This is a genomic window from Duganella sp. AC917 (genome assembly GCF_979258245.1).
The window spans coordinates 1,598,768-1,829,453 of sequence record NZ_OZ409848.1 but is presented as its reverse complement, the minus strand read 5'-3'; the positions used below and the strand labels follow the sequence as shown (position 1 = coordinate 1,829,453).

Genomic DNA, 230,686 nt, shown 5'->3' with positions numbered 1-230,686 from the left:
CGCGAGCAACGGCGGCGTGCATGTCGCCAGCGCCGCGCCTGCCAGCAGCGCGCGCGCCAGCGACCGGCGGGCGCCGCTGCGGCGGCGCAGCGGTTTCATGCCGGGTCCACCGGCAGGCGGACAACGATGCGGGTGCGTCCGCCCGGCCCGCTGGCGATGGTCAGCTGGCCGCCCAGACTCAATACCCGCTCGCGGATGCCGAGCAGGCCGAACGAGTGCGGCCGGGTGCGCGCCGGATCGAAGCCGCGTCCGTCGTCCTCGATCGCCAGTTCGCATCCTTGCCCGTTCAGGCGCAGCGAGACAGCCGACTCGCTGGCGTCGGCGTGGCGGGCGACGTTGGTCAGCGACTCCTGCACGATGCGGAACACTGCGACAGCCTGGCGCTCGCTGAGCTGGCCGTCGCCGACCTCCAGGTTGAGGCTGCAATCGAGCCCGCTGTTGCGGCGGAACTCGTCGACCAGCCACTCCAGCGCCGAGCCGATTCCCAGGTCGAGCACGGTCGGCCGCAAAGTGGTGGCGACGTTGCGCACCACGCCGATGGTACGGTCGACCAGCTCGGTCATTGCGCGCACCTGGTCGGTCAGTCCGGGGATCTCGGCGCCGAAGCGCACCCGCAACAGCGCGGCCTGCATGCGCAGCGCCGTCAGCGACTGGCCCAGTTCGTCGTGCAGCTCGCGGGCGATATGCTTGCGCTCGCACTCGCGCGCGCTTTCGCGGTGCGCGCTAAGCTCGCGCAGCTCGGCGGTGCGCTCGGCCACCTGCTGCTCCAGGCTGTCGCGGTATTCGCGCAGCACCTGTTCAGCCGCGCGACGCTCGCGGTTCTCGTCCTCAAGCTGGGCGTTCTGCTCCACCAGTTTGGCGCGCATCGCGGCCAGCCGCAGATGGGTCGTCACGCGCGCCAGCACTTCCTCGGCCTGCAGCGGCTTGGTCACGTAATCGACCGCGCCGGCCGCGAAGCCCGCTACCTTCTCGGCGGTGCCGGTAAGCGCGGTCATGAAGATCACCGGCACCGCCGCGCCCGGCCCGTCGCCGGCCTTGAGCGTGCGGCAGACCTCGAAGCCGTCGAGGTCCGGCAGCATCACGTCCAGCAGGATCAGGTCGGGTGGCGCGAAGGCGACGCGGCGCAGCGCCTCGCCACCGCTGTGCGCGACCGCCAGGCGCAGGCCGTGCCGTTGCAACATGGCCACGGCCAGGGTCAGGTTGGCGGGCGTGTCGTCAACGATCAGGATGGTGCGTTCGCGCAGGTCAACCGGCATACTGGTGTCTCATCGGGAGGAGCGGGAGCCGGGCCTACTGGCCGAGCGCGTGGTCGATGCCATAGCGCAGCATGTCGGCGTTGCTCTGGAATCCCATCTTCTGCATCAGGCGCGCCTTGTGCGTGCTGACGGTTTTGTTGCTGATGGCCAGCTCCTCGGCGATCTGGTTGACGCTCTTGCCGCCGACGAACAGCCGGAAGATGCTCAGCTCGCGGTTGGACAATTGCTCATGCGGCCGCTCGGACTGCCCGGCCTCGCCCTCGAACACCATCTGCTCGGCCAGGCCGGGATCGATATAGCGCCCGCCGCCGGCGACCTTGCGCACGGCCAGCAGCAAGGTCTCGGGATCGCCGTCCTTGGTCATATAACCGTTGGCGCCGGCCTTGAGCGCGCGCCGCACCACCAGCGCCTCGTTGTGCATGCTCAGCACAAGAATCGGCAAGGTCGGCGCGTGGGCGCGGATGCGACCGATCAGCTCGATGCCGCTGATGCCGGGCATCGACATGTCCAGCAGCACCAGGTCGCACGGCACGCCGCGCAAGCTCTCGATCACCTGCCCGCCATTGGTGGCCTGCGCCACCACCGTCACGTCCCCGGCCAGGGCGAACAGCTGCAACAGGCCGCCGCGCACGATCGCGTGGTCGTCGGCGATCAGGATTCTTATCATGGTAGGGAACGGCTCTCCGGGAAAAAACGCATTAGTCGTGGCGATCATGCTACCAGACAACAAGGGAGCCACGTTTTCTTGTTCCATTGCTACAACAATCCTTGCCGGTCGGCGCGGGGCCGGGGCGTGGCTGCAATGATCATTTTTATCTCCTCGTCCGGAATCTGCTCGACTGGCGCAAGGCGCAGCATGCCAGCAATGCCAACACGAAACCATCGGGCCTTCCTGATAGCGGTATAGGGCCAGGACGGCTCGACCGTAGGGAAATCCTGACGCGCCGGCCTGCTACGCCGCGTCGAGCCTGACGGTTTGCGGCGTCTTGCCGGTCCATATCTGGAACGCCCGCGCGAACGAGTTGGCATCCTCAAAGCCCAGCAGGAACGAGATCTCGGCGCCCGACAACGCCGTGTTGCGCAGATAGTGATGGGCCAGCGAATCGCGCAGCGCGTCGAGCGTCTGCTGGAAGGTGGTACCCTCCTCCTGCAAACGCCGCTGCAAGGTTCGGGTGCTGACCCCGAGCCGCCGGCAGACCGCCTGCATCGACGATTCGCCGGCCGGCAAGGTCTCAAGCAAAGTGCCACGCACCCGCTCGGCCATGCCGGCCGTGCGATCCAGATCGGCCAGCCGCTGGCGCAGCGACGGCTCGAAGAACAGCCACATTTTGTGGTTCTCGGTCAGGAAGGGACGTTCGGCGTCGGCCGTGGCGAGCACCAGCGTGGCCGACGGCGCGGCGTCCACCGGCACGCCGAAAAACGCCGCGTAGGCCGAGGCCTCAAGCCCTGCCGGCGGCGCGGACGGCCATCCGACCCGCAACGGCTTGATCGCGCTGCGGGTGGCCAAGCGTCCGAGTTGCAAGAAGAAAACCAGCTTAAACGCCAGGAACACCGCAGGCGGCGATCGTCCATCGCCAAGAAAGGCGATGCTGACGGCTGTCTCCACGGCGCCGCGTTCGACTTTGATCGACATCGGCGCGATCAGTCGCACATACTTGGCGATGCGCTCCAGCGCGTCCGCCAGGTTGGCGCTGCACAAGGCGGCGAACAGCTCCGGATCGAACCAGTCGGACGACATCACGCGGGCGATTCTGAGCGGGGCCGGCAGGTCGGCGTCGAGCGATGCGGCCTCGGCGTCGATGGCGTGCCACAGTCTGAAGAAGCTTTCCGGGTCCAGACGAACATTCTGCCGCGCGAACAGGTCACCGGGCAGCTGCGCGCGGCGCAGCACCGGCGCCGTTGCCAGCCCGGCATCCTGCATCAGCACGCGCCAGCCGGGCCAGACGGCGTAGTCGAGCGTTGTCGCGCGGGGAGGTTTGTTTACCGAATTCATCAGCCTAGTCTAGCTCGCCGATCACGCCACGACAATAGCCGAGCGCGCCTCGCTGGTGCAGGCATAGCCGAATGTCCGGCGCAGGCTTTGGCGCATTCTGCATTCAGATTGGCGCGCTCGGCGAGTGCGCCGGATGCATTTCGCGGGCAAAGTACCGCTATCCCATCACCAGCCATGCTTTGCCTGGGATCGCTCAATCTTTCCAATAGGGTCATCAAGTGAAAAAAACAATTTTAGTCACCGGCGCCTCGTCCGGCTTTGGTCTGCTGCTCGCCAACAACCTGCACCAGCAGGGCCACACCGTCATTGGCACCAGCCGCGAACCGGAAAAATACGCCGGCAAACTGCCGTTCAAACTGCTGCGCTTGAATATCGACGACGACAAATCGATCGCGGCGTTCACCAGCGAGCTGTTCGACTTCGCCCCGAATCTCGACGTACTGGTTAACAACGCCGGCTACATGGTCACCGGCATCGCCGAGGAAACCCCGATCGAGTTGGGCCGCCAGCAGTTCGAGACCAATTTTTGGGGCACGGTCAAGCTTACAAACGCGTTGCTGCCCCGGTTCCGCGCGCAGAAAAAGGGACAAATCATCACGGTGAGCTCGATCGTCGGCTTGATCGGGCCGCCAAATCTGGCTTACTACACCGCGTCCAAACATGCCGTGCAGGGCTACTTCAAATCGCTGCGCTTCGAGCTCAACGCTTTCAACATCAAGGTCAGCATGGTTGAACCGGTGTGGTTCAAAACTAATCTCGGTCACAACGCCGTCGCAGCCAGCAACAGGGGTATCGCGGACTACGACGGCTACCGGCGCCAGGTGAAGGCGGCGACGAAAAAGGGCATCGACGAGGCGGAATCGCCGGATGCCGTGGTCAACACGATAACGCGCCTGATCGGCACCCGGGAGCCGAAATTCAGCAATCCGGTCGGCAAAATGACCGGCATGATCCTCTTCCTTCAACAGTACGCACCCAAGATGTTCGAGGGATCGATCCTCAAAAGCGTGCAAACGGCGGCATGAGTCCGTCCCTTCAATAACCCGGAAACGACCATGAAATACTACCTGTGCAAATATATTCCGCCGCGCGCCGACTTCCTGTCGACGATGTCGGCCGACGAGAAGCAATGGATGGCGGAACACGGCAACTATCTGAATCTGTTGCTTGAGCAAGGCCTGATCGTCGCCCACGGCCCGGTGATGGACCCGGCCGGCGGCTACGGACTATCGCTGTACCGGATCGACGACAAGCAGGATATTGCCCTGTTGACGGCTGCCGATCCCATCGTGAGGAACGGCGTCGGCCACTACGAACACCATCCGATGCTTCATCTCGCTACGCGCGGCTAGCGGGCCATACTTGCCGGCGGGCGGAAGCCTCCCCCGCCCCGACGCAAAAGTTTTTGCATAAGCAAACACACAATCATTCGTTCACACACCGAAACGGCCTCGATAGACTGCAAGCTCTTTCGATAGTTATAACCTGTTATGACAGGTTATGCCGCCCAGGTGAACCGATGACCAATTTCCGTACTGTTGAGCTGTCCCCCGTCCCGCTGTACACGCAGGTGAAGGAAAACCTGCGCGAGCGCATCCTCGACGGCAGTTACCCCGCGCACGCCAAGCTGCCCGCCGAGAGCGAGCTGAGCACGATCTTCGGCGTCAGCCGCATCACCGTGCGCCAGGCGCTCAACGACCTGCAAAAGGAAGGCGTGATCTTCAAGATCCCCGGCAAGGGTACCTTCGTGTCCAAGCCCAAGGCGTTCCAGCAACTGACCCAGCTGGAAGGCTTTGGCGAAGCCATGGGCCGCATGGGCTACGAGATCTACAACCAGGTCACCAGCCACAAGACCATCGCCGCGCCGGCCCACGTGGCGCAGCGCCTGGGCTTGGCCGCCGGCGCCGACGTCGCCGAGATCAAGCGCGTGCGCCACCTCAACCGCGAACCGGTGTCGCTGGAGGTGACTTACCTGCCGGCGGAGATCGGCGAGCGCCTGCGCCGCGAAGACCTGGCCGGGCGCGACATCTTCCTGATCCTGGAAAACGACTACGGCATCGCGCTGGGCCGGGCCGACCTGCAGATCGACGCCATGCTGGCCGACGACACGCTGGCGCACGCGCTGCGCATCGAGGCGGGCACGGCGCTGCTGCGCATCGAGCGCCTGACCCACGCGGCCGACGGCACGCCGCTCGACTTCGAATACCTGTATTTCCGTGGCGACGCCTTCCAGTATCGCCTGCAGATCGCGCGCCGAGGCTGAGCGCCTCAGCCACCCTTGTCCCTGTTCACATGGAGCACACCACTATGCAAACCATCATCGAAACCGTCGACGTGCTGGTGATCGGCGGCGGCACCGCCGGCCCGATGGCCGCCGTCAAAGCCAAGGAAGCCAACCCGCAGTTGCGCGTGCTGCTGCTCGAAAAGGCCCACGTCAAACGCAGCGGCGCCATCTCGATGGGCATGGACGGGCTGAACAATGCAGTCGTGCCGGGCTTCGCCACACCAGAGCAATATGTGAAGGAGATCACCACCGCCAACGACGGCATCGTCAACCAGCGCACGGTGATGGCCTACGCCGAAAACAGCTACCCGATGATCGAGGAACTGGACCGCTGGGGCGTCAAGTTCGAAAAGGACGAGACCGGCGACTACGCGATGCGCAAGGTGCACCACATGGGCACGTATGTGTTGCCGATGCCCGAGGGTCACGACATCAAGAAGGTGCTGTACCGTCGCCTGAAGCGCCAGCGCGTGGAGATCAGCAACCGCCTGGTGGCCACGCGGCTGCTGACGGCGGCCGACGGCAGCATCGCCGGCGCCATGTCCTTCGATTGCCGCACCGGCGACTTCCACGTGATCCGCGCCAAGGCCGTGGTGCTAGCCACCGGCGCCGCCGGGCGCCTGGGGCTGCCGGCCTCCGGCTACCTGTTCGGCACCTACGAAAACCCGACCAACGCCGGCGACGGCTACAGCATGGCCTACCACGCCGGGGCGGAGTTGTCGGGCATCGAATGCTTCCAGATCAATCCGCTGATCAAGGACTACAACGGCCCCGCATGCGCCTATGTGACCGGCCCGTTCGGCGGCTTCACCACCAACAACAAAGGCGAACGCTTCATCGAATGCGATTACTGGAGCGGCCAGATGATGCAGGAGTTCTACAACGAACTGCAAGGCGGTAACGGCCCGGTATTCCTCAAGCTCGACCACCTGGCCGAGGAAACCATCAGCACCATCGAGACGATTTTGCACACCAACGAGCGGCCGAGCCGTGGCCGCTTCCACGCCGGACGCGGCACCGACTACCGCGAGCACATGGTGGAGATGCATATTTCCGAGATCGGCCTGTGCAGCGGACACTCGGCGTCCGGGGTCTGGGTTAACGAGCATGCCGAGACGACCGTGGCCGGCTTGTACGCGGCCGGCGACCTGGCCTGCGTGCCGCACAACTACATGCTGGGCGCCTTCGTGTACGGCAAGCTGGCCGGCGAGAGCGCGGCGCGCCGTTGCGCCGACATCGAACTGGCGCCGCTCGACGAGGCCCAGGTCGAGGCCGAGCGGGCGCGGGTGTGGGCGCCGCTGGACCGCGTCGACGGCTTGCCGCCGGCGCAGGTGGAATACAAGCTGCGCCGCATGGTCAACGACTACCTGCAACCGCCGAAGGTGACGCGCAAGATGGAGATCGGCCTGACCCGCTTCGAGGCCATTCGCGCCGATCTGGACCGCTTGTCGGCCGCCGGCCCGCACGAGCTGATGCGCGCGCTGGAGGTGCACGCGATCCGCGATTGCGCCGAGATGGCGGCGCGCGCCTCGCTGTTCCGCACCGAGAGCCGCTGGGGCTTGTATCACAACCGCGTCGACCATCCCGAACGCAACGACGCCGACTGGCTGTGTCACGTTCAAGTGAAGAAGGTGGACGGCGAGATGACCTGCTTCAAGCGTCCGCTGGAGCCGTACATCGTCGCCCTCGACGAGCAGGAAAAGCAGGCTTATCAACGACTTCGGATTGGTAAGGACAGCATCATCGCGCACGCCGTCCCGCAAGCCGAAGCGCTTGCCGTTTAAGGAGAACACCATGCCCATCGCATTGAACCCAAGCAGCGTGCCGGTCCGTGTCAACGAAGAGTTGTGCATCGCCGACAAGGGCTGCACCGTGTGCGTCGATGTCTGCCCGCTCGACGTGCTGGCGATCGACTTCACCAAAGGCAAGGCATTCATGAAGTTCGACGAATGCTGGTACTGCATGCCATGCGAAAAAGATTGCCCGACCGGCGCCGTCACGGTCGATATCCCCTACCTGTTGCGCTGACCTTACTGGAGATTGACATGAGTTTGCATCGCCTTCTACCTGCCGTCCTGCTGGCCGCCCTGGGCTCCGGCGCCGTCCACGCCGAAACCATCCGCATCGCCATCGGCACCCAGGACACGACCATCAACTGCGCCACCGGCGGCCTGCTGATCCGCGAACTGAAGCTGCTGGAGAAATTCCTGCCACGCGACGGCAAATACAAGGACGCGCAATACGAGATCGTCTGGAAAAACTTCACCTCCGGCGCGCCGCTGACCAACGAGATGGTCGCCGGCAAGCTCGATATCGGCTCGATGGCCGACTTCCCCGGCTCCTTCAACGGCGCCGCGTTCGAGAAGGCGGGCAAGAAGAGCCTGTTCATCACCGTGCTCTCGGCCAGCGTGCAAGGCAGCGGCAACGGCATTGTCGTGCCCAAGGCGTCGACGGTACAGTCGCTGGCGGAGCTCAAGGGGAAAACCATCTCGGTGCCGTTCGCCTCCACCGCGCACGGCATGCTGCTGCGCGCCATCAAGGCGCAGGGCTGGGAACTGGACAAGGACATCACCGTCGTCACCCAGGCGCCGGAAGTGGCCGGCTCTGCGCTCCAAAGCAACAAGATCGACGCCCACGCCGATTTTGTGCCGTTCGCCGAACTGTTCCCGCACCGTGGCTACGCCCGCAAGATCTTCGACGGCTCGCAGGCCAAGTCCCCCACCCTGCACGGCAGCCTGGTCGATGCCTCGTACGCCGCCAAGTATCCCGAGATCGTCACCGCCTTCCTGCGTGCCGCCATCGAGGCCGACCGCCTGATCGCCGCCGAGCCGGAGAAGTACAGCGAGCTGATCGCCAAGGTCACCGGCATCGAGGCCGAGGTCGATTACCTGTTCCACGGCCCGCTGGGCTTGCAGACGCGCGACTTCAGCTGGAAACCGGAATACCGCCAGGCGGTCAAGACCTCGATCGAGACGCTGCGCTTGATGAAGCGCACCGACAACGACCTCGACGTCAACACCTTCATCGACGACCGCTACATCCGCGCCGCCTTCAAGCAGGCCGGGCTCGACTACGACGCCCGCTTGAAGAACTACGATCGCCTGCCGCTGGTGGCCAAGGACGCCGCCACCGGCAAGCCGATCACCGACTTTTCGCGCCTGGTGCAGGTTTGGGTGGACGGCGAGCCGCTGGTGCGCCACTACACCAGCGCCGACGCCGCCTTCATCGCGCTGCGCAAGCTCGAAAAGGACGGCAAGAAGGTGCGCGTGGTCTACGCCCACGACCGCGACAGCGGCCTGAAGCTGTTTGCCCGCGACGCCTGGTTCGTCACCGCCAAAGGCGATACCAGCGCCTTCCTGACCCGCGCGTCGGCCGATGCCTGGGCCGCGCGCAACGGCGGCTCCGTGCTCGACTTCGCCGCCGCGCGCGGCAACACGCCCGCGCTCGCGGCAAAATAGGAGCACGCCGATGGACAGCACACAGCAAGCCCCGGGCGGCGGCCTCGCGCTCGGCATGACATCGGGCCCAGGCGCCGGTACCAGATTGGGTGCCGGATTGAGCGCGGGCGCCGCCCGCTGGGCCGCCGGCGCCACCTCGCTGGTGATGTGTCTGCTGGCCTGGCAATGGGCCTCGGCCAGCCACCTGAACCTGGGCCTGGTAACGTTTCAAAACGTACCGCCGCCGACCGAGGTCGCGCAGGCCGGCTGGTCCTTGCTGCAATCGCCGCAGTTGCTGGGCCACCTGAAGGCCAGCGTGGCGCGCGTGTTCAGTGGTTTTCTGGTCGCCGCGCTGGTCGGCATCCTGCTTGGCCTGGCCATCGGCCGCTCGCGCCGTCTGGAGAACTGGCTGATGCCGCCGCTGGAAATGCTGCGCCCCATTCCGGCCGTGGCCTGGATACCGCTGGCGATCCTGATGTTCCCGTCGTCGGAGCTGTCGATGGTGTTCATCACCTTCACCGGCGCGCTGTTCCCTATCCTGCTCAACACCGTGCACGGCGTCGAGAACATCGATCCGCGCCTGGTCGCCTCGGCCCGCAGCCTGGGCGGCGGCCGGCGCGCCATCTTTACCGAAGTGGTGTTGCCGGGCGCCGCGCCCAGCATCGTCACCGGCCTGTCGATCGGCATGGGCACCGCGTGGTTCTGCCTGGTCACGGCCGAGATGATCTCCGGCCAGTTCGGCATCGGCTACTACACCTGGGCGTCGTACACGATCCAGAACTACGCCGACATCGTCGTCGGCATGCTGGTCATCGGACTGCTGGGTATGGGCAGCAGCGCCTTGGTCAAAACCATCGGCCAGGTCCTGATGCCCTGGCACCAAACGGAGGGCAAGCCATGAGCGTCGGACAGATCACCATCGACAAACTGCATCTGCGCGTGGGCCACGGCGCCCAGGCGTTCGAGGCGGTGCAGGACGTCAGCCTGACGATGCAGCCGGGCGAGTTCGTCTGCCTGCTGGGCCCGTCCGGCTGCGGCAAATCGACCTTGCTCGGCGCGCTGGCCGGCCACCTGCGGCCGAGCCGTGGCGCCATCACCGTCGACGGCCGCGCCATCGACGGCCCGCATGCCGAACGCGGGCTGGTCTTCCAGCACCACACGCTGTTCCCGTGGCGCAAAGTGGTCGACAACGTCGCCTTCGGCCTGAAGATGCAAGGCGTGGCGCGCGCCGAGCGCCGCCGCCGCGCGCTGGAGCTGCTGGCCATGGTGGGACTGGAGGCGTTTGCGGAGCACTACCCGGCGCAGCTGTCCGGCGGCATGAAGCAGCGCGTGGAAATCGCCCGCGTGCTGATCAACCATCCGCGCGTGATGCTGATGGACGAGCCGTTCGGCGCGCTCGACGCGCAAACCCGGCTGATGATGCAGCAACTGCTGCTGGATTTATGGGCGCGCATCCGCACCACCATCGTCTTCATCACGCACGACATCGACGAGGCGCTGTTCCTGGCCGACCGCGTGCTCGTGATGAGTCCGCGTCCGGGCCGCATCATCGAGCAGATCGCGGTGCCCTTCCCGCGTCCGCGCGACGCCTCGCTGGTGACCTCGCCGGAGTTCACCGCGCTGAAGCGCCGCTGCCTGCAACTACTGCATCCGGCCAATACCGAGCTGCCACTGGAACGCCTGACGCCGCTGGGCGCCCCGACCATGCGCCACCTGCAATTTGCCATATAACCGATGCTCCAATCAAAACGGACAACATGACTACCACCGACAACGACCTCGCATTGCGCGAACGCCTGACCGACCCCGACGCCACCGTCCGCCGCATCGCCCTGCTGGACCTGGCCGACTGGGCCGGCGACGAACACGCCGACCTGTTCATCGAAGCGCTGCGCGACACCGACGCCGCCGTGCGCGCCGAAGCCGCACGCGCGCTGGAAGGCTTCGAAAGCCCGGACGGCGTGGCCGGCCTCGCCCTGCTGCTTGGCGATCCGGAACCCGGCGTGCGGCAAGCCGCAGCCCAAAGCCTGAGCGAAGTAAAACAGCCGGATAGCGCGCGGGTGCTGCTGCCCCACCTCGAACACGCCGACGCGTTTGTGAAGACCGCGATACTGCGCGCGGTGCGCGAACTGCGCTCGCCGCACAGCTACGCACCGGCGCTGGCGGCGCTGGCCGATAACGACGCGGCGGTTCGGCGCGAAGCCGTGGCCGTGCTGGGCTATCTGAAACAAGCCGACGCCCTTCCCGCGCTGACCGCGCTGATCGGCGGCGACGTCGACCCGGAAGTGCGCCGCGCGGCGGTGGGCGCGGCCGGCTACGGCGCAGGTACGGCGACCGCCGCAGCCTTGCTGGCGGCCCTGCGCGATCCGGTGTGGCAAGTGCGCGAGGAAGCGGCGACGACCCTGGGCAAGCTGTCCGGGCTGCGGGATGGCGCTGACGCCGACACGCTGTCGGCGGTCGGCGCCGCGTTGATGGAAGCGCTGGACGACAGCTACTGGCAGATCAGGCTGCGCGCCGCGCGCAGCCTCGGGCGCTTGAAGTACGCGGGCGCGCTGCCGGCGCTGCTGCCGGTGCTGACCCACGCGATCAGCAACCTGCGCAAGGAAGCGGCGCTGGCATTGGGTGAACTGGGCGACGCCGCGGCGCTGCCGGCGCTTGAGCCGGTTGCGGCCGATCCCGATCCCGAAGTGCGCAAGGCCGCGCGGCTGGCGCTGGAACAGATCCACGCCGCCACGCGGAGACATTGATGGACTACCCGAGCGAAATCAGCAACGACCGCACCGAAAGAATGCTGACGATCGTGTGGCAGGACGGCGTCCGGCAGCAATGGCCGCACGCGCTGCTGCGGGCGCGCTGCAAATGCACGCAATGCGAATCGCGCCGCTTGCTCGACCTCGCGCCCGCGCCGTCCACCGGACTAGCGCGGGTGGAGCAGCTGCACCTTGTCGGCAACTACGGCGTGCAGTTGATCTTCGATGACGGACACGCGCGCGGCATCTATCCGTGGCCGTATTTGCGCTCCGACATGCAAGTTGTCGCGTTTACGCCCAACCGGCTCAATAGTACGGGGGCGTCGCCGCCGCGCGGCCGGGGTTAAATTGGCGCGGTCACTTTCGCCAGCCTGCGGTCGCGCATTCCTCGCCGTACCCTTCTTGCCAGGCGCGACGCAATGGCCGAGAACGCATACGCGTACAGGTAAATTGCCACCACCGTCGCGCAAAACATCGCGAACGCGGCGGCGCCAGGCTGGCCACCGATCGGCACGTGAAACTCCGCCGAGGCGACCGCGACGACGAACATCATGAATGGAAAATGCGTCGTGAATAACACAAAGCTGGCGCCGCTGAACCAGCGGTTGAGGCGCCACGCGCTCCAGCGCAACCACAAGATCGGCGCCTGCTTCGCGCCCGCCATCAGCCAGGACACGGTCAGCAGCGCGAAACTGGCGCCGAACAGCAAGTCGAGCGCCATGCGGGCCCACGGTATCAACGCCGCCGGCACTTGCTCGACGTGCGCGCCACCCCAGCGTGACACCAGCATGCCGATGACGAAGATCGGCATGCCATAGCGGCGCCGGAAGCGCACCCGGGTATTGTGGCCCAGCCAGCCGACACCGGTCCCCATGATCCACAACAGCAAGTAGCCGAGGAACTCCGGCGCCAGCACACATCCAGCACAGGCCACTGCGATGGCGGCGACCCAGCCCAGCGTCCAGCTGCGTTTGCCGAACACGAACAGCGCGGTCAACGCGAAGTAGGCCCAGCATTCGTAGGCCAACAGATACAACATCGTGTTGCTGCCCAGGCCGGGGACCACGAAGCGCTGGAGCATCAGCATGTTTCCGGCGAAAGCCCCAAGGTCGAGGCTGGGCGAGAACATGGTGAAATAGGCGTAGACCTCGGGCAGCGCCAGCGCGCGGGTGCCAAGAAAGTCTAACATGGCGCCGAGTAGCAAGGCCGGCGTCAGCAGGCAATAAAACCAGGTCGCGCGGCGCAACAGATCGGCCTCCGGGTCGATGCCGCTATTCCAGCGGTGGATCGACAGCCCGCCCAGCGCCACGCCGCTGATGACCATGTACATAACGAACGCTTCGTGGCCCAGGCTGGTGACGAAGTAAAACAATGTCAGCACCAAGCTCTTTTCCGGCACCTCAGGATAGCCGGCGAACAGCAGGAAGCGCACGTGGTAAATCACCGCCATGCCCGCCGCCAGCAGCCGCATCAGATTGACGCGGGCCTGGAAACCACTGTTGACTTGCGCCGCCATCATGTCGCTCCTTGATCATGGTCACAAGGGTTGACGTTAGCGCAAAAGGCGGCCGTGTCTTTGATTTACATCGTGCTCAGTCGGGTAGTTCGCGCGCGTAGCGCATCGGCGGCAAGCCGACGTGGCGCGCAAAGGCGACGCTGAACGCGCTGGCCGAGCCGTAGCCGACCCGCCGCGCGACATCGGCGACGCCGCCCTCCTGACGCCGCAGCAGGTGCTTGGCCCATGCCATGCGCCAGGCCAGCAAATATTCCATCGGCGCGACGCCGACCGCGCGGCTGAAACGCTCGAAAAACGCCGAACGCGACATCGCCGATTCCTTGGCCAGCTGCGCCACCGTCCACGGCCGCGTCATGCTCTCGTGCATCTGGCGGATCGCGACGGCCAAGCGTTCATCGGCCAGTCCGCGCAGCAGGCCCGGCGAGGCGCCGGTCTGCGCCGACGAGCGCAACGCTTCGATCATCAGCACTTCCAGCAAGCGGGCCAGGACGACGTCGCGCGCGGGCCGTCGGGCCCGCGATTCGTCGCCGACCAGTTCGACGAGGGTGGCCAGACGCCGGTCGCCGCGCACATGCACCAGTTGCGGCAACAGCGACACCAGCAACGCGGCGTCCGGGGAATCGAAGGCGCAGTGGCCGATCAGCAACTGCACGTCCGCAGGACCATCCTGCCGGCCATGCCGGAACCCGCCATGCGGCTGCGGCACCGGTTCGGTGTCGGCGTCCGCCGGCGTCACCGGCTCGCGGCTGGACATCGTGAAGCTATGCGCGGACGGGATCAGCACAAAATCGCCCCGCAGCAGCTCGATCGGCTGCTGCTCGCCGACGGTGAGCTGGCAGGCGCCTTCCATCACCACGCAATAGAAAGGCTGCCCGGACTCGACACGGCGCACGCGCCAGGGCCCGGCCGCGTCGACCACCTTTGAAAAACGCGCCTGCGGTTGGAGCAGCGAAACGACTTCCGCCAAGGGATCAATCATGTTTGGACTCCTGCGAATGGAAAGCGGACTATCGATTATAGCAAGTCCGGCCACGACAGCCTATAGTTCACTTCCCATCACCGACCACAGGAGTTATTCATGAAAACCGTTCTGATTACCGGTTGCTCGTCCGGCTTCGGCCTCGAAACCGCCCGCTATTTCCTCGAGCGCGACTGGAACGTCGTCGCTACCATGCGCACCCCGACGCCCGATCTGCTGCCGCACTCCGACCGGCTGCGTGTGATCGCGCTCGATGTGACCGACGCCGACAGCATCCGTCTAGCGATCGAGGCGGCGGGACCGATCGACGTACTGGTCAACAACGCCGGCTTAGGTTTGTTGGGTGCGCTGGAGGGCACGTCGATGGCCAGCGCGCGCCTGATCTTCGAGACCAACACGCTTGGCACCATCGCGATGACACAGGCGGTGCTGCCGCAGTTCAGGCAGCGCAAGGCCGGCGTGGTCGTCAACGTCACGTCCGCCGTCACGTTGCTGCCGCTGCCCTTGCTGCAGGTGTACACGGCCAGCAAGGCGGCGGTCAACGCCTTTACCGAATCGCTGGCGCTGGAACTTGAGCAGTTCAATGTGCGCGTGAACCTGGTGCTGCCGGGCCGCGCACCGGAGACCAGTTTTGGCGAAAATGCCCGGGCACACATGGAAGGCGCCATTCCCGAAGCCTATGCCGACATGGCGCAGGGCGTGTTCGCCGCATGGGAGGAGCAAACCGCAGTGACGCGGGCGGTGGATGTGGCCGAAGCGGTATGGCGGGCGGCCAACGATGCGTCGTCGCCCCGGCGCTTCCCCGCCGGCGCCGATGCAGTGGCGATGGCCGAGGCAAATTAATCTTGCAAATTGATTTGAATTAAGCCCGGACGCCGGCATGGGGGTGTTAGTTCGCCCCCACCCGGCTTTCATGACATTTTTATGACACGCCTTGACACACCGGTCGACACAAGATATCTTCAGCAACGTTGCTCAATCGAAATTTTTGTAACCAACTAGTTGTGACGAGCCGCCATCCGGCACGTTGCGACAGGGCCTGCAATCGCACCGGGATCAGGCCTTTAGCCACTGCTGATGGAAACGTTTCCATGTGCTGGATCGTTATCACGGCCAACCATACAAAAGGGACTGCAATGTATCGCTCGCCGCGTCGCCACCAACCCAACCTGCGAGCCTTGCGCAGCCTCCCCACCCAAGCACTGCCGCTGGCCTTGACTGCATTGCTCACCGCAGTGCTGACCGCTTGCGGCGGCGGAGGCGGCGAAGATACCGCCCAGTCCGGCCCACGCACCTTGAGCGCCATGAAGATGCAAGGCGCCGCGGTCTCGGCGGAAGTGGCGCTGACGCCGGTCAACGCCAGCGCCAGCTCCGCCGAACGCGGCGACCTGTCCGCCGCCGGCGCGATCGATCACAACAACGGCACCCGTTGGGGCAGCGGCTTTACCGACGACCAGTACCTGACCTTGGACTTCGGCAAGACCGAAGTCATCACCCGCGTGCGCATCGATTGGGAGAACGCCCACGCCGCGCAATATCTACTGCAAGTGTCCGACGACAACGCCACCTGGCGCACGATCAAAAGCATCGACGACAGCCAGGGCGGCACCGAGGATTTGACCGGACTGAACGGCCAAGGGCGTTATCTGCGGATCAAGGGCGTCAAACGGTCCACGCAGTACGGCTATTCGATCATCGAGGTGCAGGCGTTCTCTGGCACGCCGGGGACGGCGCCGACCGATCCCGCCCCGACCACCCCGCTGCCTTACGACCCAACCCAGCCTGGCGTAAACGTCAAGCCGGTCGCGGCCACCTCGTCCAAGCTGGAGAATCCCGGGCTGACGGCCGCCATGGCCGTCGACGGCAAGACCAACACGCGCTGGGCCAGCGCGTTCGAGGACGGCGCCTGGATCCAGTTCGACTTCGGTGCGAAAACGCCGATCGGCTACATGAAGCTGCTTTGGGAGAACTCCTACGGCAAGCAATACAACCTGCTGGTTTCCGACGACGGCCAGAACTGGACCTTGCGTCGCGCGGTCGCCAACGGCCAGGGCGGCACCGAGGAATTCTTCAATCTCAGCATCGACGCCCGCTATGTGCGCCTGCAGGGCGTGGCTCGAGCCAGCCAGTATGGCTACTCGCTGTACGAAGTGGAATTCAAGACGCCGGGCAGCGACAACACGCTTGCCGGCGTCGCCACGTCGCCGCTGAACTTCCCCGCCAGCGGCGCCGGTTGGGCTCCCCTGCCCTCGTCGGACCAGCCCCTCGAAACGCTGCAATTCACGCTGGCCGACGGCACCCTGGTCACCCGCTTCGGCGCGCGCGGCCTGGCCCGCCACGGCCGCGAGCGCGGCGAGGAATGGAACGAGATTGGCTACGGCCCCAACGAGACGGTCGATCCGGTTACCGGCCTGCCGCTCGACAAGGGGCCGGGGAACTACCTGACCTTCGTGCCGCAGTACTTCAAGAACCGCACCTGGGGCGTGGAGATCATCGACAACAGCCGCGTGGCCGGCGTCACCAAGCCGACGCTGACCGTGAACCAGTACACCACGGTCGACTTCCTGAAAGGCGGCGTGGCTTTCTTCCGTGGCTTCGACCGTCCCGGCGTGACCGGCTACGGCTGGATGGCGCCGGGCCAGCTGGTGGACGACAATGTCGCCATCTGCAAGCCGGTGGCCTACCCGCTCAACGGCAAGCTGACCAACGCCAACGGCATCAACAACGGCTGCACCATCCGGGTCGACAACTATCCCGGCCACGCCGGTCTCGGCGCCGACGGCCTGCCCAACGGCACCACCGTCAAAGGCCGCCCGCTGGTGGCCGGCGATGTCATCGAAGTGTCGCCGTCGATGTTCAGCACGGCCGAGGCGATGGCCGCCAAGGGTGACAACGGCGGCGTGCGCTACTACTCGTATGAATGGGCCTATGTGGTCGGCGCCGGCCTCAAGCCGTGGTACGGCGTACAGCCGCGCCTGAACACGATTCCCTTGCCTGAGGAGACGCTGTCCGGCGGCGCCGGTTCGGTCTCCTATAATTACTCGGACAACGGCTTGTTCATGTTCCAGCAGCCGCACAACAACGTCGGCATGCAGAACATGCAGCGCTTCGTCGAAGGTCGCCGCCTGGTGCACACCAACTTCACCACCGGCGACCACAACGAACCGGGCAACGACCGCTACGCGCAGGCCGTGGGCCTCCAGGGCACGCGCTTCAACCAGTCCGTCTGCATCGCCTGCCACGTCAACAACGGTCGCAGCCCGGCGCCGGCAGCGATCAACCAGCGGCTCGACAGCATGTCGATCCGCGTCGCCACCACCAACAGCAGCGGCCAGCAAGTGCCGCATCCGCAATACGGCACCGCGGTCCAGATGAACGCGATGTCGTCGACCGGCAAGCCGCAGAACTGGGGCAACGGCGTGCGGGTGGCCGGCTTCGAGACCCGTTCGGTCAAGCTGGCCGATGGCGCCACGGTTGAACTGCGCAAGCCGACGCTGGCGTTCGAAGGCGCGACGCCGGACATCTTCTCGCTGCGCGCGGCCCAGCCGATGATCGGCGCAGGCTTGCTTGAAGCGATCCCGGAGGCGACCATCCTGGCGCTGGCCCGTTCGGCGCCGGATGCCGACGGCGTCAAAGGCGTGGTCAACTACGTCTTCGACCCGGAAAGCGGCGCCGTGCGCGTCGGCCGCTTCGGCTGGAAGGCGGCCAAGGCGAGCTTGCGCCAGCAGTCCGCCGAAGCGCTGCTGCTCGACATGGCGGTGACCTCGCCGGTCTACCGCAGCCGCGACTGCATCAACGGCCCGGTCGCCTGCCGCGCCGGTGCCGCCCAGGCCGGCATCACCGAGGCCGATCTGCAATCGATCTCCAACTATCTGTCGCTGGTGGCGGTGCCGGCCCAGCGCAGCGTCGCCAGCGGCTTCCCGAAAGGCGTCGCGCCGCTGGACGAGCATCGCGTCGATGCGCAACAGGTCGCGGCTGGAGCCAGGCTGTTCCAGGGCATGCGCTGCGTGGCCTGCCACACGGCCGAGATCAAGACCGGTTCCGGCCATCTGTTCGCCGAGCTGCGCAACCAGACCATCCGCCCCTACACCGACTTGCTGCTGCACGACATGGGCGCGGGGCTGGCCGATAGGTTTACCGAGGGCCAGGCCAAGGGCGCGATGTGGCGCACCGCGCCGCTGTGGGGCATCGGCTATACCGACAAGGTGATGGGCGGCGGCGGCCAGGCCGGCTATCTGCACGACGGCCGCGCCCGATCGCTGACCGAGGCCGTGCTGTGGCACGGCGGCGAGGCGGACCGTTCGCGGCAGCGCTTCGAGGCGCTGTCGAAGGCCGACCGCGACGCCGTGCTGGCGTTCCTGAAGTCGCTGTAACGCCGGCGAGGCGGCGACGGGCGTCGATCACGAATCACTCAACTTCTTGATTGACGGACACGTCGCCGTCCTGGCATATGGATTTATGATGTGGGGTTCTTACCTCACTGAAACAAGTCCATGCTGAACCTTCCACGCATCGCTAGAAAAACCATCGCCGGCATCGGCGGCGCGGCCTTGGCGCTTGGCTGCGCCGCCCAGGAACTGGGCATTCCGCAGGCATCCGACGCCGACCGGCAAACCAGCGCGGCGCGCGGCGGCGTGGCGGACAACGCGGCTTTCCTGATGGCCAGTTTCAACAGCACGTCGGACAATTGGCTGAGTTTATTCTCGTCGACGGACGGCGTCACCTTCACGTCGCTCGCTTCCGATGCGTACCGGCCGCCGGCCGGGCTGATACGCGATCCGGCGATCGTTCGCCATCGCGACGGCTACTATTATGTGTTGTACGCTACCGGCGCCGACAGCGCCGAGCTCGGACTGACCCGCTCAAAGGACCTGAAACACTGGGAGTTCGTCCGCAACGTGCCGCTGGCATTGCCGGGCAACGCCCAAGCCGTCGCGCCGGAATGGTTGCGCGACAAAGACGGCGCGTTGAAGGCCATCGTCTCGCGCGCCAGCGGCGGCAGCTACGTCGTAACACCAAACGCCGACCTCAGCGCCTGGTCGGCGCCGCAACCATTGCAGGGTTTACCGGACAACTATGTCGATACGATAGTCGCGGTCACCGATTCCGGCTACACCGCCCTTGCCCGCAACAGCGCCACCGGCCTGATCGAAATGGCCAGCGCCACATCGCTGCAAGGCCCGTGGAGGGTCGACAAGCAAGGCGACTGGGCCAACTGGGGCGCCACCAGCGGCGCCCACTCGCTGGTCAAGCTGCCCGGCGGGCAATGGCGTCTGTATTTTGGCGACGCCGCGCCCGGCCGCCGCTGGTATTCCGACAGCCAGGATGGCTTGCGCACCTGGAGCGCGTCCCGGCAACTGGGTGGCGTGTCCGGCATCGTCAAGCAAGCCTCTGTGCTGGTCGAGGACCGCAAGGCGTTGGCGCAAGTCACCAAGCCTAAGGGGCAGCCAAAAAAAGTCAGCTGGGATGAGCACTCGATGCTGATCGACGGTAAGCGCGTGGTCGTCTGGTCCGGCGAAATCCACCCGTTCCGCTTGCCCAATCCTTCGCTGTGGCGCGACGTTATCCAGAAGATGAAGGCGCTCGGCTTCAACGGCGTGGCCTTCTATTTCGACTGGGGCTATCACTCCAGCGCGCCCGGCGCCTACGATTTCTCGCACGTGCGCAACGTCGAGCGCGCACTGGAGATCGCAGAAGAGGAAGGCATGTACGTCATCGCCCGCACCGGCCCCTACGTGAACGCGGAGCTGACCGGCGGCGGCTATCCCGGTTGGATGTTCCGCAACCGCGCCGAGGCGCGCACCGACGATCCGGTCTACCTGGCCGCCGTCGACGAGTGGATGACGCAGATCAATGCCATTATCGGACGCCACCAGATCACCACCGGCGGCGGCAACGTCATCGCCTACCAGCTTGAAAACGAGCTGGGCAAGGTCGAGCCGAAGCACGTGCGCCACATGGAACATCTGGCAAAGAAGGCGCGCGCGGACGGCATCAGCGTGCCGTTCTTCCACAACGCCGCCGGCCGGTTGCCGGACTGGACGCCGAAAGATTCGACCGCGCCGTGGGCCAATCCCGGCCCGACCGACATGTACGCGTTCGACGGCTATCCAGGCGGCACCTGCAACGTGCATGCCGACCCGGCCGGCCCGAACAAGGCGCCGGACTGGGGAATCTACGGCAAGAATTCGCCGAAGATCGGCGCGCTGTCGTCGCCGAAGACGCCGGGATTCGCTGCGGAACTGGGTGGCGGCTGGTTCGACTACTGGGGTTCGAACGGTACCTACAATTGCACCGGCGAGCGCCAGGGCACAGGCTATCAACGGGTGTTCTACGGCACCAATCTGATCAACCGCATCACCATACACAACATCTACATGACCTTTGGCGGCACCTCGTGGGGCTGGCTGGCCGGGCCGGTGGTGTACACCTCCTACGATTACGGTGCGCCGATTTCAGAAGACCGGGGCTTGCGGGCCAAAGCCTATTCCCTGAAGCAGCAAGGCATGTTTGTGCAGGCGGCCGAGCAGGCGCTGGCCAAGATGGACAAGGGACCGGAGATCAAGACTTCGTCGGACAAGGTCAAGGTCTACCACAACGTCAATCCGGATCTGGACACGCACATCCTGTTCGCGGTCCACAGCCCTTCCGACCTGCTGACCAACGACAGCTTCACGTTCGACCTAACGACCAAGGATGGCAGCTACAAGGTGCCGCTGCGCCTGAACGGCCAGGACGCCAAGATGCTGTTGGCCGACTACAAGCTGGAACGACATCACCTGGTGTATTCAACGTCGGAAATCCAGACCCACTTCGCCAACGGCGAACGCGACATCGCGCTGCTGCACGGCCGTACCGGCGAGCCGGGCGAGACGCTGCTGCGTTATGCCAGCGCGCCCAAAGTGGAGGTCATCGAGGGCAAGGTCTCGTCCCGCTACGACAATGGCGTGCTCAAGCTCGATTACGTCCACGAAGGCCTGGCGCGCGTGCGCATTTCGGGTGGCGGCCGCACGCCGCTGCTGCTATTGCTGGCCGACGAGAAGAACAGCCTGGCCTTCTGGCCCCAGAAAACGCCGGCGGGACAGGTGCTCCAGCTCAGCGAGGCGATGGTGCGCTCGGCCAGCCTGGCCGGCGGCAAACTGGCGCTCACGGGCGATACGGCAGCCGCCAGTGAATTGCAGATTTGGGGTCCGGCGGTATCGGCGGTCAGCTTCAACGGCGAAGACGTTTCCGTGACCGTCCAGCCTGACGGCAGTCTGCGCACCGGCGCGCTCAAGGGACCGGATCCGGTGAAGCTGCCCGAACTCGGCAAGCTGGCCTGGACGCGGCGCATGGACAGTCCGGAGGCGCAGCCGAAATTCGACGACTCGGCCTGGATCAAGGCGGATAACCGCGCGTCGGCGGCGCAGACCTGGACCATGCCGGAGCGCGGTCAGCCGACCCTGGCAATGAGCGACTATGGCTTCCACCACGGCGACGTCTGGTATCGTGGCCGCGTCGATCTGGCCGATGCCAAGAGCAATCAACTGGAGCTGTTCTATGGCGCCGGTGGCGCCGGCATGCTACAGGTGTGGGTCGACGGCAAATTCGTCGGCCAGCACGAGCTCGATGTCGGACGCTCGTTCCCGGAGACCACCGACAGCGTCAAGTTCTCGTTGGGCGACAAGCTGGCGACAGGTCCACACGTGATCGCTGTCATGGTGCGCAACAACTCGCACAACTGGAACCTGATGGCGGACGACTACCACCGCGAGGCGCGCGGCTTGATTTCGGCGTCGCTGACGTCGCGCGGCGGGCAGCGCTACGCCGTTCCGATCGCATGGCGCATCCAGGGCACGCAGGGTGGCGAGAACATCGTCGACGTGGTGCGCGGGCCGATGAACAACGGCGGCCTGTACGGTGAACGCCAGGGCTGGTACCTGCCGTCCGCCGGCGGCAAGGCGTCCGATGCCGGCTGGAGCAGGGCCAAAACCGGCGACGCGCCGCCGGCGCCGGGCACCTACTGGCTGCGGACGTCGTTCGATCTCGATTTGCCGAAAGGCCACGACATCCAGCTTGGCCTGGCGTTCGGCGATACCACCAGGCCGCGCTCGGAGCGCGAAAACCGCGTGCTGATCTTCGTCAACGGCTGGAACATGGGCCAGTTCATCGCCCATATCGGCCCACAGCGCACGTTCGTGATTCCGCCGGGCATCCTTAATCCAAACGGCGCCAACACCATCGCGCTGGTGGTGACGACCGACGGCAAGCCGGGCAACGCACTGGAGCCGGTCAAGCTGGTCAACCTGCGCACCGTGCGCGGAGGCGTGCCGCTGGAGATCATGCCTGGGTCGGCTCCTGCCGCTGCCAGCGCCCAGCGATGAAATTCGGCGGCCGTTTTGCGTGCTGGGCGTTGTTTGCCGTCGTAATGCCGGCCGCAGCCGGCGAGCTGACCTTGTACGAGCAAGGCGGCCCGTCCGCTGCCATCATCCACGAGGATCAAAAGACCTATGCGCTGGCGGCGCAACTGCTGGGCCGCGACCTGCGGGCGCTGAGCGGCCAAGCGCCGCGCATCTCATCCCGATTGCAGGACTGCGGCAAAACCTGCGTGATCATCGGCGCGTACGACACGCCGCTGCTGCGCCAACTGGCCAAACGTGACCGCCTGAACCTGTCCGCCCTGCGCGGCGAGTGGGAGCGGCATAAGCGACTGGTCGTCCGCTCCAAAAAACAGAACTATGTATTGATCGCCGGGTCGGACACGCGCGGCGCCATTTACGGCGTGGTGGACCTGACGCGCGAGCTCGGCATCTCCGCTTGGGAATGGTGGGCGGACGTGACACCGCGCCGCCAGCCCCGCGTGACGATCGACGACGCCGCCGTGTTCCCGCCCGCGCCATCGGTACAGTATCGGGGCATTTTCCTCAACGACGAGGATTGGGGCCTGCAACCATGGGCGGCAAAGACCTACGATCGGAAAACCGGCGACATCGGCCCGGCCACCTACGCGCGGATCTACGAGCTGATGTGGCGCTTGAAGGCCAACACGCTATGGCCGGCAATGCACGATTCGACCAAACCGTTCTACCAGATCGACGGAAATCCGGAGATGGCGCGCGACTATGCCATCGTGGTCGGCACCTCGCACGCCGAGCCGATGATGCGCAACAACGTGCGCGAGTGGAACCTCAAAACCAACGGCCCGTTCAATTTCTTCACCAACCGCGAACGCATGATCGCTTACTGGGACGAACGTGTGCAGCAGGTCAAAGGCGACGAAACGTTGATGTCGGTCGGCCTGCGCGGCGTGCACGACAGCGCGATGGAAGGTGCCAGGACCATACCGGAGGCGCGCGACGGCGTCGAGCAGGTCATCGATATCCAGCGTAGTCTGTTGTCAAAAGCGCAGGGCCGGCCGCCGCAGCGGATTCCGCAGGTACTAACCTTGTACAAGGAAGTGCTGGACATTTACAAGGCCGGGCTGAAGGTGCCGGATGACATCAGCTTGATCTGGCCGGACGACAATTACGGCTACATCAGCCAGCTCAGCACCCCCGCCGAGGCGCGGCGGGCCGGCGGCGCCGGCGTCTACTATCATTTGTCGTATTGGGGTCGTCCGCACGATTATTTGTGGCTGGGTACGACGCATCCTTCGCTGGTGCGCGAGCAGCTGCAACGCGCCAGCCACACCGGCGCCCACAAGCTGTGGGTGGCCAACGTCGGCGATATCAAGCCGCTTGAATACCTGAGCCAGTACTTCCTCGATGTGGCCTTCGACAACAGCCTGCTGGAACAGGCGCCGAGCAAGCATATGCGTGATTGGATGGGGCGGCAATTCGGCACCGCCCGCGCGCAAGAGATCACCGACATCATGATGGAGTATTACGCGCTGGCCTGGGAGCGGCGCCCAGAGTTCATGGGCTTCGGCCAGACCGAGCCGACCACGCCGAACCGCCCGACCTCGTACCTGCGATCGGGCGGCGACGAGGCGCGGCGGCGTCTGGACCGGTACGCGGCCATCACCAGGCGGGCCAAGGCGCTGGCAGAGGCGATGTCGCCCGACCGCCGCGATGCGTTCTATGAATTGGTGCTCTATCCGGTTCGGGCAAGCGCCAACCTGAACGCGCGCATCTTGAAGCTGGAGTTGGCCGGATTACGTGAGCAGGCCGGCGCCGAAACGTATGTAGCGGAAGCGAAGGCGGCGCACCAAGCCATCATCGCCGACACCGCCGAGTACAATGGATTGGCAAACGGTAAGTGGAAGCACATGATGGATATGGCGCCGCGCAGGCTGCCAGTGTTCGCCGAGCCGGTCTGGTCTGTCACGCCGGCGCCTGATTCGGCTGCTGCGTCCACGGCTGCGGGGCTAGCGTCACGGCCACACACTGTGTCGATCGCCGCGTCCAGCGCCGCGCCGCATTCGCACTGGCAAAAAATAGATGAGCTGGGCAGCATGGGTTCGGTGCTGCGCACGTCGCTGGCCATGGCCTCCGTCCAGGCGGGTCAGGTTGCGGCGGTGGAACCGTTGGTCATCGAGTTCGACACCGATGCCGCAGGTCCGGTCGGCGTGGACGTCGTCGCCCTTCCCACCCATCCGCTAACGTCGGAAAATCAGCTCAGGCTGGGTTACAGCATCGATGACGGCCCGGTGGCGATACTCGACTACCGCACGCAAGGCCGCAGCGACGAGTGGAAGCGCAACGTGCTGAGCAACACGGCGGTGCGGTGGCTGCCGCCTCGGCAGTTCACGCCGGGCAAGCATCGGCTGCGGTTGTACGCGATGGACCCGGGTTTCATCCTGGACCGTGTCGATATCGTGCCCGATGGCGCGCTGCGTTACTACGGCGCGTCACCCCATCGCTGAGCGGTCGCTCCGCATTCTACGGCAACGTCCTATTCGGTGTCCGGCGCCGGCTGTTCGATGCGCGTCACCAACACCGTCGCGATACGGCGTTCCACTACCTCGATGACTTCGAACCGCAAGCCGTCCAGCTCGACCGCCTCGCCCACCGTCGGCAAATTGCCGATACGTTCCAACATGAAGCCGGCAAGCGACGTGTAATCGTCCTTTTCGCTGATCAGTTCGTCCGTCTCCAGCACCTGTTCCAGATAGTGCAGATCGGCCGTGCCGGCGACACGCCAGCAACCCGGGCTTTGTTCCTGCACGTCCGGCTGCTCGTCCTCGTCGGGGAACTCGCCGGCGATCGCTTCCAGAATATCGATCGGCGTCACGACGCCCTGGATGGTGCCGTACTCATCGGCGATCAGCACCAGCTGGCCGCGCGAACGCTTCAGCGTTTCCATCACCTTCAACACACCGCTCGCTTCCGGCATGATGATCGGCGGACGGATATGTTCGGGCGGAATCGCGACGCCGCGCGCCAGGTTGGCCATCAGCTCCTTGGCGCGCACGACGCCGATAATGTTGTCCAACTGCCCCCGGCTGACCGGGAAGAAACTGTGTGGCGTTTCCAGTATCTGGCCCTGGATCGTGGCCGTGTCGGCGTCCAGGTCGATCCACGAGATGTTGGAGCGCACCGTCATGATTGAGCGTACCGAGCGCTGGGAAAGGCTGAGCACGCCGCTGACCATGTTGCGCTCTTCCTGCTCGAACGCTTCCGGCAATTCCGTGCTCGTGTTTTCTTCCTCGTCGCTGCCCGAAGCAAAGCGTTTTTTGCTGCCCAGCAGACGCAACACGGCATCGGCCGTGCGGTCGCGCAACGGAGCGCGTGATTCGCTACGGACAAAGTTGCGGCGGGCCAACTGGTTCAGCGCCTCGATCACCACCGAGAAGCCGATGGCGGCATACAGATAACCCTTGGGGATGTGGAAGCCGAAGCCTTCGGCGATCAGGCTCAGGCCGATCATCAGCAGGAAACTCAGGCACAGCACGACCACGGTCGGATGGGCGTTGACGAAGCGCGTCAGCGGCTTGGACGCGAGCAGCATGACGCCCATCGAGATGACGACGGCAGCCATCATCACGCCGAGCTCGTCGACCATGCCGACGGCGGTGATGACGGCGTCGAGCGAGAACACGGCGTCCAGAACGATGATTTGGGCGACGACCGCGCCAAAGCCGGCGTAGACCTTCGAGTCGCCCTGCGCGTGCACTTTACCTTCAACCCGCTCATGGAGCTCGATCGTGGCTTTGAACAGCAGGAAGAAGCCGCCCAGTAGCAGGATCAGGTCCCGTCCGGAGAAGCTTAGCGAGGCAATCGAGAACAGCGGTTCGGTCAGGGTGACCAGCCAGGACATTACGCTCAGCAATCCCAGGCGCATCAGCATCGCCAGGCTCAGGCCGACCAGCCTCGCTTTGTCGCGCTGCTCCGGCGCCAGTTTATCGGCGAGGATCGCGATGAAGATGAGATTGTCGACGCCAAGTACGATTTCGAGAACGATTAATGCAAACAGACCGACCCAAATGTTCGGGTCGAATAGCCATTCCATGCGCTGCTTTCAGTGTTGAGAAGCGTCCATTGTAATCGATATCGGAGCCGTATCCTTGCGGTACGGCCCCGATCTATTGTCTTGCGGACACGTTACGCGGTGAGCGGCAGCTTCTCGATCAGCTTGTCGAGCGTGATCGGATAGTCGCGCACGCGCACGCCGGTGGCGTTGTACACGGCATTCGCAATGGCCGCGCCGACGCCGCAAATACCCAGCTCCCCGACGCCCTTGGCCTTCATCGGCGAGGAGATCGGATCGGTCTCCTCCAGGAAAACCACTTCCTGATGCGGAATGTCAGCATGCACCGGCACCTCGTACCCGGCCAGATCGTGGTTGACGAAGAAGCCGCCGCGCTTATCGACCACCAAGTGCTCCATCAACGCCGCGCCGGCGCCCATCGTCATCGCGCCGATCACCTGGCTGCGCGCCGACTTGGGATTGAGGATGCGTCCCGCCGCGCACACCGCCAGCATGCGGCGGATGCGTGTTTCGCCGGTGTAGGCGTCCACAGCCACTTCGACGAAGTGCGCGCCGAACGTCGATTGCTGGAACTTCTTGTCCAGATCGCCATATTCCATGGTGTCCTCGGCAACGATTTCGCCATCCTGCGCGGCTTGCTGCAAGGTCACCGACTTGCCGCCGGCACGCACCGAGCCACCGGTGAATTCGGCCTCGGCCGCGTTCAGGCCGGCTTTCTGCGCGATCGCCTCGCGCAACTTGACGCAGGCGGCGTAGACGCCAGCCGTCGAGCTGTTGGCGCCCCACTGCCCGCCCGAGCCGGCCGAGACCGGAAAATCGGAGTCGCCCAGCTTGACCACCACCTTGTCGATGGACAGACCCATCATTTCGGCGGCGGTCTGGGCGATGATGGTGTAAGTGCCGGTGCCGATATCGGTCATGTCGGTCTCGACGGTGACGATGCCTTTGCTGTCGAGGCGCACCCGCGCGCCCGACTTCATCACGATGTTGTTACGGAAAGCTGCGGCGACGCCCATGCCGACCAGCCAGCGGCCGTCGCGCACCTTGCCCGGCTCAACGCTACGCGCGCTCCAGCCGAACTTCTCGGCGCCGCTGCGCAGGCATTCAACCAGCCGCCGTTGCGAAAACTTGCGGTCCCGCTGGGCTGGATCGTGGGTGATGTCGTTGATGATGCGGAACGTCACCGGGTCCATCTTCAGCTTTTCCGCCAGCTCGTCGACGGCGATTTCCAGCGCCATCAAGCCCGGCGCCTCGCCTGGCGCACGCATCGCGTTGCCCTCTGGCAGGTCGAGAATCGACAGGCGCATCTTGGTCATGCGGTTGGCGCCAGCGTACAGCAGCTTGGTCTGGTTGACCGCTGTTTCCGGTTGGCCTTCCGGCAGGTCGCCGGACCAGCTTTCGTGACCGATCGCAGTGATCTTGCCCTCCCTGCTGGCGCCGATACGGATGCGCTGGATCGTCGCCGGCCGGTGCGTCGTGTTGTTCATCATCAGCGGCCGCTGCAGGGTGACCTTGACCGGACGGTTGGCCGCCTTGGCCCCCAGTGCGGCAAGAACCGCCTCGGCGCGCACGAACAACTTGCCGCCGAAGCCGCCACCGATGTACGGCGACACCAGCCGCACTTTTTCCTTGGGGATGCCGAGCGTCTTGGCGACGTCGCCCTGGCCCCAGGCGATCATCTGGTTCGAGGTCCAGACGGTGACCTTGTCGCCGTCCCATTTTGCGATGGACGCGTGCGGCTCCATCATCGCGTGCGACTGGTCGGGCGTGGTGTAGGTGGCGTCGAGACGCACCGGCGCCGAGGCGAAGGCGCTGGCGAAGTCGCCAACCTTGGAATCGGCGTTCTCCTTGTCCTTGTGCGGCACGCCCTTGTCCTTTTCCTTGGCCAGGTCGTAGGCGCCCTTGGCGGCGGCGTACTTGACCTGCACCAGTTGCGCGGCGGCGCGGGCCTGTTCGAAGGTGTCCGCAACCACCAGCGCGACCGCTTGGTGATAGTGCTGGATTTCCGGTCCGCCGAGCAATTTGGCGGTGTTCATCTTGCCTTTGCCCAGTTTGCCGGCGTTGTCGGCCGTGACGATGGCGATGACGCCGGGCGCGCGTTTGGCGGCCGCCAGGTCCATCGAGACGATGCGTCCCTTCGCGATGGCTGCGCCGACCACGTAGCCATAGGCGGCGTTGGGCGCGACCTCGTGCTGTTCGTAGGCGTAAGGCGCGGTGCCGGTGGTCTTGAGCGGGCCGTCGATACGATCGAGAGGCTTGCCGATGACTTTAAGCTGGTCGATCGGATTGGTGGTGGCTGGAGTGGTGAATTTCATGGCGTCAGGCTTTCTTCGCTTCCGCCAGCACAGACTCTATCGTGCGCTGAACCAGGGTGATCTTAAAGGCGTTCTCTTGGGTGGTCTTGGCGCCGGCCAGCAACTGGGCGGCCACGGCCTTGCCGCCGCGCGGCAGGCTGTCGTCGGCGCCGGGCATGCGCCAGGGCTTGTGGGCGACGCCGCCCAGCGCAACCCTGCCGGTGCCGTCCGGCAGCACCACGGCCGCCACGGAAATCAGCGCGAAGGCGTACGACGAACGGTCGCGTACCTTGCGGTAATAGTGTTTGCCGCCCAGCGGCTTGGGCAAGGTCACGGCGGTGATCATCTCGCCCGGTAGCAGCGTGGTCTCGATATGCGGGGTCTTGCCCGGCAAGCGGTGGAACTCGGCCATGGGAATGGCGCGGGTCGAGCCATCGGGACGGACGGTCTCGACCACCGCGTCCAGCAATTGCATGGCGACAGCCATATCGCTCGGATGCGTGGCGATGCACTCGTCGCTGACGCCGACAATGGCGTGGTTGCGGCTATGGCCGGCGATGGCCGAACAGCCGCTGCCCGGCGTGCGCTTGTTGCATGGCTGGTTGGTATCGTAGAAGTATGGGCAACGCGTACGCTGCAGCAAGTTACCGGCTGTGGTGGCCTTGTTGCGCAACTGCGCCGAGGCGCCGGACAGCAAGGCGCGCGACAGCACACCGTAGTCGCGGCGAATGCGCTCGTCGGCGGCCAGATCGGTGTTGCGGACCATGGCGCCGATGCGGACGCCACCCTGCGGCGTGCCCTCGATCTTGTCGAGGCCGACGCCGTTGACGTCGATCAGGTGGGCCGGCGTTTCAATTTCCAGCTTCATCAGGTCCAGCAGATTGGTGCCGCCGGCGATGAACTTGGCGTTCGGTGTGCGCGCGGCGATGGCGGCCGCTTCGGCCGGCGACTGCGCGCGCTGATAAGTAAAGGCTCTCATGCAGCGCTCCCGGCGACTTCACTGATCGCGTCGATGATGTTGGAATAGGCGCCGCAGCGGCAAATGTTGCCGCTCATGCGTTCGCGCAGCTCGGTGGCGTTGAGCAGCGGTCGCGCGGTCAGGTCCGGGCTGACGTGGCTCGGAATGCCTTGCTTGATCTCCTCGATCGCGGACACGGCCGAACAGATTTGTCCCGGAGTACAGTAGCCGCACTGATAACCATCATGTTTGACGAACGCGGCCTGCATCGGATGCAGCTTGCCGGGCGTGCCCAGTCCCTCGATCGTGGTGACCTTGGCGCCTTCATGCATTACGGCAAGTGTCAGGCAGGAATTGATACGGCGGCCGTCGACGATCACCGTGCAGGCGCCGCACTGGCCGTGGTCGCACCCTTTTTTGGTGCCGGTCAGATGCAGGTTTTCGCGCAGCACGTCGAGCAAGGTGGTGCGGGTATCGACTTCGAGCTTGCGCACTTCACCATTGACCTGAAGCGAGACTTTGGCCAACACCGGCGGCGCGGCGTTGCTGGTGGCCGCGCCTGCCGTGTTTTGCGCGGTTGAGACCGAGGGTACGGCCGCTGAGGTTGCCGTCAAGGCGCCTGCGATCAGCACGTCGCGCCGGGATATTTTTACTTGGCTAAGGTCGTCCATTGTGTTCACGTCCTGTTGGCTGGATTTGGATTGGGCTCACCAGTGGCTCGTGGCCCTGATGAGGTCATTCCAATAGTAAACGCATTAACCAGCGGACATTCGCACGGTTGAACCTACAGTGCGCGCACTTCTTCCTCGGTAAATCCGGCCTGCAAACGGGCCGCGATATTGAAGGGTCCGCGCAGCGCTGGCGCCCGGTAACGCTGGGCCAGATCGGCATAGGCAGCACCCGGCTCGAGGCCGTCTTTGTCGCACAAATACCGGTACCAGCGGTTGCCGATTTCAACGTGGCCGATCTCGTCGCGCAGGATGATATCGAGGATGTGCGCGGCAGCCATATCGCCGGCCTGGGCGAGCTTGGCGCGCAGCGGCGGATTGGCGTCCAGCCCGCGTGCTTCCAGGGTTCTGGGCACCAGCGCCATGCGGGCCAGAACGTCGCCGGTGGTCCTCTCGACCATCTCCCACAGGCTGTCGTGCGCGGCGAAATCACCGTATGTGTGACCCAGCGCACCCAAGTGAGCAACCAGCAACGAAAAATGCAACGCTTCCTCGTCGGCAACGCGCAACCAGTCGGTGTAGTAGCCCATCGGCAAGTCCGGAAAACGCCACAGCGCATCGAGCGCGAGGTTGATGGCATTGAATTCGATGTGCGCCAGCGCGTGGATCAGCATGGCGCGGCCCTCGAGCGTGTTCATCGAGCGGCGCCCCACTTCGCGCGGCGGCACCAGATCGGGCTTTTGCGGACGGCCGGGAATGGCGGCCGTGGCCTGCAGAACGGCGGCGGGATCCGGCGCGCACAGACCGGCGGCGCAAGCGGCGGCCATCGCGGCGACCGCAGCGACCTTTTTGGTCGGGTCGCCCTCCAGCAGGCAACGCAGCGCGTAGGCGCGCAGTTCGGTCGGGGCGGATTGCTTGCTTGGGGATGATTCCATACTGTCTAGTGGTGCTTGGGAGAAAGGCGGCAGTGTACCATTCCGCCTCGGCTAGACGACGCCCGGCTCCAGCAACGTCAGCGTCTGCTGCGCCGTGTCGAGCCGGGCGCGAACGCCGACCGGCAGCGTGAACTGATGACGAATATGGCCGAAGGAATAGCCGGCAACGGCCGGACGTGTCAGCGGCAGCAGGTGCTGGTCGACCGTTTCGTCCAGCGACAGCGCGTTTTCGCCGTCTATCCCTTCGCAATGTTCGAAGATGCCCAACATTACGGCGGCGGCGTTTCGGTAGCCTTGGCTCAGCTGCAACTGCGTCATCATCCGGTCGATGCGGTATGGCTCCTCGTTGACGTCTTCCAGATACAGGATGGCGTTGCTGAAGTCGGCCGCGTACGGCGTCCCGGTCAGCGCGCTGAACAGTGATAGATTGCCGCCAATTAGCCGGCCGGTGGCCACGCCCGCATGAATCGTCCGTATCTTGTAGTTGGCATGTTCCTCGCCCGCCACGGCGTTTTCCGCCGACATGGCGATCGTGTAGTTGTCGTGCGGCGTCATCAGCACGTTGCGCAGGTGGGTCACGGCATACTCCGAGAACGTGGACGAGGCCACGGGTCCGTGAAACGTCACCAGCCCGGCATGCTTGAGGAAGGCCAGGTGCAAGCAGGTAATGTCCGAGTAGCCGATCAGCACCTTCGGATGGGCGCGTATCAGCCGATAGTCGATGTGCTCAAGCAGCGAGATACAACCGGAACCGCCGCGTATGGCCCACACCGCCTTGATCTCGGGATCGAGAAACATGCCGTGCAGATCGTCCAGCCGTTGCTGGACCGTACCCGCGTAGTTGCCGTAGACATAGTGGACATTGTTGCCCAGCCGCGCGCGCAAGCCCAGCGATTCGATATTCTCGACCGCTTTCGCCAGCGCTTCGTCGCTGGTATGCCCGCTTGGCGCAATGATGCCGACCAGGTCGCCCGGCTGCAATCTGGCGGGTTTGATCAGACGCATGGTTTTCCTCCGGCTGGACGACGGCGCGGCCGCCTGGACCGCCGCGCTCGTACCCAGCGCGGCGGCGGCCAGCAGGTTGCCAAAGTGTCGCCGGCTGAATCCTGCCGGCATTACAAGAACTTGTACTTGAGCAAAACGCTGAGCGAGCGCCCGCGCGGATCGGCGACACGCGGGTCCCAGCCGGCGCCCACCACTTCGTCGACATTGTGCGCCGTGAACGGCGGATCGGTGTCGAGGATGTTCTGGATGCCGACCGTGATCGTGGTATTGCGGATGCCGCTGTAGGTGGCCGACAGGTCGTATTTGGTGTAAGCCTTGACGTTCGGATTGAAGCCCGGCGGCGGCGCCGACTTGCCGCCGTTCGGCAACTGGTCCTTGTAGCCGGTGCTGTAGTTTTGAATCAGCATGGCGCTCCAGTCGCCCTTGGACAGGCTGATGCTGGCGTTGTGCTTCCAGCGCAGATACAAGTCACGGGTGTAGAAGTTGCCCACAAACTCCTTGTACTCCTGTCCCTCGAACTCGGCGAACTTGAAGCTGTTGGTGTAGGTCCCGTCGAGGCTGAAGTTCCAGTTGTAGTTGCTGATCTTGCCTTCGCCGCGCAGGCTCAGGTCGGCGCCGCGCGTCTTGGCGCCGGCCGCGTTGATCCAGCCGGCCTGCACATAGGCGATGGTCCCGTCTGGATTGCGGACGATGTTCTCGGACAATGCCGCCGCGTTGGCCAGCACCACCTGCGGCGTGCGGTTCAGAATGCGGTTGAGCGTGTTGATGGCCCAATAGTCCAGCGACGCCGAATAGCCCTTGACCGGCTCGAATACCACCCCAAGGCTGCCCTGTTTGGAAGTTTCCGGCTTCAACCGTGTATTGCCGCCGGTCAGATATTCCAGGCGCGGAATGGCGCAGTAGGCCGGGTCGCCGGGATGGGCAGGACAGCCGATCGGGTCGATGATCCCGTTCGGCAGCTCCTGCAGCAGACTGCCGGAATACAATTGTGTAAAGCTCGGCGCCAGGAAGCCCTTGTTGGCCGAGCCACGGAACAGCACCGAACTGTTGGGCTGGTAGCGGAACGAGACCTTGGGGTTCGTGGTGTCGCCGAAAACGCTGTAGTGGTCGCGCCGCACGGCCAGTTGCACTTCCAGTTCCCTGGTCACGGGCACCAGTAGCTCCGTGTAAAAAGCCTTGATGTCGCGCGTGGCCTCGTTCAGTGACCCGTTGCCGGGCGCGAGCAGGATTTGCGTGGCGTCGACATCCTGCGCGAAGCTGTAGCCTTCGCGCCGCAGGTCGAAGCCGACCGCCATCGACATCGCCCCGGCCGGCAGCTGCAACACTTCGCCGGAGAGGTTGCCGTCGATCTGCGTCAGTTTGGTTTTGCCGTGCTGCAGCGGGCCGCGATAGCGGGTCGAATCGATCAGCGAGATCGCTTCGGCGGTCTGCGTCTGGCCGGGCGCCAGCCACGGATTAATCAGGCCGGTTGCCAGCGCAGCATAGATCTTGCTGGTGTAGCCGTAGCCGTCCAGCAGGCGCGTCTTGGTCTTGCTCTCGCCATGGGACAGGCCGGCGCGGTAGTCCCATTTGCCCAGCAGCACGCCTTCCGCGCCAAGCAGCAGGCGCGTGTTGTCGGTGACGTTCTCCTGTTTGCGGTAGCCCCAGTCGTTGGCCCGCCATTTGTACGAGATCGGCTTGGTCTTGTCGAAGGTAGGGATGAACGCCGACAGATCCTGATAATAGGCGCCGCCGACCGGATAAACGCCGCCGTTGGCCACGGTGGCCGATATCTGCACCGGCGTCAGCTCCGAGTTGGCCTTGGTGTGGCCGTACAAGGCCTCGACGAAGACCTTGTGGTCCGGGCTGATCTGCAAGGTGCCGCGCGAGACCGCGTTCAGGCGCTCGACCGGGAAGCTGATGATGTAGTCGGCGCCGTAATCGTAGGCGCACGAATAGGTGCTGCGACTGGCTGCGGTGACGTCTTTCCACAGCGCCGTCTGGTACTGCGACATGCCGGGGATGGTGTCGCACTTGCCCTGGAAGCTGAGCGGATTGGCCTGCAGATAGGTGGTGCTGTCGCCTGGCATCTTGAAGCCGGCGCCAAGCGCGGTGCCCGGGCCGTTCAACTGGTTGGCGAACGGCGTGCCGGTGGTGTCCGGCGACAAGCCGCGCGCCGGCTGGAAGCCGTTGGCGAACGAACGCTCGCGCGAGCTCAGCTTCTCGTCGTTGTCGTAGGTAACGCTGCCCATCACGTTGTAGCCGTCGGTTTGCAGCGAGCCTGTGCCGCCGAGCAGCGACAGCCGGCGCTTGGCGCCGCCGCCCTCTTCGGTGAAGTTGCCGGTGTAGGACGCTTCCAGGCCGCGATAGTCGGTGCGCAGGATGAAGTTGATGACGCCGCCGATGGCGTCGGTGCCGTAGATGGCCGAGGCGCCATCCTTGAGGATCTCGACGCGGGCGATGGCGCCGAGCGGAATCGCGTTCAGGTCGACCGACTTGCCGCTGGCGCCGTAGGTGGCGATGCGGCGGCCGTTGAGCAGCACCAGCGTGCTGTTGGGGCCGAGTCCGCGCAACGACGCGTACGAGGCGCCGCCGCTGACGCGGTCGGCGTCCGCGCCGAACACGTTGTTACCGGAGGTCATATTGTCGGCGCCGGTGCCGTTGGCCGACAAGGTGCGGATCAACTGTTCGGTGCTGGTGATGCCTTGCTTTTCGATGGTGTCGTAGTTGATCACCTGCACAGGCAACGCGCCCTCCTTGGCGACGCGCTTGATGCTGCTGCCGGTGATTTCGACCCGTTGCATGCCCGGTTCGCCGCTTTGCGCCCACACCGGTCCCGACGCCGGCGCCACAACACCTATCAGCGCAATCATGTGCGCCAGTTTCTTAACCTTCACGGCCTCTCCCTTTGATGTAGCTGCGATTCCATCGAGTGTGGCGGTCGCCGGCGTCGTTGCGCCGCGCTGTCCCGCCAACCCAGATTAGCCGCTCGACTTTGTCGCCATCCAATGAAAATAGCTTTTGAGGTTATAACTTTTAGTCATAAAGTGAGCGGCGCAGGAGGAGGATGACAGCCGAGCTGAATTTGTGGAATGGCACTTGTATCATTTTTGCCACGAAGTAAATAATAAAGTCTATTCGAGCAACGCCCGCGCGGCAGCCTCGATGCTGACGGCCAGTTGGCGGGCGCCGTGCGATAACGGTGCGTGCGCCGGCGTCAAGAGATACAGCGGGATGGAAATCACCGGCGCCCAGGGTCGGCTCTGCAGCCGCCCGCGTCCCGAAGCGGCGGTGAAAGGATCGACCACGGCCATGCCGGCGCCCGCCTCCACCAGCGATCGGGCGATCTGATAGGTTTGCACCACGGTATGGATGGAGGGCGCGATGCCCTGCGCTTCGAAGGCGGCATCCACCTGGGCTCCCAGCGGATCGTTGTCGGTAAAGCCGATCAGCTCGCCTTTCAGACCTGCGGCCGACAACGGTTCGCCCTCTTCTGCCGCCGACCAGCTGCCCGGCGGCGCGATCACCGTCATGACCCCTTGCGCGATAGGCTCGGCAATGATGCCGGGATGGCGCGGGTCCTGCAGCGACAGGCCGAGATCGGCCTCGCCGAGCCGCAGCGTGTTGATGATCTCGCTGGTGTGGTGGGTCGCCAGTTCGCAGCGGGTCTCCGCGAAGGCGCGGCGCCAGGCGCTCATCGCCTGCGGCAACACGCTGACGGCAATGGTCGGCGTGGCCACCAGGCGGATGGTTTCCACGGTGCGGCTTTTGAGGCTGGCGGCAAGCCGGCGGATGCCCTGCAGCTCATGGTGCAGCTTTTCGGTCTCGGCAAACAGACGGTGCGCCTCGGGCTTGGGATACAGCTTGCCGCGTACCCGCTCGAACAGCGGCATGCCCAGTTGCAGTTCGCAATGCTGTAGCACTTTGGTGACGGCTGGCTGGGAAATGTGCAGCACCTGCGCTGCGCCGCTGATGGTGCCAACCTGCATGATCGCGTGGAATACTTCTATATGCCGTAACCGCATGTTTCCTCTTTCAATAACGCGTCTTCGCGCTACTGTAGCAGGAGTGCGGCGCGCACACTGCCCGCGCTGCGGTCGAGCAAGGCCTGGGCCTGCGGTATCGATCGCTGCTTGAGCAAGGCGACGATGGCGACTTTCACGTGAAAGCCGCACTGTTCCAGGGCTGCGCGGGCGCCGGCCTCGTCGGCGCCGGTGGCGTGCATCGTCAGCGCGACGGCGCGTTGCACCAGCTTGGCGTTGCTTGGCTTCATGTCCACCATCAAATTGCCGTAGACCTTGTTTAGCCGAACCATGATGGCGCTGGAAATCGTGTTGAGCACGATCTTCTGCGAGGTGCCGGCCTTGAGCCGGGTGCTGCCGGAGATCACTTCGGGGCCGGTGTCGAGCGTGATGCCGATCGCGGCCCGCAGCACCAATGGCGCGCCGGCATTGTTGGCGATGCCGACGGTCAGCGCCTCGCTCTCGCGGGCGGCGTCGAGCGCGCCCAGCACGTAGGGCGTGGCGCCCGAGGCGGCCAGCAGCAGGACCACGTCGTTCGGGCCGGGGCCCAGCGCGGCGAGGTCGGCGGCGCCCTGGCCGGCGTCGTCCTCGGCGCCCTCGACCGCCTGGAACATGGCGCCCTTGCCGCCGGCCAGCAGGGACAATGCGCGCTCGTGCGGCCAGGAAAAGGTGGGGTGGAGCTCGACGCCGTCTAGCACGCCAAGCCGGCCCGAGGTGCCGGCGCCGACATAAATCAGGCGTCCGCCGGCGGCGATGCGGGGCACGGCCGCCTCGACGACGACGCAGATCTGCGCGGCCGCCCGACGCACCGCCGCCAGCGCGTTGAACTGGTCGGCGATCAGCGTCTCAACCAGGTCGGGCACCGGATACTGGTCCAGGCCGGCATGTTCCAGGCTGGGAATTTCGGTTCTGAGCATCGTCATGCCTCGATGGGTTCGATGCTGCCAGTGTAATCGCCAAACACGTGCTTGAGGCATGAAAGGTTGCCGTGCGCGCATTCCTAAAGGTTATGGCGCCAACGCCGCTATTCATTGGCAGCGCTGCGCGGGCCACAGTATGCTGTGCTGCATCGGCTATTTATCGTCTTTGCTGTACGCCGGCCATCAAAACAATGTTGTTGTCATCGGGAGACAAACGATGAGCGAGATCGTCGTCGTCGGCGGCGGCGTGGTCGGGCTGGCGTCGGCCTGGTGGCTGGCCGAAGCCGGCTTCCAGGTGCGCCTGGTCGAGCGCGAACCACAAGTCGGCAGCATGGCCAGTTACCGCAACGGCGGCCAGCTCAGCTATCGCTATGTATCCCCGCTGGCCGACGCCGGCGTGCCGCTCAAGGCGCTGCAATGGCTATTCGAGCGGGACGGGCCGCTGCGACTGCGTCCGGAGGCGGACTTGCGCCAATGGCGCTGGTTCCTGCAGTTCCTGGGCCATTGCAATGCCGACATCAACCGCCGCACCACGGCCACCTTGCTGCAACTTGGCGAACTGAGCCGCAATGCGATGGCCGAATTGTCGCCGCTGCTGCCGCCGTCCGCGTTCGCCTGGCGCGACGCGGGCAAGCTAATCGTGTATCGCAGCCGCGCGTTGTTCGACCGCGCGGCCGCGCTGGCGGCCGCCGACGCCGAAATTTTGTCGCCGGCTGCCACGCTTGCCCGTGAGCCGTCCCTGGCGGCCATGCACGATGTGCTGGCGGGCGGCATCTTCAACCCCGGCGAGGCGGTGGCCGACTGCCACGCCTTTTGCCTGGCGCTCGAGCTGCGCCTGCGTGCGCATCCGAATTTTCTTGGTGTCACGCATGCCGACGTGCACGCGCTGCTGGTCGACAACGGCCGCATTAGCGGGCTCGACACGTCCACCGGACGCATAGCCGGCGACCACTATGTGCTGGCGGCCGGCATCGACAGCCGTGACCTGGCCGGCCGCGCCGGCATCTATTTGCCGCTGTATCCGCTGAAGGGCTACAGCCTGACGGCGCCGATACGCGCGGTCGACCTGGCGCCGGAAATTAGCGTGACCGACTTCGAGCGCAAAGTGCTGTACGCCCGCATCGGCGGCCGCCTGCGGGTCGCCGCCATGGTCGACCTCGTCGGCGCCAGGCTGGACATCGATCAGCGGCGGGTACGGGGCCTGATGCGGCTGGCAAAGGAAGCCATGCCTTGCGCGGCCGACTACGACAGCGTTGAAACATGGGCCGGCCTGCGACCAGCCACACCGGGCGGCGCGCCCATCATCGGCGCCACGCGCTACGGCAACCTGTGGCTCAACGTGGGCCACGGTGCGCTCGGCTTCACCTTTGCCTGCGGCACGGCCAAGCTGCTGGCCGGCGCGCTGCGCGGCGATCCGGCCCCGTTCGCGCTAGATGGCTTGCGACTGACTTCCCGCTAGCTATGTTCTCCAGTAACTCATCCCCGTCCTACATCGACACCGCACGCGCACCTATATCTCTACTGTCGCGTTGGACGCATGATGAGCCTTGTTCCCGCGGTATGAATGACGGGATTTGTTAAACCACCTGGAGACCATCATGAGCTACTTAGACCGCGACACCTATGGCATTTACACCGACCGCGACAATGAACTCGACGTCAACAGCGGCCCTGGCCCACGCCTGATGGGCGCAGACACGCTGATCGGCGAAGATGTCTACAACCGCCAGGAAGAAGACCTGGGCGATATCAAGGAAATCATGCTCGACATGCGCCAAGGCAAAGTCGCCTACGCCGTGCTGTCGTTCGGCGGCTGGCTGGGCATGGGCGACAAGCTGTTCGCCGTGCCTTGGGAAGCGCTGCAACTGGACACCGTCAACAAGCGCTTCCTGCTGGACGTGTCGAAAGACCACCTGAAGAACGCTCCCGGCTTCGACAAGGATAACTGGCCAGACATGGCAAGCGCCGAGTTCAGCACCCAGCTGCACAATTTCTACGGCACCCAGCAAGCCGCCCCCGGCACCCGCACCGCCAGCGGCAGCGTAATGGGCACCGGCAGCGCCAGCCTGCAGAGCGATCCCGGCTATGGCAGCCAGGCCGGCTCCGGCTATGGCAGCACCGGCTCGGGCAGCGGCAACCTGTAATTGTTGAGGGGACAGCACGATTGCATTCTGTCCAACACAATTCCCTGCGCCAAGGTATGCTTCGTAGCGTGCCTTGGCGTTTTGCGTCGTGATCATCAGTTGTGTATCTATCCCAATAGTGTAAACGCACCAATATCGGGCATTTCCTCTGGCACACTTCTTGATAGAAGATCAAGGCACTCACAGAGGAACGTTCGATATGGCAAAATTTTTCAATGAAATGACCGCTGACGGCCTGGCCCACCACGCCAGCGCAGAGGTACGCGAACACTACCGCGAGTTTTGCGGCTGGCTTCAGCGCCAGTCGGCCGAAACCATTGAGCGCAAGCGGGCGGAGGCCGATTTGACCTTCCGCCGCGTCGGTATCACGTTCGCCGTGTACGGCGACGACGCCGGCACCGAGCGGCTCATCCCCTTCGATACGATCCCGCGCATCATCCCCGCCGCCGAGTGGAAAAAGATGGAAGCCGGCCTGGTTCAGCGGGTTAAAGCGCTCAACATGTTCATTCATGATATTTATCATGATCAAAACATCATCAAAGCCGGCCTGATTCCCGCCGAGCAGATCTACAAAAACGCCCAATACCGGCCCGAGATGCAAGGCATCAACGTCGCCTCCGATATTTATGCCCACATTGCCGGGGTCGACATCGTGCGCGCCGGCGAAGGCGAGTTTTACGTGTTGGAAGACAATCTGCGCGTGCCGTCGGGTGTTTCCTACATGCTGGAAGACCGCAAAATGATGATGCGGCTGTTCCCGGAACTGTTCGCACGCAATAAAGTCGCCCCGGTCGACCATTATCCGGACATGCTGCTCGACAACCTTCGCTCGGTCGCGCCGATGGGCATCAACGATCCAACGGTGGTTGTGATGACGCCGGGCATGTACAACTCGGCCTATTTCGAGCACGCATTCCTGGCCCAGCAAATGGGCGTGGAACTGGTCGAGGGCAAGGATTTGTTCGTCAGCGACAACACCGTATTCATGCGCACGACGCGCGGGCCGAAGCGCGTCGATGTGATTTATCGCCGCCTGGACGACGATTTCCTCGATCCGCTGGCATTCCGTCCGGATTCCTCGCTCGGCGTGCCGGGCCTGCTGTCGGTCTACCGCGCCGGCCGCGTAACCCTGGCAAACGCCATCGGCACCGGCGTGGCGGACGACAAGTCCATCTATCCGTTCGTGCCGGAGATGATCAAGTTTTACCTGTCCGAGGAGCCGGTGCTGAACAACGTGCCGACCTACCAGTGCCGCAAAAAGGAAGATTTGGCTTATACCCTGGCCAATCTGGGCGAGCTGGTGGTCAAGGAGGTGCACGGCGCCGGCGGCTACGGCATGCTGGTGGGCCCGGCATCGACCAAGGCGCAGATCGAGGACTTCCGCCAGCGCCTGCTGGCCAAGCCGGACGGCTACATCGCCCAGCCGACGCTGGCGTTGTCGGCCTGCCCCACCTATGTCGAGAACGGCATCGCGCCGCGCCATATCGACCTGCGTCCGTTCGTGCTGTCGGGTAAGACCATTTCGATGGTGCCCGGCGGCTTGACCCGGGTGGCGTTGCAGGAAGGCTCGCTGGTGGTGAACTCGTCGCAAGGCGGCGGCACCAAAGACACCTGGATACTGGAACGCTAAGGAGACACCATGTTAAGCCGAACCGCAGATCACCTGTTCTGGATGGCGCGCTACACCGAGCGCGCCGAAAACACCGCCCGCATGCTCGACGTCAACGTGCAGACGTCGATGCTGCCGCAATCCGACGAAAACAACGCCAACGGTTGGCGCGCCATGCTTGGCATTTCCGAGCTGCAAGCAGCCTACGACGCCAAACACCAGACCCTGGAGGCGCGCGAGGTCATCGATTTCATGGTGCGCGACCCGGACAATTCGTCGTCGATCGTGGCCTGCCTGACCGAAGCGCGGGAGAACGCCCGCGCCGTGCGCGGCACGCTGACCACCGAGGTGTGGGAAATCCAGAACCAGACCTGGCTCGACATGCAAAAGCGCCTCGATAGCGATCTGCTGGAGGACGACCCCAGCAAGTTCTTCGAATGGGTCAAGTTCCGCTCGCATCTGTCGCGCGGCGTGACCGTGGGCACCATGTTGCGCGACGAGGCCGTGCACTTCATCCGCCTGGGCACCTTCCTCGAGCGCGCCGACAATACCGCGCGCATCCTGGACGTCAAGTTCCATGGCGGCGGCGCCGAGGCCACCCGCAGCGAGGCGATGAGCCAGCACGACTTTTACTACTGGGGCGCGCTGCTGCGCTCGGTGTCGGGGTTCGAGATCTACCGCAAGGTGTACCGCGACGTCATCACCCCGGCGCGTATCGCCGAGTTGCTGATGCTGCGCGGGGACATGCCGCGCTCGTTGCTGGCGTGTATGGACGAGGTGGTGCAAAACCTGGCGGAAGTGCGCAATGACGTGTCGGCCGATACCGAGCGGCTGGCTGGCCGCTTGCGCGCGGCGCTGCAGTTCAGCAATATCGACGACATCCTGGAGGCCGGCCTGCATGAGACGCTGACCCGCTTCCTGGCCGACATCAACCAACTGGGCAACCGCGTCAGCCGCGATTTCCTGGTGCCGCTGGCGGCGTGAACGAGAGGCTATTCGATGCAGCTGACTATCCGGCATGAAACGCGCTACACCTACACCACGCCGCTGGCCTACACCATCCAGCAATTGCACCTGACGCCGCGCAAGGAGCCGCAGCAGCATGTGTTGTCGTGGAATATCGCCCTGCCCGGCCATGTGCATGCCTACACCGACGCCTACGGCAACCAGTCGCACATGATGACGATGGATACGCCGCACGAGGGCCTGACCATCGTCGCCGGCGGCGTGATCGAAACCGTCGCCCCGCTCAAAGGTCGCGTGCCCAACGGCGACACCTTGTCGCCGCTGATTTTCACGGTGCCAACGCGCTTGACCGAGGCCACGCCCCCTATCGTGGAGATGGCCGCGGCCAATCTGCCGGACGGCCGCGCGCAAAGCAATGATCTGCTGTCGCTTGCCGAGCACATATTTGGTGCGGTCCGGTATCAAAGCGGTGCGACCGTGGTCACCAGCACCGCCAGCGATGCGCTCGCGCTCGGTCAGGGTGTGTGCCAGGATCATGCGCACCTGTTCCTGGCCTGCTGCCATGCGCGCGGCATTCCGGCGCGCTATGTGTCGGGTTACATCGATCCCGAGGACACCGGCCACGCGGCCAGCCATGCCTGGGTCGACGCCTGGACCGAGGACAAGGATTACGTCGGCTGGATCAGCATCGACGTCACCCATGCGCGCCTGATGACCGACGCTTATTGCCGCCTGGCCATCGGGCGCGATTACGACGCCGCAGCGCCGGTGCGCGGCGTGCGGCGCGGCGGCGGCCAGGAATCGATGGAAGTCGATGTCAAAATCGGCGCCAAGTAATTTCCAGGTGTAAAATAGTCGTACTTATATTCAATACTTTACGACGATGACTTATTGTGTGGGCATGCGCCTCGATGCCGGGCTGGTGTTTTTATCGGACTCGCGCACCAACGCCGGCGTGGACCAGGTCGGCACGTTCCGTAAAATGAGCGTGTTCGAGGTGCCCGGCGAGCGCGCGATGGTGATGATGACGTCCGGGAACTTGTCGATTTCTCAATCGATACGTCAGCTGGTGTCCGAACCGGCGTCCGCCGGCGGCCACAGCCTGTGGGACGCGCCGAATATGTACGAGGCCGCGCGCATCCTCGGCGACGCGGTGCGCCGGGTCCATGAGCGCGACGCCCAATCGCTGGCCGGGTTCGGCATCGACTTCAACGTCAGCATTATTTTCGGCGGGCAGGTCAAGGGCGAGCGCTGCCGCTTGTTCCAGATCTACTCGGCCGGCAATTTCATCGAATCGCACGACGAAAACACCTACTTCCAGATTGGCGAGGCCAAGTACGGCAAACCGATCATCGACCGCGTGGTCACGCCGGCCACCAGCCTCGACGATGCCGCCAAGTGCGCGCTCATTTCGATGGATTCGACCCTACGCTCGAACGTCTCGGTCGGCCTGCCGCTCGATTTGCTGGTCTATAAGACCGACGCGCTGGCGGTGACGCACTTCGTCACCATCGACGAGCGCAACCAGTATTTCCAGATGATCCGCAACACCTGGGGCGACCAGCTCAAGCGCGTATTCGAGGGCCTCGACAACCCGGTGTGGAATGCGGCGCCGGAAGCCACCGGCAATGTATTACACGCAACCAAAACCGGGGGCAAGCCGGTCCGCGTGGCGCCGCCGGCCGGTGCCGCATCGGCCGCAGCTGCGCCACCGTTGCAGACGCTGGCGCAGCAATTTAACAACAGTCAGCAATAGGGGCTTTGATCTCGCGTAAAGTTGGACTGATTAAATGCAAGTAAGTGCGAGCAAGTCCGAACAATCTCTACGGCAACATCGAGCGCCAGTGTATTATTAGTCAATTAGTGTCGTCTTGGAGCACCGCATGTCCGAAGCCAGTCCGCCAGCCCCCGAAGAGAACGTATTCTCGGTCGCCACGCTGCTCAAATATATGGGCAACGACGACAAGGCGCTGGCGATCGTCTCCAAAATCGTGCGCGACGCCTGCGCGCCCGGCATGGCCCCATTCGATCAGGCCCGCGCGGCGATCCAGGAAGAGCGGCTGATCGATGCAGGCAGGATCTTCCATAGCCTGCGCGGTTCCGTCGGCACGCTGGGAGCCAAGCGCCTGGTGGCGTCTTCGCTCAAGCTCGAGCAGGCGCTGGCCGAACGGGATCTGGCACGAATCGCCCCGTTCTTCACGGAACTGAAATCCGAATATCAACTGGTTTTGCGGCAAGCGCACGATTGGCTGCTGCACAACGCTCCCGACGTGACGCCATAAGCCCATCACCCCCCGGGGTTGCTGCGGCGCCTCCTGTCTGCGTCGTCCCGCCCTGTTCTGCGAATACGCCCTCCGATATCGTTCATCTATTGTAACGAACGCTCATGCTGCACTGCACACTGGTATCATCATTTGTGCCCTTTCCGGCCGGCTTAACGAATCGTTACAATTGTTACGTTGAATCGCCGCTTGCAATTCAGCGTGGCAAAGTGTTCATGTTACTATCGCCACCATTCGAACGGCACACGAGCGACAACGTTGCTGTGCCGGACGTGCGACATGGATTGCTACGATATCGTAAGCTTCCGCACGCAATTTTGGCTTCTGCGTAGTATTGCGGAATAGGCAATTTGCCGAAATGCAAGTATAATGGTGCAATGCGTCTTAAATGGCGATTTCCAAGGGCAACTAAAATATGGATTTATTCAACAAGTCAGGTGTGTTGGTATCGTCGGTTCTGGTTCTGGTCGGCGCGTTGATCGCCTGCCAGGCACAAGAAGGTACCGTACCCGCCTCGACCGTGATTGAAGCCGCCGCGATGCAAATCGGTCCGCAAGGCCAACCGGCGGCGGAGCGTCGCTTACAGGAGTGGGCAGACCAGGGTTCCGCAGTGGCCCAGCGCGAATTGGCGCTGCGCTATTTGTCCAATCCGGCCAAGCGCAGCGAGGCCATTGCCCTGTTCGAACGCGCCGCCAGCGCAGGCGATGCCCGCGCGGCAGACGGGCTGGTCGGCATGGCCAATGAAGCCGGCGACGGCATGGGTGGCGCCGGCGCCGCCAACGCGGCGCGCACCGCCGGCCGCGTGATCAAGGAAGCGACCAGCGCCAACTACGCACCGCACTGATTTTCCGTCGTCCCGGACATCAAACCGCGGCACCTTTCGGTGCGGCGGTTTTTTTTCGCCCGCGCCGCCGGCCGCCGGCAGGCGCATTTCGGCTGCGATCATGAATGAGGGCTCGGCCTCGTACTGGCACGCACGTCTGCTGCGCAAGGCCGATTTCCTTCCGCATACGCTGTATCTTGAGGCGCTGAAGACGCATTCCGATGTCGTGCGTCCATCATCGACCGGATTTTCGCGGTATCGCACGCACATTGACGATCACCCAGCCGGTCTAGTGAAGCAGGCATGGTTCAACGTGCGTTGTTATCGAGCTGCGCGATGTACCAGCGCAGCGCGTGGTCGAGGCCACGGCGCAGGTCGTGCGTTGGCACATAACCCAGCAGAATGGCCGCCTTCGAAATATCGGCCTGTGAATGGCGCACGTCGCCGGCGCGGAATTGGCCGTACGCGGGCTGGTGGTCGCGCAGATGCGGATAGCGTTCGACCAGCAGCCCGTGCAGTATCAAATACAGCTCGTTCAAACTGGTACGCGCGTTGAGCGCGACGTTGTAGACCTGGTTGACGGCAGCCGGCTTGTCGGTCAGCGCCGCCAGCAGATTGCGCACCGCGTCATCGACCGAGGCGCCGTAGCCGTGGCGGACCTGGGCCAGGCCGGTGATGCCCGGCTTGATGCCGTGACGCACGTTGTAGTAAGCGATCTCCTGGCAAAGCTGCTCGACGAAATAGGCGCGCTCCGGGCGCGGACCGACAAAACTCATCTCGCCCTTGAACACATTGAGCATCTGCGGCAGCTCGTCGATGCGCAGCTTGCGGATCCAGCGCCCTACCGCCGTCACGCGCGGATCGTCCCGCGCCGCCCATTTCGGCTTGCCGTCGAGCTCCGCGTCGACCCGCATGCTGCGGAACTTGAGCACCTTGAACGGCCGGTTGTCGCGCCCAACCCGCTCCTGCTGGTAGAACACCGGCCCGCCATCCTCCAGTTTGATGGCCAGCGCCGTCAACAGCATCACCGGCAACGCGGCCACGCAGATCGCGCCGCTGGCCACCAGATCGAAAGCGCGTTTGACTGCCGCCCGCAACGGGCTCTGGTCGAAACCACCGCCGAAGATCAAATAGCTCGGCTGCAGCGAATCGACCCGGATCTGGCACGCCTCGCGCTCGAAGAAGCTGGCGGCGTCGGTCACGCGCACGCCACCCAGCGCGCACTCGAGCAGCTGGCGCACCGGGAACGCGCCGTTGCGGCGGTCGCCCACCGAGACGATGATCTCGTCGGCCGCATGGCGCCGCGCCAGCGCCAGCAGCGACAGCTCCGGCGGCAGCAACATCGTCAACGGCACGCAGCGCGGCTCGCCCTCGACCGGCACGCAGCCGACCACCCGGAACTGGTGGAAGCCGACGCCGGTGGTCGCCAGGTCCATGCATTCGCGCGCGGTGGCGCCGTCGCCGATGATGATCAGGCGCTTCTCGAGCATGCTGGATTGCGCCGACGTGAACACCAGCAGCCGCGCCAGCAGCACCGCCGCCCCGCCGACGACGAACACCATGCTGCCGAGCCGCACGAACTGGGTGCCCGGCAGCAGCTGCGCCAGCAGGCTAAACAGCACAAACCCCAGCACGAACGACGGCAGGATGCGCACGAACGTACTTTTGATGTCCTCGCGCGACTGGTTGTGTTGATACATACCAAGGGCGCCCATGCTGAAAACGAGCACCAGCGCGAACGCCAGCGCCGGCGGATACAAGCTGTCCGGCACCGGCCCGGCTTGCCGCCACAGCGGCGCGCTGGCCACGGCGGCCGTCAACAATAACAGCAGCTCCAGCATCAGCAGCATGAAGGCCATTTTCGATACGTAATGATGAAATATTCTGATCACAATAAGCTCCCTGCCGCTCTGACCGGCGGAGCTTTCATGATGGAGACAACCGCGACTGCCGGCCTTGAGCGCCCACAACCGCAAAACAGCGCTAGCGCAAACCAGGCTCGGAAAAAGCGATAGGGCCGGCAAAAAAGCCGCGAATATGACGAAGGTGTGACAAATAGTCTATAGTCATGCTTCCTTACAGCATTTCACATGTGATCATGAAATTTGATGTTGCAATCGTCGGCAGCGGACTGGCCGGCCTCTCGGTCGCCCTGCACCTGGCCGAAACGCGCACAGTCGCGATTATCTCCAAACGCGCGCTCAAAGACGGCGCCAGCAACTGGGCCCAGGGCGGCATCGCCGCCGTGCTCGATTCGGGCGACAGCCACACCCAGCACATCGACGACACGCTGATCGCCGGCGGCGGCCTGTGCGACGAAAGCGCCACGCGCTACATCGTCGAGCACGGCCGCGAAGCGATCGAGTGGCTGATCGCGCAAGGGGTGCCGTTCACGCGCGACTCGTCGGCCGAAATGGGCTTCCACCTGACCCGCGAAGGCGGCCACAGCCAGCGCCGCATCATCCACGCGGCCGACGCCACCGGCCACGCCGTGCAAGTCACGCTGGAGGAAAAAGTGCGCGCCCATCCGAACATCACCTTGTTCGAGCACCACTGCGCGATCGACCTGATCACCTCGGAAAAGCTGCATCCGGTCAAGAAGGGCCATTCCCAGCCGAAATGCTACGGCTTGTATGTCCAGGACGAGAAATCCGGCCAGGTCTTGACCTTCGCGGCCGAACACACGGTGATGGCCACCGGCGGCGCCGGTAAAGTGTACCTGTACACCACCAATCCGGACACCGCCAGCGGTGACGGCATCGCCATGGCCTGGCGCGCCGGCTGCCGCATCTCGAACATGGAATTCATCCAGTTCCACCCGACCTGTCTGTACCACCCGTACGCCAAGTCCTTCCTGATCACCGAGGCGATCCGTGGCGAAGGCGGCCTGCTCAAGCTGCCGCCGGAAGCGGGCGCCGCCGCCGGCACGCGCTTCATGCTGGCCCACGACGAGCGCGCCGAGCTGGCTCCGCGCGACGTGGTGGCCCGGGCGATCGACTTCGAGATCAAAAAACGCGGCCTCGATTACGTTCACCTGGACATCAGCCACAAGCCGGCCGAATTCCTGATCGAACACTTCCCGACCATTTACGCGCGCTGCCTGGAGCTGGGCATCGACATCACCAAGCAGCCGATCCCGATCGTGCCGGCCGCGCACTACACCTGCGGCGGCGTGGTGACCGACCTGTTCGGCCGCACCGACCTGCCCGGCCTGTACGCCGTGGGCGAAACCGCCTGCACCGGCCTGCACGGCGCCAACCGCCTGGCCAGCAACTCGCTGCTCGAATGCGTGGTCATCGGCAGCGCCTGCGCGCGCGACATCGCCTCCAAGGAAAAAGGCGAAGTGCCCTACTTGCCGGATTGGGATGAAAGCCGGGTCACCGACGCCGACGAGGAAGTGGTGATTTCCCACAATTGGGACGAGTTGCGCCGCTTCATGTGGAACTACGTCGGCATCGTGCGCACCACCAAGCGACTGGAGCGCGCGCAGCACCGCATTGCGTTGCTGAAGGAAGAAATCGACGAGTATTACCGCAACTTCCGCATCACGCACGACCTGCTGGAGCTGCGCAACCTGGTCGATGTTGCCAACCTGATCGTCAACAGCGCGCTGCAACGCCGCGAAAGCCGGGGCCTGCACTTTAGCCGCGACTACCCGGAAACATTGCCGAAGGCCTTGCCGAGCATCCTAATGCCGCCGCGCCGCAATTAAGGCCGCATCATGACGGTCATCGTGCGCGCCGCCGCAGCGGCCGACATCCCTGCCATGGAAGCGCTGATCAAGCGCTCCGGCATCGAATTGAGCACAGGGTTTTACACCGACGAGCAGGCGCAAGCGGTTACGCAACATGTCTTCGGCGTCGACACCCAACTGGTGGCCGACCGCACGTATTTCCTCATCGAACAGCACGGCAAGCTGGTGGCCTGCGGCGGCTGGAGCAAGCGCAGCACGCTGTTCGGCGCCGACCGCACCAAACAGGGCGTCGACGCCCTGCTCGACCCGACGACCGAGGCGGCCCGCATTCGCGCCTTCTTTGTCGAGCCGTCCGCCGCCCGGCAGGGATTGGGCCGGTTGCTGCTGCAACACTGCACCGACGCCGCTGCCGAAGCCGGCTTCCGCACGCTGGAACTGGCGGCAACCATGCCCGGCGTGCCGCTGTACCTGGCCTGTGGTTTCAGCGCCATCGATACTTTCGAGATCACCCTACCCGGTCCGGTGCAAGTGCCATTGACCCGCATGCGCAAGGCCATCGCGGCGCGCTGACCAGGCGCCCTCCGCTCGAATTCAGAGCCGCAATGCAAAATGCGGCAAAGCGCCGAGCGCGATGCCGCATTTGTCGACCGGCTCAGGCCGGCGTCACGCTACTTAGGCCTTGGCGGCTTTCTTGCGGCGAGCGATCACGCCCATCATGCCCAGTCCGGCCAGCATCATGGCGTAGGTTTCGGCTTCCGGAACAGGCGGAACATACGAACCGAAGCCGTCGATGTAAGCGTAACCGGTGTGACCGGTAGGCTGGCAGTCGGCCGCCAGCAGCGACAACGTGAAGTCGTGGCCGGACAAGGATTGGTCGATGGTCAGGCGTTCGAGCTGCCAGGACGGCGTGTAGAAGAATTCGCCCTCGGTCAGGAAACGGGAATCGACGCCGCCGCCGCCATTGCCGGCGTTGTAAGTGCGGCTCAGGACAAGTTGGCCGGTGGTGTTGTCGGTCAGGGTCAGGATCATCGCCGCCGATTCATCTTCGGCGTGGCCGCCGTTTTCCAGCACGGCCTTCCAGCCGAAATAGATATCGGTGTCGGTGTAGTTCTTGACTTGCTGGCTGATAACGGTGCCGAAGCCGCCGTAGGTGGTGTCTTCCGCGCGGTACGAATAGTTACCATCGAGTACGACGGAACCGATCTTGGCGCCCACGTTGCTATCGACATAGTTTTTGTCGATGATGGCGCCGCGGCTGCCGTCGTCGCTGTACAGCTTGCCGCCAGGCAGGAAATCGGCCGGCGTGATGCCCGAGTTGTAGTAACCGCTGCGATCACCGCCGCCGGTGGTCCAGCCACTGGTGGTGCCGCTCTCGAAGCCGCCATTGGCAAAGGTGTCGGCCTGCGCCAGACCGGTCAAACCCACCAGCGCCATCATTCCTACGACATGTTTCAATTTCATCTAATACGCTCCCTGGTTGATAGTGGTAAAAAAACAAGGGAGATTATATTAGCTTTAAGTCATCTTTAACAATTGTATTATTTACATATTTTTTAAATAATTTAGTTGACAATTCGCAAAGAATAGTCTGTGGCGCGGATGTCCTTCGTCAAACTGCCGATCGAGATGCGGTTGACGCCGGTTTCAGCGATGGCCCGCACGGTATCGAAGTTGATGCCGCCGGACGCTTCGAGCAGCGCCCTGCCGGCATTGATCCTGACCGCCTCGCGCATCATGTCGTTGCTGAAGTTGTCCAGCAGGATCGAGAGCGCACCGGCCGCCAGCGCTTCGTCCAGCTGATCCAGATTCTCGACCTCGACCTGGATCGACACGCCCTTGTCGAGACGCTTGGCCGTCAGCACCGCGTGGGTGACGCCGCCGGCCGCCGCGATATGGTTTTCCTTGATCAGGATGCCGTCGTACAGCGCCAGGCGCTGGTTTTGTCCGCCACCCACGCGCACCGCGTACTTCTGCGCCAGGCGCAGACCCGGCAACGTCTTGCGGGTGTCGAGGATGGCCGCATTGGTGCCGGCGATAACATCGACATACTTGCGGGTGGCAGTCGCCACGCCGGACAGCAGTTGCAGGAAGTTCAGCGCGGCCCGTTCCGCCGTCAACAGCGCGCGCGCCGGCCCCTGGATCGTGCAGACCACGCTGTCGGCCTTCATCAGGTCGCCCTCGGCGTATTGCCAGTCGATCTCGATGCCGGCCTGCATGCAGTTCATCACGCCCTCGAACCATGGCGCGCCGCACAGCACCGCATCCTCGCGCACGATCACGCGCGCGGTCGCGCGGCCGCCTTCCGGCACCAGCAGCCCGGTCAGGTCGCCGCTGCCGACGTCTTCCAGCAATGCCGTCAGCAGATTGGCTTCGAAGGCCGCCTTCAGCGCGTCATCGAAGGGCGCATATTTGTTCGACAGAGTACTCATCATGCGGGACCAATTCCTGAAAACAGTTGTGCTTCTTTCGCCAGGTCGGCGCCGGGCTGGACGCGCGCCTTCTTGGCCGCCGCGAAATCGAGCATGCGGTTGATCGACACCACCGCCTGGCGGCCGATCTCCGGATCGACGTGGACCTCGTTGGTGGTGCTGGTTTCCATGTTCTCCAGCACGTCGGCCAGGTTTTGCAGGCCGTTCATCGCCATCCACGGGCAATGCGCGCAGCTCTTGCAGGTCGCGCTGTTGCCGGCGGTCGGCGCCTCGATGAAGCGCTTGCCGGGCGCGGCCGCGCGCATCTTGTGCAGGATGCCGTTGTCGGTGGCGACGATAAAGGTGTCGGCGTCCGATTCGACGGCGGCGTTGATGATCTGCGTGGTCGAGCCGACCACGTCGGCCAGCGCCACCACGTTGGCGGGCGACTCCGGATGCACCAGCACCTTGGCTTCGGGATATTGCGCCTTCAGCAGCTCGAGCTCGACGCCTTTGAACTCGTCGTGCACCAGGCACGAGCCCTGCCACAGCAACATGTCGGCGCCGGTCTGCTTCTGGATGTACGAGCCGAGGTGGCGGTCCGGCGCCCACAGGATCTTTTTGCCCTGCGCGTGCAGGTGGGCCACGATGTCGAGGCCGATCGACGACGTCACCATCCAGTCGGCGCGCGCCTTGACGGCCGCGCTGGTGTTGGCGTACACCACCACCGTGCGGTCCGGATGGGCGTCGCAGAAGGCGGTGAACTCGTCGACCGGGCAACCCAGGTCGAGCGAACAGGTCGCGTCCAGGTCCGGCATCAGGATGCGCTTTTCCGGGCTCAGAATCTTGGCGGTCTCGCCCATGAAGCGCACGCCGGCCACGACCAGGGTCTTGGCCGGATGGTCGCGTCCGAAGCGCGCCATCTCCAGCGAATCGGAGACGCAGCCGCCGGTTTCCTCGGCCAGGTCCTGCAGGTCGGCGTCGACGTAGTAGTGCGAGACGAGCACCGCCTCCTTCTCGACCAGCAATTGCTTGATGCGCGCCTTGAGCGCGGTGCGCTGTTCGGCCGATGGTGTCGCTGGCGTGCGCGCCCAGGCGTGGGCGGTGCAGCTGGCTCCGTCTTGAGGATGATCGTACTCGACGGATTTGATCTCTATGGTTTGCATGGTTCCGTAACGACGTGAATGAAAACGTGAAGTTAATCGATACCCTGGCTGGTCAGGTAATCCTCGTAGTTGCCGCGGAAATCGACCACTTCGTTTGCCTTGATCTCGATGATGCGGTTGGCCAGCGACGACACGAACTCGCGGTCGTGCGACACGAAGATCAAGGTGCCGGCGTATTTCTCCAGCGCGATGTTGAGCGATTCGATCGATTCCATGTCCATGTGGTTGGTCGGTTCATCGAGCAGCAGCACGTTGTGGCGGCCCAGCATCAGCTTGCCGTACATCATGCGGCCCTTCTCGCCACCGGACAGCACCTTGACCGACTTCTTGACCTCGTCGCCGCCGAACAGCAACCGGCCCAGGATCGAGCGCACGGCCTGGTCGTCGTCGCCTTCCTGGGTCCAGTCACCCATCCAGTCGGTCAACGTCGTGTCCTTGGCGAACTCTTCGGTTGGATCCTGCGGCATGTAGCCGACGTTGGCGTTCTCGGCCCACTTGACGGTGCCGTGGTCGGCGTGCAGGCCGGCGATGTCGTCGCCGCCGATGCAGCGCAGCAAGGTGGTCTTGCCGGCGCCGTTGGCGCCGATGATGGCGATGCGCTCGCCCGCCTCGACCATGATGCTGAAGTTATTGAACAGCTGACGGTCGTACTTCTTGGCGATGCTGTCGACCTCGACAGCCAGACGGTGCAGCTTTTTCTCGCCGTCGAAGCGCACGAACGGATAGGCGCGCGACGACGGCTTGATGTCGTCGACCTTGATCTTCTCGATCTGCTTGGCGCGCGACGTTGCCTGGCGGGCCTTGGACTTGTTGGCGGCGAAGCGGCGCACGAAGTCCTGCAGTTCGGCGACCTTGTCCTTGGCCTTGGCGTTGTTGGCCAGTTGCTGGTTGCGCGCCTGGGTCGAGGCGAACATGTACTCGTCGTAGTTGCCCGGATAGATCTTCAACGTGCCGTAATCCATGTCGGCCACGTGGGTGCACACCTGGTTGAGGAAGTGGCGATCGTGGGAAATGATGATCATGGTGGAGTTGCGGTCGTTGAGCACGTCCTCCAGCCAGCGGATGGTGTTGATGTCCAGATTGTTGGTCGGCTCGTCGAGCAGCAGGATGTCCGGATTCGAGAACAGCGCCTGAGCCAGCAGCACGCGCAGCTTCCAGCCCGGCGACACATTGCTCATCGGTCCCTTGTGCAGCTCGATGTCCACGCCTGCGCCCAGCAGCAGTTCGCCGGCCCGCGACTCGGCCGTGTAGCCGTCATACTCGGACACTTTGCCTTCGAGCTCGGCGGCCTTCATGTAATCGTCGTCGGTCGCTTCCGGATTGGCGTAGATGGCGTCGCGTTCCTGCATCGCGGCCCACATCTCGGTGTGGCCCATCATGACGACGTCGAGCACGCGCATCTCTTCAAAGGCGAACTGGTCCTGGCGCAGCTTGCCCAGGCGCTCGTTCGTGTCCAGCATCACGTTGCCGCCCGACGGCTCCAGATCGCCGCCCAGGATCTTCATGAACGTGGACTTGCCGCAACCGTTGGCGCCGATCAGGCCGTAGCGATTGCCATCGCCGAACTTGACGGAGATGTTTTCAAACAGCGGCTTGGCGCCGAATTGCATGGTGATGTTGGCTGTAGATAGCACGAAGAAACCCTTAAAGCGGTGAAGAAAATAGTGATAAGGCGATGGCAGCGATAACGATACCGATTAACCGGGCATTTTAACATTTTTGTGCGGCAGCCGGGCAAAGGACGCCGCCGGGCGACGCCGGGCGATAACCAAAGCACCCGGCGAAGCGGCCTTTTTCATGCAAATCAGTATCCCGCTCAACCGGGTGATTCTTTTCTTATTAACAATCCGCGCGCCTGTTTTCGACACTAGACTAGCCGCTAATATATTAGCCCGGCGAACACGACCGGCTCTAAAAATGGCCGCAAAGGCCAGTCAGGGAGAGAGACAGCATGCACGGACACACCCACGGCGCGCGCGCCAAACCATTGAGCCTCACACCGATCGCTTACGCGGTCTCGATCGCGCTGGCGTCCATCGTCGCCGGTCACGCCAGCGCCCAGGACACCAAGCCGGAAGCCCAGGCCCAGGCACCGACGCCGGCGCCCGCTCCGGCGGCTGCCACCGAGATCAAGACCGTCGTCGTCCAGGGCCAGCGCGCGGCCCAGCAATCGGGCATCGAGCGCAAGAAGAACGCCGCCACGGCGATGGACTCGATCGTCGCCGACGACGTCGGCGCCTTCCCCGACCGTAACATCGGCGAGGCCATTTCCCGCATCGCCGGTGTCGCGCTCGACCGCGGCGACTTCGGCGAAGGCGTCAGCGTGGCCATCCGCGGCAACAGCGCCGACCTGACCCGCGTCGAAATCGACGGCCAGGGCGTGCAATCGGCCGGCGGCACCGACATGAACGGCGGCGGCAGCGGCCGTGGCGTCGAGTTCCGTTCGCTGTCGGCCGACCTGATCAAAAGCGTCGACGTCGTCAAGGGCGCCACCGCCGACATGACCGAAGGCTCGCTGGGCGGCGGCATCATCATCAAGACCCGCACCAGCCTGGACTTCAAGGACCCGTTCTACTCGCTGCGCGTGGCCGCAACGCAAGGCTCGCTGAACAAGGATTGGACGCCCGACACCAACCTGATCCTGACCCGTAAATTCTTCGACAACCGCTTCGGCGTCATGCTCAACGCCTCGACCTCGCGCGCGGTCAACGAGGCCCACTCGTCGGAAATCGCCACCAGCCGCAGCGCGGGCTACGCGCGCAACGTCGATTTCGACAACTCGCCCAACAAGACCTTCACCTACCAGCCAGGTACCTTGTCGCCCAACGACCCGGCCAGCACCGCGCCGACCTTGCGCTCGCCGCTGACGGCCGGCGGCTTCTTCGACCACGCGTCACCGGCCGACATCCTGACCAAATCGGCAGCGGCCCAGACCAAGGCCGCCTGCTACGCGGCCTTCCCGGCGCTCACCACGGCGCAGGCCAACGCGATCAACGGCAACACCGCGCGCAACGCCGCCATCAACGCCCGCGGCAACGAATTGCTCAGTTGCCTGAACCAATGGAACGACTACACCCCTTCGCTGGTGCGCTTCCTTGAAAAACGTCAGGAGGACAAGCGCGGCACCGTCGATCTGCGCTTCGACTTCAAGGTCAACAACCAGTTGACCGTGTACGGCAAGGTCAACTACGCCCGACGGGAAGTCGACGACAACAACCAAACTTACGGACTGGGCGGGCTGAACACCAATCCGACGACGTCCTACAGTCCGACCTACCAGGGCCCGACCTTCACCGACACGGCAGGCGGCGTGCGCAGCGCCGTGCCCGGTTCCGGCTACTACCTGTACGACGGCGCCAGTTACCGCGCCAACCTGTATCCGGCCACCGGCGTCGTCGCCAACGTCGACCCGCGCTCGGTGGTGGTGGACGCCAACCACCACGTGACGCAATACACAATCAGTGACGCCAACGTCAACACCGACCAGATCCACAACGTCATGAAGACCACGGACCGCTACTTCCAGACCGGTGGCGTGTACAAGAACGGCGGTTTCGCGGCTGAATTCTTCGCCGGCGACGCCCGTTCCACCTGGCAGCGCGGCGACAAGCGCACCAACTGGAGTTACGACTACGGTCCGACCACGATGCGGGTGCTGCCCAACGGCCTGTGGACTTACGAACAGCCGGCCGGCAGCAGCTTTAACCAGGCCGATCCGACCATCTACGCACAGGTGCGCCCTGCCGGGACCGACACCAAGGCAATCGAGGCCGGGCCGAAGAACCCCGCCGTGCCGGCGTACACGATCAACCAGCAACCGCTGAGCACGCAGGCGCCGCAAATCACCTTCTCGCCCAAGATGGCCGAGACCGAGGAGCGCACCGCCAAGGCCGACTTCAGCTACGCGCTGAGCGAGAAAGTGCCGTTCTTCAAACGCGTCAAGAGCGGCTTTAACTTCCGCCAGACCTCCGGCAGCAGCTGGGGCGGCGGCGGTTCGACCGTGCAAACGGCCGTCGGCGAATTCGGCAAGGCCGGCTACGTGCCGGCCGTAATACTGCCAAGTGCCAACGTGCGCAGCTTCTTCTCCGGCTGCACCGACACGCCGGGCTCGCTGGGACCGGGCGGCAAACCGTGCGCGGCCGGCTACGTGCCCAACACCGACCCGGCCTCCGCGCGCTCGGGCAACACGTACATGTCGCAACAGCAGTTCCTCGACATCATCGCGCAATCGATGACGCAACCGAACACGCGCTTCTTCAACGGCATGCCGGACCGTCCCGCCGGGCTGATCAACGGCTGGAACCAGATCGACGTCGAAAAAGTGTTCAGTCTGGTCAACTCGCCCAACGTCAACTTCGACTGCGTCAAGGAATGCACGGCCAGCGACGGCAAGGTCTATCAGCAGCCGGTCAGCACCTTCAAGGAACGCACCACGGCGGCCTACCTGATGACCGACTTCGGCCTCGATGAAATCCCGTTCACCAACCGGCGCCTGCCGTTCGGCATGGAACTGGATGGTAACTTTGGCTACCGCGTGGTGCGCACCAAGGTGCACGCCACCGGGGTGATGAGCTTCACCTCCATTATCAAATCGCCCTCTTACGACCCGCTCACCCCGACCGCCGCCGGTGGCACCATCAGCGCCACCGCCAGCAAACTGACCGCGCTCGACGCCAACACCACCGATTACCTGCCGATCCTGAACCTGTCGCTGTGGATGGTGCCCAACGAGGTGGTGTTGCGCTACAACCGCGCCAAGCAAGTGGCGCGGCCACCGGTCAGCGCGCTGATCCCGTCCGGCACCTGCACCTATGACGAGCGCCGCAGGGATGACGAGGAACAATCTTGCTCGGGCACCATCGGCAATCCGGCGCTGAGGGCCCAGACCAACCAGAACCAGAACCTGGCGCTGGAATGGTATCCGAACGACGACACGTCGTTCTCGGTGGGGGCGTTCCGCCAGGTCGGCATCGTCGGCGGCAGCAACGTGGTCGGCAAGAGCGCCGCCAGCCTGTTCAGCGGCACCGGGCTGGTCGATCCGCAAACGGGCCGCTCGCTCGACAACCTGGGCTTCGACTACCGCACCTACGAGAACGGCGCCAACATCACCCGCACCGGCCTGGAATACGGCAGCAAGACCGCCTTCACCTTCCTGCCGTGGCTGCTGCGCTACACCGGAGTCGACCTGAACTACACCAAGCTGCGCTCGAAGAACACCGACCAGCGCGTGGTCGACCTGCTGACCGGCGAGGCGCTGCCGCCGGTCGGCGAATCGAAATACACCTACAACGCCTCGCTGTGGTACGACGACGGCGCGTTGTCGATGCGGGTCTCGCTGCAGGCGGTTGGCCAGAAATTCAGTTGCATCGCCGCCTGTGGCGCCACGTCGGTCAACAACTACCCGAACGCGGCCGGCGGGCGCACCACGATCACGCCGTACAATCCGGGCTCGCCGAACTTCAAGAACGCTACCCGTTACGTCGACGCCAAAATCGCCTACCGCATCAACAAAAACATGGAGATCTTCGCCGAGGGCCGCAACCTGAACCTGAGCTCGACCACCAACAGCCAGGCCCAGTACGCCGCCTTCGCCGACGGCACGCCCAACCTGCTCGACACGTCCTACGCCGGCCGCCGCATCATGGTCGGGATGAATTTCAGGAACTAACGCGTACCCAGCACCAAGAGGAGGCTGTCTCCCTCCTCTCTTCGACAGCCCGGCCGCCCACGCGCCCGGGCTTTTTTTTTCTTCCCGGAGTTTGTTGACGTATCGATATAATCAGTACATCTCAAACTGGAAGGTAATCGATGAAGGCTTTAGTTATATTGCTGGCAATATCCGGTTCCGCGCTGGCGGACGACGGCGCCCTGCTCCGCTGCCGCACCATCAACGACGTGGCCGCGCGCGTGGCGTGCTACGACGCGATCCCGGTGGCGCCCGCCGCCAAGCCGAGCGCTGCGAGCCCTGCAGTGGCAGCACCGGCTCTGGCGGCGAAACCGGCGCCTGCGGCCACCCCGCAAGCGCCGGCAGCCAACACCGAAGCCGGATTCGGACTGGACACCATCGCCAAGGATAGAACCGCCGACCTCAAGTCCATCGAAAGCACCGTGGTCGGCAAGATCGAGGGCTGGGGTCCCACCACGCAATTCAAACTGGCCAACGGACAGGTCTGGCGCGTAGTGGATGGCAGCTCTGAATGGTTTATGGAACGCACCAACCCCAAGGTGATCCTGAGCCGCAACGCCATCGGCACGATTTTCTTCGAAGTCGACGGCGCCAAGCAGCCCCCGCGCGTGCGCCGGGTGCAGTAAGCCCTACCAGCCCTGCAAGGTCGGATAGTCGCGGATCGTCAGTTCGAAGCCGCGCGCATCCGACACCAGCCGCGCCATCCCGCCGTAGGGCAAGGTGGCGCGCCGCTTGATATGGCCGAACGGCAAACCGGTCAGCACCGGCACCGGCAAGCGCTGGCGCAGATAGGCCAGCATGGTCTCGAAGTCGTAGCCGTTTTCCAGCGCGCCCAATTTGTAGCCGGAAAAGTCGCCCAGCACCAGCGCCCGCTGGCCGTCCAGCGCGCCGGCGTACAGCAGTTGCAGCACCATGCGTTCGATCCGGTACGGATGCTCGGCGATATCCTCGATGAACACAATGCCGTCGTCGAGCGCGTGGAAATACGGCGTGCCCAGCAGGCTGACCATCATAGCCAGGTTGCCGCCCCACAGCCGGCCGCCAACCTCGACCACCGGATTATCGGCGCGGCCGTCGGCCACCTCGCCGCGCACGCTGTGCACGGGACCGCGCAGGCAATCCCAGAACTGCGCCATCGTGTAGGCTTCCGTTTCCTCGCGGACGAAGTCGTCGCAGATCATCGGCCCGGCAAAGCTGATACGTCCGGTCTGCTTCATCAGCGGCATCTGGAATGCCGTGAAGTCGCTGTAGCCGACAAACAACTTGCCGCTGTCGGCCATCGCCCCGAAGTCGATCATCGGCAGCAGCCGGCTCATGCCGTACGAGCCGCGCAGCGCGATGACGATCTGCACCTCCGGATCGGCGGCGGCGGCGTTCAGTTGCGCCAGGCGGCCGGCGTCGGTGCCGCCGAAACGCAGGTGGCGCTGGTTGTCGTCGTAATAATTATGGACCAGGAATCCCTGCTGTTCCAGCCGGGCGATGCCGGCGTACAGCGCGGCGGCGTTGGGCGCGGCGCCGCCGGGCGCGACAATGGCGATGCCGATTCTTGTAGTATTCAAGTCAGTTGCAAGCTTTATTGTTGAGGAGTGTCGCTGCCGGCGCGACGGGTGATCACCACCGGCATGTCGGGCGCCATGTTACCGCGCAGATGGTTGTCGAGCAAGGCGAGCAAGCGCTCGATCAATTGCGGCGGCAAATCGTGGCCCATGCCTTCGATCACCTGCAGCTTGGCGCCGGGAATGGCTTCGGCCGTATCGACGCCGCAGGCCACCGGCACCAGCGGATCGGCCGCGCCGTGGATCACCAGCGTCGGGCAGGAAATCTTGCGCAATAGCGGCGTGCGGTCGCCCGAGGCCACCACCGCTACCATCTGCCGGGCGACGCCGGCCGGATTGACGTTACGGTTGAGCGCGCGTTCGATATTGGCGCGCAGCTGGCGTTCCGGCGTTGGAAACGACGGGCTGCCGATGGTGCGGAACACGCCGACGGCGTGGTCGATCACTTCCTTGCGGTCGCCGGCGTTGGCGGGACCGCGCATCAGCGCCGCGCGCGCGGCCGAGGTCGGCCCGGGCAGGCCACGCCGGCCGCTGCTCGACATGATGGACGTCAGGCTCAGCGTGCGCTCGCCAAAGCGCGACGCGAAGATCTGCCCAATCATACCGCCCATCGAGGCGCCGACCACGTGCGCGCGGGCGATGCCGAGCGCGTCGAGCAGGCCGAGCGCGTCGTCGGCCATGTCGTTCAGCGTGTACGCGGGCGACTGCCGCCAGCCGACCAGCGACTTCAGGTAGGCCAGCATCAGGTTGGGTTTTTTGAAATGGTCGAACTTGCTCGACAGGCCGATGTCGCGGTTGTCGTAGCGAATCACGTAATACCCCTGCTCGACCAGGCCGTCGACCAGGTCCTGCGGCCAGGCGATCAGTTGCATGCCAAGGCCCATGATGAGCAACAAGGGGGTGTCCTGCGGGTTGCCGCTGGCTTCGTAGGTGAGCGTAATGCCGTTTGCTTTTGCGGTAGCCAAAGCGGTCTCCGGGAAGGGGCTGGCGGCGATGCCGACGATGCGCCGCGCATCGTGGCTTGAGCATACCATTTTTGCCCGCGTCTGGAAACGCGCGCCGGGGATCGTGTTGAAAGTGTTCGAATTAAAAGTCTGATACCCGGGCGTCGCGCCGGGCGGCGGCTGCGGCGGCCCGGCGTGCGGCGAAGAAACTCTTGAGCATTGCGCCGCACGCGTCGGCCATGACGCCCCCGCTGACTTCGGTATGGTGGTTCAGTTGCTCCTGCCCGAACAGATCGACCACGGAGCCGCAGGCGCCGGTTTTCGGGTCCGTGGCGCCGTAGATCACCTTGGCCAGGCGCGCATGCATCATGGCGCCGGAACACATCACGCACGGCTCCAGCGTTACGTACAACTCGCAGCCGGGCAGGCGGTAATTGCCCAGCACCTCGGCGGCCGCGCGCAAAGCGACGATTTCGGCGTGCGCGGTCGGGTCGTGCTTGCCGATCGGCTGGTTGTAGCCGCGCGCGATAACCACGCCGTCCTTGACAACGACGGCGCCGACCGGCACCTCGCCCAGATCCCACGCGTGCTGCGCCTGTTCCAGCGCCAGCCGCATAAAATCATCCGCCGTCACCTCGGACGTCGCCTCAGGCATCGGTGATCTCTGCCCAGCAGTTCGGGGTCTCGTGCAGCACCAGCTTATGCAGGTGCAAACCCGTGCCGTAACGGTCCTTGTAGGCCGCCTTGAGGATGGCGAAGGCGACATGGGCCAGGTTTTCCACGGTCGGGATGCGGTCGATCACGACCGTCTTATGACCCGGCAAGGTTGCCAGGAAATCGCGCACCGCCGCGTCCTTCTCGTAGACGATGAAGGCGTGGTCCCAGACATCGACCAGATGCTCTTTCGCCAACGCCTTGATGTCGGAGAAATCCATGATCATGCCGTTGTCGGAATTGCCTTCGGCGGTGATGATGTTGCCGGTCAGGGTAATTTCCAGCGTGTAGCGGTGGCCGTGCAGGTTGCGGCACTGGCTCTTGTGGTCGGGAATGCGGTGGCCGGCGTCGAATTCCAGCTTGCGGGTAATAGTCAGCATGACATCTTTTCTTAGGGTATTTGTAAAAGTTTATGGGTTTGCAGGCTCAGCTTCCATTTCGGATTGCGCTTGCAGGTCTCGATCGCCAGTTTGGTGTTGAACTCGGCCAATGGACCGTCCATCGCCTGCACATAGAAGTTCTCGAAGTCCAGCTGTTCGTAGGCCGCCAGGTCTTGCCCGGTCTGCGGTATCACGACCTTGATCTCGCTGCCCTTGGTCACCACCAGGGTGGAGCCCATCTTGGGGCTGACGCAAATCCAGTCGACGCCTGCCGGCACCGGCAAGGTGCCGTTGGTTTCAATCGCGATCGTGAAACCGACCGCGTGCATCGCGTCGATCAGCGCGGTATCCAACTGCAACAGCGGTTCGCCGCCGGTGAACACCACGTACTTGCTGGCTGGATAAGTCGCCGGCCACAGCGCGGCGATGGTCGCCGCCAATTCTTGCGGCGTCTTGAACTTGCCGCCACCCTCGCCGTCGGTGCCGACGAAATCGGTGTCGCAGAACTGGCACACAGCGCTGGCGCGGTCGCTCTCGCGGCCGGTCCACAGGTTACAGCCGGAAAAACGGCAGAAAACCGCCGGACGGCCGGCATGCGCGCCCTCGCCCTGCAGGGTGTAAAAAATCTCTTTGATGCTGTAAGTCACGATAGTTCCCGATTGGACAACCCTCAATTATATCCCACGCGACACTTTTCGACAGTTTCCAGTGGTTTCCCGCCCATATTGACGTTGCACAATGCTGCCTGGCGGCAACTACTGTACTTTCATAGGGTCGCGACCGGCTTTCAAGCATCCCACCCGATGCATCGAAACGGCGCCGGGCCACAGGGGACCACCATGCACTACGCGCCGCAAGTCATCCAGATCGATATCATCGTCAGCGGCGTGTGCGCGCTGGTCTGGCTCGCCCTGCTGATGCTCTGGCGGCAGCAGCGCCAGCGCAGCGCGTTCGCCCGCGCCGAAGCGCGCCTGCAGGACCGGCTGTCGCACGAGCGCGGCAACCGCGCGCTGGCCGAACAGGCGCTGACCGACACCCGCCGCCAGGTCTGCCACCTGAGCCGGAGCCAGCAAGCGCTGCGCGACGCCGACCGCCGCCGCATCGCCCGCGACCTGCACGACGACCTGGGCCAACATCTGCTGGCGATGAGCTTTGAACTGGGCGCGCTGGCCGCGCGGCATCCCGAGCTGGCCGAAGCGCTGCAGCAAGTCGACGAGCGTGTCGCGTCGACGCTGCGCTCGATGCGCTCCATCGTACGCGATTTGCAGCCGGAGGGCCTGCGCGACGGATTGCGCGGCGCCGTCGAGGCGCAGGTGGCGCAATTCTCGCGCCTGAGCGGCATCGCCTGCCAGCTCGACGCCGAGGCCATCGCCGCCGACGGCCGCGTCGACGGCGGCATGGACAAAGTCATCTACCGCATCTTGCAGGAGTCGCTCAGCAATATCGCCCGCCACGCCCGCGCCTCGCAGGTCTCGGTCGGCGTCAGCCGCGCGCAAGACCGGCTGAGCCTGACCGTGCGCGACAACGGCGTCGGCATCGCCGCCGACGGCGCCACCACGGTCCGGCGCGGCAACGGACTGCGCGGCATGGCGGAACGGGTCGCCGAGGCCGGTGGACGCTTCGACGTCGCCTCCGCGCCCGGTAGCGGCACCGCGCTGACGATGTCGTTCCCGCTGTCATAACGCCCGCCCTGCCCCAGCGCCCGCCCCGTACCCCGCATCCCTATTCCCCGCCAAAGGCCGCCCTCATGAACCGCAAGTCCAAGATCGAACATGTGATGGAATACCCGCAGTCGGAGCAGCCGCACGGCATCGCGCTCCAGATGATGGAATTGCTGGTCATTCCAACCTTCGTGCTCGACGCCCACGGCAAAGTCATCATCTGGAATCGCGCGTGCGAACGCCTGACGGCGGTCGAAGCCTGGGAGGTGCTGGGCACCACCGATCAGTGGCGCGGCTTTTACCATGAACAGCGCACCACGCTGGCCGATCTGGTCCTGCGCCACCGGGGCGCCGACCCGTCCGGCCAGCGGCGCGCCGGCCCCGACGGCAACCTGCGGGCGGAAAACTGGTGCGACATGCCGCGCATCGGCCGGCGCCGCTACCTGGCCGCCGACGCCAGCCCGATCGTCGACAACGAGGGCAAGCTGCTGGCGGTGGTCGAGACGCTGCGCGACGTGACGGACGAAAAATGCGCGCAGGTGGCGCTGGAACAACTGGCCACCCGCGACGGCCTGACCGGCCTGGCCAACCGCCGCTGCTTCGACAACACGCTGTACGCCGAGTGGCAGCGCGCGCTGCGCCAGCAACAGCCGCTGTCGCTGCTGATGGTCGATGTCGACAATTTCAAGCAGTACAACGACGCCTGCGGCCACCTGGGCGGCGACGAATGCCTGCAGCGCATCGCCAAGGCGGTCGCCAGCGAGATGCGCACCAACGACCTGGTGGCGCGCTACGGCGGCGAGGAGTTTGCCGTGATCCTGCCCAACCAGTCGCTCAAGGGCGCAGCCATCGTGGCCGAGCGCATCCGCTGCCGCGTCGAACAGCTGCACATGCCCAACCTGGGCACCCAGGGCCACGTGGTGACGGTGAGCATCGGCGCGGCCACCGCGCTGGCGGCGCCGGACAACGATTCCAGCCAGCTGGTGGCGGCGGCCGACTCAGCGCTGTACCGGGCCAAGCACATGGGCCGCAACCGCATCAGCCTGCCTGCGGCGGACGGCGACTTGGCTGACGCCATCACCGAAGTGCTTAAACGACGGTAAACTCGATGCCATTGCTGGTGACACCGACAAGCGCGGCCCGGTTCTCGGCCGACTCCGAAAACCCCATCAACACAACCGCCCTGGTATTGATGCCTGAGGCGAGATTCCCCAGATGGAACTCGAAACCGGCGGCATCCGGCGCGCGGTGCAGCACGTTGGAATACAGGGACGTGACAAACTGCGCATCGGTGAGCGAACCGTAGGCGGCCACGCCTTCCACGCTTTGCAGGAAGTTCTGCGACATCGCCTGCAGGCTCATGCCGCCGTCGAGGTGATTGAGCCAGAAACCCATGCCCGGCAAATCGGGCGCGCGATCAAAGGCGGCTTGATACAGCCGGTAGGTCTGGCCGGCGTGGCCGCCGACATCGAGCGCGACCCCGCTACCATCGGAAAACAGCAAGCGTTCGACCCCGCCAACCAGATCGACGCCGCCGACGCCGGTTTTATCGGCCACGGTAAAGGAGCCGCCGCCGGTACTGCCGGCGATGGAAAAACTGCCGCGCACGCCGTTGTAGGCGATGGTGTCGATGCCCGCGCCGCCGGAGAACAGCTCGCTGCCGGCGCCGGCGGTGAACGCGTCGGCGCCGCCGGTAGCGCCGTGCACGGTTCCGTAGTTGGACAACTGGATCGTGCGGTCACTGAACTCGATCGTCGAAATCCGGTTCAGAATGTCATTCCCCTCTCCGGCCACCGTCAACGCGGATTTAATGCCGGAGACCGCGTAATCACCGAACGCCTTGTCGAAGACAACCTTGTCCGAGCCGCCGCCACCGTTGACGGTGTCGCTGCCCTTGCCCAGGTAGACCGTGTCGCTGCCAAGGCCGCCAGTGATCGTATTGCCTGCGTCGTTGCCGAAAATGGTGGAGCCGCCGTTGCCGGCGATCGCAGCTTCGATCGTAACGTTCAGGGCGATCGAGACATTGTAATAGCCCGGCGCTGTCGAGCTGAAACCGAACTGGTTCAGATTAATGACGGTGGCGCGGCTGCAGGCCGAAAAATCGAGCGTATCGTTGCCCCCCGCGTCCCAGATGCATTGCAGCGCGGAGTCGGTGGTAAAGCGGTACGTATCGGCACCGGTGTGATACGTCATGTTGGCGCCGTACATATATTGGATCGCCAGGATGTCGTACATCATCGGCGTGACACCATAGTTGCCGTTCAGCTGAAAGCCGTCGCCTGTGTTATACGACATCTGCGTGTAATCGAGGTTGTCGGTGTCGGCGGGCAGGAAAGGGCCGTCAACGTCGCTGCCGGTCGAATCGTAATCGCCGGGGTGCTTCAATCCCAGTGTATGACCGAATTCGTGGATCAACACTGCGGGGCCGTAGTCGCCCTCGGCAAAGCTGGAGTTATAGCTTGCATGGTTGTTGGTGTACATATAAGTCGGCCCCCAACCGCCCGGCAGGTAGGCGTAGGCGCCGCTGTCGTCGCCCTGGTCGTTGGTGCCGACCTGGATGTCGCCGCCGGAGGCCACTTGCGTGAACGTGACGTTCGCCACGGCGGCCCAAGTCCCCAGCGCGACCTTGACCGCCGCCTGCTGAGTGGCGGTCATCGGTTTGAAGCCGTTGGCGTCATCGGTGCTTGCGTTGACGGGCGCAGCGGTCAGAAAACTGTAGGTCAGCGCCACGGCGGTGCCAGGGGAGCTGGCCCAGCTGCTATGTAACAACGCGTCGATCGCATTCAATCCCGTGGTGGAAGCCATATATGTGCAAGCGTAGTTAGGGTTGCCTTATGGTAACACATGGTACCGGCGCCGGCGCCTGTCGCGCCGCGAAGAATGGTTGAATGTTGCAAATAAACCCATGGCGACGACTACGCCGCCATGGGCCGTCGCACTGGGTCATTCAAACGGGTTGCGCACAATCTGTCGCTGCGGTGCCGGCAACGTGGCCGGCAACGCCATGCCCTCCAGCCGCCCGACGATGTCGCCCAGCAGCTGGTGCAGCGCCCGCGCCTCGGCCAGCCCTGCCTGGTCGGCGGTCAGGTCGACGTCGCCGCTGAGGGTGATTCGGTCGACCCGGTTCTCGATCGTCAGCCGGCCGATGTGCAACACGTCCGACTCGTTCGCATACGGAATGAATTGATTGTTTAGTTTGCCCATTGCCGGCTCCTCTCCTTGCCTTTGCGCTGCCGCACATTGGGCAGCTGCAGCAGTTCGCGCTTGCGCTGCGCCGACAGCGACGGTAACAGATCGATGCCGATCCTGCTTTCCAGTTCGGCCACGCTGAGCGTCTCGTACTCGGCGTCGGCGCGGTTTTCGACAAAGAAAGCGGCGCCGGCGCGCTGGCGCGGGCTGTAGACCAGTTTATACAAGTGCGTCGGCACCAGCACGTTGCCGATCTTGCGCAGGTCGCGGCCGATGAAGGCCGGACCGGTGATCACATACAGATCGCCCTCCTTCTGCGCCAGCTTGCGCACCACGGCCTCGATACCGGCCCACAGATGACGATTGTTCTCGGCGTCCTGCGGCACCATGTTGGCCAGCGTGAAGCTATCGTGCTGGGCGCGCCGGTCCGGCATGTCGCCGTTCGGTGCCATGTGGCCGCGGTCGTAGCCGCTGCGGGCGTAGTCGTCGAGTTCGGCCCGGGCGCCGGGCGGCAAACGCGGTTCCGCGTGGAAGCTGTCCTCGCGCGACAACTGCTTGGCGGCGGCGATGTTGTCGGCGGTCAGGTGCTCGGCCGACCACAGCGGCGTGCGCGTGATTGCCGAATGCATCACGCCAAACACGTCGTAGCACAGCTCGGTGGTGGAGGCGCCCATCTTGGGGTTGCCGATCTGCGGCAAGCGACCGTCGACATAATGGACCGGACATTGGGTGCGGGGGGAATGGGACGCGCTGGCCTGCGCATTGGAAAACAGGCCCGACGTGGCGATCAGGCCGCAAGCGATGGCCGTCGCGGCCGCGCTTCGTTGCAACAAATTCATATTTCCCCAGGGGAGGATTTTGGAGGCGGCATTCTAGCCGAGCGCGGCCCAAAGAAAAAGGGCCGAACCCGTCAGGATTCGACCCTTTCCAAAACATCCACCCTACCAGAGGCTCGGTTTTATATTTCAATTACTGTAACACTGGTTGTCATTTTACATTGTTTTCGCCGCATTGGGTGAAAATATGACAACGCAAATGTACGCGGTCAGGACGCCTTGTTGCGGCGCGTGGTGTTGCGCCGGCGGTGGCCGGTTCCGGTGCGGCCGGGCGGTTGCTTGGTTTCGCCGGTCTCGGCACGCTGCTGGTTGACGATCCGCGCCGCCACCTCTTCCTCGCGGCCGGGGTAGCGTCCTTCCTGTTCGAATTGATGTTCCAGCTCCTTGTATTCGTGCTCGCGCTTGGGGCTTGCTCCTCGGGGCATGATGGACTCCTTTCTTCAGAACATGTTCAGTACCTACGCGGACCATGCTACTGAAAGGCCGTCGGCGATGTCGCACGCCTGCTACGCCGCGATTGCTGTTTCGCTTGTCAGCCTTCCGCCGACAACAGCAGTTCGATTTCCTTGTGTAACTCGGCCATCGTGTCGACCACCCGGTACGCCCCGGAAAAATGGTGGCCGCGCGTGAGCGCGTTGCGCAGGATGACGCAGCGGATGCCGGCCGCCATCGCCGCCTGCAGGCCGCGCGGCGAATCCTCGACCACCAAGGCGTCGGCCGCCGCCACGCCCAGGCGCTCCAGCCCCAGCAGATAAGGGTCCGGCGCCGGCTTGCTGTTGGCATAGGATTCATGCGTCAGCACGAATTCGAAGTGCCGCCGCAGCGGCAAACGCGCGTGGATGATATCGAAATGCTCGCGGATCGAACTGGTGACGACGCCCATGCGCACGCGCGGCGCCAGGCTCGCCAGCACCTCGGCGACGCCGTCGATGGCGGGAATGTGCTCCGACGCCAGCCGCAGCGCGTAGCGGGCGTTGCGCTGCGCGCGCCATGCATCCTGCTGCGACTCGCTCATGGCCGGCTCCAGCAAATGCCAGGCGCCGCAGTTGTCGGCCAGATACCAGTCGAAGAAGTGCTGCTCGCTGAGCTCCAGGCCAAGCGGCCTGAACAACTCTCGGTTGGCTTCGTAAAACAGCCTCTCGGTATCGACCAGCACACCGTCGTTGTCCCACAAAATTGCTTGAAGCATACTCCGCATCCCTTGTAAAGGCCGGCGAACGGCCGACCGATGGCCTGCGGCAGCGGCGATTGTACCCGCTGGCCTTGCCTGTCGGGGTATGCAATACTTGCCCAAACGCACTTAGGAGCGACATGACCGTTTTTGGACGACTTCCGCGCAGCCTCAAATTCCGCATGACCGGGGTGGTCGTGATGCTGGTGTTGGCCGCCACGATGACCGTGGCATGGGTCGCGCTGGTGCTCGCCGAGCGCGACATGAAAAGCGTCATCGGCGACCAGCAATACGCGCTGCTGTCGTCGGCCGCCGCCCAGGTCGACGCTCAATTCACGGCCCGCAAAGTATTGCTTGCCAGCCTGGCCGATACGCTGGCCGAGAGCGACAGCGCCAGCCCGGCCGCCATGCGGGCGTTCGTCGCCCGCCATCCGGTGGCGCGCGGGCGCTTCCTCAACCTGCATATCTATAACCGGCGCGGCGTGCTGCTCAACACCGAGGGCGACGGCGGCGTCTCCGCGCTGGACCCGGGCCAGGCCGCGCAGGCCTGGTTCGAGCGCACGCTGGCGGCCGGCAAGCCGGCGGTGTCGCCGCCTTTCAAGAGCATACTGACGGGCCGTCCGGCGATAATGATCGCCCATCCTGTGCCAGACGCCGACGGCCGCCCGCTGATGCTGCTGTGCGGCAGCATCGACCTGAGCAGCCCTTCGTTTGCCGAGCAGGTGGCCGCTCAGAAGCCGGGCAAGACCGGCTACACCTATATGATGACCGCAGACGGCGTGGTGCTGCACCACCCCAAGCCGGATCTCGTGCTCAAGCGCAACGACCAGCGCCCCGGCCACAGCGAAGCCACCGAGCTGGCGCTGACCGGTTTCGAGGGCTGGAAAGAAACGGTCGGCCGCGAAGGCAGGCCAGGCATCTACTCCTTCAAGCGGCTGCGCGCCACCGACTGGATCATCGGCGCCCGCTTCCCGATCGAGGAAGCGTTCGCGCCGATGATCGCCATGCGCAAAAAGGCCATGCTCGGCGCCGCCGTGTTTGCCGCGCTGGCGGGATTGATGGCGTGGCTATCGGTGCAGTGGATGCTGCGGCCACTGGGCCGCCTGCGCGGGCACATCGACGACATTCGCGGCGGCCGCGCCGGCATCGGCGTGCTGCAGCGCGGACGCGCCGACGAAATCGGCGCGCTGAGCGTGGCCTTCCACGAACTGATGGCCGAACGCGAGGCCGCGCAAACGGCGATACGCGACAGCGAATCGCTCATCAGCAGCATCCTCGAACGCGCGCCGGACGCCTTTGTCAGCTGCCAGGCCAACGGCATCATCACCAAGTGGAACGCCGCCGCCGAGCGCAGTTTCGGCTGGACGCGCGACGAGGCGATCGGCCGCGACATCGCCGAACTGATCGTCCCGCCGGCGCTGCGCGGCAAGCACGGCGCCGGCATGCGCAGCTTCGCCGATGGCCATGCCGGAGCGCTGATGAATTCGCGCGTCCGGGTGGCGGCCCTGCACAAGGACGGCAGCGAGGTGCCGGTGGAGCTGTCGCTCGGCGCGCTGCGCCACGACGGCGCCTACTACGCCACCGCCTTCCTGCACGATGTCACCGAGCGGGTGGCCTACGAGCGCAAGATCGCCGCCAGCGAAAAGCGCCTGCGCACGCTGGCCGACAACCTGCCTGTGCTGATCTCCTACCTGGACCACGCCCGCACCTTCCAGTTCCTCAACGCCACCTTCCTGCACTGGTTCGGCATCGATCCGGTCAAGATGATCGGCCGCCATCTGGTCGAAGCGGTCGGCAACACCCAGTACGCGCTGGCGCAACCGCACCTGGACCGCGCCTACGCGGGCCACAACGCCACCTACGAGCACACCGCCAGGATCGAGGGCGGCGAACACGCGCTCGAGACCACGTTCGTGCCGGAGCTGAATGGCGACGGCGCCGTCGTCGGCATCTACTCGCTGACCCACGACACCACCCGCATGAAGGAGATCGAGCAACGCCTGACGCAGCTGGCGCGCATCGACACGCTGACCGGCATCGCCAACCGCCGCATGTTCGAAGAGATACTGCAGTTGGCGATCGTGCGCGCCCGGCGCAACCGCGTGCCGCTGGCGCTGGCCTACCTCGACATCGACCACTTCAAGGCCATCAACGATACGCGCGGCCACGGCGCCGGGGACGACGTGCTCAAGGAGTTCGCGGCCCGCCTGGCGGCCAACGTGCGCGCCTCGGACACCGTCGCCCGCGTCGCCGGCGACGAATTCATCATCATCTTCGAACAGGTGGCGCACATCGAGGAGGCGGCGCGGCTGGCGCTCAAGATCGTCGAGGCGATCCGCCAACCGTTCGCCGTGGCGGACACGCACATCGCGGTCACCACCAGCATCGGCCTGGCGCTGCACCAGGGCGAAGGCGAATCGGCCGCCGAACTGGTGGCGCGCGCCGACAGCGCGCTGTACGCCGCCAAGCGCAACGGCCGCGACGGCTACGCGATCGCCGACTAAACCGTCATCGGCACGTTACAGGTCGATTTCCATGCCGTCGTAGGCCGACACCACCTCCAGCGGCGTCTCGCCGGTGGCGGCGGCGTACCGTCGGGTTTCGGCCAGCACGCCGGAGATGCGCGCGTCGTCGTACACCGGCTCGTGGTGGAACAGGCATAAGGTGCGCACGCCGGCCAGCCGGCACAACTCCACGCCCACCGAGCCGCTCGAATGTCCCCAATCGGCCTTGGCCGAGACGCACTCCGCCAGCGAATACATGGCATCGAAGATCACGAGATCGGCGTCGCGGAAGAACTCCACAAAGGCCGCGCGGCCGGCGGCGTCGTCGAGCTTGTGCTCGGAATCGGTGCTATAGACCATGGCCAGCCCGTCGCGCTCGAGCCGGTAGCCGTACGAGTCGCCGTGATGCAGCTGGCGCTTGGCCGTCACCATGACATCCTTTACCAACACCGGCACGCCCGGCTCCATGCGCACGAATTCGATGCTGGCCGCCAGCTGGTCGAAGCCGACCGGGAAGCTGATCGGGTCCTGCTGGCGGCGGAAGGCCGCCTCCAGCTCGGCGTGGCAGCCGTAGATAATGATGCGGTTACCGGGAATATACGCCGGCGTAAAAAACGGGAAGCCCATGATGTGATCCCAATGGAGATGGGACATGAACACATGGTAGGTCTGCGGCTTGGCCGGGCCGTAGCGCGCCAGCTTGGCGCCGGCCAGCGGCCGCGCGCCGGAGCCCAGATCCAGGATGATATGGTCGCTGGTGGCCGCCGGGTCCCAGGCCTCGACTTCGACGCAGCTCGAATTGCCGCCATAGGTGCCGCGCACGTCGAAATCAAGTTCGTTGTCGACGTACGCCGCCACCTTTCCGGGCGTATCGAGATCGCGGCCGATCGCCCCCTCCAGCGCCGAGACCAGCTTGGCGCGGATGTGCTTGTGGTTCAGCGCCACCGGCAGCGAGCCGCGCGCGCCCCAGATGCGGGCTTTCATGAAGCGAATTCCATGGTGGTGGGATGGTCCCGTGCAGGTAAGACGCCCTGTGAAAGGCAGATTCAGCGACGCCGCCGTGACATTGAAGCAACCAGTCGTATCAAACAGGCAGCAGATTTTGCATTTTGACACTTCTGTGTACATAATGCAATGTATTTTGGCAACGCGCATTTGTAACAGCATTACGACCGCCTGCGATACCCGGCGCGGGGCGGCTCCGTGCTATTCTTCGCCCTCTCCGCGCTACCCCCATTCGCCATGTCACTTAACCACTTCTTCAAGCTTGCCGAACACGGCACCAACATCCGCACCGAGGTGGTCGCCGGCGTCACCACCTTCCTGACGATGGCTTATATTATCTTCGTCAATCCCGCCATCCTGGGCGACGCCGGACTGCCGAAAGACGCGGTGTTCGTCGCCACCTGCCTGGCGGCCGCGCTGGGCACGCTGATCATGGGTCTGTACGCCAACTACCCGATCGGCATGGCGCCGGGCATGGGCTTGAACGCCTACTTCGCCTACGCCGTGGTGCTCGGCATGGGCGTGCCGTGGCAGACCGCGCTGGGCGCGGTGTTCATCTCCGGCTGCCTGTTCATCATCGTCAGCGTGTTCAAGGTGCGCGAACATATCGTCAACGGTATTCCGCAGTCGCTGCGGGTGGCTATCACCGTCGGCCTTGGTTTGTTCCTGGCGCTGATCGCCATGAAAAGCGCCGGCCTGGTGGTGGCCAATCCGGAAACGCTGGTCACCGTCGGCGACATGCACAATCCGCATACGCTAATGGCCATCTTCGGCTTCCTGCTGATCGTCACGCTGGACCGTCTGCGCGTGCCGGGCGCGCTGTTGATCGGCATCGTCGCCGTCACGGTGCTGAGCTTTTTCTTCGGCGGGAATACGTTCAAGGGCTTCATGTCGCTGCCGCCGTCGATCGCGCCGACGCTGTTCCACTTCGACCTTGCCGGCGCCATCTCGATGGGATTGTTCAACGTGGTGCTGGTGTTCTTCCTGGTCGAGCTGTTCGACGCCACCGGCACCCTGATGGGCGTGGCCAGCCGCGCCGGCCTGCTGGTCAACGGCAAAATGGAACGCCTCAACAAGGCGCTGCTGGCCGACAGCTGCGCCATCGTGGCCGGCTCGGTGCTGGGCACCTCCAGCACCACTGCCTACCTGGAAAGCGCGGCCGGCGTGCAGGCCGGCGGGCGCACCGGCCTCACCGCGCTGGTGGTTGCGCTGCTGTTCCTGGCGGCGCTGTTCTTCGCCCCGATCGCCGGCGTGGTGCCGGCCTACGCCACCGCGCCGGCGCTGCTGTTCGTCGCCTGCCTAATGCTGCGCGACCTGGTCGACGTCGACTGGAGCGACACCACTGAAAGCGTGCCGGCGGCGATCACTGCGCTGGTGATCCCGTTCACGTACTCGATCGCCCATGGCATCGCCTTCGGCTTCATCACCTACGCCGGCCTCAAGCTGCTCACCGGCCAGGCGCGCCAGGTCAAGCCGGTGGTCTGGGTCATCGCCATCGTGTTCCTGATCAAATACAGCTTGACGTAGGGGTCGGCAACGGCAGCTCGCGTACGGCCTGGACGCCGATCACGTTGTGCAGGCGCATGCGGCATAGCACCAGCGGATCCTCTTCCGGCGCGGCCAGGCGCAGATGCACTTCCAGACCGTGCACGCCGGTCGTCGTGCGCAGTCCGCGCAACTCGATGCCGAGCCGGCGGACCACGGCTAGCGCCGCCTCCAGCGTGGCGATGGGCGCATCCGGTTCGATGCTAAAACGGTAGTTTTTCTGTGCAGTATTCATACCATCAGAATATCCCGGGTTGCACAAAATAGGCTTCCTGAATTGTCAGGGATTGACCTATTTTGAAGAAGATTGTCCTGTCCTGTGTAGTATCCTTGGGATATTCATCTTCTCCGGAGCGACCCATGGAAATCGACGAACTCGACCGACGCATCCTGCGCGAACTGCGCCAGGACGGTCGCCTGAGCAACACCAAACTGGCCGAAAAGGTCGGCCTGTCCACCACGCCATGCTGGAACCGCGTCCGGGCGCTGGAGGAAAGCGGCATGATCGAGGGCTACACGGCGCTGCTGAGCCAGACCGCGCTGGGCTACCCGGACACCGTCATCATCGAGGTCACGCTGGACCGCCACGACGACGACATCTTCGACAAGTTCGGCCAGGCGCTGGCCGAACTGCCCGAGGTGATGGAGGCGTATCTGCTGACCGGCGAGTACGACTACCTGATCAAGGTGGCGGTGGCCGGGACGGCTGGCTATGAAGAGTTCCTGCGCCGGAAACTGTACAAGCTGCCGGGGTTGCGCCACAGCCGTTCGACCTTCGTGCTGCGCTGCCTGAAGCGCACGTATTCGGTCGCGCCATGAGTCCGTTTTTAGCTAAGTTGCATTTTGGTAATTGTTGATAAGTTTTTGCAAGTTCCTTTATTTTGCTGACATTTACACGAGAATCACTATTTTTTCCCGGCTACAAGATTTATACTCTTGGGAAATTAATGCGTATCTCATGCGAAAACTTTTTGCCTTTACCTACTTCATCGGCGAGCCGGAACAGCAACGACAATTTTTTGTCGAGGGCCGTCCGGTCGTCATACTGACCCAGGCCTTCGGACTAATCGCCTGGCTGTGCGCGATTGCCCTGCTATTCGGCTCGAACGGCGACGGCCATCTGAACGTACTACTGGGCACGCCCGGTATGCTGGCCAGTCTGCTCCTGACCTTCCGCGCCCGGTCGCTGCGACAATTGATCTTCAGCGGCGTGCTTGGCGCCGTGACCACCGCCATCGCGTTCCGGCTATTCGTGGACCGGACCGAGCACCCGGTATTCTGGGTGCTGCCGATCGGCATCGCCATGGCGCTGGCCTCGGCGCCCGTGTTTAGCGGGCTGATGAACTACGTCGCCACGGTCGTCGCCATCTGGCTGGTGCTCGGCGCCGGCCATTTCCCGGGCCAACTCGGCCAGCTCGACTTCAACCTGGCGCTGGTGGCCATCGGCGGCAGCCTGTGCATCGGTGTCTATCTCAACGTCTATTTTCTGACTTTGCGGGTTGGCAATTACCGCGCCCGCGAGGAGCTAACGGTGCTGGCCTTCAAGGATAGCGTCACCGGCTTGAACAACCGGCGCAAGTTCACCCTGGACGCCCGCGCCGCCCAGCAAAGCGACGGTCCGCTGCACTTCCTGATGATCGACATCGACGACTTCAAGAAGATCAACGACACGCTCGGCCACGACGCGGGCGACGAAGTGCTGAAACGAACCGCCGCCGTCATCGGCCGGCTCTCGGCCGACCACCTGTGCGGACGGCTCGGCGGCGAAGAGTTCGGCGTCGTCTTCCACGGCGACGCGGCCGAAGCATGCGTGTTCGCCGGGCGGCTGCTGGACGAAGTGCGGGCGGCCTGCGTGCCCGCGCGAACGATCAGCATCGGCATCGCCGAATTCGACAAGCAGGCCGACCTCTCGGTCAGCTACCACCATGCCGACCGGGCGCTGTACGCGGCCAAGCATGCCGGCAAAAACCGTTACGTCATGGCTGCCGACCGGCGCGAGGCGGCCTGACCGCGATCCGCCGTCGCGCCACCCTCTTCCTGGTTTTCCAGGCAACCCAGTCCAATCAGCGTGGCGCGCATCGCCGTATCGAGCGGCGTATGCGGCTCGCTGCCCAGCACCGCACGCAGCCGCGCATTCGACATCCGCACCGGCTGCCGCCACAGATAGCGCATCTCCCGCAATTCGCGCAGCACCGGCACGAACGGTGATGCCAGGGTTAGCAGCCACCAAGGAACGGCGCTCACTTTCAGTTCCGGCTTGCCGGCTGCGCGCGCGATGGCCGCCACCATTTGCGTGCCGTCCGGGTCCCAGTGGCCTTGCATGTGATAGGTCGCGAAGGCAGGCAGCGCGTCGCCCTTCTCCACCAGCCGTACCATAGTCTCGGCGACGTCGGGCAGATACGCCCATTGATGGCCGACGCCGGGGCTGGACGGATTGCTGATCGCGGTCACCGGTTTGCCCGGCTTGATCAGGCCTTGCGCCAGCCAGCTGTTTCCCGCTTTCGGCCCAAAGAAGTCGCCGGCGCGGACGATCAGGGTGCGCACGCCATCGGCGGCTGCGTCCCGCAGGCGCTGCTCCAGCGCGACGCGGATCGCGCCTTTGCGGGTGACGGGATGCTGCGGCGAGTCCTCGCGCACATCGGGAAAGGCGTCGGGGCCATAGTTGTATACGGTCCCCGGCAGCAGGATGCGTGCGCCGCACGCACGGGCGGCGGCGATGGTGTTGTCTATCATCGGCAGCACCAGCGAGCCCCAGTTGCGGTAGCCCGGTGGATTGACCGCGTGCACAATCAGCGACGCTCCCTGTGCGGCGCCAACGACATCGTCGCGTTCCATCGCGTCGCCGGACAGCCATTCGATGCCGTCGCCGCTGGCCGCCACCCGTTCCGGCGCGCGGTGCAACGCCTTTACCTTCCAGCCTTGCGCCACCAGCAGGCGGGCCACTTCGCCGCCGATGCCGCCCGTGGCGCCCAGTACCAACGCGGTTTTCGTTTGTTCCATGCCGTTCTCCCAATTGATTGTCGATGGAGTCAGTGTGGACCGGATCGCGCTAAAAGAAAATTACCGAAACTTGAATAGTCGCTATACAATTTCGTATGACTACAAGCGAACCGAATTGGGATTTGTACCGCTCCTTCCTTGCCGTGATGCGTGAAGGCTCCTTGTCCGGCGCCGCGCGCGAACTCGGTTTGACCCAGCCCACCGTGGGCAGGCATATCGAGACGCTGGAGCAGGCGCTGGGCCTATCGCTGTTCACCCGTTCGCAGGCGGGCCTGATCGCCACCGACGACGCTCGCGCGCTGCGGCCGCACGCGGAGACGCTGGCCTCGGCCTCCACGGCGCTGCTGCGTGCCGCCTCCGCTCTGGGGCGCGACGACGGCGAAATCCACGGAACGGTTCGCGTCACCGCCAGCGAAGTGATAGGTGTGGAGGTACTGCCGCCGATACTGGCGCGTTTGAGGGCCGATCATCCGGGCATCGGGATCGAACTGTCGATCTCCAACCGCGTCGAAGATTTACTCAAAGGTGACGCCGACATCGCGGTGCGCATGCAGCGTCCGCAACAGGATGTGCTGATCGCCCGGCGCATCGGCGATATCGAGGTGGGATTCCACGCAAGGCGGGATTATATTGAACGGCACGGGACGCCGCGCGACTGGAAGGAGCTGGATCGCCACGCATTGATCGGCGTCGCTACGGAGAACGCCTTCACGCGCAAGCTTCGCCCCAACCTGTCGGAGCTGGACGCCAGCGACTACGCGCTGCGCAGCGACAGCGACCTGGTGCACCTGGCGGCGATCCGCGCGGGTCTGGGCATCGGCATTTGCCAGGTGCGGCTGGCGCTGCGCGATCCCGCGCTGGTGCGCGTGCTGCCTGAGCTTTTGAGTATAAAGCTCGACACCTGGCTGGCGATGCATGGAAACCTGCGCGCCAATCCCGCCTGCGCCACCGCGTTCGCGGCGCTGTCGGACGGTTTGCTCAGCTACGCCACCGACAGCTGATCGCTGTTAGCTGACAGACTTCAGCGGGACGCCATGCGACCCTGGCGGCGCAATTCGTCTTGCATCTGCAGCGTGCTGCGGGCCGCCTGCAAGGTCACGGCATCGGTGCCCCCGGTCTTGCGCATGATCGGGCGTGGCAGATCGGCCCAGCGGCTGCGCGGCAGATTGGCGCCGCTCTGGACGACGGGGACGACCCGCTCGACACCACTGTTGATGATGATGCCATCGGCGCCGGTGTCGCTGACGGCGGCGTCGTCGTTGGCAACGCGGCTACCCTGCGGGCAATCGGCATCGGTCAGCAACACGGCGCCTTGCGGATCGACACAGCGGTTGATGCCGGCGGTTGCGAACGAGGTGGCGGATGCGGTGGCGGCGAACAGGCCGGCGCACAGCAGCATTTTTGTCAATTTCAGCGATGTCTTCATGATGGTAACCCCGTTCAGCGAATGGACGAATGATCCTCCGTTGCACCGCCCCGTTCTGTACGGAACCACACGCAATTGGTGTCGGGTACAATAGCGCCTTCTTCAGTACACGACGACGCACCGCCGGCAACGCCCGGCAACGCCCTCCCATGCCTATGAAACCATTGCTGTTTGTACCCGCGCTAGCGCTCTCCCTCACCTGCGGTCATGCCGCCGCAGTCGATCTGGACCCGCCTTACGGCTGGAGCACCTCCGCCGAATTGGGCGCGATTTCCACCTCCGGTAACACGGTCGGCACTTCTGTTACCGGCAAGATAGATTCCAAGCAGGAACTTCCCGACTGGAGCAACGAGTACGTCGCAACCGGCTATTTCAAGGACGAGCAGATCACCAATGCCGACGGCGAAAAAGTGCGCGAGCGCTCGGCGCAGCGTTATTCGCTGTCGGCCAAGGCGGCGTATAAGCTGATGCAGGACCGCGACCGGCTGTTCGCGCTGGCCACGCACGTCGACGACAGGTTCGGCGCCTACATCCGCTACTCGACGATCGGCGTCGGTTACGGCACCCAGATCTATCAGTCCGAGACCAAGACGCTGGACGTGGAAATCGGTCCGGGTTACTTCCGCGGCGCACGCGACACCGGCGAAACCGAAAACGGCATGACCATCCGTGGCGCCGGCAACTTCAGATGGCGCCTGAGCGAAAACGCCCTGTTCCAGCAAACGCTGATGGTCGAACGCGGCACCTCGAACACCCACTCGGAAGCGGAAACCTCGCTGCGCACCAAAATCAACAACACCATGCAATTGAAGGCCGCGTTCAGCGTCCGCAGCGACACCAACGTGCCGGACGATAAAAAGAACACCGACACGCAGACCTCCGTGACGCTGGTCTACTCTTTCTGACGCCTTTATTCTTCTATTTTCTGAACCAACCATGAACACTCCACGCATCCTCGGCACGCCGCTGTCCCCCTCCGCCACCAAAGTCATGCTGCTCGGCTCGGGCGAACTAGGCAAGGAAGTCATCATCGCGCTGCAGCGACTGGGCGTGGAAGTGATCGCGGTCGACCGCTATCCGAACGCGCCAGGCCACCAGGTCGCGCACCGCGCCCACGTCATCAACATGACCGACGGCGCCGCGCTGGCCGCGCTGATCGAGCAGGAAAAGCCGGACCTGATCGTGCCGGAGATCGAAGCCATCGCCACCGACACGCTGGCCGCGCTGGAGCAAGCCGGTAAAATCACCTGCATCCCGACCGCGCGCGCGGCGCAGCTGACGATGAACCGCGAAGGCATTCGCTGCCTGGCCGCCGAGACGCTCGGCCTGGCGACGTCGCCGTACCGCTTCGCCAGCAGCCTGGCGGAACTGGAGGCGGCCACCGCCGCCATCGGCTTCCCTTGCGTGATCAAACCGGTCATGTCGTCGTCCGGCAAAGGCCAGTCGAAAATCGACAGCGCCGCCGAAGTCAAGGCCGCGTGGGACTATGCCGCCGCCGGCAGCCGGGTCGACTCCGGCCGCGTCATCGTCGAGGGCTTCATCGACTTCGACTACGAGATCACGCTGCTGACGGTGCGCTCGATCGGCGCCGACGGCCAGGTGGAAACGCAGTTCTGCGATCCGATCGGCCACGTGCAGGTGCAAGGCGATTACGTCGAATCGTGGCAGCCGTGCCGCATGGACCCGGTGGCGCTGGAACGCGCGCGCGACATCGCCGGCAAGGTGACGGGTGATTTGGGCGGCCTTGGCCTGTTCGGCGTCGAGCTGTTCGTCAAGGACGATATGGTGTGGTTCTCGGAAGTGAGCCCGCGCCCGCACGACACCGGCATGGTCACCATGGCGACCCAGGTGCAAAGCGAATTCGAACTGCACGCCAAGGCGATCCTCGGACTGCCGGTCAATGTCGCGCTCAAGGCGCCGGGCGCCTCGGCCGTGATCTACGGGCAGCACGAAGCGGCCGGCATCGCGTTCGAGGGCGTGGCCGAAGCGTTGCGCGTCCCGGGCAGCGACATCCGCCTGTTCGGCAAGCCGGAATCGTTCGCACGCCGCCGCATGGGCGTGGCGCTGGCGACGGCGGACGACGTTGACACGGCCCGCGCGCGCGCCAAGGAAGCTGCGGCAAAGGTAAAGCCGGTAATCGCCAAGTAAATACGTTGGGCGGATTACACTACGTTGATCCGCCCAACGTGTTTCAGACGCCGGTTACATCTGCCTGAACAAATCCACGTAATTCCGGCTGACCACCAGTTGTTCGTCACGCCCCTTTAGCTGCACCATCAACCGTCCCCGAAAATCCTGCCGCGTGCCTGCCACATGGCGTGCCGCGACGATCACGCTGCGGTGTATCTGCCAGAACTGCCGTTCGTCGAGCTGCTCGCGCAATTTGCTGATCGGCGTGCGTATCAGGCTCTCGCCATCGGCCAGCATCACGCTGGTGTACTTGTCATTGCTCTGAAAGTAGATGACCTCGTCGATCGAGATCAAGCGCGTTTGATCGCCCTGCGAAGCGCGTATCCATTGCAGCGGCTCGGCCGCCACCACGGGAGCGGCCACCTGCGCCGCGCCACCCAACTGGGCCAGCAACGCCTGCAAAGCGGCCGCCGTCACGCCGCCGGCGGCCGGCGTCTCGCGCCTGGCCTGCAACGCAGCCTTCAGCTTCGCCACCGTTTTCGTCAGCCGATCCAGGCTGGCCGGCTTCAACAAATAGTCCACCGCCGAATGCTCGAAAGCCTCCACCGCATACTGGTCGAAAGCGGTGACGAACACGATGTGCGGCGGCTTGCGCCCCTCCACCAACCGCGCCGCCACATCAAGCCCGGTCATGCCCGGCATGCGGATATCCAGGAACACCACATCGGGTGCCTGCTCGTCGATCAGGCGCAGCGCATCGAGTCCGTTGGCAGCTTTGGCCACCACCCGCAGTTCGGGCCAAACGGTGTTGAGTTGTCCCTCCAGATAATCGCGCAGGTGCGCCTCGTCGTCTGCTATCAGGGCGTGGAAGGTATCGATGTCGGACTCGCATTCAAAGGCAGCATCAGGCGCACCGTCATGCCGCAAGGTTGATTTTCCAGTAATTCTACCCGAGCCGCGCCGCCGTACAAACTAGCCAGCCGCTCGCGCAGGTTGCTCAGGCCAACGCCGCCGCCGGGCTTGCGCGACCCTGTCGCCGCACCGGCCAGGCCAACGCCGGTATCGCTGATCTCCACGCACACGCGATCCCCAACGGCGCGCGCGCCGATGACAATCTCGCCGCCCTCCACTTTCGGCTCCAGCCCGTGACTGATCGCGTTCTCCACCACCGGCTGCAGCAGCATCGGCGCGATCACGAAGCCGCGCAGCGCATCCGGCAGGTCGATGCGGTAGCGCAGCCGCTCGCCCATGCGCACCGCCAGCACATCCAGATACGCCGCCAGCAGGGCCGCCTCGCTGGCCAGCGTCGCGTGGTCGCCCCGGCTGGCCGCAAGGCTGGCGCGCAGGTAGTCGATGAAGCGCTCCAGCATATGCTGCGCGCGTGACGGCTGCGTGCCGATCAGGCCAACCACATTGGCCAGCGTGTTGTACAGGAAGTGCGGCTCGATCTGCGCCTGCAAGGCACGCAGGCGCGCTTCGGCCAGCAGCCGCTGGCTGGAGGCGATCAACTCATTGTTGCGCGCCGTCGCCATCGCCTGCTGCAATCGTATCTCCCCGCTCCGATGAACCAGATACATGAAGCATGCGACAAATACCGCCGTCGCCAGCGAATACAACCACACGCCGCGTTGCGCCCACACCAGCAGGGGATTGGTCCCGTTCAGCAGCACATTGCCCAGGCCTATACCGAGCGGCACGCTGGCCGACATCAGCGCCACATAGAACAGCATGCGCCGTGGGCCGCGCAGGCGGGCCACCCAGCCATCAAGCAAGCGATTGAGCACCAGCATGCCGCCGTAGACCATCGCACCGATCAGGTTCGAGATGACCAGCGTGCCGGGAAATTCACTGCGCAACGCTGCATCGCTCGCGCCGCCGGCCTTGTCGACCGCCGTCAGCGCCAGCGCCACCAGGCAGCTGAAGATGATCGTGTAGAGCGCATTGCGGGGCACCGAGGATGGCCAGCGCCGGAAAACCGGAATGACTTCGAGCGGATGCGCGATCGGTGGCGGCCTGCGGCCGGTGGTGGTGTCGTGTGGTGTATTCATGTCGCCAGAAAGTTACCATGAAAGCAAACCGGCGCGCGATAAGACAATCGCGCCAGCGCCCTTGGACCTGCTTTGATGTTGTGCGCATCGAACACCGTCAGCACGGTCTGGCCGCGCCGTGTGTCCTGCGCCACCCCGACCAGATAGCCGTCGGTCTCCGAACGCGCCCCGCGCCGGGGCACCAGCACATGCTCCTCAAGGTGCCATCCGGCGCCGAAGGCATAGCTATCGGCCTTGCCGCTGTCGGTGTCGATCAGATTGACGGTATTCAGGATCAGATCCTTGCCGACGCCGTCGGCGCCGAGCACCGCCAGCTTGCGGTGGCGCGTGGACACCACCTGCGGCGCCACGCGCGGGAATTCGCTCACACCGAACAAGCGCGCCTCGCGCGCCTGGCCGCTGGCATAGTCCAGGGTGATGTGCACCGTGGCGCTGCGGTCCTCGCGGTATTCGCGCATTTCTCCGCCCATCGGCAAGGCCGGATCGGGCAGGATATCGCCTTCGTGCAGCACTGCGTCCAGCCGGGTGCAGGCACCGTCCTCAAACGCGTTCCCGAGATGGAAAATGGAACGGGCGGGCAGCTCGAACACCTGGCGCAGTTCCAGCGTGTTCTTGTCGATGACGACCGCGCGCAGCGGCCGATCGGCGCCGTCCCAGCGCAGGCGCTCGGCCAGACTGAGACCGGCATCGGCGTCCATCGCGTACGGCGGCACCAGGAAAATCAAATGGCGGCCGCTGACGACGAAGTCATGCACCATGTTCAATTGCGGCACCGGCACGATGGCGGTGCGCGTCACCTCGCCGCCGGCATTCAGGCGATAGATGACCAGCCGGTCGGCGCCCGGCGCGTTGCCGAAGTTCCAAAGCCCGCCGTCAGGATCGATTTTCGGATGGGCGGAGAAAGGCATCGCCTTCAGATCGGCGCGCCAGGTCTTGACGCCGCGGGTGGCCAGCGTCTGCGGATCGAGCTCGATCGCCGAGCCGCCCTCCCACAATGCGTACACGGCGCCGTTGAACGGCAGCAGATTGGTGTTGGCGACGTTGACGCTGTCATTGTTTTTCACTGCCCGCCGGTCGATATGGGTGCCAAATGCCGGATACAGAAAGCGTCCCGCCCTGGCCTCCTCGTCGAATTTTTTGGTCAACACGAAACGGCCACAGTGAGCGACCTTGCCGCCGTCGATCTGCCAGCGCTGCGCAAAGCCGTCGCCGTCGAACCAATGGTGATAGCGTTCGCCGCCCAACTCGAAACGTCCCGGCCCGTTACGGAAGAACACCCCGTTCAGGTCCGTCGGCATGCTGCCCCGCACCACCGCCTCGCCGGCCAGCTCGCCACTGGCATCGGCGTAAAACGACAGGCGCGGATCGCGCTCCAGCGCCTGGTGGAAGCGGCGGGAGGTCTCGCTGTCTGCGCGCGAGGCGCCGGCGGACAGACCAAGTGCGGCCAGGGCCGCGCCACGGGAAAGGAATTGACGGCGTTGGTTCATCGTGTCCCCCATCAGCGCAGGTTGACGCCAACGGTGACGCCGCCGGCGGGCAGTTCGAAGCGCGCGTCCTGGAAGCTGGGCGCGCTGCGCTTGCCCATGGCGTTGTTGCTGAAGGCGTAGTCCTCGACCGGTATGCCGACCGCGTTGACATCCATTTTGCCGTTGTTGTTTGCATCGTGATAGATCGCGAACGCGTACTCGCCGGCCGGCAGCTCTTTGATCTCCAGCTTGACCGTGCCCGCCGTCGCGGGAGCCATCACCGCACGATAGGGCTTGGCGCGGAAGGTGTCGGCGGTGTTGTACAGGGCTACCATCACCTGTCCCTCGGCGTTGGCGACACCATCGACAGCGATGGTGAGGTCGGCGGCGCAGGCGGCGCTGGCAGAAAACAGGAAGGCGAGAAAGGCTGTCGCGGTGTGGCATGTCATATCGGGCTCCGTTGGCTATGGAATGGCAGGTGGTGAGGACTCCACTGTAGCCAGACGCGATCGGCGTCGGGCGCCGCTGCGACGAACAGCACGATCGCGGCGCGAAATGCGTGCCAACGGCGCGAAATGTTGAAACCCGGCGCAAACCGGTCGCAATACGATATAGTGACCGGGTGCCACTGATAATTCACCACATGCCGCCATGCGCGTAGGTCACGATAAGGATTCCCCTGCCGCATCCGAGCGCTCCCTGTTCTCCGCCTGGACCGGGGAGGAGGGAACGCCGAACACCCCGAAACGGCTGCTTGGGCTGGGGTTGCTGGCACTTTGTTACGCGCTGGTGGCCCGCGCCAGCCTGCTGCTGGCATTCGCGAACACCAACGCCACCCCCGTCTGGCCGCCATCCGGCATCGCCTTTGCCGCCATCCTGTTGATCGGGTATCGTGCATGGCCGGCTATCATGCTGGGAGCCTTCGCCGCCAACCTCGCCACCTTCCACGCCAACGGCCTGGCCCTGAGTGGCACCCTGGCGCTGGCCTCGGGCGCCATCGCCGCCGGTAATACCCTCGAGGCGCTGGCTGGCGCCTGGCTGATAAGCCGCTACGCCGACGTCACCCAGCCGATAGGGCAGCTGCAGAACGTGTACAAGTTCGCGCTGATCGCGATGATCATGTGCCTGGTGAGCGCCGGCATCGGCACCACCACCCTGCTGCTTTTCGGTCTGACCAGCGCCAACGCCTACGCCACCGTCATGCTGACCTGGTGGGTCGGCGACACCGCCGGCGTGCTGCTGGTGACGCCGGCCATCATTGTTTGGCTGGTCGATCGATCGAGGCCGTTGGGTTGGCGCGCCGCGCCGGAGCTGGTGCTGTCGCTGACGGCGGTGCTTGCGCTGATCGCCATTGTCTTTTTCCGCGCCTACTCGCCGGGCGACCATCTCGGCTGGCTGCCCTATCTCTTCGTCCTGTGCGTGGCCTGGGCGGCCTATCGCTATGGCCTGCGCGGCGCCAGCGCCGTCTACATGTGCGCCGCCGCCGGCGCGGTGCTGGGCACCGTCAACGGCCTCGGTCCGTTCGCCTCCGGCACCCTCAACGACGCGCTGATCTCGCTCGACAGCTTTATCGTGTTGTGCTGCCTGATTGGACTGGTGCTGAGCGCCGACGCCAGCGAACGGCAACGGCTGCGGACGACCGTCCAGGAGCACAGCGCCACGCAATGGGCGACGCTGCTGGTGGGGGTGGGCCTGACGGTGCTGGTGTGGCATCTGGTGGCGGTCGACACCGAGCGGCGCGCGCGAGAACGGTTCAACGCCGAGGCTGACGAAATCGCCCAGAACATCGTCCAGCGCATGAATCTTTACGAGTCGGGACTGCGCGGCGCCCAGGCGCTGTTCAAGGCCCAGCAGGAACCCACGCGCGCGCAGTGGCGCGACTTCGCCGCCGGCCTTGACCTGGCAAACAACTTCCCTGGCGTGATGGGGCTGGGCTACGCCGTGTTCCTGCGTCACGACCAGCGCGCCGCATTGGAGCGGCAAGTGCGCCAGGAGGGCTATCCGGAGTTTCGTATCTGGTCGCTTAATCCCGCCGACGCCGCGCAGCCGCCGCCGGCGACCGCGCCGGTGTACTACCTCGAGCCTTTCGACGAGCGCAATCGCCGCGCCTTCGGTTACGATATGTACTCGGAACCGATCCGCAAGGCCGCGCTGCGCAACGCCGCGCGCTCGGGCATGCCGGCGCTGAGCGCCAAGGTGGAACTGGTGCAGAGCGCGCGCGAAGGTCACAAGCCGGGTTTTCTGATGTACTTCCCGGTCTACCGCCAACAGGCCCGATTATCCCCGGACGCGACGCCGGAGCAGCGCATGGCGGCGCTGCAAGGGTACGCCTACAGTCCAATCCTGGCCGAGGAACTGATGCACAATCTGCTCGGCCCCGGGTCGGACAACCGCCCGGACAACCACGCCGACACGCACGCTATCCGGCTGGAGATCTTCGACGGCGACGAAGTCGACTCCAGGGCCAGGCTTTACGCCAGCGCCGCCGACCGCACCGAAAACGACCGGCGGCATTACCCCAATCCCTTCATCCGCGAGTTGCCGCTCGAGCTGCTGCAGCACCGCTGGACGCTGCGTTTCACATCGCTGCCTGCCTTCGAACGCTCCATCGATCGCCAGAAATCGCATATCGTGCTGCTGGCCGGCGTCATCATCAGCCTGTTGTTCTTCGGCGTGGTGCGGGCGCTGACGGCGCGCCACGTCTACGCCACCGCGCTGGCGCGGCAAATGACCGGCGCGCTGCGCGAGTCGGAAAGCTCGCTGATCGCAGCGCGCGACCTGGCCGAAGCGGCCAGCCGCGCGAAGACCGAGTTTGTGGCCAACATGAGCCACGAGATCCGCACCCCGCTCAACGCCGTGCTGGGGATGACGCATTTATTGAACAATACGCCGCTCACGCCCGAACAGCAAAGGTACCTCGAGATGATACGCAGCTCGGGCAACTCGCTGCTCGGCATTCTCAACGACGTGCTGGACTTCTCCAAGATCGAAGCGGGCCGCATGGAGCTGTCGCCGGCGCCGTTCCAACTGGGCGCCGTGCTGGAGGCGCTGGCCAACATCATGACCGTCAACGGCGGCGAGAAGGACCTGGAGCTGGCAATCGGCATCGAGCCCGGCGTGCCGCAGGCGCTGGTCGGCGACGGCCACCGGCTGCAGCAGGTCCTCGTCAACCTGGTCGGCAACGCCATCAAGTTCACCGAGAAGGGTTCGGTGGCATTGCTGGTGGAGCTGGCGCCCGTCGCCAACGGCACACCGGCGGGATCCTCAGCCATGCTGCGCTTCACTGTCAGCGACAGCGGCATCGGCATCCAGGCCGACAGCCTGGCGCAATTGTTCGCGCCTTTTTCCCAGGCCGACGCCTCGATGACGCGCCGCTTCGGCGGCACCGGACTGGGACTGGCGATCTCGCGCCGCATTGCCGCGTTGATGGGCGGCGCGATCGAGGTGCGCAGCACGCCGGGCGTCGGCAGCGAGTTCGTGCTGACGGTGCCGATGCTGCGCGCCGACGCGTCCACGCCCGACGAAGCGGTCGGCGCGCGGGCGCCGCATCTGCTGGTGGTCGACGATCACCCGCTCAGCGCCCGCTATCTGTGCAAGACGATCCGCGCGCAAGGCTGGCGCTGCGACTGCGCCGGCTCGGGCGAGCAGGCGCTGACATTGCTGCGCGGGTCGCAGGGCCGCTATGACGCCGTTCTGCTGAACTGGAACATGCCAGGCATGGATGGCCTGACAGCGATGGAGGCGATACGCGCGGCATCCACTGACGCGCCGCCCATTGTCCTGATGGTCAGCGCCTTCGGCCAGGGCAAGCTGCTGCACACCGACGGCGCGCAAAGCGCCGACGCGGTGCTGCTTAAACCCGTCACCGGCCAGCGCCTGCACGATACCGTGCGGCTGGCGCGCGCGGCCCGCCAGGCATCGGCGACGGACCGGGGGGATGCAGGTGCGACGGCGGCGCCGGGTTCCGCGCCATCCACCGAATCGGCAGCGACGACGGCGCCCTCTGCCGCCACGGCGCCGGCGCCCGGCCTGCGCATCGACGGCGCGCGTATTCTGCTAGTGGAGGACAATCCGATCAATCAGCTGGTCGCCAAAAGCATGCTCGATTATGCCGGCGCTACCATCGACACAGTCGACAACGGCCGTGCCGCCGTCGATCTGCTGCGCACCGAATCGCAGCGCTACGATCTGGTGCTGATGGACGTGCAGATGCCCGAGATGGACGGCTTCGAGGCGACCGGCCTGATTCGCTCGGAACTGAAGCTCACGCTCCCGGTGCTGGCGATGACGGCCGGCGTGATGGCTTCGGAGCGCGAGCAGTGCATCGCGTCGGGCATGAACGACTTCATCGCCAAGCCGATCGACGTCGAAGAAATGCTGCGCGCGATCCAGCGCCACTTGCCCGCGCAGCCGCACGACGGCGATCGCTGACATTCCCCGGCATGGCGGCCAAATATGTGTCTTGCGCGGCCGCCGGCCAGCCCGGCGAACTACATGAAAAATCGCGGACATGGCGTAGGAAAGCTTGCCGTTTCCGTCACAGGATCACGATCCCATATCGCTAGTCGTTGCCTGTGAACAACGTATTTGTGACATTTTCGTACAAATCTGCCCCACATCAATGCCTTCCGGGCCACACTAAAAAAGACGACAGGGACGACCAATACGTCCAGGCGCAACCACCGGAGGGTACACAATGAATCGAACCAAGCTCGCAAACCGCACCTTAGCCGCCAACCCGGCATTCACGCCCGCGATCCAGTCGCTGATGGCACTGGCGATCCTTGGCGCTTTCTGCGCCACGGCCTACGCGCAGGACACCTTGCCGATCACCGTCAGCGGTTTCGGCACCGGCGCGTTGACCCGGACAGACACCGACCAAGCCGAGTTTTCGCGCCTGAACCAGGCCAGCGGCGCCGCGAAGCACTGGCGCACCGGCGTCGATTCCAACCTGGGATTGCAAGTCACTGGAAAATTAAGCGAGACTATTTCGTTCACCGCGCAAGGACTGGTGCGCAAGTACGGCGACGAGGACAGCTACGGCGCCGAGCTGACCTGGGCCTTCGCCAAGTTCAAGGTCAACGACGATTTCTCCGTGCGCCTGGGGCGCGTCGGCCTGCCGGTTTATATGATCTCGGACGTGCGCAACGTCGGCTACGCCAACACCATGCTGCGCCCGCCGACGGAAGTCTATCGCCAGGTACCGTTCGACAGCGCCGACGGCGGCGACATCACCTACCAGCACGCGTTCGGCGACAGCACCATCACCGCGCAATTCGGCATCGGCAGGGCCAAAGTGCGGCTGGAGGATGGCGTGGGGGTCGACTTCAAACCGGCCATGGCGGCGCAGGTGCTACTGGAGAACGGCCCCTTCACCTACCGCCTCGGCCACTCGCGCACCAAGCTGACCATCAACGACAGCCCCAACGTCCGGACGCTCAACACCGCATTCACGGCGCTGAACATGGGCGGCATCCTGGCGCAGATTCCGTCGCGCGACGTCACCGGCACGTTCAACTCCGCCGGCATCAGCATGGACTACCGCAACATCATCGGTATGGCCGAATTCGCGAAGCGCAAAACCGACACCCGTCTGGTGCACGACACCACGTCCTGGTATGTGATGCTGGGCTACCGCTGGGACAAATTCGTGCCGTTCGTGATGCACGGCGACGTGAAACAGGACAGCATACGCAGCTTCTCGACGCTGCCGACCACCGGTCCGTTGGCACCGCTGACGGCTGGCGCCAACAGTGCGCTCAAGGCGGGTCTGCAATCGAGCACCGCGATCGGCCTGCGCTGGGACTTCTACAAATCGGCGGCGTTCAAGGTGCAGATGGATCGCGTCAAGACGCGTGACGGCGACGGCTACTTCGTCAACCCCAAGCCTGGCTTTGCGGGCAGCACGGTGAATGTCTATGCGGCCGCCATCGATTTCGTCTTCTGAGGAGAACCATATGAAAACGACTATCGGCAAGTTGCTGCTGGCGGCGGGCATTTGTGCTTTCGCCGCGCCGTCCTTCGCGGCGGAGATCGTGGTGATCGTCAATCCGAAGAACCCGGCCACGCGCATGTTCAGCGAGCAGGCGGGCCAGTTCTTCCTCGGTAAATCGAGCCTGTTCACGCCTGTCGAACACACCGACGGCGCGCTGCGCAACGAGTTCTATAAAAAGGTGCTGGACAAGGATGCGACGCAGGTCAAGGCCATCTGGTCGAAGCTGGTCTTCACCGGCAAGGCCAGCGCGCCCAAGGAATATGCCTCCAGCGCCGAGGTGAAAAAGGCCGTGGCGTCGGACCCCGCCGCCATCGGCTACATCGAGAAGTCGCAAGTGGACGACACCGTGAAGGTGATCCTCACCGTGCAGTAAAACGGTGCGCCGAACAAGGTGCACAAAACAAGGTCCGGCCCAGACGCCCGCCGATCGAACCGATCTCCGGGCGTTTTTTCATCCTTCGACCACGATCATTGGCCGCAACCGTTTGCGCGAGGCCCGCGCGTGCGGCACCCAGGCGTGGGTTTGCCAACGGCGCCACATGATCAAGCCGCGTATCCATTCATCGGCGACATAGGCGATCCACACGCCTACCAGCCCCCAGCCCATCACCACGCCCAGCACCCAGCTGCCGCCGGCCAGTACCAGCAGCATCGACAAGGCCCCTGCCATCACCGGAAAACGGGCATCGCCGGCCGCGCGCAAGGCGTTGATCACCACCAGGTTGAAAGTGCGGCCCGGTTCGAGCAGCACCGTGATCCACAACAGCGTGATGCCGGCGTCGATGATGTGCTGGTCCTGCGTGAACCAGCCGAGCAACCAGCGGCCGGCCAGCGCGGCGGCCGCGGCGATCGCCACGCACGCCACCAGCCCGATTTTGAGCGCGCGCCGCACCACGGCGTGCGCCTCGCGCAGGTCGCCCGCGCCGATCAGGTATCCAACCACGATTTCCACCGCCAGCCCGGTGGCGATGCTGAACATCATCACGCCCCCCATCAACTGCAGAACGTAGGCCTGGGTGGCGAGCGAGGTGGCGCCCAGTTGCGCCGCCGTCGCGACACTGAACATGAACGCGAGTCGGTAAGCGATGTTCTCGGCCGCGCCGGGCAGGCCGATATGCAGCACCGCCGCCAGTTCGCGGCGCGGCAGGCGCCACCAGTCGCTGGCCACCATGGTCACGCCGAGGTGGATGCGCCACAGCCACAGATGCAGCGACAGGCCGATGGCGCGGCTTACCGCCAGCGCCGCCGCGAACCCGGGCAGCCCCATGGCGGGCAGCGGTCCCCAGCCGTACATCAACGGGATGGCCAGCGCCAGATGGCTGGCGTGCATGGCGATCAGCACGAGCAGCGTGTCGCGCGTGCGCAAGTGGGCCCGCATCACGCTGGCCATCGAGGCGTTCCAGGCGTCGAACAGCAGCGACGGCGCCAGCGCCATCAACAGCGGCGCGGCCAGCGGGAAGACCTCCGGCGGCGCGTTGAGCAGATGTAGCAGGCCGCCGGCGCCCAACAGCGCGGCCAGCGAGGCGACCGCGCCGACCCAGGTGCTGGCGCCGACCACCGCGCGGGCCACCTTGTCGGCGGCGTCACGCTGGCCGCCGCCGAGATTTTGCGTCACCACCACGCTGACGCCGGCGCCGATGATGCGGAACAGGATGAACAACGTGGCCGATACCTGGCTGGCGATCGCGAAGGCGCCGCCTGCGGCGTCCGAGATGCGCGAGGCCAGCGCGGTGCCGACCACGCCGGCGCCTATCGCCAATCCCAGTTCGACCAGCAGCGGCCATGCCAGGTTGAACATGGGCGGGGTGCCGGAGGCGGATTTGGGAGCGGACATGGGCGGGGCGTCGAGGTTAAGGTGGGCTTAACCTGTTAGCTTACAGCAATATCCTCCAACGCAGGGGCCGCCGCGACGCATGCATGGCGGATTACGCCATGCTGATCCGTCCTACGCCGATCCGGGGTATGGTCGATTTACCGGCCATCGGTGCTTCGGGACCGGTGGCGTCGGTTTTGAAGGAGCCGACCAGCTGCGCCAACGCCTTTGCCTGCGCTTGCATCGCGGCGGCCGCCGCTGCCGCTTCCTCGACCAGCGCGGCGTTCTGCTGCGTGACGCCGTCCATCTCGCCGATGGCGGCCGTGACCTGCCCGATGCCGTGTTCCTGCTCGGCGCTGGCGCTGCTGATCGAGGCCATGATGGCGGTGACCTTGCGCACGCTCTGCACGATTTCGTCCATCGTCTCGCCGGCGTGTTCGGCCAGCGCGCTGCCGCTGGCGATTTGCCCGGCCGAGTCGTTGATCAGTTTTTTGATCTCCCTGGCAGCCGCCGCCGAGCGCTGCGCCAGACTGCGCACCTCGGAAGCCACCACCGCGAAGCCGCGCCCCTGCTCGCCCGCGCGCGCCGCTTCGACGGCGGCGTTCAACGCCAGGATATTGGTCTGGAAGGCGATGCTGTCGATCACACCGGTGATGTCGACGATCTTGCGTGCGTAGTCGTTAATACCGGCCATCGTCCGCACCACCTCCGACACCACCTTGCCACCCTTGCCCGCCACCTCCGACGCCGACAAGGCCAGTGCGTTGGCCTGCCGCGCGTTGCCGCTGTTTTCGCGTACCGCCGACGTCAGTTCCACCATCGCCGACGCGGTCTCCTGCAGCGCCCCGGCCTGATGCTCGGTGCGGCGCGACAGATCCATATTACCGGTGGCGATTTCGCGCGACGCCGCGTCGATCGCCAGCGCGCCATCGCGTACGCGGCCGACCGTCTGCGCCAGGCGCCCGGTCATGTGGCTCAACGCGTCGAACAACTGGCCGATCTCGTCGCCCCGTCCGTGCGCTATCACGACATGCAGTTGGCCGTCCGCCACCTGTTCGGCCAGCGCCACCGCCCGGGTCAGCGGACGCACGATACTGCGCGTCAGCATCCACGCCAGCAACGCGCCCAGCGCCAGCGTCGCCAGGCCAAGGCCGATCAACAGCGCGCGGCTGGCGCGATACTGGCTGGCCGACAGCGCCGCCATCGTCCTCGCTTGCTGCGTTTGATACGCCAGAAGATTTTGCAGCGTGCCGGTATAAGCGTTAAAGGCGACGGCAAAGCGGGTGTCGAGCAGGTCGGACACTTCCTGTATCCGTCCGCCGTCCTTCAATTTGAACAAATCGGCGCGCAAGGACAGGTATGCCGCGCGCCTGGCGCCGACGGCAAGCAGCAATGCTTGTTCTGCGGCGTCGGCGGGCAGCGCGGCCAATTGGCGCTCCATCGCCGCCGCCACCTTTTCGCCGGCGACCAACTGCGCCTGGAAGATGTCAGCAACCTCCAGGCTGTCGCTGCGGGCGATCGACATCGCCCGCAAACCATTGAGCTCGGCCACGCCGAGCAGCTCCGACGTCAACTGCTGCCTGGCCAGCTTTTCATCGACCAGCGACGTTGCGGTGTCGTTGGCCGATTGCAGACGCCATAGCGATACGGCCGACATGCAGGCCATCGCCAACAACAGCACGGCGAACGATGCCAGCACCCGCGCGCCGGTCTTCAATTGAGGGAATTTCATCGCGGAAGTTCTTCCAAGTAATTAATGTTATAACATCGACATTAATCACTATACCCCGCGAATATGACACCTTAATTACCGCAAGGCAATCTATACCACGGGTGTCAACAGCGGCCGCCCATCGAAGTGCGCCACCAGATTGTCCACGACCAGTTGGCCCATCGCGTGGCGGGTCTCCACCGTCAGGCTGCCCACGTGCGGCGCCAGCACCACGTTATCGAGTTCGCGCAGCGCGGACGGCACGCGCGGCTCGTCGTCAAACACGTCCAGCGCCGCCATACCCAGCACGCCGTCGCGCAGCGCGGCGATCAGCGCCTGCTGGTCCACCAGCGAGCCGCGCGCGACGTTGACCAGCGTGCCCTCCGGCCCCAGCGCCGCCAGCACCGGGGCGTCGATCGCGTGCCGGGTGGCCGCGCCGCCAGGAGCGCACACCACCAGATAGTCGCTGGCCCGCGCCAGGTCCAGCAGCGAGGCGCTGCGTTCCTGGGGCACGCCGGCGATCGCCCGCGGCTGGAAGTACAGCGTTCGCATGCCAAAGGCCTCGGCCCGCGCGGCCACCGCCTGGCCGATGCGGCCGAAGCCGAACACGCCGCAGACCTTGCCGCGCAGGGCGCGCGTGGGCGCCAGCGGCTGCCCCGCCTCCCAGGCGCCGCTGCGCACGTAGCGATCCAGCGCCGGCAGACGCCGCGCCGCCGCCAACAACAACGTCAGCGCCAGATCGGCCACGTCGTCGGTCAGCACGCCGGGGGTGTTGGTGACGGCGATGCCGCGCGCACGCGTGGCCTCCAGCGCCACCGCGTCGGTACCAATGCCGTTGACGGCGACGATTTCCAGCGCCGGCAACTGCTCCAGCAGCGCCGGACCGACGCCGATCGCGCCGGTGGTGAGCAGCCCGCGCACACCGGCGGCCACGCCGCGTATGTAATCGGGCTGCGCCTCGCGCGGCTGACGCCAAGCGTGGTGGCATTGAAAGTGCGTGTCCAGTTGTTCCATGACGGCGGCGGAGGGGCTGGCGGCCAGCACCAGGAGTTGAGGTTTCATCTTGCGGGTTCCTTGTAAGGCGATGCTCGAGCGATTGTACAAGGGGCGGCGAATTCGCGCCGCAAGCATGGACTTTCGGCCGGCTATTCCGTATGCTGATAATCACTCGCCGGGAAAGTGCCCTGATTTGAACGTCCATGCCCTATCGCTGCATGCCTGTTTTGCCGCTCTGCGCCGGCTATGCCGCCGCGTCCCGCTGTGCCGCGCCGCCTTCGCGCCGGCTGCCTGCTTGTGGTTCGTCGCCGGCGCGCTGTGGTTCGCACCCGCGAACGCAGGCCCCGAGCGGTGGGACAGGCTGGCGACACCATTGTTCGAGCATCTCGGACTCGAACAAGGCTTGCCGCATCCGGTCAGCATGGCGCTGGCGCAGGATGGCGACGGCTATATCTGGATCGGCACCCAGAGCGGACTTGCGCGCTGGGATGGCTATCGCGTGCGCAGCTTCCACCACAGCGGCACCGACCCCACCAGCCTTCCAGGCGATTTCATTCAAACCCTGCACGTCGACCCGCGCGGCCGCCTCTGGGTCGGCACCGCCGCAGCCGGCCTGGCAATGTATGACAATCGCAAGGAACACTTCGTCCGCGTCAACGAGGAGTTGAACCAGGGACTGGTCAGCGCGATCGCCAGCGACGCCAAGGGCAATCTCTGGATCGGCACGCCCACCGGTCTCAAATTCTACGACGCCATCGCCGGCACCGTGCAAAACCACACGCGCGAGACGGCGCCGGGCCTGCGCGACAACCAGATCCGCGCGCTGCTGGTGGACCGCGCGGGCAACCTGTGGATCGGCACCGGCGCCGGCCTGGCGCGGATGAAGCCCGGCGGCGCCATCGCCACCATCCCGGTCGGCGCCCCCGGCCACGGCGGCTGGAGCGACACGGTCCTGGCGCTGGGCGAAAACAGCCGGGGACAGATCGGCTTCGGCACGCTCAAAAGCGGCATCGGCACCGTCGATCCGCTGGCCGACAGCGGCCGCCTGATCGCGCTCAAGGGCGTCACGGACATGGAATCGAACATGGTGCTGTCGGTCGTCGAGAGCACGCCGGGCACCTGGTGGGCCGGCACCTACGGCGGCGGCGTGGTCGAATATCACGCTGCCACGGGCCGCAGCAACCGCATACTGCACCAGCCGGCGGTTCCGCCTAGCCTTAGTAACGACCGTACCGCCGCGCTGCTGCGCGACCGCAGCGGCATGATCTGGGTCAGCACCGAGCGCGGGGTCGACATCCACGATCCGCACAGCGAGAGCATCGACTCGGTGTTCGGCGGCGAGGGCAAGCTGGAGGCGGCGGTCACCGCGCTGATGACCGACAGCCGCGGCGAGGTGTGGATCGCGCTGGCCGACCAGGGCGTCGACGTGGTGGCGACCGACGGCGCGCGGCGCGCGGCGCTGCGTCCCGACTCGCACCAGCCCGAAACAGCGCTGCCCAACCGCGTGGTGCTGGCGCTGGCCGAGGCCGAGCCGGGCGAAGCGTGGATCGGCACCCAACTCGGTTTGTACCGCACCAGCGGCGCCGGGCGGTCCGTCAAGCGCGTCGCGCTGCCGCAGGAGCTTCAATATCCGCGCATCGGTACCATCCTGCGGCGCGACGGCCAACTGTGGCTCGGCACTTTCGAGGGCCTGCTGCGCTACGATGTCGCCGCCGGCACCATCAAACGCTACATCCAGGGGCCGGCGGAGAGCGGCGGCCTGACCGACAACCGCATCCACGCCGTGGTGCCCGACGGCGACGGCACGCTGTGGATCGCCACCCGCAATGGCCTCAATCGCCTCGATCCGGCCAGCGGCAAGGTGGAGCAGATCACCGCCGCGCCGGCCGTTCCCACCGCGCTCTCCGAGGCCGTCATCAGTTCCCTGGCGATCGATGGCCGCGGCAGGCTGTGGGTGGGCACCTACGGCGGCGGCATCTGCGTGATGACGGGACGCGACGCTCGGGGCACGCCTATATTCGAACGCGTCGGCGTCGCCGAGGGACTATCGACCGGCACCATCATGGCGCTGCGGCCGGACGCCGCCGGCCGCATCTGGGCCGCCACCTCGGACAGCATCGCCGTGGTCGACGTCACCACGCTCAAGGCGCGCGCGCTGGCCCGCCCCGACGGCCTGGCGTTCCGCACCTTCTTCATCGGCGCCAGCACCGTCACCGACCAGCGCGATTTGCTGTTCGGCGCCACCTCCGGCATGGCGGTGGTGTATTCCGGCCGCCTGAACGACTGGAGTTACCGCCCGCCGCTGGTCATCAGCGCCGTGCGGGTCGACCAGCGCGCGCTGACGCCGGACCAGCTTAGCGCGCCCGAAGGTCCGACCCTCACCTTGACGCCGGACTCGCGCAACTTCGAGGTCGAACTGGCGGCGCTGGACTACTCCGCGCCCCAGCGCAACCGCTACGCCTACCTGCTCGAAGGCTTCGACCGGCGCTGGACCGAGGCCGACGCAAGCCGCCGCGTGGCCGGCTACAACAGCCTGCCGCCGGGCACCTACCGTTTGCGCCTGCGCGGCAGCAACCGCGAGGGCCTGTGGAATGTCGACGAGCTGTCGCTGCGGGTGGTGGTGCTGCCGGCCTGGCACCAAACCTGGTGGGCCAGGTCCGGCTACCTGCTGGCCGCGTGCCTGCTGGCGTGGGCGCTGATGCGCTGGCGCGTCCGGCAGCTGCACAACAAGGGCGAGGCCCTGCAGGCGCTGGTCTACTCGCGCACCAGGCATCTGGAAAAGCTCAACGCCATCGTCAAATCGATCAACGAGCAGCTGGACTTCGACGCGCTGCTGCAGACCATCCTGCAGGAATCAACCGTCATCAAGGGCATCGACTCGGCCCTGGCGCTGGTGCGCGAAGCCGGCACCGAGACGCTGACGCTGCACGCGGCCTGGGGCCGCATCGACGCCGCCGCCGACGCCTATAGCGTCGACCTGCGCCAGGCCGAGCTGCGCTACGCCCCGCCCGACGCCATGATCGCGCCGGACATCTTCGAAATCCACCATCGCAATCCGCTGCCGGGCGACGTCTGCGCGATGCTGGCGGTGCGCGTGGTGATCGACGGCCAGGTCGAGGGTTATCTGATTTTCGAGAACTACCAGTACCCGACCAGATTCGAGGCGAGCGACCTCGATCTGCTCAAGGCGCTGAAGGAGCCCTTCGTATCGGCCTACCAGAAGGCGCGGGCGCTGCGCATGATCGAACAGGCGCGCGCCAACGCCGAAGCGGCGACCCGCGCCAAGAGCGAATTCCTGGCCAACATCAGCCACGAGATCCGCACGCCGATGAACGCCATCCTCGGCTTCGCCGGCCTGGGCACCCACCTCGACCTGCCGCCGCAGCCGCTGGACTACTTCCGCAAGATCGGCCGCGCCGGCCAAAGCCTGCTCGAGATCATCAACGATGTGCTGGACTTCTCGAAGATCGAATCGGGCAAGCTGGAACTGGAGGCGCTGCCCTTCGACCTGCCCGACACGCTCAACCAGCTGGCCGACCTGTTCTCGTGGCGTGCCGCCGAGCGCGGGCTCGAACTGGTGATCTGGTCGGCCCCGGAGGTGCCGGCCAACCTGCTGGGCGATCCGCTGCGTCTGAGCCAGATCTTGGTCAACCTGGTCGGCAACGCGCTCAAGTTCACTGCGCGCGGCCACATCGAACTGCGGGTGGAGCTGGACCCGAACGTCGCCGCCACCGACATGGCCGCGGGCGCGCTGGCGCTGCGCTTCACCGTCGAAGACAGCGGCCTCGGTATCAGCGGCGAACAGCAGGCGCGTTTGTTCCAGGCTTTCGCCCAGGCCGACGCCAGCACCACGCGCCTGTACGGCGGCACCGGACTGGGACTGGCGATCTCGCAGCAGCTGGTGCGCAAGATGGGCGGTGTCATCGCCGTCGACAGCGAGCCTGGCGTCGGCAGCAGCTTCAGTTTCACGGTGCAGCTGCAACCGGCCGCCGACCAGACCCCGCGCCTGCCTCCGGTACCGGCGCAGGTGCTGGGCAAGCGCGTGCTGGTGGTCGACGATTGCGAAGCGGCGCGCCACATGTTGACGATACAGCTGGGCGCATTGGGCCTGCGGGCACGCGCCGTGGCCTCCGGCGCGGCGGCCATCGCCGCGCTGCGGCTGGCCCCTTGCGACGTGCTGCTGATCGACGCCGACATGCCGGACATGGACGGCATCGCCACGCTGCGCGGCATCGGCGACGATCCAGCCATTTCCGGCGTGCCGGCCATCCTCATGGTCACCGCCTATGCGCGCGATCACGATATCGAGGTCGCCGAGCAGACCCGCCGCATGCCCTTCATCGACAAGCCGGCCAATCCCTATTTGCTGCGCAGCGCGATCATGACTGCGCTCGGCCTGGACGCCGGACAGCCCGCCGTCAAGCTGTCAGCGCCGCCGTCGTTCGCGGTGCAGCGCATACGCGGCGCGCAGGTGCTGGTGGTCGACGACAACAGCATCAACCAGCAGGTGGCAAGCGAAATCCTGCAGCGCGCCGGCGTCCGCGTCGACCTGGCCGGCAGCGGCGAGGAAGCGGCGCGCATGGTCCAGGCGCGCCGCTACGACGCGGTGCTGATGGACATACAGATGCCCGACATGGACGGCTACCAGGCCACGGCGCTGATACGCGCCGACGAGCGCCACGCCGCGCTGCCGATCATCGCCATGACGGCGCACGCGGTGGCCGGCTACCGCGAGCGGTGCCTGAGCATGGACATGAACGACTACGTCACCAAGCCGATCGACCCCGACACGCTGTACGCGGTGCTGGCCACCTGGGTGCCGCACGACGCGGGACGCGCGCCGCCGGACGATCGCGAGTCGCCGCGCGACGCAGGCCTGGCGCCGGCGACGAGGGCTGCGTCCCCGCACGCGCGTCCGGGCATCGACATGGAGGCGGCGCTGGAACGGCTGGGCGGCCACAGCGCCCTGCTGACGCGGCTGTTAAGCCTGTTCGCACAGGATTTCGCGGCCACTTTGCAACACATTCATGATGCAATCGACGCCGGCGATCCGGCACGGGCGGCCGATCTCGTGCACAAGATCCGTGGTGCGGCAGGAAACATTTCCGCGCCCGACCTTTTTGCCACGGCAACCGCGCTGGAGGAGCATCTCAGGGAGCGCGAACCCGCGTTGCCCCGGTTGTTGAGCGATTTCGAGCAGGCATTCGACATTGTGATGCACAGCGCGCATGAAGAAGTCGCTAAGCAAACAACCGGCGCCATCCTCGCCGGCGGCAAGTAGCGCCCCATCCGACTTGCATTTTGCTATGTTGAAATTTCTTGAGGTGGCTCATGCTTTGGCCTAGCATGAACTTGCGTATTGATACGCTTCAACCTGCCCTCTCACACGAAAGGTGATCACATGGCCTCGCATTCCCCACAAGATCTCGACCTGCTGCTGTCCAAACTCGCCGGCGATGACGTCTTCCGCCAAAGCTTCCTGAACGATCCGCACACGGCGCTCGGCGGCTTGGGCATCCGCATTGACGCCGCCCGGATTCCGGCCGTGCGCAGCCTGCCGTCGAAGAAAGTCCTCGCCGCCAATCGCCATGCGATCAAAGGCAAACTCGAAAACGCCGCCGGCGCGATTCCGTTCTTCCTGTCCGGCCAGCGTTGACCGCGCAGCCGTGCCTCAGTCGAATGTCACCCGCGCGAGCGCTCCCTTGTTGCCGCTGGCCCAAGCCGTCTTGCGGCCAGCGGCAAAGCTGATCGCGTCGAAGCCGCCGACCGAGGCCGGATAGGCCAGCGGCGTCCACGTCCGGCCATCATCGCTCGACAGATCGGCGCCCGACGGGCCGACCGCCACCAGCGACTTTCCGCCGCCGGGCAGATACTTCACCGCCGAGCGGTAACCGGACAATCCTTTTTCGCGCACCAGCGACCAGCTTTTGCCGCCATCGCTGGTGACGGCGGCACTGTTGACGGCTGCGCCCTCCTGCTTGTAGTCTCCGCCGACGATCACGCCATGCAGCGCATCGCGGAAGGTGATCGAGAAGATGCCGGCCGACTCGCTGCTATCGAGCGGCGCCTGCACCACGCTCCAGGTTTTGCCGCGATCGCCCGTGTGCAGCACCCGGCTGCCGGTGGCGATCCAGGCGTCGTCGCGGCCGGCCATGGCGATGTTGGAACCGCTGGCGGAGAACGCGCCCTCGTTCGGCAGCGCCGGCGGCAGCGCAGTGGCCGGAATCTTGGTCCATGTGGCGCCGCCGTCGGCGGTGCGCAGAATCTGCAGGCGGCCATCGATCGCATCGCCGATCACCAGGCCGTTGTCGGCATCCCAAAACGTCATCGCATCGAGAAACCCCTTGGGGTCCGGATTGACATACTGCTGCGTCCACGTGACGCCGGCATCGGTGGTCTTGAAGATGCGTGACGCGGCCGCAGGCCCAATGCTCAACAGGTAGGCGGTGCGGGCGTCGACGGCGTCGATATCGCGGAAATCCAGCGGCGTCGCCTGCGCGTCGACCGGCGGCGTGAGACTGCGCCAGGTGGCGCCACCATCGGCGGTGCGCAGCACGGCGTTACCCGACCCGCTGGCCCATGCCACGCTGTCGTCGACGGCGCTCACGCCGCGCAGCCGGGCGGCGACACCGCTGGCCTGCTTGTCCCAAGTGGCTGACGGTGCGTCGGCAAACGCGCATCCGGCGAACAAAACGATCGGCATCAAAAAGAGTGTTTTCATAGTCAGGAAAATAGTCGCGATCCAGACATCATAAACACGTAGCGCGGATTAGCGAAGCGTAATCCGCGATGGCGGCGACACCGGCGGCTCAAGGCTCGTACCGCATCTCCACCGTATCCTGCGCGCCCGACGCCGCGCCGCACCCACAAACCGCCACCACCATATCCTTCAGCGGATCGAGTCCCAAAGCCCGCTCGATATCGACCTCATTGACCGCCGCCGTCACAAAGGCCGGCAGCCCCGCCTCCGTCGCCAGCAGATAAAACGTCTGCGACAGGTGTCCGGCATCCAGCAACAGCGCCCGATATGCCTTGGCATGATTGCGGTACTTCCAAAAATTGCGCTCCACGCGCGCGGCCAGCACCACCATCATCGGCGCATCGACAAACCAATCCTGATCGGCCACCATGCGCATCGCCAGTTCCGCCGTTTGCGTGGTATCCATCGCCGCCAGCGGCTCCAGCGCATGCCGCACCGGGTGGTAGTGGTAGAGCCCCGGCGCCACGCCCTCCACGCGCTGCGCCAGCACATAAGCTTCGGTCGGATGCAGTCCGCCGGCGGAGGGGCTCAGTTTTTTCAACACAAAGGCATCGGGCGCCATCTCGCGCTGCCCCTGCGAGCCGAAGGCGCGCTGCAGCAGCCGCGATGCGGTGGCCAGCGGCAGCGTGGCGACCGCGTCGAAGTTACGACCGGTGTAGCGTTTGAAAAGCGTCTCGTCCAAGCCGGCGCGCTCCGGCGCCGGCAGCGGCAGCTCATCGGCGGCGCCGACGCCGCGCTCCACCGCCGGTCCGGGCGGCGTGCCATACGACTCCACCAGCTCTTCGAAGCTGGGAAACTGCATGCCCTTGTCGACCCGCATATCGCCCCAGCGGCTGAACATGTGCGCGGTCGCCGACAAGGGGCGCCAGTGCTGCGAACGCAGCACTTCGTCGCGTTCGCGCATCGCCGCGCCTTCCGGCGCATCGCAGAGCAGCAGCCCAAGTTCCAGCAACCGTGCAATGACGTCTGGCGACGACCGCTGCTCGCAGACGGCGCGATCCTGCCACAACGTCAGGCTGATGGCACCCAGTGCCAGCATCTCGTCGGTGCCGATCTCGATCTCCGTACCCAGGTGCGGCGCCAGCGCGATCCAGCGCACCGTCGCGCCCAGCGCGCTCTCACCCGCGAACAGCGAGGACCAATCGATATCGAGATCCTCGCGGGGTTCGACAAACAGCACGGCGCAACGTCTGATCAACATGGTGGTCTCACCTTCGGCGATTATGGTGCGATTTCGGTCAACGCGTAAGCTGTATTGCGTCCTCCTGCATCCATTTTACGCAGAACGCCGCGCATGACCAAATCGGTGACGTCGCGCAGGGCCGTGGGCCGCATTCACCGCACGCTCTAGATATGTACCGCATAATTTGCGGAGAATCTACTTTATTGAGAGCCGCCATCGCGCCAGCTCCGAGTAGCATGGCTGGTTTTGGCCGATCCGACTGTGCAGCAGCACCAATTCCCGCACGGTCCAGCGGATCGCCGGCACGGGCTCCGGGACGACAGCGAAGTCGTCGTATAGCAGGGTAATGTGCGGTGTGTAGGTGCGCGAGCCGCTCGCGATGCCGACCTCGAGCAGCGCTTGCGCCAGATTTTTGTAGAGGGCCTTCAGGTGGGCCGCGCCATCACCGCCGGTCAGGACGAACGGCCGGTGGCGTGCGCGGTTGACGAACGACTGCGCCGCGTCGAAGGCGACCTCGAACTCCTGCGTGGCAGCCGCCACCAAAGCCGCCGCCTGCCCGGCCCGAGCGATCAAACCGGCCGGCACGCCGGGAAAGCCGCCAAGGAAGCACAAGGTCGCGTGCAGTTTGGCGTCGGCGAGCGGCCGGCCGCGCAAGCCGTGACGGGTTCTCAATGACGCCGTCAGCAGCTTGATTTCGGCAATCGCGGCGGCATCCGGCACGACCGCGAAAAATAGCCGGTCCGTGAGTGCCGGTGGCGGTTCCGGCTCAGGTCCAGCGCCCTGAAACGAAGCGCCTGCGGAGGCGCCAGCGGCTTGTGCCATTATTTCACCCGCTGCTTTTCCAGCTTGCGCGCCAGTGTGCGCCGGTGCATGCCGAGCCGGCGTGCGGCTTCGGAGATATTGAAGTCGGTTTCCGCCAGCACCGTGTGGATATGCTCCCACTCCAGCGTCTTGATCGACGTCGAACGGTTGGTCAGTTCCAGCTCTGCCGCGCCGGCCACGTGCTCGAACGCGGCCTCGATATCGTCGGTGTTGGACGGCTTGGCCAGGTACTGGCAGGCGCCCAGCTTGATCGCCTCGACCGCCGTGTTGATGCTGGCGAAGCCCGTCAGCACCACGATCAGCATCTCCGGGTCGTGCTGGTGCAGCATCTGCACGCAGGCCAGTCCGGACGAGTTTCCCTTCAATTTCAAATCGACCACCGCGTAGCCGGGCGAGTGCTCCACCAGCACCGCGCTGGTCTCGTCGACGTTCTCGGCCAGCAGCACCTTGTAGCCGCGCCGCTCGAACGAACGGCTCAGGGTGCGGGCGAACGCCGCATCGTCTTCGACCAGCAATAGCAAACGTTGTTCTTCAGTAGTCATGTTGAGCTTGTTCCGATTTGATTTCGATGGCCGACAACGGCAAGGTCAACCGCACCATCGCCCCACCCTGCTCCAGATTACTGGCGGTGACGGCGCCACCCAGGGTGCGCGCCACGTTCACCACCAGAAACAGCCCCAGCCCGCCGCCCGGTCGTCCCTTGCTGGAGTTGTACGGCTTGCCGAATTGCGCCAGCATCGCCTCGGCGAAGCCCGGACCGGCGTCGGTCACCTGTAGCACCAGCGCGTCTTCCTCGCGGCTGGCCTCCATGCGCAACCACTGCGGCGAGGCCTCCAGCGCATTATCCAGCACATTGCAGATCATCTGCTTGAGCGTCGAATCGGACACCACCGGCAGGTCGGGATCGATGCGGTTTTCGAATTCGAACGCCACCACGGGACGGCCGATGCGCCACTCGGCCACCACCTCGTCGAGGAAGGTGTTGATGGTGGTCGCGGCCGACGATTCGCCGCGCGCCTCGCCGGCCGACAGCAGGATGCCGCTGACGATGGACTTGCAGCGCTTGAGCTGCGTCTGCATCTCGGCTATCTCCTCGAGCAACACCGGGTTGCCCTTGAACTCGGGCATGTGTTTCCAGTCGCCAAGGATGACGGCCAGCGTGGCCAGCGGCGTGCCCAGTTCGTGCGCGGCGCCGGAGGCCAGCAGGCCCATGCGGATGATGTGCTCTTCCTCGGCCGCGCGCTGGTGCAGCGCCGCCAGCCTGGCGGCCGTGGTGCGCATATTGCGTGTAATACGACTGATAAACACCACCAGCAGCGCCGCGTCGAGGATAAAGCAGACCAGCATGCCCTGCACATACAGGCTGAGGATGCCGCGCTCGTGGTCTTGAGGCAGCCGCAACGGTTCGGAGAACAGCGCCAGCCAGGCGATACAGGCGCCGGTGACGGCCACGATGGTCCAGGTCGACCATGCCTCGAGCAGCACCGCACCCAGGATCACGTGCAGCAGGTAAAGAAACACGAAGGGATTGGTGGCGCCGCCGCTGAGGTAGAGCTGGGCGGTCAGGCTGGCGACGTCCACCGTCAGCGCCAGCAGCAGTTCGTTGTTGGAGACGACCTGGTTTTCCTGCCAGCGCAGGGTGCTGGCGATGTTGAAGGCGATCAGGCAGGCCAGCACGTTGAGCATGGCCGGCATCGGCAGCTGCACGTTCAGCAGCTGCGAGGCGGCGGCGATGGTGGTGATCTGGCCGATCACGGCGATCCAGCGCAGCTGGATCAGCTGCTGCATGTTCTTGTGGCCGGCCGCGTGCGTGATGGTGTTGGCCGACGCTTTCACGGCGGCCAGCGGTTCAACCACGGGGGCGTTGGGACGACCGCGGTCGAAAGGGTTGGGGTATTTGGTCGCCATCCCTATTATTTTACGTGATCAACGCTCCTTGCGTGCATCCCTTGTAACCCACCATGTGGCGCCTGCCACCATCAGCGCCAGCCCGAACCAGGTGATGGCGTAGACAAGGTGGTTGTTGACGAAGGAGATCACCGTCAACCCGCCAACCGGGCGCACGCTTTCGCCGGGAAGCGCCACCTGCGCGGAGGCGGCATCGGCGTCGACGAAATACGGCGCCACCGCCGGCAAGCCGCGCGCCCGGGCGATGGCCGGTAAATCGCGCGTGTACCAGTCGTTGCGTTCGGGTTCGTTCGCGCGCAGCGAGCTGGGCTTCTCGCTGACGCGCAACAGGCCGGTGACGGTCACCGCAGGCCCGCCGGCGACCGCCGCGCAGGCGTTGGCGGGCGCAAGAGCCGGCGCCGGGCGCGGACTCCAGCCGCCCGTTCCCGTCGGCACAAAGCCGCGATTGATCATGACGATGCCGCCGTCGGCCGTGCACAGCGGCGTCAGCACCCAGTAGCCAGTGCCGCGCTCGAGCGACGCCCGGGTCCACGTGCTCGACGCCGTCAGGTAGGCGCCGCTGATGCGCACGGGGCGGTACTCGTCGTTCTCGGCGTTGACGCGCTGCCATTCGGCAATGCCCGGCGCCGGCGTCGGCGCCGCGTGCACGCGCTGCCCGACCCTGTCGATCAACGCCAGTTTCCATTGCAACCTGAATATTTGCCACGTTCCCAAAGCAAAAAACCCTGCGAACATCACCCCGGCCACGAGGGCCAGGATGACGCGCAGGGCGCGGGAACGTTGGCGCAGTGCGCCAGTCGTCATTTCATGTCGTGCATGCTGTGCACATCCGAGCCCATCGAAGGCATCATGTTCAGGTTCATATGGTACATGACCCAGATCGAACCGGCCAACACGATCACCAGCAACACCAGCGTGAACATCAGCGCCAGCATCGACCAGCCGCCTTCGTTCTTGCCGTTCATGTGCAGGAAGTAGACCATGTGCACCACCATCTGGACGCCGGCGAAGGCCAGGATCACGGCGGCCGTGGTGCTGGACTTGTCGAACACCTTGGCCATCACCAGCCAGAACGGAATGGCCGTCAGGATGACCGACAGCACGAAGCCGATGGCGTAATCGCGCAGGCTGCCGTGGGCGCTGCCCTCTTCGCCGTGACCGTGGTCGTCATGACCGTGGCCGTGGTCGTGGCCGTGGTTATTTGGCGCGCTCATGGCAGAACTCCCATCAGGTAAACAAAGGTAAATACACCGATCCAGATCACGTCCAGGAAGTGCCAGAACATCGACAGGCACATCATGCGACGCTTGTTCTCGACCGTCAGGCCGTGCTTTTTCAGCTGGAAGATCAACGTGACCAGCCAGATCGTACCGAAGGTCACGTGCAGACCGTGGGTGCCGACCAGCGCGAAGAACGAGGTCAGGAACGCGCTGCGCTGCGGACCGGCGCCGATGTGGATCAGGTGCAGGAACTCTTCGATCTCCAGGAACAGGAACGCCAGGCCGAACAGGCCGGTGATGCCCAGCCAGATCATGGCGAACTTCAGGCTCTTGCGCTGGGTGGCGATCATGGCAAAGCCGTAGGTGATCGACGACAGCAGCAGGAACGCGGTGTTCAGGGCGATGGTGCCCAGTTCGAACAGCTCGGCGCCCGACGGGCCGCCCGCATAGCTGCGGCCGAGCACGGCGTAGGCGGCGAACAGCGCGCCAAACAGCAGGCAGTCGCTCATCAGGTACAACCAGAAGCCCAGCAAGGTGCCGTTCTCCGGATGGTGGTCGGCTACATAGTAGCGCGCGCTTGGGTCGTCGCTCAGGGCGGCGTTAGCGGTAATATCAGACATGGCTTTCCAGCAAACGAGTGTGCGCTTCTTCGGTACGGACAACTTCTTCCGCCTTGATGTAGAAATCGCGCTTGTAGTTAAAGGTGTGCGTGATGATGGCGGCCATCATGGCGACAAAGCCAATGATCGCGAGCGGCCACATCTGCCAAACCAGGGCAAAGCCCATCACGAACGACAGTGCCGAGATGATGAAGCCGGCGCCCGTGTTCTTCGGCATGTGGATGTCGACGAAGCCCTTGGTCGGACGCTTGTAGTTGTGCGCCTTCATGTCGGCCCAGCTGTCGCTGTCATGCACCACCGGCGTGAACGCGAAGTTGTAGTCCGGCGGTGGCGACGAGGTCGCCCACTCCAGCGTACGGCCGCCCCATGGGTCGCCGGTGACGTCGCGCAGCTTCTCGCGGTCGCGCCAGCTGACATAGATCTGCATCAGGAACGCGCCGATACCGCCGGCGATGATCAGCGCGCCGATGGCGGCGATGACGAACCAGATTTGCAGCGACGGATCGTCGAAGTGGTTCATGCGGCGGGTGACGCCCATGAAGCCCATCACGTACAGCGGCGTGAACGCAACCCAGAAGCCGACCAGCCAGCACCAGAAGCAGACCTTGCCCCAGAACTCGTCCAGGCGGAAGCCGAACGCTTTCGGGAACCAGTAGTTCATGCCGGCGAACAGGCCGAACACCACGCCGCCGATGATGACGTTGTGGAAGTGGGCGATCAGGAACAGCGAGTTGTGCAGCACGAAGTCGGCCGGTGGCACGGCCAGCATCACGCCGGTCATGCCGCCGATGACGAAGGTCAGCATGAAGCCCACGGTCCACAGCATCGGCACGTCGAAGGTGATGCGGCCCTTGTACATGGTAAACAGCCAGTTGAAGATCTTGGCGCCGGTCGGGATCGAGATGATCATCGTGGTGATGCCGAAGAACGAGTTGACGCTGGCGCCCGAACCCATGGTGAAGAAGTGGTGCAGCCATACCAGGTACGACAGGATGGTGATCACGACGGTCGCGTACACCATCGAGGTGTAGCCGAACAGGCGCTTGGCGCTGAAGGTCGAGACGATTTCCGAGAACACGCCGAACACCGGCAGGATCAGAATGTACACCTCGGGGTGGCCCCAGATCCAGATCAGGTTGACGTACAACATCGGGTTGCCGCCGAGGTCGTTGGTGAAGAAGTTGGTGCCGACCATGCGGTCGAGCGACAGCATCGCCAGGGTCACGGTCAGGACCGGGAACGACGCGACGATCAGGGCGTTGGTGCACAGCGCGGTCCAAGTGAAGACAGGCATCTTCATCAGGTCCATGCCCGGCGCGCGCATCTTGACGATGGTGGCGATCAGGTTGACGCCAGACAAGGTCGTCCCTACCCCGGCAATCTGCAATGACCAGATATAGTAGTCGACCCCCACGTCCGGACTGGCCATGATGCCCGACAGCGGCGGGAACGCCAGCCAGCCGGTCTTGGCGAATTCGCCGACGAACAGCGACACCATCGTCAGCATCGCGCCGAAGGTGGTCATCCAGAACGAGAAGTTGTTCAGGAACGGGAACGAGACGTCGCGCGCGCCGATCTGCAGCGGCACCACGTAGTTCATCAGGCCGGTGACCAGTGGCATTGCCACGAAGAAAATCATGATCGTGCCGTGGGCCGTGAAGACCTGGTCGTAGTGGTGCGGCGGCAGGAAACCGGCGTTGTCGCCGAAGGCCATCGCTTGCTGGGCGCGCATCATCAGCGCGTCGGCGAAGCCGCGCAGCAGCATGATGATACCGAGGATCATGTACATGATACCGATGCGCTTGTGGTCGATACTGGTGATCCAGTTCTTCCACAGCGGGCCCCACAGGCGGAATTTGAACATGACGGCGAGGAAGGCCAGGCCTCCGATCGCCACCATGGCGAAGGTGCCGATCAGAATGGGCTCATGCAGCGGGATCGATTCCCACGACAGGCGACCCAGGATCGGGTGGTTGGGTGTCAAGGTATGTTCAGACATGGTCATTCTTTACGGATAGGTTGGGCGGTGGCGGCAACGTCGGTCTCACAGACGTCTTTGTCCAGCGCTTTGACTGCGGCCGCCGCCTTGATGCGTGTGGCGTCCTGGTGCATCAAGGTGTTCATGCAGACCGACCCTTCGACCACGCAACGGTTCAGCACGAGGTCGTACAAACCCTTGTCGACATTGCTGAAATGCATGATCGGGTGCTTGATGGTCGGCTTGTCCAGCGCCACGAACTCGGCACGGGTCAGCGCGCCGGTCGCGCCGCGGGTCTTTTCAACCCAGGCGTCGAAGTCGCCCTGGCTCACGCCGTGGTACTTGAAGCGCATCTGCGAGAAGCCGGCGCCGCTGTAGTTCGACGAGAAGCCGTCATACACGCCCACCTTGTTCATTACCGCGTTCAGCTGCGTCTCCATGCCCGGCATGGTGTAGATCATGCCGGCCAGCGCGGGAACGTAGAACGCGTTCATCACGGTCGACGAGGTCAGCTTGAAGCGCACCGGCACGTCGATCGGGGTCACCAGCTCGTTGACGGTGGCGATGCCCTGCTCTGGATAGATGAACATCCACTTCCAGTCCATCGCCACGACCTGGATCTCCAGCGGCTTGACGCCGGCGGCGACCGGACGGTGCTGGTCGATGCGGCTCAGCGGACGGTACGGGTCCAGCAAGTGGGTGTAGATCCAGGTGATCGCGCCCAAGACGATGATGATCAGCAGCGGAGCGCCCCAGATCATCAGTTCGAGCTTGGTCGAGTGATCCCAGTTCGGTTCGTATTTGGCGGAAGTATTTGCCTTCCTGTAGCGCCAAGCGAACAGACAGATCAAAATCATAACGGGTACGATAATCAACAGCATCAGCAATGTGGAAACAATGACAAGGTTTCCTTGCTGAGCGGCGATATCTCCGGACGGGTTCAACACGACCGTGTTGCAGCCAGCAAGCCACAACAACGGTGCGAGGAATAGCCCACGACGAGCGATAGGAGGAATCATGCGGTAATTTACGTCACAGGAATTAGATAACATGCTACTGTACCTATTACGGAATGTTCTTGCCATTGGACACATTGTCCTAGTGGCCCGGGGACATGATCGTGATAAAAATTTTTTCATATACGAGACGAGACCATGGCCAACACGACTACATTAACGGGCGTCACAGCTGGCGTCCCTGAGCATCAAACCAGCCAAGGCGCGCGCAACATCAATGCCCGGGATGGGGATATTTCACCCGGCGAAATCGCCATCGGCGTGGTCATCGGCCGCGCCTCCGAATACTTCGACTTCTTCGTCTACGCCATCGCCTCGGCGCTGGTGTTCCCGTCGGTGTTCTTCCCGTACGAGAGCCGCCTTGACGGAACACTATACGCTTTCGCGATTTTCTCGCTAGCATTTATTGCCCGGCCGATAGGCACTGTGGCATTTATGGCCGTACAACACCGGTTCACCCGTGAGACCAAGCTGATGCTTGCGCTGATGGTGATGGGCGTGTCCACCGCCGGCATCGCCTTCCTGCCGGACTACGCGTCGCTGGGCACCACGTCGATCGTGATCCTGTCGCTGCTGCGCATCGGCCAGGGCATCGCCCAGGGCGGTTCGTGGGACGGTCTGCCGTCGCTGCTGGCACTGAACGCGCCCGAAAACAAGCGCGGCTGGTACGCGATGCTGGGCCAGCTGGGCGCGCCGATCGGCTTCATCATCGCCGCCGGACTGTTCGCCTACATGATGGCAACGCTCAGCTCGCTCGATTTCCTCGACTGGGGCTGGCGCTATCCGTTCTATGTGGCCTTCGCCATCAACGTGGTCGCGCTGTTCGCCCGCCTGCGCCTGGTGACCACGCATGAATACTCGCACCTGCTCGACGAGCGTCAGTTGGAGCCGGTCAGCGTTGTCGAATTGATCAGCAAACAGGGCCGCAACGTCGTCATCGGCGCGCTGGCCGCGCTGGGCAGCTACGCGCTGTTCCACCTGGTGACGGTGTTCCCGCTGTCCTGGATCAGCCTGTACTCGCCGCGCGCCGTCTCCGGCTTCCTGCAAGTGCAGATGGTCGGCGTGGTATTGATGACGATCGGCATCATTATTTCGGGCATCGTCGCCGACCGCTACGGCCGCCGCCGCACCCTGGGCACGCTCGCCATCATGATCGCCATCTTCAGCGCGGTCGTGCCGTATCTGATCGACCAGGGCGAAACCGGCCAGGACATCTTCATCCTGCTGGGCTTCTCGCTGCTGGGTCTGTCCTACGGTCAGGCCGCCGGTGCCGTCACCGCCAACTTCGAGCAGCGCTTCCGCTACACCGGCGCGGCGTTGACGTCCGATCTGGCGTGGCTGGTCGGCGCCGGTTTCGCGCCGCTGGTGGCGCTGGGCGTGTCGGCGCACTTCGGTCTGGCCTATGTCGGCCTGTATCTGCTGTCGGGCGCCGTGGCCTCGCTGGCCGCGCTGAGCCTGAACCGCAGGCTCGATATCCGTAACTGATCGTCGCAACGAATTGATCGTCGTAACTAATAATAATATGCACTAGACCTGCTTCAGGAGGCGGGGCCGCAATCGCGGCCCCTTTTCTTTCAGAGGAGACAACATGAAAGTATGTATCGTCGGCGCCGGCGCCATTGGCGGCTTCATCGGCACCCGTCTGGCCGCTGCGGCCGCGTGTGATTTAAGTGTGCTGGCGCGCCGCGCGGCACTCGTTTCATTGCAAGAACATGGCTGGCGCCTGCGCCAGGGCGACGTACTGACCACCGCGCCGGCCCGCGCCAGCGACGACGCCGCGCAACTAGGGCGCCAGGACGTCGTCATCGTCGCTGTCAAGGGCCAGGGCTTGACCGCCGTGGCGCGCGAGATCGGCCCGCTGATCGGGCCGGACACCGTGATCCTGCCGGCCATGAATGGCGTGCCATGGTGGTTCGGCCAGGGCGTGGCCGCCATCGGCGACCAGCCGTTGGCCAGCGTCGATCCGGAAGGCACGGTCACAGCCGCCTTGCCCTACAGCCAGGTGCTCGGCTGCGTGGTGCATGCCAGCACCTCATCGCCGGAACCGGGGCTGGTGGCGCACAAAATGGGCAACGGCCTGATCATTGGCGAGCCCGGCGGCGGCGATTCGGCGCGTGCGCGCCAGCTCGGCACGCTGCTGGGCGGCGCCGGCTTCGACGTCACCGTCTCCGACAACATCCGCTACGACATCTGGTACAAGCTGTGGGGCAACATGACCATGAACCCGGTGTCGGCCATCACCGGCGCCACGGCCGACCGCATCCTCGACGATCCGCTGGTAGCCGAGTTTTGCCGCGCGGCGATGCGCGAGGCCGCGCTGATCGGCGACCGCATTGGCTGCCACATCGAAGAAACGCCGGAACAGCGGCACGAGGTCACGCGCAAGCTCGGAGCCTTCAAGAGTTCGATGCTGCAGGACGCCGACGCCGGCCGGGTGCTGGAGCTCGACGCGCTGGTCGGCGCCGTGCGCGAAATCGGCCAGCGGCTGCACGTGCCGACGCCCCACATCGACGCGCTGCTGGGCCTGACCCGGCTGTTCGGACGCGTGCATGGCCTTTATCCTCACTAAACGCTGACAAAATCGGACGCCGGGGACGCTATCAGGCGTCTCCGTCCGCCGCCGCCGCCCACGTCGCGTGAGGCGTCACACTTCCATCCCAACCTCCATCGGTAAGTCACCGCGCATAGCAGGCCTCTCGAACGCACGGGGATTTGGGCGTAACCAGCCGGGCGCTCCGCCCCATGAGCGGCGCCGCAACTGCGCAATATTGATCCGTCATCGCCAGGTCACATTGCGCGGATAAGCTGTGCGCGGACCATACCGAGGAGCGCTGCGTGAAATTGAACGAACAAGAATTGCTGGAGCGCGTACACCGCGAGCTCACCGACAGCTACGACGAGGAACTGGAGATGGAACTGGAGGACCGCGAGATCGATCCGGTCACCAAGCTGGTCATCGAAACGGAACGCAGCGAAGCGGCCAAGGCCGCGCGCCGCCATTACTTCCGTGAACTGTTCCGCTTGCAGGCCGAGCTGGTCAAGCTGCAGGACTGGGTGGTGCACACCGGCCACAAGGTGGTGATCCTGTTCGAGGGGCGGGACGCGGCCGGCAAAGGCGGCGTCATCAAGCGCATCGTACAGCGCCTCAACCCGCGCGTGTGCCGCGTGGCCGCCCTGCCCGCGCCCAACAACCGCGAACGCACGCAATGGTACTTCCAGCGCTACACGTCGCACCTGCCGGCCGCCGGTGAGATCGTGCTCTTCGATCGCAGCTGGTACAACCGCGCCGGCGTCGAACGCGTGATGGGTTTTTGCAGCGACGAGCAATACGAGGAATTCTTCCAGACGGTGCCTGAGTTCGAGCGCATGCTGGCGCGCTCGGGCATCCAGCTGATCAAGTACTGGTTCTCGATCTCGGACGAGGAGCAGAACGCCCGCTTCCTGGGCCGCATCCACGATCCGCTCAAGCAATGGAAGCTGAGCCCGATGGACCTGGAATCGCGCCGCCGCTGGGAGGAATACACCAGGGCCAAGGAAATCATGCTGGAGCGCACCCATATCCCGGAGGCGCCGTGGTGGGTGGTGCAAGGGGTGGACAAGAAGAAGGCCCGCCTCAACTGCATCCACCATCTGCTGGGGCAGATGCCCTACGTCGAGGTCGAGCATCCGGCGATCCAGCTGCCGCAGCGCGAATACCACGACGACTATGTGCGCCGGCCGGTGCCGTCCGAAATCATCGTGCCGGAGATATACTAGCGGCTCGGGCTGGGCCGTCGGGGCCGCGTCCGCCAGCATACCCCGGGAGCGAGCATGACACTTGGAACCATCACACCGATACTGCGCAGCTTCGACGAAGCCAAGGCGCGCGAGTTCTACATAGACTACCTGGGCTTTTCGGTCGACTGGGAGCACCGTTTCGAGCCGGGCCTGCCGCTGTATATGCAGGTGTCGCGCGACGGGTGCGCGCTGCACCTGAGCGAGCACCACGGCGACTGCAGCCCCGGCGCCGCGCTGCGCATCGTCACCACCGACCTGGACGCCTTACACGCCGCGCTGACCGACAAGCAATACCAATACGCCCGCCCGGCAATCGAAGAAGTGCCATGGGGCGGGCGTGAAATGTCGATCAAGGATCCCTTCGGCAACCGCCTGACCTTTGTGGCGGCGGAAGAGGCCGAAGTCAGCCCGTAGTCAGGCCGATTCGGCCTGCGGTGCCGCTTCCACCTGCAAGCCGAACGGCAGCTGGGTGCCAAGGAAGCTGAAGACGCGCTCGCCAAATTGCCCCGCCCGCCATAGCAGGCCACCGGCGATATCCTGGCCATCCAGCGGGTAGAACAGCAGGCGAAACGGACGCGCCTGGTCGGTCGCGCTGAGCACAAAGCCAACGGCCCCGGCCGTAGTGCCCAGGCCGAAGCCCGCCAGCGGCACGGCCACAGCGCCTGTCAGCAGTGGCACCGACAGCGTTCCAGCCACAGGAACAGCCTGCGGTGGGCATCCGCGCCGTTGAACAGCGCGTTCAGCGGTAACGGCGCCATGCCGATGCTTAAGAGCAGCCCCTCGATGGGCACGGGCCGCAGGCCGGTAACCCTGCGAGCTCTTGAGCAGCAAATCGTCAATAATCTCATCCATGATTACCTCCATGCGGGTTGAGCGGCCACCAAACGCTAACCATGGTGACAGCAAGAACTTCCCTGCCTGAGGGGGCAGCCAGTTCAGCTTACCCGGCCAATGCACACGCATTCTGATCAGATCGATATTGCAGTCACCGTCCGCACATTTAACATTTTGAATTTACAAATCGTTAATATAGTTATTATAATTAAAACCCGATCATTGACATGAAATGGAATGGCTATGAGCTCGATAAGCAAGATAGGCGCGGGCACGCTGGCGCTGGCGTTGTTATCGGCCACCGGCACAGCACAGGCCGAGACCGTGACATATACCTTTACGGCGGTCGTCGACAGTGTGCTTTCACTACAATATTTTCAGGGCGGCTACGTCGACGGCGCCGAGCTGGATGGACATCGCATGGCGGTGAACGACCATCTGAGCGGCCGTATCAGCTTCGACTCCGCCGAACCGTCGTGGTTCTTCGACTATGGCGACTACAGCCTGGCTACCCTTCCGAAGTTCAGCCTGGAATACAGCTTCAAATCCGGCCTGAACGACTATGCCAGCACCTATACCGGATCGGCGAGGGTGATCGACATGCCCGATGGCGACTCTGTAGCGTTGGACAACACCAACTACTACGGCGGCACGCCACCGGGTCTGATCGGCGGCGCCGGGCTGGCTTTCGAAGATGGCAGCGGCACCTACCTGACATCGACCGCGCTGCCGGAATCGATCGACATCCACCGCCCGGGGCTGCATTCCAGGATCGGCGGCAGCTGGTACCGCACCAGCGACGAGACGGGGATCTTTTTCTGGGGCACCCTCACCTCCATCCAGCAGGTCACCGTGTCGCCAGTGCCGGAGCCGGAATCCGCCCTGTTGATGCTCGCCGGACTCGGCGCCGTCGGCGTGGCCATGCGCCGGAAACGCGCAAAAAAACCACCCGAAATCAAGCCTAATCGCGGCGCCTGATCGCTGCGCCGGCGATCCGGGGCCCCACGCCTGTGGCCGATGGACGTGGCGGCCGCCGGCGGCAAGCTGACCTTCGCTCAGATGTGCACGCCGGCCGGCATGCGCGACATCGCGCAATATGCCGACGTGGTGGCGCCGCCAACGCGCTCGATCATTCCGTTGAAGAAGGACGGCAGCCTGGACGCGCCAAGCTCCTTTGTTGACGATGCGCACAAAGCAGGCCTGCGCGTGGAACCGTGGACGTTCCGGCCGGAGAACCAGTTCCTGGCGGCCGACTTCCGCGACGGCGGCAGTTTGCAGGCGCGCAACGAGGCCGGCTCGATCGCCGAGATGAAGCGCTATATCGCCGTTGGCTTGGACGGCTTCTTCACCGACGACCCGGCGCTAGGCCGCGCCGCCGTCGGCGCCTAAAAGCCACTCCGGGGTCAAGTCTGTCATTCGGACACTAACTCATCCGTACAGCCATCGTAGCGTAGAGTCCGTGTCCGAATGACAGACTTGACCCCGGGGGGGTGGAACGGATTAGCGGCTGGCCTGGCGCGAGGTGTCGTCGGCTTTCGGTAAGCCGGCTGTCATGTCGATCCAGCTCGCTGGTTGCGGTTTTTTCGGCTCGCGTACGCCGAAGAAGCTGACCACCTGGTCGCCGTTGTTGTCGTAGAACTCGACCGAGGTGATGCCGGCGCGCTTGACCACCCAGCCGCTGGCGAAGGCGCTGTCACGCAGGTGCAAATTGAATTCCGGATCGAGCACGTTGAACCAGCCCGGCGAGGCGGCGACCTTGCCGACCTTGCCACTGAAGATCTGGATCGTCGAGCCATTGCCTAAAAAAACCATGATGTCGATCTTTTGCCTGGCCGTTTCTTCGAGCAGCTGGCGCACCGCTTGCGGCGTGATACGCGTGGCGGCGCCGGCCGGGGCGAGGCGCATCGCTTGCTGGCGCGAGACGCCGAATTCCGTCAGCAGGCGGTTGAACTGGTGCACGTCGTTGATTTCGTTCCAGGCCAGCTGGAATTCCTTGACGTCAATCTCGCTGTCCGGCTTTTCCTTGGCCTTGGCCGGTTGCGCGGCCACCCTCAGGTCGGCGCTTTGCGATGGCGCGCGGAAGTCGGCCACCAGCTGGTCGAACACCGGTACGCCGGCGTCGTTCTTGAGGTACAGCTTGTGCACGGCGTTGCCGCTGGCGTCGAAGAATTGCAGGCTGCGCGAGACGGCGCCGTCCTTGCCCGGCTGCGTGACCGCGAACGCGTATTTCCATTTGTCGAACGTGAAGCGCAGGTCAATTTCGCCGCCCAGATAGCCGCCGGCGATGTTGCGCAGGCGCGCCTCGCGCTCTTTTTGACGCCCCGTCCTCGACCCCGCCCCCGCCTGACGGCAATTCCACCACGCCCGCGCCACTATTCTCCTCATTGTGCTGAAATTGCCTTGGGCGGCGATCTGTCGCGCGACACACTTGCAATTTTATATTTACAATTCCTGAGTGCAATTAATATAATAAGTTCCCTACTTCACAACAGAGATTGGAATGGCTATGACCTGGACAACCAAGATGAACGCAGGCGTCGGCGCGGCGACGCTCGCGTTGCTGTTTGCCGCCAGCCCGGCGCGTGCGGAGACCGTGACCTACACTTTCACTGCCGTGGTCGATCAAGTGCTCGCTCTGTCGAAAGGCCAGGGCGGCTTTGTCGACAGCGCCGATCTGGCGGGCCATCACGTGGGGGTGAACGACCAACTAACCGGACGCATCAGCTTTGACATTGCCAATCCGGCCTCCTTCTTCGACTACGGCAGCTACAGCCTGAGCACGCTGCCAACGTTCAGCATGGAATACAGCTTCAAGTCCGGCCTGAATAACTATGCCAGCGCCAACTCGGGCGCGGTGACCGTGACGAACGGGGAGGCCAGCGATTCGATCTCGCTGGAAAATACCAACTACGGCTTCGGCGAGCAGCCCGATCTGAGCGGTGGCGCCGGGCTGGGCTTCAACGACGCCAGCGGCAAATACCTCAATTCGACGGCGCTGCCCTCGGCACTCGACATCGCGTACAAGGGTCTGGTGTCGACCATCGGCGCCGGCTGGTACCGTCAAAGCGACGATTACAGCCTGTCGTTCTGGGGCACGCTGACCTCCATCGAACGGGTCCAGGTCTCCGCCGTTCCTGAGCCGGAGTCGGCCATGATGATGCTTGCCGGCCTCGGCGCGCTCGGCGTGGCGCTGCGCAAACGCCGCGCTTAGTTCCCGGCAACCACGCCAGTATTACTCCCGAATGCGACAAGGGCGCCACTGACGTGGCGCCCGATCGGACCGAAATTCGTAGCCGTTGGTCGAAGAATCAGTACGCCGTTTGCGTGTACGGCCGCACCGCCGCACCCTTGCCCCATGCCTTGTTCGGCTGCTTCGACATCGTAAACACCAGTTCGCCGCCGGCCATGATTTGCTCGTGGCGCAGGAAGGTTTGCGCGAGCGGCTGGCCGTTCAGGGTCACGCCGTCGACATAGGCGTTGTCCGCGCTCAGGCCGACCGCGCGGATGGTGAAAGTCTTGCCGTTGGGCAGATTCATCACCGCCTTGTCGAGGAAAGGACGGCCGATCACGTACTCGTTGCTGCCCGGCGCCACCGGATAGAAACCCAGCGCCGTAAACGCCAGCCACGCCGACATCTGCCCCAGGTCGTCGTTGCCAGACAAGCCTTGCGGCGTGGCGTTGTACTGCGACGCCACCACCTGCGTCAGCCGCTGCTGGGTCTTCCACGGCGCGCCGGCGAAGTTGTACAGATAGGCCACGTGATGCGACGGTTCGTTGCCGTGCGCGTAGTGGCCGATCAGGCCGGAAATATCCTCCATGTGCGCATAGACGTTGTCGTCGACTTTGGCGTCGAACATCATGTCTATCTTGTTTTGCAGGCCGACATCGCCACCCAGCATCTTGATCAGGCCGGCGTTGTCATGCGGCGAATACCACGAATATTGCCAGGCGCTGCCCTCGGTGTAGTCGCTGCCGAAGTTCGAGCGCACCGAATCGAACGGCTCGCGGAACTTGCCGTCAGACTTCTTCGCGCGCAGGAAGCCGGTCTTGGTGTCGAACGAATTGCGGTAGTTCAGCGCCCGCTTGTAGTAGCGCGCGGCGACATCCTTCTTGCCCATCTTCTCGGCCATGCGCGCGATGGTCCAGTCGTCGAACGCGTATTCGACCGTCTTCGACGCCGCCTCCGGCTCCAGGTCGATCGGCACGTAGCCCAGTTTCATATAGTGTTGGAGGCCGCCGTAGGGACCATATTCGGCGCTGCTGGTCATGGCCTTGAGCGCCTCCTCGGCGTCGAAGCCCTTCATTCCCTTCATGTAGGCGTCGGCGATCACCGGCACCGCATGGTAGCCGATCATGCACCACGTCTCGAGCCCGTGGTACTGCCAAACCGGCAAAATGCCGTACGGGCTGGCCTTCTGCGACGCAATCAGCGAGCGCACGAAGTCGACGTTGCGCTGCTCCGGCTGGATCAATGTCAGCAGCGGATGCAGCGCGCGGTAGGTGTCCCACAGCGAGAAGGTGGAATGGAAGCGGAAGCCGTCGGCCTGGTGGACCTCGTTGTCCGGCCCGCGATAGCGGCCGTCGCGGTCCATGAACAGGCCGGGCGCCAGCATGCTGTGGTACAGCGCCGTGTAGACCATGGTTTTCATCGGCGCTGCCGCCTCGATCTCCACCGCGCCCAGCGCCTGGTTCCACGCGGCCGAGCCGTTGGCGCGCTCGGCGTCGAAGTCCCAGCCCGGCATCTCGGCCAGGTTGGCAATCGCGCCCTCCTCGCTGACGGCGGAAATGGCCACCTTCACCAGCAGCTTGCCGTCCGCCGGCACGCCGAATTCCAGCGCGCCGACCAGCGCCTTGCCTTCGACGAAAGGCTTGAGGTTCGGGTCGTCACCGGGACCGCTGCCGGGACTGGCGAAGCCCTTGTATTCGATATCGGTCTCCATATTGCGCAGCGCCCGCGCCGTCAGCGGCTGCGAAAAGGCGATGGCGAAATACAGCTGGCGGCCGGCCGCCCAGCCGCGCGTCTCGCGCATGCCGGTAATGAGCTTGTTGTCGCGCACGCGCAGGCGCGACCACAGGTTCTTGGCCTTGTAATCGTAGATGCTGCTGCGCAGGTCGAGTATCACTTTGGCCGAGGCGCCGGCGGCGTAACGGTAGCGGTGCAGGCCCACGCGCTCGCTGGCCGTCAATTCGACGTCGACCTCGTTATCGAGCAGCTTGACGGCGTAATAGCCCGGCTCCGCGCGTTCGTCCTTGTGGCTGAAACGCGAACGGTAGCCGCTGAAGGGACGCTCCGGATAGCCCGGCTCCAGTTTGGTTTCGCCGCTGTAAGGCATCAGCAGCACGTCGCCCAGGTCCGAATGGCCGCTGCCGGAAAAGTGCGTGTGCGAGAAGCCGAGGATGCTGTCGTCCTCGTAGCGGTAGCCGGCGGCCCAGGGATAGCTCTGGCGGAACGGCCGCACCTGCGTGTCCGGACTCAGTTGTATCATGCCGAACGGGCGCGCCGCGCCGGGGAAGGTGTGGCCGTCGCCGCCCGTGCCGATGAACACATTCACCGCTGCGGCGGGCGTGCCGGGCGCGGTCTGCGCCACCGACGTCGAAGGGATCAACAGAGACATCACCAGCGCGGCGGCCGGCAGTAAAGTAGTCGCGTTCATTCAGCTTCCTGGCTTCGTGGGAGGGGACAAACCAACTTTATAGCGCCAGAGTGACCGCCGGTCAACAAAATCGCCGCAGGTGCACCGCTGTTTAGTAAATGCGCTAAACAAGCCGTGGCGACCGGGGGCTGCGCTATTTGTACCAGGGCCGGGTGATCTGCAACGGCCTGACGTCGAGCCGCATGTTCAACACCGTGTAGGCGTCCATGGTGGCGGAGCTGTACCCGGTGGTGCCGGCGTCGCGCGTCAGCTTGAACTCGAAGCCGAGGTCCTGGCGCGGGTCCAGCGGACCGGCGACGGCGATACCGATCGCCTGCGTCTCGCTGTTGTCGACCAGTCTGGACATCAGGATCAGGATCGTGTTGTGGCCCAGCACCTCGGTCGAATACACCGGCTCCTTCAGATACGGCTTTTGCGGATCGACCTTGCCGTCGATCTTGTCGGCCGACGGGGTGTAGCGGCTGGTGGCCAGGTCGTAGCGGTCGTCGCGGTCCAGGTAGCTGAGCCGCGCATTGGACAGGTTGAAGTCCTTGACGTTCTTGTCGACCTTGGCCTGGGTCAGATCGACCAGCAGCGCGCCCTGGTAACCGACCACCTCCACCTGGCGCCGGCCGGTGATGATGACGGCGGAGTTCTCATCGATGCCGATGCCCAGTTTGTAGCCTTTCTTGAGCATCGCCGGCAGCATGCGGGCGAAGCGCCCGCGCGCCAGCAGGTGCTGGTCGACGAAGATCTCGTCGCCGATAAACCCCAGGCCGGCGGTCAGTTCGCGGCCGTTGACGCCCTCGCTCAAGGTGCCGAACACGGTCTTGGCGTCGTAGAACATGGTGCTGCTCATGATGGCCGCGCCGGCGCTGGTGCCGGCGATGACGCCGCCGCGCTCATAGACATCCCAGATCGCCTGCAGCACCGCGGTACGGGTGCCGTCCGGACGCACCAGCGCCTGCGTGATCAGCGCCTGGTCGCCGCCCGAGAAATAGACGCCGCCCGCCTCGCGGATCGAGCGGGCCAGGGTTTCGTCCTCGGCGTCGCGTTTGTAATCGCGGTCTTTCATGCGCACGGAGAGTGGCACGACAAAGCCTTCGGCGCCGTACTGCTTCAATCCCGCCACCAGATAGGCGCCCGAGCGCACCGGATTGGCCGAGGCGCTGGGTAGCACGGCGATGCGGGCGCCGGGACCTCCGGCCAGTTGCACCACGCGCTGCCAGATGGCGGCGTTATCCCCGCGCACGGCGCCGCCGGCGATGACCAGCGACCCTTTCGGAACTCCCGGGCCGGTTTGCACCGGCTTGGCCGCCGGCGCCGCGTCGGCGGCCAGCGCCGAAGCGCCCCACGGCGCCACCGCCAGCGCGATCAATACCCCCAGGCCGACGCGGCGCGCCGCGCGAACAAAAATCGACATACCGTATTCCTTGAACTTGTAGCGCTACAATTATCAATCTTGTCTGATCTATCAGCCATAGACTACCATAGCGGCAAGCCGGCGCGGGCACTGTCCAGATGCCCGCAGCGGCGCGGTTGTGCCAGAATCACGCAGTTTCACCTCTATCTTTCCATCAAGCGACCGGGGATCAAGTGGCCTACAATAAGAATGAACGCCAACAGAATGAACTCAAACGTGGCCTGAAAAGCCGTCATATTCAACTCATCGCGCTCGGCGGCGCCATCGGCACCGGACTTTTCCTCGGCATCGCGCAGACGATCCAGATGGCCGGGCCGTCGGTGCTGCTGGGCTACGGCGTCGCCGGCATCATCGCCTTCTTCATCATGCGCCAGCTCGGCGAGATGGTGGTCGACGAACCGGTGGCGGGCTCGTTCAGCCACTTCGCCGACAAATACTGCGGCAACATGGCCGGCTTCCTGTCGGGCTGGAACTACTGGGTGCTGTATGTGCTGGTCAGCATGGCCGAGCTGTCGGCGGTCGGCATCTACGTCCAGTACTGGTGGCCGGGCATCCCCACCTGGGTCTCGGCGCTGGCCTTCTTCGCCATCATCAACGGCATCAGCCTGGCCAACGTCAAGGCCTTCGGCGAGATGGAGTTCTGGTTCGCCATCATCAAGGTGGTGGCCATCGTCGGCATGATCGGCTTCGGCGGCTACCTGCTGCTGTCGGGCGATGCCGGCCCGCAGGCGAGCGTCGCCAACTTGTGGCGGCATGGCGGCTTCTTCCCCAACGGTTTCGGCGGCCTGGTGATGGCGATGGCCGTCATCATGTTCTCGTTCGGCGGCCTGGAACTGATCGGCATCACCGCCGCCGAGGCCGACGACCCGACCCGCACCATTCCCAAGGCCACCAACCAGGCCATCTACCGCATCCTGATTTTCTACATCGGCGCGCTGGGCATCCTGCTGTCGCTGTACCCTTGGCAAAAGGTGGTCACCGGCGGCAGCCCGTTCGTGCTGATCTTCCAGGCGCTCAACAGCAATATGGTGGCGCACGTGCTCAACGCGGTGGTGCTGACAGCCGCGCTGTCGGTCTACAACAGCTGCGTCTACGCCAACACGCGCATGCTGTACGGCCTGGCTAAACAGGGCAACGCGCCGCGCCTGCTGCTGACCGTGAACCGCCGTGGCGTGCCGCTGGCGGCGCTGGGCGTGTCGGCGCTGGCGACCGGCATCTGCGTGGCCGTCAATTACTTCATGCCGGGCAAGGCTTTCGGCTTCCTGATGGGCCTGGTAGTGTCCGCGCTGATCATCAACTGGGCCATGATCAGCTGGATACACCTGCGTTTCCGCGCGCGCAAGAAAGCCGAAGGCAAGACGACCTTGTTCCGCAGCCTGGGCTACCCGCTGACCAATTACCTGTGCCTGGCCTTCCTGGCCGGCATCCTGGTGGTCATGTACCTGACGCCGGACCTGCGTTTGTCGGTATATCTGATCCCCGTGTGGCTGGTCGCGCTCAGCGCCGGCTACTGGTTGCGTCAACGCCGGGCCGTCGCGCGCTGACGCCGCTGCTGGCCGGTCGCGCGGCGCGCGGTCGGCCAGCTCTCCTACATGCCGCTACGCGGTATTCCTATGTCACCGAATTTCCCGAACGCGCACCATCTCCAGACAGGCGTCGCGGAGGGCTGCGCCGCCTCATGTTTAACCAAATCAATGAGGAGTGACCTACATGTTTGCACACAACAAAAGGCTGCAATACACGGTGCGCGTCGGTGAAACCAATCCCGGCCTGGCCAATCTGATGCTGGAACAATTCGGCGGTCCGCAAGGCGAGCTGGCCGCCGCGATGCGCTACTTTACCCAGGCAGTCGCCGAGGACGATCCAGGCCGCCGCGATATGCTCTACGATATCGCCACCGAAGAGCTGAGCCACCTGGAAGTCATCGGCAATATCGTCGTCATGCTCAACAAGGGCGCCAAGGGCGAGCTGGCCGAGGGCGTCGACCAGGCCGGCGAGCTGTATCGCAAGATCAACGGCGCCGGGAACGATAGCCACGTGACGCAGGTGCTGTACGGCGCCGGCGCCCCGCTCATCAACTCCGGCGGCGTGCCATGGACGGCGGCCTATATCGACACCATCGGCGAGCCGACGGCCGATTTGCGCTCGAACATCGCCGCCGAGGCGCGCGCCAAGATCGTCTACGAGCGCCTGATCAACCTGACCGAGGATCCGGGCGTCAAGGAAGCGCTGGGCTTTCTGATGACGCGCGAGATCGCCCACCAGAAGTCGTTTGAAAAAGCGCTGTACTCGATCCAGCCGAACTTCCCGCCTGGCAAACTACCGGGGCTGGCCCCCTACACCAACGTCTACTTCAACATGTCGCAGGGCGGACCGGAGGTGCGAGGACCATGGAACCAGGGCGGCGACTGGACCGTCGTTAGCGACCGCGAGCAGCAAATGGGGGTCGACGGCGGCGACGGGCTGGCGACCGTGCAGGTCACCAACGAAGAGCGCGCGCTGCTCGACCAGATGGCGCTGCGCACGATGTCCGATCCACAGGCCGAACCGCTGACCGGCGCCGAGCTGGGCATGGGCGCCGGCCAGAACATCGACGGCGCCAATGGCGCCAACGGCAATGGCGCCAATGGCATGACCGGAATGACCGGCGCGAAAATCACGCCTCCACACTAGGCGCCGCGCACCGGGGGCAGCCCCCGGCGACCAGAACCAGAAAGGGCTCCCTTGCGGAGCCCTCGGTCGCTGCCAACGCTCCGCCATGCGCTAGGCGGCGGTATTTTTTCAGCGCACCCGACCGCGCCGCACCAGATTGACGATCGCCAACAGGATCAGCGCGCCAAGGAACGACACGCCCAGCGACGCCAGGCTGAAGTCGTCCGAATTGATGGTGCCGGTCCCGAACATCGGCGCCAGCAACCAGCCGCCGAGCAAGGCGCCGACAATGCCCACCACCACGTTCAATAACATACCTTGTTGCGCGTCCGTCTTCATGACCAGACTGGCAAGCCAGCCCAGAATGCCGCCTATGACGATCCAGATTATCAGATTCATTGCATCCCCCTTCTTGGAAAAAGCCGGCCGGCTGGCCGGTCGAGTGATTATCCGAAGCCTGAGACTTCGCTACTATCGGCTCTCACGCCGCCCCCGCGTGGGACTGATCCTAGCCCGCTTGCGAACCATTCTGCTGCCCTTGCTGACTATCTTGTTGCTGGGTCGAAAACGGCCGCGCATCGGCCGGCAAATCGATCGTCACCGTGGTGCCGCGCTCGGCCGAGCTATCGATCAGCACGCTCCCGCCGTGCGATTCGGCCACGTGCCGCACGAACGGCAGTCCCAGGCCCCAGCCCTGCACGCCGTTGCGCGCGTGGCGGTGGAACATCAGGAACACGTCCGAGATCCGGTCTGCCGGTATCGGCTCGCCGCTATTACTGACGGCGATGCTGGCGCGCCCCGGCGCGGTCGAGATGGCGATCCGCACCGGCCGCTCCGGGTCGCCGTATTTGCACGCATTGCGCAGCAGGTTCTCCAGCGCCCGTTTAAGCAGGCGCCGGCTCCATTGGCCGGGCGGTGCGTCGCCTTCCAGCTCGTAAGGCCCCGGCCGCTGCGGCGCGTCGTGCAGCACCTCCCCGGCCAGCTCGCGCAGACCGAAACACTCGATGTCGAGCGGCAGCTTCTGGGCGCTGTTTAGCGCGGCCGTGTCGAGCAGCTCGCGCACCATGGCGTCGATGTGCTCGACGTTGGACTGGATGCGCACGGCCAGGTCCGCCGTTTGCCGCGGCTCGACACCCCTGGCCAGCAGCGTCGCCGCCATGCCGATCGTGCTGAGCGGCGTGCGCAGGTCGTGCGCCAATGTGGCCACGTAGTCCTGGCGCAGCCGCTCCTGGGTTGACGTGTAGGCGGCAATCGCATCGAGCACGGCGACATCGACCGATTCGTGCACCTGCATCAGTTGCACCGGCGTCAGCGGCACGCCCTCGCGCTCGACCATGCGCAGGAAAACGCGTTTGAAGATCTGGTACTCGGCGATGAGCTCGTGCGGCTGGTAATTGGTCATGCGGGCTCGCTCGTCGCCGTGCGCGGTGGCGATCGAGGTGCCCTCGACGGCGTTACGGCGCGGATAATCGGGCGCCAGCGCCTGCACCAGGTTGTCGTAAAACGTCGGCAAGGTATTGATCAGTATGGGCGGCGACAACTGGTTGGCGCGCTGGATATCGGCAAGGATGGCCGCCGTCCAATTGCCCATCAAATGCTCGCGCAGATCGAGCAACTGCCGCGCCAGCGGCGGCAGCTCCTGTGGACGGTCATCGTAGTTGGTGCCGATGATGGCCGGCGCGCTTCTTCCTGGTGGCTTATCGCTCATTCACACCCCGGGTAGTGGAAACAGGTCGGCGCCGTGCCGGGTGGCCTCGCAGATCTTCTCGAGCGACACCTTGGGACTGCGGTCGGCGTTCAGTAGCCCGTTGGCCTCCTGGAAGGTATCGGTGAACTGCGTGTAGCAAAAGCCGCTGAACATCGTCGTCTCGGCCACGGCCTTGAGCAACTCCGTGTACTGCGCCAGGAAGGAGTCGGCGTCGGTGGCGCGCGAGTAGCCCCAGTTGCGGGCGCCGGTGGCCCGGGTGTTGTAGGCGATGCCGCCGAACTCGGTCAGCACGATGGGCTGGCCCCGGTGCGGGAAACCGTCCAGCGTCAGGATGCGCCCGCCCGGGCGGCGCTGGTCGAACAGCGTGCGCACCGGGTCGCTCACCGCGTAGCGCTGGCGCAGCCGCTCCGGATCGGCGTCGTAGTCGTGGATGCCCAGGATGTCGGTGGCCGACGCCTCCCAGCCGTCGTTGCCGATCACCGGCCGCGTCGAATCGAGCATGCGCGTCAGGTGGTACAAGGCCTCGACCGCGTTGCGGTGCGCCTGCATCGACGTCAGGTTGGGCACGCCCCACGACTCGTTGAACGGCACCCACACGATCACGCACGGGTGGCTGTAGTCGCGCTGGATCGCCTCGGTCCACTCCTTGAGCAGCCGGGTGATCGCCCGCGCGCTGAAGGCGTAGCCGGACGGCATCTCGCCCCACACCAGCAGGCCGAGGCGGTCGGCCCAGTACAGATAGCGCGGGTCCTCGATCTTCTGGTGCTTGCGCACGCCGTTGAAGCCCATTTCCTTGGCCAGCTCGACATCGCGGCGCAGCGCCGCGTCCGATGGCGCCGTCATCAGCGTATCGGGCCAGTACCCCTGGTCGAGCACCAGCCGCAGCGGATACGGGCGGCCGTTGAGCATGAAGCGGTCGCGGTTGACCGCCACCGAACGCATCGCCGTGTACGAGCGGACGCGGTCGATGACCTGATCGCCATGGTACAACGTCAACTCGGCATCGAGCAGCGTCGGGCTTTCCGGGCTCCACAGCAGGTCGTTGCGCGAATCGTCGATGCCGGGGTCCGACAATACGATCTTGCGGCTGGCCTCCATGCCGACCATCAGGTAGCGGTCGGCCGCCAGCAGCGTGTCGTCGTGCGTCACGCGCACCTCCACCGACATGCCGGCGCACGAATCGCCGCCAGCCAGCACCTCGCAGCCGATCTCGAAACCGTCGAACACCGGGGTCCAGCGCAGCGACCGGATGTAGGTCGCCGGCAGCGGCTCGAGCCAGACGCTCTGCCAGATGCCGGTGGTGCGCGGATACCAGATCGAATGGGGCGCCAGCTGCCAATCCTGTTTGCCGCGCGGCTTGGCCAGATCGGCCGGGTCGTCCTCGGCCAGCACCACGATGGTCTGCTCCGGCCCGTCAACCAGCACGTCGGTGATGTCGGCGGAAAACGGCGTGTGGCCGCCCTCGTGGTCGGCCACCAGCATGCCGTTGACCCACACCCGGGCATGGTAGTCGACCGCGCCGAAATGCAGCATCGTGCGCGGCGCCCGCTGGGCCAGCTCGAAACGGCGCCGATACCAGCAAGCGAAATGGAAGGATTGGTCGTCGATCCCGCTCGCGACGGACTCCGGAGCGAACGGCACGTTGATGCGATGCGTCCACTCGACGCCGTCGCCGGCCATGCCATGCCGGCGGTCGCCGCCGAAGGCGAATTCCCACTCCCCGTTCAGCGATTGCCACTCGTCGCGCACCAGTTGTGGGCGTGGATACTCAAACAGACGCTCAGTTGAACTCATGCAACTCCCCCGCGTATGAAAGAGACGGCGTCACCGTCAGATCGAGTCCATGCTACCAATCCTGCCGCCGACGCGACGTTCAATTCCGGTTGGAATCGTATGAAAGACGCCCAACCCCGTCGCCGTCTAAATATGGCATCATGGGCCGGCATTGACTGTTGATGGATGTTAAGAATGCTTAGTGCCAACTACCGTACAGTGGGGATACGCGATGCCGGCCGACCAGCAGCGGCAATCGCGCGTCTACCGCTACGGAGCGCTACATGCCACCATTCCGCCTTCCACCACATTCCGCACGTCGCACGCTGACCATGGGCGCCACCGCGTTCTACCTCATCTCGACAGCGCCTGCCGCGCAGACGGAACCTGCGGCCGGCCAGCCCCGCGACGCATTGGCCGAAAATCTTATCGGCCTCTATCCGGCGACCGATTTCCGCATCACCAAAGCCGACTGCAAGGACTGCGCCACTTCCCCGCAAGCCCTGTGGTACTTCGGCGATGACGTAGTCGCCGTCGCCCGCAAAGACGCGGTGGGTTCGACACCGCATTTGCGGGCCCAGGACGACGTGCGCGCCTGGCTGGCCGCCACCGCCGCCACCGCCCAGGACAAGCCGCCGCCACTACTGTGGATCGGTTCTCCGCAGGTCGCGGAAGGCCGCCTGGCGGCCGACGCGACATCGCTGCGTCTCGCCGCTGGCGAATCGGCGCTGGCGGTGGCGCTGACCGCCCGACTCGCCAGCAATCGCGCCTACTTCGACGCCAGCAGCCAGGCTTACTTCGCCGGGCGCCAGATCAAGGCGCGCGGTGTGTTCAGGGATGGCACCTTCCACGCGCGCACCTTGTGGCCGAAGGACTACGCCATCGCCACCCTGCCCGTCGCGACGCCACTGACAAACGGCGAATCCATCGAAAGCCTCGTGCGCCTCGATAACGGCGGCGCGCGAGCGCCGTTCTCCGCACGCACCTTGTGGCGGCGCGACGGCGGCGCGGAAGTGGTTTCGCTAACCGGTAAACCGGCACTCGCCTTTATCCTCAGCGGCGCGCAGGGCGACGACGATGAAGCCTATGGCGGCCACTTCGCGGTGGCCACCGGCCGCTTCGACCAGCAAGGCGGCTGGGACAACTGGTTGGTCAACAACTTCTACAACCTGGGATCGGTCAGCGAAAAAGGCATTATCGCGTCGACGCTGCCGATGGACGCCTACATGGCAGACTTAAATAGCGGCCAATCCTGGTATCGGCCCTCGTACATGCTGGTCGCGGTCATGAAGGACCAGCGCGTGCCCGCGCTTTATCAGGAAGCGATCGGCCGCGTCTTCAACCACTTCTACAGCCAGGACTTCCACTACCGCCATGCGGGCACCAACTGCGCTGGCATCAACGTCGACACGCTGCGCACCTTAGGTTGGGGAATACCGCGCGTGGGCGGCGAAAGTCCGTTCAAGGCGGCCGTGGCGCTGCCGTACATGGCGCTCAAGGAGGTCAGCCTGGCCAGCGGCCAAAGCGCCTACGACTACCTCAAGACCGAGCGCACCGAGTTGCTGCCTTTTGTCGCCTTCAACACCATCGGCGAGGATTTATTGAATCGGCTGACCGGGAAAGAAGGCGCGCGCAGCGCGATCGAGACGCAGCTGGCGGATGATCTCGAGGCGATCGTGTTCGTGCGTATTCCGCAGTTCCCCTCCTCGCGCGCGTTCGGCTACGAACCGGTACTGTCGCTCAGTGAATACGAAAAGCGGGCGCCGGCCGACCGCGCCGACTGGAAGATCATCCCGGTGGGACCGCGCGAGTTTCCGGCGTCGATGAAAAATCCGCTGGCGCCGAAGGAAAAGAGGCCGCAATCGGTCACCGCGACCTACGTCCTGGCGGCCAGCGTGCTTTGCCTGTCGGGCGGCGTGATCGTGGCGTGGCGCAGAAGGCGGCAAAAAGGTCGATCTCGAACGGACGTTTGAGCGGCGTTGGGCTACACTGTCGTCAACAAGATAACAACAGAGAAAGCCATGACGCCGGACGCCGTAAGCCACGCCAAACCACTCCGACTACCGGCGCTTGCCGGATGGTTGCTGCTGACGTTCGCCTTCGCAGCGATCGGCGCCTTCGCATCGGCGCAGGCCGGGGGATTCTACTTGCAGCTGGAGCGGCCGTCGTGGGCGCCGCCGGCGTGGCTGTTCGGCCCCGCGTGGAGCGTGCTGTATCTGTTGATGGGCATCGCCGCATGGCGGGTACAGCGCACCGACAGCGAGGCGAGCGTGCGATCGGAGATGACGCTGTACGTGGTTCAACTGGCGTTTAACGCCTTATGGACGTGGCTATTTTTCGCCTGGCGCCAGGGCGCCTGGGCGTTTGTGGAAATACTGGTGCTATGGCTGCTGATCGCCGCGACGATACGCGCGTTCGGCCGGCGCGACAGAATCGCCGGGCTGCTGCTGGTGCCATATATCCTGTGGGTCAGCTACGCCACGGCCTTGTGTTACAGCGTCTGGCAACGCAACCCGTCGACCTTCGGCTAACGGCCAAGAGACACCACGAAAACACTCGGGACGCTTCACCGTTTGCGATTCCACAACTGCGTTTTTCGACAACGGGCTAGGCTAACGTGACTCTCCAAGGAGACTAACGTGGCCGACCGCAAACCTAAATATGCCGGGGGCGAAACACACTTCCTTACCCTCGTCACGGCGCGACGCGCACCGATATTCTACGCGCCGGAGACCCGGCTGATGCTACGCACCGCGATACAAAAGGTGCGCCAACGGCATCCGTTCGAGATCGTAGGTATGGTCGTCCTCCCCGATCACTTGCATGCGCTGTGCCGCCTTCCTCACAACGACAACGACTTCTCATTGCGATGGCGCCTGATCAAAACCCACATGACCCGTTACGCGGGACGCGGACAGCGGCTCTGGCAACAAGGCTATTCGGCACACGTGGTCCGCGACGAGCACGATTTTGCGTGTCATCTCGATTATTTACATCGGAATCCAGTCAAACACGGATTGGTCGAAAGGGTGCAGGATTGGCCGTGGTCGAGTTTTCATCGTTACGTCACGGCCGGGGTTTATCCGGCGAATTGGAGTGGATTGCCCGGGATGACCTCCATTTGTTCACAATCCCCCGCCATGATACGATCTGAAAAAAGCCACGAGGGAGACGGATGAAGCACCAATTTCTGGCCATCGACGAGGGCCATCAGAAGCTCTCGCTGATCGACACCACCAATCCCCGCTACGGCTGGACGCGCAGCCTGGCCGACTTTCCCGCCGCCCGCGATATGCAGCGCATCGGCCCAAACCGCGCCCTGATCGGCTTCGATCGCGGGTTCTTCGAACTCTCGATCTCCTCCGGCGAAGTCCTCGCCGCCTGCGACCGCTGGACCAACGTCACCGCAGCCCGCCGCATGGTCAATGGCGCCACCCTGGTCACCGGTCAGAATCTCGACGGCGCCGGCGGCATCAATGTGCTCACCCTCGATCGCGAGTACCGCCAGGTCTCCAGCACACGCCGTGACGGCGACTACGTGCGCCTGATGCGCACCACCGATCTTGGCACCTACCTGTTCTGCATGAACGACCACATTCTGGAAACCGACACCACGCTAATCGCGCTGAACGCGATGCGCGCGCCCGGCTTCGAGCACGCGTGGAAGGCCGAGCGCATGGCCGATGGCGCTACGCTGGTGTCGGCCGGCTATGGCGGCTTCATGGCGCGCTTCGACCGGCGCGGCAACCTGATATCCACGTTCGGCGGCACCAACGCCATGCCGGAGGACGTGTCGCCGTTTTTCTACGCGACCTTCCAGGTGCTCGACGACGGCCGCGTCCTGGTCGCCAATTGGCAGGGCCACGGACCCGAGAACGGCCACAAAGGCCGCCAGCTGCTGGAGTTCAGCGCGGCCGGAAAGCTGCTCGCCAGCTGGTCCGATCCACACAAGATCTCATCGCTACAGGGCATCCTGATCCTCTGACCGCTCAACCCACGCGCCGCACCTGGAAGTTCTCGATCTTCTGGCGCGACTGCGTGGTACGGAACCCGAAGTAGCCGCCGCCGGCGTGCGGACCGTCCGCCGTGAAGAACTCGCGGTCGTCGACATACAAACGCGTTCCTCTGGCGTCGACCACGATGCGAATACGGTACGGGTGATTGGACTTGAGCAGATATTCCGGCGTCAGATACTCCTGCAGCAGCTTGCGGTCGCCGCTGCCGTCGTAATAGCGGAAGCGCGACGTCGTATTCGTATTGCCGCCTATGCCGGCATAAAACATCGGCACCTTGTCGTAGTCTTCCAGCTTGCCCGACCGGCGGAACGGCTCTGGCGCCGCACCGCCTGCCAGTTGCGCCTCCCAGAAGAAGTTCAGATCCGACAAGCGCTCGTGCGGTTTGCCCTCGGCCAGGACGGTCCGCGTAAAACTGATTTCATAGTGGCCGATCAACTGCCTGCGCAGCCAGACCGTCAAACCACGGCTCGCGTCCAGCACCAGCGCGCGCGAAACCGCCTGCGCGGCCTTGCCGGCGTCGCCGGCCTCCGCTTCCACCGCCCATGCCTGCGGATCGAAGCGCTGGAAGTCGTCCTTGTACACGGTCGCGCTGGCCGAATCGAGCGCCATCATGGCCATCGCGCCAAGTCCCCATTGCGCGATGGCGTTGGTAGAAATCCTTGGCGCTTCTTCCACTTCCGTCAGCACCACGGGTGGCTTCACGCGCCGCGATACCAGATCCTTTTCCAACAGGCCCGCCCTACCCTCGTAGAACTGGGCCCAGGCCCGCTTGAGCATCGCCCGGTCCTGCCACTCCACCGCCGCATAAGCCAGCAGGCGCGCGTGGCCCTGCCCCAGATTTAGCTTGCCAAGATCCTGGCCAAGTTCCGCCTTTTGTTCCTTGTCGCTGGCGTTATACAGGCGGCAGTAGCGCAGCCAAGCATCCCGGAACCCCGGTTGGGGCACGGTGCGTATCAATTCGCTGCAAATCTCCGGCAAGCCGAAGACCGCGCTTAGATGCGACACGCTGATCTTCTTGTCGCGATCGACGACATAGGCGCCCGTGCGCAGGTCCATCACGCCGCCGCCGGCCAGGAAGCCGAGCGGCTGCGCGGCGATACTCGCCATGCTGGCCAACAGCTTGTCGCGGTACTGCGGCTTGCCGCTGCGCTCCCACTCGGTGAACCAGGCAGCGGCCACCGCGCCCCAGTCGGTACCGAAGGCGACGCTGGCAAAATTCTTCGGATCGTCCTTCGGCGCGACCTGGCCGATCTTGCGGCCGGGGATGACTGTGCGCAGGCGCTCAACGGCGTCGACTTGCTCGGTCAGCAAATCGCCGATCCGTTCGTCGGCCGTCAGGTAATACATGAAGCGGCGGTTGATCGCGGTCGAAATGCGCAACTGCTTGGCGCTGTCGCCCCAGTGCTGAACGCTGTGGCGCGACCCGAGCGGCGCGAACGGGCCGATATGGTGGACATCGACCTCGCCGGTGTGGCGCGTCATCGCCTCGGCCATGCGGAACACGTCGGCGCGGCCGCTGTGCAGGAAGTAGTGCCACAGCCAGATATCGGTGCTCAGCTCCGAGTTGTCCCAGGCGAAGCCGCCAACGTCGTAGCGCCAAACGTGACGCTGCTCGTCGTAGGTGTGCATCACATCGCCGTAATCCCAGAAGCCATACCATTTGCGGTACTCGACCTGGTTGCGGTAAAAGTCGAAACTCCACGCCAGTTGTTTTTCCAGCTTGGCCGCCTCCGCCGACGGGCGCTCCTGCGCTGGACTCCAGTATTCGCTGAACACGCCCGCCCGATACAGGCGCGCGGGCGTCGCCAGCAACTGGGGCGGAGACTGGATGCGGCGGCTGATATCCACCAGCGCATCGGCGGACGGCGTCGCCGGCAGCAGCTGCCATTCCAGTTCGCTGGTGCGGGCGACGCCATAAGGCGTGCCGAATTCCGGTTCGTAGTCTTCGTACGTGATGTCAAGCGCGGCGCGCTGCTTCTCGAACGTGTCCTCGCCCATGCCGTCATGGTAGAAGCGCAAGTCCATCGCCGACGCCTTGGGCGCCCACAGCCACATGGTGACGGTGGCAAGCGAGGTTTCCGCGCCGCTGATGTCGATCTGGCCCGGATAGCTTTGCCAGAAATTGCGCACGCCGAAAGCGACGCCGCCGTCCGGCGTGCCGACGTAGCCGGTGCCCGTCGCGCGCGCCCCGGTGGCGGCGTGTATCCAGCCCTGGCCAGCCTTGGTGCGCTTGCTGATCGAGAAACCGTCGGGATGCGATTGCAGCAGCGTGTAGTGGCCGAACGCCGGAATATAAGGCAGTCCCTTGGTCACCGCCGCCGACATATCCTTCAACGGCACCTCGCGGCCGGACAACTGGGCGTCGTAGACCGCCTGGCCGGCGTCGCGGCGCAAACCGGTCAGGCCTCGCACCGCCTCGCCAAACACGCCGCCGTTATCGCCGACAAAGCGGATATGGCGATCGTGCAGAGGGTTGGCCAGCGGCACGCCGAAGCGCAGACCGACGCCGCGAATATAAGCTTTGGCCGGATCGGCGTCGTACACCAACGTGTGGACCAGGCGAACCGTGTCCGAATTCTTGTAGAAGTAGAGACGAACCACGAACGGCAGCAGTTTGGCGCCATCCGCGTGCCGGTGGCTTCCTTCGACTCGGACCACCGCGCGCAGCGGCCCGTTCTGCTCCAGCGTCACCTTGTCGATGGCGCCTTCGTACAAGCGGCGTCTGGCGCCCGCCGATTCATCATCGATGGCGTCGTCCACCAGCAGCATCAGCCGGCCGTCGCGCAGCAACGCTTTGCCCGATCGCTTCATCGCCGTCACCAGAACACTGCCCGAGCGAGGCAGTGCGCATTGCAGCACGCCGGTATCGATGTCGATGCCGCCGGCACCGTCCTTGGCCAGCAATGCGCCGGAGGCGGCAACCGTGGACGCTTCGGCGCCGATCAGGGGATGCAACATGTAGCCTGGGTCCGGTTTGCCGCCGCCGGCATCCGGCGGCAGCGCGTGCGCCGACCATTTGAGCGTGCCGTCCGGCCAGTAGGCCAGCGGCCAGGATTGCACCGCCGTCACGAGACCTTTTCCGGCAGTGCGCAACTCGAACGCGGCATCTTTCGGCACCCTGCCCTGCGGCCATGGCACACCCCAGGTGGCGCCGCCAAAGCTGGCGGGCGCACCGTCGAGCCAATGGAGCGCCGTCTCGCCGTCGGACTGCGGGACGGCCGCGCCGGCACCCGCGGCCTCCGCTGCAAACGCCTGGCCTGGCAAGACGTCGGCCAGCACGGCGACGCCGCCCGTCAGCAAGGACGCCAGTTTAAGAAATTGACGCCGTTCCAGTGAATCGCTCATTTGCCGCCGCTCCGTACTTAGTATTTGTAGCCCAGGGTCGCACCGATGGTGCGCGACTCGCCCAGCCAGCCCCAGACCGTTCCATAGTCGCCGCTGGAGAGGCGGCGGTAATAGGTCTTGTTGAAGGCGTTGTTGACCCAGAGCGAGGCGCTCCAGTCGCCGCGTTGGAGCTTACCACCGGTGCCTGCCGAAAACGAGGCCAGGCCGTAACTACTCACGCGCGTGAGCGAAGAATTGTCCACTGTTCCGTACATCCAGCCGCGATAGGAATAGCGTGCGCCGACGAAGTTGTTCAGGCCATTTTCAGTGCGCCAGCTATAGCGCGCGCTGGCGTTCCACGTCACCTTCGGCGCGTTGAACACGCGCTGGCCGGTCAGGTTGCACGATGGCGGCGGCTTGGGCGACAACGTCACCTCCGGCGCGCAACGCGCATTGTCGTAATCGGTATAGGTCGCGTCGTTGTAGACGGCGGCAAAATCGACGTCCAGGTTGCGCGTGAGCGCCGCACGGATGCTGGTTTCGGCGCCGCGCGAGCGGAAGCTGCCTGCGTTCATCAGGTAGGTCTGCTGGTCGTCAGGATTGTAGCCCTGCGTCTGGAAGTCGCTGATCTCGGTCAGGAATACATCGGCCTTCACCGTCACTTTGTCATCCCACAGCGAACCTTTCACACCCAATTCGGCGGTCCTGGTCTTCTCGGGTTTGATGTAAAGCGAATCGTTGCCGGCCTGCCGCGCCGCGCCGGCCGAGACGTTGAGGCCACCGGACTTCTCGCCGTACGAGCCGGCCAGATAGCTGCTCCATTCAGGCGCAATCTGGTACTTCAGCACCAAGGTCGCCGATGGCAGCTGATGGTATTCCTTCAGATTGCCCGAATTGAAGGCGACACGGTTCAAACGCACGAACTGGCCGCTCTTTTCTTCATAGTTAAAGCGCAGGCCCCCGTTCAAATCCCAGCGCGGCGCGATATGCCAGGTGCCCTGCGCGTACGGCGACAGCATGTGGTCGCGCAGTGTCCCAAACCGTATCACGTCAAGGTTGTTGTAGGACGCCGAAGCGTAGTACACCCCGGCCAGCGTGCCGGCCGCATAGCGCGTATGCGCCTCCGTATCCAGGTTCTGGCCCAGATAGTTCAGGCCGACGGCATAGTCGTAATCCTCGCCGACCGGCGATTCAAGCCGCAGCTCCTGCGACCACGTGTGATCGCGCACCTGGGTGCCGGTGTTGTTGTAGATGTTGACGCTAAAGCCGTCGGCCGTGGTGGGATCGGTACGGAAGTAGCGGACGGACGTTACGGACCGCACCTTGTAGCCGCTATCGAGTTGCCAATCCGCGACGGCCGACGCGCCACCCTGCACTACGTGGACCCGGTTTTCATCGTCCAGATCGACCTGCGGGCCGAACACGATGTGATTGCCGATGGTCTTGGACTTCGCCACGTAGCCGTCCGTACCGCTGAACACATTGGTGACCAGCAGCACCGGCGTCGGTTTGCTGTTGGTGTTGCTATAGTCCGCGCTCAAACGCAGCCGAAATGCGTCGCCCTGCTTGTACAGCAGCTGTCCGCGCGCTCCCGTGCTGGACGAGCCGTTCAGATGATGGCCGTTGCGGACGTTGGTAACCGCGCCATCGTTATTGCTGTAGACCAGATTCAGGCGCCCCGCCCAATTGTCGGACAACGGTCCGGATACCATCGCCCGGCCGCGCGCATAGCCATTCTGCCCGACCGACACCGAGGTCGACGCCTCCGGCGTGTACGAGGGCTCCTGCGTATGGATATTCAGTACGCCGCCGGTGGCGTTGGCGCCGAAGGCCGCGCCCTGCGCGCCGCTCAGCACCTCGGCATAGGCGATGTCGCCCAGGCCATTTCCCAGCATGCCGGCGCGCGCAAGGTACACGTTGTCGACGTAAATCGCCACGCTGCTCGGCATGCCGATATTGGAGTCGCCGCTGGCCTGGCCGCCGCCGTCGCCAACGCCACGGATGGTGATCTGCGTGTCCGACGGATCGGTGCTTTGTATGACCAGGCCCGGTATCAGCTGCTGCAAATCCTCGAGCGTCGTCAAGTTCTGCCGCTCGGCCTCCTCGCCGGTGACGCGATACGACGATGTCGGCGCGCGCTGGATGTTGTCGGTCTCCTGGTCGGCGCCATTGCGGCGGGCGCCTTTGACCGTGACCCGCGCCAGCACCTCGGTCGTCGGCGTCGGCGCCGCGGCGACGGCTGCAGCGGGCTGGCGCAGCGATGTCTGCACGATTGGGGCCTGGACCGGCGTGGCCTGGCGCACAGGCGCCACAGGTGCCGGCGCCCGGCGGATCGTCAGCGTGCGGCCGCTGGTGGCCAGCTCGAAGCCAGTGCCTTCCAGCGCCCGCGTGATCGCCTCGGTGGCGCTGAAATTGCCGCTGACGGGCGCCGAGCGCGCCGCCTCCAGCAGCTTAGGATCGTAGGCCAGCGCCACGCCGCTTTCGGCGGCGATGCGCAGCAGCGTTTTATCGAGCGGCGCGCCGGCCAGTTGATATGGCTGACGCGTGGCGTCCTGCGCCAACGCGGCCGGCAACGCGAGCAATTGGGTGGCGGCCAGGATGGCCAGCATGTGGTGTGGTTTCTTCAAGACGTGCCTCACGAGAGTGGTTACGCACCTCAACCGAGGCGCTTCACAACACATGTGCGGCGAGAATCCAAAAGCGTCAGCAGGTTGCAAAATATTTTTATCGAAACCCGGCGATCAGCTCAGAACCGCGACGTAGCGGCCGTAACGCGTGACCTTGACGGGCAGCGCGGCGGCCACCTGCGCCAGCGCACCATCGATATCGTCGAGCCGGAATACGCCGCTGATTTGCCGCGTCGCCGCTTTTCCGGTGGCGCGCAGCAGTCCGGCGCGATAGCGGCCAAAGACCTCCATCAGCTCCGTCAGCGGAAGGCGGTCGGCGACAAACACGCCGCGCGTCCAGGCGCTGGCGGCGGCGAACGACAATTCGCTGGCCTGTACACCGTGGCGGTCGAAATAGACGGTTTGGCCGGCCTCGATGGGCACGGCGGCGCGTCCCGCAGCTCGCAGCAGCACGCTGCCCGCGCCCACCGACACCACGCTGCGCTCGCGCAGGCGGCCGACATGGAATACCGCGCCGCTGGCGACAACGGCGCCGTGCGCGGTGCTGACGGTATGGATGCCGGACGATCGCGGCGCGGCCTTGAGTAGCAGTTGCCCCTGCCGCAGATCCAGCACAGGCGTGCCGACTTTGCCGGCCAGGTAGATGCGGCTGTCCGCATCGTAGGCCAACGCCGTGCCGTCGGCCAGCACGCCGGCGCCGCGTTCACCGACGGCGCTGCGCCAGTCGGCGTCCAGCCCAAGTCCATGCGTAGCTTCGCGCAGGCCCCAGCCGCCGACGCCCAGCACCAGCAATCCGAAAGCGGCGCGCAATGCCTGCCGCCGCTCCACCGATGGCGCCCGCAGCGCATGCGCCATTGCCGCGGACGCGCGCGTTCCGCCGCCGCCCATGTGCGCCAGCCGTTCCTGCAATGCGTCCCAGGCCCGCGCATTGTCCGCAGTGGCGCCTAGCCAGCGCTCGAATGCGCGCAGCTCGCCGTCCTCGGCGCCGCCCTCTCGCAGGCGCACCTCCCACATGACCGCCTGTCGTTGCGGCGACGCCGCCGACGCCATCACGCGCACTCGCAGCAAGCCATCAAGGCCTGCGCGACATATTTGCGAACCATGCTCACGGAAACACCGAGGCGCTGCGCGATCTCGGCATACCCAAGCTCCTCGAACTGGCTGAGAATAAAGGCTTCGCGCGCCTTGGCACTCACGCGTTCGAGCGCGGCGTCGATGCGCAGCAGCTCATCGACCGCCACGCATATCTCCTCGGGCGAGGCATCGAACTGCTCGGGGACCAGCGCCAGCTCCGCCAGATAATCCCGTTCCAGGTCGCGCCGGCGCCAGAACTCATAGGTCAGGCGCCGGGCGATGGTCGTCAACAGCGCGCGTGGCTGGCGAATATGGCTCACGTCATCGAGTCCCGCCAACTCCGTGAATGCCGATGCGGCCAGGTCCTCGGCATCGTTGCGCGAGCCGACCAGCCGCTGCATGCTGGCGGTCAGCCAGCCGTAGCTGCGGCGGAATTCACTGCCCAGGAAAGTGTCGCGCGCGGCGGAAGCGTAGGAAACGGTACTCATGGCCGCCAATATAAACGGGCGGCTTGCGTAATAAAACGAACAATTCCGCTCTAGCTTATTCGGAAATCAGCCGACGCTGGATCGTCGCGAACATTTGCTCCACATCGATCGGCTTGGCGATGAAGTCATCCATGCCGGCGGCGATGCACTGTTCGCGCTCGGACGCCATCACCCCCGCCGTCATGGCGATCACCGGCAGTTGAAGGCGCAGTTCCTGGCGTATCAGGCGGGTGGCGGTAAAGCCGTCCATCACAGGCATCTGCACGTCCATCAGCACCAGGTCATAGCGCTCCGCGCGCAGCAGCGCCACCGCGACAGCGCCGTTTTCGGCCACCGCCACCACCGCCCCGGCCTGTTCGAGGATACCCTTGGCGACGTTCTGATTGATCGGATTGTCCTCGACCAGCAGCACGCGAATACCGTTCAGCTGCGGCAAGGACGGCGCCTCGGCGACGCCGGCCACACCTGATTCGCGCTGCGCCAGCGCCGTCTGCACCGCGTCGAACAGACTGGAAGACGTCACCGGTTTCATCAGATAGGCTGAAGTGGGCGCGTCCGCCAGATCCTCCATCAATTTGCCGCGTCCATAGGCGTTGACCATGCAAACCACCGGAACGCTGGCATCGGCCATCTGCGACTGGATCGCCTTGATCGTCTCGACGCCGTCCATGCCGGGCATATGCCAATCGACCAGCACCACGTCGTAGACGGTCCCGCCGCCCAGGCGGGCAAGCGCTTCCGGCCCGGAGGCCACGCTGTCGCACCGCCAGTTCCACGCCTCGATGGTCTTGCAGATGAAAGAACGGCTGGTGTGATTGTCGTCCACCACCAGCAGGCGCAAGCCGGCAGCCGTCGCCCGCGCCGCGGGCGCCGGATCGTCCGCCGACGCATCGGCCTCCATCATCGGCAACGTGAAGCGAAACTCGCTGCCGGCGCCGGGGATGCTGCGGACCTCGATGTCGCCGCCCAGCAGCTCCACCAGTCCCTTGGAAATGGTCAGACCCAGTCCGGTGCCGCCAAAGCGCCGCGTGGTCGACAGATCGCCCTGCGTAAACGGCGAGAACAAGCGCGCCAGCTGGTCCTCGCTCATGCCGATGCCGGTGTCGCGCACGGTAAAGCCCAAAGTGAGCGGCAGGCGTGTCACCAGTTCGACCAGCACCGACACTTCCCCGCGTTCGGTGAACTTGATCGCGTTGCCGGCAAGGTTGACCAGCACCTGCTGCAAGCGCAAGGCGTCGCCCACCAGCACGCGCGGCACGTCCGGCTCGACGCCGATACACAATTCCAGATCCTTGTCGCCAGCGCTGACGCTCATGATGGTCGCCAGCGCGTGCAGCACTTCGTCCAGCTTGAAGCGCACCGGATGCATTTGCACCTTCCCGGCCTGCATCTTCGAGTAGTCGAGAATGTCGTTGAGGATGCCCAGCAGCGACTGGCCGGACGCCCGTATCATGTCCAGATAGCGCGCCTGCTCGGGCGACAGCCCGGTGGTGCCCAACAAGTGGGCCATGCCCAGCACCGCGTTCATCGGCGTGCGCAGCTCATGGCTCATATTGGCGACAAAAACGTCCTTGGCCGCGTTGGCGGTCTGCGCCTGCCTGACCGCCGATTGCAGTTGCAGCGTGCGTTGTTCGATCAGGTTTTCCAGGTGATGGCGATAGCGCAGCAGTTCCGCTTCGACCGTACGCAATGTCACGATGGCGTCGTCGGCCTCGCGAAAGCTCAAACGCTGTGGCGGCGCAATCGTGGTGGCAGTGCCACCATTGCCTGCGAGCCTGACCACGGCCGACGACAAAGCGCTGACGGAATTGGAGATACTGCGCGCGAAGTACCACGCCACGCCGAAGCCGGCGGCCACCAGCAGAAGCAGGAAAAGACCGATCCACTTGATCGACTCCAGCATCTCCGACAGCACCACGCTACGCGGCACGCCGATGACGACGGCCCAATTGCTGGTCACCGAGCGGCTGAACATCGAATACACGGGAATGCCCTCGAGGGTGATGGCTTCGATCGCGTCCTCCAGCTTCAACGGCAGCTTGGCCAGCAGCGACGGCGACGCTTTGTGGCCGACAAACCTGGCCGCTTCGTGGGTGCGCGCGACAATCACGCCGCGCGAATCGAGAATGGCGATCACGCGGTCCGGCGGCAAGCGCTGTTCGTTGAGCACCTTGCCCAGGCGCTCAGGCACATACGCGGTGGAGATGACGTAAATGACTTGGTCATCGCGGATCACCGGCACGTGCACCGCCACCAGCGGCCGTTTCAACGCGCCGCCGATGAACAGGTCGGAAATCACCGGTTTGCCTGTTTCGAACACCTTCTCGATACGCGCCGCGCTGCCCGGATCGGGCAACAGCGGGCCATAAGGCCGCACGGTGTTCATCAGCTGTACCGAATTGCGGTCGCTCAGGACGAAATTAAAGCCGGGGAATTCGGGACGCAGCACCTTGGCGGCCTGCTTGTAGAAGCCGGCGATGTCGCCGCTATCGAGGCTGGGCGAGTTCGCCAGCGCCAGCGCCACGGTGCTGCCGGTGTTCAGATCGCGGTCCACCGCCTGGATCAACGCGCGCGCGGTGATCAGCGTGTCCTGGCGAATCTGGGTGCGCTCCCGTTCGTAGAAATTATCGGTCAGTAGCGCAAACCCGATGATGGCCGGTAATGCGCAGGCCCAAACCAGACTATATATCTGCGATCTGATGGTTGGCAACGTGGCCACGTAACTCGGGTTCCCACGGTCCTGCGCCATAAAAGGTCCTTCCTGACCGGTGTCTTACACAGGAAGAAACTTTATCACAACACCAGCGTGCTACCCAAGCGCAACACGGCGGCGATGTTGCGCGCCGACACGCGCACATTGCGCGCCGCGTCCGCCAGCGCCTGCTCGACCGTGCAAGGACGGCTGACGGCGCCGAACACGGCGTCTATCCCGTGCTCGTGCACCGCCGCCGCGCCCGGCGCCAGGCAGCCGGCGATCGCGATCACCGGTTTGCCGTGGCGCCGCGCCACCCGCGCCACGCCCACCGGCGTTTTGCCGTGGATGGTCTGGCTGTCGATGCGGCCTTCGCCGGTGATGACCAGATCGGCGTCCGCCACGGCGGCGTCGAGGCCCACGGCGGCGGTCACGATCTCGCTGCCTGGACGCAGACGGCCGCCCAGAAACACCAGCATGGCCGCGCCGATGCCGCCGCCCGCGCCGGCGCCCGGCACGTCGGCCACCGGCCGTTGCAGATCGCGGGCGATGATGTCGGCGTAGTGGCGCAAGCCGGCGTCCAGCAGTTCGATCATGTCCGGCGTCGCGCCTTTTTGCGGCCCGAAGATGTGCGAGGCGCCCTGCGGTCCCACCAGCGGATTACTGACATCGCAGGCGACATCGAACACGCAATCGGCGATACGGGCGTCGAGTCCCGACAGGTCGATCCTGTCGAGCGTCGCCAGCGCGCCGCCGCCCGGCGCCAGATCGTTGCCGGCGCTGTCCAGCAGGCGCCCGCCCAGCGCTTGCAGCATGCCGGCGCCGCCGTCGTTGGTCGCGCTGCCGCCCACGCCCAGCACGAAGCGCCGGGCGCCGGCATCGAGCGCATCGCGTATCAGTTCACCGGTGCCGTAACTGGTGGTGCGCATCGGATCGCGCAGCGCTACCGGCACCAGTTCCAGCCCGCTGGCGGCGGCCATCTCGATCACCGCCGTCTCGCCGTCACCCATCATGCCGTAGAACGCCGATACCGGCTCGCCAAGCGGACCGCGCACGCGCAGTTCGACCAGGCGCCCGCCGCTGGCGTCGATCATCGCCTGCACGGTGCCCTCGCCGCCGTCGGCCACCGGCAGCTTGAGATACTCGGCATCGGGGAATATCTCGCGGAAGCCGGCCTCGATCTCGGTGGCCACGGCCATCGCCGACAGGCTTTCTTTATACGAATCAGGCGCTATGACGATTTTCATCGCTACTCCCATTATCGGTTGACCAGCCTGGCCGGCACACGCAGCACCAGTATCGCACCCAGCAGCATCACGCTCGACAGAATATACAGCGCCACGTCGGTGCTCTGGGTCGCATCCTTGATCCAACCGACCAGGAAAGGGCTGACGAAACCGGCGATCTGGCCAAGCGAATTGATCAGCGCAAGCCCGCCTGCGGCCGCCGCGCTGCCCAGGAAGGCCGCCGGCAACGCCCAGAACATCGACAGTGCCGCCAGCGCGCCCATGGTCGCCATGCTCAGACCGGCGATGACGATCACCGGATTGCTGGAGAAATTGGCGGCCAGGGTCAGGCCTACCAGTCCCATCAGCATTGGCACGGTCACGTGCCAGCGGCGCTCGCCGTGGCGGTCTGCCGAGCGCCCGGCCCAGATCATGAACACGGCGGCAAACAGATACGGCACCGCGCTCAACCAGCCGACCGTGACGGCGCTCTGATAGCCGAGCGACTTGATAATCGATGGCAGCCAGAAATTGATCGCGTACACCCCCATCTGGATACAGAAGTAGATCACGCCCAGCATCCACACGTTACCGTTGCGTACCACGTCGCCAAACGACTGGCCGACCGTGCTGGTGGACTGCCGCTGTTTTTCATCGGCCGCCAGCGCATCCTCCATCGCGCGCTTTTCGTCGGCGTTGAGCCATTTGGCCTGCGAAATACCGTCGTTGAGATAAAAATAGACGGCAATGCCCAGCAGCACGGTCGGCACGCCCTGCAGCAGGAACAGCCACTGCCATCCCATCATGCCGCCCTGCCCGGCCGAAAAGTGCGCCAGCATCCAGCCCGACAGCGGGCCGCCGATCAGGCCGGAGATCGGAATCGCCGACATGAACAGCGCCATCACCTGGCCGCGTTTCTGCGAAGGGAACCAATGCGTGAAGTACAACACCATGCCCGGGAAGAAGCCGGCCTCGGCAACGCCGGTAAAGAAGCGCAGCACATAGAACGACAGCGGCGTGCTCACGAACAGCATGCAGGCGGACAAGGCGCCCCACGCGACCATCATCACTGCGATCCAGCGCCGCGCGCCCAGTTTATGAAGGATGAGGTTGCTCGGCACGCCGCTCAGCACGTAGCCGATGAAGAAGATGCCGGCGCCCAGGCCGTACACCGTATTGCTCAGCTTGAGCGCGTCAAGCATCTCCAGCTTGGCAAAGCCGACGTTGACGCGGTCGAGGTAGTTAAAAAAGTAGCAGACGAAGATAAACGGTATCAGGTGCCACGTCGCCTTCTTGTACGCCCCCTCGAGGACGGATGTCGCAGGCGATTGCGCGGCGATGGACGGATTGCTCATTCCAGGTCTCCTAAGATTTTTATAGTGGAGCTGATTATCTGGAATCGTACGCAAAAAAACATCGGCCAAACGCACGATTAATCGCGGGTAGCAAGGCAATTTATAGGGCGTTTGCACAAATATTTCCCCAATAAAAGAGTAGAATCACCCGAATAGTTGGAAAAATATCCCAATAAAAAACACCATGAGCATACTAAGCACCCAGCTGGCGCAAGACATCGTCACCCGCACGATGAAAATCATCCCGTACAACGTCAACGTCATGGATGTCAGCGGCAGCATCATCGCCAGCGGCAATCCCGCGCGGATCGGAGAGCTGCACACGGGCGCCATGCTGGCGTTGGCCAAGAAGCTCGGCGTCGAAATCGACGAAGCCGGCGCCCGCAACATGCATGGTGCGCAGCCCGGCATCAACCTGCCGCTGACGGTGAATGGCCAGCTGTGCGGCGCGGTGGGCCTGAGCGGCGCACCCGACGAGGTACGTCAATTTGGCGAGCTGGTGCGCCTGACGGCCGAAATGATCCTCGAACAGGCGCAACTAACTGGCGAATTGCAGCGCGATAGCCGCTATCGGGAAGCATTTGTCCTCAAACTCATCAATGATGACAACACAGACCATGCGGGACTGGACGCGTGGGCGCGGCGGCTGGGCGTCGATTTCGACCGTCCCCACCTGGTCTTCGTCCTCGAGGTGGACGACAAGGCGGCCGGCACGGTCGAAGCGCTGACCGAAATCCAGCGTCTGCAAATGCGCATGATGACGCGCCAACCGTCCGCGCTGACAGCGGCGGCCAGCTCGCACGAAATGGTCATTCTCGACTTTTACGACACCGCCAAAAGCCAGGCGGCCGGGCCGGCCCCGGACATCCAGGCGCGGGCGCAAAAGCGGCTGCGATCGCTGTCGGCGCTGCTGAAGGAAGAAGGCGGCGACGCCCATACCTTGGCGATGGGCATCGCCCTGACCGGCATCGAGGGCGTCGCCATTTCCTACCAAAGCGCGCGCGCCGCTGCGCGCATCGGCCGCGCGCGCCAGCCGCGGGGCAACCGCTTCAGCTATTACGAGCAGGCGCTGCCGGTGCTACTGTCCGGCCTTGGCTCAGGCTGGCAGGCGGAGCAATTAAAGCTGCCGATCGCCCGCCTGAAGGCGCAGGACAAAAGCAAGGAACTGCTGCAGCGCACGCTAGAAGCCTGGTTCACGCACGACGGCCACCCGGCGGCGACAGCCGGAGCGCTGCACATACACCGCAACACGTTGGACTACCGGCTGCGCCGCATCGGCGAGATCACCGGCCTCGACCTAGGGCGGCTGGAAGACCGCTTCCTGCTGTACGCCTCCGCGCTGCTCACAGACAAATAACCCCCGGGGTCAAGTCTGTCATTCGGACACGGCCTCATCAATCAGATGCATTATTACACTACAGCAAGGCAATATTTCATAGCAAGTTCCTGTATCATTTGGCGGCGCCGCGATCCGGCGCGAGGGGTAGCCCCCCACACCACAGAGACAGACAAACACAAAAATAAATGGAGCCCAATTTTGAGCCTTTTTAGAACGAAGAATCTGGATGAGATGATCGCCAACGCCCGCAAACCCGGCGGCTTGGCCAAGGTGCTTGGTCCCTTCGACCTGATATTGATGGGCATAGGCGCCATCGTCGGTACCGGCATTTTCGTGCTGACCGGCACCGGCGCCGTCACCGCCGGCCCCGCCCTGACCCTGTCGTTCATCGTCGCCGCCGTCGCCTGCGGCTTCGCCGCGCTGTGTTATGCCGAGTTCGCCTCCACCGTGCCGGTCGCCGGCTCGATCTACACCTACACCTATGCCACGCTGGGCGAACTGGCCGCCTGGATGATCGGCTGGGACTTGCTGCTCGAATACGGGCTGGCGACATCGGCCGTCTCGGTCGGCTGGTCGGGCTACTTCCAGTCGCTGATCGCCGGCTTCGGCCTGCACCTGCCGACGGTGCTCACCGCCGCGCCCGGCGCGCTGCCCGGCGTCACCACATGGATCAACCTGCCGGCGCTGATCATCATGCTGGTGCTGACGGCCATGCTGAGCTGGGGCGTGCGCGAATCGGCCCGCCTGAACAACGTCATGGTCGCCATCAAGGTCGGCGTGGTGTTGCTGTTCATCGTTGTCGGCGCGCGCCACGTGCAGCCGGCCAACTGGCAGCCCTTCATGCCTTACGGCTACAACGGCATGCTGAGCGCGGCCGCGCTGGTGTTCTTTGCCTTCATCGGATTCGACGCGGTGACGTCGGCCGCCGAGGAAGTCAAGCGTCCCGAGCGCGACCTGCCGATCGGCATCATCGGCTCGCTGGCGGCGTGCACGATCCTGTACGTGGTGGTGTCGGCGATAATGACCGGCATCGTGCCCTACCAGCAATTCCTCGGCATCGATCATCCGGTCTCGCTGGCGCTCAAATATGCCGGTGAAAACTGGGTCGCCGGCTTCGTCGACCTCGGCGCCATCCTCGGCATGACCACGGTGATACTGGTGATGGCGTACGGCCAGACCCGCGTGATCTACGCCATGTCGCGCGACGGCTTGCTGCCGAAGCGTCTGTCCACTGTGCATCCACGCTTCCATACGCCGTTCTTCGCGACGTGGCTGGTGGGTATCGTGTTTGGCCTGATCGCCGCCGTTGTTCCGCTGAACATCCTTACCGAGCTGATCAATATCGGCACCCTGGCTGCGTTCAGCCTGGTGGCGATTGCGGTGGTGATCCTGCGCAAAAAGCGTCCCGACCTCAAGCGCGCCTTCCGCTGCCCCGGCGTGCCGGTGATTCCCGCGCTGGCGGTGATCTTCTGCGTCATGCTGATGACTTACCTGAGCTGGCACACCTGGGTCGCCTTCATCATCTGGATGGCGATCGGCCTGGTCATCTACTTCGGTTACGCCCGCAAGCATTCGGCGATGAATTAAGCGCGTTAGCGTTTGACCAAAAAAATCCGGCGCGCCCACTTGGACGCGCCGGATTTTTTTACATCTACTTTCCGCTTAGTTCACGGTCAGTTTCCCCGTTCCCGCATTACCCAGCACCGACGCCTTCACCGCCGAAGCCCCCAGCGGCGAATACGAATAAGGCACGGTCCAGCCGACGGCGTTGCTGAAGCTGCACGCGCCAGCCACATTCAACGCGCTTCCGTTCAACAACGATCCCGTATCGACAATCGCCCCGGTCTTGCTCGACGAGCCGGGATTCTTGACGATGTCCGGGCAACTGCTGGCGCCGGCGATTTCAAAAGCGTTGTTGGTGGAAATCACCTTGGCCAGGTAGGCCACGCCGATGCTGTACTGGTGCTTGTACACCGGATGGCTGCGCGAGCCTTCGAAGTAGTTGTTGTAGACGTGAACCTTCCCGAAACGCACACGCGGCGCGCGGTCGCTGATGTTCAGGTAGTGGTTGTTGTTGAACGTGACGGTCAAATGGCCATCGTCCGTGGTCCGGCTATCGGATGAGCCAACCAGGTTGTTCTTGGCGTGCAGTTCGAAGCGGTTGTTCGACACCGTCACATAGTCCGACGCGTTTTTGACGTCCAGCGCGCCATCGTGGCACTGCTTGAGCATGCCGTTCTCGATCGGCGCCTGGTCGTCCGTCTTGGGCGCGTCGGTAAAGACGTTGTGGTCGACCCAGACATTGGTCGACGCCAGAATGGTGATGCCGTCATACTCCGAGTTCCAGTTGCCGTTGGCGCCGTCTTCCGGGTCCCACAGCGGATACTTATCGCATGGCAAACTGATATTCAGGTTGCGCACGATGACGTTCTTTTTGCCGTTGATCACCAGATTGGCATTGACCAGCTTGGCATCGCCGCCGACGCCGATCAAGGTCGTGTTGCTGCCGAGCTTGATCTGCAGACGCGCGGCCTGGTCGTCCTTGCTGGTGTACGGGCCGCCGTTGTCCGACGCGGTCGGGTCGATGGTGCCGTACAGTTTGATGATCTTCGGATTGTCGCCCTGGGCCTTGATCGCCGCCATCAGCTGCGAGGCGGAGCTGACCTTGTAGATCGCGGTCGATGGCGCGGCCGCGCCGCCGGTGGTGCCGCCGTTGGTGCCGGCCCAGCCCGATGCAGGCGCCGACTGGTACGTGGCGTCGCCCGGTGTCGGCGTTGGCGTTGGCGTTGGTGTCGGCGTCGGAGTTGGTGTCGGGGTCGGAGTGGGCGTCGGGGTAGGCGTTGGAGTCGGAGTCGGCGTCGGCGTCGACGACAGCGGACCGACCGCGCACTTTTCATTGACGCCAGCATTTGGATCCGCGCCGAAGGTCGCCGTGGTGCACGCGATGTCGCCCGACAAGGTTTTGATGACCCACTTGTCCTTCAGTCCGAACGAAACTTGCCGGTTGCTGGCGCCTGCCTTGCAAGTACCGCCTTCGTCGGCGCACTTGGAAAAGCCGCCCGGCCAATCGGCGGCAGTCGCGCTGATGGAAAACAGCGCAGCCAGCGCCGCGCACATTACGGAATATTTTGGTGCCATGATTCGTCTCCTAACGGGTTAGTTACGGGCCTTCAAACAGGCCACTTGGATGAACTGCTGCAACAGAACCGCGCCCGGGGAGGAATCTTGGCGCCACCGTGGTAGCCTGGGGGACAGGCTAAAAGGAACGCCCCCTGTCCTGGCGGGGCGTGGATAGCTTCAATGGTGTTAGTCGACCGTCAGCTTGCCGGTGCCCGCGTTGCCCAGCACCGAGGCCTTGACCGCCGAAGCCGCCAGCGGCGATACCGTGTAAGGCACAGTCCAGCCGACCGCGTTACTCTGGCTGCACCCGCCCGCCAGATTCAGCGGATTGCCATTGACCAGCGAGCCGGTATCGGTGATGGCGCCCGGCTTGCTCGACGAGCCGGGATTCTTGACGATGTCCGGGCAGCTGCTGGCGCCGGCGATCTCGAACGCGTTGTTGCTCGAGATGATCTTGGCTTTGTACGCCACACCGAGGCTGTACTGATGCCGGTAGACCGGATGGGTCTTCGAGCCCTCGAAGTAGTTGTTATAGATGTGTACCTTCCCGAAGCGCACACGTGGCGCCCGCTCGCCGACGTTCAGATAGTGGTTGTTATTGAAGGTCACCGTCAGGTGGCCATCGTCGGCGGTCCGGTCATCGCTGGAACCGATCAGGTTGTTCTTCTCGTGCAGCTCGAAACGGTTGTTCGACACGCTGACAAAGTCCGAGGCGTTTTTGACGTCAAGCGCGCCGTCGTGGCACTGCTTGATCTTGCCATTCTCGATGGGCGACTTGTCATCGGTCTTGGGCGCGTCGGTGAACACGTTGTGGTCGACCCAGACGTTGGTCGACGCCAGGATGGTGATGCCGTCGTACTCCGAGTTCCAGTTGCCGGTGCCATCATTCGGGTCCCACACCGGGAACAGATCGCACGGCAGGTTGATGTTCAGGTTGCGGATGATGACGTTCTTTTTGCCGTTGATGACCAGATTGGCATTGACCAGCTTGGCGTCGCCACCCGCGCCGATCAGCGTGGTGTTACTTCCCAGCTTGATCTCCAGCCTCGCCTTTTGATCGGCCACGCTTTTGAACGGCCCGCCGTTGTCGGCAGCGGTCGGATCGATGGTGCCGTACAGTTTGATGATTTTCGGATTGTCGCCCTGCGCGCTGATCGCAGCCATCAGTTGCGCGGCCGAGCTGACCTTGTAGATCGCGGTCGCCGGCGCGGCCGCACCGCCGGTGGTGCCACCGTTGGTGCCGGCCCAGCCGGTGGTCGGTGCCTTGTCGAAGGTGGCGTCGGCGGCCAGCGCGCCGGTCGAGCAAATTGCCGCTAACGCGGCGCATATCAGTGAATATTTCGGTGCCATGGGTGTGTCCTTATTGGTCGGGTATAGGACCTTTAATAGGTCGCTTATATTCATTCGTAACGCATTGACAAAGATGTCAGAATGAAAAGTAGATTAGCAGCATGGGTCGGCCGATACCTGCGCCATTAAAATAATCAAGCGCTTGATTATTTGAATAGTCGTGCGATATCGTATGACCAGCCTTAGCTGTCGAACGCGTATAAATCGATTTTCGGTGTTGCAGTACTGCGCCCGGGAGAAAAGTGGCGCCGCCGTGATAAGCCTCTGATTATTAAAGGCTTAGGGACGCACCCCGAGGGTATTGGGGCGCTGGGGGAAGCTCTTGCGGTCTTTGATAGGACTAAAGATTTCCTTGAAGAAAGCATATCGCAATCGCAAGGGGTATGACAAGTCAAGTTTTCCAGCAGTTGTTTTTTTGCGAACTCCGCCTTTCACGGTGCAATTCGCCACCGGGCTCGGCGCTTAGCTGACAATAAATCCCAGCTCCCGCAGGAAGTTCGCCGCCTGGGCGTGCGAGATCGCAGCGCCCTTGAACATTGCCGCGTCCGCCAGCTTCACGCCTTCGATGTCGGTCCCGCGCAGATCGGCGCCCTGGAATTTGGCTAACTTGAGCACCGCGTTGCGCAAACTGCCGCCTTCAAAGACGGCGTCGCGAAAATCGCAGCCGGCCAGATAGGCGTCGGACAGATCCAGCTCCTTCAACGTCGCCTTGCGGAACGAAAAGCCGCGCATGTCGGCGCCGACCAGCAGGCTCTCCTCGAAATGTATGCCTAGATGTTGCACCTCCTCGAACGAGGCGCCGGTCAGCTTGCAGCCGCGATACGATGCCGACGCCAGCTTGGCGCGCCGCCACTTGGTGTTGTTGAGATCGCAGCCTTCGAAACGCGCGTCGACGCCGTCGGCCGATTCGAAATCGGCGCCGCCGGCGCGGCAACGCTGCCAGGTGGTGCGCGCCAGCTTGCAAGCGAACAGGATCGTATCGAGGAAGGTGCAGCGTTCGAAGGCGCAACCCTGCAGATCGAGCCGCGACAAATCGGCCTCGTCAAAGGTGCAGCCGTCGAAGTGGCGCACCGATTGCGACAAGTGCTGTTCAAGTTCCGTCCTGTCGAGCGTCACGCCGGAAATCGTAGAGTTGTTATGTACCATCAGCCAGAAGCCTTCTGAGTGTGGAAGGGAGACGGATGGCGCACGAAAACCATAACGCATCCCCCAACCGTTGAAAACAGTTAAGATCAGCGCCGTGGGTCCGCGCGCATGGGCGGCGGGAGCATGCCCTCGGGCACTTACCAGTGTACCAACCGGTTAGCTCATTTTCGACTGGCCGGTATTTTATCAGAAGCGAACGCATGAAACGTGATATCGACATCATCCGCCAACTGGACGACACCGAGGACGCCATCAAACGCGCCCGGCTGCGCACGATGCAGGCCGTCGCGCTGGGTTTGCTGGTGCTGGCCGCCTTGCTGTTCGCGCTGGCGCGCTCGCAACACGGTGGTCATCCGGCGTGGGGCTATCTTGAAGCGTTCTCCGAAGCGGCCATGGTGGGCGCGATCGCAGACTGGTTTGCCGTCACGGCGCTGTTCCGCCACCCGCTCGGCATTCCGCTGTGGCACACCGCCATCATCCCCAACAGCAAGGACAGCATCGGCAAAAGCCTCGGCAACTTTGTCGAGAACCATTTCATCACCGAGGAAGGCATCGCCCAGCGCATCCGCCAGGTGGATATCGCCGGCCGCGCCGGCCGCTACATGCAGACCAACGCCGCGCAACTGAGCGCCTGGGTCGGGCCGGCGCTGGAAAAGCTGCTGCAAATGGCCGACCACGACAAGATCCGCCGCATGCTGCGCGACGTCGCGACGCGCGAACTGGCCCGCATCGACCTGTCCGGACTGGCTGGCGACTGTGTCGAGGCGCTGGTGGCCGAAGACCAGCCGCAGCAGCTGGTGGACGCCGCACTCGACCAGTTTGTCGTCTACCTGTCCGATCCGGCCAACCACCCGACCATCGAGACGATGGTCCAAAGCGCCGTGAACACGGAAAGCTCGGTGCTGAAATATGCGCTGCGCAAGGCGATGCCCCGGATTATTCGTTCGTCCACCGAAAAAGTGGCCGAGATGCGGCTCGACCGCTCGCACGAGCTGCGCCAGCGGCTGGGCGCGTGGATCGCCAACAGCGCACTGCGCCTCAAGGGCGATCCGGCCTGGCAAGAGGCGATCGGCCGCTATCAGCAGCAGGCGCTGACCAGCGACACGGTGCAGCACCTGTTCGACGGCATCTGGGACACCCTGCGCGAGCGCCTGCTGGCCGACCTGCGCAGCGAGACGCCGAGCATTCCCGCCAGCGCCCGGCGGCTGGTGGAGAACGCCGGCAAGCTGCTGACGGACAATCCGGCCGTGGGCGAGAGCCTGAATCGCGCCATCGAGGCCGGCAGCGCGCAACTGGTGAAAAAGTATCGCGGCGAGGTCGGCCTGTTCATCGAGGCGCAACTGGCCACGTGGACCAAGGAGGAAATGAGCAACCGGATCGAGCTATCCATCGGGCGCGACTTGCAGTTTATTCGCATCAACGGCACCCTGGTCGGCGGACTGGTGGGTGTAGTGATCCATTTCATTGTGTCGGTGGTTTAATGGCTATTGTCAAACGCCAACAGAACGTGCATCCTGAAGGCACATTAGACCAATCACATCAACCATGATCACATGCTTTGACATCGGCGGCAGCGCCATCAAGTCCGCAGGCGCCACCGCCGACGGCCAGATCGGCGAGCTGCGCCGGGTTCCCACGCCCGCGCATGACTTTGCCGCCTTCTGCGCCGCCATGAAAGAAGGGATCGCCGCAGGCGGTCCGTCGCGCGGCGTGGCGATCTCCATCGCCGGCGTCGTCGACCCCTCCGATGGCCGCATCAAGTGCGCCAACATCCCCTGCATCGACGGCCGCACGCTGGCTGCCGACTTGGCAGCCGAACTGGATCTGCCGGTCTGGATCGCCAACGACGCCGACTGTTTCGCGCTGGCCGAGGCCCACGCCGGCGCGGGTCGCGGCCACGCCAACGTCTTCGGCCTGATATTAGGAACGGGCGTCGGTGGAGGTCTGGTCATCGACGGCCGGCTGATCGGCGGCCCTGGCGGCTTCGCCGGCGAATGGGGGCATGGCCCGGTCGCCGCCCACTTCGCCGGCACGCCACCGCAAGAGATCCCCCGCTTCGCCTGCGGTTGCGGCCAGACCGGCTGCCTGGACGCCATCGGCGGCGCGCGCGGCATCGAACGCCTGCATGCCTCGCTCCATCCCGGCACGGCGCTCGACAGCCGGCAAATCATCAGCGCCTGGGAGGACGGCGACGCCGCCGCCGCGCGCACCATCGACTGTTTCGTCGACATCCTGGCCGGCCCGCTGGCGATGCTGGTCAACACCATCGGCGCGTCCGTGCTGCCGGTCGGCGGCGGCCTGGCCAACAGCGCGGCGCTGATCGACATGCTCGATCACGCGGTGCGTGCGCGCATCCTGCGTAAAACCGCCGCCGCCATCATCGTGCAAGGCCAGTCCGGCGCCGAGCCGGGACTGATCGGCGCCGCCTGGCTCGGGCTCGCGGAATCGGAGAAGCGCCGTGACTGATCCCGCCCCCGCCCCGGTGACGCTGGAAGTCTGCGTCGACAACGTCGAGGGATTGTCGGCCGCCATCGCGGGCGGCGCGGACCGCATCGAGCTATGCGGGGCTTTGGAAGTCGGCGGCCTGACGCCCACTTCCGGCCTGCTGCGCGTGGCGGCGGCCAGTCCGCTGCCGGTGGTGGCGATGATACGCCCGCGTGGCGGAGATTTTTGTTTCGACGACGTCGAGATCCAGCTGATGCTCAACGAAATCGATGCGGTGGCCGCCATCGGCCTGCAAGGCGTGGTGCTCGGCGCCTCGCTGCGCAACGGCGAGCTGGATCACCGGACGCTGGAACGGCTGCTGCGGCGCGCGCGCGACCATGGGCTGGAAAGCACGCTGCACCGGGCCATCGATTTGTGTCCCGACCTCGCGGTGGCGACCCGGCTGGCCATCGACCTGGGTTTCGCGCGCATTCTGACCTCCGGCGGCGCGCCTCGCGCATTGGAGGGCCTGGCCGGTTTGCAACGCTGCTTCGATGCGGCCGGCGACCGCATCACGATCATGCCCGGCGCCGGCATCAGCGCGGACAATGTGGGCAGGCTGCTGGACAAGCTGCCGGTGCGCGAGGTGCATGCCTCCTGTTCGGTGGCGGTGGCGGCCAGCGCGCCGCCGGTGCTGGCATTCGGCTTCGACACCGGCGCGCGGCGGCAAACCAGCGCGGCGCGCGTGTCTGCCATGAAAGCCGCGCTGCACTCCAAATAATGTGCTTTCGCCGCGAACCGCTCCGCTTGAAACACGTTCCGGTTTGTGTGACACTCGTGGCTATTGATGTGAAACTGGTTACGCTTTTCAGGTTGGAGCACACTGTTTGACGTTCGACTTCACGCTCCTCGCGCCCTATCTCCCCGACCTCGCGGCCGGCGCACGCCTCACGGCGCTCGCCTGTGCGCTTGCCCTGGCCGGGGGTCTGGCGCTTGGTGTGGTGGTAGCCCTGCTGCGGACGTCGGCGGCCCCACTTGCCCGACGGCTGGCCGACATCTACGTCGACATCTTCCGCAACGTCCCCTTCATCGTCCAGCTGTTCTTCCTGTTCTACGGCCTGCCGGAACTCGGCATTGAACTGGACGCCTTCAGTACCGGCGTGCTGGCGCTGTCGTTGGCCGGTGGCGCCTTTACATCGGACGTGATCCGGTCAGGCATCCTCGCCATCGATCCGGGCGTGATCGAAGCGGCCCAGGTCAGCGGCCTGTCACGCCGCGTGATCTACCAGAAGATCGTGCTGCCGATCGCCTTGCGCACGTCGGTGCGGCCGCTGGGCTCCGTCTTCGTCAACCTGATCCTGACGTCGTCCATCCTGTCGGCCATCACGCTGAACGAATTGACCGGCGCCGCCAAGATCGTCGCCGCCGACACCTTCGCGCCGTTCGAAGTCTACGCCCTGCTGCTGGTGGCCTACGTCACGCTCACCTATCTGGTCTCGCTATCGGCCGGCGCCCTGCACCGCCGCCTGAACCGCGAACGCGCGCTGGGTGCCAACTGATGCGCTACACCGAGTTCACGGTCCACGACATTTTGTTGCTGCTGCAAGGCGCCGGCGTCTCGGTCGCGCTGTTCGCCGCCACGACCGCCATCGGTCTGGTGATCGGGCTGGCCTGGGCGGTGCTGCGCTATTACCGCACGCCGCTGCTGGCGCCCTGCTTCGCCGCCGTGGCCGAACTGCTCAAGAATTCACCGGTACTGGTGCAGCTGTTCCTTGTCTTCTTCGGCCTGCCGGTGCTGCTGGCGACCGACATCACGCCGGTGCAGGCAGCGGTCGTCACCTTGTCGGGCAATACGGCGGCATTCATCTACGTGATTGCCGTCTCCGCAATCGAATCGATAGGCCGCGAACAGCTGGAAACCGCGCGCGTGTTCGGCTTGAGCCGCTGGCAAATCCTGCGCAAGATCGTCGCACCGCAAGCCGCCGCCTTCGGCCTTGGACCGCTAACCGGTCTGCTTGTCAACCAGTTGCAGGTTACGTCGCTGATCTCCGTGATCGGCGTGATGGACCTGACCAAGGTAGGCGCGATCCTGAACCTGCGCACGCTCAAGCCGTTTATCGTCTGGACGGTGGTCGGCTTGGTGTACTACCTGATAGCCAAGTTGATCGCCACCACCTGCGCGCGCCTTGAAAGCCGCCTGCGCGCGCACAGCCAATGGAAAGGCCTGTAGCATGATTCAGATCGAAGGCGTCGGCAAAAGCTTCGGCCAGACCAGGGTGCTGGACGGGGTCGACCTGCGCGTGGCGCCGGGCGAGGTGGTGTCGATACTCGGCGCCAGCGGCTCCGGCAAGTCCACGCTGATCCGCTGCATCAACGGGCTGGAGAAACTGGACAAGGGCAGCATCTCCATCGACGGTTTCCGCGTCGACGATCCCAAACAGCTGCAACAAGCGCGCCTGTGCTCCGGCACCGTATTCCAGCTGTTCCACCTCTACCCGCACATGACGGCGCTGCAAAACATCACACTGGCGCCGATCGAGGTGCTCAAAGTGCCACGGCGCGAAGCCGAAGACGCCGCGCGGGAGCTGCTGGCCTCCGTCGGCCTGTCCGACCGCGCCGATGCCTATCCCGCGCAATTGTCCGGCGGCCAGCGTCAGCGTGTGGGCATTTGCCGGGCGCTCGCCATGAAGCCGCGCTACCTTCTGCTCGATGAAGTCACCAGCGCGCTCGACCCAGAGATGACGGCCGAGGTGCTGGATATACTCGCGAAACTGGCGGCGGCCGGCACGACGATGCTGTTCGTGACCCACGAAATCGAGTTCGCGCGGCAGATCTCCAGCCGCATCGTCTTCCTTGAACAGGGCCGCCTGCTGGCCGACCTGCCGACGGCGCGGTTCTTCGCGACAGACGGCGGACTGGCGCACCCGCGCATCGCCCAATTCCTCTCAAAAATGAAGAAAGACCATTGATGAAAATGCTGCTTGCCAACGCCGAGGCCTGGCCCGGCTTCGACACCACCGTCGATCTGCTCAAACAGGACGGCGCCGGCATCGACGCCATGATCGCCGGCATCGCCAAGGTCGAACGCGAGGCCAAGGTGCGCAGCGTCGGCTACGGCGGCTGGCCAAATATGCTCGGCGAGATGGAGTTCGACGCCGGCGTCATGGACGGCACCACGCGCGACGTCGGCGCGGTCGGCGCGGTACCGGCGACGTTGCCGGTGTCCGCGCTGGCGCATGAAGTGATAAAGCACCTGCCGCACGTGATGCTGACCGGCGCCGGCGCACGCCGCTTCGCCACCGAACGCGGATTCGCGCTTGACGACACGCTGCACCCGGACAGCAAGCGCGTATGGTGGGAACGGCTGCAAAAGGAGATGACGCCGGAGCAGCTGGCGGCTTTCCCGGATATCCCGCTCGCCCCGCTCAGCAACACCTTCACCGACCCGGAACGGGTGCGCGACACCACCGTGTTCCTCGCCCGCGACGCCGCGCAGGGGCTGGGTGTGGTCACGTCGACCTCCGGCTGGGCGTGGAAGTATCCGGGCCGGCTGGGCGATTCACCGATCGTCGGCGCCGGGTTCTATGCCGATAGTCGATACGGCGCCGCCGCCTGCACCCACACCGGCGAGATGACGATGCGCTGCGGGACCTCGCGCAGCATCGTGCTGGCCTTGCGGCTCGGGCACTCGCTCGACGATGCGGTCAAGCTGGCGGTGGAGGAATTGGGCGAGTTGAAAACCGGCTTCCTGGCCGGCGTCGTCATCCACGCCATGGACGCGGCGGGCAATCACAAGGTCGTCAGCTTCCGCTGCGACGAAGAGATACGTTACTGGTACTGGGACGAACGCATGGCCGCGCCGGAACTCCGCGTCGCCAGCGCCGCATAACCAAGAGAGGAAATCGACATGCAACCATTTAAACGCATCGCCGTCATCGCAGTGCTGACCATGCTGGCCGGTTCCGCCGTCGCCGGCCGCATCGAGGAGATCAAGGCGCGCGGTTACGTGCGTATCGGCGTCTCGCTCGGGGGCGAACCGGTCGGATTCCGCAACGGGAAGAATGAACCGGTCGGTTACGACGTCGATGTCGCCATACAGCTGGCGGCCAGGCTGGGCGTGCCGGTAAGGTTCTCGGACGTCTCGGCGGACGCGCGCATCTCGATGCTGATGTCGCAACAACTCGATCTGGTGGTGGCCAATGTATCGATCACGCCGCAACGCGCGCGCGTGGTCGACTTTTCCAAGCCCTACAACATGGCCGGATTGCGTGTGATCGTGCAGAAAAGCGCCGGCATCAAGACGCTGGCGGATCTCAAGGGCAAGCGCGTGGTGGTGGGACGCGGCACCACGGCGGACGCATTCCTGAAACAATCGGCGCCGCAGGCGACCTTCGTCTACACCGACAATTTTGCGCCGGACGGTGTGCTGCTGCTCAAGCAAAAGCGCGTCGACGCCGGGATAGAGGATTCGTCGCTGCTCGACTACCTGGCCAGCAAGAGCACAGAACTGGATGTCCTGCCGGGCATATACGGCCAGACCCCGATCGGCATCGCGGTCGCGAAGGGCGACCCGGAGCTGCTCAAGTTCGTCAACGGTTTCGTCACCGATTACGTCAAGACCGGCGCCTACGCCCAGAACTACCGCAAATGGTGGGGCGAGAAAAGCGCGCCACCGGCGCTGTAGTTCTCCTACATGTGCCCTAGCCCACAGACGATCCGCCGAAAAATTCATAGTATTGGACATACTATTGGAAGTTACTCCACCCTGCGCCAGTTCCCCAACCAGAACCGGTGAACCTACCGGATAGTCACACCGACACCAAGGAGACCGCTTGAACACCAACCATTGGTTCCTGCTGGTCGGCCTGCTGATGCTGGCGCGCGGCATGGCCGCCACCACCATCTCGCGCTCGCCGTTCACGTCGGCGATGGTGTATCTTGGCTTCGGCATCCTGCTCGGGCCCACGGTGTTCAATATCCTCGATTTCGACCCGATGCTGCAATCGGACCTGTTGGAGGTGCTGACCGAAATCGCCATCCTGATCTCGCTGTTCTCGGCGGGGATCAAAATGCCGGTGCCGTTCAAGCTGCGCCACTGGGACGCGCCATTGCGGCTGGCCTGGGTGTCGATGACGCTGACGGTGGCGCTGGTGGCGGCCTTCAGCTTCTTTGTCCTCGGCCTGCCGCTGGGCGCGGGCATTCTGTTGGGCGGGATACTGGCGCCCACCGATCCGGTGCTGGCGACCGACGTCCAGGTCCGCCACGCGGGTGACAAGGACCAACTGCGTTTCACCCTCACCTGCGAAGCCGGCATGAACGACGGCAGCGCCTTTCCGTTCGTGTTCCTCGGCCTGGCCATGCTGGGCATGGGCGACGACACCGGTGCCTGGCACTGGCGCTGGTTCCTGGTCGATGTGGTCTGGGCCTCGGGCGCGGCGGTCGCCGTGGGTTACCTGGGCGGGGCGCTGACCGCGCGCCTGGGCTGGCGCCTGCGCATCATCAAGCCGCAGCACGAGATCATGGACGACCTGGTGGGATTGGGTCTGATCGCCGTGGTCTACGGCGTCTCCAGCCTGATACACGCGTGGGGCTTCCTGGCAGTGTTCTTCGCGGCCGTGGCGCTGCGCCAGACCGAGTTGGTGCTGGCGGGCGCGCCCAAGGACCGGCAAGGCTTGCTGGAACAGGATGTGGCGAAATCGGCGGCCGCCAAAACCAGCGAGACGCACGAAGTCCCGATGACGGTCAGCACCGAGTCGCTGGTCTTCAAGGAGCACCTGGAGCGGCTGTCGGAGCTGACATTGGTGCTGCTCCTGGGCGGCATGATCTCGCTGCACGACATGGACCTGGACGCCATCTGGATGGCCGCCTTCCTGTTCTTCATCGCGCGGCCGGTCAGCGTGTTCCTCGGTTTGGCCGGCAGCGACACCAGCATGCGGCTACGCTCGATGACCGCGTGGTTCGGCGTGCGCGGCATCGGCTCGATCTACTACCTGATGTATGCGATCGAACAAGGTCTGGAGCCGGATCTGGCGCAGCAGCTGACGCACATCTCGCTGTTCGTCATCATGCTGTCGATCGTGGTCCATGGCCTCAGTGTGAAGCCGTTGATGGAAACCGTGTGGCCCCGGCGCCAATGACGGTCCGGGTCAGATGCCTTCCAGGCTGAGGGCGCGCACCGCGCCGCGCAGCAAGCCATGCAGGCGCACGCGTTCCTCGTGATCCATGTCGGGGAACATCTGCATCTCCACTTCCCTCACCTTGCCGTCGCACTGCGCCAGAATCGCGTGCCCGGCCTCGGTCAGCTGGATCTGGATGATGCGGCCGTGCGACGGATCGGGCGTGCGCTCGATCCAGCCTTTCGCTTCGATCGACTTCACCATCTCGTTGGCCGACTGCGGCGACACCATCGTCCGCACCGCCAATTGCGCATTCGATAGCGCGCCCTGCGCCCGGAACACCGACAACGCGGTGTACTGCGGCACCGTCACGCCGGCCGGAGCGCAGCAATCGCGCAGGCGCTTGTTCAACACGTGATCCAGTCGCCCCACCAGGTAGGCCAGACCCAACGGTTTAGTGCTATCGGAAAAATCTGCTTTGACCATAAAATTTTCTTGTAAAACAAAAGAGGTGGGTATAGTATAAGCCACATATCAGGTAGCCTGATACTTAAAACCAAACATTAGCTTACTAAAAGGAGACACATTGTATGTCCAAATATGAAGCCCGCTGGGAAACCGTCAAGGTCGATGTTGAAAAAGGTATCGGCTGGATCACGCTGAACCGTCCCGACAAGCGCAACGCCATGAGCCCGACCCTGAACCGCGAGATGATCGACGTTCTGGAAACGCTGGAGCTGGACGAGGAAGCGCAAGTGATCGTGCTGACCGGCGCCGGCGATGCCTGGACCGCCGGCATGGACCTGAAAGAGTACTTCCGCGAGAACGACGGCAAGCCGGAGATCTTCCAGGAGCGCCTGCGTCGCGATTGCTCGCAGTGGCAATGGAAGCTGCTGCGCATGTACAGCAAACCGACCATCGCCATGGTCAACGGCTGGTGCTTCGGTGGCGCGTTCTCGCCCTTGGTGGCCTGCGATCTCGCCATCGCCGCCGACGAAGCGGTGTTCGGCCTCTCCGAAATCAACTGGGGCATCCCGCCCGGTAACCTGGTCAGCAAAGCCGTCGCCGACACCATGGGCCACCGTCAGGCGCTGCACTACATCATGACCGGCGACACCTTCACCGGCCAGGAAGCGGCCGCCATGGGCCTGATCAACAAGAGCGTGCCGCGCGCCCAGCTGCGCGACGAAGTCGTCGCGCTGGCGGAAAAGCTGCTGGCCAAGGCGCCGACGGTACTGCGCATCGCCAAGAATGGCTTCAAGCGCTGCCGCGAGCTCAATTGGGATCAGAACGAAGACTACCTGTACGCCAAGGTCGATCAGTCCAACTACCGCGATCCGGAAAAAGGACGCGCCCAGGGCCTCAAGCAGTTCCTGGACGATAAGACGATCAAGCCAGGTCTGCAGACGTTCAAACGCGGCTAAACTCTACTATAAAAATAAAAGGAGACAACCATGTTTGACACCGATCTGCTGATTGGCGGCCACGGCGCCGCCGCACAGGACAACATCACCTTCGAGCGACGCAGCCCGGCCACCGGCGAGGTGGTCACCCGCGCCGCCGCCGCGCAACTGGCCGATGTCGACCAGGCCGTGAAGGCCGCGCGGGATGCCTTCCCCGCGTGGTCGGCGATGGCGCCCGGCGCCCGCCGCACCCTGCTGCTCAAGGCTGCCGACACCATGGAAAAGTACCGCGCCGAATTCGTCGCGCGCGGCGTTGCCGAAGCGGGCGGCAGCCCGATGTGGTATCAGTTTAATGTCACGCTGGCGTCCAACATGCTGCGCGAGGCGGCATCGATGACCACCCAGATTAGCGGCGAGGTCATTCCCTCCGACGTTCCCGGCTCGATGGCAATGGGCCTGCGCCAGGCGTGCGGCGTGGTGGTCGGCCTGGCGCCGTGGAACGCCCCGATCATCCTGGGCACCCGCGCCATCGCGATGCCGCTCTCCTGCGGCAATACCGTGATCCTGAAGGCTTCGGAATTGTGTCCGGCGCTGCACCGCCTCATCGGCACCGTGTTCGAGGAAGCCGGCTTCGCGCCAGGCGTCGTCAACGTCATCACCAACGCGCCGCAGGATGCGCCGCAAGTCGTGGAGCGCCTGATCGCCGCGCCGGCCGTCCGCCGCGTCAATTTCACCGGTTCGACCAATGTGGGTCGCATCATCGCCCAGCATTGCGCCCGCCACCTGAAACCCGTGTTGCTGGAATTGGGCGGCAAAAACCCGCTGCTGATTTTGGACGATGCGGACCTCGACGAAGCCGTCGAAGCGGCCGCGTTCAGCGCCTTCTTCAACCAGGGCCAGATCTGCATGTCGGCCGACCGCATTTTGGTCGACAACAAAGTGGCGCCGGCCTTCCTCGAGAAGCTGGCCGCCAAAACCGCCACCCTGAAGGCGGCGCAAAGCGACGCCCCGCTGTCCGGCATGATCGATCCGTCGGCCACCACGCGCGTGGCCGCCATGCTGCAGGATGCACGCGATCGCGGCGCCAAGGTCACCCAAAGCTCGGCCGAAGTCGTCGGCAATATCATGCAGCCGGCCATCGTCGATGGTGTGACGCCTGAAATGAAGGTCTACCAGGAAGAATCGTTCGGCCCCATCGTCTCGATCCTGCGCTTTAACACCGACGAGGAAGCCATCGCGCTGGCCAACGACAGCGAATACGGCCTGTCGTCGGCGGTCTTCAGCCGCGACATCGGCCGTGCGATGGCCGTCGCTCGGCGCATCGAATCCGGCATCTGCCACATCAACGGCCCGACCGTGCACGATGAGGCGCAGATGCCGTTCGGCGGCGTCAAGGGCAGCGGCTATGGGCGCTTCGGCGGCAAGGCGGCCATCGCCGAGTTCACGGAGCTGCGTTGGATCACGATCCAGACGACCTCGCGCCACTACCCGATCTGACAGGAGCTCCGCATGAATCAATCGATGATCGCGGAGCAGTCCAGCGGTACGGCAAAGCGACGCCCGGTCAAACTGGGCAACCCGGAGATCGCGGCCTATCAGGCCGACGGTCTGTGGCACGTGGACGCCGTTACGCCGCTGGAGGCCTTCCCTTCGCGCTTTACCGACCGCCTGGAATCGGGCGCCGCCGCCCACCCGGAGCGCACCCTGGTCGCGCGCCGCGCGCCAGGCGGCGACGGCGAGTGGATACGGCTGTCGTATGCCGAGGTGCTGCGCCGCGCGCGCAGCATCGGCCAGGCGCTGCTCGATCGCGGGCTGTCGGCCGAGCGTCCGCTGGTGATCCTGTCCGGTAACGACCTGGAACACTTCCAGCTCGCGCTGGGCGCCATGTACGCCGGCATTCCGTACGCACCGGTGTCGCCTTCGTACTCGCTGGTGGCGACGGACTTCACCAAGCTGTCCGAGATGCTGGCCAAGCTCACGCCGGGCGCCTTGTTCGCCTGCGACGGCGCTGCCTACAGCCGCGCCATCAGCGCGGTGATGCCGGCGGACGCCGAACTGATACTGGCCGATGGCGAAGTCGCGGGCCAGAAGTCCACCAGCTTCCAGTCCCTGCTTGATGTGGCGCCGTCGAGCGTCGAAGCGGCGCATGCCGCCGTCGGCGTCGACACCGTGGCCAAGTTCCTGTTCACGTCCGGCTCGATCAAGAAGCCGAAAGCCGTCACCACCACGCACGGTATGTTGTGCAGCAACCAGCAGATGCTGCTGCAAACCTTCCCGTTCATGGGCGACGAACCGCCGGTGCTGGTGGACTGGCTGCCATGGAATCACACCTTCGGCGGCAGCCACAATGTCGGCATCGCGCTGTACAACGGCGGCACCCTGTATCTGGACGACGGCAAGCCGACGGCGCGCGACTTCCCGGCCACACTCAGGAACCTGCGCGAGATCGCGCCGACGATGTATTTCAATATCCCGAAAGGGTTCGAGATGCTGACCGACGCGATGAAGACCGACGCGCAATTGAGCGCCAACTTCTTCTCGCGGGTCAAGCTGTTCCTGTGCGCCGGCGCCGGGCTGTCGCAGGCCGCTTGGGATAGGCTGGACAACGCCGCCATCGCCGCAACCGGCGAATCGGTGCGCATCATCACGGGCCTGGGCATGACGGAGACTTCGCCGTCGTGCACCTTCGGCACCGGCTCCATCATCAAGGCTGGTTACGTGGGCGTGCCGGCGCCCGGCTGCAAGGTCAAGCTGGTGCCCTGCGGCGACAAGCTCGAAGCGCGCTTCAGCGGCCCGCACGTGATGCCGGGATACTGGCGCGCGCCGGACCTGAACGCCGCCGTCTTCGACGAGGACGGCTACTACTGCACCGGCGACGCCTTGCGCTTTGTCGATCCCGAAAAGCCGGAGTTGGGCTTCATGTTCGATGGCCGCATCGCCGAGGACTTCAAACTTAGTACCGGCACTTTCGTCAGCGTCGGCCCGCTGCGCGCCAAGGTCATCAGCGCTGCCGCGCCGTACGTGCTCGATGCGGTGGTCACCGGTATCGACCGCCACGCCGTCGGCCTGATGCTGTTCCCGCGCATGGAGCATTGCCATGTGTTGTCGGAACTGGGGCCCGACGCCAGTGCGGACGACGTACTGGCCAGCCCACCGGTGCGCGCCTGGTTCGAACGCCTTCTCAAGTCATTGAACCAGGACGCCAGCGGCTCGTCGATGCGCATCGACCGCCTGCTGCTGTTACACGAACCGCCGTCCATCGATCATCGCGAGATGACCGACAAGGGTTCGATCAACCAGGCGGCGGTGTTGACACGGCGGGCAGCCATCGTCGAGGCACTGTATGAAGGCAGCCATCCACAAGTAATCATCGCGGCATAAACCAAAAAAATACGGAGACAAGCAATGAAACTTAAAAAACTGGCCAACATCGGCGTGATCGTCAGCGTGGCCCTGGTCGGCACGGGCGTCGCGCAGGCGCAGGACACCATCAAGGTCGGCGTCATCGCCGCGCTGACCGGGCCTTTCGCCAACACCGGCAAGCCGTTCGAGGATGGCATCAAGACTTATATGCAGCAGTACGGCGCCACCGTGGCCGGCAAGAAGATCGAAATCATCTACCGCGACGACGGCGGCACCAACGCCGACATGTCCAAGCGCGCCGCCCAGGAGCTGATCTCGCGCGACAAGGTCAGCTTCCTGATCGGTTTTTCGCTGACGCCTAGCGCGCTGGCGGTGGCGCCGATCGCCACCCAGGCCAAGATTCCGATGATCGTCATGAACGCGGTCACCACCGGCATCACGGCCAGGTCGCCTTACATGCTGCGCACCAGTATGACCATGCAGCAGATGACCGAGCCTTTCGGCACCTGGACCGCGCAGAATAAAATCGGCAAGGTGTACACGCTGGTGAGCGACTACAGCACCGGCATCGACGCCGAGGCGCGCTTCGGCAAAGGTTTCACCGCCGGCGGCGGCAAGCTGGTTGGCGCGTCGCGGGCACCGCTGGCCAATCCGGACTACTCGCCGTTCATCCAGCGCATCAAGGACGAGAAGCCGGACGCGCTGTTCTTCTTCGCCCCCGGCGCCGAAGACGGCACCGCCCTGCTCAAGGCCTTCAGCGACAAGGGTTTGGACAAGGCGGGCATCAAGTTCCTGGGCGTGGGCGACATGACCAGCGACCATCCGACCCTGGAAGCGCTGGGCGACCGCGCGCTGGGCGCCATCACGGTGCTGAACTATTCGACGGCGCTCGACAACGCGACCAACAAATCCTTCCTGACAGCCTATGCCGCCGCCCTGCCGAACGCGCGTCCGCCGACCTTCGTCACCGTGGCCGCGTACGACACGATGGCGATGCTGTATGAAACCATCCGCAAGCTGAATGGCAAGGTCACTGGCGACGCCGCCATGAAGGTGTTGTCGGGCATGAAGCTGGACAGCCCGCGCGGCCCGATCAGCATCGATCCGACCTCCCGCGATATCGTGCAGAACATGTACGTGCGCGAAGTCAAGAAGGTCAACGGCAAGCTGGTTAACCAGCCGATCAGCACGCTCAAAGACGTGATGCCTAACTAACGCCAGCTTTACCCCGCAGTAATCCCAGCAGGCCCGGACGCAGCCTTCAGAACGCTGCGCTGGGCCCGTACGTCCATCGCTTTGCAAGAACAGAGGAGACAACTCGCATGAAAAGCCGCGACACCCACCCATCCACGCCCCCGATGATTCCACTCGCCACCGCCATCGCTGCGGCATTGCTGCTGAGCGCCTGCGCAGGCGGCGGCGACAATGTCGACAGCACGGGCCTGCCCCGTCTGGCGGCCGCTACCGGCGCAGCGTTGCCATCGTGCACCGACCTGGTCACCAAGGTGCAGCTCGCCAACACCACGATCACCGCCGCCAACAGCATTGCGGCCGGCACGTTGCAAGTTGCCGGCAAGCCAGTGCCAGCCCATTGCCAGGTCATCGGCCGCATGTTCGACCGCGTCAGCACCGTCGATGGCGCCCGTTACGCGATCGGCTTTGAAATGCGGCTGCCGCTGAACTGGAACGGCCGCTTCTTCTATCAAGGCAACGGCGGACTGGACGGCTCGCTCGTTCCCGCCACCGGTCAGGTCGGCGGCGGCGGTCCGCTCGACAGCGCGCTCAATATGGGATTCGCCGTCATCAGTTCCGACGCCGGCCATGGCGCGCCCAATCCCGCCTTCGGCATCGATCCGCAGGCACGGCTCGACTACGGCTACCAGGCGGCCGGCAAACTGACGCCGATGGCCAAGAACCTGATCCAGATCGCCTACGGCAAGGCACCGGAGCGCTCCTACTTCGGCGGCTGCTCCAACGGCGGGCGTCACACGATGGTGGCCGCCGCGCGCTTTGCCGATCAGTACGACGGCTTCCTGGTCGGCAATCCCGGCTTCCGCTTGCCGCTGGCGGCGATCGCCAATATTGCCGGCGGACAGGCCTACAACACACTCGCCACCACGCCCGGCGACCTGTCGACCGGCTTCACCAAGGCGGAACGCACCACCGTCGAGAACGCAGTGCTGGCGAAATGCGACGCGCTCGACGGCGCCACCGATGGCTTGATCCAGAACACGCAAGCGTGTCAGGCGGCATTCGACCTCAATCGCGACGTGCCAACCTGCACCGGCGCTCGGGACGGCAGCTGCCTGAGCGCGGCGCAGAAAACCACCATTGGTGGCCTGTTCGCGGGCGCGAAGACCAGCGCCGGCACGAAGTTCTATTCCAGCTGGCCGTACGACGCCGGTATCTCGACGGGCGGCTGGGCGGACTGGAAGTTCAACAGCCCGCTGACGCGCGATTCGGGCGCCGTCGGATTGATCTGGCAAGCGCCGCCGGAAAACCTGGCGACCTTCAACGGACCGCAGTTTGCGCTGACCGGCAATGTGGACAGCATGCTGGCTCGCGTCGGCGCCACCACCTCTGTCTATACGGAAAGCGCGCTGTCGTTCATGCTGCCGCCCAACCCCACCAATCTGGCCACGATGAAGAATCGCGGCGGCAAGATGATGGTGTACCACGGCACGGCCGATCCGATCTTTTCCAGCGATGACACCACCGCATGGTACGACGGCTTGCGCGCGGCCAACGGTGGCGACGCGTCGACCTTCGCGCGCTTTTTCCGCGTGCCTGGCATGAACCACTGCGCAGGCGGACCGTCGGCGGAGCAGTTCGACATGCTGACGCCGCTAGTCAACTGGGTTGAACGCGGGCAGGCGCCGGACAGCGTCATCGCCAGCGTGCGCGGCGCCGGCAATGCCGGTGGCGTGAATGCGGATGTGCCGGCGAGCTGGTCGGCCAACCGCACCCGCCCACTTTGCCCTTATCCGAAGGCGGCCAAGTACAAAGGCAGCGGCAATATCGAGGATGCCGCCAGCTTCGGCTGCGAGTGAAGTTCTCGTGGCCAATCAGGTGGATGACTTGATCGCCCGGTCGAGATAGGGCGCCGTGCGGCTGTGCTTGTTTTTCGCCAGCTCAGCCGGTGGCCCGGCCGCGACGATTGCGCCGCCCTGCTCGCCCGCGCCCGGGCCGACATCGATGACCCAATCGCTGTCGGCCAGCACCTGCATGTTGTGCTCGACCACCACCACGGTGTTGCCTGCGTCCACCAAACCGTGCAGCTGCGTCATCAGCAGCTCGATATCGGACGGGTGCAGCCCCGTGGTCGGCTCGTCGAGCACATACAAGGTATCGCCGCGACTGGCGCGCTGTAGTTCGGTCGCCAGCTTGATGCGCTGCGCTTCGCCACCGGACAACTCCGTCGCCGGTTGGCCCAGGCGCAGATAGCCCAGTCCCACCGCCCGCAACACGTCGAGCGCGTGCCGCAGCGGCGCTTCCTCGGCGAAGAATTCCCAGGCCGCGTCCACCGTCATCTGAAGCACCTCGGCGATATTGCGGTCGCGGTAGCGCACGGCCAGCGTGTCCGGATTGTAGCGGGCGCCCTCGCATTCCGGGCATGGGGCGTAGACGCTGGGCAGGAACAGCAGTTCGACCATCACAAAGCCTTCGCCAGCGCAGTTCGGGCAGCGGCCTTTGGCGACATTGAACGAGAACCGTCCGGCGTCGTAGTGGCGCGCGCGCGCCGACCTGGTGGCCGCAAACAGCTTGCGCACGTGGTCGAACAAACCGGTGTAGGTTGCGAGATTGGAGCGCGGCGTGCGTCCGATCGGCCGCTGGTCTACCTGCACCAGGCGGCGCACGCCCTTCATACCGGCGACGATGCGGCCGCGCACATCGCCGCTGCCCGTGTCGTCAAGCGCCGCTTCGACCAAATCGGTTTCCATTTCGGCCGCGGGCGCGCTCTGTCCCAGCTGCGCCAGCACCAGCTGAACCAGTGCCTGACTCACAAGGCTGGATTTTCCGGAGCCGGAAACGCCGCTCACGCTGGTCAATACCCCGAGCGGAAAATCGGCATCCACGCCATGCAGGTTATTGCGCTCGACGCCGCGCAGGCTTAACCAGTCGGCCGGCGCCCGTGCCGTGCGCGACGAGCGCTCGACACGCTCGAACAAATAGCGCGCGGTGCGTGATTCATCCACGTCGGCCAGGCCCTCCGGCGCGCCGCTGTACAGAATGCGGCCGCCCTGTTGACCGGCTTTCGGGCCGACGTCGACGATCCAGTCGGCATGTCTGATGACATCCAGCGCATGTTCGACGACGAACAGCGAGTTGCCCGCCGCCTTGAGCCGGTCCAGAGCCCGCAATAGCGCCTCGGTATCGACGGGATGCAGGCCCGCCGACGGTTCATCCAGCACGTAGACCACGCCGAATAAACTGGAACGCACCTGCGTGGCAAGCCGGAGCCGTTGAAGTTCGCCGGGCGATAGCGTCGGCGTACCGCGCTCAAGACTCAGATATCCGAGACCAAGGTCCAGCAGCACGGCGAGACGCGCCACCAGATCCTGCGCGATGCGCTGGGTGACGATGGCTTTTTCAGGATGACGCTCGGCGTCCTTCGCCTTGGCCTTGGTTTTCGCGGCCGGCGGTTTGCCGTGGGCATAAGGCTCGAGCATCTGCGCCAGCCGCTGCAAAGGCAGGCGGCCGATCTCGGTGATATCGTGGCCGCAGAACGTCACCGACAGCGATTCGGTCCGCAACCGCTTGCCGTCGCAGGTCGGGCAATCCATGCCGACCAAATACTGCGACACGCGCTTCTTCATGATCGCGCTTTCGGTACCCGCGAACGTCTGCAGCACGTATTTGCGCGCACCGGTGAAGGTGCCCTGGTAGCTCGGTGTCTCGTTGCGCTTGTGCGCGCGCCGCGCCTCGGCCGGCGTCAGGCCCGCGTACACCGGCACGGTGGGCTGCTCATCCGTGAACAGGATCCAGTCGCGCTGCTTCTTGGGCAGGTCGCGCCATGGGGTGTCGACGTCGTAACCGAGCGTCACCAGGATATCGCGCAAATTCTGTCCGTGCCAGGCGGTCGGCCACGCCGCCACCGCGCGCTCGCGTATCGTCAGGCTGTCATCCGGGACCATCGAACGCTCGGTGGCCTCGTACACCCTGCCCAGCCCATGACACTGCGGACACGCGCCCTGCGGCGTATTGGGAGAGAACGATTCCGCGTACAGCAGTTCCTGACCGGGTGGATAATCGCCGGCGCGCGAGTACAGCATGCGCAGTGAATTGGACAAGGTGCTGACACTACCGACGGACGACCGGGTGGTCGGCGCGCCGCGCTGCTGCTGCAACGCCACCGCCGGCGGCAGGCCGTCGATGGCGTCCACCTCGGGCACCGCCATCTGGTGGAACAAACGCCGCGCGTACGGCGACACCGATTCCAGATAGCGCCGTTGCGCCTCCGCGTACAAGGTGCCGAAAGCCAGCGAGGATTTACCGGAGCCGGATACGCCAGTGAACACCACCAGCGCGTTGCGCGGGATGTCGACATCGACGTTTTGAAGATTGTGCTCGCGCGCGCCGCGCACACGGACGTAGCCCGAGGCTCCCGTCTCGATCACGGGGCGGGCTTGTTCGTCCGGGGCTGAGGGACGGTGCTTGGCCATAAATCATTCCTATAACAATTTTGTTTAAGCATCATCCAATCGCCAAAAATAGTATGTACGGCAACGTACGCCTAGAGACGCGTGCGCTGCCCAACCGTATCTATCGATAAACTAGGTTCATCCAATCATTGAACAGGAATTCAATCATGGCCAAGACAGTCGCAGAAGTCGTTATCGAAACCCTGCAGCAGGCAGGGGCCAAACATTGCTGGGGCATTCCCGGCGATTCGCTCAATTACATCACCGACGCGATCCGCCGCAGCGAGATCGAATGGGTGCATGTGCGTCACGAGGAAGCCGGCGGTTTCGCCGCCGGCGCCGAAGCCATCGTCGCCAAGCGCCTGACGCTGTGCGCCGGCTCGTGCGGGCCGGGCAGCCTGCACTTCATCAACGGCTTGTTCGAGGCGCACCGCAACCGCTCGCCGGTGGTGCTGATCGCCAGCCAGATCACCCGCGACGAGTTGGGCACCGACTTCCCGCAGGAAGTCGACTACAAACCGATTTACGACCATTGCAGCGTTTTTTGCCAGGAGATCCGCACGCCGGCACACGCCAAGCGCATCACCGCCATGGCGGCGCAGGCGGCAATCACCAAGGGCGGCGTCGCGGTGATCATCCTGCCGGTCGACCTGTCGAAGGAATCGGCGGTCGACGAACCGCATTTCTCCGTCCATCTGCCGCAGCCGCAAACCCGGCCGTCCGAAACGGAAATGAACCGCATCGCCGAAATCATCAACGACGGTAAAAAGGTCGCGATCTACGCCGGCTCGGGTTGCGAAGGCGCGCACGGTCAGCTGATGGCGCTGGCCGAGCGTATCAAGGCGCCGATCGCGCACACGTCGCGCGCCAAGGATTTTGTCGAGTACGACAATCCCTACAACGTCGGCATGACCGGCATCTTCGGCATCGACTCCGGCTACCATGCCGTAACCGAATGCGACACCCTGCTTTTGCTGGGCTGCGACTTCGCCTGGCGCCAGTACTATCCGGCGCACGCCCGCATCATCCAGATCGACATCGATCCTACCCACCTCGGACGGCGCCACCCGATCGAAGTGGGCGCCGTCGGCGACATCGCCACCACGCTGGCCGCGCTGCTTCCGCGCGTGCAGGCGCGCGGCGAGCGCCAATTCCTCGACCACTGCGTCGAGCGCCACCAAAAGGCCACCGCCCACCTCAACGAGCGTGCCACGCTGGGCGACGGCAGCACGATACGACCGCAATACCTCACCGCTTTGATCGACAAGCACGCCGACGACGACGCCATCTTCACCGCCGACGGCGGCTCGCCGATGGTCTGGGTGCTGCGCCATACTCGCGCCACCGGCAAACGCCGCACGCTGGTCAGCCTGACCCACGGGACCATGGCCAACGCGATGCCGCAGGCGCTGGGCGCCAAGAAAGCCTTCCCGCAGCGCCAGGTCATCTCGCTGTCCGGCGACGGCGGCCTGACGATGATGATGGGCGACTTGATCACGGCGGTACAGGAAAACATCGCCATCAAGGTCGCCGTCTACAACAACGGTTCGCTGGGCTTCGTCGAGCTGGAACAAAAGGTCGAAGGCCTGCTGGACGCCTATACCGAGTTGAAGAATCCGAATTTCGCCGCCGTCGCCGAGGCGATCGGCATCTACGGCCGCCGCGTGGAATCGGCGACGGAACTGGAATCTGAGGTGCAGGCTTGGCTGGCGCATCCTGGCCCCGCGCTGCTCGATGTCACCACCGACCGCTTCGAACTGGTGATGCCGCCGAACATACAGGCTTCCCAGGTGCTAGGCACGGCGCTGTATTCGGTCAAGGCCGTCCTCAGCGGACGTGGCAGCGACGTGGTCGATATGATCAAGGACAATTTCGTCAAATAACCCACGCTACGACACCAAATGTTTGCGGTTAACATTTTCTGACAACTTTCTGTTGACAAGGGCCGGGGGTCGAACCTACACTGAAATGGTCGCGCAATCATTCGCACTCACCACGATGATCGCAGCGCGTTTTTCTGGACCGGGTTCTAGCTCTCCTGCCCCTCCCCGGGGCAGTTTGTACACCGTCGCATCACTGCGACGGTGTTTTTTTAACTGGATTTTTAGGAGCACCATGCTCGCACCGACACGACGCGCCGCACTCACCTGCGCCTTCGCGCTGTTCTTGCTGGAGGGTGGCGCCGCGCTGGCGGCCAATTCAGTGCCATACCTGCGCAAACAAGGCACGGCAACGCAATTGATGGTCAACGACCAGCCCTTCCTCGTCCTTGGCGGCGAACTGCATAATTCATCCGCATCGCACCTGCCGTACCTGAACAAACTATGGCCTGCGCTTAAAGGCGCGGAACTGAACACCGTGCTGGCGCCGGTACAGTGGGACCAGATCGAGCCGGTCGAAGGCCGCTTCGATTTCACCGTCCTCGATGGCATGCTCAAACAGGCGCGCGCCAACGACAAGAAGCTGATTCTGCTCTGGTTTGGCGCCTGGAAGAATTCGATGTCGACCTACGTGCCGCCTTGGGTCAAGCGCGACGCCCAGCGCTTCCCGCGCGCGCTCGCCCGCAACGGCGCGCCGCAGGAGGTGCTGACGCCATTCAGTCAGAAGACGCTGGCCGCCGACACGGCAGCCTACCGCGCGCTGCTGGCGCACCTCAAACAGGCCGACAGCGAACGCACCGTGGTCATGGTGCAGGTGGAGAACGAGATCGGCATGCTGCCGGATGTACGCGACTACGGCCCGCTGGCCAACGCCGCCATCGCCGGCCAGGTGCCAAAGGTCTTGACGGACTACCTCGTCGCCAACCGCGCCAGGTTGCATCCGTCGGTGCAGGCGCTGTGGGCCGCCAACGGCCATCGCACCAGCGGCACCTGGGCCGAGGTATTCGGCACATCTGTCGGCGCGGAAGAGATTTTCCAGGCCTGGGGCTACGCTAGCTTCGTGGAGACCATGACGGCGGCCGGCAAGGCGGCGTATCCGCTGCCGATGTACGTCAACGCGGCGCTCAACCGGCCAGGCAAGAAGCCGGGCGAATATCCGAGCGCAGGACCGCTGCCGCACCTGTTCGATATCTGGAAGGCCGGCGCCCCGTCGATCGATGTACTGGCGATCGATACCTACTTCCCCAACTTCACCGACTGGGCGCCGCAGTTCAAGCGGCCCGACAATCCGCTGTTCATCCCGGAAGCCGATAACGCCGGCCGGCATGATGCGGCGGCCAAGGCTTTTTATGCGATCGGCGAGTTCGATGCGTTTGGCTTCTCGCCGTTTGGCGTGGAGGACAGCGAACCGACCGATCCGCTGCCGAAGGCCTATCGACTGCTGCGCCAGTTGACGCCTCTGATCAACCAGGTGCAAGGCAGCGGCAATATGCGCGGCTTTAAAGCCAAGGTGTCTTATGACGGCGTGGTCGACGCGTCGCCGCAGCAGGTGACGATGGGCGGCTATAACTTACAGGTCAGCTTCAGCAATCCCTGGGCCAAAACGGACAACAAGGATCTGGAGGGCTGCGGAGGCTTGATCATCAAGCTGTCGGACGACGAGTTTCTGCTGGCAGGCAAAGGACTGACGGTGAAGTTCACCGATGCCACCGGGGCCGGGGATATGGTCGGGCTGGAGAAGGTGAACGAAGGGACGTACGAAAACGGCAAATGGAAGGATGGACGCTGGCTCAATGGCGACGAGATTCACCAGGGCCGTCAAATCATGCTGGTGACCGGTGATTTCACGATGCAGAAGGTGAAGTTGTACCGCTACCGGTAAAATGAAGATGGCGGGAAGCGCTTCGAGCGCATCCCGTCATCAAACGACCTCTTACCCCACCATCAGCTTCACGGACTTCAACTTCACGCTATCGGGACCGGCGTGTATGGTAAAACTACCCGGCTCCACCACCCGCTTCATCTGCGCATTGAAGAACCACAAATCCGACGGTTTGATATCGAACGTCAGCGTGCGTTTCTCACCCGGCTGCAACGTCACGCGCTTGAACGCCTTCAATTCCAGAACCGGGCGCGTCGCCGAACTGACGTCATCCCGAATATAGATCTGCACAACCTCGTCACCCGCCAGCTTGCCGGTATTGGTCACATCGACCTGCACCGAGGTCGTGCCCGCAATGCCGATCGACTCCTTCGTCAGGCGCGGCGCCGAGATGTCGAACGTCGTGTAACTCAGTCCGAACCCGAACGGATACAACGGCTTGGTGCTGCCATCGATATAACCACGGCGGGCCGAAGGCTTGTGGTTGTAGAACACCGGTAGCTGACCGACGTTACGCGCAATCGACACCGGCAGTTTGCCGCCAGGGTTGGCGCGGCCGAACAGCAAATCGGCAGCAGCATTGCCCGTCTCCTGCCCCATATACCAGCCCTCGATCAGCGCATCGGCCTTCTCGGCCAGCAGGTTGACCGACAACGGACGGCCGTTCAGCAGGAACACCACCGTCGGCTTACCCAGCGCGAAGATCGCCGCCGCCAGATCGTTTTGCTGTCCCATCAAATCCAGGCTTGCGCGATCGCCCAAGTGCTCGTCGGCCCACGCCTCGCGGCTGGTCTGCTCGTTGTCGCCGAGGACCAGGATGATGGTGTCGGCCGATTTCGCCGCCTTCACCGCCTCTTCGATCAACTTCGCATTGACTTCCGGTTTGACGAACTTGATCTCGTCCTTGCCCCAGATACGCTCCTCGGTGATGCGCACGCCTTCCGAATACGCCAGCTCGAAGCCCTGCGCCTTGCTCTCGGCCAGCAGGCCGTCGTAGATCGACACCACGTGGCGCGGTATATCCGAATACCCGCCGATCGGCGTGTCCTTCGCGTGGGTTCCGACCAGCAGCACCTTGCCGACTTTTTTCCCGTTCAGCGGCAGCACACCCTTGTCATTTTTCAGCAATACCGGCGTGCGCGTGGCCGACAGCCGCGCCAGGGCGATGGCATCCGGCGTGGCGGTGAGGCTGTCGGCGACCTTGGCGTCGACGTAGGGCTGTTCGAACAGGCCCGCCTGGAACTTCAGGGTCAGCACACGGCGCACCACGACATCGATCTCTTTTTCGCTGATGCGCTTTTCCTTCACCAGCGCAGCCAGGGCCAGATAGCCCTCGCCGTCCGGGGTTTCGACATCGACGCCGGCCTTGAATGCGAGCAGGCCCGCCTCTTTCGCGTCAACAGCAAGCTTGTGGCGCGTGACCAGTTCCTTGATGCCGAAGTAGTCGGACACGGTCAGGCCCTTGAAGCCCCACTCCTCGCGCAACACTTTGTGCAGCAGCCAGTGATTGGCGTGCGACGGGATGCCGCCGATCTCGTTATACGACGGCATGACCGCGCCGACGTTGGTTTCCCTGATCAGTTTTTCGAACGGCGGGAAGAAGTCCTCGCGCAGCGTGCGCTCGCTGATTTCGGCCGGGCCGATGTTGGTGCCGCTCTCGGGCTGGCCGTGGCCCGTCATGTGCTTGAGCGTGACGAAGACCTTGTCCTTGGCCAGCGTTTTGTCCTTGCCGGCGAACCCGATCACCGCCGCCTTGCCCATCTCGCCGCACAGATACGGATCTTCGCCATAGGTCTCTTCGATGCGTCCCCAGCGCGGTTCGCGCGCCACGTCGACCACAGGGGCCAGCGCCAGGTTTGCCCCGCGCACGCGCATCTCGCGCGCCGCCACACTGAAAACCTTCTCGACCAATTCCGGGTCGAACGACGAAGCCAGACCGATCGCCTGCGGGAAGCTGGTGGCGTCGCGCGCCACGTAGCCGTGCAGCGCTTCCTCGTGCGTCAGCATCGGAATGCCAAGACGGGTCTGTTCGACCGCCCATTTTTGCGCCGCGTTGACGTAGTTCGCCGTCTCCAGCGCGTTGCGATTGGCCTTCTCGCCGGTATCGCCAGCGCCGGCGGCCTGGCCGAGCTGACGGTCCGAAGGACGACCCAGCATGCCCATGCCGTTCGGGTAGTTCTTCTTGGCCTTTTCGGCGGAGAACTCGCCGGCGGCATCCTGCATCTCGGTCTTCTTCTGCCAGATACATTGGAGCTGCGCGATTTTTTCGTCCAGCGTCATGCGGCCCAGCAGATCGTCCACGCGCTTTTCCAGCGGCAGCGACGGATTTTTGTACGGCGCCTGCGCGGCCGCCGCCAGCGCCATCGGCGCCGACATCACGGACAGGCCGGCCACGCCGGTCATCGAGGACAGGAACTGCCTGCGGTTACTTTTCATGTGCTACATCTCCGAATGTTTTAGTTGGTTTTACTGGACTACCGACTTACTATAATATGAAAACGATTTCAGGGGTGCAAAAACCCTACTTTAGAACTGGTGCTGAATCTGGCCCGGTGTCGGTACGCGGAAGCGGAACACACCACCGGCGAGCGGCTCGGCGGCCAACGCCTCCTCCGACAATCCTTTGCGCGCCGTGGTGACGAACACCGTGCGCAGGTCATGGCCGCCGAACGCGATCTTGGTGATGTTCGAACAAGGCATCGGCACGGTGTCGATCAATTCACCCTGCGGCGAATAACGCTCGATGCGCGCGCCGGCGAACAACGCGATCCACACGGCGCCATCGGAATCGACGGTGGTGCCGTCCGGGTAGCCTTCCCCGGCGATCCGCACGAATACGCGCTTGTTGGTCAAATGGCCGGCATCGTCGATGTCGAAGGCATAGACGGTCTTCTCCAGCGTGTCGGTGTGATAGAAGGTGCGGCCATCCGGGCTGCAGGACGGTCCGTTGGTGATGACGTAGCCCTTGTCCTTGCGGCGCGGCTGGCCCTTGCGCTGCACGCGGTACAGCGAGCCGCTGGCTTGCACCTCGGCGTTGTCCATGGAGCCAAACCACAATGCGCCGTGACGATCGATATACCCGTCGTTCAAGCGGTTGCCCGGCAAATCCGTCTCCACTTCATGCAGCAGGTCCAAGGCGCCGCTGAGGAACGAGAAACGCATCAACTGGCCCGGCAGGCCGCAGACAAAATCGCCACCGCGCATCGGCAGCGCAAAGCCTACTTCATCGGGCAAGCTCCAGCTCTGGCGCAGGCCGCCGTCCTCGCCGCAGCGATGTACCTTGCGCTCCTTGATATCGACGAAATACAGGGCATTGTTCTCCGCATGCCACACCGGGCCTTCGCCCAGGGTCGCGCCGAGCGCCCAGATGCATTCTGGTTGAATTTGGAATGCACTCATACCATCTTCTTCTCTACGGAAGTTGTTTGGACCATCTTGTTCATCTCCATTTTGTTGTATTGGTTTGATCGGGTCCTGCTATACAGCCACTGGGCTACCCGCCCAACAACCCGCGTTGCGCCAGATTGCGGTACAGCGCGCGCACGCCGAAGGTCCAGGGCGCGATGGCGTCGCTGCGCTGAACGTGGTTGACCAGGGTTCCGAGAGAAGGGCTGGCGATGCTGACGCGGTCCCCCAGCTTGTGGGTGAAGCCCGCTCCCGGCGCGCCACGGTCTTTGATGGGCGAGAACATCGTGCCGAGGAAAAGCATGAAACCGTCCGGATATTGGTGATGCGCGCCGGCGGTTTGCGCCACCAGGTCCAGCGGATCGCGGCTGATTTCGCGCATGCGGCTCTCGCCGTCGAGGCGGAACCCGTCGTCCGCGCCTTCGATCAGCAGCCGCAGCTCGGCGTTGCGCACCGTATCGATGGTGAAGGAATCGTCGAACAGACGAATGAATGGCCCCATGCCGCACGAGCCGTTGTTATCCTTGGCCTTGCCCAGCAAAAGCGCGCTGCGGCCTTCGATGTCGCGCAGATTGACGTCGTTGCCTAGCGTGGCGCCCACCGCCTGTGCGCGGCTGTTCACGGCCAGCACGATTTCCGGCTCGGGATTGTTCCACTTCGAATCCGGATGCAGGCCGACATCGGCGCCAAAGCCGACCGCGGACATCGGCTGCGCCTTGGAGAACACCTCCGCGTACGGCCCGATACCCACTTCCATGTACTGCGACCAGGCGCCGCGCTCGATGAACTGCTGCTTGAGCCTTTCGGCTTCCGGCGAACCGGGTTTGATGGCCGACAGGTCGGCTCCGATATCCTTAAGCAGCGTGCTGCGCAGCGCATCGGCGCGCGCGGCGTCGCCGCCGGCCTGCTCTTCGATCACGCGTTCGAGCAGGCTGACGGCGAAGGTCACTCCGCAGGCCTTGACCGCCTGCACGTCGCATGGCGCCAGCAGGCGAGGGCTGCGTGTGGCGGCATCCGCGCCCAGCGCGCCTTCGATCAGCGCCTCAACGCGGCCCAGCGACTCGCCCTGCGCGCCACGCGCGAAGCCGGCCGGATCTTCCCTGTCCAGCAGGTCTGCTACAGTGGCGCTGCGGGCAGTGATATCGAATACTTCGCCGTCGCGCACGACCACCACGCACGGGCCATTGACATCGTCGCGCCACACGCGACCCACCAGCAGCGCCGCCGGCAGGTCGGCCGGCAAATACACTGCAGTTGGCGCATGCTTCAGTTGATTTTTCATGTTCTTCCCAGACTCGGTTTGTTAGGGTAATACGTCCATTCGGGCACCAGATACCGCATCGCCATCGCGTCGTCGCGCGCGGTGGATGCGACCTTCTTGTACAGTTGGTGCGCCGCCTCGATGCGCTCCATGTCCGGCTCGACGCCAAGACCCGGCGCCTGCGGCACCTCAACCTCGCCGCCGACGATTTGCAGCGGTTCGCGCGTCAGCCGTTCCTGACCTTCCTGCCAGATCCAGTGCGTATCGATAGCGGTGATTTTACCCGGCGCGGCGGCCGCCGCATGCGTGAACATCGCCAGCGAAACGTCGAAGTGGTTATTCGAGTGCGAACCCCAGGTGAGTCCCCATTCGTGGCAAAGCTGCGCCAGTCGCACGGAGCCTTGCATGGTCCAGAAATGCGGATCGGCCAACGGAATGTCGACAGCGCCGAGTAAATGCGAGTGGGCCATCTGGCGCCAGTCGGTGGCTACCATGTTGGTAGCTGTCGCGATGCCGGTCGCGCGGCGGAATTCGGCCATGATCTCGCGGCCGGAATAGCCGTTCTCGGGGCCGCACGGGTCTTCGGCGTAAGCCAGCAAATGACCCTTGCCGCGACAGATTTCGATCGCCTCGCGCAGCGACCATGCGCCGTTCGGGTCCAGGGTCACGCGGGCGTCGGGGAAGCGGGCCTTGATCGCCGCCACCGCGTCCATCTCCTCTGCGCCGTGCATCACGCCACCTTTGAGCTTGAAATCGCGGAAGCCGTATTTTTCAACCGTCGCTTCGGCCAGCCTGGCGATAGCCGCAGGCGTCATCGCCTCCTGATGGCGCATGTGATACCAGTCGCTGGCGGCGCCCTGGCCGGCCAGATAATCCAGGTCGGTGCGATTGCGGTCGCCGATGTAGAACAGGTAGGCCAGCATCGGCACGCGGTCTCGCTGCTGGCCGGCGCCCAGCAGCTCACAAACCGGCACGCCGAGATGCTGGCCGAGGAGATCGAGCAACGCCGCCTCGACGGCCGTGACCACGTTCTCCAGCCGCAGGTTGATCTCGTGCGGCTGCTTCAGCACTTGCGCCTCCGCCTCCGACGTCACCTGGTACTGCTGGCCGCTGACATCCTTGTTGGCGATGGCGTCGCGGATCCCGTTCAGCGTGCGGTTGTAGCGGCCGATCTGCGTGCCGACCACCAGCGGGACAGCGTTTTCCAGCGCGCGCAGTATGCCCGCCCCGCCGGGCACCTCGCCCATGCCGGTATGGCCGGCGCTATCTTTTAGCAGGACCAGATTGCGGGTGAAGTATGGCGCATGCGCGCCGCACAAATTGAGCAGCATGCTGTCGTGGCCGGCCACCGGGATGACGCGCATTTCGGTGATCACCGGTGCTGCCGACTTGTCTAAATTTGTTGCCTGTACCATGCCTTTACCCTAAAATGATAAGCGCTAACATTTAACCAGTGTGAAGGATTTATGCGACCAAGTCAACACGCGTCATACGTCCGCTTCGGCGGCTTGTTGGTCACCGCCATAGCGGCGATCTTACCCGCTGTGGCGCTGACGGCCTGCGCTTCGCTGAACGCCCCCTCCCCGGGCGGGGATGTCCCGTCGCAGGGTAGCCACTGGGTCGCCTCGTGGGGTACGGCGCAGCAGATACCCGACGCCGCCAACGAACTGCCGGCCGCGAATTGGCGCGACGGCAGCTTGCGCCAGACGGTGCATCTCTCGCTGGGCGGCAGCCGTCTGCGGGTACGACTAAGCAATGTGCACGGGACCGCGCCCTTGACGGTGGAAGGCGCCAGCGTCGCCCTTGCGCTGGCGCCGGGCAAAGCGCAGATCGATGGCGCCTCTACGCGCGCGCTCACCTTCGATGGCAACCCCTCGGTGATGATCCCGGCCGGCGCCGAATATTATAGTGACCCCGTCGCGCTGGAGGTCAAACCAGCCAGCGACCTCGCCGTCTCGCTGTACTTCAAGGAAGCGCCGCCACGCCAGACCAGCCATTCCGGCTCGCGCGCGACCAGCTTTTTCACCAAGGGTAATCGCATTATGGACGCCGAATGGGACGGTGCCGGCACCATCGGGCGCTGGTTCGTGGTGAGCGATGTCGACGTACAGGCGCCGCGCGGCACGGGCGCCCTCGTCGCGGTTGGCGATTCCATCACCGACGGCTACGGCGTCACCACGGACGGCAACAACCGTTGGCCCGATCTGCTGGCCGCACGTCTGCGCCAGGACGGCCAGCAGGTGGGCATCGTCAACACCGGCATCGGCGGTGGCCGGGTGCTGCGCGACGGTTTGGGGCCAAACCTGGCGTCACGCTTCGACCGCGACGTGCTGTCGCGCGCCGGCGTCACGCACGCGCTGGTGTTCATCGGCGTAAACGACCTGGGCGTCCAGCACCGCAACACGCCGGATCTCCCTGCCGACCGCAAAAAGCTACTAGCCGATCTGCGTCTCGCGCATCGCCAACTGGCCGAACGCGCCAAGGCGCGCGGCATCTGTATGATTGGCGCAACCATCACGCCATATGTCGGCAGCGACTACTACCACCCGGAGCCTGAAAACGAAGCCGATCGTCAGGAGATGAACGAATGGATACGCAAATCCGGCGTGTTCGACGCCGTGGTCGACTTCGACGCCGCCCTGCGCGACCCCGCAGACCAGCAAAGAATCAGCAAGCCACTGGACTCCGGCGACCACCTGCACCCATCACTGACAGGCTACCGCGCACTAGCCGACGCTGTCCCGCTCGACCTGCTTCGAAAAAAATGCACGCCCAACAAATAGGAAAGCCTTAGCAACACGTAGGGCGGATGAGCGAAGCGTAATCCGCCAAGCACCGCCAGAGGCCATACAAAGGCCCACAAACAAAATAAATGGATAACCATTAAAAAATGAGACAACTCCACCTTGCAGGCGCCCTCCTGCTGGCGTTATTAAGCTGCGCCCTCCCCGCCCAGGCGCTGGGCCAGAAACGCCTGACCACATTCGACGCCCCGGCCCCGGACGCGGTCACTCTCGCCAGCGCCGGCCGCGCCGCCACCATCTACATCGACAAGGCAGACCACGCTGGCGTGCTGCGCGCCGCGCGCGACCTGCAAGAGGACATCGCCCGCGTCAGCACCGCCCGTCCCGCGCTGGAGCAAACCGGAAAACCCACAGGCGCGGACGTCATCATCATCGGCACCATCGGCAAAAGCGCGTTGATCGACCAGCTGATAAAGGCCGGTAAACTAAACGTCACCGCCATCAGAGGCAAATGGGAAGGCTGGCAAGTGCAAACGCTGCGCAATCCGCTGCCGGGCGTCGAGCGCGCCCTGGTGATCGCCGGCAGCGACAAGCGCGGCGCCATTTACGGCATCTACGAAATCTCCGAACAGATCGGTGTGTCGCCGTGGCAGTGGTGGGCCGATGTGCCGGCGCCAAGCCACGCCAGCATCTACGTCTCCGCCCCCGCCGCCGTCAGCGACGCCCCGGTGGTGCAATACCGTGGCATCTTCCTCAACGACGAACAACCGGCGCTGACCGGTTGGGTCAAACAGCGCTACGGCGGCTACAACCACGAGTTTTACACCAAGGTCTTCGAGCTGTTGCTGCGCCTGCGCGCCAATTACCTGTGGCCGGCGATGTGGAACTCGGCCTTCTATGACGACGACAAATTGAACGGCAAGCTGGCCGACGAATACGGCATCGTCATGGGCACATCCCACCACGAGCCGATGATGCGCGCGCAGCAGGAATGGAAACGCCAGGGTAAAGGCCCGTGGGACTACAACAAAAACGCCCGCGTACTGGATGACTTCTGGAGCAAAGGCCTGCGCAACACCCGCGACTACGAAAAGATGATCACCATCGGCATGCGTGGCGATGGCGACGAACCGATGTCGGAGGAATCCAACGTGTCGCTGCTGGAGCGCATCGTCAGCCGGCAGCGCGAGACCATCGCCAGGGAAATCAACCCGGATGTCACCAAGGTGCCACAAGCCTGGGCGCTGTATAAGGAAGTCCAGGAATACTACGAGAAAGGCATGCGCATTCCGGACGACGTCATGCTGCTCTGGTGCGACGATAACTGGGGCAATATACGCCGCCTTCCCACCCAGGAAGAGCGCAAGCGCGCCGGTGGCGCCGGTATCTACTATCACTTCGATTACGTCGGCGGTCCGCGTTCCTATAAGTGGATCAACGTCACGCCGCTGCCCAAAATTTGGGAGCAGATGCATCTGGCGTGGCAGTACCAGGCCAACCGCATGTGGATCGTCAACGTCGGCGACCTCAAACCGATGGAAGTGCCGATCGAGTTCTTCCTGACCTATGCGTGGAACCCCGCCGCCTGGCCTGCGCAGCGCCTGCCGGACTATCTGAAACTGTGGGCCACGCGCGAGTTCGGCCCGGAACACGCCGACGACATCGCCGACATCGTCGCCAAATACGCGAAGTACAATGGCCGCCGCAAGCCGGAGCAACTGGAACCGACCACCTACAGCCTGGTCAACTACGGCGAAGCGTCGCGCATCGTCGACGAGTATCGTGACATCGCCGCACGCGCCGAGCGCATTTCGGCCGCGCTGCCGGCCGCCAAGCGCGACGCCTTCTTCCAGCTGGTGCTCTATCCGGTCCAGGCGAGCGCCGTGGTCAACGAGCTGTATGTCACCGCAGGCATGAACCGTCTTTACGGCCTTCAGGGACGCACGTCCACCAACGATCTGGCGGCGCGCACGCGCCAGCTATTCCAGCAGGATGCGGAGCTGGTGCGGCGCTATCACGAGGACATCAGCGGCGGCAAATGGAATCAGATGATGTCGCAGACCCACCTAGGCTATACCTACTGGAATCAGCCTCCACGCAACGTGATGCCACCGGTAACCGAGGTGCAGGTTCCCAAAGACGGCGACATGGGCGTGGCAGTCGAAGGCAATGCCAACGTATGGCCGGGCCCAGCCGGCGACACGCTGGCGTTGCCTGCACTCGACCAGTACGAGGGCCGGCAGCGCCACATCGAAATCTTCAATCGCGGGCAGCAGCCTTTCGACTATAAGGTGACCGCCAGCGCGCCCTGGATCGTGCTCGATAAACCCGCTGGCCGGGTGGAACGCGAGCAGCGTGTTGGGATCGACGTACGCTGGGCCGACATTCCCGCTGGCGTCGACCGCGCGACGTTGACCATATCAGGCCCGAACGGCGCAAAAACCACAGTCGCCGTGCCGCTGCGCCGCGCAACCGGCATGTCCAATGACGCCAAAGGCGACTTTATCGAAACCGCCGGCGTGGTGTCGATGGAGGCGGAACACTACACCCGCGCGGTGGCGCCCGAAAAGCGCGAGTGGCTGCGCATTCCCGACCATGGCCGTACGCTGTCCGGCATGACCGCGCTGCCGGTCGATGCGCCAGCCGACAACGTGCCGCAAATGCGGCTGGAGTATCAGATGCAGCTCACCACGAAGGGCAAGGTCGCCGTGCACGCGACGCTGGCGCCGACCCAAAAGATCCAGCCGGGACCAGGCCTGCGCTACGCGATTTCGTTCGACGACGAAGCACCGCAGATCGTCAACCTGCATGCGGACAGCTCCGAAAAAGCGTGGGAGCGCAGCGTCTCCGATGGCGCCACCGTGATGACTTCCCGGCACGTCATCGACACCGCAGGCAAGCACACATTGAAATTCTGGGTGATCGACCCTGCCCTGGTGCTGCAAAAACTGGTGGTCGACACCGGCGGACAGCGCGACAGCTACCTCGGGCCGCCGGAAAGCCCGCGCGCCCGCTAAAAAAATACAAACGGAGACAAGATGGCAAACATATTTATCAAGCTGATGGCGACTGTATTGTTGTCGTTGGCTGCGGCGGCGCCGGCATGCGCCGCCGACGAAGACGGCTACGACCTGTGGCTGCGCTACCGCCCACTGGAGCGCGCGGCGCAGGCGAAGCTGCAACCGCAAGCACGCACGCTGGTTCTGGCCGGCAAGCCAACCCCGACTTCGCAGGCCGCCTTGAGCGAGCTGCAACGCGGGCTGCAAGGCATGCTGGGAAGCGCCCCGGCCACATCGGCGGCGATACGCGACGGAGCGCTGGTGCTGGCGACGCCGGCATCGCTGCCGGAGCTGGCCCAGCCCTCCTCGCCGCTGCGTGCGGAACTGGCGACGCTCGGCCAGGAAGGCTACCTGCTGCGCAAAACCCGCGTACAAGGCCACAACGTGACGCTGATCGCCGCCAACAGCGACGTGGGCCTGCTCTACGGTTCCTTCGCCTGGCTGCGCGCGGCCGCCACCGGCACGGCGCCGGAAGCCAGTTCGGCGCCCAAGCTGCAACTGCGGATGCTGAACCACTGGGATAATCTGGACCGCACGGTGGAACGCGGTTACGCGGGATTCTCGATCTGGGACTGGTGGGCGCTGCCGGACATCGCCGACCGCCGCTACACCGACTACGCGCGCGTCAACGCGTCGCTGGGCATCAACGGCACCGTACTTAATAACGTCAACTCCAAACCGGAGGTGCTGACCGCCGCCTTCATCGCCAAGGCGGCCGCCGTCGCCGACATCCTGCGTCCCTACGGCATCAAGGTGTATCTGTCCGCGCGCTTCTCGACACCGCTGGAACTGCATGAAACCGACACCGCCGATCCGCTCTCGCCGGCAGTGCAGGCATGGTGGCGCAACAAGGCAGACGAGATCTATCGTGCGATACCGGACTTCGGCGGTTTCCTGGTCAAGGCCAACTCGGAGGGCCAGCCGGGCCCACAGGACTATCACCGCACGCACGTCGACGGCGCCAACATGCTGGCAGCCGCCTTGGCGCCGCACCAGGGCATCGTCATGTGGCGCGCCTTCGTCTACGCCCACGGAGACGACAAGGCCACCGACCGCGCCAAGCAGGCCTACGACGAATTTACGCCGCTCGACGGCAAATTCGCACCCAACGTCCTGGTGCAGGTAAAAAACGGCGCCATCGACTTCCAGCCGCGCGAGCCGTTCCACCCGCTGTTTGGCGGCATGCCCAAGACCCCGCTGCTGATGGAATTCCAGATCACCAAGGAGTATCTCGGCTTCTCGACCGACCTGGCTTACCTCGGCACGATGTTCGAAGAAACGCTGCATGCGGACACCAAACGTGCGCCGCAAGGTCTGACCGTGGCGCAGGTCATCGAAGGCAAAGCCCTGCCTGCGGCGTCGCCAGGGCGCCCGGCGCTGACCGGCATGGCCGGCGTGGCCAATATCGGCACGGACCGCAACTGGACCGGCCACCATTTCGACCAAGCCAACTGGTACGCGTTCGGCCGTCTGGCGTGGAACCCGCAGGCATCGGCGCGCGACATCGCCGTCGAATGGGCCGCCCAGACGTTCAGTCCCGATCCTCGCGTGAGCGCGCCGGTGGTCGACATCCTGATGATGTCGCGCGAAACCGTGGTCGATTACATGACGCCACTGGGGCTGCACCACATGATGGGCACCTCGCACCACCACGGTCCCGCGCCATGGATCGACAATCTGGAACGGCCGGACTGGAATCCCACCTATTACCACCGAGCCGCCCGCGACGGGATCGGCTTCGACCGCACCGCCAGCGGCACCAATGCGCTGGCACAGTATGCGCCGGAGATCGCGCGTCAGTACGCCGACCCGCGTACCACGCCGGCGCAATTGCTGCTGTGGTTCCATCATCTGCCATGGGACTACGCGATGCCGTCCGGGCGCACCCTGTGGGCCGAACTGATAAACCGCTACGACACCGGCGTACGCGGCGCGCGCGAGCTGCAATCGCGCTGGATGGCGCTGCGGCCGCTGATCGACGCGCGCCGCCACGCGGAGGTAGCGCAGCGCCTGCAGCGCCAGGTGGCCAACGCCGAATTGTGGCGCAATGCCTGCATCGCCTACTTCCAGTCGGTGAACGGCTTGCCGCTGCCGCCGGGCGTGCAGGCCCCGCCGAAACCGCTGGACTACTACAAGGCCATCCACTTCCCGTACGCGCCAGGCCGGGGATGACAGGTAAAATCATTTGCTAAAATCGCATCCAAAAGCTCGGCTCGTGTAGCATGGTGGACCTGACCCTGGAGTGAAGATGACAAGTAGAGAGCAAGGCCCCCAAGATCCGCCGGCCCAGGCACCGACGATGACCGATGTCGCCAAGCTGGCCGGCGTGTCGCCGATGACCGTCTCGCGCGTGATGAACGGCGACGCCAAAGTGAGCGAGAAGACCCGCAACCGCGTGGCCGACGCCGTCACCGCCCTGAGCTACGTGCCCAATCAGGCTGCGCGCCGCCTCGCCGGTTCGCGCTCGATCCGCATCGGCTTCTTGTACAGTAATCCAAGCGCGGGCTATTTGAGCGAATTTCTGGTCGGTCTGCTCAATCAGGCCGGCCCGAACAACGTCCAGCTGGTGGTGGAAAAGTGCGAGGCCGACGAACACGGCGTCGACCAGGCGCGCCGCCTGATCGCCAATGGCGTCGACGGCATCATCCTGCCGCCGCCGCTGTGCGACTCGAAACAGCTGATCGATTTGATCACCGACGCCGGCACCCCGGCCGTGACGGTCGCCTGCGGCCAGCCGGACCTGCGCATCAGCGGCGTAAGCATCGACGACTATGCGGCGGCCCATGCGATGGCCTGTCATTTGATCGCGCTGGGACACCAGCGAATCGGCTTTGTGGCCGGACATCCGAACCAGAGCGCGAGCGCGCGCCGGCTGGCCGGCTTCAAGGCCGCCGTCGCCGAACACCACGCGCACGCGGACGCGGACCTGATCGTGCCGGGCATGTTCACCTATCGTTCGGGCCTGGATGCGGCCGAGATCCTGCTGTCCCAGGAGCCGCGCCCGACCGCCATCTTCGCCAGCAACGACGACATGGCCGCCGCCGTGGTGGCGATCGCCCACCGGCTGGGACTCGACGTGCCGGGCGACCTGACCGTCGCCGGTTTCGACGACACCGCGCTGGCGACGACCATCTGGCCCGAGCTGACCACCGTTCGCCAGCCCATCACCGGCATGGCGGAAGCGGCGCTGAGGTCCTTGGTGCAGCAGGTCCGCGCCCGTCATAACGGCATGCCGCAGGCGCCGGAACATGCGCTGATGGACTACGCCTTGATACGGCGCCAGTCGGACGCCGCGCCGCGCATGCGGCCCCCGGCCAGGATCGTCAAGCGCAACGCGAGGTGAAGCTGTCGGCGGCGCGCGCATGCGGATCGCGTGCGCCAGGCCGCCCTAGGCTATTTCACTCATCAAGTTGATCAATGTGGACGGCGCCACCGGCTTCACCAGATAATGGTCGAATCCCGCCGCGATTCCCTTGGCGCGATCCGACGCCTGCCCATATCCGGTCAGCGCCACCAGCACCATGCCGGCGCTGCGGCTGTCGGCCCGCAGCCTCCTAGCCAGTTCATAGCCATCCAGATCCGGCAATCCGATATCGAGGATGGCGACGTCGAGTTCCCCGCTCTCGTGCGCGCGAAGGATGGCATTGGTCGCGTTGTGCTCCGCGATCACCTGGTGGCCTACCGCGTCGAGCATAATCTCCAGCATCTCCGCCGCATCGACATTGTCGTCCACCACCATGATCTTCAAGCCGCCCTCTTTCCCCGCGCTCGGTCGGACCTTCAACGGTTCGGCCGCCTCGCCACGGGCGCTGGTGCGCGGCAGCGTGACCGTGAAGCGGCTCCCCATTCCAACGCCGGCGCTGTAACAGCTCACCGTCCCCCCGTGCAGCTCCACCAGGTTCTTGACCAGCGCCAGTCCCAAACCAAGCCCGCCCTGCGTTCGGTCCGGCGTGCGCTCGGCCTGCGAGAACAGCTCGAACACGGCCGGTTGCAATGCCGGCGCGATACCGGCGCCGTTGTCCTCAACCACCAGTTCGACGTCATCGCCAACCAGCTCGGTGCGCACGGTGATGCGGCCGCCGTCGGGTGTGTACTTGGCCGAATTGTTCAACAGGTTGCTGAGGATTTGCACCAGCCGTTTCTGATCGCCCATCACCGACCCGACATCCGGCGCCAGATCGGTCACCAGCCGGTGACGCTTGCTTTCGATCAGAGGCCGCACCTGTTCGATCGCGTGGAATACGACGTTGCGCACATCCTGCGGCGTGCGCTCGATGTCGACCAGCCCGCGCGTAACCCGCGACACGTCCAGCAGATCATCGATTAGCGCAGTCATATGACTGACCTGGCGGGCGATCACGCCGCTGGTGTGCTGGAGTCGCTCGTCCGAGAGCCTGGCCATGCCGATCATCTGTGCGGCGGCACTGATCGGCGCCAGCGGATTTCGCAATTCGTGCGCCAGCATGGCCAGGAATTCATCCTTGCGCCGGCCCGCCTCGCGCAATTCCTCCTCCGCCTGTTTATGGGCCGTGATGTCGAGGATCACGCCGACTGCCCGCGTGGGCACCTGGTCCACATGATAAAAGCTGCCGTGTACCGCGATCCAGTGAACGCTGCCATCGGGCCAGACCACGCGGCACTCGATGTCCCAGCCGGTGTGCGTGGCGATCGCCGCGTCGACCGTGGCCCTGACGCCGGTGCGGTCATCAGGGTGCACGTGCGCGATAAAATCGGCCATGCCCCAGCGGGCCAGCGGTTCGGTATAACCGAAGCACTGATCGTGGCGCAGCGAACGCTGCGAGGTGTCGTCCAGCAGGTTCAAATCCCAGTCGCCGATTTGCGCTGCGTTCAGCGTGAACTGCAGCCGCGCGGCCAGTTCGCGCACGCGCTCCTCAGCCCTCATCTCCGCCTGCAGCGCCGCCTCGCGCGCGGCCGACGTGCGCCGCTGGTGCGACAAATTGATCGCGCCGTCGATGCGCGCGACCAGCTCCCGCGCGTCGAAGGGCTTGACCATATAATCGTCCGCGCCGGCGGCCAGGCCTTCCACGCGCGCCTCGGCGCCGGCGCGCGCCGACAGCAGAATGACGACCAGGTCGCGCGTGGCCTCGCCGTCGCGTAGCGTCTTCAGTAGCGTGAAGCCATCGATATCGGGCATCATCACATCGGTCAATACCAGATCGGGCAGTTGCCCGGCGGCGATGGCTTCGAGCGCCTCGCGGCCGTTCTTGACCAAAGTGACCTGGTGGCCGTTCTTCTCCAGAATACGCTGGACGTAGGCGCGCATGTCGGCGTTATCGTCGGCCAGCAGAATGCGTGCGCTGATGGCGCCCGCTGTCGCCGGCGCTAGCGCCGTTTCCGGCGCCGCGCCGCTTCGATCGAGCCAGCCTACCGCCTCCTCCAGATAATTGGCGGCGCCGGCCCAGCGCCCGGCCTGCGCCGGCTGCTCGACGATCTGGTCCGGCGGCAGGTGCGCGACGCCGAATTTGAACCGTACGCTGAAGACGGAGCCTTTGCCGTCTGTACTGCGCACGCGCACCGCGCCGCCGTGCAGCGCGACCATCTCCTTGACCAGCGACAAGCCGATGCCGCTGCCCTCCATCGAGCGGCCTCGCTGCCCCTCGACCCGGTGGAAGCGGTCGAACACCAGCGCCGCATCGGATTGGGGAATACCGACGCCGCTGTCGGCCACCTTCAATTCGACGCCATCGCCGCGCTTCTTGAGCGTGACTTTGATGCCGCCCTCCAGCGTGAACTTGAACGCGTTCGACAACAGGTTGAGGACGATCTTTTCCCACATCGCCCGGTCGACATACACCGGCTCGGGCAGTGCTTCGCAATCGACGACCAGCTCCAGCCCGGCCTGCGCGCAGGCCGACTGGAAGTGGCTCGCCAGTTCGGCCGTCAGCGACGTCAGATCGGTGGCGCTGAAGGTGGCCTGGGCGCGCCCCGCCTCGATGCGCGAGAAATCAAGCAGCGAATTGACCAGCCGCAGCAAGCGGTGAGCATTTCGGTCGGCAATTTGCAGGCGTTCGCGTTGGGTCTCGCCCATGGGTTCCGCCAGCGCGTCGCTTAGAGGCCCCAGCATCAACGTCAACGGCGTGCGAAACTCATGGCTAACATTCGCGAAGAACAAGGTCTTGGCGCGGTCGGCCGCGGCCAGCGCCACGGCCCGCGCTTTTTCCTGCTCCTGGGTCGCGATTCGGTCCATCGCGGCGTTAATCGCCGCGAACAGCAGCTGCTGGAATTCCCGATACGTCGCGTCCCACGGCAATCGGGCGCTAGCGCCCAACATCATCAGCATGCGCGGCTGACCCTCCTGGCGCTGGCGTGTCGGGCTGGCGAGCGCACAATCCGGCGCCTCATCATACGGGCCACAGGCGTCGCCGGCCAACAGCGCGCGCAAACCCGAGATCTCCCTCGCGGACTGGCCCTGCGACAGTTGATCCACCTGCCAGCATGCGCCGGAGCCGGCCGACAACAATGCAGGACTGATAGCGCTCGCCGGCGCCACGCCGTGGTGACCGACCAGCGCATAGCCGCCAAACGCCTTGTCGAACGCGTACAGAAGCACAAACGGAATATCGAACTCGAACTTCGCCAGCGCGGCGACGCTCAGGCGCGCAACGTCGTCGGCCGATTCAGCATCCGCCAGGCTCGACGTCAGATCGCGCAGCGCACGCGTGCGCCGTTCGCCGAGCATGGTGCGCGTGGTCTCGGTGACCGGGTGGAACAGGCCACAGACCTCGCCGTCACTGCCGCGAATCGGACTAAGCGAGAACGTGAAGAATGTCTCTTCCAGATAGCCATTGCGTTGCAAAAACATCCGTTGGTTCTCAAGAAACGAGGTCTCCCCCGCCACCGCCCTCTCGAACGGCTGACCGATCGCCGGCCACGCCGACTTCCAGCACTCGCGGTAATCCATCCCAAGCGCCAGCGGATGCTTGTCACCGCAAACTATTCGATAGCCGTCGTTGTAAATCTGAATGTGTTCGGGGCCCCAGATGATATTGATTGGAAAGTTAGATGCGAGGCACAGGCTCACTGTCGTGCGCAAGCTGTGCGGCCATTCGGTGATCGGCCCGAGCGGGGTCAGCGACCAGTCCAGTGAGCCGATGAGACGCGCCATCTCGCTACCGCTTTCGGCGGCGAGAAAAGTGTCGGCAATTCGAACCTTATTGATGGGAATGGTCATGGGCGGTAAAAAGAATAATTTTCTTCAGACTACCATGAGTTACCGGCATGTGCTTATCCACTGTGAACTAGACTTTTTCTGACGACACGATTTAAGACTAGTCCTACACACAGGCCGCAAGAACGCCTATACCGCCCGAACTCAAGCGTAGCTAAGATACATATCAACACTACACCAAGGAGGTCACCATGAAACATCTGAATGTACCAGCCAAGTTTGCCTTTGCAATGATCCTGACTGCCGCAGCTGTTACTGGTTGCAAAAAGCAGGAAGCCGATCCAGTCACCCCGGAAGCAACGTCCGCCCCGACGCCGGCCCCTAGCGCTTCTCCTGCTGCGCCAGCTGCGACGCCGGACGCGACCACCCCACCGGCCGCTGGCACCGCGCCGACCGACGCAACTACCCCACCGGCAACCACCACGCCTGAGTCGACTCCTCCGGCTCGCTGATCGGTCCCGGCGCCGCCAATGGCGGCGTAGTACGATGTTGCAACGGCCTGAAGGCGGTATTCCCGCCCTCGGGCTGTTGCCATGTACACTTCACGAACTATGCCGATCAACTTTAAGATTCAAGCGATGGCGCAGTCTACCCGCGATATCCGCCGTACAGCTTCCCCTTCACACCCGGTCACCGCGCTCGAATGCGCGCAACTGCTGTCAGGCCGCGCCAAACCGGTGCGCTATGCGACGGCGTCGATCGACCATCAAACACGCGTCATCGAAATCGAAGTGACGATGAAGTACCGTACGCCATCGCTTGCGGCCCGTGTTCTCGGCCAGTCCAGACGCGTCGCGGAAGATCGTTTCCACCGCTACGCGCAACTGGTGGACACCGGGTTAAGCCGGTATTGGAGCCGCACCATCACATTGAACGACGCCGACTATGCGGTGAGCGTCTCGGCCTGCCAGTCCCGGAGAGGCCTTCCGCTGATCCTGGCCCACACCGGCAGTCCACTGCTTGGTCCAATGAGCAGCAGGTCCAGCAATCCGTACCCGCTTTTGCGCGGAAACCTCTACTACGAAGCGCAGCACGGAAGCGACGCCGACGCCATGTTCGCGATGACGGCGGCGCACGAAATCGGCCATGCCTTCCTCACCAGCGCGTTTGGCATCCGCTGGTCCTGGGGGCATGGCGGAACGTCCTCGCTCCTGGGCCGGATGGCGCCCGGTGCTCCCGTTTATCCTCCGTTCGGAGAGATAGCACTGATGACGTATTACCGGCCAAATCCTGACAAGACGATCTATCGGCAAGACGTTCTGCGACGGACCATCGCGAGCGAAAACGACGTCAAGACCTTGCTGTATATCGCCGGCAGAAGCTAGCCTTACTTCAGCGAGATCGCCAAATCGATCAGCCCCACCTGTCCATTGCCGATCGCCGAATTAGCGATCGTCCCGGTGCCATTGATCGGTGTCGCCACGCCGGTCGCCAGGTCCAGTCGATACAGCAGGCTCGCGCCGTTGAACGAACTGCGCAACGCAGCCAATGCCAGTCCATTGGCGCCGCCTGCGATGTCCATCGCGACGTCGCCCACGGCGTTGGCGCCCAGCGAGCCGACGTTGACCAGGATGCCGTCATTCGGTGGATTCTGCGTTACCAGATTGCCGCCAGCGGTGTTGATATCGTAAAGCACGGTCGACGTGGCCCCGGCGTAGCTATTGGTGTAAGCCGCCGCCGTCACGCCGGCGCTGTTGATGGGACCATCGGTCGTGGTGGCGCCGGTATCGGCATTGATGCGCAGGTTTTGACCGGAATCGCTGATTACCCGCAGGCGGTCGGCGACCGGATTGAAGTCGACCGCGAAGCCGGTGCCGATCAGATTGGAGTACGGCGACGAACTGTCGGCCGTGTCGGCGATCAGTGTGGCCTTGGCGGTGACGGCGCCGGTCGCCGGTTCGATGGTGACGATGCGGCCGGTCGAGGTCAGGCCATACAGCAGGCCATCCTTGGGACGAATATCGAAGCCCAGCAACCGCTCGCTGCCCGTCAGGCCGGTGATTGCGACGTTGGTGTCGAGGGTGTTCGGCGTCGTCGCTTTGAAGGAAACGATGCGGCCGTCGGAAGTCAGTCCGTAGACGACCGGCGCAACCGGAGTGCGAACGGCGACACCGCGCAGATCCTCGCTGGTGCCGATGGCGGCGACCAGCGTGGCGGCGTTGGCGGTCGCACCTAAATTGATCGTGTACAGATTGCGCGCGCCGCCGACGGTCATGACGGCGTAGCCGGTGTTGGTGCGCGCATCGATGTCGAAACCGGCCACGCTGGTGGCGGCCACGCCCAGTGACAAGGGTGCGGCAAGGGTGCCGTTATTGGGCGGGTTCTGCGTATATAAGGTGCGGTTGACCGCATCAACAACGAACAGCGTGGTGTTGGCGGTGCCGGCAAAGCTGTTGGTGTAGGCAGCGGCGGTAACGGCGGTATTGGCCGCGCCGCCGTTGATCGATCCATCGGTGGTGGTCGCACCGGTATCGACATTCACGCGCAAGCTCTGGCCCGTGTTACCGACGATGCGCAACCGGTCGGCCGCCGGATTGAAATCGATGCCGAATTCGGTGCCGGCAAGTGCCGTGAACGGAGCGCTGGTGTCCGCGCTATCCGCCGCCAGCGTGGACTTGAGCGTGGCGGCGCCGGTCGCGCTGTTCAGGGTATAAATCCGGCCCGTGCTGCCCACGCCATACAACTGCCCGTCGGCCGGACGATAATCGATACCAAGCAGATTTTCGCCGGCCTGCAAGCCGGTGACTGTGGCGGTGGTGCGGATGGTGGCCGGGGTGGCGCGATCGAACGACAGCAGCTTGTTGCTAGCGGTCAATACAGTTACGTCGCCGGTGTCACTGGTTTGCGGCGGTTTGTCGTCATCCTTGTCGATATCCTCGGTGAACCCACAGGCGGACAGCGAGGCGGCGACGGCGGTAACCAACAACAGTTTGGTGAAAGGCAGTGGCATGGTTTGTCTCTTCTTTTAAAAGTGAGTGAACGTGCCGCCAGGCCGTAATGACGAGGAGCGCACCCACACACTACCCGCAGCCACTGCTTTTGGATGCAGCGCACGTAAAAAATAATTTATAGCTAATATTTTACGCCACTTGGTCACAATCGAAACAATTAAGCGGCCATGCCGAGCCACATGCCGGCGAGCGCGATGAAGCCGCCGCCGGTCCGCAGCCAACCGCTGTGGCGACGCACCGCACGCCCAAGTCCCAGCCCGGCGGCGTGCAACGCGGCGCTGGCGGCCACGAAGCCAAGGCCATAGAGCCAGGCGTTGCTCATGTCCGGCATCTCGGTGCCGTGCGCAAAACCGTGGAAGACGGCGAAGACGCCGACGATCGATGCAGCCGGCACGGTCTTCAACTTGACGGCGAAGCCGATCAACAAACCAAGCAGCAGCACCGAGGTGACGATGCCCGCTTCGACCATCGGCAGCGCGGCGCCACTGATGCCCAGCGCACCGCCCAAGGCCAGGAATGCGACGAAGGTGGCAGGCAGCAGCCACTGCGCACGCCCGCCCAACTGCGCGCCCCACAGGCCGACGGCCAGCATCGCCAGAATATGGTCGATGCCGGTCAACGGATGCATCAGGCCAGCCATCGCGCCCTCCGAATGGCCGGGATGGGCCAGCGCGGCGCCGCCATAGGTCAGCGCCAGCAAGGTCAAGATCAATTTGGATTTCATCGTTACTCCTTCAAGTGGATAATAAATTCGAGTTCAACGCCATGCGGTACCGGTGCGCTCCGTCAGCAGCGCGGCAACCTTGACGCGGTTAATGTGATAGCCGATAAAGACCAGCTGCGAACGCGGCGCCGCGAGGCGGGCGGCATCCGTCTGCAGCGTCAAGCGGGCGCGCACTCCCTGCACCAGCACCGCGTTGTCTGTGTCGCGCAGGCGGATATAGCCTTTGCTGCGCAGGATAGGTTCGGCGCGCGCAGCTTCGAGCAGCGCGGATTTCAGTTGTTCCTCATCCTGCGGCGCATCGCTGCGCAACACGAACGACAGCCAGCCGGGGTCCTGTTCGTGAAAATGCTTGTGGGTGGCCAGGCCGTGGCTGTGCGCGCCCAGGCCGGAATGCGCATGGCCGTTCAGCCGGTTCTGGCCCGCCAGCGGCGCGGCCTGCGCGCCGGGCATCGTCGCCAGCGGTGTGAAGACGTGAGTATGCTCGGTGCGGGTCGGCTGATGCAGGCGCAGGCCGAGCGCCAGGCGAATATCGAGTTGCGCCTTATACGCCAGCTCGAGAAAGCGAACCTTGGGCGCGCGCCGACGCACGCTCGTCTCGGCCAGCAGCAGCGCCGTCTCGTCCAGCTCATCGATTTTGTTCAGCACGACCACGTCGGCATATTCGAGCTGCTGGTCGAACATCGTCGCCGCGGCGCTTTCACCTTCTTGCGGTCCATGCTCGAAACGGTCGGACAGCAGCAGCGGCGTATCGACCACCGCCAGGGTCGCGTCGAGGATAAAGTCGTCGGCCAGCTCCGCGCTTTGCAGCAGCTCCATCACCGCCGTGGGCAAGGCCAGGCCCGATGTCTCGATCAGCACATGGTCGATTTGCGCGCGCCGCGCGGCAATCGCCCGCATGGCCGGCACGAACAAAACGTCGTCGCCGTACGCAATCAAGCCGTGGGGGAAGTCCTGGATACAGACCTGCGCATCGTCGCCGACGCTCTCGCGCACCAGCGTGCCGTCCACCGAGATCTCGCCGAACTCGTTGATCAGCAGGGCCAGGCGGCGCGTCTGCCGCCGCTGGACCAGGCCGCGCAACAAGGTCGTCTTGCCGGCGCCGAGGAAGCCGGTGACGATGGTGACGGGGATCAGCTGCTTCATAAGGCCGCGCATTCCCTGATCGCGTCGGCGACATCGGCCACCAGCGCGGGGTATTCCAGCTTGGGACGCGCCACCACCAGCAAGGGAATCCCCAGTGCCCTGGCCGCCCGCACCTTGGCCTGATAGCCGCCCGCGCCACCGGAATCCTTGGTCACCACGCAATCGATAGCCCAGTCGCGCCACAGCGCGGTGTTGAATTCAGCGGAAAACGGTCCCTGCATCGCGCAGATGCGTTCACGCGGAATACCGAGGGCCAGCGCGCGTTCGATCAGTTCCGGCTCGGCGGTCTGACGCACGAACCATTGCTTGCCGCCGGCGCCGGGAGTGCGCATGAACGTCGCCAGATCCTTCGACCCCGTCGCCAGGAAAATACGCAGTCCCTGCGCCGCTGCGCGCTCGGCCGCCTGCTCCATGGAGGCGCACAGCTCACCGTCCTGCGGCTGGTACTCGCTGGGACGCTCATAACGCAGATAAGGGATGCCCAGCTCCTTCGACAAGCCAATCAGCTGTTCCGACATGCCGCTGGCGTAGGGGTGCGTGGCATCGAGCAGCACGCGGGCGTTCTTTTGCGTCAGCACCCGGCGGCGCGCTTCCACGCCTTGCCGGCCCGACCACACGCTGACACCGGGACAATCCTGGCGCGCCATGTCGCCGCCATGATCGCTGGCCGCCGATACCACCACTTTCCTGTCTTGTCCGTCCGCCAACTGCGCGGCCAGCGCATTGCCGTCGCTGGTGCCGGAGAATACCCACACGGCGCCCTCCGGCAGCTCGGTTTCCTGCGATATGTCCTTCGCTTCCGGCTGCGCCCAGTCGTTGTAGCCGCGCGGCGTGAAGATGCTGCCACGCTTGCGCATCGTAAAACGGTTGCCGATCACGATGGTGGTCAGCATGTCGAACTGCAGCGACGGCAGCTCGTCGAGCCGGTAAATCGCCACTTCCTGGCCCGGACGGTAGGCATTCTTGACGACACCGCACAGCGTGTGCGGGGCCTTCGATTCCAGCATCAGCTGCAGTACGCGGTAGACGCCCTGCTGCCGGCTGGCGCTTTGCACGTTGTACATCACGCAGGCCAGATCCGCTTGGGCGATATGACGGGCGCGGTGCTCGATCCACTCCCAGGGACAAAGCAGGTCGGAGAGGCTGAGCGTGGCGAAATCGTGCGACAGCGGAGAGCCCAGCAACGACGCGCACGCATTGGCGGAGGTAATTCCCGGCACCACATTCACTTCGTAAGTGTCGTCCTCGCGCATTTCCTCGAACGCCAGCGCGGCCATCGCGTAAATCCCGATATCGCCGCTGGAAATCAAGGCGACCTTGGCGCCGGCACGCGCGTGCTCGATCGCCAGCATGGCGCGCTCGCGCTCCTGCGTCAGCGGCGGCGTGTGGATCTCCTTGCCCTCGATATGCGGCGCGATCCAGCGCAGATACAATTCGTAGGCCACGATGACATCGCTATCGCGCAAAGCCGCGATGGCGCGCGGCACGATCAAATCGTCGAAGCCCGGTCCCACCGACACCAAATTCAAAACACCACTCATACGATTTCCATCCATTTATCCAGTACCACTGCGACGGCGACGCCGTCCAGGCTTGTTTTCGGCACCAGCAGCGCGCCGCGCGCGCTGGCCACCAGGGCGCACGGCTCGCATACACCGTCCAGTCCCACGTTTTGCCGCACCCAGTCGGACGGCTTGCCGACCCACGGCCGCGCCGCCAGATCCGCCCGCGCGAACACGCGGAGTGGAACATCGTAGCGGGCGCAAAATTCCAGCAGGCCGGGTTCTTCCGCCTTCAAGTCGACGGTCGCCATCTCGCGCACGTCGCCGATGCCGTAGTCGCCGCCCGCCTTCAACGCTTGCAGCACCGCCGCCTCGATGCGGTCTGCAGCGACGCCCTTGCGGCAGCCTATGCCCACCGTCAGCGGCTTGAGCGCCTCGGTGGCCGTCGTCACCACGGGGACCGCGCCAACAGAGCGTGCTACCCGGTAGGCCAGCGCGTTGGCGCCGCCTTCGTGACCGGCCAGCAGTGCGACGGCGAAGCGCGCCGCCTCGTCCAGCACGACGACCGCCGGGTCGGTGTGCTTGTCAACCGGAAGACCGTCCAGAAAGCGCACCGCGATGCCGCTGGCCGCCACCATGATCCATTGCGTATGGCGCCGGTAGCTGGCGGCGAATTGCGCCTTCTGGCTGGTGTCGGACAGCAGCCACGGACGGTATATCTCGCCGCCCAGGCGTGCTTGTAGCGTACTCGCCAGCTTCTCGCCTTCCGCACGCACCAGCCATATGCCCAAGGTCCCTGTCACGCCGCGTCCTTCTTCTTCACCACCCGGAACAGATGCGTGAAGTCCTTCGAATACAGGCTGGATTCGGCGGCGATGTTCTTGTCCAGCGCCGCGCCAATCAACATCATGGTCGTCAGGTTCCAGGCGCCGCGCTTGGTGTCCTGAAGTACCGTGCCCAAGGTGCCCTGGTAGATTTTCTGCTGCGGCCAGGTAGCGCGGTAGACCAGGCTGACCGGCGTATCGAGCGGATAGTGCAATGAGAGGTCGGCCACGATCTTTTTCAGGTGCGGGCCGGAGAGGAAGATGCACATGGTGGCGCGATGTTCCGCCAGCCGCGCGATCGATTCCAGTTCCGGCACCGCCGAGGCGCGGCCGGAGACGCGCGTCAATATCACGCTCTGCGACACTTCAGGCTTGGTCAACTCGGATTGGATCACGGCGGCGGCCGCCGTGAACGACGACACGCCCGGCACGATCTCGTACTCGATACCCAGCGCGTCCAGCCGCCGCATCTGCTCCGCCGTGGCGCCATAAATCGCCGGATCGCCCGAATGCAGCCGCACCACGTCGGTTCCCGCCGCCTGCGCGCGAAGGTAGCATGCCTGCTGCTGTTCCAGATCCAGTTCGGCGGTGTCGATCAACTCGGTGCCCGGCACGCAGTGGTTCAGCATCTCGGTCGGCACCAGCGAACCGGCGTACAGCACCATGTTGACGCTGCCCAGCAAGCGCGCGCCGCGCATTGTGATCAGATCGGCCGCGCCCGGGCCGGCGCCTACAAAATAAACTTTCATGTCAACGTTCCTTTCGCGGTTTTTGACGGACCAGCAAGGTGGCGAGATAGCCCATCGCCTCGTCGGCCACCAGATCGCCGACACCGGAAGCGAGCAGCTCGCCCGGCAAGCCGATACGTCGGGCGAACGCGCAATGCTGGGCGATGTCCATCTCGCGCAGCAAATCGAGTACCCACACCAGACGAGCGCCCACTTTCATCAAGACGACGATATCGTGGCTTTCGATATCGCGCCGCAGCTCCTCCGGCGTCTCGGGACACGGCAATATCAGCACGCGCTCCTTGCCTTCTCCCAGCGGCCATGCCAGCGCCGATGCCGCAGCCGCGTAACTGGTCACGCCGGGGAAGGTCCGATGCGGCAGTCCGGGGATACGCTCGCGCAGCGCCGCCAGCACATATCCGTAAGTCGAATAGGTCAGCGTGTCGCCGATGGTCAGGTAGGCCACATTGCGGCCGGAGCGCAATTCGGCCGCGATCATGTCCGCCAGCTGGGCGTAATGCTCGCTGAGCACCGCGCGGTCCGGGTCCATATTGAATTCGATTTCACGCAGCTTGGCCGCATCCGGCTCGAACCCCGTGCCGGCCAGGCATTGCAGCGCCACCGAATCGGCCGCGCCGCGCGCGCGCGGTGCGTACACCAGATCCGCCTGGCGCAACGCTTCCAGCGCCGCCAGCGGCAGGTAGCCGGCCGGACCAGGGCCGACGCCGATACCCCACAGGGTGCCCACGCCGCTCATGCCCGCTCCCCAAGCAGATTGCCGGCCAGGTCGAACAGTCGTACCTCCAGTCGTTTGACCGACGGCACGCGCGCGTGCGCCAATTCGCCGATGCGGCGCTCAATCTCACGCCAAAATGCCGGCGCGCCGGGTTCCCGCTTTAATCTTTCCATTGCCGCTTCCACTGTATTTGCTGTTTCAATATCGTTTACCACTTCCGGGCCGTAGCCCCACTGCGCGGCGACGCGCGCCACGCCGCCCATGGCCATGTTGCTCTTGCTGGAATGCGTATCCCAGGCGCCGTCCAGCACCTTGGCCAGTTTGCCTGGATGGCCGGCCAGCCACAGGACATCCAGCGCGCGGTCGTCCTCGGTCAGCACCGACTGCGTAAAGTCGAGCGCATCGCCCAGAAAATTCGCGATCTGCACGGTGCGCTGTTCCGGCAGCCGCAGCACGTCGCGCGCAAACTCCCTGCCGATCTTGCCCGGAAGGTAAGCCACGCATTGCTGGCCGCCCGCCAACGCCACCCGCACATACACCTCGACCGAGGCTATCCACGTCGACAGCGACATCGGTTCGACGATGCCGGAGGTGCCCAGGATCGAGATACCACCCACGATGCCCAGCCTCGGATTGAAGGTCTTTTTGGCGATGATCTCGCCGCCCTCGCAGCCTATCGTCAAATCGAAACCGGCATTGGCCGGTTCCGCCATTGCATCCGCGAGCACCTCGGCCACCGCGCGTCGCATCATCTGGCGCGGCACCGGGTTGATGGCCGGCTCGCCGACCGCCACCCGCAAACCCGGCGCGGTGGCGATGCCGACTCCGCGACCGGCGAAGAACCTTACCTCGCCGGCGGCGTTGCGGCGCACCTCGGCGTAGATCGTGGCGCCGTGCGTGTTGTCCGGATCGTCGCCGCCGTCCTTCAGCACTTCCGCCCTCACCGCTTGTTCATCCAGCCAGTCCACATGCTGTATCGGCACCGTCAAAAAGTGCACGCCATCGGGCAGGCTGACATCGACCTGCGTGTCACGCTCGCCGTGCAGCATCAGCCTCAATGCCGACTTGACCGCTGCCGTGGCGCAGCTGCCCGTTGTGCGGCCGCGCCGCAGGCCATTCATGGCCGGCACGCTCAGATCGAAAGGCTGGCGCTCAGCCAGCGTCATCTCCGGCGCCATAGCCCGCCAGCTGGTTGAGCGCGTCGATCAACAATCCGTTGACGACGCTGGCCGCCCACGGCGAACCGCCGCGCGTGCCGCTATTGGTGATGCGCGGCACTTGCAGGCAGCGCCGCAAGGCGTCCTTGCTCTCGCGCGTGCCCACGAAGCCGACCGGCAGCGCGATCATGAGCTGCGGACGCCAGCCATGGTCGCGAATCAGCCGCACCGCTTCGAAGATCGCCGTCGGCGCGTCGCCGATCGCCACCACCACGTCGTTGCCGAACTTCTCCCAGCCACGCCGGATGCCGGCGGCCGACCGCGTGATGCCATATTGTTCGGCCATCAGGTGCGTCTCGCGGTCATGCACGCCGCACCAGGTGTCGATGTCCAATTCCTCCAGCAGCGCGCGTTTAAGACCGGTCTGCACCATCGTCACGTCGGTCAGAACGCGCTTGCAGCGCAACAGCGCGCGGATACCGCTATCGACGGCGCCCGGCGAGAAGTAAATGTCATTGACGGCGTCGAAATCGCCGCTCGTGTGGACCAGGCGTTGCAGCACCGTCAGCTGGTCCGGCGGAAAAGCCGTCCAGTCACGCCCCGCCGCGATGATGCGGAAGCTCTCCGCCTCGATCGGATGCGGAACGTAAGTTTTGTAGACAGGTTCCGCGCTGGCCGGCTGTCCGCCCGCCGCATCGGTCTGCGCCAACAACCCGCGCACCGCAAGATGATGCGCACGCTGCGGCTCGCCCACCTGCTGCTCGAAACCGACGATCTGCACCCGGTATTTGCACAGCGAGCAGTTCATCGCCGCCCGACCGGCGACCGCCTCTCGCGCGCGCTCGATCATCACGTCGGCAACCAGGGGGTGGACGCCGAAGTAACCGGCCTTGAGCACCTCCAGCCCGGGTTCGCGCTCGCGCAAGTCGTCCGCCGCCGCATAGATGCGCTTCACCAGCACCCCGTCGAACAAAAAGAACGGCAGCACGACGATCCGCGCGTAGCCCAGCTTCGCCGCGCTGCGAAGTCCATCCGCAACCAATGGCTGCGCCGTGCCCGAATAGCATACGAAGGCCGTGCCGAAGCCCATGCCTTCCTCCAGCATGCGCGCCAGCTTGGCCACTTCGCCGTTCGCGTCCGGATCGGTCGTGCCGCGCCCCACCACCACCAGGCACGTGTCGGAACGCCTGATCGTCTGCGGCGATGTCGCTTCGGCGGCGACGATGCGCTCCTGCGCCAGCTGCAGCAGCTTGGGATCAAGGCTCATCGGCGCGCCGAAATGGAAGTCGATCTCGGGATGGTCACGCGCCACGGCTTGCATCTCGGCCGGCATGTCGTTCTTGGCGTGGCGTGCTGCCAGCAGAACGCCCGGCACCACCGCCACTTGCCGCGCGCCGGCGGCCAGATTGTCCGCCACCGCCTCGGCAATGGTCGGGCTGGCGAATTCCAGATAACCGTGACTGACCGCGTCCTCAGGTGCGCGCTCCCGCACAAGTTCCACCAGCGCTTCGAACTCGCGCACCGCGTCCGGATCGCGGCTGCCATGGCCGGCAATCACGATGCCAAATTTCTCGCTTGCCGTCATTTTTGCGGCGCCGCTTCGATCTGGCTGTCCATCGGCGCCAGCGTACGGATCAACATGATGCTCATGTCGGAGCATTGATGGTCGGCGCATTCGGCCAGCGTGCCATGCCATTCAGCCTCGCCCCGAGTCAGGTTTTCCCATACTTCGGTCGGATGCGACGGCGGAATACCCTGCTCGATCAGATAGGCGGCAATATGCCAAGGCATGAACGAGCGCGCGGCATCCCACGGACATGGAATGACGATGGCGTTGCGCTGATCCTGCAGTACATGCACCAGATGGCGCTTGAACGGCTCCAGATCGCCACGGCGGTGGAAGGTAATAAACGTGGTCTCGTCGAAGCACACCTTGGCGCGCGAGGCGAGTATCTGTGCCGACGATATGCCGGGCAGCGATTCGACCGGATGGCCGCAGGCGCGTTCGACGCGCTCCAGATACTGGAAGCCGCTGAAATGGATGTCACCCATGAAGACGACCACGCAACGCTTGCCGGCGTGATGGTCCACCGCGACCTTGTCCAGCTGTTCGACCTGGTCGCGATAACCCATGCTGACCACTTTCGACGTCTCCGGTATCAGGCTGCGCACGACGTTCAGCACCGCCTCGAAGCCGGCGACGACGTCCGCCTCGCGTATCAACTGCGCGCCGCGTTGCGTCAGATAGCCGATATCGCCCGGCCCCGCACCTATACAAATAATCATACCAACCGCTCCCAGGTTATCTCTTTATCACGTCATGCACCGGCCAGCCGGACGCGTACTGTCAGCGCGAGGTTATCGGCCGACAGGTCTTCCATCGTCAGGCACTCCGATCTCAGCGCCTCCGCCAGACGCGCGGCGCGGCCGAAGCGGGTGTAACCGCTCTCGGTATCGATCACCAGCGATGGAATCCGGCGCTCGGCCAGCACTTCCGCCAGATCCAGCGATTCGCGCCAGGCGTCGCCACTGTCCGCCAGCGCCACGTTGGCTTTACCGTCGGTCATCAGCACCAACAAAGGCGCCCCGCTAACGGCGGCTATTTTCGCCCGCTCCACCACGTCCAGCGCCATTTGCAGCGCGTGCGGCAGCGGCGTACGGCCGCCGGTCGGCAGTTCCCTCAGGTTCCGCTCGGCCAGATCGACGCTGCGGGTGGGCGCCAGTAGCAGTTGGGCCTCCTGACCGCGAAACGCCACCACGGCCACTTCGTCGCGCTGCTGATAGGCGTCGGTGAGCAAATTGAGCACCGCTCCCTTGAGCGCCTCCATGCGGCGCTGCGCCGCCATCGAACCGGAGGCGTCCACCACGAATATAATCAGGTTGCCGCTGGTGCCAGCCTTGACCTGCTGATGCAGGTCGGAGCGGATCACGCGCATGTTCGCAGGATCGCGCAACGCCGCACTCCGCAAGGTGGCACCGATGGCGATGCTGGTCGGCTGTTCATTCGGCACCGCACGCAGCATCTGCCCTCGCGCCGTGTTGTCGGCAGCGCTACGGCGCCCTTGCGTATGGACGCACTCCATCGCCGACTCCACCGTAATGCGCGGCGCGGCGCCACTTGTGGAGGCGCCAAAAACCTGTTCATCGTTTCCCTGGCCGGGTTGCGTATCTTCCCGCGCATCGGCGTCCTGGTTTTCGGACGAATACTCCTGCGAATGCGGTTCGCTGGGGGGCGGTGGCATCAAGTCATCGAGGCGCTGCTGGTCCAACCCCGGTTGCTCGAACGGTTTCCGCCGGCGGCGATGCGGCAGCACCAGCTCGGCCGCACCTCGTATATCGGCCAGGCCGACCACCGCCCTGCCCTCCAGCGCGGCAAGCGCCCGCGCGGTCTTGTGCATGACGATATCGGCGCGCAGGCTCGCCACTTCAAACTCGCAGCACAAGTGGCTGATCAAGTCGAGCATGGCCTCGTCCAGCACGACCGTCGGCAGTAATGCCTGCGCCATCGCCAGCCGGATTTGCAGCGCGTCCTGCTGATCGCGCCATTGCTCGACATAACCGGCCGGATCGGCCTCGAACGCGATACGGCGCCGTACTACCTCCGACCTTTCCGTTTTCTCGCGCGGCGCGGTCACCTCTACCATCAGGCCGAAACGGTCCAGCAGTTGCGGGCGCAAGTCGCCCTCTTCCAGATTCATCGTGCCAACCAGGGTAAAGCGCGCCGCGTGACGGATCGACAGGCCATCGCGCTGCACACTGTTGACACCCATGGCCGCCACGTCCAGCAGCACGTCGACCAGATGGTCCGCCAACAGGTTGACTTCGTCGATATACAGCAGGCCGCGATGCGCCGACGCCAGCAAGCCCGGTTGAAAAGCACGTTGACCGTCCTGCAGCGCGCGCGAGATATCGAGGCTGCCCAGAACGCGGTCCTCGGTCGCCCCCAGCGGCAGCGTGACGAAAGGAACGGTGGACAGTTCCGGCGCACGGTCGCCGCACACATCGCAATGCTCGCACGGCGCGCCGGCAGCACAATTGAACGCGCAGCCGGGTACGCGCTCGATGCGCGGCAAAACATCGGCCAGCGCACGCGCGGCGGTGCTTTTGGCGGTGCCTTTGTCGCCACGTATCAATACGCCGCCGATACTCGGGTCCACCGCGCACAACATCAGCGCGGTGCGCAATGTCGACTGACCGACGATGGCGGTGAAAGGAAAATTCATATGGCGCATCCTATCCGTGGCGCGGGGTTTCGCCGCGCTCCTCAAGCAGTTCTTCGCTGCGCAGATACAGCTCGCGCAGTTGTTCCAGCGTCTCCGCGCGCGGCTCGGCCCACATGCCCCGGCTCGCGGCTTCCAGCAACCGTTCCGCGATGGCGTTCTGCGCCCAGGGATTGGCGTCACGCAGGAACTGCTGCATCGCCGGATCGAAGGCATAGGATTGCGCGACGTCCTCGTACATCCAGTCGTCCATGACCTGTGCGGTGGCGTCGTAGCCAAACAAATAGTCCACCGTCGCGGTCAGCTCCAGGCCTCCCTTGTAACCGTGCCGCTGTATGCTGGCGAGCCACTTGGGATTGACGACGCGCGATCGGAACACGCGCAGCGTTTCCTCCTTCAGGTCGCGCACCTGCGCGCGCGACGGATCGTGGCTATCGCCAAAATAGTGGCGCGGCTGTTGACCGCTCAGCGCGCGAATCGTGGCGATCATCCCGCCATGGAATTGCAGGTAATCGTCGCTGTCGAAAATATCGTGCTCACGGTTGTCCTGGTTGTGCAACGCGATCTGCACGCCGCCAAGGCGCATGCGGAAAGCGTCGCGCTGGTCCGTGCCCTGCGTGCCGCGCGCATAGGCATAGCCACCCCAGTTGACATAGGCTTCGGCAAAATCGGCATCCGCATCCCAGTTGCGGTGCTGGATCAGCGGCAGCACCCCGGCGCCATACGCGCCCGGCTTGGCGCCGAAGATGCGATAACCGGCGCGGCGCTTTGCCTCATCCTGATCGACACCCTGCCCCAGCCAGTCCGCCAGCTCGGCCAGATAGTGCTTGCGCACGAAATTGTGCGTCAGCGGCTCGTCCAGCGCGATGACCTGGTTGACGGCGTCGTCTATCAAATCGATCAGCTGCGGGAAGGCGTCGCGGAAAAAGCCGCTGATGCGGGTGGTGACGTCGATACGCGGTCGTTTCAGTTCATCCAGCGCGATGATCTCCACACCGCTGACCTGTCGGCTCTCGGCCCGCCAGACAGGCCGCACGCCCAGCAACGCCAGGATCTGCGCCACGTCGTCGCCGTGCGTCCGCATCGCACTGGTGCCCCAGATGCTGATAGCGACGCTCTCCGGATAATCGCCACTCTCGCGCTGGTAGCGCTCCAGCACCTCGCGTGCGAGCTGCTGGCCGACCCGCCATGCCGACTGCGACGGCACACTGCGCGGATCGACGGAATAAAAATTGCGGCCGGTCGGCAGAATCTGCGCCATACCGCGCGTCGGCGATCCACTAGGACCGGCCGGCACGTAACGGCCCGAGAGACCATTGAGCAGGTTGTCGATTTCGTCGGTCGCGCGGGCCAGATTCGGCACCAGCTCACGGCAGGCGAAACCCAGGATGCGGCGGATCGCGTCGAAGCGCGCGGGCCCGTTCGCGACAACGGGAGCGTGTGACTGTGGTCGCGGCTCCGCCGGTTTGGCGCGCGGTTTCCCCATCTGCGACAGCACATTGACCTTGGCGCGCAACGCCGGTTGCAGCAGAGGCATTGCCGCATCGGCCGCATCGAGCGCGCCGAATACCCGATCGATCACCGCATCGATGCGCGCCGGATCGTACCGCCAGGCGCCCAGTTCATCATACAAACGCCGGCAAAGGACGTCCACAGCATCGAGGGCATTGGCGCGCGAGACGACGGGACGGTCCGCCAACCGGGCCAGCGCCGGCACCACGTTCAGACGGCGGGTTTGCTGGTCCAGCAGCATGTCCATGGTTAAGCCGAACAAGCGCGCCACCTCCGATTGAAGACCGGGAATATCGAGGTTGGGCAGACGGGTAAGCGACACCAGCATGTCCGGCATTTGCTCGTCGTCCGGGCAGCGGCCCAGGATGTGCAGGCCATCGCGTATCTGGGCCGAACCCAGTTCGCACAGGTAGCCGTCAAGGTCTTCGATCAGGTGGGCGACATCCGAGCCGCCCATTGCCGATAGCGCCGCCGGCAGGCCATCGCCATGATCGTGACTATGATCGTGATCGTGGTCGTGATGATGGTGCGCATGGCCGTGGTCATGATCATGGTCATGATCATGATGCAGCAACCGCATCTGCAAATCCGAATTCAGATTGGTCTGTTTGACCAGTTCCCAGATCTGCTGCTGCAACAGCGGCAGCTTGGCGGGGTCCAGCACTTCGACCTGATAGTACTCGTCGACCAGCTGCGTCAATTGCGCCAGCGCGCCGTAGGTGTCGGCGGTGGTCATCGGCGGGGTCAGGTGATCGACAACGACCGCGTGACCGCGCCGTTTGGCCTGCGAACCCTCGCCCGGATCGTTGATGATGAACGGATAAAACAGCGGCAGGTCGCCCAGCAACGCATCCGGGAAGCACTCCTCGGACAAGCCTACGCCCTTCCCTGGCAGCCATTCCATGGTGCCGTGTTTGCCCACATGGACGATGGCATCGGCGCGCCACTCGTCCCGCAGCCAGCGATACAGCGCATAGTAGTGATGCGTGGGCGGCAGGTCCGGCTGATGATAGATCGCGTCCGGGTCCATTCCATAGCCGCGCGGCGGCTGCAACGCCACGAACACATTACCCATCTCGATGCCCGCGAGCGACAAATGACCATCGTGGACATACGCCTCGCCGGGCGCCTCGCCCCATTGCGCGGTCATTTTCTCGCGCATCGATGCGGGCAGCTCCGCGAACCATTGCGCATACCGCTGCGCCGGCACCCGGCCGGCTGCGTTTTGCATCTGCTCGGCGGTCACATAGATATTATCGTAGGAGCAGCGCTCGATCAGGTCATGAATCAGCGCGGTGCCGTCACCGGTGGATTGACCCGCATCGTAGCCGTCGGCCCGCATCGCCTCCAGGATTCGTATCAGCGACGCCGGCGCATCCAGCCCGACCGCGTTACCGATCTGCGAGGCCTTGCTGCTCGAATTGGTGAACATGAAGGCGACGCGTTTCTCGGCGTTCGGCAGCCGTTTCAGACGCGCGAAACGCGCGGCGATGCCGGCAATACGCGCCACCCGGTCAGGCAGCGGGTCATATTCGACCGCCTCGTTCGGCAAACCCGCAGCACGCGCCTTGAACGACAGCGGCACCGTGATGATGCGGCCATCGAACTCCGGCAATACCACGTTCATCGCCGTATCGAGCGGATTGAGGCCGCGCGCCGACTGGCTCCACTGTTCCAGCGTCATGCCGCTGGTGATAGCCTGCAGCACCGGCACGTCGAGCTTCTCCAGCACGCCGACCGACCATCCGGCGGGTGTAGGGCCGCCCGGCGTGATCTCGCCCATCGCGAACGAGGTGGTGTTGATCAGCACATCGACGTGCGCGCCCGTGGCATCGGCCAGGTAGCGCAGAGCGCTGGGCAAGCCGCCATCGTCGCCGGCTCCGGCGCGCAGGGAAGAAGTAAACACCGGCAGCACATTCATGCCGCGCGCCTCCAGCGCGGTCAGCATCGCATCGACGAAGCGCGTGTTCCCGCTCATCCAGTGGGCGCGGTAAAACACGATGCCCGCGCTTGGGCGCGCCGGATCGCGCAGCGCCAGCCAATCCGCCAGGCCAGCGCCGGGCGCCAGGTCGGGGTGATAAATGCCGTGTTCCGGCAGCGGGTGCGCCGACTCGAAGCCGAAGCCCGTCAATAACAAGTGATCCGACAAATAGCGCAGCAACTGCGCCAGATTTGCGCTACCGCCGGCCTGGAAGTACTTCAATGTCATCTGCAGCACGTCCGCCGACACCGCCGACACGGCGGCCAGCTCCGGATCGGGCTCGCCGGTGCCGCTGACCACGATCAAATGCCGACCATGGCGACGTGCGTAATCCACCAGCTCCGTAAATCCCGGCACGCCGCCAAGCCGGCCAAGCACGCGCACGATAATCACCCGAGCCGAGCGCAAGTCCCGCTCCAGCAACGCCGTCATCGAGGTCTCGGCATCGAGCGACTGAAGGTTCACGCCTGCCACGCCGCCGAAGCCCGCAGGCAGTTGCGCGCGGGCCTGGTGCAGCACCGTCAAATCGTTGGAAGCATGCGTCAGCAGTGCCAGAAGCGCCGGGCCGGATGTCGGTTCAATCATCTTTTGGTTCCGGTGCGCAGGTGTCGCCTTCGCCAAGGCGGTGGAATATCAGGTCGGCCACTTCGCGACCGCCGATCAGGTGCTCGCTGACGATGCGTTCCGCGTTGGCTTCGTTCACGCGCTGGTACCAGACGCCTTCCGGATAGACCACCATCACCGGCCCTTCGTAGCGGCAGGCCACCATGCAATGGGTGCGCGTGCGCTTGACGGCAAGCTCCGGATGGGCATCGATCATTTCGCCCATGCGCTCGAACACGGCCTGCGCGCGTCCCTCGACGGGAGCGCAACGCGGACCGACGCACATGAAAATATGACGGTGATGGGTTCTCATCGATTAGCGAAGCGCTGATGGAAGAAGCCTGTCAGCGCGCCAAGCGCCACCCAGAACACGCCATTGGCGAGCGCGGTGGCATAGACGAAGGAACGCTGCAAATGCTCGGGAGCGACGCTGGCATGGACCAGCGGCTGTGGCGCGCCCACTAAATGCGGCAGCACCAGCAGCGCGATGGCCGCCAACTTGAGCGCCCAATGGCGGCCGAAGGCCAGCAGCGCCAGCGCGGTGGCGGTCGACATCGCGGTGGCGATCCACCAGCCCTGGCGGGCGGCGACCGGCGCGGCGGCCGTGCCGGGCAGCTCCGGCGGCAATCCAATCGACGGCGCCAGGAAGAACACCGCGTAACCGGCGGCGCCCCACAACAGGCCCGATCGCCAATCGACCAGCCGTCCACGCAGCCCGATGGCAGCCGCCAGCAGCAAGCCATAGCCGACCGCCATGCTGACGTCGGCCAACGCCGTGTAAAGCGTCCGCTCGGCGCCATCCGCCGGCTGCCAGCCGCCATGTTCATGGGGTCCATCATGCGCGGCTTCGTGCGGGTGCTGCGCGCCGTCGGCATGCGCATGCACCTCCGGCGCCGCCTCGCCCGCCGATTCCAGCACCTCGGCCTGCGCGATAATGCGCGTCACCTGCAAGTGCTGCACGCCGGTCAGCATCAACCCGGCCAGCAGGCCGGCTGCCGCCGCCGTGCGCACTATGCGATTGAACATGCCGGTGCCCGCGCCGGCCCCGGTACGGCTCAATGACACGGGAAGCCCGCCGAATGGCGGCTGTCGTGGGCGGCGTTGTGCAGCGCTTCCATCGATGCGAAACCGGCGCCGAACAGCAGCACGGCGCCAAGGCTCGCAGCCATCAAAGCGGCAACCAGCCTGTCTTTCAGGGCGACGGGACGGGCATGCGCATCGATCCGGCCGGCGTAATGGGTGTTGATGGACATATTGGTTTCTCCGAAAAGCAGCGACGACCACGGGGTCGGGAAGCTCGTATCGGGAGATGAACCAGGGGAGAGACGAATGCGGCGCCAGGGAAGAACCGGAACGAAAGATGCGCGGATCAAACCATGACAGTTCTCCACCCGTATCGCCCTCCGCAATACAAACGTGTTTACCGCTACTGGCTGGTTTCCGGGCTGGCGAGTGGGCGTCCGTGCGGACACGCCTGGATTTGCGCCTTCCCATGCAATCGCACAGTGGCATCGTACAAATCCTTGACCTCGCTTACCGTTGCGGGGGCAGCGCCGGCATTGCCGTTCCCGTGGAACGACGCACCGGCTTCCCATTTAAATCTGCAAACGATCATTTGCAGATACCAGAAGCTGACTACCGGCGCAGTATAGGTCTGCGACTGCGGAATTGCAAGACGATCATGCCATCGTGCGCGGCTGGCCGCCAAAGCGACGCAGGCATCAGCCGTCGACCGGATGCGCCGGAGTGCTCAGCATTAGCTGATAAAACGCCAGGTCCAGCCAGCGGTCGAACTTGAACGCTGCATGGCGAATAGTGCCTGCGTGCACGAATCCTAGCTGCTCGTGCAAGGCGATGCTGGCGGCGTTGGCGGCGTCGATACCGCCGACCAGGATGTGCAGGTCCGCCTCGCGGGCGGCGTCGACGATGGCGCTTAGCAACGTGCGTCCCAGCCCCTTGCCGCGCTGGTCGCCCCGCACGTAGATCGAATGCTCGACCGAGTATTTATTTGCCGGAAAGCCGCGAAACGCGCCGTAGCTGGCGAATCCCAGCAGCTCGCCGGCCGCATCCTCCAGCCCGATGACCGGATAGCCGCCGGCACGCTTGGCCGCGAACCAGTTCTTCATGGTTTCCATCGTGCGCGGATGATACTCGTAGAGCGCGGTCGAGTTGGCGATCGCGTCGTTGAAGATGGCGAGAATGGCGGGCGCATGGCGCTCTTCGGTACAGCTGACGAGTTGCATTGAGGCTCCGAAATAATGGCTTGGTTTGAGACTGGTCAACATGATAGACGATAAATCTCAAGCCCTCCAAGGCCCTTCCCTGCCATCTAAACATTTTCGTACAGAAAATAAAAACAAAGGGATAGACTGGCTTACCGATGCACTTTCCATATTGCAATATTACGAAAAGAGGGAAATCGCGCCTCACTAAAAATAATGACAGCGAGGTAGCATCAATCATGAAATTAGCTCATGCGCCTTCTATTCGAACCAGGCTGATCTGGCTGGTGGTTGCGTGCATCGTTCCGGCGTCGCTGATGGTCGTCAGGATGATCGCCTCCGACTACGAGCTTGCGCGCGCCGCCTTCATCCGCAGCGCCATGACGGCCGCCCACGCCAACGCGATGTCGATCGATAAGGAATTTGCCGTCATCGAATCGACGCTGAAGGCACTCGCCACCTCCCCCAGCCTGATCGGCGACGACCTCAAACCATTTTACGAGCAGGCGCGCGCCATTTGCGCCAACCAGGATATTTTCACCATCGTGCTCGAAGACGGCACGGGGCAGCAACTGATCAACACCTTCAAGCCCTATGGCAGCGCGCTGCCCAGCGCCAGCATCGACCGCTTGTTCACCTATATGCAGGACAACGACACCACCGCTATTTCGCGCGTGTTCATGGGCCCCGTCTCCAAGCGTTATATCGTCTCGGTGGGCATCCCGGTCACCAGAAAAACCACCGGCTTCCACGCGCTCAGCGCGGTGGTGACGGTGGAGCGCTTCGGCACCATCCTCAAACAGCAGCAATATCCCGAACACTGGATCACCACCATCCTCGATAACGCGGGCACGGTGGTCGCGCGCACCAGCGACATGCAGCGCTACGTCGGACAGCAAGCGATTCCCGAGGTGCTGGAACGGCTGCAGGAGCAGGCGGAAGGCGTTTTCGAAACCAAAACACTTGACGGCAAGCCTATCTTGGCCGTGCTGGCCAAAGCCAGCAATTCGCAATGGACAGTGGCCATCGGTATCCCCATCGAGGTGTTGAATGCCCAGCTGCTCAGCAAACTGTGGACGCTTGTGCTGTCGACCGTCCTCCTGCTGGGCGGTGGCCTGCTGTTCGCCTGGCACATCGGCAACCGCATCAGCCGCTCGATCCGCGACCTGGTGGCGCCGGCGCTCGCGCTGGGCGCCGGCGACAGCATCGAGCCGGCCACCTACGGCCTGCGCGAGGCGAACGAGGTCGGACAGGCGCTGGTCAAGGCCTCCAGAATGCACGCGCTGGCCAAGCACCAGGCCACGCACGACCCGCTGACCGGCCTGGCCAACCGCGCCATGTTCACCGAGTTCCTGGCGCGCCAGCTGAATCTCAGCGAGCGCAATCAGGAATCGATGGCGGTGCTGTATCTGGATCTGGACAACTTCAAATTCATCAACGACACCTACGGCCACGGCGCCGGCGACGAGCTATTGAAAGACGCCGCCGGCCGCCTGCGCGCCGAACTGCGTAAATCCGACATGGCGGCACGGCTGGGGGGCGACGAATTCGCGGTGGTGCTGGTCGCCAGCGGCGAGGACGACGCGGCCGGCGTCGTCGAAAAACTCTCGCACCGCCTGGCCATGCCCTACGCGATAGACGGGCATGAACTGCTGGCCGCCGCCAGCATCGGCGTGGCCATGTATCCGCAGTCGGCCAGCACCGCCGACGGCTTGATCGCGCTCGCCGACGATGCCATGTACAAGTGCAAGGCGCAGCGCAAAAAGGCGCGCGCCGTCACCATCGACTGAAGCCGGGCGTCCGGTCAATCCCGGCCGGCGTCTTCCACATACACCTCGTCGCCGCAGCCCACCGCGCGGGTGCCTGCCCGCGCGGCGCTACCGACCATTTGCTTCAGCTCACCGTCGGTGCGGAATTCGAGCGGCAACGTCACGCGGATCTCCTGCAGATATTTACGCTGCGTGCAAATCAGCGTGATGCTGTCGGCCACCTGGGCGCCATAACTTGCCTTGACCCGTTCGAAGAAATCGTTGACGCGGAACGACTTGCCCACACTGCCCAACACGATCTTGCCTACTTCCGAATCGTTCACCACCTTCACTGCCGATACGGCCTTGATGAAATAGTCGTCCGGCGACAGCGCCTGGCATTTGCCATGCTTGTTCCACTCGTAGGCACCGAAGGTGCGCTCGTAGAAGAAGTTGGGCATCCACGGTGCGATCTTGTCGATGGTTTCCTGCTTCAGCGAAAACTGCTCGCCCTGGCAGCTGCCGTAGTTGGTGCCGCACTCCTTCCGGTTCGGCCATAGGCCATGCAGGTTCAGGTTCTTGGCCTCCAGCTTGCCGCCGTTCATGGCGTCGCATTCCGGCTTTTTGCCGTTGTACTTAACGTGTTCGCAAAAACCCGGCTGCCAGGTGATCGCCAGCAGATAGCTGTCCTGCTTGTTGGCGACGTTGCACGAGGCGCCGGAGGCGGCGGCTGCCGCACTTTCGCGCCCGCGCTGCGCCTTGCTCGGCTTGTCGCTCAACTCCGGCGTGCCACATTCCTTGCGCACCCAACGCAATGCGGGCGTGGCGCCCGGTACCTCGACCCGGATCCAGTCGTAATCGACCTTGTTGATTTCGCGCACCGTGTACTCGGTGCCGGGCACGATCTTCTGCGCGCCCGGATTGCTTTGTTTGGCGAAGGACGAGAATGCCTCGCAGCTCTTGGTGGCGGTGAAACTGCCATTGGCCGACTCGCTGGCGCTGCAATTGAATGCGGTAAAAACCAGCAACAAGGCGGCTAAGGGGACTGACTGGCGGGGCATAACGGCTCCTGATGAACGAAATGCCAATATCTTAGCGGACTTTCTTGATAAAAGGCATGCGAGCTCATCAGCAAATCCACCGACTTTTGCGGCCGTGGTGTGGCGGCGGCACGACGAATAGGGCCGTAGGATCGAACCATGGACGAACTTGCTTTGCGACACAATATTTTCGCTCCATCATGGGGCATGCAAACCAGACGGCAACGACATGATTTCTAATGAAACCCGTATCAAGTGGCTAGCTTTCGTTCTACTCGTCTTCATGGGCGGCGTCGGCACGCTCCCGTTCCTGACCAACCGCAGCGTCCAGCACACCATGACACAGCTGAAAGCCACCTCGGCCAAAGAGAGCCACTATCAATCGATACTGGCGCTGTTGGTGGACGCCGAGACGGGGCAGCGCGGCTTCATCCTGACGGGCAAGGAGGAATTTTTGCACCCGTACCATGCGGCGGTGGGCATGATCGAGCCGCTGCGGGCCAACCTGTCGGAAGAAAGCACCGACCCGGGTGAGCGCGAGGCGCTCGCCAAGATCAAGGTGACGATGGACCGCAAACTCGCCCTGCTGGCCGAAACCATCCAGCTGCGTCGCGAGCAGGGATTCGCCGCCGCAGAAAAGGTGGTCGCGACCGGCGCCGGCCGCACGCAGATGGAAATGCTGCGCAACCTCATCGGCGACCGGCTGTCGTCGCTGTCGGTCCACCGCAACGCGTTGCGCGACAAACTGACCCGGGAAGCGCGTAACGCCATGTACATCAGCGCCGCGGTCAATATCGCCGAGATGATACTGCTCGGCGTGGCGCTGCTGGTGGGCCTGCGCTCGCTGCGCGCGCGCGACCAGGCGCAAACGCTGGCGGCGGAAAACACCGAGGCGTTGCGCCGCGCAGCCGCCGCATCGGCGCTGCGCAACGAGCAGTTGGCGATGAGCGCCGAGATGCTGCACGCGCTCGAGTGCGTCGCCACCGTCGAGGAAGCCTCGCTGATCGTCTCGACCTTCTGCCGCAAGCTGGTGCCGGGCGTATCGGGCAGCCTGTATTTGTACCGCAATTCGCGCGACATCCTCGAGCGCAAGGCCCAGTGGGGCGAGCTGGCCGACGATGCGGACGCCATGGAGCCGTCGCAATGCTGGGCGGTGCGGCGCGGCGCGGTCCACTTTTACGGCGGCGACGGCGATCTGCGCTGCCAGCACGGCAGCGCCGGCCACAGCGGCGCAGGCCCGCGCGTGTGCCTGCCGCTGGTCACCCAGGATGCCGTGCTCGGATGCCTGACCTTGCATGCCGCGCCCGAACAGCATGACATCTTCGAGCGCCAGCGCGAACTGCTGGCTACGCTCAGCGAAGAAATCTCCATGTCGCTCAGTAACATCAAGCTGCGCGAGACGCTGCGCCTGCAATCGATCATCGATCCGCTGACCGAACTCTACAACCGCCGCTACATGGACGAGACGCTGCGCCGCGAGCTGATACGCGCGCAGCGCAGCGGCAAGCCGCTATCGATCATCGTGCTCGACTTGGACCACTTCAAGCGCACCAACGATACTTACGGCCACGACGGCGGCGACGCCGTCCTCAAGCGGGTGGCGCAAGTGTTGTTGGCCAACGTGCGCGAATGCGACGTGGTGTGCCGCTTTGGCGGCGAAGAGATGGTGATCCTGCTGCCCGATTGCGCCGTCGAGCTGGCGGCCGAACGCGCCGGCATCGTGCGCGGCCAGATCGAGGCGCTGCAAGTGTCCCACGGCGGCCAGACCGTTCATACCACGGCGTCGTTCGGCGCGGCGGGATACCCGGCTCACGGCGTCGACGCCACGGCGCTGTTCCAGGCCGCCGACCGCGCGCTGTACCAGGCCAAGCACAATGGGCGCAACCGGGTCGTCATCGCCAACGCTTCGCCTGCGTTGCGGGACGCGCTGACCTCCTGACAGGCGTCAATGCCTATTTCGTCGGCGCGCGCACAAAAATAACGTATCCTTGACCGACAAACAAGCCGTCAATGGAGATAACGTCATGGCCAGCAAACCAGCCGCCAAGGCCTTGGAAACCGCGCCGTCCACTGCCAGTCACACGACGCCGGTCCGGCTATCGGGCGGCAACCCGCAAATCCCCAAAGGCTACGGCGACGCGCCGGTGCAAGCCTATATCGCCGCCATGCCGGCCTGGAAAAGCGATCTGGGTCGCCGGCTCGACGACATCATCGGCCGTACCGTCCCCGCCGTCAACAAGGCCGTCAAATGGAACACGCCGCTGTACGGCATGGCGGACCAGGGCTGGTTCCTCGGTTTTCACTGCTATAACAAGTACCTCAAGGTGACCTTCTTCAACGGCGGCTTTCTCGATCCGCTGCCGCCGGGCGCCTCCAAGACCCCCGGCGTGCGCCATCTCGACATCCGCGAGGACGAGCCGCTCGACGAAGCGCAATTTGCCGAATGGGTCAGCCAGGCGAGCCTGCTGCCCGGCTACCGGATGTGACCTTCGCTACGCCACGCGCGCCAGCGCCACCGGCGACGGCCGCCCCGCTGCGCTTTCGGAAGCGCTCAAAATTGTATCGGCGATGATATCGGCGGTCGCCGCCGACAAGGTCCAGCCCAGGTGCCCGTGGCCGGTGTTGTAGAACACCGTCGGCGCCTTGCCGCGACCGACGCGCGGCATCAGGTTGGGCATCATCGGCCGCAGTCCGGCCCACGGCGTCACGCTGCGCGTGCTCACTCCGGGGAAGCACTGCTGCACCCACTTCACCAACGGCGCGATGCGGTCGGCGCGGATATCGCGATTGAAACCGTTGAATTCGGCCGTACCGGCCACGCGGAAGCGGTCGTCGCCCAGCCGGCTGGTCACCAGTTTGGTCTCATCGTCGAGCAGGCTGACGGTGGGCGCGGCGGCCTGGCTGGCGGCGTCGTTCAGGTGGACGGTGATCGAATAACCCTTGACCGGATAAACGTTGACGCGGTCGCCCAGCATGGCCGCCATCGCGCGGCTGGCGGTGCCGGCGCACACCACCACCGCGTCGTAGCGCGTGGTGTCGCTGAAACCGTCCTCCTCGACCGTGATGCTCACGCCGCCGGCGTCCGCCCGCATGGCCGTCACGTGCTGGCCGAAGCGCAGTTCGGCGCCCAGCCGCTGCGCCGCCCGCGCCAGCCCGGTGGTGAACTTGTGGATGTCTCCGGTGCTGTCGCTGACGGTGTAGTGGCCGCCGTAGTAGTCGCCGCGCAGCGCCGGCTCGATGGCGCGCATCTCCTCGGGCGTGACGGCGCGGCGCGACAGGCCGCCTTCCATTAACAGCTTGGACACTCCGGCGGCGTGTTCGAATCCCGCGCGGTCGCGGTAGATGTGCAGGATGCCTTCGCGCTTGAGGTCGAACTCGATGCCCTCGTCCCTGGCCCACTGGAACAGGTGCTCGCGCGCAGCCAGCGCCAGCTGCGCGGTCGCGACGGTGTTGTCGCGGTAGTGCGGCATGGCGGCGATGAATTCGGCGAACCACGACAGCTTGTGCCAACTCGGTTTGGGATTGACCAGCAACGGCGCGTCGTTCTTCAGCATCCACTTCAGGCCTTTGGCGATGGTGGAGCGATGGTTCCAGACTTCCGCGTTGGACGCGGACAGCTGGCCGCCGTTGGCAAACGAGGTCTCCATCGCCGCGTAGCGATGGCGCTCCAGCAGGGTGACGGAAAAGCCGCGTTTGGCGAGTGCGTACGCGGTGCTGACGCCGGTGATGCCGCCGCCGATGATTGCTATGGTTTTCATGCAGGACTCCAGACCGTCAAAGGGGATGGTCTCGGCGCACATGCGCAAAGACACCCCCTCTGTTCTGGACCTGAGAGATTCACGCCGCGCCGCGATGGCGGCAGCGCTTGCTCCTTCGGTGCGGGTGGACGACGTCCAAGTCCTGCCGCTCTTCAGAGTTTAAAGTGCTGTATCGGTCCTTTTGCCTGAGAGTTTCCGGGGCGGTTGCTCCTTCGGCGCTGTTCTGCAGGCATGCCTGGAACAGTCTCTCCCGATACGGCGGTGGCTTTTGGCCACAACGGCGCCAAGCTTACCTGAAAAAATCCGGCATGACCATCCCCGCGTCGCCCGCCTAGGGCATGGCGGTGATGGTGTAGCCGCCGTCGACCAGTACATTCTGCCCACGCTGAGCCACTCGCTGCGCACCCTGGAGCAACGGCTCGGCGTGCGGCTGCTCAACCGCACCACCCGCTCCGTCTCCGTGACCGAGACCGGCCAGGCCCTGCTGGCGCAGGTGGCGCCGGCATTCTCGCGCATCACCAGCGCAATCGAGGACGTCAACAGCTTCCGCGACTGGCCGCAGGGCACGGTGCGCCTCAATTCCTCGCTGCTGGGTGCGAAGATGGCGCTGGCGTCGCATCTGGGCGGGTTGGCGGCGGCCTACCCCGACATTACGCTTGAGGTGGCGATCAACGACGGTTTCGTCGACATCGCGCGCGACGGCTACGACGCCGGCATCCGCCTGGGCGAGAGCGTGGAGCAGGACATGAGTGCGGTGCGCGTGACGCCAGATCTGCGGCTGGCCATCGTCGCCTCGCCGGCCTACCTGGCGCGCCACGCGGCACCGCTCACGCCACACCAATTGACCGGACACAATTGCATCGGCTACCGCGAGATCGCCAGCGGCAACTTGTGCCGCTGGGAATTTGAAAAGGAAGGACGGCCGCTGACGGCGCAGGTGTCCGGCTCCATGATCCTGGGCACGCCGGAATTGATGGTGGACGCCGCACTGGCCGGCGTTGGCCAGGCGAGCGCGATCGACAGCACCGTCGCGGGCCACCTGGCGGAGGGACGGCTGGTGCGGGTGCTGGCCGATTTCGCCGGCGAACTGGCAATATAGACATTTGCATGACGACTCTGGCTTGCGCGTGCGACAGCGTACATCGCTTAAAATTGAATCTAGTCATATTTACGTCTCAGAACAATTTTTATGAAAGCTCGACATGGCAGAGAATGAAAAAGCGGCGGCGCCAGCCCCGGTGATGGATGCGGAAACACTGGAATTCATCCGCGGCGTGTTCACTTTGGTACGCGAAGGCGACGCCGAACGTCTGGCCGGCATGGTGGCCAAGGGCTTGCCGGTCAGTTTCCGCAATGAAAAGGGCGACAGCCTGATCATGCTCGCCAGCTATCACGGCCACCTGGACACGGCACGCGTGCTGCTCGAAGCCGGCGCCGATCCGAACGTACCCAACGATCAGGGACAAACGCCGCTGGCTGGCGTCGCCTACAAAGGCTACCTGGACATCGCCGAGCTGCTGCTGGCGCACGGCGCCGATATCGAAGGCGCCAGTCCGGACGGCAAAACGCCGCTGATGATGGCCGCCATGTTCAACCGAACCGACATCCTCAAGCTGCTGATCGAGCGCGGCGCGGCCGTCGACGCGGTCGACAGCCGGGGCATGACCGCGATCTCGCTGGCGCAGACCATGGGGGCGAAGGATACCGCCGCCCTGCTGGCCGACAAAAACCCGTAAGCCACGTCGTGCTCGCCGTGCGCTGGCTCACGCCCCTATCAGGCCCTGCCCGCAAACCCGCAGCGTCTCGCCGCTGATGCCGAACGCGGCGGGGGTGGCCAGGAAGGTGATCAGTTCCGCCACATCGCGTGGTTGGCCGCTCTGCTTGACGGAGTCAGGCGTCGGCCAATCTCGCGCACGAACATCGGCATGGCAGCGGTCATCGGCGTATCGATAAAGCCAGGCGCGACAGCGTTGATGCAAATGCCGCGCGGCGCCAGCAATGGCGCCTGCGCTGCGACATAGCCGATCAACGCGGCCTTGGACGCCGCGTAGTTGGTCTGTCCGAAATTGCCCGCCACGCCGCTGACGGACGACAGGCAGACAATGCGGCCGTCGTCGCGTAGCACGCCGCCCTCCAGGAATCGCTGGTCGATCGCCATCACGGCGGCCAGGTTCACCTGCATCACCAGATCCCACGAATGTTGCTGCATATTGGCCAGTGTGCGGTCGCGCGTGATGCCGGCGTTGTGGACCACGATGTCGACACCGCCGAAACGTTCGAGCAGAAAGGCGGCGAGGCGCTCTGCAGTCTCCGGCGCCGCGATATCGGCGACAAAGGGAGCAGCGGCAAAACGCTCGCAAGCCTTGTGCAACTCGTCGGCCGCGGACTGCACGTCAAGCGCGACCACGGTGGCGCCCTCCTGCGCCAGCCGCTCCACCACGGCCAGGCCGATGCCACGGGCCGCACCGGTCACCAACGCGACTTTGCCGGACAACACCTGCGTCGACGGCATGGCGGTTGGTGCGGCCACGCCCGCCGTCAAATGGAAGGCCTGGCCGGTCACATAGGTTGTTCGTTCGCCGCAGAAGAAGCGCAGCGGGCCGTCGAGCCGGTCGAGCGCATTGCGGCCCACATAGCCGAGATTGACGGTGATGCCTTTGGCGCCGGTCTCCTTTGCCAGCGACCGCGCGAAGCCTTCGATGCCACGCGCGACGGCAGCGGCGACAGGCGTCGTCGCCGCGCCGGGATCGGCCGCCAGTATCAGCACGCGGCCATTGCGAACCAGCTGCCGCACGACCGGATGGAAGCCGTCGTACAACGCCCGGTAGTCCTGTGGCGTCTCGCAGCCCGTCGCGTCCATCGCCACGATGTCGAGCGCTCCAGCACCAACAGCGGTCGCGTCCAGCGCAGCCGCACCGGCGCGGGCAAAGGCCGCAGCCATGGCCTCGGCTGCGTAGCCGCCTGGGGTGCGGCATAACAAAATGCGCTTGCGTTCGAACGGCAGGACCGCGTACGGCCCCGCCTCCCGCGCCAGCGGCACCGGGTTGGGCAGGCCGATGGCCCTGACGATCGCGCCTGTGAGCGGATTGGCGTTCAGGCGCATTAACAAATCAGGCATGATCGGCAATCAGGCCTGTCTGCGCCGACGCGCCACCGCGCCAAGCAGGCCCAAACCGGCAAACAGCATCGCATACGTCTCAGGCTCGGGAACGGCGCTGACGGCGGTCAGCCGCCAGCGGGACAAGGTCCCTTCCGCAGTGACGGAATAAATCTCGCTGCTCTTGAAGCCGCGTGTCGATTCCAGCCAGCTGAAATCGGCTCCGGGCCCGCTACGCTGGGTAAAGTAGTTGACATCGTAGCTGCCCGGAAAAAGGCCATCCGAGAACGAGAAATTATTCTGCAGGCCGGTAAAAGAAACCACCGGATCATTATGCCAACGCGTCCCGTCGAAGCGGGCCGCGAGCAGCGAACCGCTGCCGGCGAAATCGACACCATTGATCTTGACAAAAATGTTCGACAGACCGGTGACCAGGTTGCCGTTCGCCGTGCCATCGAGCCTGCCGGTGACTTGCGTGCTGTCGGCGAAGGTGTAAGAAAAGTCGAACGTGGCCGCGTGGGCGGAGGCGGTTACAAGCATGGCGGCCAGCACGGCCAGCCCTAGTGGTTTTTTCATCGCGTAGCCTCGTCGGAAGGGTTAAATTTTAAATACTTTCATATAATATATGATTACTTAAAAGAAAACCCCTCCCTGTTGCCAAACATGCGCCCACTCGGTGGTTTTACTTTGGCAATTTGTAGCGCTGCTCGCGATACAAGATCGACGGCAGCACCACGTGCGACATGGCCTTGTCCACCAGTTGCGGATCGGCCGGTGTGGAACTGGTGGTCAGCGTCTTGGTGGCGGCGTCGTACTGGCCGCGCAACGGCTCCTGGCCCGGACGCAGGATCGTCGCGGACGAACCCTCAAGCCACGCGAAATAGTTATCGAACTGGATCAACGCCCTGCCCGGGGTGTCGCTGTCACGCGCCAAGTCGCGGCCAATCATCGGGTGCTCGCTCGATATGCCCATCAGCGAGAGCATCGTCGGCGCCAGATCGATCTGGCTGGCGATGGTCTTGATGACCTTGGGCTGGATGTCCGCACCCATGATCAAGCCCGGGATATGGAATTTATTGATCGGCACCAGGCTATCGCCATAGACCCGGTTGTCGTGGTCGGCGACGATCAGGAACACGGTGTCCTTCCAGTAGGCTTCCTTCTTGGCTTGCGCGATGAAGCGGCCCAACGCGTAGTCGGCGTACTTGACGGCGTTGTTGACGGTCTGCTTCTCGGTGTCGTGCAACTGGATGCGGCCGTCGGGGAACTGGAACGGCTCGTGGTTGGACGAGGTGAAGATCAAACTGAAGAACGGCTTGTTGGCCGCGTGCAGCGTCTTCAGGCGCTCCAGCGATTTGTCGAACAAGTCCTCGTCGGAAGCGCCCCAGCTGCCTTCGAACACCGGCTTCATGTCGCGCCGGTCGACCACCTTCTGGAAGCCGTTACCGGTGAAGAAACCACGCATATTGTCGAAGTGGGCTTCGCCGCCGTAGACGAATTCGGTGTGGTAGCCCTGCTTGCCCAGGCCCAGCGCCAGGGTGTAGAAGTTCTGCTGCGCCAGCGACAGCTTGACCACGCTGCGCGCCGGGGTCGGGCCGTAGCCGGCAACCACCGCCTCGATGCCGCGCACCGAGCGCGTGCCGGTTGCGTACAGCTGCTCGAACCACCAGCCTTCCTTCTTCAATTTTTCCAGCTCGGGCGTGACCGGCACGCCGCCGAGCGATTCGACAAACGTCGCGCCCAGGCTTTCCTCGAGCACGATGACCAGGTTGAGCGGGCGCTCGCGCTGGGCGGTCGCGACCTGCTTGTGCAAGGTCGGGAACTCGGTGGACGTGAACTGCGCGTCCTTGAGCCACGGCGCGCTCTTGACAACCTGGAAGACCTTCTCGCGCGGGTACTTGCCGTAGATTTCGGAGGAATTGGCTTCCTTGCTCATCGAGCTCAGTGCGTCGAACACCGACCACGCAGAATTGATGATGAGCGAATTGACCATCGAATCGCCGGTCAGCGCGAACAGCGCCGGGTTGGCCGGACGGTGCGCGGTGGTCGAACGGATCTGCACGAATACCAGCACCACCAGCAGCGGCCACACCAGCAGCAGTTTCAGCGGACGCCAAACGGTCATGTTGGCCGAGGCGGCCTTGAGCAGCCGGTAAAGTCCCACGCCCAACAAAATGGTGCAGACGACGCCCAGCACCAGGGCGATGCGGAAGCCGTTCCACAGCGTGGCGATGACTTCCTGCGGATACGACAGGTATTCGATGAACAGGCGGTTCGGCCGCACGTCGAACTGCATGATGAACTGCGGCGTGGACACTTCCATGAACACGATGAAGATCAGCGCGAACGTGGCCCAGCCGACCGAAAACAGACGCCACAGGCGCTGCGTGCGCCGGTGCGCCAGCAATGGCGACAGCACCAAGGGGATGGCCAGGAAATAGCCGAGCAGGATCAGGTCGGCCCGCACACCCTGCACGAAGATCCGCAGCGGGATGCCGGTCGGCGCCACCCTGCTCCACTGCCAGGCGACCAGTCCGGCGCGCGACAGCGAGAGGATGAGCAGCCCGAGCAGAAGCAATTGCAGCAGGCTGGAGAAAGGACCGGCCCAGGCGGTCAACCTTTCAAGCTTCGCCGCGCAGCGGTTCAGCAGGCTATTCGAACGTGGTGTCATGTCAGTTCCTGTGCGGCGGTTCAGTCGGCGCTGACGCCGGCGGCGATCGGATGCGACGCCATATACTGGGGAGCGCCCGCACCGGCGCTCATCAGCCACGCCGTGAACAGCAGGAACACCACCACCATCGCGAACAAGGTCGATACGCGGCGGCTGTCTGCAGGCTGCTCAAACACCGGGCGCTTGCCGTAGCCGACGCCGATGAAGTAGGCGGCGAACACCGTTGTCATGTAATGGACTGCGCCGAACATCTCGCCCAGTTCGCCCTTGCGCGGGTGATCGATCACCAGGTGCGACACGGCCACCAGGGCGATGTAGATCACCGACGCCGACAATGGCGGCAGGTACAGGCCGAAGCGCTCGACGAACTCGCGCACGCCAGGACGCTTGCGGGCCAGCAGCGGCAGGATGATGTTGTGGGTCAGGCCGACGATGGCGATCACCTTCAGCAGCACGGCCTTGTGCAGGCTGGCGTTGCCGACCGCGAGGTTGTGCAGATTGGTCTCGGACTGACGGTTATGGGTCAGGAAGTATTCGGGCGTGACGATGTGCAGGATGCGCTGGAACCAGCTGATTTCCTCCAGCGCGGCAAGCGCCACCAGCGCCGTCAGGCCGACAAAGGCCAGCAGTTGCAGGTTCACCTTCGGCGTACGCTGCCATTGCTCGACCGCGAGGAAGCCGAGCATGCCGGCGGTGACGGTAAAGCTCAGGAACTGCATCCATTCGACGATGCCGTCCTCCACCAGCAAGCGCCAGATCGCGGTCTGGTCTCCCTTCCACAGGATCGCCAGCAGCATCACGAAGATGTTGATGAGGACCCCGACCGCGATCACCGGGTGGACGTACCACTTGTTCTTTGCCATGCATTACTCCATTGCTGATTAAATTTGTTCGTTGCCTGCCGCGTGCGCGAGCACCGGTTCCGAGATGGGCGATGCTTCAGGTTCGGCCAGCGGCGCGACCAGATCGGCGCGTCGCGCCGCACGCTGACGGACCATGGCCACCACCGTCGACCCCAGCGCCCACGACCACAGCAGCGGGTCGAGCAACGCATCCCACAGGTTGCCGGAAGGCAGGCGCAGCACCGAGAACAGCAACACGGCCACCAGCAACGCCGCGGCGCCGGCCACGGCGCGACCACGCAGAATGGCGACCGCGCAGGCGATGGCGACCGCGCAAGCGATCAACGGTGCGATGATAGCGCCGAAGCCGCCCGCGTAAATCCCCAGCGCCAGCACGCCAAAGGCGTCAAGATACAGCACCAGGCCGGCCAAGACCAGCGGCAGCGCCAGCGCCGGCGCCATGACCAGCCGGACCGGTCGGCCCTGCCAGCGCGCGAACAGCGACACCAGGCTGTAACCGACCAGCAGCGCGCTCGGATACTGGAACACCAGCGTCAGCCAGTAGGCCGGCGACGCCGCGTCGGGTAACGCCATCAACACCAGCATGACCAGGACCACGCCGGGCACGAAGGCGGCATTGGCCATCGAGCGGCGCGGACGCAGCACCGCGACGGCGGACGGCGGCTTGGGCGACAGTTTGGATAGCCAGGTCGACAGCAGCGCCGGTTTCAGCACCGGCAGTATCGCCAGCAGCATCGCGGCGGCCACCAGCGCCCAGGCCAGGCGGCCATAGATGATCTGCAGCGCGAGATCAGGCAAGCTCATGAGACGTCCTTCCCTGGATGAATCTTCAGGCGGTGGTGCGCGATCGCCCGCCGCTGATAGGTGTAAGTAATATGCAGTTCATCGCCGACTTGATACATCGCCGGATATGAGAACTCGTCGCCGGGCTTGCCGCTGACGATATCGGTCAGCGGGCGCCACGCCAGCGCGTCGGTCGAGATCGACAGCGACAACGTGCTGCGCGCCATGTTGTCGGCGGCCGCCTCGTTGCGCAGCATCAGGAAGCTGCCGTTGCTCAGGCGCAGCACGGCCAGCGCGGTGCCATGGTTGGACAGCGGCGTTGCGTCCAGGTCTTGCCAGCTGTTGCCACCGTCGCGGCTCGACGCCTGCTGCACGCGCCGCCCCTCGCCGGCGTCGCGCATCCACGCGCGCACTTCGTTGGCCGACACCGGCACCAGGGTCGGCTGCAGCGACTGGGTGCGCGAGCCGATGCGCGTCAGCCGCTGCGGCGCGCCGCTGGCGTCGAACGCCATCAGCATCGGATATTTGTTGCCGATTTCAAAATAGGCCGGCAGCCACCAGCCGCCATCGGCCAGTCCGATGGGCGCCGAGCGCACCAGCACGCTGGTGTTGAAGACCGGCGACATCGGCAGCACGCGGCGCACGGTGAAGTTGGCGCCCTGGTCGCGCGATTCCATCTGCACGACGCGCGAAGCGGCCCAGCCGCCGAGGCCGGTCGTCACCACGTACAGGTGGACGGTGCCGTCGCCGGCGGTCCACGCGACCGGGTTGCCGATGCGGCGCACGCCGTGGCCGAGCACCGCGCCAAGCGATTCCCGGCTGGCCACAACCCAGTTGTCGCTCCAGCGGCCGTTCGACCAGCGCGAGGCGTAGACTTTCACGTCCGGGCCGCTCTCGCGGCTGCCGGCCCACCAGAACGAAATCAGATCGCCGCCGGGCAGGCTGGCCAGTGCGCTGGCGTGCGCGGACGGCACGCCCTTGGGCATAGGAATGATGGCGCGGGACAGTTCGGTCAGGCTGGGATCGATCGGCCCGGCAATGTGGTGGGCGGCGGCAGGGGTGCCGCCGGATTGCGCGGCGCGCGACCAGCGCCAGGCTTCGGCCGCCACCGAGGTGGTCACGGCCAGGATACATGCCAGAACGATCAGTCTGGCTGCCCGCTGTAAAGGTGGGCGCGAAGCTCCCATTCCGTCTCCAAGAGATCGGGACATGAAGGAAGCACGTGCAATGATCCTCTTGCCCTAAATTAACAACCCTCCGCGCCGCCTTGCGGCGAGCGGCAATCACTACCATCTTTCGTCGACGATTGCTTTGACGAATCCGGTATCGTACATGAAAACACGAAAGAAATGTTAGGGCGTGGCACTTCTTGCCGGCGCTGCTGCAAGGTTGGCAAGCCACGGCGGAGTTGCGGTCCCGGCGTCATTTTATAAAGCGCTCACCGTTGATTTGATGGACGGCTCAAACATAGATATTTTGCTAACTGTCAGTACTGAATGCCATGTTGCCTTAATGCACTTTCGGCGCCTTCAATCGAATCGCCCTTGTCAAACAGTACTTTCTAGGGTGTAATCTTGTTTGGATTATATCTAGCCCGGCGTTGGAGGTGCCAGCGCGGCGTATGTGGAGTAGAAGTTTCATGTCAGAACAGGTTTCGTCCCAAAACAGCTCTTCCGCTCTCGCCGCATTGCTCTCCGGATTTACGCAAGGCACACGGATCCTTAAACTGACCACGCCGCTCGGCCCCGACGTGTTGCTGGCCGAGTGCGTGCGCGGCGAGGAAGGCATCGGCACCGGCTTCAGCTTCAAGATCGCCGCGCTGTCGACCGACGCCGCAATACCGCTCAAGTCACTCATCGGCCAGCCGGTGCTGCTCGAATTGATGACCGCCGCCGGCCGGGACCAGCTGCGCCCGTTCCATGGCCATATCACCGCCATCGAGATGGCCGGCGCCAACGGCGGCTTCGCCCGCTACAACCTCACGGTCGAGCCATGGACAGCGTTCCTGGCGCGCGGACGCGACAGCCGCATCTTCCAGGACATGACGGTATTCGACATCCTCGACACCATTTTTGCCGCCTACCAAGGCCAGGGCAAGCTCGCTCCGGCCTGGCGCTTCGACATCCTCGACCGCGCCGTCTACCCCAAGCGTAGCATCAGCACCCAGTACCAGGAAAGCGACCTCGCCTTCGCGCAGCGACTGATGCACGAGGAAGGCCTGTTCCATTATTTCGAGCACAGCGGCGACGCCGCCAGTCCCGGACTGGGCGGCCACACCATGATCATCGCCGACCACAACGGCAGCTTCAAGCCCAACGCACAAGCCAGCATCGCCTTCAGCCAGCCCGGCGCGACCATTGCGCAGGACACGCTGGACCGCTGGCGCACTGAACTGCGCCAGCAAACCAACGCCATCGAACTGAGCAGCTGGGACTACCGCTCGCTCGACACGCGTCCGGTTGGCGCCGCCAGCGCGGACGGCGGCGACAGCGCCCCGCTGGTCAGCCGCGATGCACCCGGCGCCTATGCCTATCAGTCGCGCGAACAAGGCCAGCGCATCGCAGACAACCAGTTGCAGGCGTTTGAGGCCAGCAAGGAAGTCCACGTCGGCGCCGGCACCGTGCGCACGCTCGCGCCGGGCACCACGTTCGCCCTCACCGGCCAGGCTCAGTTCGACATGGCGGGCACCGACGACGAACGCAGCTTCCTGGTGGTGCGCACCGTCCACCTGATGCACAACAACCTGAGCGCGGAGCTGACCTCCAGCCGGATGCAGCGGCTCGGCCAAGGTCTGCTCGCTGCGCTGATCGGCGAAGAGGAAAAGACCAGTCTGCACGCGGTCGGCAAGGCCATCGGTGAGCGCCCGTTGTACCGCAACCGAATCGACGCCATCCGCAGCAGCATCCCCTACCGTTCCAGCGGAATCGACGCCCACGGGCAACTGCTGCATCCGCGCCCGACCATCCACGGCCAGCAGACGGCGATCGTGGTCGGCCCGCCCGGCGCGCCCATTCACACCGACCGCGACCATCGTGTCAAAGTGCAATTCCACTGGCAGCGCGGCGCGCAGAGCCACAGCCGACTTCAGCATCCAATGCCCGATGGCCACACCGGGGCGCCCGGTGACGACCAGGCCGGCACCTGGGTGCGCGTGGCCACGCCGATGGCGCCGGTGGCCGGCGCCAACTGGGGCAGCAGTGCCCTACCCCGCATCGGGCAGGAAGTGCTGATCGATTTCCTGGAGGGGAACATCGACCGCCCGGTGGTGCTGGGAACCGTCTATAACGGTCGCGGCCAGGCCGACGCCCAACATAATCAGGTGGCCGGCGGCGCCGGCGTGGCGACCGGCAACGCGCCCGCCTGGTTCCCCGGCGAGGCCGGCGGCCACGCGCATCCGGCGGCACTGTCGGGCATCAAGACGCAAGCGATCCAGTCCAGCCAGGGCGGCAGCGGCGCGTACAACCAGCTGGTGTTCGACGACAGCCCGGGCCAATCGCGCCTGGGTCTGCAGCGCCACGCCACCGCGCACCAGGGCACGGCAGAACTGAACCTCGGCCACCTGCTGCATCAAAGCGACAACCAACGGCTGAAAGCGGCCGGCTTCGGCGCCGAACTTAAGACCGAACACAGCATCGCCGTGCGGGCTGGCAAAGGTGTTCTGCTATCGACCGACGCGCGCGGAAGCGCCACCGGCAGCCAGATGGATTCGAAGGAAGCCATCACGCAGCTGGAAGAGAGTTTTCAGCTGCAAACCGATTTGGTCGAGATGGCGCAAAAACATAACGCTAAGCTCAAGGACGAAGCGGCCCCGGCGGAACTGCCTTCGATCAAACAGGTGAAGCATGTAGGTGAAGTGCTGAGTGGAACGGATGGCGGATCGTCCTCCGACTCCAGCGGCCAATCCGAATCGCTGAAGGCGGCAGCATACACCGAGGCCCATGCGCAACTTTCGAGCCCGACCGGAATCGTGGCGGCGACGCCGGCCAATGCGGTGCTCGCCTCCGGCAAAACCGGCAATCTGAGTGCCGGCCATGACATCAATTTCGCTGCGCAAGGCAACACCTACTATGCTGTGAAAGCCGGCATTGGCCTATTCACTTATGGCAAGGCAACCAATGCTGAAAAGCCGAATAAGGAAATCGGTATCCGCCTCCACGCGGCGAGCGGAAAGGTCAGTAGTCAAAGCCAGTCGGATGAGACGAGACTTACTGCGGATAAGTCGGTAACCGTGGTGAGCACGACGAAATCCGTACTCGCTACCGCTAAAGAACATCTCAAGTTGGTCTCACAAGGCGCCTCGCTGAAATTAACAGGGGGAAACATCGAGCTGCACGGACCTGGCAGAATTGAGTTCAAAGCGGCAATGAAAGAACTTGCTGGCCCGTCAAGCAGCAGTGCCGTGTCCAAGTTCGACATCGGCGACATTAAAGGTTGCGAACCCTCTGCACAGCAAGCAAGTGCCACTCAGGCCGGGGCTCAAAATTTATGATGCTCGATGACGCGCAAGATCGGGCTGTCCTCTTAGAGTCCATTCAATCCGGCGCTTGGGAGGACTACCTGCAGACACTGCATCGGTATTTTTTTGAGCAACACCAGAGCCGATGTCTTATCTGGATCAACCCCGCACAGGGTGATCCCTTTTCTGATTTGGCATTGGAAGAAAAGCGAAAAATTGTGGTGCCGATCGAGCATGCAAGATTTGACCGGAAATTTGGTCCC

At 64.4% G+C, this 230,686-nt stretch carries 181 protein-coding genes, 2 pseudogenes and 3 riboswitches (2 of these 186 cut by a window edge); of the genes and pseudogenes, 84 read left to right on the top strand and 99 right to left on the bottom strand.

Going from position 1 to position 230,686, the window contains the following annotated elements; genetic code table 11:
• The 4 genes from ACZ0BA_RS08025 to ACZ0BA_RS08010 form a co-directional block, all read right to left on the bottom strand.
• A protein-coding gene (locus ACZ0BA_RS08025; RefSeq protein ID WP_463450792.1) for a hybrid sensor histidine kinase/response regulator crosses the window boundary here: on the bottom strand, positions 1-99 show its start. It extends 5,322 nt beyond the left edge of the window; 99 of the gene's 5,421 nt are visible here — the first part of the coding sequence; it begins with the start codon at positions 97-99; the stop codon falls past the left edge of the window.
• The gene (locus ACZ0BA_RS08020; protein ID WP_463450791.1) at positions 96-1,256 is read right to left on the bottom strand and encodes an ATP-binding response regulator; all 1,161 of its coding nucleotides are present in this window, start codon (positions 1,254-1,256) and stop codon (positions 96-98) included. Before ACZ0BA_RS08020 ends, ACZ0BA_RS08025 begins: the two co-directional genes overlap by 4 nt.
• Before the next feature lie 34 nt (positions 1,257-1,290).
• Entirely contained in the window at positions 1,291-1,923 is a 633-nt protein-coding gene (locus ACZ0BA_RS08015; protein ID WP_463450790.1) for a response regulator transcription factor, read from the bottom strand.
• Positions 1,924-2,208: 285 nt separating this feature from the next.
• Positions 2,209-3,249: an AraC family transcriptional regulator gene (locus ACZ0BA_RS08010; RefSeq protein ID WP_463450789.1), complete on the bottom strand. Its 1,041-nt coding sequence runs from the start codon at positions 3,247-3,249 to the stop codon at positions 2,209-2,211.
• A 218-nt stretch (positions 3,250-3,467) separates the two neighbouring features.
• Between ACZ0BA_RS08010 and ACZ0BA_RS08005 the strand changes: the two genes are divergently transcribed.
• The 10 genes from ACZ0BA_RS08005 to ACZ0BA_RS07960 all read left to right on the top strand — a co-directional run bounded on the left by ACZ0BA_RS08005 (position 3,468) and on the right by ACZ0BA_RS07960 (position 12,067).
• A complete protein-coding gene (locus tag ACZ0BA_RS08005; RefSeq protein WP_463450788.1) occupies positions 3,468-4,274 on the top strand; it encodes an SDR family NAD(P)-dependent oxidoreductase in 807 nt (268 codons plus the stop codon).
• A 30-nt stretch (positions 4,275-4,304) separates the two neighbouring features.
• Positions 4,305-4,601: a YciI family protein gene (locus ACZ0BA_RS08000; RefSeq protein WP_463450787.1), complete on the top strand. Its 297-nt coding sequence runs from the start codon at positions 4,305-4,307 to the stop codon at positions 4,599-4,601.
• Positions 4,602-4,768: 167 nt separating this feature from the next.
• The gene (locus ACZ0BA_RS07995; protein WP_463450786.1) at positions 4,769-5,512 is read left to right on the top strand and encodes a GntR family transcriptional regulator; all 744 of its coding nucleotides are present in this window, start codon (positions 4,769-4,771) and stop codon (positions 5,510-5,512) included.
• A gap of 44 nt (positions 5,513-5,556) precedes the next feature.
• A complete protein-coding gene (locus tag ACZ0BA_RS07990; RefSeq protein ID WP_463450785.1) occupies positions 5,557-7,317 on the top strand; it encodes a fumarate reductase/succinate dehydrogenase flavoprotein subunit in 1,761 nt (586 codons plus the stop codon).
• 10 nt (positions 7,318-7,327) lie between these two features.
• Entirely contained in the window at positions 7,328-7,561 is a 234-nt protein-coding gene (locus ACZ0BA_RS07985; RefSeq protein ID WP_090318490.1) for a 4Fe-4S dicluster domain-containing protein, read from the top strand.
• Positions 7,562-7,578: 17 nt separating this feature from the next.
• Positions 7,579-8,991: an ABC transporter substrate-binding protein gene (locus ACZ0BA_RS07980; RefSeq protein WP_463450784.1), complete on the top strand. Its 1,413-nt coding sequence runs from the start codon at positions 7,579-7,581 to the stop codon at positions 8,989-8,991.
• Positions 8,992-9,046: 55 nt separating this feature from the next.
• Complete coding sequence (locus ACZ0BA_RS07975; RefSeq protein ID WP_463454725.1) at positions 9,047-9,871, top strand: ABC transporter permease; 825 nt, start codon at positions 9,047-9,049, stop codon at positions 9,869-9,871.
• Positions 9,868-10,701 carry an ABC transporter ATP-binding protein gene (locus ACZ0BA_RS07970; protein ID WP_463450783.1) on the top strand — a complete coding sequence of 278 codons (834 nt, stop codon included), beginning with the start codon at positions 9,868-9,870 and terminating at the stop codon, positions 10,699-10,701. The genes ACZ0BA_RS07975 and ACZ0BA_RS07970 overlap by 4 nt, the downstream gene beginning before the upstream one ends.
• A gap of 26 nt (positions 10,702-10,727) precedes the next feature.
• Positions 10,728-11,717, top strand: a complete 990-nt coding sequence (locus ACZ0BA_RS07965) for a HEAT repeat domain-containing protein (protein WP_463450782.1) — start codon at positions 10,728-10,730, stop codon at positions 11,715-11,717.
• Positions 11,717-12,067, top strand: a complete 351-nt coding sequence (locus ACZ0BA_RS07960; protein ID WP_463450781.1) for a DUF971 domain-containing protein — start codon at positions 11,717-11,719, stop codon at positions 12,065-12,067. Before ACZ0BA_RS07965 ends, ACZ0BA_RS07960 begins: the two co-directional genes overlap by 1 nt.
• On the opposite strand, the gene ACZ0BA_RS07955 is transcribed toward ACZ0BA_RS07960, so the two are convergent.
• Both ACZ0BA_RS07955 and ACZ0BA_RS07950 read right to left on the bottom strand, forming a co-directional pair.
• Positions 12,064-13,239, bottom strand: a complete 1,176-nt coding sequence (locus ACZ0BA_RS07955) for a hypothetical protein (RefSeq protein ID WP_463450780.1) — start codon at positions 13,237-13,239, stop codon at positions 12,064-12,066. The genes ACZ0BA_RS07960 and ACZ0BA_RS07955 overlap by 4 nt on opposite strands.
• A gap of 73 nt (positions 13,240-13,312) precedes the next feature.
• On the bottom strand, positions 13,313-14,215 hold the full coding sequence (locus ACZ0BA_RS07950) for an AraC family transcriptional regulator (RefSeq protein WP_463450779.1): 903 nt from the start codon (positions 14,213-14,215) through the stop codon (positions 13,313-13,315).
• 99 nt (positions 14,216-14,314) lie between these two features.
• Between ACZ0BA_RS07950 and ACZ0BA_RS07945 the strand changes: the two genes are divergently transcribed.
• The 4 genes from ACZ0BA_RS07945 (at position 14,315) to ACZ0BA_RS07930 (ending at position 25,058) form a co-directional block, all read left to right on the top strand.
• Positions 14,315-15,058, top strand: coding sequence for an SDR family oxidoreductase (locus ACZ0BA_RS07945; protein ID WP_463450778.1), 744 nt, complete (start codon positions 14,315-14,317; stop codon positions 15,056-15,058).
• Between the two features lie 461 nt (positions 15,059-15,519).
• The gene (locus ACZ0BA_RS07940; RefSeq protein WP_463454724.1) at positions 15,520-18,588 is read left to right on the top strand and encodes a di-heme oxidoredictase family protein; all 3,069 of its coding nucleotides are present in this window, start codon (positions 15,520-15,522) and stop codon (positions 18,586-18,588) included.
• Between the two features lie 120 nt (positions 18,589-18,708).
• On the top strand, positions 18,709-22,578 hold the full coding sequence (locus ACZ0BA_RS07935; RefSeq protein ID WP_463450777.1) for a beta-galactosidase: 3,870 nt from the start codon (positions 18,709-18,711) through the stop codon (positions 22,576-22,578).
• Between the two features lie 44 nt (positions 22,579-22,622).
• Positions 22,623-25,058, top strand: coding sequence for a glycosyl hydrolase 115 family protein (locus ACZ0BA_RS07930; RefSeq protein WP_463450776.1), 2,436 nt, complete (start codon positions 22,623-22,625; stop codon positions 25,056-25,058).
• 29 nt (positions 25,059-25,087) lie between these two features.
• On the opposite strand, the gene ACZ0BA_RS07925 is transcribed toward ACZ0BA_RS07930, so the two are convergent.
• The 9 genes from ACZ0BA_RS07925 to ACZ0BA_RS07885 all read right to left on the bottom strand — a co-directional run bounded on the left by ACZ0BA_RS07925 (position 25,088) and on the right by ACZ0BA_RS07885 (position 37,401).
• Entirely contained in the window at positions 25,088-26,644 is a 1,557-nt protein-coding gene (locus ACZ0BA_RS07925) for a TerC family protein (RefSeq protein WP_463450775.1), read from the bottom strand.
• 92 nt (positions 26,645-26,736) lie between these two features.
• On the bottom strand, positions 26,737-28,938 hold the full coding sequence (gene paoC / locus ACZ0BA_RS07920; protein WP_463450774.1) for an aldehyde oxidoreductase molybdenum-binding subunit PaoC: 2,202 nt from the start codon (positions 28,936-28,938) through the stop codon (positions 26,737-26,739).
• A gap of 4 nt (positions 28,939-28,942) precedes the next feature.
• Positions 28,943-29,896: an FAD binding domain-containing protein gene (locus ACZ0BA_RS07915; protein WP_463450773.1), complete on the bottom strand. Its 954-nt coding sequence runs from the start codon at positions 29,894-29,896 to the stop codon at positions 28,943-28,945.
• Entirely contained in the window at positions 29,893-30,546 is a 654-nt protein-coding gene (gene paoA, locus ACZ0BA_RS07910) for an aldehyde dehydrogenase iron-sulfur subunit PaoA (protein ID WP_463450772.1), read from the bottom strand. Before paoA ends, ACZ0BA_RS07915 begins: the two co-directional genes overlap by 4 nt.
• 113 nt (positions 30,547-30,659) lie before the next feature.
• Entirely contained in the window at positions 30,660-31,478 is an 819-nt protein-coding gene (locus ACZ0BA_RS07905) for a ferritin-like domain-containing protein (protein ID WP_463450771.1), read from the bottom strand.
• 51 nt (positions 31,479-31,529) lie between these two features.
• Positions 31,530-32,594, bottom strand: a complete 1,065-nt coding sequence (locus ACZ0BA_RS07900; protein ID WP_463450770.1) for a S66 peptidase family protein — start codon at positions 32,592-32,594, stop codon at positions 31,530-31,532.
• Positions 32,594-35,359: a TonB-dependent receptor gene (locus ACZ0BA_RS07895; RefSeq protein WP_463450769.1), complete on the bottom strand. Its 2,766-nt coding sequence runs from the start codon at positions 35,357-35,359 to the stop codon at positions 32,594-32,596. Before ACZ0BA_RS07895 ends, ACZ0BA_RS07900 begins: the two co-directional genes overlap by 1 nt.
• 237 nt (positions 35,360-35,596) lie before the next feature.
• Entirely contained in the window at positions 35,597-36,487 is an 891-nt protein-coding gene (locus ACZ0BA_RS07890) for a LysR family transcriptional regulator (protein WP_463450768.1), read from the bottom strand.
• A 29-nt stretch (positions 36,488-36,516) separates the two neighbouring features.
• Positions 36,517-37,401 carry an N-acetylmuramic acid 6-phosphate etherase gene (locus ACZ0BA_RS07885; RefSeq protein ID WP_463450767.1) on the bottom strand — a complete coding sequence of 295 codons (885 nt, stop codon included), beginning with the start codon at positions 37,399-37,401 and terminating at the stop codon, positions 36,517-36,519.
• Between the two features lie 220 nt (positions 37,402-37,621).
• On the opposite strand from ACZ0BA_RS07885, the gene ACZ0BA_RS07880 reads away from it, so the two are divergent.
• The 9 genes and pseudogenes from ACZ0BA_RS07880 to ACZ0BA_RS07840 all read left to right on the top strand — a co-directional run.
• Positions 37,622-38,863, top strand: coding sequence for a D-amino acid dehydrogenase (locus ACZ0BA_RS07880; protein WP_463450766.1), 1,242 nt, complete (start codon positions 37,622-37,624; stop codon positions 38,861-38,863).
• Between the two features lie 139 nt (positions 38,864-39,002).
• Complete coding sequence (locus tag ACZ0BA_RS07875; RefSeq protein WP_463450765.1) at positions 39,003-39,548, top strand: PRC-barrel domain-containing protein; 546 nt, start codon at positions 39,003-39,005, stop codon at positions 39,546-39,548.
• A gap of 199 nt (positions 39,549-39,747) precedes the next feature.
• Complete coding sequence (locus ACZ0BA_RS07870; RefSeq protein ID WP_463450764.1) at positions 39,748-41,178, top strand: circularly permuted type 2 ATP-grasp protein; 1,431 nt, start codon at positions 39,748-39,750, stop codon at positions 41,176-41,178.
• Between the two features lie 9 nt (positions 41,179-41,187).
• Positions 41,188-42,141, top strand: coding sequence for an alpha-E domain-containing protein (locus ACZ0BA_RS07865; protein ID WP_463450763.1), 954 nt, complete (start codon positions 41,188-41,190; stop codon positions 42,139-42,141).
• A 15-nt stretch (positions 42,142-42,156) separates the two neighbouring features.
• A complete protein-coding gene (locus ACZ0BA_RS07860; protein ID WP_463450762.1) occupies positions 42,157-42,960 on the top strand; it encodes a transglutaminase family protein in 804 nt (267 codons plus the stop codon).
• A 46-nt stretch (positions 42,961-43,006) separates the two neighbouring features.
• Positions 43,007-43,879, top strand: a complete 873-nt coding sequence (locus tag ACZ0BA_RS07855; protein WP_463450761.1) for a peptidase — start codon at positions 43,007-43,009, stop codon at positions 43,877-43,879.
• 127 nt (positions 43,880-44,006) lie between these two features.
• A complete protein-coding gene (locus ACZ0BA_RS07850; RefSeq protein ID WP_463450760.1) occupies positions 44,007-44,405 on the top strand; it encodes an Hpt domain-containing protein in 399 nt (132 codons plus the stop codon).
• 415 nt (positions 44,406-44,820) lie between these two features.
• A complete protein-coding gene (locus ACZ0BA_RS07845; protein ID WP_463450759.1) occupies positions 44,821-45,249 on the top strand; it encodes a hypothetical protein in 429 nt (142 codons plus the stop codon).
• A 100-nt stretch (positions 45,250-45,349) separates the two neighbouring features.
• Positions 45,350-45,475, top strand: a pseudogene (locus tag ACZ0BA_RS07840) (SpoVR family protein); the annotation flags it as partial.
• Between the two features lie 61 nt (positions 45,476-45,536).
• Here the strand turns inward: ACZ0BA_RS07840 and ACZ0BA_RS07835 are convergent.
• Positions 45,537-47,120, bottom strand: coding sequence for a TIGR03013 family XrtA/PEP-CTERM system glycosyltransferase (locus ACZ0BA_RS07835; protein ID WP_463450758.1), 1,584 nt, complete (start codon positions 47,118-47,120; stop codon positions 45,537-45,539).
• Positions 47,121-47,326: 206 nt separating this feature from the next.
• Here ACZ0BA_RS07835 and nadB point away from each other — a divergent pair, with 206 nt between their 5' ends.
• Both nadB and ACZ0BA_RS07825 read left to right on the top strand, forming a co-directional pair.
• Positions 47,327-48,940, top strand: coding sequence for an L-aspartate oxidase (gene nadB, locus ACZ0BA_RS07830; RefSeq protein ID WP_463450757.1), 1,614 nt, complete (start codon positions 47,327-47,329; stop codon positions 48,938-48,940).
• A 9-nt stretch (positions 48,941-48,949) separates the two neighbouring features.
• Positions 48,950-49,492, top strand: a complete 543-nt coding sequence (locus ACZ0BA_RS07825) for a GNAT family N-acetyltransferase (RefSeq protein ID WP_463450756.1) — start codon at positions 48,950-48,952, stop codon at positions 49,490-49,492.
• A 102-nt stretch (positions 49,493-49,594) separates the two neighbouring features.
• Here the strand turns inward: ACZ0BA_RS07825 and ACZ0BA_RS07820 are convergent, their stop codons facing one another.
• The 4 genes from ACZ0BA_RS07820 to ACZ0BA_RS07805 all read right to left on the bottom strand — a co-directional run bounded on the left by ACZ0BA_RS07820 (position 49,595) and on the right by ACZ0BA_RS07805 (position 54,130).
• The gene (locus ACZ0BA_RS07820; protein WP_463450755.1) at positions 49,595-50,383 is read right to left on the bottom strand and encodes a PEP-CTERM sorting domain-containing protein; all 789 of its coding nucleotides are present in this window, start codon (positions 50,381-50,383) and stop codon (positions 49,595-49,597) included.
• Between the two features lie 101 nt (positions 50,384-50,484).
• On the bottom strand, positions 50,485-51,351 hold the full coding sequence (nadC, locus tag ACZ0BA_RS07815) for a carboxylating nicotinate-nucleotide diphosphorylase (RefSeq protein ID WP_463454723.1): 867 nt from the start codon (positions 51,349-51,351) through the stop codon (positions 50,485-50,487).
• Positions 51,351-52,496, bottom strand: coding sequence for a quinolinate synthase NadA (gene nadA / locus ACZ0BA_RS07810; protein ID WP_463450754.1), 1,146 nt, complete (start codon positions 52,494-52,496; stop codon positions 51,351-51,353). Before nadA ends, nadC begins: the two co-directional genes overlap by 1 nt.
• 32 nt (positions 52,497-52,528) lie before the next feature.
• On the bottom strand, positions 52,529-54,130 hold the full coding sequence (locus ACZ0BA_RS07805) for an ABC-F family ATPase (protein WP_463450753.1): 1,602 nt from the start codon (positions 54,128-54,130) through the stop codon (positions 52,529-52,531).
• 317 nt (positions 54,131-54,447) lie between these two features.
• Here ACZ0BA_RS07805 and ACZ0BA_RS07800 point away from each other — a divergent pair, with 317 nt between their 5' ends.
• Entirely contained in the window at positions 54,448-58,164 is a 3,717-nt protein-coding gene (locus ACZ0BA_RS07800) for a TonB-dependent receptor (protein WP_463450752.1), read from the top strand.
• Between the two features lie 140 nt (positions 58,165-58,304).
• A complete protein-coding gene (locus ACZ0BA_RS07795) occupies positions 58,305-58,808 on the top strand; it encodes a hypothetical protein (RefSeq protein WP_463450751.1) in 504 nt (167 codons plus the stop codon).
• 3 nt (positions 58,809-58,811) lie between these two features.
• Here ACZ0BA_RS07795 and ACZ0BA_RS07790 read toward each other — a convergent pair whose 3' ends face one another.
• The 5 genes from ACZ0BA_RS07790 to queE all read right to left on the bottom strand — a co-directional run bounded on the left by ACZ0BA_RS07790 (position 58,812) and on the right by queE (position 62,423).
• The gene (locus ACZ0BA_RS07790) at positions 58,812-59,741 is read right to left on the bottom strand and encodes an LD-carboxypeptidase (protein ID WP_463450750.1); all 930 of its coding nucleotides are present in this window, start codon (positions 59,739-59,741) and stop codon (positions 58,812-58,814) included.
• A gap of 14 nt (positions 59,742-59,755) precedes the next feature.
• A complete protein-coding gene (locus ACZ0BA_RS07785) occupies positions 59,756-60,703 on the bottom strand; it encodes an alpha/beta fold hydrolase (protein WP_463450749.1) in 948 nt (315 codons plus the stop codon).
• A gap of 121 nt (positions 60,704-60,824) precedes the next feature.
• Positions 60,825-61,337, bottom strand: a complete 513-nt coding sequence (gene tadA, locus ACZ0BA_RS07780; RefSeq protein WP_463450748.1) for a tRNA adenosine(34) deaminase TadA — start codon at positions 61,335-61,337, stop codon at positions 60,825-60,827.
• Positions 61,330-61,776, bottom strand: a complete 447-nt coding sequence (gene queD / locus ACZ0BA_RS07775) for a 6-carboxytetrahydropterin synthase QueD (protein ID WP_028819556.1) — start codon at positions 61,774-61,776, stop codon at positions 61,330-61,332. Before queD ends, tadA begins: the two co-directional genes overlap by 8 nt.
• 11 nt (positions 61,777-61,787) lie before the next feature.
• Positions 61,788-62,423: a 7-carboxy-7-deazaguanine synthase gene (gene queE, locus ACZ0BA_RS07770; RefSeq protein WP_463450747.1), complete on the bottom strand. Its 636-nt coding sequence runs from the start codon at positions 62,421-62,423 to the stop codon at positions 61,788-61,790.
• Positions 62,424-62,615: 192 nt separating this feature from the next.
• On the opposite strand from queE, the gene ACZ0BA_RS07765 reads away from it, so the two are divergent.
• Both ACZ0BA_RS07765 and ACZ0BA_RS07760 read left to right on the top strand, forming a co-directional pair.
• Entirely contained in the window at positions 62,616-63,458 is an 843-nt protein-coding gene (locus ACZ0BA_RS07765) for a sensor histidine kinase (protein ID WP_463450746.1), read from the top strand.
• A gap of 65 nt (positions 63,459-63,523) precedes the next feature.
• Positions 63,524-64,540: a GGDEF domain-containing protein gene (locus ACZ0BA_RS07760; protein WP_463450745.1), complete on the top strand. Its 1,017-nt coding sequence runs from the start codon at positions 63,524-63,526 to the stop codon at positions 64,538-64,540.
• Here the strand turns inward: ACZ0BA_RS07760 and ACZ0BA_RS07755 are convergent.
• The 5 genes from ACZ0BA_RS07755 to ACZ0BA_RS07735 all read right to left on the bottom strand — a co-directional run bounded on the left by ACZ0BA_RS07755 (position 64,527) and on the right by ACZ0BA_RS07735 (position 68,651).
• Entirely contained in the window at positions 64,527-66,242 is a 1,716-nt protein-coding gene (locus tag ACZ0BA_RS07755; RefSeq protein ID WP_463450744.1) for a DUF4214 domain-containing protein, read from the bottom strand. The genes ACZ0BA_RS07760 and ACZ0BA_RS07755 overlap by 14 nt on opposite strands.
• 138 nt (positions 66,243-66,380) lie before the next feature.
• Positions 66,381-66,641: a hypothetical protein gene (locus ACZ0BA_RS07750; protein WP_463450743.1), complete on the bottom strand. Its 261-nt coding sequence runs from the start codon at positions 66,639-66,641 to the stop codon at positions 66,381-66,383.
• Positions 66,629-67,465: a DNA/RNA non-specific endonuclease gene (locus tag ACZ0BA_RS07745; protein ID WP_463450742.1), complete on the bottom strand. Its 837-nt coding sequence runs from the start codon at positions 67,463-67,465 to the stop codon at positions 66,629-66,631. The genes ACZ0BA_RS07750 and ACZ0BA_RS07745 overlap by 13 nt, the downstream gene beginning before the upstream one ends.
• Positions 67,466-67,671: 206 nt before the next feature.
• Positions 67,672-67,887, bottom strand: a complete 216-nt coding sequence (locus tag ACZ0BA_RS07740) for a hypothetical protein (protein WP_463450741.1) — start codon at positions 67,885-67,887, stop codon at positions 67,672-67,674.
• 107 nt (positions 67,888-67,994) lie between these two features.
• Positions 67,995-68,651, bottom strand: coding sequence for an HAD family hydrolase (locus tag ACZ0BA_RS07735; protein WP_463450740.1), 657 nt, complete (start codon positions 68,649-68,651; stop codon positions 67,995-67,997).
• A 122-nt stretch (positions 68,652-68,773) separates the two neighbouring features.
• On the opposite strand from ACZ0BA_RS07735, the gene ACZ0BA_RS07730 reads away from it, so the two are divergent.
• On the top strand, positions 68,774-71,137 hold the full coding sequence (locus ACZ0BA_RS07730; RefSeq protein WP_463450739.1) for a diguanylate cyclase domain-containing protein: 2,364 nt from the start codon (positions 68,774-68,776) through the stop codon (positions 71,135-71,137).
• 15 nt (positions 71,138-71,152) lie between these two features.
• Here the strand turns inward: ACZ0BA_RS07730 and ACZ0BA_RS07725 are convergent, their stop codons facing one another.
• The gene (locus ACZ0BA_RS07725; protein WP_463450738.1) at positions 71,153-72,121 is read right to left on the bottom strand and encodes an MBL fold metallo-hydrolase; all 969 of its coding nucleotides are present in this window, start codon (positions 72,119-72,121) and stop codon (positions 71,153-71,155) included.
• Positions 72,122-72,379: 258 nt separating this feature from the next.
• Here ACZ0BA_RS07725 and ACZ0BA_RS07720 point away from each other — a divergent pair, with 258 nt between their 5' ends.
• Positions 72,380-73,669, top strand: coding sequence for an NCS2 family permease (locus ACZ0BA_RS07720; protein WP_463450737.1), 1,290 nt, complete (start codon positions 72,380-72,382; stop codon positions 73,667-73,669).
• Here ACZ0BA_RS07720 and ACZ0BA_RS07715 read toward each other — a convergent pair.
• Entirely contained in the window at positions 73,650-73,922 is a 273-nt protein-coding gene (locus ACZ0BA_RS07715) for a hypothetical protein (protein ID WP_463450736.1), read from the bottom strand. The two genes, ACZ0BA_RS07720 and ACZ0BA_RS07715, sit on opposite strands and share 20 nt — an antisense overlap.
• A gap of 125 nt (positions 73,923-74,047) precedes the next feature.
• Between ACZ0BA_RS07715 and ACZ0BA_RS07710 the strand changes: the two genes are divergently transcribed.
• Entirely contained in the window at positions 74,048-74,506 is a 459-nt protein-coding gene (locus ACZ0BA_RS07710; protein WP_463450735.1) for an Lrp/AsnC family transcriptional regulator, read from the top strand.
• A 139-nt stretch (positions 74,507-74,645) separates the two neighbouring features.
• Positions 74,646-75,695: a GGDEF domain-containing protein gene (locus ACZ0BA_RS07705; protein ID WP_463450734.1), complete on the top strand. Its 1,050-nt coding sequence runs from the start codon at positions 74,646-74,648 to the stop codon at positions 75,693-75,695.
• Here the strand turns inward: ACZ0BA_RS07705 and ACZ0BA_RS07700 are convergent.
• On the bottom strand, positions 75,659-76,687 hold the full coding sequence (locus tag ACZ0BA_RS07700; RefSeq protein WP_463450733.1) for an SDR family oxidoreductase: 1,029 nt from the start codon (positions 76,685-76,687) through the stop codon (positions 75,659-75,661). The genes ACZ0BA_RS07705 and ACZ0BA_RS07700 overlap by 37 nt on opposite strands.
• Before the next feature lie 95 nt (positions 76,688-76,782).
• Between ACZ0BA_RS07700 and ACZ0BA_RS07695 the strand changes: the two genes are divergently transcribed.
• Complete coding sequence (locus ACZ0BA_RS07695) at positions 76,783-77,688, top strand: LysR family transcriptional regulator (RefSeq protein WP_463450732.1); 906 nt, start codon at positions 76,783-76,785, stop codon at positions 77,686-77,688.
• 20 nt (positions 77,689-77,708) lie between these two features.
• Here ACZ0BA_RS07695 and ACZ0BA_RS07690 read toward each other — a convergent pair whose 3' ends face one another.
• Complete coding sequence (locus ACZ0BA_RS07690; protein WP_463450731.1) at positions 77,709-78,113, bottom strand: hypothetical protein; 405 nt, start codon at positions 78,111-78,113, stop codon at positions 77,709-77,711.
• Positions 78,114-78,268: 155 nt separating this feature from the next.
• Here ACZ0BA_RS07690 and ACZ0BA_RS07685 point away from each other — a divergent pair, with 155 nt between their 5' ends.
• Both ACZ0BA_RS07685 and purT read left to right on the top strand, forming a co-directional pair.
• Positions 78,269-79,018: a DUF481 domain-containing protein gene (locus ACZ0BA_RS07685; RefSeq protein WP_463454722.1), complete on the top strand. Its 750-nt coding sequence runs from the start codon at positions 78,269-78,271 to the stop codon at positions 79,016-79,018.
• A 31-nt stretch (positions 79,019-79,049) separates the two neighbouring features.
• The gene (gene purT, locus ACZ0BA_RS07680; protein ID WP_463450730.1) at positions 79,050-80,261 is read left to right on the top strand and encodes a formate-dependent phosphoribosylglycinamide formyltransferase; all 1,212 of its coding nucleotides are present in this window, start codon (positions 79,050-79,052) and stop codon (positions 80,259-80,261) included.
• A 54-nt stretch (positions 80,262-80,315) separates the two neighbouring features.
• Here purT and ACZ0BA_RS07675 read toward each other — a convergent pair whose 3' ends face one another.
• From ACZ0BA_RS07675 to ACZ0BA_RS07660, 4 genes are read right to left on the bottom strand one after another with little or no spacing between them, the layout of a single operon-like run.
• Positions 80,316-81,080, bottom strand: coding sequence for a LytR/AlgR family response regulator transcription factor (locus ACZ0BA_RS07675; RefSeq protein ID WP_463454721.1), 765 nt, complete (start codon positions 81,078-81,080; stop codon positions 80,316-80,318).
• Between the two features lie 20 nt (positions 81,081-81,100).
• Positions 81,101-82,291, bottom strand: coding sequence for a sensor histidine kinase (locus ACZ0BA_RS07670; RefSeq protein ID WP_463450729.1), 1,191 nt, complete (start codon positions 82,289-82,291; stop codon positions 81,101-81,103).
• Positions 82,288-83,778, bottom strand: a complete 1,491-nt coding sequence (locus tag ACZ0BA_RS07665) for a carotenoid oxygenase family protein (protein WP_463450728.1) — start codon at positions 83,776-83,778, stop codon at positions 82,288-82,290. The genes ACZ0BA_RS07670 and ACZ0BA_RS07665 overlap by 4 nt, the downstream gene beginning before the upstream one ends.
• A gap of 11 nt (positions 83,779-83,789) precedes the next feature.
• Positions 83,790-84,206: a DUF2141 domain-containing protein gene (locus ACZ0BA_RS07660; RefSeq protein WP_463450727.1), complete on the bottom strand. Its 417-nt coding sequence runs from the start codon at positions 84,204-84,206 to the stop codon at positions 83,790-83,792.
• Between the two features lie 202 nt (positions 84,207-84,408).
• Between ACZ0BA_RS07660 and ACZ0BA_RS07655 the strand changes: the two genes are divergently transcribed.
• The 3 genes from ACZ0BA_RS07655 (at position 84,409) to ACZ0BA_RS07645 (ending at position 90,125) form a co-directional block, all read left to right on the top strand.
• The gene (locus ACZ0BA_RS07655; protein WP_463450726.1) at positions 84,409-88,188 is read left to right on the top strand and encodes a CHASE domain-containing protein; all 3,780 of its coding nucleotides are present in this window, start codon (positions 84,409-84,411) and stop codon (positions 88,186-88,188) included.
• A 265-nt stretch (positions 88,189-88,453) separates the two neighbouring features.
• The gene (locus tag ACZ0BA_RS07650; RefSeq protein ID WP_463450725.1) at positions 88,454-89,704 is read left to right on the top strand and encodes a hypothetical protein; all 1,251 of its coding nucleotides are present in this window, start codon (positions 88,454-88,456) and stop codon (positions 89,702-89,704) included.
• Between the two features lie 10 nt (positions 89,705-89,714).
• The gene (locus ACZ0BA_RS07645) at positions 89,715-90,125 is read left to right on the top strand and encodes a type 2 periplasmic-binding domain-containing protein (protein ID WP_463450724.1); all 411 of its coding nucleotides are present in this window, start codon (positions 89,715-89,717) and stop codon (positions 90,123-90,125) included.
• A gap of 78 nt (positions 90,126-90,203) precedes the next feature.
• Here ACZ0BA_RS07645 and ACZ0BA_RS07640 read toward each other — a convergent pair whose 3' ends face one another.
• From ACZ0BA_RS07640 to ACZ0BA_RS07630, 3 genes are all read right to left on the bottom strand, one after another.
• Entirely contained in the window at positions 90,204-91,586 is a 1,383-nt protein-coding gene (locus ACZ0BA_RS07640; protein WP_463450723.1) for an MATE family efflux transporter, read from the bottom strand.
• A 91-nt stretch (positions 91,587-91,677) separates the two neighbouring features.
• A complete protein-coding gene (locus ACZ0BA_RS07635; RefSeq protein WP_463450722.1) occupies positions 91,678-93,297 on the bottom strand; it encodes a methyl-accepting chemotaxis protein in 1,620 nt (539 codons plus the stop codon).
• 90 nt (positions 93,298-93,387) lie between these two features.
• A complete protein-coding gene (locus tag ACZ0BA_RS07630; RefSeq protein WP_463450721.1) occupies positions 93,388-94,338 on the bottom strand; it encodes a 2-hydroxyacid dehydrogenase in 951 nt (316 codons plus the stop codon).
• Positions 94,339-94,465: 127 nt separating this feature from the next.
• On the opposite strand from ACZ0BA_RS07630, the gene ACZ0BA_RS07625 reads away from it, so the two are divergent.
• Together ACZ0BA_RS07625 and ACZ0BA_RS07620 are read left to right on the top strand one after the other, a co-directional pair.
• On the top strand, positions 94,466-99,553 hold the full coding sequence (locus tag ACZ0BA_RS07625) for a two-component regulator propeller domain-containing protein (RefSeq protein WP_463450720.1): 5,088 nt from the start codon (positions 94,466-94,468) through the stop codon (positions 99,551-99,553).
• Between the two features lie 120 nt (positions 99,554-99,673).
• Positions 99,674-99,928 (top strand): NHLP-related RiPP peptide, encoded by a 255-nt coding sequence (locus ACZ0BA_RS07620; RefSeq protein ID WP_463450719.1) that lies wholly within the window; start codon positions 99,674-99,676, stop codon positions 99,926-99,928.
• A 15-nt stretch (positions 99,929-99,943) separates the two neighbouring features.
• On the opposite strand, the gene ACZ0BA_RS07615 is transcribed toward ACZ0BA_RS07620, so the two are convergent.
• The 10 genes from ACZ0BA_RS07615 to cyoA all read right to left on the bottom strand — a co-directional run bounded on the left by ACZ0BA_RS07615 (position 99,944) and on the right by cyoA (position 109,782).
• Complete coding sequence (locus ACZ0BA_RS07615) at positions 99,944-100,993, bottom strand: WD40/YVTN/BNR-like repeat-containing protein (RefSeq protein WP_463450718.1); 1,050 nt, start codon at positions 100,991-100,993, stop codon at positions 99,944-99,946.
• A gap of 88 nt (positions 100,994-101,081) precedes the next feature.
• The gene (locus tag ACZ0BA_RS07610) at positions 101,082-102,233 is read right to left on the bottom strand and encodes a putative peptide maturation dehydrogenase (RefSeq protein ID WP_463450717.1); all 1,152 of its coding nucleotides are present in this window, start codon (positions 102,231-102,233) and stop codon (positions 101,082-101,084) included.
• 177 nt (positions 102,234-102,410) lie between these two features.
• A complete protein-coding gene (thpR, locus tag ACZ0BA_RS07605) occupies positions 102,411-103,037 on the bottom strand; it encodes an RNA 2',3'-cyclic phosphodiesterase (RefSeq protein ID WP_463450716.1) in 627 nt (208 codons plus the stop codon).
• The gene (locus ACZ0BA_RS07600; protein WP_463450715.1) at positions 103,037-103,579 is read right to left on the bottom strand and encodes a response regulator transcription factor; all 543 of its coding nucleotides are present in this window, start codon (positions 103,577-103,579) and stop codon (positions 103,037-103,039) included. Before ACZ0BA_RS07600 ends, thpR begins: the two co-directional genes overlap by 1 nt.
• Complete coding sequence (locus ACZ0BA_RS07595; protein ID WP_463450714.1) at positions 103,569-104,945, bottom strand: ATP-binding protein; 1,377 nt, start codon at positions 104,943-104,945, stop codon at positions 103,569-103,571. Before ACZ0BA_RS07595 ends, ACZ0BA_RS07600 begins: the two co-directional genes overlap by 11 nt.
• A gap of 18 nt (positions 104,946-104,963) precedes the next feature.
• Positions 104,964-105,749, bottom strand: a complete 786-nt coding sequence (locus ACZ0BA_RS07590) for an SURF1 family protein (RefSeq protein WP_463450713.1) — start codon at positions 105,747-105,749, stop codon at positions 104,964-104,966.
• Positions 105,746-106,159, bottom strand: a complete 414-nt coding sequence (cyoD, locus tag ACZ0BA_RS07585) for a cytochrome o ubiquinol oxidase subunit IV (RefSeq protein WP_463450712.1) — start codon at positions 106,157-106,159, stop codon at positions 105,746-105,748. The genes ACZ0BA_RS07590 and cyoD overlap by 4 nt, the downstream gene beginning before the upstream one ends.
• Positions 106,156-106,785, bottom strand: a complete 630-nt coding sequence (cyoC, locus tag ACZ0BA_RS07580) for a cytochrome o ubiquinol oxidase subunit III (protein ID WP_463450711.1) — start codon at positions 106,783-106,785, stop codon at positions 106,156-106,158. The genes cyoD and cyoC overlap by 4 nt, the downstream gene beginning before the upstream one ends.
• Positions 106,778-108,790 (bottom strand): cytochrome o ubiquinol oxidase subunit I, encoded by a 2,013-nt coding sequence (gene cyoB / locus ACZ0BA_RS07575; protein WP_463450710.1) that lies wholly within the window; start codon positions 108,788-108,790, stop codon positions 106,778-106,780. The genes cyoC and cyoB overlap by 8 nt, the downstream gene beginning before the upstream one ends.
• On the bottom strand, positions 108,787-109,782 hold the full coding sequence (cyoA, locus tag ACZ0BA_RS07570; RefSeq protein ID WP_463450709.1) for a ubiquinol oxidase subunit II: 996 nt from the start codon (positions 109,780-109,782) through the stop codon (positions 108,787-108,789). The genes cyoB and cyoA overlap by 4 nt, the downstream gene beginning before the upstream one ends.
• Positions 109,783-109,917: 135 nt before the next feature.
• On the opposite strand from cyoA, the gene ACZ0BA_RS07565 reads away from it, so the two are divergent.
• The 4 genes from ACZ0BA_RS07565 to ACZ0BA_RS07550 all read left to right on the top strand — a co-directional run bounded on the left by ACZ0BA_RS07565 (position 109,918) and on the right by ACZ0BA_RS07550 (position 113,970).
• Complete coding sequence (locus ACZ0BA_RS07565) at positions 109,918-111,264, top strand: MFS transporter (protein WP_463450708.1); 1,347 nt, start codon at positions 109,918-109,920, stop codon at positions 111,262-111,264.
• A 103-nt stretch (positions 111,265-111,367) separates the two neighbouring features.
• On the top strand, positions 111,368-112,348 hold the full coding sequence (locus tag ACZ0BA_RS07560) for a 2-dehydropantoate 2-reductase (protein ID WP_463450707.1): 981 nt from the start codon (positions 111,368-111,370) through the stop codon (positions 112,346-112,348).
• Between the two features lie 341 nt (positions 112,349-112,689).
• Complete coding sequence (gene ppk2 / locus ACZ0BA_RS07555; protein ID WP_463454720.1) at positions 112,690-113,535, top strand: polyphosphate kinase 2; 846 nt, start codon at positions 112,690-112,692, stop codon at positions 113,533-113,535.
• A 54-nt stretch (positions 113,536-113,589) separates the two neighbouring features.
• A complete protein-coding gene (locus ACZ0BA_RS07550; protein ID WP_463450706.1) occupies positions 113,590-113,970 on the top strand; it encodes a glyoxalase superfamily protein in 381 nt (126 codons plus the stop codon).
• Here ACZ0BA_RS07550 and ACZ0BA_RS07545 read toward each other — a convergent pair whose 3' ends face one another.
• The gene (locus tag ACZ0BA_RS07545; protein WP_463450705.1) at positions 113,971-114,234 is read right to left on the bottom strand and encodes a hypothetical protein; all 264 of its coding nucleotides are present in this window, start codon (positions 114,232-114,234) and stop codon (positions 113,971-113,973) included. It lies immediately after the preceding gene.
• Between the two features lie 399 nt (positions 114,235-114,633).
• Here ACZ0BA_RS07545 and ACZ0BA_RS07540 point away from each other — a divergent pair, with 399 nt between their 5' ends.
• Positions 114,634-115,368: a PEP-CTERM sorting domain-containing protein gene (locus tag ACZ0BA_RS07540; RefSeq protein WP_463450704.1), complete on the top strand. Its 735-nt coding sequence runs from the start codon at positions 114,634-114,636 to the stop codon at positions 115,366-115,368.
• Positions 115,369-115,407: 39 nt separating this feature from the next.
• A complete protein-coding gene (locus tag ACZ0BA_RS07535; protein WP_463450703.1) occupies positions 115,408-115,779 on the top strand; it encodes a glycerophosphodiester phosphodiesterase family protein in 372 nt (123 codons plus the stop codon).
• A 111-nt stretch (positions 115,780-115,890) separates the two neighbouring features.
• Here the strand turns inward: ACZ0BA_RS07535 and ACZ0BA_RS07530 are convergent, their stop codons facing one another.
• Positions 115,891-116,775 carry a ChuX/HutX family heme-like substrate-binding protein gene (locus tag ACZ0BA_RS07530; protein ID WP_463450702.1) on the bottom strand — a complete coding sequence of 295 codons (885 nt, stop codon included), beginning with the start codon at positions 116,773-116,775 and terminating at the stop codon, positions 115,891-115,893.
• Between the two features lie 121 nt (positions 116,776-116,896).
• Between ACZ0BA_RS07530 and ACZ0BA_RS07525 the strand changes: the two genes are divergently transcribed.
• Entirely contained in the window at positions 116,897-117,601 is a 705-nt protein-coding gene (locus ACZ0BA_RS07525) for a PEP-CTERM sorting domain-containing protein (protein WP_463450701.1), read from the top strand.
• Between the two features lie 97 nt (positions 117,602-117,698).
• On the opposite strand, the gene ACZ0BA_RS07520 is transcribed toward ACZ0BA_RS07525, so the two are convergent.
• Together ACZ0BA_RS07520 and ACZ0BA_RS07515 are read right to left on the bottom strand one after the other, a co-directional pair.
• The gene (locus ACZ0BA_RS07520) at positions 117,699-120,044 is read right to left on the bottom strand and encodes a GH92 family glycosyl hydrolase (RefSeq protein ID WP_463450700.1); all 2,346 of its coding nucleotides are present in this window, start codon (positions 120,042-120,044) and stop codon (positions 117,699-117,701) included.
• A gap of 133 nt (positions 120,045-120,177) precedes the next feature.
• Positions 120,178-121,446, bottom strand: a complete 1,269-nt coding sequence (locus ACZ0BA_RS07515; protein WP_463450699.1) for a cyanophycinase — start codon at positions 121,444-121,446, stop codon at positions 120,178-120,180.
• Positions 121,447-121,619: 173 nt separating this feature from the next.
• On the opposite strand from ACZ0BA_RS07515, the gene ACZ0BA_RS07510 reads away from it, so the two are divergent.
• Both ACZ0BA_RS07510 and ACZ0BA_RS07505 read left to right on the top strand, forming a co-directional pair.
• Positions 121,620-122,990 (top strand): amino acid permease, encoded by a 1,371-nt coding sequence (locus tag ACZ0BA_RS07510; RefSeq protein ID WP_463450698.1) that lies wholly within the window; start codon positions 121,620-121,622, stop codon positions 122,988-122,990.
• Between the two features lie 166 nt (positions 122,991-123,156).
• Positions 123,157-124,119 carry a manganese catalase family protein gene (locus ACZ0BA_RS07505; RefSeq protein WP_463450697.1) on the top strand — a complete coding sequence of 321 codons (963 nt, stop codon included), beginning with the start codon at positions 123,157-123,159 and terminating at the stop codon, positions 124,117-124,119.
• A 108-nt stretch (positions 124,120-124,227) separates the two neighbouring features.
• Here the strand turns inward: ACZ0BA_RS07505 and ACZ0BA_RS07500 are convergent, their stop codons facing one another.
• The 3 genes from ACZ0BA_RS07500 to ACZ0BA_RS07490 all read right to left on the bottom strand — a co-directional run bounded on the left by ACZ0BA_RS07500 (position 124,228) and on the right by ACZ0BA_RS07490 (position 127,600).
• Positions 124,228-124,497: a GlsB/YeaQ/YmgE family stress response membrane protein gene (locus tag ACZ0BA_RS07500; protein WP_463450696.1), complete on the bottom strand. Its 270-nt coding sequence runs from the start codon at positions 124,495-124,497 to the stop codon at positions 124,228-124,230.
• 109 nt (positions 124,498-124,606) lie between these two features.
• The gene (locus ACZ0BA_RS07495) at positions 124,607-125,806 is read right to left on the bottom strand and encodes a sensor histidine kinase (RefSeq protein ID WP_463450695.1); all 1,200 of its coding nucleotides are present in this window, start codon (positions 125,804-125,806) and stop codon (positions 124,607-124,609) included.
• Positions 125,807-127,600 carry a glycoside hydrolase family 2 protein gene (locus ACZ0BA_RS07490; RefSeq protein WP_463450694.1) on the bottom strand — a complete coding sequence of 598 codons (1,794 nt, stop codon included), beginning with the start codon at positions 127,598-127,600 and terminating at the stop codon, positions 125,807-125,809. It lies immediately after the preceding gene.
• Between the two features lie 263 nt (positions 127,601-127,863).
• Between ACZ0BA_RS07490 and ACZ0BA_RS07485 the strand changes: the two genes are divergently transcribed.
• The 4 genes from ACZ0BA_RS07485 to ACZ0BA_RS07470 all read left to right on the top strand — a co-directional run bounded on the left by ACZ0BA_RS07485 (position 127,864) and on the right by ACZ0BA_RS07470 (position 131,564).
• Positions 127,864-129,552, top strand: coding sequence for a hypothetical protein (locus ACZ0BA_RS07485; RefSeq protein WP_463450693.1), 1,689 nt, complete (start codon positions 127,864-127,866; stop codon positions 129,550-129,552).
• A gap of 48 nt (positions 129,553-129,600) precedes the next feature.
• Positions 129,601-130,110: a TspO/MBR family protein gene (locus ACZ0BA_RS07480; RefSeq protein ID WP_463450692.1), complete on the top strand. Its 510-nt coding sequence runs from the start codon at positions 129,601-129,603 to the stop codon at positions 130,108-130,110.
• Positions 130,111-130,218: 108 nt separating this feature from the next.
• Complete coding sequence (locus ACZ0BA_RS07475) at positions 130,219-130,758, top strand: REP-associated tyrosine transposase (RefSeq protein WP_463450691.1); 540 nt, start codon at positions 130,219-130,221, stop codon at positions 130,756-130,758.
• Positions 130,755-131,564 (top strand): hypothetical protein, encoded by an 810-nt coding sequence (locus ACZ0BA_RS07470; RefSeq protein ID WP_463450690.1) that lies wholly within the window; start codon positions 130,755-130,757, stop codon positions 131,562-131,564. The genes ACZ0BA_RS07475 and ACZ0BA_RS07470 overlap by 4 nt, the downstream gene beginning before the upstream one ends.
• A 4-nt stretch (positions 131,565-131,568) precedes the next feature.
• Here the strand turns inward: ACZ0BA_RS07470 and ACZ0BA_RS07465 are convergent, their stop codons facing one another.
• The 7 genes from ACZ0BA_RS07465 to ACZ0BA_RS07435 all read right to left on the bottom strand — a co-directional run bounded on the left by ACZ0BA_RS07465 (position 131,569) and on the right by ACZ0BA_RS07435 (position 144,381).
• A complete protein-coding gene (locus tag ACZ0BA_RS07465; protein ID WP_463450689.1) occupies positions 131,569-134,940 on the bottom strand; it encodes an exo-rhamnogalacturonan lyase family protein in 3,372 nt (1,123 codons plus the stop codon).
• Between the two features lie 17 nt (positions 134,941-134,957).
• Positions 134,958-137,546, bottom strand: a complete 2,589-nt coding sequence (locus tag ACZ0BA_RS07460) for a TonB-dependent receptor (protein ID WP_463450688.1) — start codon at positions 137,544-137,546, stop codon at positions 134,958-134,960.
• Positions 137,547-137,660: 114 nt separating this feature from the next.
• Entirely contained in the window at positions 137,661-138,605 is a 945-nt protein-coding gene (locus ACZ0BA_RS07455; RefSeq protein ID WP_463454719.1) for a DUF4880 domain-containing protein, read from the bottom strand.
• Positions 138,596-139,108: a sigma-70 family RNA polymerase sigma factor gene (locus tag ACZ0BA_RS07450; protein WP_463450687.1), complete on the bottom strand. Its 513-nt coding sequence runs from the start codon at positions 139,106-139,108 to the stop codon at positions 138,596-138,598. Before ACZ0BA_RS07450 ends, ACZ0BA_RS07455 begins: the two co-directional genes overlap by 10 nt.
• A 55-nt stretch (positions 139,109-139,163) precedes the next feature.
• Positions 139,164-141,857 carry a response regulator gene (locus ACZ0BA_RS07445; RefSeq protein WP_463450686.1) on the bottom strand — a complete coding sequence of 898 codons (2,694 nt, stop codon included), beginning with the start codon at positions 141,855-141,857 and terminating at the stop codon, positions 139,164-139,166.
• 44 nt (positions 141,858-141,901) lie between these two features.
• Positions 141,902-143,047, bottom strand: a complete 1,146-nt coding sequence (locus ACZ0BA_RS07440) for a glycerate kinase (RefSeq protein ID WP_463450685.1) — start codon at positions 143,045-143,047, stop codon at positions 141,902-141,904.
• A gap of 11 nt (positions 143,048-143,058) precedes the next feature.
• Entirely contained in the window at positions 143,059-144,381 is a 1,323-nt protein-coding gene (locus ACZ0BA_RS07435; protein WP_463450684.1) for an MFS transporter, read from the bottom strand.
• Between the two features lie 184 nt (positions 144,382-144,565).
• Here ACZ0BA_RS07435 and ACZ0BA_RS07430 point away from each other — a divergent pair, with 184 nt between their 5' ends.
• Complete coding sequence (locus ACZ0BA_RS07430) at positions 144,566-145,738, top strand: sugar diacid recognition domain-containing protein (RefSeq protein ID WP_463450683.1); 1,173 nt, start codon at positions 144,566-144,568, stop codon at positions 145,736-145,738.
• A 180-nt stretch (positions 145,739-145,918) separates the two neighbouring features.
• On the top strand, positions 145,919-147,307 hold the full coding sequence (locus ACZ0BA_RS07425; RefSeq protein WP_463450682.1) for an amino acid permease: 1,389 nt from the start codon (positions 145,919-145,921) through the stop codon (positions 147,305-147,307).
• Positions 147,308-147,382: 75 nt separating this feature from the next.
• Here the strand turns inward: ACZ0BA_RS07425 and ACZ0BA_RS07420 are convergent, their stop codons facing one another.
• The 3 genes from ACZ0BA_RS07420 to ACZ0BA_RS07410 all read right to left on the bottom strand — a co-directional run bounded on the left by ACZ0BA_RS07420 (position 147,383) and on the right by ACZ0BA_RS07410 (position 151,336).
• Positions 147,383-148,858, bottom strand: coding sequence for a pectate lyase family protein (locus tag ACZ0BA_RS07420; protein ID WP_463450681.1), 1,476 nt, complete (start codon positions 148,856-148,858; stop codon positions 147,383-147,385).
• A gap of 168 nt (positions 148,859-149,026) precedes the next feature.
• On the bottom strand, positions 149,027-150,190 hold the full coding sequence (locus ACZ0BA_RS07415) for a pectate lyase family protein (RefSeq protein WP_463450680.1): 1,164 nt from the start codon (positions 150,188-150,190) through the stop codon (positions 149,027-149,029).
• A 462-nt stretch (positions 150,191-150,652) separates the two neighbouring features.
• Complete coding sequence (locus tag ACZ0BA_RS07410) at positions 150,653-151,336, bottom strand: pentapeptide repeat-containing protein (RefSeq protein WP_463450679.1); 684 nt, start codon at positions 151,334-151,336, stop codon at positions 150,653-150,655.
• A 200-nt stretch (positions 151,337-151,536) separates the two neighbouring features.
• Between ACZ0BA_RS07410 and ACZ0BA_RS07405 the strand changes: the two genes are divergently transcribed.
• From ACZ0BA_RS07405 to ACZ0BA_RS07365, 9 genes are all read left to right on the top strand, one after another.
• Complete coding sequence (locus ACZ0BA_RS07405; protein WP_463450678.1) at positions 151,537-152,817, top strand: DUF445 domain-containing protein; 1,281 nt, start codon at positions 151,537-151,539, stop codon at positions 152,815-152,817.
• 64 nt (positions 152,818-152,881) lie between these two features.
• Complete coding sequence (locus ACZ0BA_RS07400; RefSeq protein WP_463450677.1) at positions 152,882-153,802, top strand: ROK family protein; 921 nt, start codon at positions 152,882-152,884, stop codon at positions 153,800-153,802.
• On the top strand, positions 153,795-154,541 hold the full coding sequence (locus tag ACZ0BA_RS07395; protein ID WP_463450676.1) for a copper homeostasis protein CutC: 747 nt from the start codon (positions 153,795-153,797) through the stop codon (positions 154,539-154,541). The genes ACZ0BA_RS07400 and ACZ0BA_RS07395 overlap by 8 nt, the downstream gene beginning before the upstream one ends.
• Before the next feature lie 106 nt (positions 154,542-154,647).
• Positions 154,648-155,319, top strand: a complete 672-nt coding sequence (locus ACZ0BA_RS07390; protein ID WP_463450675.1) for an amino acid ABC transporter permease — start codon at positions 154,648-154,650, stop codon at positions 155,317-155,319.
• Positions 155,319-155,990: an amino acid ABC transporter permease gene (locus ACZ0BA_RS07385; protein WP_463450674.1), complete on the top strand. Its 672-nt coding sequence runs from the start codon at positions 155,319-155,321 to the stop codon at positions 155,988-155,990. Before ACZ0BA_RS07390 ends, ACZ0BA_RS07385 begins: the two co-directional genes overlap by 1 nt.
• A gap of 1 nt (position 155,991) precedes the next feature.
• The gene (locus tag ACZ0BA_RS07380) at positions 155,992-156,729 is read left to right on the top strand and encodes an amino acid ABC transporter ATP-binding protein (RefSeq protein ID WP_463450673.1); all 738 of its coding nucleotides are present in this window, start codon (positions 155,992-155,994) and stop codon (positions 156,727-156,729) included.
• On the top strand, positions 156,729-157,649 hold the full coding sequence (locus ACZ0BA_RS07375) for an isoaspartyl peptidase/L-asparaginase (RefSeq protein ID WP_463450672.1): 921 nt from the start codon (positions 156,729-156,731) through the stop codon (positions 157,647-157,649). The genes ACZ0BA_RS07380 and ACZ0BA_RS07375 overlap by 1 nt, the downstream gene beginning before the upstream one ends.
• An 18-nt stretch (positions 157,650-157,667) precedes the next feature.
• Positions 157,668-158,444 carry a transporter substrate-binding domain-containing protein gene (locus ACZ0BA_RS07370; RefSeq protein WP_463450671.1) on the top strand — a complete coding sequence of 259 codons (777 nt, stop codon included), beginning with the start codon at positions 157,668-157,670 and terminating at the stop codon, positions 158,442-158,444.
• Between the two features lie 148 nt (positions 158,445-158,592).
• Entirely contained in the window at positions 158,593-159,897 is a 1,305-nt protein-coding gene (locus tag ACZ0BA_RS07365) for a cation:proton antiporter (RefSeq protein ID WP_463450670.1), read from the top strand.
• Between the two features lie 9 nt (positions 159,898-159,906).
• On the opposite strand, the gene ACZ0BA_RS07360 is transcribed toward ACZ0BA_RS07365, so the two are convergent.
• Positions 159,907-160,362: a MarR family winged helix-turn-helix transcriptional regulator gene (locus ACZ0BA_RS07360; protein ID WP_090319988.1), complete on the bottom strand. Its 456-nt coding sequence runs from the start codon at positions 160,360-160,362 to the stop codon at positions 159,907-159,909.
• Positions 160,363-160,466: 104 nt separating this feature from the next.
• Here ACZ0BA_RS07360 and ACZ0BA_RS07355 point away from each other — a divergent pair, with 104 nt between their 5' ends.
• The 5 genes from ACZ0BA_RS07355 to ACZ0BA_RS07335 all read left to right on the top strand — a co-directional run bounded on the left by ACZ0BA_RS07355 (position 160,467) and on the right by ACZ0BA_RS07335 (position 167,692).
• On the top strand, positions 160,467-161,300 hold the full coding sequence (locus ACZ0BA_RS07355) for a p-hydroxycinnamoyl CoA hydratase/lyase (protein ID WP_463450669.1): 834 nt from the start codon (positions 160,467-160,469) through the stop codon (positions 161,298-161,300).
• A 30-nt stretch (positions 161,301-161,330) separates the two neighbouring features.
• Positions 161,331-162,776 (top strand): aldehyde dehydrogenase, encoded by a 1,446-nt coding sequence (locus ACZ0BA_RS07350; protein WP_463450668.1) that lies wholly within the window; start codon positions 161,331-161,333, stop codon positions 162,774-162,776.
• A gap of 12 nt (positions 162,777-162,788) precedes the next feature.
• Positions 162,789-164,660 (top strand): feruloyl-CoA synthase, encoded by a 1,872-nt coding sequence (locus ACZ0BA_RS07345; RefSeq protein WP_463450667.1) that lies wholly within the window; start codon positions 162,789-162,791, stop codon positions 164,658-164,660.
• A 24-nt stretch (positions 164,661-164,684) separates the two neighbouring features.
• Positions 164,685-165,857 carry an ABC transporter substrate-binding protein gene (locus ACZ0BA_RS07340; RefSeq protein ID WP_463450666.1) on the top strand — a complete coding sequence of 391 codons (1,173 nt, stop codon included), beginning with the start codon at positions 164,685-164,687 and terminating at the stop codon, positions 165,855-165,857.
• A gap of 107 nt (positions 165,858-165,964) precedes the next feature.
• On the top strand, positions 165,965-167,692 hold the full coding sequence (locus ACZ0BA_RS07335; protein ID WP_463450665.1) for a tannase/feruloyl esterase family alpha/beta hydrolase: 1,728 nt from the start codon (positions 165,965-165,967) through the stop codon (positions 167,690-167,692).
• 15 nt (positions 167,693-167,707) lie between these two features.
• Here the strand turns inward: ACZ0BA_RS07335 and ACZ0BA_RS07330 are convergent, their stop codons facing one another.
• Positions 167,708-170,305, bottom strand: a complete 2,598-nt coding sequence (locus tag ACZ0BA_RS07330) for an excinuclease ABC subunit UvrA (protein ID WP_463450664.1) — start codon at positions 170,303-170,305, stop codon at positions 167,708-167,710.
• A 146-nt stretch (positions 170,306-170,451) separates the two neighbouring features.
• On the opposite strand from ACZ0BA_RS07330, the gene ACZ0BA_RS07325 reads away from it, so the two are divergent.
• Positions 170,452-172,167, top strand: coding sequence for a thiamine pyrophosphate-dependent enzyme (locus ACZ0BA_RS07325; RefSeq protein ID WP_463450663.1), 1,716 nt, complete (start codon positions 170,452-170,454; stop codon positions 172,165-172,167).
• Between the two features lie 232 nt (positions 172,168-172,399).
• A complete protein-coding gene (locus ACZ0BA_RS07320) occupies positions 172,400-174,046 on the top strand; it encodes a GH35 family beta-galactosidase (protein ID WP_463450662.1) in 1,647 nt (548 codons plus the stop codon).
• Positions 174,047-174,097: 51 nt separating this feature from the next.
• Here ACZ0BA_RS07320 and ACZ0BA_RS07315 read toward each other — a convergent pair whose 3' ends face one another.
• The 4 genes from ACZ0BA_RS07315 to ACZ0BA_RS07300 all read right to left on the bottom strand — a co-directional run bounded on the left by ACZ0BA_RS07315 (position 174,098) and on the right by ACZ0BA_RS07300 (position 180,127).
• Positions 174,098-176,482 (bottom strand): glycoside hydrolase family 3 N-terminal domain-containing protein, encoded by a 2,385-nt coding sequence (locus ACZ0BA_RS07315; protein WP_463450661.1) that lies wholly within the window; start codon positions 176,480-176,482, stop codon positions 174,098-174,100.
• A 90-nt stretch (positions 176,483-176,572) separates the two neighbouring features.
• Positions 176,573-177,445, bottom strand: coding sequence for an SMP-30/gluconolactonase/LRE family protein (locus tag ACZ0BA_RS07310; protein ID WP_463450660.1), 873 nt, complete (start codon positions 177,443-177,445; stop codon positions 176,573-176,575).
• A 94-nt stretch (positions 177,446-177,539) separates the two neighbouring features.
• On the bottom strand, positions 177,540-178,733 hold the full coding sequence (locus ACZ0BA_RS07305; RefSeq protein ID WP_463450659.1) for a fumarylacetoacetate hydrolase family protein: 1,194 nt from the start codon (positions 178,731-178,733) through the stop codon (positions 177,540-177,542).
• Positions 178,730-180,127 (bottom strand): enolase C-terminal domain-like protein, encoded by a 1,398-nt coding sequence (locus tag ACZ0BA_RS07300; RefSeq protein ID WP_463450658.1) that lies wholly within the window; start codon positions 180,125-180,127, stop codon positions 178,730-178,732. The genes ACZ0BA_RS07305 and ACZ0BA_RS07300 overlap by 4 nt, the downstream gene beginning before the upstream one ends.
• A gap of 51 nt (positions 180,128-180,178) precedes the next feature.
• Here ACZ0BA_RS07300 and ACZ0BA_RS07295 point away from each other — a divergent pair, with 51 nt between their 5' ends.
• The 4 genes from ACZ0BA_RS07295 to ACZ0BA_RS07280 all read left to right on the top strand — a co-directional run bounded on the left by ACZ0BA_RS07295 (position 180,179) and on the right by ACZ0BA_RS07280 (position 187,858).
• Positions 180,179-181,495, top strand: a complete 1,317-nt coding sequence (locus ACZ0BA_RS07295; protein WP_463450657.1) for an SGNH/GDSL hydrolase family protein — start codon at positions 180,179-180,181, stop codon at positions 181,493-181,495.
• 107 nt (positions 181,496-181,602) lie between these two features.
• The gene (locus ACZ0BA_RS07290; RefSeq protein ID WP_463450656.1) at positions 181,603-184,473 is read left to right on the top strand and encodes a glycosyl hydrolase 115 family protein; all 2,871 of its coding nucleotides are present in this window, start codon (positions 181,603-181,605) and stop codon (positions 184,471-184,473) included.
• Between the two features lie 21 nt (positions 184,474-184,494).
• A complete protein-coding gene (locus ACZ0BA_RS07285; RefSeq protein ID WP_463450655.1) occupies positions 184,495-186,687 on the top strand; it encodes an alpha-glucuronidase family glycosyl hydrolase in 2,193 nt (730 codons plus the stop codon).
• Between the two features lie 76 nt (positions 186,688-186,763).
• Positions 186,764-187,858 carry a LacI family DNA-binding transcriptional regulator gene (locus tag ACZ0BA_RS07280; RefSeq protein WP_463450654.1) on the top strand — a complete coding sequence of 365 codons (1,095 nt, stop codon included), beginning with the start codon at positions 186,764-186,766 and terminating at the stop codon, positions 187,856-187,858.
• 45 nt (positions 187,859-187,903) lie between these two features.
• Here the strand turns inward: ACZ0BA_RS07280 and ACZ0BA_RS07275 are convergent, their stop codons facing one another.
• Positions 187,904-191,437, bottom strand: a complete 3,534-nt coding sequence (locus ACZ0BA_RS07275) for an ATP-binding protein (protein WP_463450653.1) — start codon at positions 191,435-191,437, stop codon at positions 187,904-187,906.
• A gap of 818 nt (positions 191,438-192,255) precedes the next feature.
• Here ACZ0BA_RS07275 and ACZ0BA_RS07270 point away from each other — a divergent pair.
• The gene (locus ACZ0BA_RS07270; protein WP_463450652.1) at positions 192,256-193,029 is read left to right on the top strand and encodes a hypothetical protein; all 774 of its coding nucleotides are present in this window, start codon (positions 192,256-192,258) and stop codon (positions 193,027-193,029) included.
• Positions 193,030-193,031: 2 nt separating this feature from the next.
• Here the strand turns inward: ACZ0BA_RS07270 and ACZ0BA_RS07265 are convergent, their stop codons facing one another.
• The 16 genes from ACZ0BA_RS07265 to ACZ0BA_RS07190 form a co-directional block, all read right to left on the bottom strand.
• Complete coding sequence (locus ACZ0BA_RS07265; RefSeq protein ID WP_463450651.1) at positions 193,032-194,654, bottom strand: DUF4394 domain-containing protein; 1,623 nt, start codon at positions 194,652-194,654, stop codon at positions 193,032-193,034.
• A gap of 158 nt (positions 194,655-194,812) precedes the next feature.
• A complete protein-coding gene (locus ACZ0BA_RS07260) occupies positions 194,813-195,379 on the bottom strand; it encodes a HupE/UreJ family protein (protein WP_463450650.1) in 567 nt (188 codons plus the stop codon).
• 33 nt (positions 195,380-195,412) lie between these two features.
• Positions 195,413-196,522: a CobW family GTP-binding protein gene (locus tag ACZ0BA_RS07255; protein ID WP_463450649.1), complete on the bottom strand. Its 1,110-nt coding sequence runs from the start codon at positions 196,520-196,522 to the stop codon at positions 195,413-195,415.
• On the bottom strand, positions 196,519-198,063 hold the full coding sequence (cobJ, locus tag ACZ0BA_RS07250; protein ID WP_463450648.1) for a precorrin-3B C(17)-methyltransferase: 1,545 nt from the start codon (positions 198,061-198,063) through the stop codon (positions 196,519-196,521). The genes ACZ0BA_RS07255 and cobJ overlap by 4 nt, the downstream gene beginning before the upstream one ends.
• Positions 198,060-198,827: a cobalamin biosynthesis protein gene (locus ACZ0BA_RS07245; RefSeq protein WP_463450647.1), complete on the bottom strand. Its 768-nt coding sequence runs from the start codon at positions 198,825-198,827 to the stop codon at positions 198,060-198,062. The genes cobJ and ACZ0BA_RS07245 overlap by 4 nt, the downstream gene beginning before the upstream one ends.
• On the bottom strand, positions 198,824-199,597 hold the full coding sequence (gene cobM / locus ACZ0BA_RS07240) for a precorrin-4 C(11)-methyltransferase (protein WP_463450646.1): 774 nt from the start codon (positions 199,595-199,597) through the stop codon (positions 198,824-198,826). Before cobM ends, ACZ0BA_RS07245 begins: the two co-directional genes overlap by 4 nt.
• Position 199,598: 1 nt before the next feature.
• A complete protein-coding gene (gene cobI / locus ACZ0BA_RS07235; protein ID WP_463450645.1) occupies positions 199,599-200,333 on the bottom strand; it encodes a precorrin-2 C(20)-methyltransferase in 735 nt (244 codons plus the stop codon).
• The gene (gene cbiD / locus ACZ0BA_RS07230; protein ID WP_463450644.1) at positions 200,330-201,478 is read right to left on the bottom strand and encodes a cobalt-precorrin-5B (C(1))-methyltransferase CbiD; all 1,149 of its coding nucleotides are present in this window, start codon (positions 201,476-201,478) and stop codon (positions 200,330-200,332) included. Before cbiD ends, cobI begins: the two co-directional genes overlap by 4 nt.
• Entirely contained in the window at positions 201,465-203,054 is a 1,590-nt protein-coding gene (locus ACZ0BA_RS07225) for a precorrin-8X methylmutase (RefSeq protein ID WP_463450643.1), read from the bottom strand. Before ACZ0BA_RS07225 ends, cbiD begins: the two co-directional genes overlap by 14 nt.
• On the bottom strand, positions 203,051-203,755 hold the full coding sequence (locus ACZ0BA_RS07220) for a cobalt-precorrin-7 (C(5))-methyltransferase (protein WP_463450642.1): 705 nt from the start codon (positions 203,753-203,755) through the stop codon (positions 203,051-203,053). The genes ACZ0BA_RS07225 and ACZ0BA_RS07220 overlap by 4 nt, the downstream gene beginning before the upstream one ends.
• A 32-nt stretch (positions 203,756-203,787) precedes the next feature.
• Positions 203,788-205,692, bottom strand: a complete 1,905-nt coding sequence (locus ACZ0BA_RS07215) for a putative cobaltochelatase (RefSeq protein WP_463450641.1) — start codon at positions 205,690-205,692, stop codon at positions 203,788-203,790.
• A gap of 10 nt (positions 205,693-205,702) precedes the next feature.
• Positions 205,703-209,767, bottom strand: a complete 4,065-nt coding sequence (locus tag ACZ0BA_RS07210) for a cobaltochelatase subunit CobN (protein ID WP_463450640.1) — start codon at positions 209,765-209,767, stop codon at positions 205,703-205,705.
• Entirely contained in the window at positions 209,760-210,098 is a 339-nt protein-coding gene (locus ACZ0BA_RS07205; protein WP_463450639.1) for a (2Fe-2S) ferredoxin domain-containing protein, read from the bottom strand. Before ACZ0BA_RS07205 ends, ACZ0BA_RS07210 begins: the two co-directional genes overlap by 8 nt.
• Positions 210,095-210,811: a CbtA family protein gene (locus tag ACZ0BA_RS07200; RefSeq protein ID WP_463450638.1), complete on the bottom strand. Its 717-nt coding sequence runs from the start codon at positions 210,809-210,811 to the stop codon at positions 210,095-210,097. The genes ACZ0BA_RS07205 and ACZ0BA_RS07200 overlap by 4 nt, the downstream gene beginning before the upstream one ends.
• 29 nt (positions 210,812-210,840) lie before the next feature.
• Positions 210,841-211,038, bottom strand: coding sequence for a CbtB domain-containing protein (locus ACZ0BA_RS07195; RefSeq protein WP_463450637.1), 198 nt, complete (start codon positions 211,036-211,038; stop codon positions 210,841-210,843).
• 161 nt (positions 211,039-211,199) lie between these two features.
• Positions 211,200-211,429: riboswitch (cobalamin riboswitch) on the bottom strand.
• A 77-nt stretch (positions 211,430-211,506) separates the two neighbouring features.
• Positions 211,507-212,028, bottom strand: coding sequence for a GNAT family N-acetyltransferase (locus ACZ0BA_RS07190; RefSeq protein ID WP_463450636.1), 522 nt, complete (start codon positions 212,026-212,028; stop codon positions 211,507-211,509).
• Between the two features lie 218 nt (positions 212,029-212,246).
• On the opposite strand from ACZ0BA_RS07190, the gene ACZ0BA_RS07185 reads away from it, so the two are divergent.
• Positions 212,247-213,797 carry a diguanylate cyclase domain-containing protein gene (locus ACZ0BA_RS07185; protein ID WP_463450635.1) on the top strand — a complete coding sequence of 517 codons (1,551 nt, stop codon included), beginning with the start codon at positions 212,247-212,249 and terminating at the stop codon, positions 213,795-213,797.
• A gap of 14 nt (positions 213,798-213,811) precedes the next feature.
• On the opposite strand, the gene ACZ0BA_RS07180 is transcribed toward ACZ0BA_RS07185, so the two are convergent.
• Positions 213,812-214,816: a ribonuclease T2 family protein gene (locus ACZ0BA_RS07180; RefSeq protein WP_463450634.1), complete on the bottom strand. Its 1,005-nt coding sequence runs from the start codon at positions 214,814-214,816 to the stop codon at positions 213,812-213,814.
• Positions 214,817-215,024: 208 nt separating this feature from the next.
• On the opposite strand from ACZ0BA_RS07180, the gene ACZ0BA_RS07175 reads away from it, so the two are divergent.
• Positions 215,025-216,734, top strand: a complete 1,710-nt coding sequence (locus ACZ0BA_RS07175) for a sensor domain-containing diguanylate cyclase (RefSeq protein ID WP_463450633.1) — start codon at positions 215,025-215,027, stop codon at positions 216,732-216,734.
• Positions 216,735-216,819: 85 nt separating this feature from the next.
• Positions 216,820-217,281, top strand: coding sequence for a DUF1801 domain-containing protein (locus ACZ0BA_RS07170; RefSeq protein WP_463450632.1), 462 nt, complete (start codon positions 216,820-216,822; stop codon positions 217,279-217,281).
• A gap of 6 nt (positions 217,282-217,287) precedes the next feature.
• Here the strand turns inward: ACZ0BA_RS07170 and ACZ0BA_RS07165 are convergent, their stop codons facing one another.
• Positions 217,288-218,553, bottom strand: a complete 1,266-nt coding sequence (locus tag ACZ0BA_RS07165; RefSeq protein WP_463450631.1) for a D-amino acid dehydrogenase — start codon at positions 218,551-218,553, stop codon at positions 217,288-217,290.
• A 49-nt stretch (positions 218,554-218,602) separates the two neighbouring features.
• Positions 218,603-218,716: riboswitch (glycine riboswitch) on the bottom strand.
• A riboswitch (glycine riboswitch) is annotated at positions 218,717-218,816 on the bottom strand.
• Between the two features lie 5 nt (positions 218,817-218,821).
• On the opposite strand from ACZ0BA_RS07165, the gene ACZ0BA_RS07160 reads away from it, so the two are divergent.
• Both ACZ0BA_RS07160 and ACZ0BA_RS07155 read left to right on the top strand, forming a co-directional pair.
• On the top strand, positions 218,822-219,652 hold the full coding sequence (locus ACZ0BA_RS07160; RefSeq protein WP_463450630.1) for a LysR family transcriptional regulator: 831 nt from the start codon (positions 218,822-218,824) through the stop codon (positions 219,650-219,652).
• A 103-nt stretch (positions 219,653-219,755) separates the two neighbouring features.
• Positions 219,756-220,289: an ankyrin repeat domain-containing protein gene (locus ACZ0BA_RS07155; protein WP_463450629.1), complete on the top strand. Its 534-nt coding sequence runs from the start codon at positions 219,756-219,758 to the stop codon at positions 220,287-220,289.
• Between the two features lie 110 nt (positions 220,290-220,399).
• Here the strand turns inward: ACZ0BA_RS07155 and ACZ0BA_RS07150 are convergent, their stop codons facing one another.
• The 6 genes and pseudogenes from ACZ0BA_RS07150 to ACZ0BA_RS07125 all read right to left on the bottom strand — a co-directional run bounded on the left by ACZ0BA_RS07150 (position 220,400) and on the right by ACZ0BA_RS07125 (position 227,154).
• The gene (locus tag ACZ0BA_RS07150) at positions 220,400-221,671 is read right to left on the bottom strand and encodes a 3-oxoacyl-ACP reductase (protein WP_463450628.1); all 1,272 of its coding nucleotides are present in this window, start codon (positions 221,669-221,671) and stop codon (positions 220,400-220,402) included.
• Positions 221,672-221,680: 9 nt separating this feature from the next.
• Positions 221,681-221,776, bottom strand: a pseudogene (locus ACZ0BA_RS07145) (FxDxF family PEP-CTERM protein); the annotation flags it as partial.
• A 556-nt stretch (positions 221,777-222,332) separates the two neighbouring features.
• Positions 222,333-224,321 carry an LTA synthase family protein gene (locus tag ACZ0BA_RS07140; RefSeq protein WP_463450627.1) on the bottom strand — a complete coding sequence of 663 codons (1,989 nt, stop codon included), beginning with the start codon at positions 224,319-224,321 and terminating at the stop codon, positions 222,333-222,335.
• A 20-nt stretch (positions 224,322-224,341) separates the two neighbouring features.
• A complete protein-coding gene (locus ACZ0BA_RS07135; RefSeq protein ID WP_463450626.1) occupies positions 224,342-225,184 on the bottom strand; it encodes a hypothetical protein in 843 nt (280 codons plus the stop codon).
• An 18-nt stretch (positions 225,185-225,202) separates the two neighbouring features.
• A complete protein-coding gene (locus tag ACZ0BA_RS07130) occupies positions 225,203-225,988 on the bottom strand; it encodes a hypothetical protein (protein ID WP_463450625.1) in 786 nt (261 codons plus the stop codon).
• Positions 225,985-227,154 (bottom strand): sialidase family protein, encoded by a 1,170-nt coding sequence (locus ACZ0BA_RS07125; protein WP_463450624.1) that lies wholly within the window; start codon positions 227,152-227,154, stop codon positions 225,985-225,987. Before ACZ0BA_RS07125 ends, ACZ0BA_RS07130 begins: the two co-directional genes overlap by 4 nt.
• Positions 227,155-227,606: 452 nt before the next feature.
• Between ACZ0BA_RS07125 and ACZ0BA_RS07120 the strand changes: the two genes are divergently transcribed.
• Positions 227,607-230,456, top strand: coding sequence for a type VI secretion system Vgr family protein (locus tag ACZ0BA_RS07120; protein WP_463450623.1), 2,850 nt, complete (start codon positions 227,607-227,609; stop codon positions 230,454-230,456).
• Positions 230,453-230,686, top strand: partial view of a hypothetical protein gene (locus tag ACZ0BA_RS07115; RefSeq protein ID WP_463450622.1) — the 5' portion only. 54 nt of this gene lie beyond the right edge of the window; only the first 234 of its 288 coding nucleotides appear in the window; the start codon lies at positions 230,453-230,455; its stop codon lies off the right edge, out of view. Before ACZ0BA_RS07120 ends, ACZ0BA_RS07115 begins: the two co-directional genes overlap by 4 nt.

What these genes read in the sequence shown, in the direction of transcription:
- ACZ0BA_RS07740 (WP_463450741.1), bottom strand. Translation starts at nt 67,887, where the DNA reads ATGCCCCGAGGAGCAAGCCCCAAGCGCGAGCACGAATACAAGGAGCTG.
- ACZ0BA_RS07540 (WP_463450704.1), top strand. Translation starts at nt 114,634, where the DNA reads ATGAGCTCGATAAGCAAGATAGGCGCGGGCACGCTGGCGCTGGCGTTG.
- ACZ0BA_RS07905 (WP_463450771.1), bottom strand. Translation starts at nt 31,478, where the DNA reads ATGGAATCATCCCCAAGCAAGCAATCCGCCCCGACCGAACTGCGCGCC.
- ACZ0BA_RS07515 (WP_463450699.1), bottom strand. Translation starts at nt 121,446, where the DNA reads ATGTCGATTTTTGTTCGCGCGGCGCGCCGCGTCGGCCTGGGGGTATTG.
- ACZ0BA_RS07745 (WP_463450742.1), bottom strand. Translation starts at nt 67,465, where the DNA reads ATGAATTTGTTGCAACGAAGCGCGGCCGCGACGGCCATCGCTTGCGGC.
- ACZ0BA_RS07420 (WP_463450681.1), bottom strand. Translation starts at nt 148,858, where the DNA reads ATGGCACCAAAATATTCCGTAATGTGCGCGGCGCTGGCTGCGCTGTTT.
- ACZ0BA_RS07845 (WP_463450759.1), top strand. Translation starts at nt 44,821, where the DNA reads ATGGATTTATTCAACAAGTCAGGTGTGTTGGTATCGTCGGTTCTGGTT.
- ACZ0BA_RS07990 (WP_463450785.1), top strand. Translation starts at nt 5,557, where the DNA reads ATGCAAACCATCATCGAAACCGTCGACGTGCTGGTGATCGGCGGCGGC.
- ACZ0BA_RS07360 (WP_090319988.1), bottom strand. Translation starts at nt 160,362, where the DNA reads ATGGTCAAAGCAGATTTTTCCGATAGCACTAAACCGTTGGGTCTGGCC.
- ACZ0BA_RS07345 (WP_463450667.1), top strand. Translation starts at nt 162,789, where the DNA reads ATGAATCAATCGATGATCGCGGAGCAGTCCAGCGGTACGGCAAAGCGA.
- ACZ0BA_RS07925 (WP_463450775.1), bottom strand. Translation starts at nt 26,644, where the DNA reads ATGGAATGGCTATTCGACCCGAACATTTGGGTCGGTCTGTTTGCATTA.
- ACZ0BA_RS07195 (WP_463450637.1), bottom strand. Translation starts at nt 211,038, where the DNA reads ATGTCCATCAACACCCATTACGCCGGCCGGATCGATGCGCATGCCCGT.
- ACZ0BA_RS07940 (WP_463454724.1), top strand. Translation starts at nt 15,520, where the DNA reads ATGAAGATGCAAGGCGCCGCGGTCTCGGCGGAAGTGGCGCTGACGCCG.
- ACZ0BA_RS07355 (WP_463450669.1), top strand. Translation starts at nt 160,467, where the DNA reads ATGTCCAAATATGAAGCCCGCTGGGAAACCGTCAAGGTCGATGTTGAA.
- ACZ0BA_RS07610 (WP_463450717.1), bottom strand. Translation starts at nt 102,233, where the DNA reads ATGTTGATCAGACGTTGCGCCGTGCTGTTTGTCGAACCCCGCGAGGAT.
- ACZ0BA_RS07700 (WP_463450733.1), bottom strand. Translation starts at nt 76,687, where the DNA reads ATGGAACAAACGAAAACCGCGTTGGTACTGGGCGCCACGGGCGGCATC.
- ACZ0BA_RS07525 (WP_463450701.1), top strand. Translation starts at nt 116,897, where the DNA reads ATGACCTGGACAACCAAGATGAACGCAGGCGTCGGCGCGGCGACGCTC.
- ACZ0BA_RS07135 (WP_463450626.1), bottom strand. Translation starts at nt 225,184, where the DNA reads ATGGCAAAGAACAAGTGGTACGTCCACCCGGTGATCGCGGTCGGGGTC.
- ACZ0BA_RS07165 (WP_463450631.1), bottom strand. Translation starts at nt 218,553, where the DNA reads ATGAAAACCATAGCAATCATCGGCGGCGGCATCACCGGCGTCAGCACC.
- ACZ0BA_RS07130 (WP_463450625.1), bottom strand. Translation starts at nt 225,988, where the DNA reads ATGAGCTTGCCTGATCTCGCGCTGCAGATCATCTATGGCCGCCTGGCC.
- ACZ0BA_RS07590 (WP_463450713.1), bottom strand. Translation starts at nt 105,749, where the DNA reads ATGACGACTGGCGCACTGCGCCAACGTTCCCGCGCCCTGCGCGTCATC.
- ACZ0BA_RS07980 (WP_463450784.1), top strand. Translation starts at nt 7,579, where the DNA reads ATGAGTTTGCATCGCCTTCTACCTGCCGTCCTGCTGGCCGCCCTGGGC.
- ACZ0BA_RS07505 (WP_463450697.1), top strand. Translation starts at nt 123,157, where the DNA reads ATGTTTGCACACAACAAAAGGCTGCAATACACGGTGCGCGTCGGTGAA.
- ACZ0BA_RS07730 (WP_463450739.1), top strand. Translation starts at nt 68,774, where the DNA reads ATGACCGTTTTTGGACGACTTCCGCGCAGCCTCAAATTCCGCATGACC.
- ACZ0BA_RS07385 (WP_463450674.1), top strand. Translation starts at nt 155,319, where the DNA reads ATGCGCTACACCGAGTTCACGGTCCACGACATTTTGTTGCTGCTGCAA.
- ACZ0BA_RS07190 (WP_463450636.1), bottom strand. Translation starts at nt 212,028, where the DNA reads ATGCAACTCGTCAGCTGTACCGAAGAGCGCCATGCGCCCGCCATTCTC.
- tadA (WP_463450748.1), bottom strand. Translation starts at nt 61,337, where the DNA reads ATGCCTGAGGCGACGTCCGAGGTGACGGCGGATGATTTTATGCGGCTG.
- ACZ0BA_RS07795 (WP_463450751.1), top strand. Translation starts at nt 58,305, where the DNA reads ATGAAGGCTTTAGTTATATTGCTGGCAATATCCGGTTCCGCGCTGGCG.
- ACZ0BA_RS07280 (WP_463450654.1), top strand. Translation starts at nt 186,764, where the DNA reads ATGACAAGTAGAGAGCAAGGCCCCCAAGATCCGCCGGCCCAGGCACCG.
- ACZ0BA_RS07950 (WP_463450779.1), bottom strand. Translation starts at nt 14,215, where the DNA reads ATGATTGATCCCTTGGCGGAAGTCGTTTCGCTGCTCCAACCGCAGGCG.
- ACZ0BA_RS07690 (WP_463450731.1), bottom strand. Translation starts at nt 78,113, where the DNA reads ATGAAGACATCGCTGAAATTGACAAAAATGCTGCTGTGCGCCGGCCTG.
- ACZ0BA_RS07290 (WP_463450656.1), top strand. Translation starts at nt 181,603, where the DNA reads ATGAGACAACTCCACCTTGCAGGCGCCCTCCTGCTGGCGTTATTAAGC.
- ACZ0BA_RS07850 (WP_463450760.1), top strand. Translation starts at nt 44,007, where the DNA reads ATGTCCGAAGCCAGTCCGCCAGCCCCCGAAGAGAACGTATTCTCGGTC.
- cyoD (WP_463450712.1), bottom strand. Translation starts at nt 106,159, where the DNA reads ATGAGCGCGCCAAATAACCACGGCCACGACCACGGCCACGGTCATGAC.
- paoC (WP_463450774.1), bottom strand. Translation starts at nt 28,938, where the DNA reads ATGAAATTCACCACTCCAGCCACCACCAATCCGATCGACCAGCTTAAA.
- ACZ0BA_RS07735 (WP_463450740.1), bottom strand. Translation starts at nt 68,651, where the DNA reads ATGCTTCAAGCAATTTTGTGGGACAACGACGGTGTGCTGGTCGATACC.
- cobJ (WP_463450648.1), bottom strand. Translation starts at nt 198,063, where the DNA reads ATGAGTGGTGTTTTGAATTTGGTGTCGGTGGGACCGGGCTTCGACGAT.
- cobM (WP_463450646.1), bottom strand. Translation starts at nt 199,597, where the DNA reads ATGAAAGTTTATTTTGTAGGCGCCGGCCCGGGCGCGGCCGATCTGATC.
- ACZ0BA_RS07935 (WP_463450777.1), top strand. Translation starts at nt 18,709, where the DNA reads ATGCTGAACCTTCCACGCATCGCTAGAAAAACCATCGCCGGCATCGGC.
- cyoA (WP_463450709.1), bottom strand. Translation starts at nt 109,782, where the DNA reads ATGATTCCTCCTATCGCTCGTCGTGGGCTATTCCTCGCACCGTTGTTG.
- ACZ0BA_RS07465 (WP_463450689.1), bottom strand. Translation starts at nt 134,940, where the DNA reads ATGAGCGATTCACTGGAACGGCGTCAATTTCTTAAACTGGCGTCCTTG.
- ACZ0BA_RS07865 (WP_463450763.1), top strand. Translation starts at nt 41,188, where the DNA reads ATGTTAAGCCGAACCGCAGATCACCTGTTCTGGATGGCGCGCTACACC.
- ACZ0BA_RS07380 (WP_463450673.1), top strand. Translation starts at nt 155,992, where the DNA reads ATGATTCAGATCGAAGGCGTCGGCAAAAGCTTCGGCCAGACCAGGGTG.
- ACZ0BA_RS07225 (WP_463450643.1), bottom strand. Translation starts at nt 203,054, where the DNA reads ATGACGGCAAGCGAGAAATTTGGCATCGTGATTGCCGGCCATGGCAGC.
- cbiD (WP_463450644.1), bottom strand. Translation starts at nt 201,478, where the DNA reads ATGACGCTGGCTGAGCGCCAGCCTTTCGATCTGAGCGTGCCGGCCATG.
- ACZ0BA_RS07480 (WP_463450692.1), top strand. Translation starts at nt 129,601, where the DNA reads ATGACGCCGGACGCCGTAAGCCACGCCAAACCACTCCGACTACCGGCG.
- ACZ0BA_RS07260 (WP_463450650.1), bottom strand. Translation starts at nt 195,379, where the DNA reads ATGAAATCCAAATTGATCTTGACCTTGCTGGCGCTGACCTATGGCGGC.
- ACZ0BA_RS07400 (WP_463450677.1), top strand. Translation starts at nt 152,882, where the DNA reads ATGATCACATGCTTTGACATCGGCGGCAGCGCCATCAAGTCCGCAGGC.
- ACZ0BA_RS07320 (WP_463450662.1), top strand. Translation starts at nt 172,400, where the DNA reads ATGCTCGCACCGACACGACGCGCCGCACTCACCTGCGCCTTCGCGCTG.
- ACZ0BA_RS07755 (WP_463450744.1), bottom strand. Translation starts at nt 66,242, where the DNA reads ATGGCTTCCACCACGGGATTGAATGCGATCGACGCGTTGTTACATAGC.
- ACZ0BA_RS07125 (WP_463450624.1), bottom strand. Translation starts at nt 227,154, where the DNA reads ATGGGAGCTTCGCGCCCACCTTTACAGCGGGCAGCCAGACTGATCGTT.
- ACZ0BA_RS07530 (WP_463450702.1), bottom strand. Translation starts at nt 116,775, where the DNA reads ATGAGGAGAATAGTGGCGCGGGCGTGGTGGAATTGCCGTCAGGCGGGG.
- ACZ0BA_RS07970 (WP_463450783.1), top strand. Translation starts at nt 9,868, where the DNA reads ATGAGCGTCGGACAGATCACCATCGACAAACTGCATCTGCGCGTGGGC.
- ACZ0BA_RS07955 (WP_463450780.1), bottom strand. Translation starts at nt 13,239, where the DNA reads ATGATGGCGGCGCAAGTCAACAGTGGTTTCCAGGCCCGCGTCAATCTG.
- purT (WP_463450730.1), top strand. Translation starts at nt 79,050, where the DNA reads ATGAACACTCCACGCATCCTCGGCACGCCGCTGTCCCCCTCCGCCACC.
- ACZ0BA_RS07490 (WP_463450694.1), bottom strand. Translation starts at nt 127,600, where the DNA reads ATGAGTTCAACTGAGCGTCTGTTTGAGTATCCACGCCCACAACTGGTG.
- paoA (WP_463450772.1), bottom strand. Translation starts at nt 30,546, where the DNA reads ATGGACGACCTTAGCCAAGTAAAAATATCCCGGCGCGACGTGCTGATC.
- ACZ0BA_RS07685 (WP_463454722.1), top strand. Translation starts at nt 78,269, where the DNA reads ATGAAACCATTGCTGTTTGTACCCGCGCTAGCGCTCTCCCTCACCTGC.
- ACZ0BA_RS07310 (WP_463450660.1), bottom strand. Translation starts at nt 177,445, where the DNA reads ATGAGTGCATTCCAAATTCAACCAGAATGCATCTGGGCGCTCGGCGCG.
- ACZ0BA_RS07415 (WP_463450680.1), bottom strand. Translation starts at nt 150,190, where the DNA reads ATGGCACCGAAATATTCACTGATATGCGCCGCGTTAGCGGCAATTTGC.
- ACZ0BA_RS07885 (WP_463450767.1), bottom strand. Translation starts at nt 37,401, where the DNA reads ATGCTCAGAACCGAAATTCCCAGCCTGGAACATGCCGGCCTGGACCAG.
- ACZ0BA_RS07945 (WP_463450778.1), top strand. Translation starts at nt 14,315, where the DNA reads ATGAAAACCGTTCTGATTACCGGTTGCTCGTCCGGCTTCGGCCTCGAA.
- ACZ0BA_RS07985 (WP_090318490.1), top strand. Translation starts at nt 7,328, where the DNA reads ATGCCCATCGCATTGAACCCAAGCAGCGTGCCGGTCCGTGTCAACGAA.
- ACZ0BA_RS08020 (WP_463450791.1), bottom strand. Translation starts at nt 1,256, where the DNA reads ATGCCGGTTGACCTGCGCGAACGCACCATCCTGATCGTTGACGACACG.
- ACZ0BA_RS07430 (WP_463450683.1), top strand. Translation starts at nt 144,566, where the DNA reads ATGAGCATACTAAGCACCCAGCTGGCGCAAGACATCGTCACCCGCACG.
- ACZ0BA_RS07715 (WP_463450736.1), bottom strand. Translation starts at nt 73,922, where the DNA reads ATGAATACTGCACAGAAAAACTACCGTTTTAGCATCGAACCGGATGCG.
- ACZ0BA_RS07705 (WP_463450734.1), top strand. Translation starts at nt 74,646, where the DNA reads ATGCGAAAACTTTTTGCCTTTACCTACTTCATCGGCGAGCCGGAACAG.
- ACZ0BA_RS07670 (WP_463450729.1), bottom strand. Translation starts at nt 82,291, where the DNA reads ATGAATACACCACACGACACCACCACCGGCCGCAGGCCGCCACCGATC.
- ACZ0BA_RS07600 (WP_463450715.1), bottom strand. Translation starts at nt 103,579, where the DNA reads ATGACTACTGAAGAACAACGTTTGCTATTGCTGGTCGAAGACGATGCG.
- ACZ0BA_RS07285 (WP_463450655.1), top strand. Translation starts at nt 184,495, where the DNA reads ATGGCAAACATATTTATCAAGCTGATGGCGACTGTATTGTTGTCGTTG.
- ACZ0BA_RS07300 (WP_463450658.1), bottom strand. Translation starts at nt 180,127, where the DNA reads ATGGTACAGGCAACAAATTTAGACAAGTCGGCAGCACCGGTGATCACC.
- ACZ0BA_RS07765 (WP_463450746.1), top strand. Translation starts at nt 62,616, where the DNA reads ATGCACTACGCGCCGCAAGTCATCCAGATCGATATCATCGTCAGCGGC.
- ACZ0BA_RS07445 (WP_463450686.1), bottom strand. Translation starts at nt 141,857, where the DNA reads ATGGCGCAGGACCGTGGGAACCCGAGTTACGTGGCCACGTTGCCAACC.
- ACZ0BA_RS07470 (WP_463450690.1), top strand. Translation starts at nt 130,755, where the DNA reads ATGAAGCACCAATTTCTGGCCATCGACGAGGGCCATCAGAAGCTCTCG.
- ACZ0BA_RS07495 (WP_463450695.1), bottom strand. Translation starts at nt 125,806, where the DNA reads ATGAGCGATAAGCCACCAGGAAGAAGCGCGCCGGCCATCATCGGCACC.
- ACZ0BA_RS07305 (WP_463450659.1), bottom strand. Translation starts at nt 178,733, where the DNA reads ATGAAAAATCAACTGAAGCATGCGCCAACTGCAGTGTATTTGCCGGCC.
- ACZ0BA_RS07725 (WP_463450738.1), bottom strand. Translation starts at nt 72,121, where the DNA reads ATGAAAGCCCGCATCTGGGGCGCGCGCGGCTCGCTGCCGGTGGCGCTG.
- ACZ0BA_RS07155 (WP_463450629.1), top strand. Translation starts at nt 219,756, where the DNA reads ATGGCAGAGAATGAAAAAGCGGCGGCGCCAGCCCCGGTGATGGATGCG.
- nadA (WP_463450754.1), bottom strand. Translation starts at nt 52,496, where the DNA reads ATGCAAACCATAGAGATCAAATCCGTCGAGTACGATCATCCTCAAGAC.
- ACZ0BA_RS07295 (WP_463450657.1), top strand. Translation starts at nt 180,179, where the DNA reads ATGCGACCAAGTCAACACGCGTCATACGTCCGCTTCGGCGGCTTGTTG.
- ACZ0BA_RS07175 (WP_463450633.1), top strand. Translation starts at nt 215,025, where the DNA reads ATGATTTCTAATGAAACCCGTATCAAGTGGCTAGCTTTCGTTCTACTC.
- ACZ0BA_RS07900 (WP_463450770.1), bottom strand. Translation starts at nt 32,594, where the DNA reads ATGCCGGCAGGATTCAGCCGGCGACACTTTGGCAACCTGCTGGCCGCC.
- ACZ0BA_RS07150 (WP_463450628.1), bottom strand. Translation starts at nt 221,671, where the DNA reads ATGCCTGATTTGTTAATGCGCCTGAACGCCAATCCGCTCACAGGCGCG.
- ACZ0BA_RS07870 (WP_463450764.1), top strand. Translation starts at nt 39,748, where the DNA reads ATGGCAAAATTTTTCAATGAAATGACCGCTGACGGCCTGGCCCACCAC.
- ACZ0BA_RS07405 (WP_463450678.1), top strand. Translation starts at nt 151,537, where the DNA reads ATGAAACGTGATATCGACATCATCCGCCAACTGGACGACACCGAGGAC.
- ACZ0BA_RS07960 (WP_463450781.1), top strand. Translation starts at nt 11,717, where the DNA reads ATGGACTACCCGAGCGAAATCAGCAACGACCGCACCGAAAGAATGCTG.
- ACZ0BA_RS07930 (WP_463450776.1), top strand. Translation starts at nt 22,623, where the DNA reads ATGCCGGCCGCAGCCGGCGAGCTGACCTTGTACGAGCAAGGCGGCCCG.
- ACZ0BA_RS07205 (WP_463450639.1), bottom strand. Translation starts at nt 210,098, where the DNA reads ATGAGAACCCATCACCGTCATATTTTCATGTGCGTCGGTCCGCGTTGC.
- ACZ0BA_RS07370 (WP_463450671.1), top strand. Translation starts at nt 157,668, where the DNA reads ATGCAACCATTTAAACGCATCGCCGTCATCGCAGTGCTGACCATGCTG.
- ACZ0BA_RS07635 (WP_463450722.1), bottom strand. Translation starts at nt 93,297, where the DNA reads ATGAAATTCCCTCAATTGAAGACCGGCGCGCGGGTGCTGGCATCGTTC.
- ACZ0BA_RS07350 (WP_463450668.1), top strand. Translation starts at nt 161,331, where the DNA reads ATGTTTGACACCGATCTGCTGATTGGCGGCCACGGCGCCGCCGCACAG.
- ACZ0BA_RS07915 (WP_463450773.1), bottom strand. Translation starts at nt 29,896, where the DNA reads ATGAGAGCCTTTACTTATCAGCGCGCGCAGTCGCCGGCCGAAGCGGCC.
- ACZ0BA_RS07340 (WP_463450666.1), top strand. Translation starts at nt 164,685, where the DNA reads ATGAAACTTAAAAAACTGGCCAACATCGGCGTGATCGTCAGCGTGGCC.
- ACZ0BA_RS07450 (WP_463450687.1), bottom strand. Translation starts at nt 139,108, where the DNA reads ATGAGTACCGTTTCCTACGCTTCCGCCGCGCGCGACACTTTCCTGGGC.
- ACZ0BA_RS07275 (WP_463450653.1), bottom strand. Translation starts at nt 191,437, where the DNA reads ATGGATTACCGCGAGTGCTGGAAGTCGGCGTGGCCGGCGATCGGTCAG.
- ACZ0BA_RS07550 (WP_463450706.1), top strand. Translation starts at nt 113,590, where the DNA reads ATGACACTTGGAACCATCACACCGATACTGCGCAGCTTCGACGAAGCC.
- ACZ0BA_RS07220 (WP_463450642.1), bottom strand. Translation starts at nt 203,755, where the DNA reads ATGATTATTTGTATAGGTGCGGGGCCGGGCGATATCGGCTATCTGACG.
- ACZ0BA_RS07965 (WP_463450782.1), top strand. Translation starts at nt 10,728, where the DNA reads ATGACTACCACCGACAACGACCTCGCATTGCGCGAACGCCTGACCGAC.
- ACZ0BA_RS07860 (WP_463450762.1), top strand. Translation starts at nt 42,157, where the DNA reads ATGCAGCTGACTATCCGGCATGAAACGCGCTACACCTACACCACGCCG.
- ACZ0BA_RS08015 (WP_463450790.1), bottom strand. Translation starts at nt 1,923, where the DNA reads ATGATAAGAATCCTGATCGCCGACGACCACGCGATCGTGCGCGGCGGC.
- cyoC (WP_463450711.1), bottom strand. Translation starts at nt 106,785, where the DNA reads ATGTCTGATATTACCGCTAACGCCGCCCTGAGCGACGACCCAAGCGCG.
- ACZ0BA_RS07695 (WP_463450732.1), top strand. Translation starts at nt 76,783, where the DNA reads ATGACTACAAGCGAACCGAATTGGGATTTGTACCGCTCCTTCCTTGCC.
- ACZ0BA_RS07265 (WP_463450651.1), bottom strand. Translation starts at nt 194,654, where the DNA reads ATGCCACTGCCTTTCACCAAACTGTTGTTGGTTACCGCCGTCGCCGCC.
- ACZ0BA_RS07650 (WP_463450725.1), top strand. Translation starts at nt 88,454, where the DNA reads ATGAATCGAACCAAGCTCGCAAACCGCACCTTAGCCGCCAACCCGGCA.
- ACZ0BA_RS07995 (WP_463450786.1), top strand. Translation starts at nt 4,769, where the DNA reads ATGACCAATTTCCGTACTGTTGAGCTGTCCCCCGTCCCGCTGTACACG.
- thpR (WP_463450716.1), bottom strand. Translation starts at nt 103,037, where the DNA reads ATGGCACAAGCCGCTGGCGCCTCCGCAGGCGCTTCGTTTCAGGGCGCT.
- ACZ0BA_RS07880 (WP_463450766.1), top strand. Translation starts at nt 37,622, where the DNA reads ATGAGCGAGATCGTCGTCGTCGGCGGCGGCGTGGTCGGGCTGGCGTCG.
- ACZ0BA_RS07665 (WP_463450728.1), bottom strand. Translation starts at nt 83,778, where the DNA reads ATGAACCAACGCCGTCAATTCCTTTCCCGTGGCGCGGCCCTGGCCGCA.
- ACZ0BA_RS07975 (WP_463454725.1), top strand. Translation starts at nt 9,047, where the DNA reads ATGACATCGGGCCCAGGCGCCGGTACCAGATTGGGTGCCGGATTGAGC.
- ACZ0BA_RS07410 (WP_463450679.1), bottom strand. Translation starts at nt 151,336, where the DNA reads ATGGTACATAACAACTCTACGATTTCCGGCGTGACGCTCGACAGGACG.
- cyoB (WP_463450710.1), bottom strand. Translation starts at nt 108,790, where the DNA reads ATGACCATGTCTGAACATACCTTGACACCCAACCACCCGATCCTGGGT.
- ACZ0BA_RS07270 (WP_463450652.1), top strand. Translation starts at nt 192,256, where the DNA reads ATGCCGATCAACTTTAAGATTCAAGCGATGGCGCAGTCTACCCGCGAT.
- queD (WP_028819556.1), bottom strand. Translation starts at nt 61,776, where the DNA reads ATGCTGACTATTACCCGCAAGCTGGAATTCGACGCCGGCCACCGCATT.
- ACZ0BA_RS07595 (WP_463450714.1), bottom strand. Translation starts at nt 104,945, where the DNA reads ATGGCGACCAAATACCCCAACCCTTTCGACCGCGGTCGTCCCAACGCC.
- ACZ0BA_RS07825 (WP_463450756.1), top strand. Translation starts at nt 48,950, where the DNA reads ATGACGGTCATCGTGCGCGCCGCCGCAGCGGCCGACATCCCTGCCATG.
- ACZ0BA_RS07615 (WP_463450718.1), bottom strand. Translation starts at nt 100,993, where the DNA reads ATGAAAACACTCTTTTTGATGCCGATCGTTTTGTTCGCCGGATGCGCG.
- ACZ0BA_RS07710 (WP_463450735.1), top strand. Translation starts at nt 74,048, where the DNA reads ATGGAAATCGACGAACTCGACCGACGCATCCTGCGCGAACTGCGCCAG.
- nadB (WP_463450757.1), top strand. Translation starts at nt 47,327, where the DNA reads ATGAAATTTGATGTTGCAATCGTCGGCAGCGGACTGGCCGGCCTCTCG.
- ACZ0BA_RS07435 (WP_463450684.1), bottom strand. Translation starts at nt 144,381, where the DNA reads ATGAGCAATCCGTCCATCGCCGCGCAATCGCCTGCGACATCCGTCCTC.
- ACZ0BA_RS07180 (WP_463450634.1), bottom strand. Translation starts at nt 214,816, where the DNA reads ATGCCCCGCCAGTCAGTCCCCTTAGCCGCCTTGTTGCTGGTTTTTACC.
- ACZ0BA_RS07660 (WP_463450727.1), bottom strand. Translation starts at nt 84,206, where the DNA reads ATGACATGCCACACCGCGACAGCCTTTCTCGCCTTCCTGTTTTCTGCC.
- ACZ0BA_RS07875 (WP_463450765.1), top strand. Translation starts at nt 39,003, where the DNA reads ATGAGCTACTTAGACCGCGACACCTATGGCATTTACACCGACCGCGAC.
- cobI (WP_463450645.1), bottom strand. Translation starts at nt 200,333, where the DNA reads ATGAGCGGCGTGGGCACCCTGTGGGGTATCGGCGTCGGCCCTGGTCCG.
- ACZ0BA_RS07330 (WP_463450664.1), bottom strand. Translation starts at nt 170,305, where the DNA reads ATGGCCAAGCACCGTCCCTCAGCCCCGGACGAACAAGCCCGCCCCGTG.
- ACZ0BA_RS07210 (WP_463450640.1), bottom strand. Translation starts at nt 209,767, where the DNA reads ATGATTGAACCGACATCCGGCCCGGCGCTTCTGGCACTGCTGACGCAT.
- nadC (WP_463454723.1), bottom strand. Translation starts at nt 51,351, where the DNA reads ATGAGTACTCTGTCGAACAAATATGCGCCCTTCGATGACGCGCTGAAG.
- ACZ0BA_RS07485 (WP_463450693.1), top strand. Translation starts at nt 127,864, where the DNA reads ATGCCACCATTCCGCCTTCCACCACATTCCGCACGTCGCACGCTGACC.
- ACZ0BA_RS07140 (WP_463450627.1), bottom strand. Translation starts at nt 224,321, where the DNA reads ATGACACCACGTTCGAATAGCCTGCTGAACCGCTGCGCGGCGAAGCTT.
- ACZ0BA_RS07820 (WP_463450755.1), bottom strand. Translation starts at nt 50,383, where the DNA reads ATGAAATTGAAACATGTCGTAGGAATGATGGCGCTGGTGGGTTTGACC.
- ACZ0BA_RS07890 (WP_463450768.1), bottom strand. Translation starts at nt 36,487, where the DNA reads ATGCGGTTACGGCATATAGAAGTATTCCACGCGATCATGCAGGTTGGC.
- ACZ0BA_RS07120 (WP_463450623.1), top strand. Translation starts at nt 227,607, where the DNA reads ATGTCAGAACAGGTTTCGTCCCAAAACAGCTCTTCCGCTCTCGCCGCA.
- ACZ0BA_RS07200 (WP_463450638.1), bottom strand. Translation starts at nt 210,811, where the DNA reads ATGTTCAATCGCATAGTGCGCACGGCGGCGGCAGCCGGCCTGCTGGCC.
- ACZ0BA_RS07170 (WP_463450632.1), top strand. Translation starts at nt 216,820, where the DNA reads ATGGCCAGCAAACCAGCCGCCAAGGCCTTGGAAACCGCGCCGTCCACT.
- ACZ0BA_RS07440 (WP_463450685.1), bottom strand. Translation starts at nt 143,047, where the DNA reads ATGAAAATCGTCATAGCGCCTGATTCGTATAAAGAAAGCCTGTCGGCG.
- ACZ0BA_RS07855 (WP_463450761.1), top strand. Translation starts at nt 43,007, where the DNA reads ATGACTTATTGTGTGGGCATGCGCCTCGATGCCGGGCTGGTGTTTTTA.
- ACZ0BA_RS07620 (WP_463450719.1), top strand. Translation starts at nt 99,674, where the DNA reads ATGGCCTCGCATTCCCCACAAGATCTCGACCTGCTGCTGTCCAAACTC.
- ACZ0BA_RS07335 (WP_463450665.1), top strand. Translation starts at nt 165,965, where the DNA reads ATGAAAAGCCGCGACACCCACCCATCCACGCCCCCGATGATTCCACTC.
- ppk2 (WP_463454720.1), top strand. Translation starts at nt 112,690, where the DNA reads ATGGAACTGGAGGACCGCGAGATCGATCCGGTCACCAAGCTGGTCATC.
- ACZ0BA_RS07750 (WP_463450743.1), bottom strand. Translation starts at nt 66,641, where the DNA reads ATGGGCAAACTAAACAATCAATTCATTCCGTATGCGAACGAGTCGGAC.
- ACZ0BA_RS07640 (WP_463450723.1), bottom strand. Translation starts at nt 91,586, where the DNA reads ATGTCCGCTCCCAAATCCGCCTCCGGCACCCCGCCCATGTTCAACCTG.
- ACZ0BA_RS07520 (WP_463450700.1), bottom strand. Translation starts at nt 120,044, where the DNA reads ATGAACGCGACTACTTTACTGCCGGCCGCCGCGCTGGTGATGTCTCTG.
- ACZ0BA_RS07255 (WP_463450649.1), bottom strand. Translation starts at nt 196,522, where the DNA reads ATGAAGCAGCTGATCCCCGTCACCATCGTCACCGGCTTCCTCGGCGCC.
- ACZ0BA_RS07720 (WP_463450737.1), top strand. Translation starts at nt 72,380, where the DNA reads ATGTCACTTAACCACTTCTTCAAGCTTGCCGAACACGGCACCAACATC.
- ACZ0BA_RS07800 (WP_463450752.1), top strand. Translation starts at nt 54,448, where the DNA reads ATGCACGGACACACCCACGGCGCGCGCGCCAAACCATTGAGCCTCACA.
- ACZ0BA_RS07560 (WP_463450707.1), top strand. Translation starts at nt 111,368, where the DNA reads ATGAAAGTATGTATCGTCGGCGCCGGCGCCATTGGCGGCTTCATCGGC.
- ACZ0BA_RS08010 (WP_463450789.1), bottom strand. Translation starts at nt 3,249, where the DNA reads ATGAATTCGGTAAACAAACCTCCCCGCGCGACAACGCTCGACTACGCC.
- ACZ0BA_RS07325 (WP_463450663.1), top strand. Translation starts at nt 170,452, where the DNA reads ATGGCCAAGACAGTCGCAGAAGTCGTTATCGAAACCCTGCAGCAGGCA.
- ACZ0BA_RS07565 (WP_463450708.1), top strand. Translation starts at nt 109,918, where the DNA reads ATGGCCAACACGACTACATTAACGGGCGTCACAGCTGGCGTCCCTGAG.
- ACZ0BA_RS07215 (WP_463450641.1), bottom strand. Translation starts at nt 205,692, where the DNA reads ATGAATTTTCCTTTCACCGCCATCGTCGGTCAGTCGACATTGCGCACC.
- ACZ0BA_RS07630 (WP_463450721.1), bottom strand. Translation starts at nt 94,338, where the DNA reads ATGAAACCTCAACTCCTGGTGCTGGCCGCCAGCCCCTCCGCCGCCGTC.
- ACZ0BA_RS07645 (WP_463450724.1), top strand. Translation starts at nt 89,715, where the DNA reads ATGAAAACGACTATCGGCAAGTTGCTGCTGGCGGCGGGCATTTGTGCT.
- ACZ0BA_RS07315 (WP_463450661.1), bottom strand. Translation starts at nt 176,482, where the DNA reads ATGAAAAGTAACCGCAGGCAGTTCCTGTCCTCGATGACCGGCGTGGCC.
- ACZ0BA_RS08000 (WP_463450787.1), top strand. Translation starts at nt 4,305, where the DNA reads ATGAAATACTACCTGTGCAAATATATTCCGCCGCGCGCCGACTTCCTG.
- ACZ0BA_RS07655 (WP_463450726.1), top strand. Translation starts at nt 84,409, where the DNA reads ATGCGCGTAGGTCACGATAAGGATTCCCCTGCCGCATCCGAGCGCTCC.
- ACZ0BA_RS07375 (WP_463450672.1), top strand. Translation starts at nt 156,729, where the DNA reads ATGAAAATGCTGCTTGCCAACGCCGAGGCCTGGCCCGGCTTCGACACC.
- ACZ0BA_RS07760 (WP_463450745.1), top strand. Translation starts at nt 63,524, where the DNA reads ATGAACCGCAAGTCCAAGATCGAACATGTGATGGAATACCCGCAGTCG.
- ACZ0BA_RS07535 (WP_463450703.1), top strand. Translation starts at nt 115,408, where the DNA reads ATGGACGTGGCGGCCGCCGGCGGCAAGCTGACCTTCGCTCAGATGTGC.
- ACZ0BA_RS07185 (WP_463450635.1), top strand. Translation starts at nt 212,247, where the DNA reads ATGAAATTAGCTCATGCGCCTTCTATTCGAACCAGGCTGATCTGGCTG.
- ACZ0BA_RS07500 (WP_463450696.1), bottom strand. Translation starts at nt 124,497, where the DNA reads ATGAATCTGATAATCTGGATCGTCATAGGCGGCATTCTGGGCTGGCTT.